This window comes from Undibacterium sp. Ji42W (assembly GCF_049340405.1).
GTDB lineage: Bacteria > Pseudomonadota > Gammaproteobacteria > Burkholderiales > Burkholderiaceae_D > Undibacterium.
On sequence record NZ_JBMPOV010000001.1, the window covers coordinates 457,772 to 688,457 of the forward strand.

Here is a 230,686-nt window from a genome sequence, read left to right on the forward strand (position 1 = left end):
AAGTGCAGATCAGTTTCAGCAAAACAGCACGCATGTCTGCAATGTCCGCTTCAAATATCTCGGGATCGACATTTGGATTGGTGCGCGGGTCATTGAACACTGCATGGTACAAACCTGCTTTATCAGAAAAATAATAACTGATCGCAGAAATATTGACGCCTGCTGCCTTGGCAATCTCACGTATCGAAGTTTTGGCATAACCTTTTTCGGCAAACAAGATCAGGGCCGCGTCCAGCAGACGTGTACGCGCCTCCATGCCATCGACACGCAAAATCTTTCCATCAGGGGTAGAAACCTGGCTATCTGGCTGCGCCCGCTGAGCTTGTTGCGCTTGTTGCACTTGTTGCGATGAGGTTTTTTTCTGGCTGGATATTTTCATGCGATGCATACTAACATATAAATCAAACGTTTGATTTAACTATTCCATTGAAAAGTACCAGGCATTAACAAATTGCAATTCAAAAACTCTACATATGACGAACCAACAAATCCTTGCTATTCATGAGGATGTTGCTTGCTGTCACTGCATAGTCACATTGCCCGTTTAGGCTTCGCCCTAATGCCTCCACAAACTCATTTGGTACCTCAAAATGACCCTGCTTACCTCCCCTGCCATCCGGCTATTACGCAATTTTAAAATTGCCCACAAACTCAGTTTTGTCGCCCTTGCCTTTGCCATTCCCCTGTTTGTGGTACTGGCGCTGCTGTTTCAAAACCTGCGCGAAGACGTATTGCAAACCAAGGCAAAGCAAGTCGCGATTAAAAGCATCACGGCAAAAAATGATTTGCGCCTGCTGATACAAAAGCAGCGCGCATTGCAACATATGCGGCTGCTAGGCAACAAACAACTGTCAGCCAGCATTGCAGAAAACCAGGGCAAGATAGCTGCATTACTAAAGCAAACTGATCAGGCCAGCCCAACCAAAAATCTGTGGGCTACGCTACTGGCAAGAGAGGCGCAACTCAAGTCAGCAGAAAGTTTTATTGAATATACGAAGCTGTTAAATTCACTGGAACTTGAGATGACAGAAATTGCCAATAGTTCGAAGCTGGCACTGGACAGCGATTTAACAACCCATCAACTGGTCAGTATTTATATCAATACCCTCCCACAGATAGAAGAGAAATTGTCCATCATTGCCGGTCGTGGTGCGGCTTACATTGATACTGGCTTGTTTGAGGCTGGTGAAGATGTGATGCTCAATTCCCTGCATATGCTGGCAAAGCTGAATTTATCCGAGCTTGCGCTGAGCATGCAAAACCTGAGTGCGCATGGAAAAGAATATGCATCGACGAATGCCACCATGCAGGCCAGCATCGCTGATGCAAAAAAATTCCTGGAACGCTCACAGGATGAAGTGCTGGCATCCGTCAATCAAAGCAGCGGTGATGCATTCCTGCAAGCTGGCACAGATAATTTGAACAAACTGGCCATGACGAAAACAGCGATCGCCAGCCTTATCGCTACCAATCTCGCCCAGAAAATTGAAAAGGCCAATCAATATGCCTGGCAAATGTCCGCGGGCATTATCTTACTGCTGTTGATCGCCAGCTATCTGCTGGTAGCGATCTATCAGGCCTTAACGATGGACGTCAACACCTTGACAAAAGCAATCGCAGAAACGGCCGCCGGCAACTTACGGAACCGTGTCAGCAGCCGTGGCAAAGATGAACTGGCGCAGTTGATCAATGCTGTCGGCAGTATGAATGTGGAGCTGAGTAATCTGGTCGCCAATATCCGACGCAGCGCACAAACGGTGGATATCATTGCCAGGGAAATTCACGATGAAAACACGGACCTGGCCAGCCGCACAGAAAACCAGGCAACATCCCTACAACAAACCGCCACGGCCATTGATGAACTGACCGCCACCATTACCGAGAATGCGGGTAACCTGGCACAGGCGAACAGCCTTATGCATAGTTCCGCAGAGCGCGTGCAACAAGGGCTGGAAGTCATGGAGAACAGCATACTCTCCATGCAAACTGTCAGTGCAAGCTCCAAAAAAATCACTGAAATCATCAGCGTCATGGATGGCATCGCTTTCCAGACCAATATCCTGGCGCTGAATGCGGCGGTAGAAGCAGCCAGAGCAGGTCAAGAAGGCCGTGGCTTTGCGGTAGTGGCTGCAGAGGTACGCAACCTGGCACAACGCAGCGCGAATGCTGCCAAGGAGATTAAAGTCCTGATCGCCTCGTCCGGCGAGGCAGTGGAAGCTGGCAGCAAAATGATTAACACGGCAGGCCAGACCATGCGCAATATTGCCGACAATGTGGAAGTGGTCACTGAACTCATCAAACAAATCGCCAAGGCCAGCCAGGAACAGAGCACGGGAATTTCTGACGTAAATCAGGCGATAAGCGATATCGATCAGATCACGCAAGATAATACCCGGCTGGTGGAAATGGCGAGTGAATCCACTGCAAAGCTGGAAGAACAGGCCGCCTCGCTGGGCGCTGCCGTCAGCGTATTCAAAACGCAGGAACTGCTTGCCATAGAAATACAGCACCTGCATCTGGCCAGCAACTCTGAAGACCGTCTGGCGCTGACTATACAAGGCGCGAAAGTGTCTGAGAAGAAAAAACTGGCAGCATGAGCCAATGCAAGCTGTTGGGTGACATTTGCTGCATATGAAAAAAGCCACCGGGCAAATGCACAGGTGGCTTTTTGGAATGACAGTTTGTTTTACAGCTTCTTACCGCCGGTTTTTACTGACATTTATTGTACGGCAGACCTTGTCACACCTTCAGCAAACCCAGGATGGATTGCAATTCATCCCTGATCTGATGCAAATTCACTGGTTCTTCAACAGGTTCATTGGATGCTGACTCAGCATGACCACCATTGACGTTGAGTTTGTTTCTCGCGCCATTGATGGTAAAGCCCTGTTCATATAATAATTCACGGATACGGCGTATCAGCAACACTTCATGATGTTGATAGTAGCGACGGTTGCCGCGACGCTTGACTGGCTTCAGTTGCGTAAATTCCTGCTCCCAATAGCGCAGGACATGCGGTTTGACGCCACACAATTCACCAACTTCGCCTATCGTAAAATACCGCTTGGCCGGGATAGGCGGCAGTACAAAAGACTCAATCTTGATTTCAGTCATGGAAAATATCAGGCAGCATGGGCAAGAGGTTGATTACCGACATCGTCAACCATGCCTTTGAGTTTCTGGCTGGCATGGAAAGTAACGACACGACGTGCAGTAATAGGAATTTCTTCACCGGTTTTAGGATTGCGACCAGGGCGTTGCGGCTTGTCACGCAACTGGAAATTGCCAAAGCCGGACAACTTGACGGCCTCGCCTCTTTCCAGTGCATCACGGATTTCATCAAAAAAAGTTTCGACCATATCCTTGGCTTCGCGCTTGTTCAAACCAACATGCTCAAACAAGAGTTCTGCCAATTCTGCCTTGGTCAAGGTAGGCAATTCCTTTTCCGCCTGTGACCGCGCCCGGGCTTCCTGCATTGCGCGATTCAAATCAGCATCCAGCACCGATTGGAACTCGGCGGAAATCACATCATTCATTTCGAAACTCTTCTCAATTAATACTAACAATGACAGACAAGATCAACGCAGTTTGGCAGCAAATTGCTGGCTCGCAGCTTGCACCAGGGCTTGCATTGCAGCCTCCACTTTATCGTCTTGCAGCGTACTTTGAGTATCTTGCAAGCTAAAGCGGAAAGCAAGACTTTTCTCATCTGCTTCCAGACCTTTTCCACGATATTCATCAAACAAAACAAAGCCTTGCACGATTTTACATGCTTCGTTCTGCTGCGCTTCCTGCTTGAAAACATCCAGCAAATTTTGGACTAGAACTGTCTGTTTGACAACTAGCGCCAGATCCCGGGTGACTGCCTGGAACTTGGATATTTCTTGATATGAGGGCACTTGCACTTGTTGCAAGGCTGTCACATCAACTTCAAATACCACCGGTGCCAAAGGCAGATCATACTTTTGCTGCAGGCGTGGGTGCAATTCGCCAATAAAGCCAATGACTTTGCCATCGAACTCTATGCTTGCACTGCGACCAGGATGCAGGGCGACATGTTCATTCTTGACGAAGCGCAAGGAGCCGGGTGCAAACAAGGCCTCCAGATCAGCCTTGATATCAAAGAAATCAACATTGCGGGTATCCTGCCCCCACTGCTCTTCTGCTACCGGGCCATAGGCCAGTGCCGCCAGACGTTTAGGCTGGTGATAACCAGCCACTTCCAGCGGGCCATCCTGCACGCCAGCATCTTGCAAATACACCGCACCGATTTCAAAAATACGGACGCGGTTCAGCTTGCGGTTCAGGTTATAACGGGTATTCGCTACCAGACTACCTATCATGCTGGTACGCATGACACTCATCTGGCTGGCGATAGGATTGAGCAATTTAACTGGCGCATCATTGCCAGCAAAATCTTTTTCCCAGGCTTCTTCAACGAAGCTGTAATTGACGACTTCCTGATAATCCTGGTCAGCCACAAGGCGACGCACGGCAAACAGCGAACGCTGGTTTTCTGGTGCGATCAGCATGGCATTGGCAGCTACCGGCGGTAATGCAGGAATATTCTCAAAGCCATAGACACGCGCCACTTCTTCGATCAGATCTTCTTCGATTTCTATATCGAAGCGATAAGACGGCGGCGTCACCAAAAACTCACCTGGCTGCTGAGTGAATTGCAAACCCAGGCGGGTGAAAATATCGGCAATTCTGGCATCATCCAAAGCAACGCCAATAACTTTCACAGCGCGTGCAGTACGCAGCTTGACTGGCAGACGTTGTGGCAGATTGACGATCTGGTCATCCACCGGGCCCAACTTGACTTGTTCAGCACCACCACAAATCTCAACGATCAGGGCACTGATACGCTCTATATGTTCGACGATGGAAGCAAAATCGACGCCGCGCTCAAAGCGGTGCGCTGCATCGGTAGAGAAATTGAAACGACGGGCACGGCCCTGTATCGCTTGCGGCCACCAGAAGGCGGCTTCCAGATAAATATTTTGCGTATCCAGTGTTACGGATGTCGAGTCCCCCCCCATGATACCGGCCAGGGATTCAATCTCTTTATCATCAGAAATAACGCCAACCCAGTCATCCACTTCTACCGTATTGCCGTTCAAGAGCTTCAGCGATTCGCCAGCCTTGCCCCAGCGCACTTCCAGGCCACCATGGATTTTGTCCAGGTCAAACACATGGGAAGGACGCCCCAGTTCCAGCATGACATAGTTGGAAATATCGACCAGTGCAGAAATAGGACGCTGACCACTGCGTTCCAGTCTTTGCTTCATCCATTCTGGTGTCGCGGCACGGGCATTGACGCCACGGATAACACGGCCGGCAAAACGACCACACAGATCAGGCGCGCTGACTTTGACAGGCAATGTCTCTTGCAAAGTCACCGGCAACACAATTACCTCCGGCAAGTGCATGGCTGTGCCGGTCAAGGCAGATACTTCACGCGCCACACCTAGTACGGACAGGCAATCTGCCTTGTTCGGGGTCAGCTTAATAGTGAATTTCAGGTCATTAAGTTGATAATAATCACGGAAATTTTGACCGACTGGCGCATCAGATGGCAAGTCCATCAAGCCACCATGGTCTTCCGACAATTTCAATTCGCGTGCTGAGCACAGCATGCCATAAGACTCAACGCCGCGCAATTTGCCTATCTTGATTTCAAATGGTTTGCCATCTGCACCAGGCGGCAGGATGGCACCCACCATGGCGCAAGGCACTTTCATGCCTACGCGTACATTCGGTGCGCCGCAGACGATGTTCAAGAGACTGCCAGTACCTACATCGACCTGGCAGACATTGAGTTTGTCGGCGTCAGGATGCTTGGCGATTTCGCGGATTTCGGCGACGACGATATTGTTAAATGGAGGAGCAACTGGCTCCACCTCTTCGACTTCCAATCCCGACATGGTAAGCAGATGGGACAATTCATCCGAAGTCATCTTCGGATCGACCATGGTACGTAGCCAGTTTTCAGAAAATTGCATAATTCAGCCGTCTAATGTTGGATGCAGGGCGCGATGCGCCACTCAAAAATTCAGGGATGCGCTGTGTAATTCGTTTAGTTGAATTGCTTCAGGAAGCGCAAATCACCTTCGTAGAACAGGCGCAAATCGTTGACGCCATAACGCAGCATGGTCAGGCGCTCTAGACCGGAACCAAAAGCGAAGCCTATGTATTTCTCCGGGTCCAGGCCCATGTTACGCACCACGCTCGGATGTACCTGACCAGAACCAGACACCTCCAGCCAGCGGCCTTTCAAAGGGCCGCTACCAAAGGCGATATCGATCTCGGCTGATGGTTCGGTGAATGGGAAATAGGATGGGCGGAAACGCACTTGCAAATCGTCAGTCTCAAAGAAGGCTTTGACGAAATTCAGGTACACGCCTTTGAGGTCAGCAAAGCTGATGTCTTCAGCAATCCACAAGCCCTCGACCTGATGGAACATCGGGGAGTGCGTGGCATCGCTATCGACGCGATAAGTACGACCAGGTGCAATCACCTTGATCGGTGGTTTGTGCATGCGGGCATAACGCACCTGCATGGGGCTGGTATGGGTGCGCAGTAATAATTGTTTGCCCTGGCTATCTTTGCCATCGACATAAAAGGTATCCTGCATGGAGCGTGCAGGATGGTTTTCCGGGCTATTAAGCGCGGTAAAATTGGTCCAGTCTGTTTCGATTTCGGGGCCATCTGCCACGTCAAAACCGATAGAACGGAAGATTTCTTCAACACGCTGCCAGGTACGCATGACAGGGTGGATACCACCAACGCCACGGCCACGGCCAGGCAAGCTGACGTCAATCGCTTCTGCATTCAGGCGTGTCTGCATTTGTGCATTCGCCAAGGCATCGCGTCTTTCAGTCAGTGCTTCTTCTATCTGTACTTTGGCGGCATTGATCACTGCGCCCTGTACTTTTTTTTCCTCTGGTGGCAATTTACCCAGACTTTTCATCTGTTCTGTAATCTGACCACTCTTACCAAGGTAAAGCGCTTTCGCGTTCTCTAATGCCGCAGCATCGCTTGCTGCCAGAAAATCAGCGCGTGCCTGGCTGACGATTTGATCTAAAGGGTTCATGCCTTGTTCCCGCTTACTGTGAAGCTGAAATAATGATCTGAAAACAAAACGGGGCATAGGATTCAACCTCTGCCCCGCTTGATATTTGCAACCGGCTAGCGCCAGTCGCTACGACTCACTGATTGCAATCACGAAGAACTTATTTGCGATCTTACTGCGCCTGCGTGATCGGGGCTCATGTGCTGCTCAAAATGCTCATGTACCAAAGTACATTCCACTTTTTGCGCTGCTCTTCACCCCGCTGACGCACGCTTGCTACAGATCGTAAATGGGTTCCAAGGTAATTAGGCAGCCAGGTTAGCTTTGACTTGATTAACAATCGCAGCGAATGCTGGTTTGTCAGTCACGGCCATGTCAGCCATTACTTTACGGTCGAGTTCAATTGCGGCTTTTTTCAGGCCGTTCATAAACACGCTGTAAGTCAGGCCATGCTGGCGAGCCGCTGCATTGATACGTGTGATCCACAAAGCGCGGAATACACGTTTCTTATTGCGGCGATCACGGTATGCATATTGACCAGCGCGCATAACTGCTTGCTTGGCAATACGGAATACCTTACTACGACGACCACGGTAACCTTTGGCAAGGTTGAGAACTTTCTTATGACGGGCACGAGCTGTAACCCCACGTTTTACTCTAGGCATAATAACTCCTTAAATAATGAGTATGAGGTTAAGCTGTTGGCATCATGCGCATGACGGATACCATGTTGGTGTCATGAACACCTACGGAACCGCGCAATTGACGTTTGTTCTTGGTAGTTTTCTTGGTCAGAATGTGACGTTTGAAAGCTTGACCGCGTTTAACGGTTCCACCTGGACGGACGCGGAAGCGCTTCTTGGCGCTGCTTTTCGTCTTCATTTTTGGCATAGTACTATCTGTCTTTTAAGACAGCTCCACTTTTATATGATGGTAGGTGGCAGCAACAATCGCTACTCTTGGATGCCTACTTCTCACTTATTGTGACCCACCATGGAGGCGGGTCTTTCGCAATGCGCGCGATGCGTGCTTCACAAACCGACTCAAGAAACACACAGAAAATAAGCAAAACTTATTTCCTGTTATTTCTCATTATTTCTTTTTCTTCGGTGCCAGAATCATGATCATCTGACGGCCTTCCATCTTTGGAAACTGTTCAACCTGGCCATACGGTTCCAGATCAAGCTTCAAACGCTCCAACATGCGCATACCGATTTCCTGATGCGCCATTTCACGACCACGGAAACGCAATGTGATCTTGGTCTTGTCGCCATCATCCAGGAACTTGGTCAGATTACGCAATTTGATATTGTAATCACCATCATCTGTACCCGGACGGAATTTGACTTCCTTGACCAGAATGACTTTTTGCTTCAGCTTGGCTTCGTGAGCTTTCTTTTGCTCCTGGTATTTGAACTTGCCGTAATCCATCAAACGGCAAACTGGCGGCTGCGCCGTCGGCGCTATTTCCACCAAATCAACATTGGCTTCTTCCGCCAAGCGGAAGGCTTCACCCAGTTTTACGATGCCCAGAGGCTCGTTCTCAACGCCAGATAAGCGCACTTCTGGCGCTGTAATTTCACCGTTGATGCGATGTGACTTGTCAGTAGCTATTGCAGTTTCCTTCGAAAATAATAATAAAAGGCTATGCAGCCCTGTTTAAAACAGGGTCGCTGCTAATCTGTTAAACCTTGGTTTCAACTTCGTTTTTTAAACGAGTTATAAAGGCGTCCAGAGGCATTACCCCCAGATCCAGATTGCCACGCGTACGCACAGCCACTGTATTGGCATCCCTCTCTTTATCGCCGATCACGAGGATATATGGCAGTTTTTGAATGGAATGCTCGCGTATTTTATAGGTAATTTTCTCATTACGCAAATCAGTATTTACCCTAAACCCTTGTTTCTTCAGGATTTCTGCAACAGATTGTGAATATTCCGCCTGCGATTCCGAGATATTCAGGACAGAAACCTGCACCGGTGCCAGCCACACAGGCAAGGCAGCAGCATGATTTTCTATCAAGATACCGATGAAACGCTCCATCGAGCCGACAATCGCACGGTGCAACATGATAGGCACTTTACGGCTATTGTCATCTGCAACATATTCCGCACCCAGGCGGCCAGGCATGAAGAAATCGACTTGCATGGTACCTACCTGCCATGGGCGGCCCAGGCTGTCTTTCAGGTGATATTCAATTTTAGGACCGTAGAAAGCACCCTCACCCGGCAACTCTTCCCATTCAACGCCGCAAGAACTCAGGGCTGTGCGCAGGGTAGCTTCTGCCTTATCCCAGATTTCATCGCTGCCTATGCGATTTTCAGGGCGCAAAGCAAGCTTGATGAAGATTTTATCAAAGCCAAAGTCTTCATATACTTTCATCGCTTGCGGATGGAAAGCCATTACCTCAGCCTGGATTTGCTCTTCAGTACAGAAGATATGGCCATCGTCCTGTGTAAAGCCACGCACACGCATGATGCCGTGCAAGGCACCAGACGGCTCATTGCGGTGGCATTGACCGAATTCGCCAAAGCGCAAAGGCAGGTCACGGTAGCTCTTCATGCCAGAATTGAAAATCTGCACATGACCAGGGCAATTCATCGGCTTCAAGGCATAGACGCGGTTTTCCGACTCGGTGACAAACATATTGTCTTTGTAGTTATCCCAGTGACCAGTCTTACCCCACAGGCTACTGTCCAGAATTTGCGGCCCTTTGACCTCCTGATAACCGCAATCCTGATAGACCTTGCGCATGTATTGCTCAACTTGCTGCCAGATAGTCCAGCCTTTTGCGTGCCAAAATACCAGGCCAGGCGCTTCGTCCTGGAAGTGGAACAAGTCCAGTGCCTTGCCCAGCTTGCGGTGATCGCGCTTTTCTGCCTCTTCCAGCATGTGCAGATAAGCTTCCTGATCTTCTTTCTTCGCAAAAGCGGTGCCATAGACACGTTGCAGCATCTCGTTTTTGGAGTCGCCACGCCAATAAGCGCCTGCCAGCTTCATGAGCTTGAATACTTTCAGTTTGCCTGTCGATGGCACATGCGGGCCCCGGCACAAATCAGTGAAATTACCTTCCGTGTATAGCGACACATCCTGATCCGCAGGAATAGATTCGATGATCTCAGCCTTATAGGCTTCACCTATGGACTTGAAATAGGCAACAGCCTCATCACGCGGCAAGACCTTGCGGGTGACTGGCTCGTCTTTTTTCGCCAGTTCAGCCATTTTCTTTTCTATCGCCACCAGATCGTCGGGTGTAAATGGGCGCTTGTAAGAAAAGTCATAGTAAAAACCATTTTCAATGACCGGACCAATTGTGACTTGCGCATCCGGATACAATTCCTTGACGGCATAGGCCAGCAAGTGCGCAGTAGAGTGACGTATCACTTCCAGACCATCCGCATCCTTGTCGGTGACGATGGCGAGATCTGCATCAGCATCAATCAGATGCGAGGTATCGACCAGCTTGCCATTCACACGACCAGCCAGAGCAGCTTTTGCCAGGCCAGCACCGATGCTGGCAGCAACTTGCGCCACCGTTACCGGCGCATCGAATTGTCGTTGCGAACCATCAGGAAGTTTTACTGAAACCATGTCACTCTCCAAAGCGGAAAAAATACAAAGATAATTGAGATAAAAGATGAGTCTAAAAAACGCAGACGAAAAAAAAGCACGGCTAGCCGTGCTTTTTCAGTTTGTTTCAAACGAAAAGTATCCTCGACTAGAGTCGCTCCCAAACCAGTTTAGTGGTAGTTCGCGGTGTCATAACCAGGGATGCCTTTCTCGCTCTTAACTATAATGTTTTAATAATTTTAAAATCTTTGGTAGGCACGATTGGACTCGAACCAACGACCCCTACCATGTCAAGGTAGTGCTCTAACCAGCTGAGCTACGCGCCTAAGAAACAAGAGTATAGCAGAGCCTTTAGGAAAATTGCTAGTCCCCCGGGGCAAAATATTTCCCAACCCTGTATAAGCCCTGGTTTTACGCCGCCCATCCAATGTAATTCCATGACAAAGGACTGCCATATATATCCATCTATATATAGGAGCGGCGCATTCGGCTACACTGTTGCCATGTTTATCAAGCAGCCTATTCCCCATGACTGACCATACTCACCATCAGAACAGCGATCATCTGCACGACCACCGGCGCGGCGATGCTGAGCACAGGCATTATTTCGAAAACCGCAGCCAAAAAATCCTTGCCTGGGCCTTGGGCCTGACCCTGAGCTTTGCTGGCGTCGAAGTCGCGTTTGGTTTCCTATCAAATTCCCTGGCGCTGATCTCTGATGCAGGGCACATGGTGACTGATGCCGCCGCCCTGGGTCTCGCCCTGCTGGCGCAAATCATCGCCAAGCGTCCACCCACTGCAAAAAATTCTTTTGGCTTTGGCCGCGCCGAAGCACTTGCTGCCTTTGTCAACGGCCTGGTGATGCTGGGTGTGATCATCTGGATATGCAAAGAAGCGGTACAACGTTTTTCTGCCCCAGAAGCCGTACAAGGCGGCACTGTGATGCTAGTCGCTGGCATAGGCCTGGCAATCAACATCGTCGTTGCATGGGTACTATCACACGATAAGGAGAGCGTGAATACCAAGGCTGCCATGGTCCATGTCATGGGCGACTTATTGGGCTCCGTCGCTGCAATTGTATCTGGCGCTGTGATTTATAAAACCGGCTGGATGCAAATCGATCCGCTACTATCGATTTTTGTTTCCCTGCTGATTTTGAAATCCACATTCTCGGTCTTGAAGGAGTCTTATCACTTCCTGATGGAGGGTGTACCGCATCACATAGACTACGTACAAATCGGTACCGACCTGGAAGATATCAATGGTGTACTGTCAGTACATGACTTGCATGTATGGGAAATGTCACCCGGTTACCCTGCGCTGATCGGCCACCTGGAAATCGAAGACCTCAGCGCCTGGCCACGCATACTTGAAAGCGTCAAGGCCATGTTGCTCAGTAAGCACAAGATTGATCATATAACGTTGCAGGCTGAGGTAAGCGAAGTGGATGAATAATGGGGCCTTACCATGCCGAAAATTATGCCTGCCACCTTAGATTTCCACCTGATACTGGATAGCGCCCAGCCAAGGTCAAATCAAACTGACGCCAATAACTGCTGCTCAATTTATCAGGCGCAACTCCATTACTCATTGACGCGAGTACCGTGGCGATCACTGCAACACTGGAGGCATCGCCACCAACATCGACGCAATCGAGCAAGAGTTTGAACATGCAGCGAATTATTTCTCCATCAGTGTCAGTATTTGCAAGCTCAAATTACTGACATTCAGTTCCTGCGCACTTCCAGAACACCACTGACTTCATGCAACACATGCAGTGCCTTTTGTAGCTGCGTCGTACCGCCTATTTCCACAGTAAACGACATGCGTGCCTGGGATTTTGCACTCTGGGTATTGACGCCTATCACATTGATTTTTTCGCGGGAAAACACTTCAGAAATATCACGCAACAAACCCTGGCGGTCTTGCGCCAACACGAAAATATCAACCGGATAAACCGTGTCCCTGCCGTGATCACCCCAGGTGGTTTGTATCACCCGCTCCGGCGCCTTGTTGCGCATCTCGGCAAAATTCTTGCAAGTCAGGCGATGAATCGACACACCTTTGCCACGCGTGACAAAGCCAACGATATCATCCGGTGGTGCCGGTTTGCAGCAGCGTGCGAGTTGTGTCATCAAGCCTTCAGTGCCGACCACCAGCACACCGGATTTGGCCCCTTGTGTAACGCTGGACGCACGGCTTTTGTTGGTGAAGCTGAGTTCATCCGGCTCAACTTCTGTCACATTCTCACGCAAGACTGTTTCGATTTGCCTGAGACTGAATTCATCTTTACCAACTGACAAGAAAAGATCATTCACATCCGCAAAACCAAGTTTGCGTGCCAGCTCTTCAAGATTGACTGCAGTCTTGCCTTCGCGTTGCAAGGTCTTTTCAACCAGGGCGCGACCATTCGACAGGGTCTCTTCCTGATCAATGGCATTGAACCAGGCGCGGATTTTGGTACGCGTGCGGGTACTGGCAGAGTAATCTGGCGAGAGCCAGTCGCGCGAGGGCCCTGCCTGCGCTGAGCCCACTTTCAGTGTAATAATCTCTACCGTCTGGCCATTTTGCAAAGGCGTATTCAACGGTACCATGACATTATCAACCCGCGCGCCACGGCAGCGATGACCAACATCTGTGTGCAGGTGATAGGCAAAATCCACAGGAGTGGAATTGCAGGGCAATTCTATGACGCGGGCTTGTGGGGTCAGTACATAAATTCTGTCATCGAGGCTGGCGGCCTTGAGTTTTTCTACCCATTCGCGCTGCAATTCTTCTTGTTCGACGACCACGTCAGTGACATCGGTTTTCCAGGCCAGCAATTGCCTGAGCCAGGCAATTTTTTCGTCGTATTCTTGCGCTGAGAAATTTGACCCACCCGACTCTTTATAGCGCCAGTGCGCCGCTACGCCATACTCTGCAAACTGGTGCATTTCACGCGTACGAATCTGCACTTCCAGCGGCCTGCCATCCTCTACCACCACGACCGTATGCAATGATTTATAGCCATTCGGTTTGGGGCGGGAAATATAATCGTCAAACTCTTTGGGTATCGGTGTCCAGGCATTGTGAACCATGCCCAGAACAGTGTAACAATCCTTGATGTCATCGACAATGACACGGAAGGCACGCACGTCATACAACTCATCAAAGTTGACTGACTTGCCCTTCATTTTTTTCCAGATACTATAGATATGCTTGGGGCGCCCCGATACTTCGGCCTTGACGCCAGCTATCTGCAATTCCTTGTTCAGTCTTTCTATCGCATTGACGACAAAGCTTTCGCGTTCCAAACGCTTTTCTTCCAGCATCTTCGCAATACGCTTGTATTGTTGAGGCTCCAGGAAACGGAAAGACAGGTCTTCCAGTTCCCATTTGAGCTGCCAGACGCCTAGGCGGTTTGCCAGCGGCGCATACAAATCCATGGTTTCACTGGCATATTGCTGGGCTGCGCCATCTTCGCGCTTGCATTCAGCAAAATAACGCAAGGTAGTCACTCTGGAAGCAAGGCGTACCAGCACAACGCGCATATCGGTGGCCATGGCCAGCACCATCTTGCGCAGGGTTTCCATCTGGCTGGCGGCTTTTTCAGCAGCGTCTTTGCCACGCCCTACATCATGCTGCGTCAAAGCGGCTTCACGCAACTTCATCAGACGGCGTATGCCAGTGACCAGATCGGCGATTTCCTTGCCAAAGCGGATTTCTATCTGCTCTGCTGCAATCGGGTTCAGTTCTGGCAATTCAAACAGGATGGCAGCGATACGGGTATCAACATCGGTACGTAACATGGCCAGCGTCGCCACCACGCCGTTGATAAACTGCAGGGCATTTTGCTCTGTGATGACGCACTTGTTCGCGTACAAGGGGGTGACATATTCCAGCGCCGCGATGACGCGCTCTGCGTCAGCTTCTGACAAGCCTTCCAGCAAAGCCGCTTCTGTTGCTGTGGTCGAGATTGATACCATATGATTTATATCTGTGCTGCAGTGACAACGACTTCAATGAGCCAGTCAGGATTGGCCAGTTTAGCTTCTACCGTGGCACGCGGTGGTGTATTGCCTTGTGCAACCCAGGCGTCCCATACCTGGTTCATGCCAGCGATGAGACTGATGTCAGACAAAAATATCTGGCACCTAAGTATGTGCGATTTGTCGCTACCTGCTTCGGCCAGCAAACGGTCGATATGGGCCAGTACTTGCGCTGTTTGTCCCGCTATATCCTGGCTGGCATCATCAGGGATTTGCCCCGCCAAATACACAACTTTGTTAAAAATCGCGGTTTCAGACAAACGCGGACCAACGTGGAATCTTTGGATACTCATTTTTTGACTCTATTTTTTAACTTATTCTTGGTTCAATAAAAAATCAACAGCCACAGCTATCTGATCAGGCTGGACAAAAGTCGGTGCATGTCCGACACCGGCAAACTCCACCAACCTGGCGCGTGGCCCACGCTGCGTCATCGCCTGCGCTGATTCAGCAGTCAGTAAATCTGACTCTGCTCCGCGCACCAGCAAGGTCGGGCACTTTATCGCATCATACGCTGCCCACAGCATAGTCTGGGCAATTGCAGCAAGCTCTGGTGTGCTAGCCTTGATAGGCTGCGCCAGACCCAGGTCATAGTGCCGCACCCATTGCCCTTGTTCATTTTGACGCAAAACATCCCGCGCCAGCTTTTCCCACTGAGCCGGGCTATGCGGACCGAATGAAATCGAGATCGCCTTTATATAGGCTTGCGCTTCTTCGAAGCTGTCAAAGCGCACATCCTGGCCTATGTAATCACCTATCCTGGCCAGTGCATCCGGATTAAGCACCGGGCCGACATCATTCAAGATCATTTTTTTGATGGGGTTGTCAGGCAGGCTCGCAAGACTCATGCCTATCAAACCACCCATGGAGGTGCCAAACCAGTGCACGGTTTCTGCATCCAGCCGGGCCAGCAAGTTGACCATATCGCTGACATATTGCGGTATCTGGTAATGCATGGGATTGCGCAATCGGCCCGAATAGCCACGTCCGACCACATCAGGGCACACTACGCGGTATTCGTGACACAAGGCGACGGCCAAAGAATCAAAGTCTTCAGCCACCCGCGTCACGCCGTGGAGACAGATCAAGACCTTGGGATTGAGCGGGTCACCCCACTCTTTATATGACATGGCGTGCAAGCCCGAAGGCGAGATACATTGCACTGATTTGCGTCTGGCCTGCATGGTTTATCCTCGTGAACAGTATTTTTACATTTTTTATGACGACATTTTACCGTTCGTTGGGCTTAAAATCATTGTTAACTGCATAAATGCTTGTTTTTTAGGCAAAATAGTTTAGGCAAAAGCGTCTCAGCGCCTATGAGCAAACTGTACGGATGTCTTAGCAAAAGACCGCCAATAGAGGCAATATCTGCGGGATTGGTTGGAAATAAACATACCAGCATTGCCAGCCATTTCACTATTGAGCTGATACTAAACATTTATGCAACGCGACTAGAATGCGACAGACGTCTTACTTTATGCTTTCGTCCCAATTTTTTCAGATGTATAGTGCCATTACACCATCAAACCGGGAGCTCCCATGCATGTTTTTGTACGTCTGGCTGGCGTGTCAGCCATCCTTTTAACGACTGGCACTTGTCTTGCTGCAGACAGAATGAAACCCGGCCTGTGGGAAATGTCCATGAAGTCAGATGCCATAAAAGCCATGCCCAAGATTCCGCCAGAACAACTGGAGAAGATGAAGCAGATGGGCATCAAAATCCCTGACATGCAAAATGGCGGGATGACGCATAAGGTTTGCCTCACCAAGGAAATGGTGGAGCAGGACAAGCCACCTTCAGGTGGCCGCGACCAACAATGCCAGAGTAAAAACTTCACTCGTTCCGGCAGTAGTTATTCAGGAGAAGTTGTCTGTGACATGCCTGAAATGAAGGGGAATGGCACGATCAAAGGTAGTTACACGCCCGATAGCATGACTTCCATCTATGATTTCAAAGGCGTGTCTCACGGACAGCCCATTTCACAACACATGGAAACAACCGGCAAGTTCATAGGCAGTGACTGCGGCGATGTTAAACCGCCGCCTATGCCACAAAAAAAATAAACCGTGCTGGCACCGCCAGGAAAACAAAAAAGCCGATGTTGACAACATCGGCTTTTGCATCAAAGACTATGCCTCATCAATCCAGCAACTCAAGCAACAGCACTGACATCCAGTGTCGCCTCTGTCTTGGCGATGATTTCTTCCTTGCTGACGCCCGTCGCCAGTTCCACCAGCTTCAAGCCAGCCGGAGTGACGTCTATGACGCCAAGATCAGTGATGATGCGGTTCACCACTGCCACGCCAGTCAAAGGCAAGTTGCAAGTCTTCAGGATTTTATGGGCATCACCCTTGGCTACATGCTCCATCAAGACGACGACACGGCCTACACCTGCCACCAGATCCATGGCACCACCCATACCCTTGACCATCTTGCCAGGGATCATCCAGTTGGCCAGATCGCCATGCTCGCTGACTTGCATCGCACCCAGGATAGCGAGGTTGATCTTGCCGCCGCGTATCATGGCGAAAGAGTCAGCAGAGCTGAATATTGATGAGCCAGGCAAAGTCGTTACTGTTTGCTTGCCGGCGTTGATCATATCGGGATCAACTTCTTCTTCAGTCGGGAAAGGGCCTATGCCCAGCAAACCGTTTTCAGACTGCAACCAGACTTCCATACCTTGCGGCACATGGTTTGCCACCATGGTCGGCAGGCCTATGCCCAGATTGACGTAAAAGCCGTCTTGCAATTCTTGTGCTGCGCGCGCAGCCATTTCATCACGATTCCATGCCATGTCTTGTCTCCTGCTATCTTAATTCGATGGGCGTACGGTACGCTGTTCTATACGTTTTTCTGGATTGGCATTGACGACGATACGCTGCACGAAAATACCTGGTGTGTGAACTTCATCCGGGTCCAGCTCACCAATTTCTACCAGCACCTCAACCTCGACCACGGTGATTTTGCCAGCCATCGCTACATTGGGATTGAAGTTGCGCGCGGTCTTGCGATACACCAGGTTACCAGCCTTGTCGGCTTTCCAGGCTTTGACCAGCGAGACATCAGAGACCAGTGCACGCTCCATCACATATTTTTGGCCATCGAATTCACGGATTTCCTTACCGTCTGCAACAATGGTACCGACGCCAGTTTTGGTAAAAAAAGCCGGGATACCGGCACCGCCAGCGCGCAGTTTTTCTGCCAGCGTACCTTGTGGCGTGAATTCCAGCTCCAGTTCGCCAGCCAGGTATTGGCGCTCGAACTCTTTGTTTTCACCCACGTAGGATGAAATCATTTTCTTGATCTGACGGGTCGTCAGCAACTGGCCCAGGCCAAAGCCATCTACACCAGCGTTATTTGAAATGGCGGTCAATTCCTTGACACCGGAATCGCGCAAGGCAGCGATCAGTGCCTCAGGTATGCCGCACAGACCAAAACCGCCTACGGCGATAGTCTGGCCGTCCTTGATAATGCCAGCCAGAGCACTGGCTGCGTCAGGATAAACTTTGTCCATATTGTCCCCTCTCCAGGTTGTAAATCGATCTTTCTTTTGTCAAATGGCCGCATGCAACATACTTCCAACACACTACCAACAGCCACGCAAATCATTAGTCTTACAGGATATGATGCTGCGTTATACTGCGCAATACCGTAAAAATACGCCCTTACCAGAAACCTGTCAGTGGACCGCAGAAATGAATGCCGCACCGCCCATCGATTTTGAATCCATATTTCAACATGCACCTGTCGGTATGTGCGTGTCGCAAAACCGTATTATCCAGGCTTGCAATGATGATCTGGCTAAAATGTTTGGCTATCAAAAAGATGAATTGCCGGGCCAGTCATTCCTGGTACTTTACCCCAGTCCGGACGAATTTGAGCGTACCGGTGCCAGGATCACGCCCATCATGAATGCCAAGGGCTATTATTCTGATGAGCGCATCATGAAGCGCGCCAACCAGGAGCTGTTTTGGTGTCACGTCTCAGGCCGCGGTCTGAACAAAGACAACCCTCATGCTGCAGGCATCTGGACTTTTGAAGACCTCAGTGCAAAGCGCTCTGTCACAGCCGAATTAACGCCAAGGGAACGCGAAATTGCTGCACTACTGGTAGAGGGCAAGACAAGCAAACTGATTGCCCGCCAGATAGACCTCAGCCCCAGAACAGTGGAAATGCACAGGGCCAAACTCATGCGCAAATTTAATTCAGCCACATCCAGTGAACTGGTGCACAAGTTGCTGGGCATCATGCGCTGAGCGCCTTAATAAACTCAAATACAGAGCTAGCTCAAATACAGGGACGGGCCTGACCCGCCTCTTTCATCCATCTACATGATACATAACTCAAGACAATTCAGATCTTCGCGGTCCTGGATTGACGTTTTGCGGCCTTGATTTCGCTGAGTTTTTGTTTGATGGCGTCAGGCAAGGCCTCGGATTTACCCGTCTCGGCAGATACCCACACAACTTTGGCCCCACCCTCGGCATACAGGGCATAACCATCGCCGACTGAACGCATTTCCTGGATTGTTTCAAAACTGCTGCGGCCTGCCGCACCAATATAGGTACACACCTCCACCTGTCCCGGATATTTCAGGGGCTTCTTGAAGGTGCAATAGGCATTGACGATCACCGGGCCATTACCCGCCTCATCCGGCAGGCAACCCATCATGCTCAGCCACTCAATACGCGCCTGCTCCATATAACGGAAGTACACGGTATTGTTGACATGGCCCATGGCATCCATATCACCCCACCGGATAGGAATGGTGACGGTATAGACCAGTTTCTTTTCCGTGGCCTTGCTCTCTATCATTGCACGCTCATACCGTCATCGGCAGTAACGATGGCACCATTCAAGAAACGGGATTCTTCCGCCGCCAGCAAGAGCAGCAAGCCATCCAGATCTTCTGGTGTACCCACACGTTTTCTTGGTAGCATATCGACCAGTTTCTGACCTGCATCGGTAGAAAAATAGTCTGAATTGATTTCAGTCGAAATATAGCCTGGGCAAATCGCATTCACATTAATACCGTACTTGCCCCACTCTACTGCCATGGCCTTGGTCATGTGCACCACGGCAGCTTTGCTCATGCAGTAAATGCCTATTTGCGGCAATACGCGCAGACCGGCTACCGAAGCGATATTGATAATGCGATGTTGTTTTTTAGGATCCCCCTTGTGGCGGGCTATCATGCGTTTGGCCGCTTCTTGCGCCACGAAAAAGGCACCACGCTGATTGGTATCCATGACGTAAGCATAATCGTCCGGCGTCACATCCACCAGGCGTTGCGTGGTTGATACACCCGAATTATTGATCAGGATATCGATAGGTCCAGCCTCTGTCTCGGCATGGGCAATCGCGGACTTGATGCTGCCGTAATCCGTGACATCCAGAGCAACCACATGGGCGGCGCCACCTTCAGATTCGATTTCGGCACGCAACTCCTTGAGTCTGTCTATACGGCGTGAGGCCAGCACGACCTGTGCACCAGCCTGTGCCAGGATTTTGGCAAATCGCGCGCCAAGACCACTGGAAGCACCTGTTACCAACGCAATCTTGCCTTCGAAATTGACTTCTATGCCCATCTGATTCTCCACTAATAATTTGAATAAGCTTACTAGAACTCATTTCATAAATAGGGCCGGTGCGAACATGACGATGTGGGATGCAGTGCAAGGCGTGGCCTGCAGCTAAGGCTCCTGCCTTGGCAAAGGGCACAACGCTACAATGCGCCCAAGTCGTCAGTTCCCGGAGGGTTTGCCTCATAACGCGTGCTGGACTGCGTTGGACTCGTTGACAATAGGTTAATTTATTGACTGTTTCGTCCGCTTCGCACATCGTATACAGGTGTGCTGCGGCATGCTGCACGAAACCCCTGCGTTACCCTTGCCAGCCTTCGTTATGAGGCAAATGCATCTCATCCTATTTATGAAATGAGTTCTACTCTATCACCCGCTATGATGACATACTGATTATGCTTGTGTTGTATGGATTTGAATTACTTGAGAATTTTTACAGAAATTTTCCTGCCATTTCACATGATCTTGATGCGCACCAAAGTTGGCTCTGCGATAATTCTGAGTATTTTGTACTTCCACAACAATAAAAATTCGAGTACACCCTCGCTTGCAGAATATATACACAGCAGATAACATGCTGACAGCAAATAAGCACGCTCGTTCGAAAATCTTCAGAAAGTGAAAATAGCCATGACACAAAGCATACTTGAGCAGTACGGCCCACGCGACGCGATGGAATATGACGTCGTTGTCGTCGGTGGCGGACCCGCTGGCCTGTCAGCAGCCATCAAGATCAAGCAACTGGCCGCAGAAAAAGGCACGGAAGTCTCAGTCTGTGTACTCGAAAAAGGTGGTGAACCTGGTGCCCATATCCTGTCTGGCGCCGTCATGGACCCAAAGGCCCTGACTGAACTCTTTCCCAACTGGAAGGAAATGGGCGCACCGCTGAACACCGAAGTCACCGAAGACCGCGTCCTGGTCCTGACCGAGACAAAAGCCTACCGCACACCTAACTGGATGCTGCCAGCCTGTTTCGAGAATCATGGCAACTATATTGTCTCGCTGGCCAATGTGACGCGCTGGCTGGGCCAGCAGGCCGAAGCGCTGGGCGTAGAGGTATTCCCAGGCTTTGCTGCAGCAGAAGTCTTGTATAACGAAGATGGTTCCGTCAGAGGTGTTGCGACTGGAAACATGGGTGTAGATCGCCATGGCCAGCCGACGCCTTCTTTCCAGCTCGGTATGGAACTGCATGCGAAATACACCTTGTTTGCCGAAGGCGCGCGCGGCCATCTGGGCAAGCAAGTGATTGCCAAATACGATTTGAGCAAAGGTAAAGACCCGCAATCCTATGGCATAGGCATCAAGGAATTGTGGGAAATCGATCCCAAGCAGCATAAGCCTGGCCTGGTGGTGCACACAACCGGCTGGCCATTGATGGACCAGTACAGCGGTTCTTTCCTGTATCACCTGGAAGACAATCTGGTGGCAGTTGGCTATGTTGTTGGCCTCGCATATGAAAACCCTTACTTGTCCCCTTACGAAGAATTCCAGCGCTTCAAGACCCACCCTTCTATCCGTACTTTCTTTGAAGGCGGCAAGCGTATTTCTTATGGCGCACGGGCGATTACTGCCGGTGGCTTGCAATCGCTGCCCAAATTGGTGTTCCCTGGTGGTGCGTTGATAGGTTGTGATGCTGGCTTCCTGAACATGAGCCGCATCAAGGGTAGCCACGCTGCAATCAAGACCGGCATGCTGGCTGCAACAGCGGCCTTTGAAGCAGTATCAGCCAATCGTCAGCATGATGAACTAAGCAGCTATTCAACTGCGTTTGAACAATCCTGGCTACACGAAGAGTTGTACACTGCCCGCAATGTCAAACCTTTGCTCAAGCGCGGGACTTATGGTTCACCGCTGGTGTGGCTGGACCAGGTGCTATTGCGCGGCAAGGCACCATGGACGCTGCATCACAGTAAGGCTGACCATGAATGCCTGCGCCCTGCTTCTGAATGCAAGCCTATCGTTTATCCCAAACCGGATGGCAAGTTGACCTTTGATCGTCTGTCGTCAGTGTTTATCTCGAATACCAATCATGCCGAAGACCAGCCGATCCATCTGACCTTGAAAAACGCAGACGTACCGGTGTCTATCAACCTGGCCAAATTCGCAGGCCCGGAAGCGCGCTATTGCCCGGCTGGTGTGTACGAGTTCGTAAAAACTGAAGAAGGTGCAGACCGACTGCAAATCAATGCACAAAACTGCGTGCATTGCAAAACCTGCGATATCAAAGATCCGACACAGAATATCGTCTGGGTGACGCCTGAAGGTGGGGGAGGACCCAATTATCCAAACATGTAGTCGAAGGCCTGAGTAAGCTACTGCGCAACGCAATTTTGAGCCTGCGATGCTCGCCGTACGTTCGTACGACTGCACTTCTTAACTCAGACTTGCGTTGCTCGCTACGCTTACTCAGACCTTCTTGACAATGCTGCTTGAAATGAAGTTCTAATGCGAAAAGCCGCTGATCAGCGGCTTTTTCGTTTTTAAAACTTTTTGCAATTCCGACCCGCAATCACCACTTACCCGCCAGGATTTTCTCCAGCCAGAATGTGCCTATGACAGTTTTTACGTCGGTGATCTGGCCGGACTTGATCCAGTCCAGCATCTCTGGCAGCGTGGCGGTGAATACTTCAAGAAATTCTTCTTCATCGAGAGCTGCCTGCCCTGCTGTCAGGCCTTTGGCCAGGTAGATGTCCAGGTGTTCATCGGAATACGCGATGGCATTATGTATGGTGCAGACGAAAGACCAGTCGCTGGCGGTGTAACCGGTTTCTTCGCGCAACTCGCGCTGGGCACAGAGCAAGGGGTCTTCACCTTCATCTATTTTGCCAGCCGGGAATTCAATGAAGACCTCATGCAAGGGATAGCGGAACTGCTTTTCCAGCAAGACGCGGCCATCATCAAACAAGGGGATGATAACCACGGCTCCAGGGTGACGTATGTATTCGCGCGTGGCAGTCTGCCCGTCAGGCAAGGACACGACATCTTTATCGACTTTAAGGAAGCTGCCCTCATACACCAGCTCGCTGCTGATCTTGTTTTCTTGCAGATCAAGTTTACTGGTGATTTTTTCAGCCATGATTCCGCTTCAGATAGCGATACACAAATCCGGGGAACGCCAAAACCAAAAACAGGCAGGCATTGATGGCATAAAATTCCCAATCCTGCGGGAAACGGTTGCCTGCGGCGGACTCAAGAACAAAGGCAATTCCACCAACGCAAAAATACAGCAAGATGAGTTCAAACAAACGGAACCACAGAGGCTTGGGATTTGAAAAACGCTGCGTTGCGACAACAGCAAAGCAGCGCTCATTCAAGAAAGGCAGGTTGGCAGCCAGAACTGCCAATACAATGATCAACCAGGTCGATGCAGAATTACCCACTGCTGGCCGTATCAGTATTTAAGTGTATTGGAGATGGCATTGACGCAGGCTGTCATCAGGGAACCTGGCAAGATACCCAGAATCACGACCATCAGACCATTCACGCTCAAGACCATGCGCATGTCAGCACTGGCGACGATAGGGCTATGGTCCAGCGGATCATCAAAATACATGAGTTTGACGATACGCAGGTAGTAGAAAGTCCCTATCAACGAAAACAATACGGCAACGATAGCGAGCCACAATTTGCCGGTAGATAAAACAGCCTGCAAGACAGACAACTTGGCATAGAAGCCCATCATAGGTGGAATACCAGCCAGCGAGAACATCAGCAACAGCATGATCAGGGCAAACCATGGATTGCGCTTATTCAAGCCTTTCAGGTCGTCCAGATTTTCTGCTTCAAAACCGGAGCGTGCCAGCAGCATGATGACACCAAAGGTACCCAGCGTCGTCAATACATAGGTGATGCTGTAGAACATGGAAGAGCTGTAGGCATCTACTGCCAGGTCAGAATTACCATTTGCCACACCGGACAACATGCCCAGCAGCATGAAGCCCATTTGTGAAATGGTGGAATAAGCCAGCATACGCTTCAAGTTGGTTTGCGCAATCGCCGTCAGATTACCTATCGCCATGGACAAGACCGCCAGCACCACCAGCATCTGCTGCCAATCAACAGCCAGCGGGAACAGCCCCTCTACCAGCAAACGGAAGGTGATTGCAAATGCCGCCAGTTTAGGTGCGCCGCCCAACAGCAAAGTCACCGCAGTTGGCGCGCCCTGATACACGTCAGGTACCCACATATGGAAAGGGACCACACCGAGTTTGAATGCCAGACCAGCAACCAGGAAAACAATGCCGAATACCAGGATAGTTTTATTCGCTGTTGCAGTCGCAGTGACTTTAACGACTTCATTCAATTGCAAAGAGCCAGTTGCACCGTACAACATGGAAATACCGTACAGCATGAAACCGGAAGCCAGTGCACCGAGGATGAAATACTTCATCGCCGCTTCAGTAGAAACTGTGTGGTCACGACGTAGGGCAACCAGAGCATACAACGACAGGGACATCAATTCCAGGCCCAGGTAAATCACAAGGAAGTTATTACCGGAAATCATCACCATCTGACCCAGCAAGGCAAACAGGGCAAGTACATAGTACTCACCGCCAAGATGGGTATTGGTCATGGCGCGGTCGCTGACGTATTGACGAGAATAGATCAGTGTGACACCTACAGCGATATAAGAAAACAGCTTCAGCAGTACGGCCATGGGGTCAGAAACGAACATATTGTTACTGACGTATTCCGACTTCACCGGATCAGCGAATGCCACTGTCAAGACACCACAGATCGTCAATGCCAGTATGCTGAGCGCATAAGTTACATTGCGTTTGCTGTCCGGCAAAAACATATCAGTCAGCAAGATGCCGCAAATCGCCAGCAGCAAAAAGATTTCAGGGTAAAGTGGTATCAGGTTCATATTATTCATTTTTACTAGCATTGATCTGCTGCCACGACGGTCTGATGCAGGCAGTCGTGACTTGCGTATCCAAATTCCCGGTTAAGGTATCAGCTTAGGGACTGCCACATGTCGCAACAGATCAGCTACTGACACCTGCATTGCATCTGTAAATGGTGCTGGATACAAACCCATCACCAATACTGCTATTGCCAAGACACCCAGCATGAAGAATTCACGTTTGTTCAAATCGCTCAGGTGGGCCACATGTTCATTCGTGATATTGCCAAACACGACGCGCTTGACCATCCACAAAGAGTAAGCTGCACCAAAAATCAGCGCCGTTGCTGCCAGCATGCCGATCCAGAAATTAAACTGCACCGCACCCAGGATCACCATGAACTCACCAACGAAACCGGAAGTTGCCGGCAAGCCGCAGTTAGCCATGGAGAACAGCACGAACAAGGCAGCAAATTTAGGCATGGTGTTAACTACGCCACCGTAGTCCGCAATTTCGCGGGAGTGTACACGGTCATACAAGACACCGATACACAGGAACATCGCGCCAGAGATAAACCCGTGAGAAATCATTTGTACTATGGCGCCCTGCACTGACATGTCATTGAACATGAAGAAGCCCAGAGTCACGAAGCCCATATGCGCAATCGAAGAATACGCCACCAGCTTTTTCATATCTTTTTGCACCAGTGCCACCAGACCAATATAAATCACGGCGATCAGTGACAGCGTGATCATGAAACCTGCCATGTAATGGCTGGCGTCAGGAGCGATAGGCAAAGAGAAGCGCAGGAAGCCATAAGCACCCAGTTTCAGCATGATGGCAGCCAATACGACAGAACCACCAGTAGGCGCTTCTACGTGGGCATCCGGCAACCACGTATGTACTGGCCACATTGGCACCTTGACAGCAAATGCCATCAGGAAGGCGCAGAAAATCATGATCTGGGTAGTCAGCGGCAAAGGCAGTTTATGCCATACAAGGATGTCAAATGAATGACCGGCTTTCAGGTACAGATAAATGATGGCCAGCAACGTCAGCAAAGAACCCATCAAAGTGTACAGGAAGAACTTGAACGCCGCATACACGCGGTTCGGGCCACCCCAGACACCGACGATGATATACATAGGGATCAGCGTCGCTTCAAAGAAGACATAGAACAACATGCCGTCAGTCGCGCAAAACACACCTATCATCAAGCCTGACAAAATCAGGAAGGCACCCATGTATTGGGAGACTTGTTTTTCTATGACTTCCCAGGCGGCGATGACCACGATCACGGTGATGAAGGCTGTCAAAGGTATCAGCCACAAAGAGATGCCGTCTATACCCAATGCATAGAACACATTGAAGCGTTCTATCCAGCTGTGTTTTTCAACAAACTGCATGCCATGCGCAGTATTGTCAAAAAGTTTGATCAAAGGCAGCGTGACAATAAAACTGCAAATCGAACCGATCAGCGCAACACCGCGCACCAGCGCAGGATTGTTATCGCGACCAAAGGCCAGTATGAAGATACCGAAGGCTATCGGTAACCAGATCGAAAGGCTAAGTAGAGTAGAAGTTGACTGCATAATAATTATCTTTTTATAGCCGTGGTCACTTATTTAGCAAAGGGAAACAGCACTGTATAAGCCAGGAAACCCATCACGCCGAGTATCATCACAAATGCATAGTGATAGATATAACCACTCTGCAAATGACGTATCAGTTTGGAGACCCAGCCAACCAATTTGGCGCTGCCGTTAACTACCAGGCCATCGATGAGGCCTTTGTCACCAATGTTCCACAAACCGCCACCGAGTACACGTGCGCCACCGGCAAACACGATTTCGTTAAAACGGTCCATGTAGTATTTATTCTCAAGCAAGGTGTACAGCGGGTTAACTGCCTTCTTGATCGCCGCTGGAATTTCCGGTTTGACCATATAGAACACATAAGCTGTCACCACGCCTGCGAGCGCCAGCCAGAATGGTGGCGTCATGAAGGAATGCAAACCCATCGCACCAGCGCCGTGGAATTCGTGGTGCAGTTCCTCCATGGCATGATGTGCTCCATTGACAAAAATCACGTTCTTGAAGAAACCGCCAAACAACATCGGTTCAATTGCAATCGCACCGATAAACAGCGAAGGAATCGCCAGCAGAACCAAAGGCAACCAGACAACTAACGGTGACTCATGCGGTTTTTGACCAGGCGCCAGACCATGGTGGTGATCGTCATGATGATCATCGGCAGCGTGGTGATCATCTTTGTGTGCATCCTTATGTGCATCTTTATGGTCATCGTGATGATCATGTGCATGCGCCTTGCCAAAATTTTCCTTGCCGTGAAAGACCAGGAAATACATACGGAAGGAATAGAATGCTGTCACAAACACACCTGCGAGCACAGCAAACTGGGCAAAACCGGCACCAGGCAAATGGCTGGCCTGCACTGCTTCGATAATACTGTCCTTGGAATAGAAACCAGACAGAAATGGTGTCCCTATCAATGCCAGCGAACCAGCCAGAGATGTCAGCCATGTAATCGGCATGTACTTCCTCAAACCACCCATGTTGCGGATATCCTGATCATGATGCATACCGATAATGACGGAACCGGCACCCAGGAACAAAAGCGCTTTAAAGAAAGCATGCGTCATCAGATGGAATACCGCAACCGAGTAAGCAGAAGCACCCAGTGCCACTGTCATATAACCCAGTTGTGACAGCGTGGAATAAGCTACCACGCGTTTAATGTCGTTCTGGATGATGCCCATGAAACCCATGAACAGTGCAGTAATCGCACCGATCACCAGGATGAAGGACAAGGCAGTGTCAGACAATTCAAACAATGGTGACATGCGTGACACCATGAAGATACCAGCGGTAACCATGGTCGCCGCATGGATCAGTGCAGAAATCGGAGTCGGGCCTTCCATGGAATCTGGCAACCAGACATGCAGGGGGAACTGCGCCGATTTACCCATCGCACCAATGAACAGGCAGATACAGGCAACAGTAATCAGCATCCAGTCTGTATGTGGCAACAACATGGCTGCCAGTTCATTTTTCTTGGCGAATACTTCAACATAGTTCATGGAACCGGTATTGGCGACCAGCAAGCCTATGCCCAGGATAAAACCAAAGTCACCGACACGGTTAACCAAAAAGGCTTTCATGTTGGCGTAGATGGCTGTTGGTTTGGTGTACCAGAAACCAATGAGCAAATAAGATACCAGGCCCACAGCTTCCCAGCCAAAGAACAATTGCAGGAAGTTGTTACTCATCACCAGCATCAGCATGGCGAAGGTGAACAAGGAGATATACGAGAAGAAGCGGTTATAGCCCTCGTCTTCTGCCATATAGCCAATTGTGTAGATATGCACCATCAGCGACACAAAAGTCACGACGCACATCATCATGGCTGTCAGGCTATCTACCATGAAGCCGACTTCCAGCTTCATGTTACCAACCTTCATCCATTGATACAGGGTCTCGTTATATGTTGCGCCATCCAACACGGCAGACAAGGTCATGCAAGAGATGATCAATGCAATCAACACACCGAGTATGGTGACTGTATGCGATACCTTGCGGCCAACGACGTTGCCAAAAAACTTCGTTCCTAGCAGACCTGCAATAGCAGACCCGACCAGGGGCGCCAGTGGTACTGCCAATAATAATTGTGGGTTAAGTTGCCCCGCCATGATGACCCTTTGTTAGCTTTATTACTTTTCTAAATCGCCAGCGTATATACCGGACTGCCGCAGCAGGCGACAATCCGCACCATTAACCTGATTAACCTTTTAATGCATCCAGATCTTCGACATTGATGGTGTCCAGATTACGGAACAAGACCACCAGGATCGCCAGACCTATCGCTGACTCAGCAGCAGCAACGGTAAGGATGAAGAACACAAATACCTGCCCTGCTGCATCACCCAGATAATGGGAGAATGCGATGAAATTGATATTCACTGCCAGCAGCATCAATTCAATCGCCATCAGCAAGACGATGATGTTTTTACGGTTGAGGAAAATACCGACGATGGAAATCGCAAACAGGATTGCGCCCAAAATCAGGTAGTGCGTCAAACTTAAAGTCAAAGCCATTTAAGCCTCCGGATTCACAGTAGCTGCCGCAGCAGTGGCATTATTCTCGGCGCGTTCGGATTCAGCTTTCATGCTGACGATACGGATACGGTCCTTGGCTTTTACTTTGACCGCAGCAGCAGGGTCAAAATACTTGCTGTCTTTACGGCGACGCAAAGTCAAAGCAACCGCAGCAACGATAGCCAGCAACAGAATGGCCGCTGCAACCTCAAAAGCAAACTGGTAATGCGTGAAAATCTCTATACCCAGGTATTTGGTATTGCCTATCTTGTCAACCGCTGCCGGTACGTGATTATCCGGACGCAAAAAGCCGCGCAACAACACTGCCGACATTTCCAGAACGATGATGACACCAACCGCCGCAGCCAATGGAAAATGGCTCCAAAAACCTTCTCTCAATTTGTCGAGATTGATGTCCAGCATCATCACCACAAACAGGAACAGCACCATGACCGCGCCGACATACACCAGCACTAACACGATGGCCAGGAACTCGGCCTTCAACAGCATCCAGATACCTGCTGCATTGAAGAAAGTCAGGACCAGAAACAAGGCGGCATGCACAGGGTTGCGTGCAGAAATCACCTGGATCGCAGCGACTATCATGATCGCTGCGAAAACATAAAATAAAACGGTAGTAAATTCCATATCGAACCAGGTCCAGTTAGCGGTATGTGGCATCAGCGACGCGCGCTGCTGCAATTTGTGGCTCGTAACGATCACCTACAGCCAGCAACATCTCTTTGGTGAAATACAGATCGCCGCGTTTTTCACCGTGATATTCCAGCACATGCGTTTCCACGATGGAATCGACCGGGCAAGATTCTTCACAAAAACCGCAGAAAATGCATTTGGTCAGGTCAATGTCATAGCGGGTAGTACGGCGGCTACCATCAGCACGTTGTTCAGACTCGATCGTGATTGCCATTGCAGGACACACTGCTTCACACAATTTACAGGCGATGCAACGCTCTTCCCCATTCGGGTAGCGGCGCAAGGCATGCAGACCGCGGAAACGTGGCGACTGCGGTGTTTTTTCCTCGGGAAATTGCACCGTAATCTTGCGGGCAAACATATAGCGGCCTGTCAGGGCCAGGCCCTTGATCAGTTCGCGCAGCATCAGGCTGCCAAAAAAATCCTTGATTGCTTCCATTTTTTTAGCCTCTTACTTCCAAATATTCCATGGAGTTTGCATCCATGCTGCGACGATGACCAGGTACACCAGAGTCAGCGGGATAAATACCTTCCAGCCCAGACGCATGATCTGGTCATAGCGATAGCGTGGGAAAGATGCGCGTGCCCAGATAAACATGGAAACCACAACAAAAGTCTTGATACCGAGCCAGATCCAGCCAGGAATGAAATCCAGGAAGCTGAACGGTGCAGACCAGCCGCCGAGGAACATCAAGGATGCCATGGCAGAGATCAAAATCATATTGGCGTATTCAGCCAGGAAGAACATGGCGAAAGACATACCAGAGTACTCAACCATGTGACCGGCAACAATCTCGGATTCACCCTCAACTACGTCAAACGGATGACGATTGGTCTCAGCAATACCGGAAATCACATACACCACGAACATGGGCAACAGCGGCAACCAGTTCCATGAGAACAGGTTGAAACCATAGCTGGCGGCAAAACCTTTAGTCTGGGCGTTGACGATAGCGGTCATGTTCAGGCTGCCGGACACCATCAACACGATAACTAGTACGAAGCCCATGGCGATTTCATACGAGACCATCTGTGCAGAAGCTCGCATGGCCCCAAGGAAAGCATACTTGGAGTTGGATGCCCAACCGGCGATGATGATGCCGTAGACTTCCATCGAAGTGATCGCCATGATCAGCAACAAGCCTGCATTGACGTTCGCCAGCACAGTTTCAGGACCGAAAGGAATCACCGACCAGGCTGCCAGCGCCGGCATGATGGTCATGATCGGTGCCAGTACGAACAAGATTTTGTTTGCTTTTGCCGGAATGATGATTTCTTTGAGCAGCAGCTTCAGCGCGTCAGCAATAGGTTGCAGTAAACCTGCAGGGCCTACGCGGTTTGGGCCAAGACGGATGTGCATCCAGCCTATCATCTTGCGTTCCCACAAGGTCAGGTAGGCGACGCATCCCATGACCGGCAAAGTGATGCAGACGATCTTGAGCAGTGTCCACAAAGGCATCCAAAAGGTGCCCAGGTAGTGCTGACCAAATTCATGAATAGAGAGCAGCAAATTCATTATGCACGCTCCAGTTTAATCGCGCCGAACATCCCGTCCAGATTACTTGTCAGGCTGTGACCTGCAGCAATCCTGACTACGTTCTCAGGCAGAGATTGATCGATTCCGACAGGGATCAGGGTAGAACCTGTTTTGCTCAGCCTGACCATGTCACCTTCGGCGATGCCGAGCTTGCTGGCGTCAGCAGAGCTGATCCATGCTTGCGGTGCACGCGCATCGGCTGTCAGTTGCAGGGATTCTGCACGGCGTACGATAGCGTCTGTGCTGTAAATACCAACGTCAGCAATACGCTCCATGCCAGCAGCAGCATTGGCAGGAACTATCGGAGCCAGTTTAGCCAGATTATTCAATTGCGATGTCAAGTCAGTTTGCGTCAAGACTGTTGCGCGCACTGCTTCTGCTGTCTCGAAATCAAAGTTATCCAGGCCCAGCAAATTACCAAGTACACGCAAGACTTTCCATGCAGGACGGGTATCACCCAGAGGCTTGACCACACCGTGGAAACTTTGTGCACGGCCTTCGCAGTTCACAAAAGTACCAGATGTTTCTGTGTATGGAGAAATTGGCAGCAAGACGTCAGCATATTCAGCACCATGCTTGAACGGCGACATGACGACGACCATTTCAGCATTATCCAAAGCGGCTTTGGCTTGTACCGGATGTGCGCTGTCCAGCAAAGGCTCGGCGTGCAAAACGATGTAAGCTTTTTTGGCTTCAGTGAATACTGGCTTGGCATTATTGGCAGGAATGGCATTTGCCAGGTAACCGCCAACTGTGTTTGCTGCTTCTGTCAGGTAACCAAATTCTGTACCTGCATTTTCAGAGATCCATTGTGCCAGCGCATGCAATTGCGATGCTTCTGGATGGTAAGAGGCAGTGTTACCGAGGAATACGCCCGCATTTCCAGCCAACAGGCTGGCCGCAATTGCTTCCGCTTTGGCAGACGCCTGCACAGCCTCGAAACCAGCTGGTTTGGCAATTTCTTTTTTAGCTGCGATAGCAACGGCAACTTCAGACAGGAAGGCTGTCCACAGCGAAGGTGCTACGATTGCATTGTTTGCCAGCTTGATGAGCAGTTCATCATTCGTCGCATGCAATATGCTGAGTTTGGCACCCATTTTTACTGACTGACGCAAACGGGCTGCCAGCAAAGGATGGTCTTTACGCAGGAAGGAGCCGATAACAAAAACGTTTTTCAACTGACCAAACCTGGCGATGCTGGTACCCAGCCAAGGCTTGACGGAAGAATTCAAAGCAAAGTCAGACTGACGCAAGCGGAAGTCAATATTGTCAGAACCCATACCACGTACAACGCGTTGCAACAGTGTTAGTTCTTCCAGCGTGGAACTAGGTGCAGCAACAGCGGCGATAGCATCAGCACCATGTTCATGCTTGACGTTACGCAAACCGTGCGCGACATATTCGAGTGCTGTCTGCCAGTCAGTTTCCTGCCATTCACCGCCCTGCTTGATCATAGGCCTGGTCAGGCGTTCTGTGCTGTTCAATGCTTCGTAAGAGAAACGGTCTTTATCAGAAATCCAGCATTCATTGATTTCTTCGTTTTCCAGTGGAACTACACGCAAGACCTTGTTGTTCTTGACCTGAACAATCAGGTTGGAACCGAGGCCATCATGGGCGCTCACCGATTTACGGCGCGACAATTCCCAGGTACGGGCAGAATAGCGGAAAGGCTTGGATGTCAGTGCGCCTACCGGGCACAGATCGATCATGTTACCGGATAATTCAGAGTCAACCGTTTTGCCAACGAAGGAAGTAATTTCAGAATGTTCGCCACGGTTGAGCATGCCCAATTCCATGACGCCAGCGATTTCCTGGCCAAAACGAACGCAGCGCGTGCAGTGTATGCAACGGCTCATTTCTTCCATGGAGACCAGAGGACCTACGTCCTTGTGAAATACCACCCGCTTTTCTTCATCGTAGCGGGATGCCGTGCCACCATAACCAACGGCCAGATCCTGCAATTGACATTCGCCGCCCTGATCACAGATAGGACAATCCAGCGGGTGATTGATGAGCAAAAATTCCATCACTGCTTTTTGTGCTTTTACTGCCTTGTCGCTGGAAGAACGGACAATCATGCCCGGCGTGACAGGAGTCGCGCAGGCAGGCAAAGGCTTCGGTGCTTTTTCAACCTCGACCAGACACATGCGGCAATTGGCCGCAATAGATAATTTTTTGTGATAGCAAAAGTGCGGGATGTAGGTGCCAAGCTTATTGGCAGCGTCCATCACCATACTGCCCTCTTGGACTTCGACTTTTTTGCCGTCTATTTCGATTTCAACCATGGTCTACTCTAAGTGTGCTAACCGAAGCTGGCTTACATGTAAGTGGGCACCAAGCAATGCTTATGCTCGATGTGATATTCAAATTCTTCGCGGAAATTCTTGATCATTGCGCGTACTGGCATCGCCGCTGCATCACCGAGGGCGCAAATAGTCTTGCCCTGGATATTGTCAGCGATGGAGTTCAACATATCCAGATCATCTGGACGACCATGACCATGCTCAATTCTGTGTACCATGCGATACAACCAGCCCGTACCTTCACGGCAAGGTGTGCACTGGCCGCAGGATTCTTCAAAATAGAAATAAGACAGGCGCAACAATGATTTCACCATGCAGCGTGTTTCATCCATGACGATAACGGCGCCAGAACCCAGCATGGAACCGGCCTTGGCAATGGAGTCATAGTCCATGTCGGTCGCCATCATCACATCACCAGTCAATACCGGCATGGATGAGCCACCAGGAATAACTGCCTTGATCTTTTTACCGTCACGCATGCCACCAGCCAACTCCAGCAAGGTGGCAAATGGTGTACCCATAGGCACTTCATAATTGCCTGGCTTTGCTACGTCACCAGACATGGAGAAAATCTTGGTGCCGCCATTATTTGGCTTGCCCAGCGCAGCGTATTTCTCACCACCCATGGCAAACACGAAAGGCACAGCAGCGAAAGTCTCGGTGTTATTGATCGTGGTTGGCTTGCCATACAAACCGAAGCTGGCAGGGAAAGGTGGCTTGAAGCGTGGCTGCCCTTTCTTGCCTTCCAGCGATTCCAGCAAGGCTGTTTCTTCGCCGCAGATGTACGCGCCGTAGCCGTGGAATGCATGCAACTGGAAGTTGAATTCAGAACCAGCAATCTTGTCGCCCAGCATATTGGCTGCACGAGCTTCATCCAGCGCTTCTTCGAATCGGTCGTAGTCAGCAAAGATTTCGCCGTGAATGTAATTGTAACCAACCGTAATGCCCATGGCGTAAGCGCCTATGGCCATGCCTTCAATCAGCGCATGCGGGTTATAACGGATGATGTCACGGTCCTTGAATGTACCCGGCTCACCCTCATCTGTGTTACAGACCAGGTATTTTTGACCAGGGAATTGACGCGGCATGAAGCTCCACTTCAAACCGGTAGGAAAACCCGCACCACCGCGGCCACGCAAGGAAGAAGCCTTCAACTCAACAATGACTTGCTCAGGAGGGATTTTTTCATTCAGGATGCGCTTCAAAGATTCATAGCCACCGCGAGCTACGTAATCTTGCAGATGCCAGTTTTTGCCATCCAGGCCAGCCAGTATCAAAGGCTTAATATGGCGATTATGCAGACTCGTCATTATTTAACCTCTTTCAATTCATTGACCAGACCGTCAATTTTGTCATTCGACATAAAGCTGCACATGCGTTTGTTATTGACCAGCATGACAGGCGCATCACCGCAGGCACCCATGCATTCACCCTCAACCAGAGTGAACTGGCCATCGGCCGTAGTTTCCCTGTAATCGATACCGAGTTTTTGCTTCAGGTGATGTGCTGCACGCTCACCACCAGACAAGGCGCAGGGCAGATTGGTACAGACCGAAATCTTGAACTTACCCACTGGTTTGGTGTTGTACATATTGTAGAAAGTCGCGACCTCCTGCACTGCTACTGCCGGCATGCCGATGTAGTCAGCCAGTACCTGCATGACTTCCGGGGATACCCAGCCAGTTTCATCCTGGGCGATAGCCAATGCGGCCATCACAGCGGACTGGCGCTGGTCAGCCGGGAACTTTGCAAGTTCGCGATCAATTTTTTTAAATGCCTGCTCTGATAACACCATAGCTAATGCCTCGATTCGACGCCCTCAGGACGCCGCTTTATCTGTCAATCTCACCAAACACAATATCCTGAGTACCGATGATCGTTACCGCATCAGCAATCATGTGACCTTTTGCCATTTCATCCAAACCCTGCAAATGCGCGAAACCTGGCGCACGGATTTTCAGACGATAAGGCTTGTTAGCACCATCGGACATCAAGTAAATACCAAACTCGCCTTTAGGATGCTCAACTGCGGCATAGGCTTCACCAGCAGGAACATGGAAACCTTCTGTGAACAATTTGAAGTGATGGATGAGTTCTTCCATATTCGACTTCATGTTCACGCGATGAGGTGGCGCAACCTTGTGATTATCAGTAATCACCGGACCCTGGTTATTTCTCAGCCACTCTACGCATTGTTTGATGATGCGGTTGGACTGGCGCATTTCTTCCACACGCACCAGGTAACGGTCATAGCTGTCGCCATTGACGCCTACTGGAATATCAAAATCCAGCAAGTCATACACTTCGTACGGTTGCTTCTTGCGCAAATCCCATTCAATACCAGAACCACGCAACATAGGACCACTAAAACCCATGGCCATGGCGCGCTCAGGAGACACCACACCAATACCAACCAGACGCTGCTTCCAGATACGGTTATCAGTCAACAGTGTTTCGTATTCGTCGACGTATTTCGGGAAGCGGTTAGTGAAGTCTTCAATGAAATCCAGCAGGGAACCCTGGCGATTTTCATTCAACAACTTCATCGCTTTTTCATTCTTCAAGGCCGATACTGTGAATTGCGGCATTTGATCCGGCAAATCACGATACACGCCACCTGGGCGATAGTAAGCCGCATGCAAACGTGCACCTGAGACTGCTTCGTAGCAATCCATCAGATCTTCACGCTCACGGAATGCGTACAGGAACACCGCCATCGCACCGACGTCGAGCGCATGCGCGCCTATCCATAGCAAGTGATTCAACAGGCGCGTGATTTCATCAAACATGACGCGGATATACTGCGCACGCAAAGGCACTTCCAGACCCAGCATTTTTTCTATGGCCATGACATAGGCATGTTCATTGGCCATCATGGATACATAGTCCAGTCTATCCATGTAAGGCACGGATTGCAGGAAAGTTTTTTGCTCAGCCAGTTTTTCAGTCGCGCGATGCAAGAGACCAATGTGCGGATCGGCACGTTGTATCACTTCACCATCCAGCTCCAGCACCAGGCGCAACACACCGTGCGCAGCAGGATGCTGAGGACCAAAGTTCAGGGTGTAATTCTTAATCTCAGCCATTATTTCATCCCGTAATTTTCTTCACGAATTACACGCGGCACATTTTCGCGTGGTTCTATCGTGACAGGCTGGTAAACGACGCGCTTTTGATCTGCGTCATAACGCATTTCAACATAACCGGAAACTGGAAAATCCTTACGGAATGGATGACCGATGAAACCATAGTCAGTCAAAATACGACGCAAATCATTGTGACCATCAAACAGGATACCCAACAGATCGAACGCTTCGCGCTCATACCAGTTGGCCGCATTCCAGATATCTATCAATGAAGGAACGACTGGCATTTCATCATCCGGCGCAAACACGCGCACACGCAAACGCCAGTTATGTTTAATCGACAGCAAATGCGAAACAGCGGCAAAACGCGCGCCCTCCCACAAGCCATCGCCATAAGCAGAGTAATCAACGCCACAAAGGTCGATTAATTCTTCAAAACTGGTTTCTGCATGATCGCGCAAAGTGCGCATGACATCCAGATAAGCAGTTACAGAAACCACGATAGTGATTTCACCCAGCGCATTCTTCAAATCAAGAATGCGCTCACCCAGGACATTTTTTACTGCTGCCTCAAGGTTTTCCAGTTTGGTAGTCATAATTTATTATTGCCCCAGCGATCGCGCGATTAACGAGCAATGGTATTGGTACGTTTGATCTTGTTTTGCAACTGTATGATGCCGTACATCAGTGCCTCAGCGGTTGGCGGGCAACCTGGCACATAAATATCAACTGGCACAATACGGTCGCAACCACGCACTACAGAATATGAATAATGGTAGTAACCACCACCATTGGCACAAGAGCCCATGGAAATAACCCAGCGCGGCTCTGCCATCTGGTCATACACCTTGCGCAGCGCAGGCGCCATTTTATTACACAGCGTACCGGCAACAATCATGACGTCAGACTGACGTGGCGATGGACGAAACACCACCCCAAAACGATCCAGATCATAGCGCGACGCACCAGCATGCATCATCTCCACCGCACAGCAAGCCAGACCAAAGGTCATCGGCCACATGGAGCCGGTGCGCGTCCAGTTGATCAACTTGTCAGCGGACGTCGTCAAAAAGTTTTCGTTGAATACACCTTCAATTGCCATAATCCATCACTCCCAATCCAGAGCGCCTTTTTTCCAGATGTACCAAAATCCAACGCCAAACTCGAGCACGAAGCCGAGCATAATCAGAAAACCTGTCCAGCCCAAGTCACGCATTGCCACACCCCAAGGGAAGAAGAATGCAGTTTCCAGGTCGAACAAAATAAACAGAATCGCCACCAAGTAGTAACGCACATCAAATTTCATGCGCGCGTCTTCGAATGCCTCAAAACCGCATTCGTAAGCAGAATTTTTTTGTGAGTCTGGTTTGTAGGGAGCAAGAACACGCCCCAGAATTTGCGGCACCACACCAACGGCGATACCAACCAGAATAAAGAGAAGAACTGGGAAATAATTTTCGAGGTTCACGTTAGGCTACCTGTAATTGAATGCCAGATTGAAGCAAGTCACCTCTCAAGATGAGACAATAAGAAATGACTGCTTCCTCGACCAGACCAGCAAAGAAAACTGGCCTTATTTTTTTGGTGCCGACGACGAGACTCGAACTCGTACAGCTTTCGCCACTACCCCCTCAAGATAGCGTGTCTACCAATTTCACCACGTCGGCTTAAGCCCAGCATTCTACTATGTATAGCCTCATTGTTCAACGCGCAATTGCAGCAATTCAATGTTTTTTGCTAAGCAAAATCAAATTATTTTGGAATCTGACCCGCTTGACCAGCAGAAGAAGCCGGTGCGGATGTTGCAGTTGCAGCAGAAGCTGCTGCCGGCGCACTTGCAGGCGCAGCATTTGTCGCAGGCTGAACTACAGTCACACCCTCCATGACACCACCAGAAGGCTTGCGGGCACCAGTACTAAATACCGCCAGACCCAGGGTTGCCGCAAAAAATATGGCAGCAGCGATACCTGTTGCCTTGGACAAGAAATTGGAAGAGCCAGTTGCACCAAACAAACTACCAGAAGCACCAGAACCGAAAGAGGCCCCCATATCAGCACCTTTACCGTGCTGCAATAAAACCAGACCAATAATTGTCAATGCAGACAGAATCTGAATAACGATGACCAACGTGTGTAAAGTTTGCATTCAAAACATCCAAGTAAAAATTAAGTACTACAATAAACCAATTAACTGGCCGCGATAATTGCAAGGAAATCTTGTGACTTCAGTGCAGCTCCGCCAATCAAACCACCATCAATATCGGGCATTACCAACAATTCTTTGGCATTTTCCGGCTTCATGCTACCACCATACAAAATCTGTACTTTTTCTGCCGCACCAGCATCACGAACAGCGACTAGCTGACGCAGGAAATGATGCACATCTTGCGCCATTTCAGGCGTTGCTGTTTTACCGGTGCCGATGGCCCATACAGGCTCATAGGCAATCACCACACCATCCAGGCTACTCAGCACGTCAAGCACGGCATTCAACTGCGCCGCGACAACCGCATTCGTCTGACCACTCTCGCGCTGCTCCAGCGTTTCGCCCACACAAACTATGGGCAAGACACCATGCTTCAACAATTGCTGCGCCTTCTGCGCTACCAGCTCATCTGTTTCAGCATGATAAGCACGGCGCTCAGAGTGCCCGACAATTGCATATTTACAAGCACTATCCTGCAACATGGAAGCGGAAATCTCACCCGTGTAAGCACCATGCGCATGCACAGACACATCTTGCGCACCCCAGGCTACTACAGTCCCACTCAACAATTCCGCACATTGCGCAAAGTAAGGCGCAGGAGCACAAACCAGCACATCACACTGCACATTGGCAGGCAAGCCTGCCTTGACTTCAGACAACAATGAATGGTTAGCAGCAAAACTACCATTCATTTTCCAGTTACCGGCTATTAAGGTGCGTCGCATAGTGAGCCAAAATATAAATAACCGTCTATTGTAGCCTTCACCGCAGACAGGGTCAAACCAGCAAGACCAGTTTTTACATCCTGAAGTTACTATAAAGACATAATTACATCAAATTCATGACCTATATGGCAATTTTGAAAGTATCAGCACATTCAGACACAGGTTTGACCCAAAAAAACGGCAAGTAACAGGCTAATCCAGAGTCAGCATGATTTTACCGATATGCAAGCCGCCCTCCATCATGGCATGCGCCTGTGCAGCCTGCTCCAGAGGGAAAACCTGATGTATTACGGGGACTATTTTTTTTGACGCCAGCAGCGGCCAGACGTGCTCTTGTAGCTCTGCTGCAATTTTTGCCTTGAAAGCAACGGAGCGCGGCCGCAGTGTCGAACCCGTCACCGTCAAACGTCTGCGCAAAACTTGCGCCAAGTCAAGCTCAGCCACATTTCCACCCAGCAGAGCAATAATCGCCAACCGGCCATCATCTGCCAAACAATTGATTTCTTTTGGGACATAAGAGCCAGCGACCATATCCAGAATGACATCGGCGCCCTTGCCAGCCGTTAATTCCTTGACGACCTCGACGAAATTTTCAGTCTTGTAATTAATGCCGCGCTCTGCACCCAACGTTTCAGTTGCCCTGCACTTTTCATCCGATCCTGCCGTGGCAAACACCTTATGGCCCAAGGCTTTGGCAATTTGAATTGCTGCCACACCTATACCCGAAGTACCTCCCTGCACCAGCAAGCTTTCACCCGGCGACAAATGCGCCCGCTGAAATACATTACTCCAAACCGTAAAGTAGGTCTCTGGCAAAGACGCTGCCTCTATCATAGTCAAACCAGTTGGCACCTTGAGGCACTGGCCCGCAGGAGCCACGCAATACTCCGCATATCCACCGCCCTGCACCAATGCACAAACCTGGTCACCCAACTCAAAACCACTACCCTGCACAGCACCACCGACTATTTCACCACCTACTTCAAGGCCCGGCAAATCTGAAGCACCCGGCGGTACAGGATAAAAACCAAGGCGCTGCAAGACATCAGGGCGATTCACGCCAGCCGCTCTGACCTTGATCAATAACTCCCCCTTACCCGGCACTGGCACAGGCCTGCTGCACATTTGCAAGACTTCAGGCTTACCATACTGAGTGATTTCAATTGCGCGCATTTCAGTTTTCATCTTTAACCTTTGTGTGAATCCAGCGATACCATCCGCGATTGTAAGCCAATAAAAAAACGCCCGTGCAAGACGGGCGTTTTCAACTCTGACAGACCAGTCGGTCTGAGAATTTATTACTGCTGTTGCTGCTGCTGTGGCTGAGCCTGAGCTTCAGACTCAGAAGCCGCTGCTTTCATTGACAACTTGAAGCGGCCACGATCATCAGTTTCCAACACTTTAACGCGTACTTGCTGACCTTCTTTGAGGTAGTCAGCAACTGCATTCACGCGCTCATTGGCGATCTGGCTGATGTGCAGCAACCCATCCTTACCTGGCATGATTTGCACAATCGCGCCGAAGTCCAGTAATTTCAATACTGTACCTTCGTAGATTTTACCAACTTCAACCTCTGCAGTCAGTTCTTCGATACGGCGTTTGGCTTCCTGACCAGCTGCTGCATCGACAGAAGCGATAGTCACTACGCCTTCATCGCTGATGTCGATTTGCGTGCCTGTTTCTTCTGTCAGTGCACGAATCACTGCACCACCCTTACCGATCACATCACGGATTTTTTCAGGGTTGATCTTGACAGTGATCAGACGTGGCGCGAAGTCAGACAATTCAGATTTGCCGACAGGTACGGCTTCTTGCATTTTACCCAGAATATGGATACGGCCTTCTTTGGCTTGCGCCAAAGCGACTTGCATGATTTCTTTAGTGATACCCTGGATTTTGATATCCATTTGCAGGGCTGTAATGCCTTCTGCAGTACCGGCCACTTTAAAGTCCATGTCGCCGAGGTGATCTTCATCACCCAGGATATCTGTCAGAACAGCAAACTTGTTGCCATCCTTGATCAAGCCCATGGCGATACCGGCAACGTGCGCTTTCATCGGCACACCAGCATCCATCAACGCCAGGCAGCCGCCGCAGACAGAAGCCATGGAAGAAGAACCATTGGATTCTGTAATTTCGGATACCAGGCGCACTGAGTAGCTGAAATCTTCCGGATCAGGCAGAGCAGCTTGCAATGCGCGCTTAGCCAGACGGCCATGACCGATTTCACGACGCTTAGGTGTACCAACGCGACCTGTTTCGCCAGTAGCGAACGGAGGCATATTGTAATGCAGCATGAAGCGGTCAGAGTATTCACCCATCAGCGCATCAATTTTTTGTTCATCGCGAGCAGTACCAAGGGTGGCGATGACCAAAGCCTGCGTTTCACCGCGTGTGAACAAGGCTGTACCATGCGTACGTGGCAACACGCCAGTACGGATGCTGATAGGACGCACAGTGCGCGTATCACGACCATCAATGCGTGGCTCGCCGTCCAGGATTTGGGAGCGAACGATTTTCGCTTCCAGATCAAACAGGATATTGCCAACTTCTGATGAATCAGGAGCAGCCTCGCCTTTAGCAGTCGCTTGTTCAGCCAGTGCCGCGGCGACTGTTGACGTTGCCGCCTTCAATTGCTCAGTACGTGCCTGCTTTTCTTTGGTTTGATAAGCAGCACGCAACAAAGGCTCTGCGACCGCGCTTACAGCAGCAATCAATGGCTCATTTTTTGCAGCAGGTGCCCATTGCACTTCAGGCTTGCCACCGTCACGCACCAGCTCATGGATCGCATTGATAACCGCTTTCATCTGCTCATGACCGAAAACAACTGCGCCGAGCATAATCTCTTCAGACAATTGCTGTGCTTCAGACTCAACCATCAACACGGCTTGTTCAGTACCAGCAACAACCAGGTCCAGCTTGGATTGCTTCAATTGCGTTGCGGTTGGATTCAATACATATTGACCATCAATATAACCAACGCGTGCTGCACCAACCGGACCACTGAATGGGATACCCGCCACGGAAATCGCTGCGGAAGCACCGATCATTGCAGCGATATCAGGATCGATTTCTGGATTGACGGACAATACATGAATGATGACCTGAACTTCGTTCAGATAACCTTCTGGGAACAGAGGGCGAATTGGGCGATCGATCAAACGGGAAGTCAGTGTTTCTTTTTCTGATGGACGACCTTCACGCTTGAAGAAACCGCCAGGAATACGGCCTGCAGCGTAAGTTTTTTCCATGTAATCCACGGTCAGAGGAAAGAAATCCTGACCTGGTTTTGCATCTTTCCTGGCAACGACAGTCGCCAATACAACGGTATCTTCTATGGATACCAGGACTGCACCCGATGCCTGGCGAGCGATTTCGCCAGTTTCCAGTGTTACCTGGTGCTGACCATATTGGAAGGTTTTAGTAATTTTATTAAACACAATGTGTCCTTTCTATTTGCCGACAGATTTTCAGGCGCTGTCGTTCACCTCACCACGAGCAATCCGCCTGGATTGCTTTTTGCCTGTTTTTTAATATTTACATCAAAAACCGGGCTAAAACTGGATAAAACTAAGTGAAACCAAAACTCTAGATGGACAAAAAGCCTGCGACAGTTAAATGACGCAGGCTTTTTGCTACAAATCTTTTGCTAAATTCAGCAAGAATTACTTACGCAAGCCGAGTTTTTCGATCAGTGAGCGATAGCGATTCAAGTCTTTACCTTTCAGGTAAGACAACAGACTCTTACGACGGTTAACCATCATGATCAAACCACGACGTGAGTGGTGATCTTTAGAGTGAGCTTTGAAGTGACCATTCAGATCATTGATACGTGCAGTCAACAGAGCAACTTGCACTTCAGGAGAGCCTGTGTCGTTTTGACCACGGGCATTGTCCGCTACGATAGCGGCTTTTGCATTTTTTTCGATAGACATGATTTTCCTTAACATGCGATAACAATAGTCGCTGCTTTTATAAAAACAGCTACAAAACCATCATTATCGTGACATAACAATCCCACCAGAATGGCAGGACGCGTGACTATAACACCGTTTTTAGCCAGAATCAAATCTGCTTTAAATCTGGGGGTTCAATTTCTCTGTCTTCGATTGCAATTTATTCAATGCCGACAGATAGGCTTTCGCCGAAGCAACGACGATATCAGGATCAGCACCCACTCCATTGACGATGCGGCCAGCCTTGGAGAGACGCATGGTGACCTCGCCCTGCGACTGCGTACCAGTGGTAATCGCATTCACCGAGAACAGCAACAACTCTGCCCCACTCTGCACCTTGGAATCGATGGCATTGACGATAGCATCGACCGGGCCATTACCATTACCCTCGCAAGTGACTTCCTTGCCATCTGAAGTAAATACGACTTTGGCGTAAGGCAATTCACCTGTTTCTGAACGTTGTGACAAAGACACATAATGGAAGGCATCATTATTGTGTGCATGCTCTTCGTCAGACACCAGGGCAAGAATATCTTCATCGAAGATGTCAGACTTCCTGTCGGCCAGCTCTTTGAAGCGGGCAAAGGCTGCATTGACTTCAGTTTCCGACTCCAGTGCGATACCCAATTCTTCCAGACGCTGCTTGAAGGCATTACGGCCAGACAATTTACCCAGTACCAGCTTGTTGGCGCTCCAGCCCACGTCTTCGGCACGCATGATTTCATAGGTATCACGCGCTTTCAAGATACCGTCCTGATGGATGCCGGATGCATGGGCAAAGGCATTTGCACCAACGACGGCTTTATTTGGCTGCACAGCAAAACCGGTGATTTGCGACACCAGCTTGGATGCAGGCACGATCTGGCTGATATCAATCCCCAGTTGCAAATCAAAATAATCTTTACGGGTACGCACCGCCATGACGATTTCTTCGAGTGCAGTATTACCGGCACGTTCGCCCAGGCCATTGATGGTGCACTCAATCTGGCGTGCGCCGCCTATCATGACGCCAGCCAGTGAATTGGCAACAGCCATGCCCAGGTCATTGTGGCAATGTACCGACCAGACTACCTTGTCTGCATTAGGGATGCGTTCACGCAGGGACTTCAACATATTGCCGTACAGCTCAGGCACGGCATAACCGACGGTGTCAGCAAAGTTGATCGTCGTTGCACCTTCTTTAATAACCGCTTCCAGCACGCGACACAAGAAATCCATATCTGAACGGCTACCATCTTCAGGGCTAAATTCAACATCATCCGTAAAATTACGGGCATAGCGCACAGCCTGTATGGCTTGTTCCAGCACCTGGTCTGGCGTCATACGCAATTTCTTTTCCATATGCAAAGGAGAAGTCGCGATGAAAGTATGGATACGCTTACGCTCTGCTGCCTGCAAGGCTTCGGCAGCACGGGCAATATCACGGTCATTGGCGCGCGACAAAGAACAAATCGTCGAGTCCTTGATGATAGAGGCGATCGCCTTGATGGATTCAAAATCACCTGGCGAAGCAGCCGCAAAACCGGCCTCAATTACATCAACTTTCATTCTTTCCAGTTGCTTGGCAATACGGATTTTTTCATCCTTGGTCATGGATGCACCAGGGGATTGTTCGCCATCGCGCAAAGTTGTGTCGAATATGATGAGTTTGTCGGCCATGTTATTGCTCCTGATATGAATTTAAGTCTGAAATGTTGTAGATGAAAAACTGTAAACTGAGAATATTCTTTGACCTGCCCTTGCAAGACGCACATGGGTGGCGAGACTACTCGAATTGTGGGTATAGGGGAATTTAGCGCGTGAACGCTAGTAGAGATGCCAGCAATAGCGATAGCAGGCCAGACAGGCCTGCCATAGTGTTTTTTGCTATTGATGTGAATGTGAAGTTCATGCCAAAGACTATAAGCGCAATGGCAAAAAAGTGCAAGAATTTATAGCAGGAAAATCCAGTTTTTATGAGGCAAAAAAGCAAAAAAGCCGCGATACATTTTCCGTATTGCGGCTTTTCTTGAAAAACGCCGAATTTAATCTGGCATTGCGCGTTTTGATATCGACTTTTTTGATGAAGACTTATTTATCATCATGGTGATGATCATCCACAGTAGTCTGCACGATGCTGACTGGCCTGCCCTTGCGCCAGCGCCACAGCAAGACGACATAACCAGACAAACCATACAGGACAAACAAACCAAACAAAACCTTGGGCGGATCACTGACTACCGCAACATAGGCAAGCACGATGAGGAAAGGCGCAATGAATGGCACTGACTTACGCAGGTTCACGTCCTTGAAACTATAAAAAGGCACATTGGTCACCATCGTCAACCCAGCGAACAAGGTGATACTCCAGGTACTCCAGCTCAAGTCGTGCCGAAGAAAATGCAAGTCCTCCATCAGCAAGACAAAGCCGGCAACCAGCGCCGCAGCAGCAGGACTGGGCAAGCCCTGGAAATACCGCTTATCGACCACACCAATATTGGTATTGAAACGTGCCAGACGCAAAGCTGCACCGGCGCAATAGACAAAAGCCGCCAGCCAGCCAAGCTTGCCCATTCCCTTCAACGACCATTCATAAGCCACCAGTGCCGGTGCAGCACCAAAGGAAATCATGTCTGACAAACTATCGTATTGCGCCCCAAACTCACTCTGAGTATTGGTCATGCGGGCGACGCGCCCATCCAGACTATCCAGTACCATAGCCACGAAAATTGCCAGTGCAGACTGGTCAAAACGTTGATCCATTGCCATGACAATCGCATAAAAACCGCAAAACAAGGCTGCAGTCGTAAATGCATTCGGCAACAGGTAAATACCACGCCTCGGCTTGGCTGGGGTGCGTATATCACTCGCTTCCTGCACACTCGCGGCTGTATTCTTGCGCACACCCTTGGGGAAGAGCTTGAAACTACCTTTGGGTTTTCGTTTTAATATAGGTGCCATTCTTGCTATCGTCAACTGTGAAGTATATTTCTTGCCAGAGCAAGGAAGGAAAAAGTGTGCGAAGTATAACCCCGATTATTAGCAATGAAAACAAACGCAGGGACATGGTTCTACACATTCAAACATCAAATATACATCCTCATTCACATTTAACTACATATTAAATGCACACATATTTAAATGCACACATATCTGGTAAGGAGCCATGAGGCCCTGAAAGTAAAAATCGCCCTTCCGGGCGATTTTTAGTCTTCGAGCTGCGTGCGCCTACGAGCGCACACTGGATGATGCCCGGCAATCTCGGCAATTAGTTTTTGCTTTGATCAACCAGTTTGTTCTTCGCGATCCAAGGCATCATGGCACGCAATTTTGCACCCACTTCTTCGATCTGATGCTCGGAAGTCAAGCGGCGGCGGGAAATCAAAGTTGGTGCACCCGCTTTGTTTTCCAGAATGAAGCTCTTTGCGTATTCACCAGTCTGAATATCTTTCAGACATTGGCGCATGGCGTTTTTGGTATCTTCTGTAACGATGCGTGGGCCAGTCACATATTCGCCGTATTCTGCATTATTGGAGATCGAGTAATTCATGTTGGCGATACCGCCTTCATAGATCAGATCAACGATCAGCTTCAATTCATGCAGACATTCGAAGTAAGCCATTTCTGGTGCGTAACCAGCTTCAACCAGGGTTTCAAAACCAGCTTTGATCAATTCAACCGCACCGCCACACAGAACTGCTTGTTCACCGAACAAATCAGTCTCTGTTTCTTCACGGAAGTTGGTTTCGATGATACCAGCACGGCCGCCGCCGTTAGCCATCGCATAAGACAGGGCGATGTCACGGGCAGAACCGGATTTGTCCTGATACACAGCGATCAGGTGGGGCACGCCACCACCCTGGCTGTAAGTACCGCGTACAGTATGGCCAGGTGCTTTAGGGGCGATCATGATGACGTCAAGATCGGCGCGTGGCACAACTTGGCCGTAATGAACATTGAAGCCGTGGGCAAATGCCAGCACTGCGCCTTGCTTGGCGTGAGGCGCAACGTTTTCGTTGTACACCTGGGCGATGTTTTCATCTGGCAGCAAGATCATGATGACGTCAGCTGCTTTAACTGCGTCGTTGACTTCAGCCACGTTCAAACCGGCATTTTTTGCCTTGTCCCATGACGCACCGCCTTTACGCAGGGCGACAGTCACTTTACAGCCGGAATCATTCAAGTTTTGTGCATGGGCATGACCTTGGGAACCGTAGCCGATGATAGCAACGTTTTTGCCTTTGATCAGGGAGAGATCACAATCTTTATCGTAGAAAACTTTCATTTTGTATCCTAATAATTAAATATTTTTTACAGGGAAATGGCGTATGCCTGAAACTATTTTTTAAACCTTGAGGATGCGTTCACCGCGCCCTATGCCTGAACCACCGGTACGTACCGTTTCCAGAATTGCCGTGCGGTCGATGGAATCGATGAAAGCATCCAGCTTACCTTTATTACCGGTCAATTCTATGGTGTAGGTCTTTTCGGTGACATCGATAATGCGGCCACGGAAAATATCTGCGGTGCGCTTCATTTCTTCGCGCTCCTTGCCGACCGCTCGTACCTTGATCAGCATCAGTTCGCGTTCTATGTGCGCGCCTTCGGTCAAATCGACCACCTTGACTACCTCAATCAGGCGGTTCAAATGTTTGGTGATCTGTTCGATGATGTCATCGGAACCAGAAGTCACGATCGTCATACGCGACAGGGTCGGGTCCTCTGTCGGTGCCACCGTCAGGGTTTCAATGTTATAGCCTCGGGCGGAAAACAGACCAACCACACGGGACAATGCACCAGCTTCATTTTCAAGAAGGATGGAAATAATATGTCTCATTACAGATCCTCCGAACCCAGCAACATTTCAGTCAAGCCCTTGCCTGCCTTGACCATGGGCCAGACATTCTCGGTTTGATCAGTAATGAAATTCATGAATACCAGCCTGTCTTTCATGGCAAAGGCTTCACGCACTGCGCCGTCTACATCTGCAGGGTTTTCTATCTTCATGCCAACGTGACCGTAGGCCTCGACCAGCTTGGTAAAGTCAGGCAAAGAGTCCATGTAAGACTCGGAATAGCGTGAACCATAATCAATTTGCTGCCACTGCCTGACCATCCCAAGGAAGCGGTTGTTCAACAAAACAATTTTCGGCGTCAGGTGGTATTGCTTGCAGGTTGCCAGTTCTTGTATGCACATCTGTATCGAGGCTTCGCCAGTGATACAGGCAACAGTCGCATCCGGGTTGGCCATCTGCACACCCATGGCATACGGCAAACCGACACCCATGGTGCCCAGGCCACCGGAATTGATCCAGCGACGTGGCTTGTCGAAGCGGTAGTATTGCGCAGCCCACATCTGATGCTGGCCTACGTCAGAGGTCACAAAGGCATCGCCCTTGGTCACTTCCCAGACTTTTTCAACCACAGACTGTGGCTTGATGACTTCATTTGAAGTCGGATATTTCAGGCATTCACGACCACGCCATTCATTGACCTGTTTCCACCAGGTAGCCAGCGCCTTGGGATCAGGGCGCGTCTCAACAGCACTCAGTTGTGACAACATTTCCTGCAAGACGTCTTTGACATTACCGACGATAGGAATATCGACCTTGACGCGCTTGGAAATCGACGAAGGGTCAATATCAATATGAATGATCTTGCGTGGATGAGAAGAAAAATGCTTGGGATTGCCGATCACACGGTCATCAAAACGTGCCCCAATGGCGATCAGCACGTCACAGTGCTGCATGGCCATATTGGCTTCGTAAGTACCATGCATGCCTGGCATGCCGACGAATTTTTCATCGCTGGCACGGTAAGCACCGAGACCCATCAGGGTATTGGTACATGGAAAACCGAGCAAATCGACCAGCTTGTTCAGCTCCGGCGCAGCATGCGCGAGGATCACGCCGCCACCGGTATAAATCATGGGACGTTCAGCCTGCAACAGCAGTTGCACAGCCTTGCGAATTTGACCTGCATGCCCTTTATCGACTGGCTTGTAAGAGCGCATTTCGACTTCTTTAGGGTAGCTATAGGTAGTTTTGTGCATGCTGATATCCTTGGGGATATCCACCAGCACAGGGCCGGGACGACCTGTCGTTGCTATATAGAATGCCTTTTTGACGGTCTCGGCCAGGTCCCTGACGTCTTTCACCAAAAAATTATGCTTTACGCAGGGACGGGTAATACCGACGGTGTCACATTCCTGGAAAGCATCCTGGCCGATAACGGCACTGGGCACCTGACCTGAAATGATCACCATGGGGATCGAATCCATATAAGCAGTTGCCAGTCCAGTCACCGCATTGGTAACACCAGGTCCGGAAGTGACCAGAGCCACGCCTACTTTATTGGAGGAACGGGAATAAGCATCGGCAGCATGTACTGCAGCCTGCTCATGACGCACCAGGATGTGTTGAAACTTGTCCTGATTGAAGATTGCATCATAGATATAGAGTACGGCACCACCCGGATATCCGAATACATGCTCAACACCCTCTTCGGCAAGACACTTGACAAGTATCTCTGCGCCTGTAAATTCTGAACTCATAAATTGTGTCCTTTCAAGGTCCATAGGAGATTGATCGGATGTTCTTTCCTGGCGAAATCGACATGTAAAATACCGGAAAGCTGAAGTCCCTTTACGTGCGGTCACATTCCCCTTTACACATCCGTTGGATATGGTACCAGGCAAGGCTTAGAGCACTCGTTCATTCAGTATTAAGGCTTTACAACGACAGACTTCTCACGCTTGTGGCATGGGTCAGAACAAACAGCTTCTTAAAGCGAACCTGTCGGTGTCAACATTGTGGGTTGTTCCAGACAAGTATTTTGTGCCCCGAGATTTTGGAGCGGACTCACAAGGTACTGCGTCGCAGCAATTTGGTCAAGGAAAATTCTATAAGAAAAGAAACTTATTTGACTTTAAAATGTTATCAAATGACAATAAACCACAAAATTCAGGACATAAGCACGTATTTTTGCTAGCATGTGCGCAATTTTGCATAGCCAGCCTTTTTAGTTTAGCGCCATTGATCAACGCCAAATGCGCAATGACCACGAAAAAGCTGCGCCTGCTATAACAACGTAACTCAACGCAAAGCGAACGTAAAGCGCGTAACTGCCAACAATGGCTACAGACAAAGAATTATCCAGCTTTTTGGAAGGTGTGGAACGACGCGCTTTCAAACATGCTGTCTACACGGTAAGAAATGAAGAGTCTGCTCTGGACATTGTCCAAGAGGCAATGATCAAGCTCGCCGAAAAATATGGCGACAAGCCTCCAGCTGAATTACCCATGCTTTTTCAGCGCATACTGCAAAACACCATCCTGGATTTTTTTCGCCGGGAAAAAGTCAGAAACACCTGGGTCAGCCTGTTTTCCAGCATCACGCCGTCGAATAACCAGGACGATGATAATTTTGACTTGCTGGAAAGTTATGCTGAAGAAGGCTCGGAATCATCCGAATCCAGCGCAGACAAGATAGAACGTGAGCAAGTTCTCAACATAATTGACGAAGAAATAAAAAAACTTCCAGCACGTCAACGGGAAGCATTCCTCATGCGTTATTGGGAAGACATGGATGTAGCGGAAACCGCCGCTGCAATGGGTTGCTCAGAAGGCAGCGTCAAAACACACTGCTCCAGAGCAACACACGCATTGGCCGTCACGCTCAAGGCGAAAGGAATACACCTATGAATTACTCAAAAGAAGCTAAAGACCTTGAGTTTGCTTACAAGGTAAGACGGGCGCTGAACGAGTCAGCAGAAAGCCTGCCCGCCCCTACCCTTGACAGACTGGCACTGGCACGCAAGACGGCTTTGGCCCGCAAGAAGCAGGAAGCACCGGCAGCCGTGAAGGTATTCAAGGGCGTGCTGGCTGGCAACGCTGGCTTTTCTTTCCAGGGGCCAGGTTCCTGGATGGGCAAACTGGGCCTGGCCCTGCCTTTGCTGGTCCTGGTTGTTGGCTTGCTGGGCATTTATGAATACGAGCAACAGCAAAACATTAATGAACTGGCAGATATCGATACTGCCGTTCTTGTGGATGAATTACCGCCAGCCGCCTATGTTGATACCGGGTTCAGTGCTTATTTGAACAAAACAGAGGAGTAGTAGTGACGTTTGCGTTAATACCGAATACTGTTTGTCTCATTATTCTGTCTCTTGCAATACCGCTGGCTTTTGCCGGCGGTATTTCTGTTCCTGCGTCCAATCCACAAAGTACAGTGAATACAGCTAAGACCAGCACTGGCCTGCTGGGTGGCAGTACCCTGAGCAAACCGCTATGGACAGAACTCAGCGCTGCACAGAAACAGGCTTTGGCACCATTGAGCCCGGAATGGGACAAGATGTCAGAACTCGGTAAGAAAAAATGGCTGGGGATCGCCGATCGCTACGCAACGATGAAGCCGGACGAACAAGCCAGGTTGCAAGAACGCATGCGTGACTGGGTCAAACTGACCCCTGAGCAGCGTATGGCCGCCCGCGAAAACTACGCAAAATCAACACAACTCAAGCCTGAGCATAAGTCGGCTCAATGGCAACAATATCAACAGCTGAGCGAACAAGAAAAAAAACGCCTCGCAGATGAAAACCAGAAAAAGAAAAGTGTGACGAATCTGCCATCGGAATCTGTCAAGAATCCAAAAATCCTGGCACCTATCAAGGTTGGCCCGACACCATCGACGTCATCAGTACCAGCGGTTAAAGTAATTACACCGCCTGCGGCAGCTATCGCTGCACCTGCCGTTTCAGCCTCCGCAGTTGCAGCTACTCCACCGGCAGCTACTGCTACCGACACCACCGCCACCAGCGTGCCCGCGTCCCAAAACAAGTAATCCCGTGAATTCTGATCTGACTGCACCAGCCATACGTCGCCGCCTGATTTGCATGGTCTATGAGGCCATGCTGCTGTTTGGCATCGTTTTTGTCTCGGGCTTTATCTTTGACGTCATCACTCAGAGCAGGCATGCCCTGACTTTACGTCACGCCCGCCAGTTCTGGCTGTTTCTCGTTATTGGTGCCTATTTTGTGTTTTGCTGGAGTCGTAGCGGCCAAACCCTGGCGATGCAAACCTGGCGTATCAAGGTGGTTGATCTGGATGGTGGCAAATTGCCTGTGGTGAAGGCTATAGTGCGCTACTGCCTGGCCTGGATGTGGTTTTTGCCAGCCATGGCACTGGACAATCAACTAGGTCTCAAAGAATGGCAAATGGCTGGCTTGGTCATTGCTGGCATGTTCGCCTGGGCATGCACTGCCCGTTTCGACAAGCAAGGCCAGTTCCTGCATGACCGTCTGGCCAAGACCAGATTGATTCATATTCCCTCAGAAATTGAGCTGAAAGCACAGTCGGGAACCTGATACCCTTTTGATGTTGCGCTTTCAATGTTATTCTTATGAAATAAATTATCGAGAAGAATGACATGCAACACAAAGCTCCTCGTCGCACCAGGGAACGTATACTTGAGTTATCCCTGCGCCTTTTCAACGAATTCGGTGAACCCAACATCACCACGACCGTGATTGCTGAGGAAATGAACATTTCCCCTGGCAATTTATATTATCATTTTCGCAACAAAGACGATATCGTCAACTCCATCTTTGTGCAATTCGAGGCAGAGATCAATAAGAAGCTGGCTTTTCCCGAAGGGCGCAAAGCCAATATCCAGGATATATGGACCTACCTGCACCTGACGTTTGAACTGGTCTGGCGCTATCGCTTTTTTTACCGCGACTTGAATGACTTACTCTCCAGAAACCGCAAGCTGGAATTGAACTTCAAAGAAATACTCACGCACAAGATCAAGGTAGCAACAGAGTTGTGCAATGGCTTGCGCGCCGATGGCGAGTTTGAAGCCAACGACATAGAGATTGATGCCCTGGCCACCAATATGGTGGTAGTGGCGACTTACTGGCTGTCGTATGAGTATGTGCGCAATCCACGCAAATACACAGAGCTGCAAACCATGTCCGAATCGCTGGCACGCGGCTGCTATCAGGTGATCGTCCTCATCAGCCCTTACTTGCGCGGCGAAACCAAGAATGTCTTTGAAAAACTGTCGCAAGACTATTTGCGCAAGATCAATCCAGCATGAAAAATATTTGCGTCTATTGCGGCTCTTCGCCCGGCATTACTGAAGACTATGCCATTGCAGCACGCCAACTGGCTGCTGAACTGGTCAAGCAAGACCTTGGTCTGGTGTATGGCGGCGGCAATGTCGGCCTCATGGGCGTGATCGCAGATGAAGTCATGCGTCTGGGTGGCAGAGTCACAGGGGTCATTCCTAAAGCACTGATGGACAAGGAAGTTGGCCATACTGGCCTGAGCTCCTTGCATGTTGTTGCCAATATGCATGAACGCAAGGCCATGATGGCAGAATTGTCAGATGCCTTCATCGCCATGCCTGGTGGCGTAGGCACGTTGGAAGAATTATTTGAAGTACTGACCTGGTCGCAACTAGGCTTTCACGAGAAACCTGTTGGTTTATATAATATCAATGATTTTTACCGGAAATTGCATGATTTTCTGTTGCACACGGTAGAACAGGGATTCTTGCGGCCTGTCCACCTGGACTTGTTGTATATAGAAACCGATCCAGCCCAGATATTGCAAAAGTTTGCTGCATATCGTCCCCTGCATGTAAAAAAATGGCTGGAAGTCAAAGACCTTTGATTTCTCTGTATGCTTGAAGCTTTACTCAAGGGCTAAAACCGCATGGCAAGACCAAAAGCAGAGTAAAATGCGGCTTCATCCGACTTTTCGTGTTTATTTCAAATTATGAAATTCTCCAAGCAATTCTCTTTGTACGAATCCGAAGCAACTAACTTCATCAAAGACTTGAAAAAAGCCAACCCTGCAATGGAACAAAACCAGCGCGATGGCCGCGCCCTGCTGTGGGATAAGCAAGCGATAGATCTGGATACGCAAAAACGCAATCTGGAATCGCGCATCAATCAGCAAGCCTACGTGTATCAAAACAAAGGCTAAGGCTAATATAGCCTGCCTTGATACCCTGATCAATCCGGAAAGCTAGTGAGCGCCACAGCAGCGTTAACCCCAACCGATTTACCTTTGGTTGGCGCAATCGACAGCACGCCTGATGTTGTCGATGGTCTGGCATTTGCCAAGCTGTATGGTGAGCCGCTATTCAAGCTACCGAATGACCTTTACATCCCGCCCGATGCTCTCGAAGTATTCCTGGAGGCATTTGAAGGCCCGCTGGATTTGCTGCTGTACCTGATACGCAAGCAAAACTTCAATATCCTCGACATCCCCATGGCGCAAGTCACGCTGCAGTATTTGCAGTATGTTGAACAGATACGCAAACACAATCTGGAACTGGCGGCTGAGTATTTGTTGATGGCAGCCATGCTCATCGAAATCAAATCGCGCATGCTGCTACCCTCCAACAAGAGCGCAGATAGTGAAGAAGCCGATGATCCGCGCGCAGAACTGGTACGCCGCCTGCTCGAATACGAACAGATGAAGCTGGCTGCTTACGATCTCAATGCAGTGCCACAACTGGGCCGTGACTTTTTGCATGCCCAGGTGTTTGTCGAACAAAACACCGTGCTGCACTGGCCACATGTAGATATCGCTGATTTGCAATCAGCCTGGGCAGATGTATTGAAGCGCGCAACCCTGGTCGCCCATCACAAGATCAGCCGTGAAGAACTGTCGGTGCGCGAACACATGACCGGCATTTTGCGCAAGCTGCAGTCATCCAAGTTTGTTGAATTCTCTGACCTGTTTGATGTCAGCCGCGGCGCGCCGGTGCTGGTAGTCAATTTTGTGGCCCTACTTGAACTGGCCAAAGAAACCCTGATAGAAATCACCCAGGCCGAAGCCTTTGCGCCAATTTATGTACGTCTGGCCTATTCGCCGACGTGATTGATGCGTCATCATCCATTCGTGCCACGACACCAACCTATTTATTACTACAGAGCTGCACCATGAAAATCGTTTCCTCCATTGAAGAGTTGCGCGACCAGTTAAGCGGGCAATTGCGTACTGCATTTGTGCCGACCATGGGCAATTTGCATGAGGGGCATTTATCCCTAATGCGCCTGGCAAAAAAACATGGCGACCCTGTCGTTGCATCGATTTTCGTCAACCGTCTGCAGTTTGGCCCGAATGAAGATTTCGACAAATACCCGCGCACTTTCCAGGCTGACGTAGAGAAGCTGGAAAAAGAAGGCGTGTATGTCCTGTTTGCCCCCACTGAAAAAGACTTGTATCCGGAACCGCAAGAATACCGGGTGCGCCCACCGGATGACCTCGGCAATATACTTGAAGGTGAATTCCGACCAGGCTTCTTCACTGGAGTGACCACTGTTGTACTGAAGCTGTTTTCTTGCGTGCAACCACGCGTTGCCGTCTTTGGCAAAAAGGATTACCAGCAGCTCATGATAGTACGCAATATGAGCAAGCAATTTGCCTTGCCGACTGAAATTATCGCTGCCGAAACTTTCAGGGCAGAAGACGGCCTGGCCCTGTCTTCGCGTAATATGTATCTGTCGCCAGAAGAACGTGCCGAGGCACCTGCCTTGTACAAAGTCTTGAACGAAATAGCAGCAGAAGTACGCGGAGGTCATCTGGATCTGTTTGAGCTCGAACGTCAAGCCATGGCAAAACTGGCGACACGCAACTGGAAGCCGGATTACATCTCAATACGCAAACGCGCCGACCTGCAACCGCCGTCTGCCGGCGACATCGCCCAACAATCACCTCTGGTGGTGGTCGCAGCAGCCAAGCTCGGCGGTACGCGCCTGATCGACAATCTGGAAATCTGATGCGCCGCTTGCAATTGCGAACAGGCAGCGCTGCACTTGCAAGCTGCCTTATCATGAGCCTGGCCTTACCTGTTCTTGCCCATGCATCCATCACTGTACTGGATGATGCGCAACGCCCAGTCACGATGGAAAAGCCAGCGCAACGCATCATCAGCCTGGCACCGCATATTACCGAGATATTGTTCGAGGCTGGTGCGGCAAATAACCTCATCGCGGTGACCGATTACAGCGACTATCCAGAGGCGGCGAAAAAACTGCCATCGATAGGCAATATTTTTGCACTGGACCTGGAGCGCCTGCTCTCCCTCAAACCAGATCTGGTTATTGTCTGGGGTACTGGCAATGCCAAAATCCTGGCCAATAAATTGCGCAGCAACCACATCACTGTATTTGAAAGTGAGCCTCACAATTTTGAAATGGTAGCAACTTCAATAGAAAGACTGGCAACCCTGGCAGGGACTGAAAGCGCTGGTAAAGCCAATGCACAAAAGTTCAGGCAGCGTCTCGACAATCTGCGCAAGATTTATCAATTGCCAGCAGGGGCAGCACCGGTCAGCGTGTATTATCAAATGATACGCAGGCCGTTGATGACCATCAATGACACGCATATGGTGTCCGACTCCATACGTCTGTGCGGCGGCAAAAATGTATTTGGCCAGCTCAAGGAGTTGAGTTCAACGATCACCAATGAAGCAGTGCTGACAGCCAACCCTGACGTCATATTCAGTAGCGGTGAAAATATCGACAGTATGGCAGACTGGAAGCAATACCCCATCCTGACAGCAGTAAAGAAAAACAATTTCTATACGGTCAAAGGGGACTGGCTCAATCGCGCCGGGCCGCGCATACTCGATGGTACCGAGGCTCTGTGTAAACATCTGGCAACAGCAAGAAGCAAATAGGCACTGGCAGCAAACAATTTCTTTTCAAGCGATAATGTTTTCCTTGCTTGCTGCCGCAAGCCTTACAGATTGATTGCTACTCATGCGCCAAGGTATTTTGTTTGCAGGCTCCGCGTATTTCCTATGGGGTTTGTTCCCCATTTATTTCAAAAGCCTGCACGATGTGCCTGCACTGGAAATCCTGCTGAACCGCATGTTGTGGTCGCTGGTATTCCTGGTTGGGGTATTGACCTGGCGCAAGCAATGGACCTGGGTCAGTGCAGCAATCAGGCAACCAAAACTGATAGGCGGTTTTGCACTTAGCGCAGTACTTTTATCAGTCAACTGGTTTGTGTATATCTGGGCTGTCAATCATGGCCATATCGTTGATGCCAGCCTCGGTTATTTCATCACGCCCCTCGTCAATATCCTCATAGGCTCAGTTTTGCTGCGTGAGAAACTGCGCCCTGGTCAATGGCTGTCAGTAGCGTTGGCTGCTGTGGGCGTAGCCTGGCTGACAATACAGACAGGCCACCTGCCATGGATAGGCCTGGTGCTGGCAACGACCTTTGGCACCTATGGCTTGTTGCGCAAGACCTCCGCACTGGGCGCACTGGAAGGCTTGTCACTGGAAACCACCCTGCTCTTTCCATTTGCTTTTGGCTGGCTATGCTGGATGACTTTGCAAGGGCAAAACAGCTTCATCGCCAGCAGCGTGGATATCAAGATGCTGTTGCTCATCAGTGGCCCGATTACTGCTATCCCCTTGTTGTTGTTTGCGGCAGGTGCCCGTCGCATACCGATGACAACACTGGGATTATTGCAATATATTTCACCGCTGGTGCAATTATTGATTGGAGTCTGGCTATACCACGAGCCGTTTGATTCCAATAAGCTGGCAGGCTTTATCGCCATCTGGGCAGCGTTGGTCGTGTATTCAGCTGAGGGGCTGTGGCGTAATTTCAGAACTGTCAAAGTCGAAGCTAAACAAACTACATAGGCACATAACAGCTCAAAAAGCCACTCCGGTGGTTTCGTGTTAAACTGCTACCTACGCTAGGGGTCCTGGGGATAATAATTTCCGGGTGAGAGAGTCCCTTCTACCTGATCTGGATAATGCCAGCGAAGGGAAGCGCAAAGTCCCGGCTATTCTTGCTTCTTTGTTTGCTCCCGCGCTGTCACCCACAACGCACCAAGAGCAAACAATGTCTAACAATACTGTCTTACGCCCAAGTTTATTACGCCCCACTGTACTTGCATTTTCCATTGCCCAGGCTTGCCTGTTGCTATCTTCTGCTTATGCACAGAGTACACCTGGCAACGATAAATCGCTGCCAGAAGTAACGATCACTGGCAGCAAAGGTACGGAAACCAAGGTTGAACGCAGCAAGGTCACTGGTTTTATTGATGCAGCGTTGCTGGATACGCCCAACTCAGTGAATGCCTTCAGCACGACACAGATGCAAGACTTGCGCATACGCCAGACCACCGATGCGATGAAGTTTGATGCCAGCGTCAATGATTCCTATAACGCGATTGGATATGCCGAGCAATTCTCTATACGCGGCTTTGCCCTGGATAATTCCAGCAGCTACCGCAAGGATGGTTTTGCCATACCAGGTGATGCGGCCATCCCCCTGGAAAACAAGGAACGCATAGAAATACTCAAAGGTATTGCAGGCTTTCAGGCTGGTTTTGGTACGCCTGGGGGCATCATCAATTATGTGACCAAGCGTCCGACCAGCTATGCTGTTCGCTCCGCCACATTTGAAATCAGCGAGCGCGGTACCGTATATGGCGCTGCAGATATCAGTGACAATTCCAGCGACAAGCAATTTGGCTTTCGCATCAATGCAGCGGGTGAACGCCTGCGCTCTTATGTCAAAGGCGCAGATGGTAATCGTCAGTTCGTTTCTGCCGCATTTGACTGGCACATCACACCACAAGCGCTGTTGCAAATAGATGCTGACTACCAGCACAAATCCCAATTGTCGGTACCCGGTTTTCAATTATTCAATGGCACGGATTTGCCACAAGGTGTCCCTGCTGACCTGATGCTGAATGCGCAGCCATGGGCAAGACCGGTAGATACCCGTAACAGCAATCTGGGGCTGCGTTTTGAATACCAGATCAATGCTGACTGGCGCGCCAGTGTCTCTGCCAACAAGCATGAATTCAAACGTGATGACTACACTGCATTCCCATATGGCTGCGGTGCCGCCAACCTGTACCCAGGTTACTGCGCAAATGGCGACTATGATGTGTATGACTATCAAAGCGTGAATGAATCCAAATCACTGTGGGGCACGCAAGCACAACTGAATGGCAAATTCAATGCGGGCGGCATGCAGCATGAACTGGCTGTGGGCCTCAGCAATTCACAGCGCAAAGATTATTTTGGCGACTATGTCTATGACTATGCGGGCAGCAGCAATTTATTTCGCCCTGTCAGCGTGATGCCATCTACAAATAAAACTGGTCCCGCAATTTTGCGCCGCACTGACAAGGAATGGTCAGCATTTGTACAAGACATTATCAGCCTGCAAGATAATCTGAAACTGCATCTGGGTCTGCGTTATTTGAATATCTCGCGCACGCAGTTTGATAATCCAGGCTATGACCAGAACAAGCTCCTGTCGACGACAGCACTGGTCTTCAAACCAACACAGCAAATTTCTGTTTACGGCAGTTTTGCACAAGGCTTGGAGCATGGTGGCATCGCCCCGTTCGGCACCAGCAATGCCAACCAGATGCTGAACCCCGGCAAATCCACGCAAATTGAATTGGGTGTAAAGGCAGATGTAAAGCGCGACCTGAGTCTGTCTGCTGCTATCTTCCGCATCAAGAAGCCACTGGAATATACCAATATCAGCAATACCTATGTCAGCAATGGTGAAGCACTGCATACTGGTCTGGAGCTCTCTGCCCAAGGCAAGCTGACATCGCAACTGAATCTGGGTGCCAGCCTGACTGCGCTGGATGCCAAACAGCAAAACACTGGCATCAGCAGTCTGGACGACAAGCGTGTCATGAATGTGCCGCGCTTTAAATCTACTGTCTATACCGATTATGCGGTAACTGAAGTCAAGGGTTTGAATCTGAACGCGAGTTGGCAATATGCCAGCAGCAAGGCATTCAGCCCCGACAATAGTGTGACGGTACCGGGTTACCACGTCGTCAATCTGGGAGTGCGCTATGCGACACAAATTGGCAACACAGCCACTACCCTGCGCTTCAATATCGACAATGCACTGGACAAGTTTTACTGGCGTGATGTGACGCAATCACTGGGTGGTTATTTATTCCCTGGTGCACCGCGCACTTATAAACTGTCAGCACAATTTGATTTCTGATGGATTCCAGATAGATTCGCTTCATAAAAAAGACAGGTTTTTAAACCTGTCTTTTTTTATTTCTGCTGCTTGCACATCTTGAATGTCGCCTGGATTATGGCTATGGCAATGCGGTTATTTTACGGCGAGTTGCTCTTGCTATCTGTCACCGCGATTTCACCAATTTGCACTTATGAGTCCGAAGCCGGCGAGAATATCCCACCCCGCGTGTTCGATAATGCCAGCACGTATATTGCCGCGCCATTTGGCGAGAATACCCAAGATGAGTCCATGCAGCACGATTGCTACTACCGAGCTAAGGCCTTCATAAGCATGTCCAATCCCGAACAGGATAGCCTGGAGCAAGATAGCGATACTGACATTTCCCGTCATTAAACCAAGTTGGCGTTGGAGATAACCTCGAAATACTATCTCTTCACAGATGCCGGCACTGATTGATAAACATATCCAGACAGTGACTCCAAATAAGCCGGTCGGCTTGGAAGAAAGAATCGGGTTACTGGATTGCGAAATTTGGTCAGGCAAGAGAGTATGCACAAAGTATGAACATACATAAATCAGTGCGAATGCCAGTACTGCAAAGGCACAATCGCTGATAAATTTATTCGTGGCAAAGCGCTTTAACTCAAAAAATTCCAAAATCGAACGACCATAGCCTTGCATGCCTTTATAAATGAAAAATGCCCAATACCAGAGTATGACGATCATGATCAAATTGGTTTTGATCATTTGAGACGGATCGGGTACATGGGAAACGGCAGGCTTATTTGAAGCGTTCAACACACCGGCCACCAGCAAAATCATGACAATGCCAAACAAAGTCAACGTATGTCTGGGTGAAGCCAATAATTTCTTTGGATTTTCTATTATTTCCGTCCCGCTTATTGAGGTGCTATTGAGCTTGTTCATACTGGGCGTATCCTTATATTTGGTGTGTATCATAGGGGATAAAACATTTGGAAATTTATCGTTGCTATGCAAGCCGGATGTAAAAATGCAGCGCGCTTCTGCATTTTTCCTTGCCACTATCCTCAGGTTTTTACTTCCACAAAGCATAAGATTCATGCTCCCTATGTTTTGAATCTTTCTGTGTGTTGACCTAACAGAGAAACAAAGAATTTCAATGCGGCAGTAGTGCGGTCCAGATCGCCTGTGCTCATATATTCCAGCACCAGGCCGTCGATCACTGCACTGCATAAGCTTGCGATCGTGCGGCGGTCTGCCGATTCAGGTATGCCATGCTCCAGCACTTCCAGCCAGCTAGAACTCGTGTCGGATAAGAATTGTGCATAGACTGCGGGATTTTGCAGCGCCAATACTTGGACCTCGAAAAGCAAGCGCACATAAGGAATGTTTTCTATATCTGTAATCCAGTTCCAGAACGACTCCATACTCGCTTCACCCTGGGTATCCTGCATCATTCTGATCACTGATTGCTGGACACGCGCACGTACCATCTCCATCACAACCGTGATCAGTTTTTCCTTGGATTCAAAGTGATAAATTAATAATCGCGCACTGGTTCCGATTTTTTCTGCCAATGGCCGCAACGATAACTCGGCCAGTCCATGGGCCAAAAAATAGTCAAGCGCGTTATCGCGCAATTCATCTCGTCTGTTCATGAAACGAATGTTACATGAAACAGTCGTTTCATGCATGCAAATTACTGGAAATTGACTTATTTTTGACACATTTTAAAAATGGGCTTTCTGCCAGTCACTTACACTCAATCCACCGAACTTAAGCGGGCTATCTGTTGCGTGGCAGTTGAATAATTGATTTGAGCGACTCCTGCACATGATCCTGAGCTTGGGGCTCAGGATTCGTAGCGATACGAGCAAGGCTGACTAGCGATCGCTTGCAATGACCGTGTTAAGCGCTTCGAGAGTTTAGTGCTGAGTAGATGCGCCGCCACATAACGGCTTTAGAATGGGGGCGACTGGTATCTCGCTCAGGACTTTGCTAAACCGACGAGCGAGGATTGATTGAGCGACTGAAGGCTGGACAGCTAACCGACCGCTTTTTCTTCACTTTTTTTGAAAGAAAAATAATTTAGGAAAGGTAAGGCGCCAAAGAGAGCAAAGATTAATTGAACCACAAGCAATAGAATTTTAATTAATCCATCCGTTGTGGATTGAATTCCAATGGAAGTAACTAAAATCAACATGGACGATGCACTTATATAATCCAGCCACACAGCAGGAGGAGCGACTTGTTTATTTAATTCGTTTACAGGTGAAAGATCAATTAATTTCCTCCCAAACCTGGTACGCAAGAACAAATAAATGACTTGTAAAAAAGGCGCATAAGAAAGAAGTTGCTGCAAATTTTCAACTTCAGTAAATAGCATTACGCTATAAATTGCGCAAAATAACAAATTAGCGGCAATAAAAATCGGCAACAGGGCGCGATATTGATTCCATTCAATCACTCGTATTTCGGATCGCCATTTTTTCCCGATAAGCGGATACAGAATATTGATTCCGGAACCGTTTTTACCTGATAGTAATAACAAAATAAATCCTTTTTCTTCTACGTTAGCCGCGACAGTGAATAAAACACTCGCAAAATGAACGCAAACTACAGGCCATGCTATTCGAAGTCTGACACTGTGTAACGCAATAGGGAAAATTGGGGATAGATTTTGGCTGAAAAAAACAGGTTTTAAAACCTGCTTTTTTTGGGGCGCTTAAACATTTGCCCTGACCAAAAAATCCACGCCTATCTCACGCCAGGCTTCAATTTCTTTTTGCAGCCAGTAAGCTACTGTAGGGTGGACACTGACCCAGTCGCGCTTCATCTCAAGCTCAACACGTCCCTTCATTTTCAGGCGCACATCTTCAAAATCAATTTCAGCTCGTGAATGCATGAGCATCACCGCCAGGCGCAGTGCCAATACTGCCTTGGCAAAATCCTGGTCAGCCAGGCCATCACCAACCTTGCGCAAATTCCCTTTCTGGCTGAGGATGAGCTTGCTCATCACCCTTTGCTCACGCGTGGTAAAGCCCGCCATGTCAGCGTTCTCTATCATGTAAGCGCCATGCTTGTGATAGCCGGTATGTGAAATCGCCATGCCAACCTCGTGCAGGGTCGCACTCCATTGCAATAAGTGCACATAGGTGTCGCTAGCAGGTTTCAACTGCAGATACAGGGACTTCACCATATCCGCCACCCGGTTAGCGCGTGACATATCGGTACGGAATAAATTAGCAAAAGATTCTACTGCAACCTCACGTCGGTCACGCCTGGTGGCGCGCAAATACAAATCCCACATCACACCCATACGCAAACCGGCTTCTATGGGCAGCAAGATGCTGATATTAAATTCCGTCATGAGGCCGATGAGTATGGCCAAGCCACCGACCACCATGGCCACGCGTTCGGGCTTGATGCCACTTAACTCCAGCTGATTTATCTGTCCGCATTGCACACAGTATTGTTTGAGGGCATTCAGGCTTTTCAAGGTCAAGGTGCCGTCACCCAATCCACCTTTGCTGATGGCGTCAGAAATCGCCCGCATGGTGCCTGAAGATCCATAAGCCTTGCGCCAGTGTTGTGGCTGGTAAGGTGGTGCAGCATCTTCAAACATAGAGCGGGCAGACAGGATTGCGGCTTCAAATGCAGCATCCGTCAAACGTCCGTCCGGGAAGAAACTCGCGCTATGCTTGACCGTACCTATGCTGAAGGACTCCACCCTAAGAATTTCATGGCCATGACCAAGTATTACCTCGGTCGAACCACCGCCGATATCAAGAACCAGACGGCGCTCACCCGGCACTGCCACGGCATTCGATACGCCGATATAGATCAGACGCCCTTCTTCTTCGCCGGAAATCACCTCGATCGGACACCCTATCGCTGCCTCGGCCAGTGGCAATAATTGCGCGGCGTTTTTTGCAATGCGTATGGTATTGGTGGCGACGACCCGCACGCTTTCTACCGGATAGGCATTCAGAATTTCACGAAAGCGCGCCAGGCAGTTGATCGCTTTTTGCATGGCCTCTGGCGTCAGGTTGCCATTTTTATCCAGACCTGCTGCAAGGCGTATAGGGTCGCGCGCGCTTTTGATGACTTTGATGACATCGCCTTCATGCCGCGCAATGTGCATGCGAAAACTGTTGGAACCCAGATCAACGGCGGCCAGCATGCTTTTTATCCTTTACTGAGTATGAGTGTCGTATTCAAAAAAACGAGTAGCAAAAACAAATCAATTACACCATTAGGGCTTGCGCAAAATTGTCCCAGCAAGGCTGTCGCCTTAGGAAACCTCTCTTGCCAGAGCAGTTTGTTACATTGGCGGACAACATGTTGCCCGAAACCTCAACTACACCGTAGCGACGAAGACAGTAACTTTAGTACCGAATCTTGCAAAATGCGGGAGCTGCAACGCAGCTGGGGCAGTTTTGCGTAAGTCGTAATAATAAGCATAAATGATATTAATCATTTTTTATGACCTTACAGTGACCTTGATAAACTGCGGTGGTCTGCGTGCCACAAAATGCTTAAGACTGTACAAAAAATCTTCTCTGCATGGCTTCCAGCCCTGTGGTCTTCAGCACTTCGGCCAAACGTTCTGCAGGTCGTTTGGCCGGCAAGCCCTTGTATTCTGCCACGATGAGTTCATTTTTCATCGAATGCTCCCATCCTACCAGTTCTGTGACTCTGACTTGATATCCGTGCGCCTCCAGTTGCAGGCAGCGCAGTACATTGGTGATCTGGCTACCGAATTCGCGCGTGTGTATGGGATGGCGCCACATTTCTGACAAAGGATTATTTTTTACCGCATCGCCCTTGGACTTGCGCAGCTCTGCTGCGACCTCTGCCTGACAACAAGGTACCAGCACCATAAACTGGGCCTTCTTCTTGAGGGCAAACTGTATCGCATCATCTGTCGCCGTATCACAGGCATGCAAAGCTGTGACGATGTCGATTTTTTCTGGCAGCGCTGATGAAGTAATCGAATCCGCAACAGATAAATTCAAAAAAGACATGCCCGGAAAATCCAGTCGCTGTGCCAACTCGGTGGAGCGCTGCACCAGTTCATCGCGGGTCTCTATGCCATAAATCCTGGCCTTGCTTTGCGCCTGCTCAGATTTGAAGAACAAGTCATACAGAATGAATCCCAGATACGACTTGCCCGCGCCATGATCGACCAGACTGATATCTGCATGGTCTTGCTGCAATTTTTGCAATAGCGGCTCTATGAATTGGTAAAGATGATAAACCTGCTTGAGTTTGCGGCGGCTATCCTGGTTCATTTTGCCGTCACGCGTGAGGATATGCAATTCCTTGAGCAACTCCAGCGACTGCCCGGGACGTATCTCGTGCTTTTCTTGCGACTCAGGCACGGCCTGCGTGTTTGCACTGCCAGGTTTCTTTTTCATGGTAATAAGCTCACTCAAAGGATAAGGCATGATAGTCCCGCCAATAATAATATGACAGAAGGGTGGCGCGCAGCCTGCCTTGTCTTGCTATTGCCTATTATGGGGGGGAACACGCCATCAAGCCGTGCTGCAAAAACAAAAAGGACTCAGGTATGACACCTGAGTCCTTTATTTTGGTAGGCCGTGCGGGATTCGAACCTGCGACCAACGGATTAAAAGTCCGCTGCTCTACCAGCTGAGCTAACGACCCAAAACTTGTTGCAAAATGCTAAAAAATTTAAAGACTTAGTAACACGACCTAAGTCTTTTATGTTCGTGGTAGGCCGTGCGGGATTCGAACCTGCGACCAACGGATTAAAAGTCCGCTGCTCTACCAGCTGAGCTAACGACCCCCGAAAGACCGAAATTATATTATGTTCCAGCTACTCTGTCAACGCTGCTACTGGAATAAGAAACGATGGGCATGTCGGGCAGGCCTTATTTGATCGCCCTGTCGTAGAGAACGGGCAGTTTGTCCTGGCGTCGCCGTTAAGCAACGCCACGATGGAACTGGCTTACTTCAATCCCGCCAAACGGTTCTTGGCAGCCTGTGCCGCTTCAGTATCAGGGTATTTGGCCAAAACGCTTTCCAGCACTTTTTTGGCTGCAGGTTTTTCTTTGAGCTCAATATGGCAGGCAGCAATATTCAAGAGAGCATCAGGTGCCTTGGGATGATCTGGATAATTCTTGACTACTTGCTGCATATTCAAGATCGTATTGCGGAAATCGCGTTGAGCATAGTAAGAAAAGCCCAGCCAATATTGCGCAGATCCTGCATAAGCAGATTGTGGGTAGGTTGTCAGGAAGTTGCTGAAAGCGGGCACGGACGCCTTGTAATCACCGGCCTTGAACAAGGCCATTGCAGCATCGAAAGTGCGCTGCTCATTGACATCGACAGTCGCCTCCTGCCCATCGACTGTCACGCGCTTGGGCTCCAGCTTACGGATACGATTATCGAGATCCACATAAAAGTCTTGCTGGCGTTTCTGGGCATTTGCCACGTCGTTCGACAACACCTCTATCTGACCACGTAACTTGGAAATTTCTGCGCGCAACGCTTCATTTTCATTTGCCAGTTCCATGGCAGTGCCTTTATCTGCCTTGGTTTCCAGTTTGGAATCAAGCCTGGCATTGACCGCATCCACTTTTGCCCGCAAATCCAGTATGGCTTTGCGGGCCTCATCATCGTCAAAAATACCGGCAGAGGCCAAAGTAGGCAAAAATGCGCAAGACAGCGCGGCAGCAAGAACGGTGGTGCGTATGGATTTAAGTTTCATGGCAATCTGAAAAAATGAAAACGCGTAGCAGCTTCATGGCAAAGTTGCTGCGCCAAATGCAAAGAAAGCCTCAACAGAGGCTTTCAAACACGAGATTATTTGTACAGAATATCTGCGCGGCGATTTTCTGCCCAGGAAGCTTCATCGCTACCTGTTGCCTTTGGTTTTTCCTTACCCAAAGAAACCGCTTCGATTTGCGCATCGGACACACCCAGCAAAGTCAGGGATTTACGTACGGCTTCTGCACGTTTTTGACCCAATGCCAGATTGTATTCGCGACCACCGCGTTCATCGGTATTACCCTGGATCAGGATACTGCGGTTTTTGTTAGTGCCAAGGAACTTGGCATGTGCATCAACCACTGGTTTGAACTCTTCTTTGACGGCATAGCTGTCATAGTCAAAATACACACTACGCTTGGCCAATGCGCCCTGCGTCAACGGATCAACAGTTGCAGTGACTTGTTTTACTGTATTTGTGTCTGTGTTGGACGCCGTTGTCGTAGTCGTAGATTTATCTTCGACTTTCTTGTCTTCCAGTGGAACTTTGGAAGCGCAAGCTGTCATCAGAACAACGCTGGAAATCAAGATTGCCAGGGTTTTGGATTGGGATGTAGTACGCATTTTCTCTCCTGATTAATCAAATAGTAAATACTGCTTATTTCATGAAAGGACCCCAGGTGGGCTCCCGAATATCTCCGGCCTGGACCGTCAATTTCTGCTTCACCTTGCCATCAATCGACACTACCGCGAGCGCGCCACGACGGCCAGACTCAGTTGCGTACATGATGTAGCGTCCATTTGGTGAAAAACTCGGTGACTCGTCCTTGGTGGTATCAGACAGTCTTAATTCCTGGCCGGTGGCCAAATCCAGTGCATACAACTGGAACTTGCCATCACGACGTGAAATATAAGCCAAAGTCTTACCGTCAGGGGATATTCTTGGGGTGATATTGTATGAACCGGTAAAGGTGACGCGTTTTGGATCACCACCACTTGCACTCATTTTATAAATTTGTGGGCCGCCGCTGCGGTCGCTCAGGAAATAAATAGACTGACCATCGGCAGAAAATTGCGGCTCAGTATCAATCGATGAACTGGAGGTCAATTTTTGCAGATTACCGCCATTGGCATTTACCGTAAAAATCTGAGTCTGCCCATCGCGCGACAAAGCGACTGCCAGTTTGCTGCCATCATGAGACCATGCCGGTGCTGAATTATTACCCTTGAAATTGGCAACTTCTGTTCTTTCACCGGTGATCAGGTTCTGTACCAGTATCACAGGTTTGCGCTTTTCAAAGGACACATAGGCAACCTTGGTGCCATCTGGTGACCATGCTGGAGAAATAATGGGTTCTGGCGAACGCAAAGCGATTTTAGTGCCCTCACCGTCGGCATCGGCAACTTCCAGCCTGTACTCGGAGCCAGCCTTGGTCACATAGGCGACGCGGGTAGAAAATACACCGCGTACACCAGTCAGTTTTTCATAGATATCGTCGGCTATCCTATGCGCGGTCAAGCGTATGTTACCTGGCGGCGCAGTCACGGAGAAGCCCGACAAAGCATTGGTTTTTACGGTATCGAACAATTTGTAACGCACATCAAAGCGACCATCTGCCAGACTTTGTACGCTACCAACCACCAGCGCATCTGCGCCTTTCGATTTCCAGTCGCCAAAATTAACAGTAGCGGTTTCACTGAGAACAACATTGGTATCAATAATTTTGAAGTAACCGCTGCGGTTCAGATCATCCCTGATGATGCTGGTGACTTGCTGAGGAGTAAGAGCTTCGTCGGTAAAACCAGCGATAGCGATGGGGATCTGGTTGGAACCTACGCCAGCAACTTCAACATGAAGCTGGGCATTAGCTGAAGCAACCACAGCAAGGCTAGCTATGGCAGCCAAACTTGCATTAACTGCTATTTTTTTCAAAGTCGACATCATTGCTATTTACTCTTCTTTCATTTTTTGCGTCAATGTAAAATTCGCAGGAACCTGGCCCGATTTATCCTTAGGAAAAGGCGCTGAACGCTCAATTGCTCTCGCCACAGCTTCATCAAAGGCAAGATCGCCAGAAGATTTGATTTTGCGTATTGCACCACGGAGTGATCCATCTGGCAATAGTGAAATTGAATATTCGACTTGCGGATTACCGGAAGCTGTTCCAGTGTAGTTTGTATTTGTCTTAACAATACTTGACAACTTGGCAGCATAACTCGGGTCACCACGGTTATTTCCTGTAGATTTTTCAGCAGTGCCAGTCCCGCCGCTACCAGCGTTTGCAAGCTGTTTCCTACCGCGATCCAGCTCATCTTTAAACAGCTTATCGGTCTTTTCTTTTTCCTTGGCCAGCAATTTCTTTTTCTCTGCAGCTTCCTGAACCAGCTTTTCTTCCTTGCGTTTTTGTTCAGCAAGTTTTTCTTGCTGTTCTTCCTTGCGTTTTTTCTCAGCCAGTTCGTGCTGACGCTCTTCTTCTTTTTTCTTTTCGAGCAATTTACGCTTTTTTTCCTGTGCCAAAGCAATTTCAGGGTCTTTCTGACGCACTTCTTCCTTGACCGGCACAGGCTCTTTAGGTTTTTCTTCTATGATGGGTTCAGGGACGGGGACAGGTTTGGGGGCGGCTTCGCGGAAAGTAGTATCCCAGACCTCTACATCCTGAGCTTCACTGGGTTTATTCTGCCAGCGTACTCCTACCCACAAAAAACTTAACAGAACGACATGCACGACAGCTGCCAGTGCGATGGCTCGCAATTGCCCTGTCTTTTGCTGATGAAAATCCGGATGTGCTTGATTAGAAACCTGATTCATAGTCCGTAAGACTTTATTCGCCCGACTTGGTTCCGGAAATGTTGACCGCGTCAGTGACAAAAAATGCGCATTAATGTTGTAACAGCTGAAATTATAAACCGCAACTGGCTTTTTCCCCAGAATCTCTATCGAAGTAAGGGAGCTTTCTCATATACTTTCTCATATATTAACGCATAACAAAAAACCAATTCGTGTAAAATTTGTAAGCGATGGCATGAATATGCTGAAATTAGCTGTAGAAGATGAATAAATATGTCACAGCTGCATTTTTTTCTCAAGCAACCTAATGATATCAAAACTGCATTGAACACTTACTCATCTCAAAGAGCTAAGGAAAATCATGTCACATTTACCGACTCCAGGCGCAGTCATCTACGCCAGAGACTTAAGCAAACTCAGCTGCTTCTACGAACAAATACTGCCGCCGGCCGCAACGCATGCAAATGAAGAATATACCATTTTTGAATTGCCACATTTTCAATTGGTGATCCATGCCATACCTGCGCATATTGCCAATACCTTTGAGATTTTGAATCCTCCATTGCGCCGTTCGGACAGCGCTGTCAAATTAATGCTGCCCGTAACCAGCATTAGTAAAGCCAGGGATGCGGCGGCCAGCCTCGGCGGAAAAATAGATGCAGTCAATTGGGAATGGGAATTCCAGCATTACCGTATCTGTGACGGACATGACCCAGAAGGCAATGTCATTCAAATCAGGGAATTTATACCCAAATAACTGCCCTGCTTTTAGGATTGCTGCCGTATTTATAAGACTTCAGGTAAGGCCGATGCCTTAAATTTTATTACCTGACGGTATCTGGTTACCTATGTCCTCTTTTTTGCAGCCATCTGCGCAGCCCCTCCCTGCCCTTACGGTAAAACAGGTTAATGACCCCTCATCTTTCAAAATAATCTTTAATAATATTTATTTAAGGCAGCAGATGTCATTGCTTGTTAAGAAATTATTGATCGCCGAAGCTGGATCAAGTTCGCGTTATGGCAATAAATAAAATAGGACTTACGCAAAACCGTCCCTGCTGCGTTGCAGCGCCTAGCCTGACTACAGTCCTGACATCGTCGCTGGTGCCTTGCTGAGACAATTTTACATAAGTTGCATAAAAACAATAAAATTTCTTATTAGACAACACAAAACTTCACTTTATTTTATGCTATTATTGGCTTAAACTTTTTAGACATTATTTCTTGCCCACCAAAACTAGCATCGACTTCTGACCCGCCATCCTGAAGTGAAATGAAAAATACTTTGCTCTTGCCCATTTGTATTGCGACGGTGGTCACGCTGTTTTCAAGCGGTCAGGCCATGGCTCATGATGTTGTTGTCAAATCCAGTGGCTATGACAATGCCGCGGCATTCTGGTGCGATGCCAACCACATGGCAATCACCCTTGGTGGGCCTATGGATGCCCAGCAACAGCGCAGTCTGTATATTGATGTAAGGCACCCTGAGCAAGTGCAGCCGATAGAACTTAAAGACAAGCAAGGAAAAAACTTGCAATTTCGCGTGCAAGCTTGCAAGGATCAAACTTTTCTGCTGTCAGCCCTGAGTAAAAATCAAACCATCAACAAAACGCTCAATCAGGATGCCCTTTATCTGATGCTACGTGGGCAGCCCGCCCAGTTATTGTTGGTCGCCAAAGACAGCCCGACAAAGACCGGCGCCAGTAATGTCAGTCTCGCGGGCAAATATGTCGTCGTCAGCATGCCACGCAATGCCATCGGCAATAGCTACCATCTCGATAAATCATGCGCCGGTTTCATCCACCCTGGTTTTAAGACCTTGTGCTGGGATGTCAAAGACGATGAAGTACTGGCACTGGCACAATATGTAATCACCAGTTACCTGTGGGAGGACAAGGTATCCGTGCGTGTACCTGGCGCAGGTTTGAAGGATGTGCCAAATCCACAAACACCACTACCAGACGAGACGGGCAAACCGACTGTCAAGAAAGCGGTTTTTCTCAGGGATACTGGCAACAAGATCCTTGAAAGATTGGATCATGACCAGCGATTCGCGCTTGCAACAATGACTTTTTATGCTGTCAGCCCTGATGAAAAGTTATTGTATGCGCCCTGCAAACTCAAAGGCAAATCAGACTTTGACGATGACTATGATCAGGTATGCAGCTACCGTCTTGATGGTGCAGCACATGCATGGGAAAGCGTGTTTTCATTTGCCACTTCCACACACTCTGGCAAGGGCATACAACATTTGAGCATCGACCCTGCTAACAATATTTATTTCTCCCTGCCAGGCCCACACGAACAGCATGGTGGAATCTGGAAATTTGAAATGGCCCAGGCGAAGTTTGTACATCTGCCACCAGGTGTGCCAGGACAATTTGATAGCAATCCCAGAATTTCTCCTGATGGAGAAACCCTGGCCTTTGAACGTGACAGTACTTTATTTTTTGCTTACCATAAAGAGGAAAAGAAATGACAGGATTCGTCAGCAAGGAAACGGCGCGTCAAGTGTCTGAGGACATTTATGGCGGCAACAATGGCAAGGTACCCAAAGGCTTTGAAATCGACACCAGCTTTGGCAAGAATGGCACATTTGCCTCTGCCAACGGCACCTTCATGTATGCACTTAAGCCCGACGCCAGCAATACCAGTGTCCCGTCCAACACACGCATACTTGGCATGCGCGGCACCGAACCAAAAGCGACGGATGCCTATGCGGATGCGATGGATGTCGGTAGAGCACAGTTCGCTGCCGCACAGCCTGAAGTAAATCGCTGGCTGGCGCAAAACATCAAGTCGGGCAACAATATTGAAGTCACGGGCCACAGTCTTGGCGGCGCATTGGTGCAATGGACGGTCAATGATGAAAACCTGAAAAAGATCAAGGACGTGCCGCAGGCAGATATACAAAAACACCTGCACTTCACCACTTTTAATGCGCCGGGGATTGCCGGTGTACCAGGTTCACCTTCCAGTGCTCATACCAGTGGTATCGCTGGCGATCATCACGTCATCGCTTTTGAAACCAAGCCTGGTGCAGTGATACCTTCTGGCGACCCGGTACATTTGCTTGGTGGTGCCCATGTCGGTGGCCGTATTGTCGCCCATAGTCCCAACTACAAAGGACAAAGCTTCATAGAAGAACATGCGGCCCATTCCATTTCAAATAAAAATGGCAACTGGGATGCCCCGATTGTCGCCAACTATAAACCTGCCTCACTCGCAACCCGCGAATACCAGGACTATGTACAAACTGCGATGAAAGTGATTGGCCAGGACAGCCAGCCACGCAACGAAACCGAAGCCGGTGTCAAGCTGGGGTTGGCACTTTATCTGGCTGGCGGCAAACTTGGCGCAGATGTCATCAAGAGTGGCGTCACCACCGTCGTTGATGCAGAAATAAATGCGGCACGTACCAGCGCACATCTTATCAGGACAGGTGCAGAAGCTACCATCGATATCAGTACCAAGCTGGCATACGGTAGTGCAGAACTGGTCAGAAAGGGTGTGGAGCAGAATGTAAAAATGGCCCAAACTGGTGCGCACCTGATCGTGGCAGGTGCCAGCACCCTGGTCAATGCCGAGATCAATGCAGGTAAAACCGTACTGAATGCAGCCAAAGATGGTGTTGACGCCAGCCTGGACATGGGACGCAAACTCAGCAAAGAAGGTGCAAGCCTGATGACCAATTCGCTGACCAGCCTGGGCTTATTGTCAGCACCAGATACACCTTCAAGCCGCGTAGTAGAGCGCGCAAAGCCAGCTACGGCGAACCAGCCAGGAAAGCCTTAACAGCACACCTGCATTCTTAATCTCGCATCAGGTCAGCCTTTTTAATCGCCTTAAATACTGACCTGGCGTCCCCACATTCAAATAATCCTTGCCATCAAATACAAAGCTGCGTTTTTGTACTGTGCCGGTATAAGCACGCATGACATCGGCAAATACGTTCATGATGATAGTGCCCCCCAGGTGTGGGTGATTTGTATCCATCTCCACCGTATAGGTACCGAAATAAGAATACGGGCTGGCAGTGGCAAAACTGTCAATCAACAGGGAATGCGGTACTTCCCAGGGCTTTTGCGGTGTCAGCCAGGACGATTGCGGCTGACCGCTGAAAGGGTCTGCTGGTATTGCCAGCGGCGGATTTTGCGAAATCATCAAACTGAAGTGGCCGCTCTTGTCATACACCCAGTAACCTGCTGACGGATTACCCCAGGGGTAGGTTTTGTTGGTCGGGTCGCTGGGGTCGTCACCTATATCCCAGGCTTCGACCATTTCCCAGCTACCGATGAGGGTTTGTGCATTGAGACTCATGTGAATTTCCTTCCACAATTTTGTGTGAACAAGTTATTTGGGAAAACCTTCATTAATCCAGGTCTGGAACATAGCGACCTGTTCCTTGGTAAAGGGTGGGTAAGGTGGTGGTGGCATGCCGCTCTGTGACAACTGACTTAATACCATACTGGCATTGAGCCTGACATCATCATATTTGGTCAGGTCCAGCCGCCACATCATGGATGCGCGGAACTGATTGAACAGTGGCGCAATATCTTTTTCAAATGAAACCTGGCTCATGATGTCAGCTCCATATTATTAACAGGAATTTTCCAGACACAGCCGCTAGCGGCGCGTGCGCGTATATTTTTTGTTGCGGTGAATTCAAAATCGCCAAAATCGACCACATACATGAAGCTGCCATCTGGCGAGAAAGCGACATCGATGGGTCGATGCCAAGGCACAGATGTCAATGCGGGCAAAGCATGTTTGCTCCAGTCGCTGGTATCTACCCGGATAAGATTGCGCCCTACTCTTGGCCCCGGCGGCCCGGTCATGGGACGTTCATCGCCAAATTGCGCAACGATCAGATGACCTGCATGGCACAGCCCGGCAGGTATTTGCGCCATTTTCACAGCACAGGCATTGACATCGAAGGCAAGCAAGGGTGTTTCTGGCGCAGGCAATTCTGCATGATTAGTCAACACAAAGACTTGACCTTCACCTTGCGGATTTCGATAAACAGGCGCGTTGATGGGTAAGCCGCCGAGATAGTCTGGCCAGCCATACCAGGCACCTGGTTTTACTTCAAATAGAAAATCAGGGCAATTCCAGACTGGCCGCACACCGCGTACATCAGTGCCCTGTTCAGTTGCGATCAGCCTGCCATCCGGCAGAAATAACAAGCCAAAGGCATTGCGTATGCCCCAAGCCACCAGTTCCAGGTTTGTACCATCCAGATTACAGCGCATGATGCTGGCCGTACATGGAGTCTGGCCTTGCAAGTGAGTTCCCCCTGTGTGCACTTGTCCAAAGCGGGCAAATGCGCTGGTGTATATCTGCTGACCTTCAGGGTCGGTGACTGTCGCTACATGATCGCTGAGCTCAATGTCATAGCCTGGCATATCTGGCGCATGCCTGGTCTCACGCAACCAAGCCAGGTCGTGTGAATCCGTACCTATGATGCCGCTATTGGTCATGGCACCCTGGCCGAAATACATTTTATTGTCTGGTCCTACTGCCACCATATTGGTATGGTAGTTGCCAAAGCCAGGCAAATCATCCAGCAACACTGTCCAGGTAGTGGTGTGCAAATCAAAACGGCTGATGCGGCCTGGGTAACCGCCTTCAGAGATAATAAGGCTATTGTCATGCCAAACCAGACCATTCACTGGTTGGCGCAAATTATTCAATAACTCCTGGACGCTACCATCTTCATTGACGCTGAGTACCCGCCCGCCTTTGGCAGCCCCATCAAATGGCAAACCCGTCTCAGCAATATATACCTGACCTGCTGGTGAAACAGCGACACTGCTGGGAAAATTAAGATTGCGCACATAGGCATGCATGGCCATGCGCTCGCTCTGGTCTTTTGGCATGATCAAGGTCCGTCAATCGTTATACATCATGCGTACAGCCAGAAAACACATATAGGCACCTGCCAGCAATTCCATGCGTTTAGGTAAAAAATTGCGTATCCAGTTAGCAAAATACAGCCCAAAGCAAGCCATGCCCGCACTGATGGCACCGATGATGATGGCCGAGGTCAACACAGGCGCACTGGAAAAGCTGACACCAGCACCGGCGATGACATTGTCAAGACTCAGTGCCAGAGGCAAACCCAGCAAAAAACCTGGATGGTTGACGAATTGTGGCAAACCTCTGGCTTCACTCCGGTAAGCCAGGCACAAGATAATGACACCGCAAGCCAGCATGGCAAAAGGCGCGATATGAGATGCGAGCGACCCAAGCATGCTGATCAGGCCACGCCCAAGCAGCAGACCCAGAATCGCACCACCCAATTCACAGACGCAAAAAGCCACAGCCAGCATATGCATGCGTTTGCGCTGCATGGGTAACAACCCTAGAGAACTGCTGGCCTGTAAATTGTCGAGCCCTGCGACAATACCAAACAAGATAACTTCAAGCATGTTGATTCTCCTGGTCTTTCAAACCATAGATACGCAATACTCCGCCCTGCTTACCAAATACCAGCGCACCTGCCACCATGTAATTACCTGCCACTGCCGGCCCCAGGCAATAACCATAACCACCATTCATGCCGCCAGTCTGGTCACCCAGATTATCTTGCCAGAGCATCTTGCCGCTATAGACATCAAAGGCATACACGGCAACTTTGGAGGTGGAAAAGAACACCAGGTCATTGACGACCACAGGCGAGCTCAAACCGGACTCACCAGGTGTGCGGTACATAGGTGGTTGCGACTCTATATACAGACGCGGATCACTGTCATCCATGGCCCAGGCATCTTCCAGGGTTTCCCAATCCAGGGCGCGCATGAACGGGGTCGTACGGTAATCGATACCCGCTTCGACATTATGATAATTATTGCCGCCTACACCGATGAACAAACGACCGAGTGCAGTGTGCACCGCTGCCGTACTATAAGTGCCAGAATAGTTTTCCTGGTCTTCCTCATCTGACTCTTGATTTGGCACATAGGGATCCATGCGCTGGTCATTGGGAGAGACATGCGGATCTACCGTGGGTATCTGGGTGCCATCGTTATAGAAAGGCAGTAATTGCCGCCAGTTGAGTAATTCCAGCGTCGCCGCATCGTACCTGAAAAAACCACCGTTCTTGCAACCAGCGGTGACGATGCGGCGACCATTGATGGTCAGCAGTGTCGGCGAACCACCAAAATCAACATCGACGTCGGTAGCGCGATAACTACTTTCTGCCGGTGGCTGGCTAAAACCGCGGAATTGGCCACTTGATGCATCGAGCGACAAGATACCATTGGAAAACCCTTTGCTTGGCAAGGCGCTGTCAGGCACAGGATTGCCGGTTGCGCAGTAAAGACGATCAAGCCGCTCATCATAGGCAATCGAAGACCAGACAGAAGCACCGCGTATAGCAGGATTATTCGGCCCCACGGTATACATGGCTGGCAAAGCACCACTCACGGATTCTGGCGGCAAGACATTGGGTAAATTGGGCACACCTTCTTCGTACTGGCAGGTGCAGTATATCCATTGCACTTGTCCGGTCTGGGCATCCATGGCATAGATGAAGCCAAAGCAGCCAGGGTTTTCACCTTCGCCCATACCAACAAAGACGAGACCATTATTGCCATCTGCCGCGGCGATGACTGGCGATGACCAACCCGCTGCTGGCACGCCCGCCGTGACATCGCCAAGATTGGATGTAGGCTGATTAAAATCAGGATCAGCATGGCGCAAATCGACGACCCAGTTTAAGCTCAAGTCTGCCGCACTCAGGCAATAGAACTTGCCATTGAAAGCACTGAAATAGACTTTATTGTCCCAAATAGCCGGGGTACACCCCATGCCCATGAAGCCGTGTGTATCACCTTCTGCCGGGTCTATCGGCCATTCATAATGCGCTACTGTCATACCGCTGGATAATTCTATCTTCATGAACTTTCCACCATTGGCACCAGGCAGTTCATGATTATTCGCCAGGCCTACATACAGATAACCATCGACGATGGCAGGCACGGATAAGACCGGGCCAGGAATAGCTATATCATGCAATAGTGTGAATTGATCAAGTGTGTCACGACTGATATCACTGCCCTGCACTTCACCCGTGTGCGCAGTATCGCCATGGAACATCCACCAGTTAGTTTGCGTCATTGCTGCTCTCCAGAATATCAGGCGGGAATATAGTCAAATGTGGGGCCGGCAGTCTGGCCAGGAACAACTTCCTGCGTCATCAGCAACTGTGCCTGCTCTCTGAGCGACTGCATGGACAGCAAGGCCAGTGCGAGATTGTCAGGCTGGCCGTTAAAGACATTGTGCAATTTGCGCAGCATGTCTGAGTAAGTGCTGTTGAAAGTCAGGTTCAGGTCGGTAATGCGCGGCTTGCCGACATAGCTATGCCGGTTTGGATTAGTAATGACAGGGTAAATACCGCCAGCATCAAACTCTATACGGTGGCCTTCAAATACCCAGGCAGGTTGACCAGGTTTTGGTGTGGGGTTGGCGATCAGTTTGCGGCCATGGTATATCTCTGCGTATTTGTAGTAATGCGCGAGCTCATGTTCAGGGTCAATGGGGCTGGTATCGCTGCCTTCACCCTGCTCAACGATCATGTCTATTGCCGCCAGCGCGCTTGCCTCATCGTAGACACCTTTGTTTTGCAATTCCTTGAAGCCAGTTACCAATTGCTTTTCTGGCAGACCGGTAAAGATATTGCCCATCTTAGCCAGTTCAGAAATTTCTTTTTTGATGTGCGCGTAAAACTGACCTATGGTGACACCCTCTGAAGGCGGTGTGCCGCCATCCACGGTTTTTTCCGGTTCTTCTATCACCATGAAGACATCAAGCAGCAATTGCTTGGATAAGGCGGCCAGAGGGACAATAAGGCTGTCTTCCACCGCACCCGGCAAGTTTCCTGGGTAGTGCGGAATAAATCGGGGATGATCAATTTTTGGATGTCCGCCTATGGCATTAAGGACATTGCAATCCAACGACATATGCAACATCTCTTGTTTGACGATAGATTTGATGAGGTGGGCAATTTCCAGATTCTGGTCTGTCTTGATTGAATACAAGGCATACAGATAAGGGGGAATGGTTGAATGCTCCAGCTCTATGGCTGTCTGCAGCGAATGCTTGAGCAGCTTGAGCCGGTGATCAAAACTATTGTCACGGTGTTCAATTAACAGGTGCTTGAGGCGAATCATGAATTCTCCCGACGGGTAACAGTCCATTAACGCGATATGCCAACCGGAGTGTGGAAGGCAAATTTAACATTTTTACTAGCCTATTTAACATCATCCATCATGATTATAAAATACGCAAGTATTTAGCTAAAAAACAAATAAAATTTAACAGTCATGTCTCTTTCATGCGGGCACAAGCCGAGAAACGCACTTCTGAACCATATTCAATAAGCCTGCCAAGCAGCCTCTGCCGGAGCTGAACACATCAAAAGTACAGCAATGCAAGACGTTTTGTGCACACAGGCGAGGCCTGCGATTTTCCATTGGCATAGTTTTTTTATATTTGCGAGACTTCGCTCCGTGCTCTCCGCCGGGGAGTAGCAGCGCGGCGCAAATGCTGCCAGGACTGTTTAGCTTTTATTGATTAAGGATCACCATGAAACACATATTTACACTGACAGCCATCGCCTTCTCCAGCTTGATGGCCATGTCATTTTCTGCACAGGCACAAGACAAAACATCACAGGAACCTGAATCTACTGCGGTGGTCGGTGCCGGTGTTTTCTATGCACCTGAATACCTGGGCGCGAAGAAAAACCGCTTTGGCCCTGCTATCTATGGTGAATACCAAAATAAGAACGGCTTCTTTGCGAGCACGATGCGCGGTGTGGGCTTTGGCACAAAAGTAGATGACTTTTCTCTCAGCGCAGCACTGGGCTACCGTGCAGGCCGTGAAGACTCCCGCGATTCAAAATCCTTGTTCAGCTCAGATGATTTGAAAGGCATGGGCAATATCTCTGGTTCTGCCACTGCCAATCTGCAGGCGAGCACTGCATTTGGCCCAGGCATCAAAGCAAGTTTCAACGCCAATATGGCACTCTCTCACAGGGAAAACGGAAATGCCTATACTTTTGGCCTGTCAGCACCGATATTCCAGGTCGCAACAGACAAGATAGAAATAGGCGGCAACCTGACATATGGCGATGCAAAATATAACCAGACTTATTTTGGTGTGACGCCGACTCAAAGCGCCAATTCCGGCTACAAGGCATTCTCGGCAAAAGCGGGCTTTTCACAAGCTACTGCTAATGTGGCTTGGACGCATGTAATAGACAAGAACTGGTCAGTGCGCAGTGCGGTAGGTGTATCTCAGGTAATGGGTGATGCTGGCGATAGCCCTTTATCGAAAAAGAAAACCAATCCCTTAGTGATCACTACGGTTAATTATGCTTTCTGATTTGCATGATGTAATTCATGCTTGAATACAGACCCTGATAATAGAGAGGCATTATCATCAGGGTCTATACAGCATTAATGGGCAGAAGATGAAACTGAGGCCGTCACTGACTTGGCACGCAAGGCAGTCATCACACCAATAATCAATAAAATGATACCCAGAAAAACCATAGGTTCTGGCATGCGCTTGCTCAGGATAAATGCATAGGCCAGCGCTGCCAGGGTTTCAAATACGATGAGTTGCCCAGCCAAATTGGTAGGTAAACGTTGACTGGCATTGTTCCAACACATCGTGCCCAGCCATGATGCAAACAAACCGATGATGACCATCAGCGTGATGAAGTATTGTGGCCTTGGGCCAAACGGCATGGCAAAATCCTGCGCGCTCACACTCATGTATATCCATAAGCCCAGATAACCGAGCAAAGCCAGCGGCAAAGTCGCAATACCTTGCGCAGTGGCCCATACCCTTGGGTTCCGGTCAGGGTGATGACGCAGCCAGTCCGCATTTCTTAATGGATACCAGGTCCAGCAAGCCACGGCAACGAGAGCGAACAAACCACCTATGATATAGGTTTGGATATCTTTGTTTGAAGCTGCCTGCAATGCGGCTATTTCCACACTATTGACACAGGCAACACCAGCGAAAATAATCAATAGCGATGGCAACATGCGCCGCCAGGCTATGCTGCCATCACGCTGGGCATTGCGGTAATTGGCAGTAATGGCGATGACGACGGGCAGCGTCCCTATCAGCATGGTAGGTAAGGGCGCACCAGAGCGTTGTATGGCGCTGGCCAGGCACAGGTAGTACAGGATGTTACCGACGGCGGCCAGCTTCAGTGCTTCTATCCAGTCAGATTTATTCAACAGACGCAATTGCCGCCTGTCCATCCATGCTATTGGTAGAGTAATCAGGCCGAATGCGAGGTAGCGGCCAAATGATTGCAAGGCCGCTGGGTATTCAGGCAAGAGCAAAGGGCCAATGAATACCAGGCCCCACATCAAACCTGCTGCCATCGCATATAAAACGCCGATACCCATAAAGTCTATCCTCAGAAAAGAGTCAGCTTAGAACATCATGGAATATCCGTCTTGTACCAGATTGCGCTTACAAGCAATAAAAACAGTAATTTATGCGCGCATCTGTTGCTGATAACGTGCGGGGGTCACGCCATAGCGTCGAATGAATGCCTTGTTCAAATGCGACTGATCTGTCAAGCCAGTTGAAGCTGCCACCTGTGCCGGCGGTAAGCCCTTGCCCAACAGGCATTTGGCTTCATACAGGCGCAAGGCCATCAGCATCTGCTGAGGTGTCGCATGATATTGCGCCTTGAAGCTGCGCAAAAAATGAAAAGGACTAAGCCCGGCAACCAGTGCCAGTTGCTCAAGGCTGATGCGCTCGGCCATACTGGCACGCATATAATCCAGCACAGCAGCAAAGCGCTGTTTAGCCAGGGGAGCAGGCGCTTGCGGCGCACTGGCGAAGCGTTTGAACTCGAAGAGGATATCAAACAAAAGACTGTCAAAACTCAGCTTGTCTGTGGCTTGCCAGATTTGTTCCAACATGACGCCTAGCTTGCGCGCGCTGATAGCATCATGAGCAACAGCATCCTTGAACCACCAGCCACGTTCACCCGTCACTTCTGCCACCACTTCCGGGTCTATATACATCATGCGATAGCGCCAGCCGGTGTCAGTCTCTGCCCTGCCGGTATGCAATTCATCCGGGTTCATCATCACTACCGAATCTTGCGGAGCCAGATGATCGCTACCCAGATAACGAAAACGCTCTACTCCGCTGGCAATAGAACCCAGGCCAAAAGCTTCATGCGTATGCGGTTCAAAGGCATGGGCAACAATATGAGCCCGGTATAACTCTACACCGGGGCGATGTTGCGCCCTTTTGAATTCAGCACGGTCACTCACATGCTCAAAGCTTTCCGGCACACCAGGCATGGACAAAGCGCCCTCATGGCCCTTAAGGCCCTGTTGGATGCTAGTGTCGGTGCCCGCTACGCTCATGAGATATCTAGTCTGCTTTTACAATACCGTTTCAACACCGCGGTTAGCCAGTTGATCAGCTCTTTCATTACCGGGATGGCCAGTGTGGCCACGCACCCAGCGCCAGTCAATTTCGTGAATGGTACGCGCAGCATCAAGCTGTTGCCACAGGTCGACATTTTTTACCGGCGCCTTGGAAGCTGTTTTCCAGCCCTTGGCCTTCCAGCCTGTAATCCATTCAGTGATACCCTTTAATACATATTGGCTATCAGTGTGCAGGGTGATATGACAGGGACGCTTCAAGGCCCCCAGCGCTTGTATCACTGCCATCAATTCCATGCGGTTATTGGTCGTTTCTTTTTCGCCGCCAAATAATTCTTTTTCTTTATTACCCGCTATCAGCAAAGCGCCCCAGCCGCCGACGCCAGGATTACCCTTGCAGGCACCGTCTGTGTAAATTTCTATATTATCCATTTGATTCTTTTGATTTGTTTGCAACCGGCAAGGCATGTGTAGTGGATACCCGCTTTTGCTTCCAGGCAGGCCCTATCAAATGCATGCCTTTGACTCTTTTCACGGCCTGCAATATATACACTGCGCCCAAATAAGGCCACCAGCGTTGCCCTGCTTTTTCCATGAAACGATAACGTTGCAACCATTTTTCCGATTTAACAGGAGGGGCATAACAACCAAAATCGCTGCTACCCACTTCCATATTCAATAACTTCAGCCAATCCTTCAAGCGCGGTGGGCTGATGAATTCACCTTCCTTGGGCAAAAAATAATTCTTGCTCAAGCGCCCGGTCGCCTGCCTTGCACCCCAAAGGCTGGCACGGTTAAAACCGGTGATAATTACCCGGCCTTCAGGTATCAATACCCTTTCCACTTCCCGCAAAATCTGATGTGGTTCTGCAGCAAATTCCAGCACATGCGGCAAGACGATCAAATCTATGCTGTGCGCATCAAAAGGCAGTTCAGCAAAGTCATGCACGACCACGACAGGCCGCTTTTGCCCGGGTTGATTTTCATCCGGCATACTGGAATTGGTCAACCAGCGATGGGGCATGCGGCTGGCTGCCAGCGCATCAATTTGCGGCAAGCCTATCTGCAAGGCATTGAAACCAAAGATGTCCACCGTCAATTTATCGAGCATGGCCTGCTCCCATTGACGTATATAGCTACCTGCTGGCAGCGCTAACCATGCTCCAAGGTCTATAATGTTTTTTTCCAAAGCATCCATGCCTGATATGAAGAATTCCCTGAGTATATTGACTGTCCCCGCCTTTGACGACAATTATCTATGGATTATCCATGACGGCAAGCATGCTGCCGTGGTTGATCCTGGCGATGCCATGCCAATTTTACAAGCCCTGGCACAGCATCAACTGACATTGTCCGCTATTTTACTCACTCACCACCATGCAGATCATATAGGCGGTGTGCCGCGCCTGCTAGAACATGCGGCAGTGCCCGTGCTTGGCCCCACCAATGACAAGATTGCCGTGGTCACGCAAAAGCTGCAACAAGATGATGTAGTTACCGTGCCCGGCATCGGCCTGGAGCTCAAAGTACTGGATGTCCCCGGCCACACCCTTGGTCATATTGCCTACTTCGCACCTGAGCAGCATTGGCTGTTTTGTGGTGACACCCTGTTTGCCGGCGGTTGTGGCCGCCTGTTTGAAGGCACGCCCGCACAGATGCTACATTCGCTCGATCAACTGGCTGCCCTGCCTGATGATACGGCAGTGTATTGCGCCCACGAATACACCTTGTCCAATCTGCGTTTTGCCAAAGAGGTCGAGCCTGACAACCAGGATTTGCTGGAACGTATCAAGCGCGAACAGGCCAGGCGTGAACAAGGCATACCTACCGTGCCTACCCAGATATGCCTGGAAAAACAAACCAATCCCTTCTTGCGCAGCAGGGAAAAAAGCATCGTCAACCGCCTTTTGGAAAGCGGTAGAATCCCTGGCGCACAAAATGATGTCAGCCATTTCGCTGCCTTGCGTGAATGGAAAAACCGCTTTTAAGAGCGCTTATAAAAACAATTGCAATGCATTCAACAGAAATAAATACAAACTCTACCGCAAAATCTTTGGCCTTGTTCTGCAAGGTGGTCGATAATTTCGGCGATATCGGCATTTGCTGGCGCATGGCAAAGCAGTTGCAACAAGAACATGGTATTGCCGTCACGCTATGGGTAGATGATTTGCGCAGCTTCCAGCGCATCTGCCCACAAGTAGATATTGATGCCGAAGTACAGTATATTGCAGGTGTCACCGTCAGACACTGGCGCGATCAGCAAGGCACATTTGCGATTGCTGACATTGCCGACATCGTCATAGAATTTTTTGCCTGCGATATACCGCCCGGCTACATCCAGGCCATGGCAAAGTGTGAGCCACGCCCAGTTTGGCTCAATCTTGAAGGTTTGACAGCAGAAGAATGGGTGGAAGGCTGCCATACCCTGCCCTCGCCTCATCCGTCTTTGCCATTGACCAAGCATTTCTTCTTTCCTGGCTTCAATAACAAAACCGGCGGCCTCTTGCGTGAAGCCCACCTGGGTCATGAACGAACTGCATTTCAAGCTGATACTCGGGCTGTAGCTACCTTCCTGCAGCAATTGGGATTGACCGAAGCTGAGATCAATAGCACCAAGGTATCGCTGTTTTGCTACCCGCATGCACCCGTAGCTGAGCTGCTTAAGGTATGGGAAAGTGGTGACAAACCCATGACTTGCCTGGTGCCTGAAAGTGTAGCGAGCGAAGCTATGGCAGCATTTCTGGGACAACCCTCCAGGGCAGGTATCATTGGCAGCCATGGTGCACTGGCAGTGCGTGTACTGCCCTTCATCCCGCAAGCAGATTACGACAAATTGCTGTGGGCCTGCGACATCAACTTTGTCCGCGGTGAAGACTCATTCGTGCGGGCGCAATGGGCAAACAAACCCTTCATCTGGCATATCTATCCCCAAGATGAAAATCTGCATCATGTGAAGTTGAATGCATTCTTAAAAACCACCACATCTGCCACTGCAAGTCTGGTTGCCTTGTCAAATGCCTGGAATGATGTCAGCCATCCACCGCTGGACTGGCCAGAAATATGGAGAGTCTTTCAAGCCGACCAGTCAGAAATTGCACGGCTTTCTGGCAATTGGCAAAGAAAAATGCAAGAAAATGGCGATATGACGAGCAATTTATTGAAGTTCGTCAATGCAGTTAGGGTAGCAAGCCAAAAAGATGCAGTATAATGTTGGGTTAATTTTTAACCTGTTTTAAATCTCAATCAAACGTGGGCTTGCGGTGCTTTTTGCCAGTAGGCAACAGATGATTTTTATGCAACCTACTTTTTACGTATACTCGCTATGAAATTTGCAAAAGAAATTCGTGTTGGCAACATCATTATGGTCGATAGCAAACCAATGATTGTATTGCGCTCTGACGTTAATGGTTCCAGCCGTACAGGCTTCACTTACAAGTGGAAAATGAAAAGCCTGTTGACCAACAGCCCACAAGAAAACGTCTTCCGTGGCGACGACAAGTTTGACGTAGTTGTATTGGACAAAAAACCAGTTACTTATTCTTACTTCGCTGACCCACTGTTTGTATTCATGGATCAAGAATACAACCAGTATGAAATCGAAGCAGAAAATATGGGTGATTCTCTGAATTACCTGAAAGATGGCATGGAATGCGAAGCCGTATTCTATGACGGCAAAGCCATCTCTGTAGAATTGCCAACCACTATCGTTCGCCAGATCATTTACTCTGAGCCAGCAGTCAAAGGCAATACCTCAGGTAACGTCCTGAAAGAAGCCAAGATTGAAAATGCAATCGAAGCAAATTGCCATATCGTTCAAGTACCACTGTTCGTCAGCCAGGACGACATGATCGAAATCGATACACGCACTAACGAATACAAAAAAGTCGTTCGTAACTAAGACTACAGACTTTACAAAAAACGCCGCTTAATACAGCGGCGTTTTTTTTCGTCCTGTGACTTGCATGAGGGCAGCCCCATAGTCTCCAACATAGGCTGACATGGGCAAGATGGTCTTTCCATCAAACCATCAGACGCGCAAAAAGCAAGGTCACAATTTAGTCATTTGACAATACATGCCAACATCATTAACATGCAAATTCTTTTTACTATCATTCGCTTAAACTATTCGCAGCTATGGTATAAATAGCAAAGAATAAATTCCCATCCACCAGCGCCTGGAAGACGCTCATTAAAAATATAACCGTGAAAAAAATAAACACCTTGTTTGGAATTTTCTTTGCCTCCGGTTTTGCGGCACTGGCTTACCAGATTTACTTTGCAAAAAAGCTTGCCCTGGTATTTGGCAGCCAGTCCAGCGCCACGTACACCGTGCTGGCTATTTACATGGCTGGTATGGCAATCGGCGCTGCAATAGGTGCAGGCGTGGCAAAACGCACACGCTTCCCGGTGCGCATGTATGCCATGGCAGAGCTGGCGATTGCCCTTTACTGCCTGTGTACGCCTTATATATTTTCATTCGCGCACGATATCTATTTAATGATTGCCGTCGGCTACAGGCCCGATTCTGGCTCTCTCGTCATTTATCAAGTCTTGCTAGGCGCACTGGTGCTGCTCTTCCCTACCATCCTGATGGGCCTGACCTTCCCCCTGCTGGTGCGTGCGGTTGCAGATAGCAAATCCTGCATGGCTTCTATCTCATGGTTTTATTCCGCCAATACGTTTGGTGCGGCGTCTGGCGCCTTATTGTCGGGCTATCTGATCATTCCTGCCCTAGGTATGAATGGCACGCTGTGGCTCTCCTCTGCTATTGATATCATGGTGGCACTGCTGGCATTCTTGCTGGTCAGCGAAACAAAAACGACGGACAGCTTGCCTGTACAGGAGCAAGGCAAAACTGATTTGCTGGCGCAAGGTTCTTACCGTTTTGGTCTGTTTGTCCTGCTCATCGTCGGCGCACTGACGATGATGATGGAAGTCTCGACCATACATTTGCTGGCCGTGGTCATAGGCAATAGTACTTATGCTTTTTCCCTGATGCTGACGTGCTTTCTTGCAGGCCTGGCCCTCGGTGGCAAATATGCTGGCAAGGCAAGCAAGCGCTCCACCAATGAGCAATTAAATGACGCCTTGTTCTTGCTGACCTGTACCATCCTGTGCTCCACTTTTTTGTGGCATCTTTCTTCTTTGTATTTCTATGGTCTGGCAAAAAGCACGGTCCCCTACTCTTTCTGGTTCAGGGAATTCTTGCGCGCCATTCCTGCAGTCATCATTGCATTGCCGCCAGCATTTGCGATTGGTGCTCTCTATCCTGTCAGCATGACGATCGCTTCCAAAGGCCAGCATGACGGCATAGGTTTCCCTTCTGCCATCAATACCCTGGGCAATATCGCCGGCGTGTTATTGGCTGGATTTTTGCTCCTGCCAGCTATCGGCGGCTTCTACACCAGTTTATCGTGTGGTGTAGTGGCTTTCACCTTGTTATTGATAGCGACCTGGAAGTCGCGCGACAAATCTGCACCCGCCCTGCAACAATATGGCAGTGCTATTGCCGCCACAATCTTGCTCATTGCCTGCCCCAAACAACTGGACCTGAACGCAATCGCCACCGGTATCAACACTTATTTCAAGCCTACTTATTATGCGGGCTGGAAAATGATAGATCATGCGGAGAGTGCCGATGGTGGCCTGACTGCGGTCATGGCGCAAACCGAACAAGGCAAGGAGTTTAAAACCCTGACCACGAATGGCAAGTTCCAAGGCAATAATGTCATGGAAACTGGCAGCGAAATGCTGGCGCAGGCAGGCTTTGGGCTGATACCCATGCTGCATTTGAATAACTATGACAATGCCCTGGTCATAGGATATGGCACTGGCGTCACTGCCATGGCCATCCATGAGTCAGGCTTCAAGTCCATGGAAGTGGTCGATCTGAGCCGCGACCTGGTGAATATCGCCAACCGTCATTTTGCCGACGTCAATCATAATCTCGCTACAAAACCTGGCGTGTCATTCCTGTATACCGATGGCAGGAATCATTTGTCACTGACCAACAAAAAATACGATCTGATTGCAATACAACTGTCCTCCATTTGGTTCGCAGGCGCAGCCTCTCTGTACAACCAGGAATTTTATACATTGGCCAAGTCGAGGCTGGCAGACAAAGGTATATTGAAACAATGGTTTCAACTGGCGCATATGTCCAAACAGAACTTGAGAGTCATGATTGCCAGCCTGTCGCATTCCTTCCGCTACGTCTGGATTTATAACGTAGGAAAACAAGGTGCAATGATAGCCAGCAATAGCCCGGATGCTTTCCCCGATGCCGAAAAGGAAAAACATTTGTTAGCGATGGCCAATAATCAAACCATGAAGGCTTATCTCGACCTTTACAAGAACGGCATAGTATCCGTTTCTGGCGCGCAGGTGCTCAATCCTGAACAGGTCAAACAAATGCTGGCATTGAGCAAAACCACTTTGTCAAATGACGACAATCTTTTGCTGGAATACAGTACGCCAAAAGGCAATGCAATGAGAGATGAAGAATTCAGGGACAATATCGATTATCTGAAAAGCTTTGCGCGTACTCCCTATGTTAATTTGCAGCAAGCGGCAACTGAACCGGTATCAACCAGCAGGTAAAGCTGTATGTAAAAAAAAAACACCCCGGCAATAAAAATTCTGCCGGGGTGTTTTTTTATTTGAAGAGACGATTAAAAAGCAGGGACCACTGCGCCCTTGTATTTTTCTTCAATAAACTTTTTGACTTCAGGTGAATTCAGGGCTGCCACCAGCTTTTTGAAGGCGGGGCTATTTTTGTTATCTTCACGCGCCACCAGCAAATTGGCATAAGGTGAATTCGCATCTTCGATAAACAGCGAGTCTTTGACAGGATTGAGTTTTGCTTCTATCGCATAGTTGGTATTGATCAAGGCCAGGTCAACCTGGTTTAATACACGCGGCAAAGTTGCTGCTTCAAGTTCCTTGAATTTCAGTTTCTTAGGATTTTCAATAATATCTTTTTGCGTCGCAGAGATATTTTTTGGGTCCTTCAGTTTCAACAAACCCTGTTTTGCCAGCAGCAGCAAGGCACGGCCAGAGTTTGACGGATCATTCGGTATAGCGACAGTCGCACCATCGGGCAAGTCAGCCAGTTTTTTGTACTTGCTTGAATAGGCAGCGAAAGGTTCTACATGCACCTTGGCAATAGGTACTTCGATATCATTCTTGTGGCTTTTCTTGAACTCATCCAGGTAAGGCTGGTGCAAAAAAAAATTCCCATCCAGATGTTTTTCATTGACCTGCACTGCTGGTTGTATGTAGTCAGTGAACACTTTCACTTTCAAATCCACGCCTTCTTTGGCAAGTTGTGGCTTGATAAATTCCAGTATCTCTGCATGCGGCACGGGGCTGGCAGCGATGTTCAAGGTTTCTACTGCAAATGCAGTTGGTGAAAACACGGCAGCGGCTGTCAGGCTACCTGCCAGTATCAGGGTAAAACGGCGTTTCAGGTTCAAAGACATAATGGCTCCTATAAAAAATATTCAAAAACATTCAAAAATAAACTCAAAAACAAATTCAAAAAAAACCAAAAAATAAACTTACTTGCGTGTAAATTTCAACACCAGCCTGTCACCGGCGAATTGCAGCAACTGCACCAGCACGATCAAAATAAATACCGTCACTACCATGACCTCAGTTTGAAAACGCTGGTAACCATAACGCAACGCCAGGTCACCCAGTCCACCTCCACCGATCACGCCCGACATGGCTGCATACGACACCAAGGCAATCGTCGTTACTGTTGCGGCAGCCAGCAAACCCGGCAATGCTTCTGGCAACAATGCATGCCAGATAATCTGCCAGGTCCTGGCACCCATGGCCTGGCAGGCCTCAATAATTCCCTTATCCACTTCCCGCAACACGTTTTCTACCAGGCGAGCAAAGAATGGCGTTGTTCCGATGACCAGCGGCGGTATTGTTCCCGGTACCCCCAGCGAGGTTCCCATCAACAGCAGCGTGAAAGGGATCAATACGATCAGCAAAATAATGAAAGGAATAGAGCGCAAAATATTTACAACTACCGACAGCACTGCGTACAGCAGGCCCTGCTCCAGCAATTGCTTTTTACCTGTCAAAAACAGCAGTACACCCAAAGGCAAACCCAGCACCACGGTGAACAGCAAAGAGGCACCTGTCATCGTCAAGGTATCCAGTGTGGCCAGTGCGATGTCACTCCAATCAATTTGAGAAAAATCCATCAGTGCACCTCTGCTGCCGCGCTGATTCTTGCCACCCTGACACCAGCATTTTTTAATAAATTCTCCACAGTCGCTGACTGTTCCCGCGTACTGTGCAACTCCACCAGCAACTGTCCGTAAGGCGTCTCCTTGATGCGTCCTATCACTCCTTGCAGAATGGCGATATCCACACCGGCTTGCGCCGCGATACGGGTAATGATGGGTTCATGCGTACTTGCACCTACATAGCTCAAACGCAGCAAATGACGGTCAGCGTCCTGATCGCTGCGCTCCAGCACAGACAGATCCAGTGCCTGATTTTCTGCAACCAGGCTTTGCGTCACCACATGCTGAGGATGCAGAAACACATCGACCACATCACCGAGCTCAACAATCTCTCCCGCATCTATCACTGCCACCTTGTCGCAGATAGTGCGTATCACCTGCATTTCATGGGTGATCAAGACGATGGTCAGGCCCAGTTTTTTATTGATATCCAATAACAGACGCAAGATTGCTTGCGTGGTCTCAGGGTCTAATGCCGAGGTCGCCTCATCGCATAACAATAGATGCGGATAATTTGCCAGCGCCCTGGCAATGCCCACTCTTTGCTTTTGTCCACCAGACAATTGCGATGGATATTTAAGACCCTGATCTTGCAAATCTACCAGCTCAAGTAATTCTTCTACCCTTGCCTGGATTTCCTGCCTTGTATATTTGCCACTCAGCTTGAGCGGAAAGGCAATATTGTCGACGACCGTTTTTGCATGCAGTAAATTGAAATGCTGGAACACCATGCCCACACGCTGGCGCAAGGCGTGCAGTTGTTGCGCGTCAAAACTGGTGATGTCTTGATCATCAATCACCACTTTGCCCGCACTAGGACGCTCCAGTAAATTCAGGGTGCGCAGCAAAGTGCTTTTACCCGCACCGGAACGGCCTATGATGCCAAAAACCTGACCCGTTTCTATGTTGAAATTGATATTATGCAAGGCTCTTACTTCGCGGCCCTGATGGCTATAAATCTTTGCTAACTGCTCTATACGTATCACTGAGTATCTGACCGGCTGTTGTTGCTGTTGGACTCAACTTTATCGAAGGCAACAAGTTTTTTCCAATCATATATATGCATTTGTATATACAACTATTCGTATAAGCAAAGTTGAAAAATGAATACGCACTATCAATTGACCGAGCTTGATTAACATTGACGCATGGCAACAAACTGCAATTTGTGGTTAAATCGCTTGTAATTTTGGTCCAGGCTCGCTATGTTGAAATAATCCTGGTTCTAGTCTTAGGAGTTAATATCATGGTCACGTCCGTTACATCTTCAAGCGCAGCGCAAGTTGCACAACAACAGCAACTTTTGCAGCAGGCTGCTGCTGGTCAGCAGAAACAAAGTGCGGAAACGATAGGGGCAGCAGCAGACCGCGATTCAGGTACGGCTGATGCCATTGCAGATCAAAAAAGAATTACCGAATCGCAAGCAGAACAACAGGCGCAACTGGCCAGCAAGCAGAATGTCAAGCAGCCAGAACCACCGCCGCCCGAGCAACCCAAACCAGTGGTCAATACTAGCGGACAAGTGACTGGCACAACCATCAATACCACTGCCTGAACACAGTACGCATACAAAAAAAAGCCACCCCGGTTTAATCCAGAGTGGCTTTTTATTTACTACGCCAGATCGGCAGTCAGGCTCTGTTCACAAATAAATTGAAATTGGACCTGGCGTAAGATTGTTCAGGAAAAACCTGGGTCAGTTGCTTGTCAGATAAGCCCATATGCCGCTCACAGACCTGCGTCAATACCGAACGAAAATCAGTCGTCACAGGCACATCACGCCCCTCATATAACTGATCATTGCCAAGGCCACGCCAGTCGCCATATACCTTGCCGCCAGCAACTTTACCACCAAGCACCCACATAACATTGCCATGCCCATGGTCGGTGCCGCCATTGCCATTCTGTTTGGCAGTACGGCCAAACTCTGACATCACGACGATCGTCGTGTCATCAAACATGGGGCCCAGGCGTCTGGCCAGATTTGCCAGGCCCAGACCCAGCGGTGACAAACGATTTGCCAACTGACCTTTGCCAGCGCCCTGGTTGGCATGGGTGTCCCAGCCCCCCAATGCCATGAATACCATCTGGATTTTAGGATCATTCTTGAGCAAGGTGGCAACGCGGGTACTGTCGTCAGGAAAACCATTGGGCAAGGGTGCGCCGCCATCGGCAGCCTGCTGTTCTTTTTCCATGGATGCGCCCATCATTTCCTGATGCGCTTCTTTGGCATCACTGAAGGCTTTGGCGTATTTATCGTTGTCCTTATACATCTGTTCAAAAGCTGCACCGACCTTGGGTCTGTCCAATACATTCGCCTTGGTACCCGCCGCACCGCTGGCAATATTGCTGGCGGCAACCGTGCCCGACAAAATACGGGGCATGACCGCACCGACACTGACAGCGCGCGTTGGCGTCGTCGTACCCGGCAAGTTACCAAGCAAACGGTTCATCCAGCCATCTGTCGTCCCCTTACGCCCAGGCGTGCCAGACTCCAGATAATCCTGGGCATCAAAATGTGAACGGGTAACATCCGGTGAGCCGCTGGCATGCACGAAAGCCAGTTTCTTCTGGTGCCAAAGATCCTGCAAGTCTGCCAGTGCGGGATGCAGACCAAAATAACCATCGAGATCTATTGCACCGTCGGCCTGTCCCGGCCTTGCCAGTGCGATAGTCGGTCGCAGGCGCGGATAATTGGCATCACCATAAGGCGCAACCACGTTCAAGCCATCGACTGCGCCCCGCAACATGATGACGATGAGCTTGTTTTTTGTTGTTGCTTCCGATGCTGCGCCATTCGCCCTGGCAGCCCATGCAGCCTGCCCCACCGGGATCAGCAAACCCGCTCCTGCGGCCATGGAATATAAGAAATTTCTGCGTTTCATTTTGCTCTCTTTATCTGCTCGCTTGCTTGTTTCAATGCTGCATAAAATCCGGGCTGCCCAATATCAATGAGGCACGCAAGGCTTCGGGATTGCCATTCACAATTTCTATACTGCGCCCAGACAAGCCTGGCCCCAGTGTCTGCAACAAGGCAGTGGCATTAATAGCAGGCATGACTGCGGGCCGGTCTGATTTTTCCTCAGCCTGTTTTGCCAACTGCTTCTTGCCCATTTTGTCGCCATCCTCTATCTCTTTATCAAATGGCAGCCGGCCGGTTGCGAGTGCGGTGGCAAAGTTGATGCGGCGGCTGATGGCATCAGGGTTCATCCAGGCATCCTGGGTGTTTTTATAACCATCGGGTGTCTGGCTGCCGTATAAAGGCATGCCAAGTTGTGCCAGTACGCCCAGCACAGGCCTGACATTTTGCACATTGACATCACTGGCCCGGATGGCTGACACCACATATTGATATGGGGTTTTATATTTCACGCCCGCATTTTGAAGGTCACGAAATTCGGCACTGGCAAACAGTGTCTGCAATACCGCCCGTATGTCACCGCGGGTATCAAGATAACGTTTGGTCAGCCTCTCGACCAAGGCAGGCGCAGGTTTGTCGGCGACAAAATACTGTGCCAGTTTGAAACTCAGGTGATGGGCGGTAGATGGATGTGTTGCCAGCACATCAAGTGCGAATTCTGCTTCTGCCTGACCACGCACTGGTATGGATTTACCCAACCACAGCTTGCTACCTTTATCGTGCCTGTCAGCATCAAAGTAAAAATTTTGATTACTTCTGACCATAGCACGCGGATCAAAGGTCCAGCCGGTCAGCATGCGTGCCAGTTCGGTCACGTCATTCTGGGTATAGCCACCATCCACACCCAGGGTATGCAACTCCATCACTTCACGCGCATAGTTTTCATTCAGGCCGCTGGACTTGGCCTTTTGTCCGCCGCCCTTGCCCTGCTTGCCATTGGCATGAAAGTCTGCTGACGTAGATAACCAGTTATCCAGATAAAACAACATGGCAGGATGCTTGGCCGTTGCACTCAGCAAATCACGGAAGTTGCCAAAGACATAAGGCCGGATGGCGTCGCGCTCATAGCTGGCGACAAGTGCGCGGTCCAGACCTTTGCCATTGAACACATTGAAATGATTGAACCAGAAATCCACCATCACTTCTTCCAGCTGATGCGAGCTTTCTATTGCACGGTACAGCCTGGATTCTGCGGTTTGCTCAATGATGCGGCCGACCAGTTCACGGCGTTTCTTTTGTGCGGCATCAGATTCATCGCTAGTATCTTTCAAGGCTTTTTGATAGTCAAACAAGACCGAGCCTGCATTCTGGTTCATGACATCGAGTGATTTCAATTTCTTTTGCAAACCATCTGGCAAGGGCAGGAATTGTGGATTCAGTTGCTGTTCGACATAAGCATCCACACCCATTTTTTTGACCCGCTCTAAATCACCAGGCCGAGGACCATAGGCAAGACGGTTCAGTACGTGCAGGGCTTCGGCCTCCGTCGAAGGACCTGCAGCATGAACAGGAAGAGCACAGATATTTACGGTGATCAACAACACCAGCAAACCGGGAATTTTTGTCAGGTTTTTCATCTATTTTTATACCCGTTATTGAAACTATTGAAGTATTTATGTTGAAGTATTTATGCAGAAGAACAATGACTTGCTTATTCGTTCGTCCTATGCAATCAATATAGTTTCATGCGAATGGCTTTCACAAGTAACGATATGTAAATCAGAATAAGCAAAACTGTGGATTGTTACAGGAAAAATCCTGCCAGCCCCTCACAGAGTACTTCCAGGATCAGATTCATGTCGTTCTTGCAGAATATGCTTCCATTTGTAAGCTGGCCTTATCAAAATAATTAGAATGCATTTCCTTTCCTTTCACCTCATTTCAAATATACAAATACATTCCCTGCGCTGATGAAATGGTCAGGCAATGGTAAGCTTGCAATATTGAAGCTTGAAAGTTGCCTATGTTTTCCATATCAAAAAAACTGTTTATCCCAACGCTGTTTGCCATGGCTAATGGCCTTTTGTTGCCCGCGGCCAGCCATGCAGCCAACCTGAAACTTGGCCTGGCAGCCGACGTCAACTCCATGGACCCGCATTATTTCAATAGCGGGCCGAATAATGCGATGGCATCCCATTTGTTTGAGGCACTGGTCAGCGTTGACTCTGATGGGCGTATTGCGCCTGGCCTGGCCTTGTCCTGGAAGGCGATCAACCCCACTACCTGGGAGTTCAAATTGCGCCATGGGGTGAAGTTTCATGATGGCAGCGAAATGACTGCAGAAGATGTCGTGTTTTCTCTCGACAGGCCTGCGCTGATAAAGAACAGCCCCGGCCCTTACACCAGCTTCACCAAACAAATCGTCGGCAAGCAAGTTGTTGATCCCTATACGCTACGCCTGAAGACAGCAACGGCATATGGCCCGCTACCACTAGACATGAGTTCTGTCTTCATCGTTTCAAAAAAAGTGGCATTACAGGCCAGCACAGATGATTTCAACAGCGGCAAGGCAGCAATTGGTACTGGTCCTTATAAATTTGCCAGTTTCAAACGCGGTGATGTAGTTGAACTGACAAAAAACGATGCTTACTGGGGCGAGAAATCTGCTTGGGACAAAGTCACCTTCCGCATCATCACCGCTGGTGCGCCGCGCATGGCTGCGCTGCTGTCTGGTGATGTCGATGCCATAGAAAGCATACCGCCGGCAGATTTGAGCAAGCTCAAAAGCAATGCCAAATTCAAGCTGGAACAAAAGATTTCCTGGCGTACCCTGTTCTGGCAGCTTGATCACCAGACCAGGGTCTCGCCATACATCACTGACAAAGCAGGCAAACCCCTTGCGACCAACCCGCTGAAGGATATACGTGTACGCAAAGCCATCGCCAAGGCCATTAATCGCAAGGCATTGACCGAACGCATACTAGAAGGCCTGGCAGTGCCTGCATCCAACCTGGTCGCGCCTGGCGTGTTTGGCTATAACGATAGCTTGCAGGTTGAAGCTTATGATCCAGAAGGTGCAAAAAAATTGCTGGCTGAGGCTGGCTATCCAAATGGCTTTGCCATCACTCTGCATGGGCCGAATAATCGCTATATCAATGATGAGCAGATCGTCCAGACAGTGGCGCAATTCCTTAGCAAGGTGGGCATACAGGCCAAGGTAGAGACCCAACCACTGGCGGTGTACTTTCCTAAAGCAGCAAAGGGAGATTACAGCATGGCTTTGCTGGGCTGGGGCTCACTTGCCGGCGATTTTGCATTGCGCACGACGCTAGGCACTATCAATACCGAAAATGGTTGGGGTAGCTGGAATTGGGGCAAATACAGTAACCGCGCATTGGATGAGGCTATAGAGTCATCCCTGTCTTCCGTTGAAACCGACAAGCGCGAAGGCTTTGCCAAGAAGGCAATGGCCACTGCCGTGCAAGATTATGCTGTCATCCCCCTGCATCACCAATACGCCAGTTGGGCATTGCGTAAAGGTTTGCACTACAAGGCCAGGACAGATGAATTTACCTTTGCCCATCAGTTCAAGCCAGACTGAGCAATATTCGAAACTATTGAAGCAAATAAAAATCCCGCGACTCTGTAATCGCGGGATTTTTATTTATGCTGATTTATTTATGCTGATTTATTTATGCTGATTCTGATCTGATCAGGACTTATTCAACACACCCTGGCAAACTGCTTTTTGCGGATCACTCGCAGGCAACTTGCCACAGATGCCGTCAAGTTGCGCGCGCGCTTTTTGGTAAGCAACTTGATGCTTGCCTTCCTTATTCCAGTCTGTCAGTTTTTTCCCCATTTTTTCCAGATAAGCGCGGTTGCGTTCATAGAAAGCATTGTCAATTTTTGCCGCTTCACCAAAGACGTTTTGCACAGCTTTTTCTATACGCGCATCATCATTTGGCGCCAGTTCTACCAGGCTGCTGACATAGTTAGAACCCCATTGCAAACGGGTGGCCGGGCCCTTGGCGGCGTTATAAGCTTGCTCATACCAGTTTGCTGCACCTGCCTTGTCACCACGCTTCTTGGCATTCGAGCCCAGGGTGGACATGAAATAGTAAGGCGAATGTGAACGCTTGAGTTCAGCCTTGAGCAAGCTGTCAGAATCATCCAGCAATCCAGCATCGCCCAGTGCATGGGCGGCAGCATTGACGACAGACTGGCGCTCATAGGCATCGGTAGTTGCCTGCTCTATCAGGCCCACGCGTTTTTGCACATCCTTCTGCAAAGCCACTTCTGGCTTGGCATTATCCAGACTGGCCAGAGCGACCTGGGCACCGACTGCGCCCAACCTGTCGGTCTTGGAAATCGTGGCATCATCAGCCAACTTGAGCAACGCCGTGTTCCAGGCACGTACCAACTTGTTGCGTGGCTCTGATTTGGCAACAGTCAGGAACTCGGTGATCTCTCCGGCAGCATTGCTCAGCAAATCCATATTGTCGCGTGCTGCTTTGGGATCATTGATGGCTTTCAGGATTTTATCTGTTGCCTGAGCCTTGTCGATACTTGGCAATGACTGGCCAGGCTTGGCTGTAGCCGCTGCATAAATGCCGCGCAGGTACAAACGCGTGGCATGCAAACCAGCCGGGCTCAGTTCAGACAGCTTGAGCAAAGTCGCCACCAGCTCCTTGCCGGGCACCAGTTTTTGCTCCGGATCATCCCATGAATAATCGGCCAGCAGGCTCCAATCCTCATCCTTGAGATTTTTATTGCCCGCCAATGCCAGCTTCATGGTGTCCTGTACAGACAGCGTGGTATTCAGGGCCTGGGTCAGCACTTGCAAATAGCGTTCAGAATCAACTTCACCAGGCAAACGTGTGATCTCTGCGCCATCAGGTTTAAACAATATCATGGTCGGATAACCACGCACCTTGAATTGCGACGCAAATTTTTGTGCACCCGGGGTATCGCCATCCAGATATACCGGAATGAAATGACGTGATTTATCGATGAATTCCTGGCGATTGAAAATTGTTGCTTTTACCTGATTACAAGGCGGGCACCAGATCGCACCCCAGTATAAAAACAGAGGTTTGTTGCTGGCCTTGGCCTGGGCAAAAGCCGCATCTACATTATTGTCCTTGCGCCAGTCTATGCCACCCTGCGCGGCATTGGCTGCATGAGCAGAGGCGCTGGCCGCCTTGCTATCCGCCGCTTGGGCGGGCAATGTAGTTATGGCAGTCAGTGAAATTGAGGTGCTTGCAGCCAACAGTGCCACCATCAGGGGAGTAGTCATTTTCATCAGTTTTGACCTGGATAAATATATCAAGAGACTCAGTGTAGCAAATTTAATGTCTTTGCAGTATGGCGGACGCAAGCGGTTATCAGACTAATTTTGAGCATGCATATTTGTTTTTCTCCAGCAGGAAATACCTGTCCCGCTGATGCCATGTCGCTGATGCCATGTCACTTATGCCTTATGTGTCTAAGCAAGTAAAAATATCATCGTTCACAAGCCTGGCATTTTTGCGCAAGATGGACAATCTGCAAACCGAGAGCAAAAAATGAGCAAAATTGCACATATAAAACAGTTAATCAAAACCCGCCAACGCCAGCGCCGCACCACTTTCGTAGCCGCATTGCTGATTGCCAGTGTCAGCCTGCTTGCTTTTTACAGCACCGCACAAGCTGCCACCGGCATTCTGAATGCATCCTATGACGTGACCAGGGAATTATTCAAGGACGTCAACCCCGCCTTTGTTGCAGACTGGAAAAAGAAAACTGGCGAAAGCATTAGTGTTAACCAGTCCCACGGTGGTTCCAGCAAACAGGCACGCTCGGTGATTGATGGGCTGGAAGCCTCGGTCGTGACCATGAACCAGGCGAACGATATCGACATACTTGCAGACAAGGGATTGCTGCCACAAGACTGGGCCAAACAATTCCCGAATAATGCAGCACCGTTTTATTCGACCATGGTGTTCCTGACGCGCAAGGGCAACCCCAAGCACATCGCCAACTGGGACGACCTTGGCAAACCTGGCCTGAAAGTCATCATCCCCAATCCAAAAACGTCTGGAAATGGCCGTTACAGCTACCTGGCAGCCTGGGGCTCCGTCATCAAGACTGGCGGCACTGAAGCTCAGGCACGCCAACTGGTAGAAAACCTGTTCAAGAATGTACCGGTGCTTGATGGTGGCGGCCGCGGTGCCACTACCACCTTCACTCAGCGTGAAATTGGTGATGTACTGGTAACCTTTGAAAATGAAGTGCAACTCGTGCGCCAGGAATTTGGTGACAATTTTGACGTTGTCTATCCCAAAATCTCTATCCTGGCAGAATCCCCGGTCGCGGTGGTAGATAAGGTAGCCGACAAACTGGGCACCCGCAAAATCGCCACAGCCTATTTGCAGTTTCTCTATACCGAAGCTGGCCAGGATCTGATCGCCAAACACTACCTGCGCCCACGCTCAGAAATCGCAGCAAAGAAATATGCAGCCTCTTTCAAGCCTGTGAATTTATTTACTGTCGATGATGTATTCGGCGGCTGGAAACAGGCGCAGAAAAAACATTTTGATGATGGTGGTGAGTTTGACCGTATCTATGTAAAAAAATAGGTTTCCATTAAACCCAATAGAGGCGACACGACAGAAGTCAATCCAGGCAAAACATCTATCTATGTTTTGCTCATACGCCCAGCATGGAGAGATGTTTTCTGTCGTGATAAGTTAGAGACAAAAGAATACAGAGCTTCACTTCATCAACTGGGATTTCATCATCCCGATAAAAAATAATGGCTCTATTACCTTCGAACTTTAGCTTGTCGCTGTAAAGCTCTTTAAATGTATCAACCAGCCTCGTCTGGCAATGAAAATACATGGCGTATTGTTCCGGTGCCGAACTCTTCCAATCCATTCTGACGGTGCTGCCAGTCTTCGCGAGATAACTCGGCTCCCCCCATTTCAGGGTCTCTTCCAGTATGTCGGCCACTTTACATTCTGATGCAGTATCCAAAACCAATTGACGCAAGTACATCAGCTTTTGCCGTATAGGCAGTGGATAGTTGTTGAATACTTTTGCGACCTGGGGATTTTGAATTTCATCCCTTTCTTTTCTCCACCTCGCTGATACACCGCGTTGAATGCTTATTGTCGCAATATATTATCGAAATAAGCTGAAGAAAAAAGCATACAGCAAAAACAAAAAAAGCCTTGATTTCTCAAGGCTTTTTTTACTCTCTTAACGAGAACTTACTGGCGTCCCCAAGGGGATTCGAACCCCTGTACTCACCGTGAAAGGGTGATGTCCTAGGCCTCTAGACGATGGGGACATATTCTGTCCGTGTTACTGACCTAAATTGCTAACAGCCTGTTGTCCACAATAACTTTGTAAAGTTGATTGGCGTCCCCAAGGGGATTCGAACCCCTGTACTCACCGTGAAAGGGTGATGTCCTAGGCCTCTAGACGATGGGGACAACAAGTATGTTTATCTGCTCTGCCACATTTTTTGGTGGAGGTAAGCGGGATCGAACCGCTGACCTCTTGCATGCCATGCAAGCGCTCTCCCAGCTGAGCTATACCCCCGACGCTGCAGAACAGAAACGAGATTATAGGGGAAGCTTACACGGATGTAAAGCCCCCTACCGCTTTCTAAGCAGCAATAACGCTCAAACGCTGCAAAACCACTTCACGGCCAAATAACTCGATCACGGCATCGATGGACGGTGTTTGCAATTGACCTGTGAGCAGTAAGCGCAAAGGCATCGCCAGTTGTGGCATCTTCAGCGAGAAGTCGGCCAGGGTTTGTTTCATGGCGGCAGACAGGGCTGCTTTGTTCCATTCCACGGTTTTGCACAGTTCGGCGTATTGACGCAAGGCTGGCAAGATCGCTTCTGTCACATGCTGGGTCACCAATACAGGGTCTGCTGCTGGCTGACGATAGAACAGCATGGCAGCCTGCCCCAGCTCTACTGTGGTATTGGTACGTTCTTTCAATAGTGCGATCACGGCTTCCAACTCGGGTGCATTATCAAACTGCGCACCATCGTCGAGCATTTGCTGTTTGATCAAACCAGCCAGGCGCGTGTTGTCTGCTGCCTTGATGTAGTGGTTATTGATCCATGCCAGTTTTTCAGGATTGAATTGGGCAGCAGAAGCAGACAAATGGCTTAAATCAAACCAGCTGCACATTTGCTCCATGGAGAATATCTCATCGTCACCGTGGCTCCAACCCAGGCGCGCCAGGTAGTTGAGCATGGTTTCTGGCAGATAGCCTTGCAGCGGATAGTCCATCACACTAGCAGCACCATCGCGCTTGGACAGTTTTTGGCCATCAGGGCCCAAGATCATAGGCAAATGACCATAATGCGGCAGAGTCGCGCCGAGCGCAGTCAGGATATTGATCTGACGCGGTGTGTTATTGACATGGTCGTCACCACGGATAACGTGAGTGATTTGCATGTCCCAGTCATCAACTGCGACGCAGAAGTTGTAGGTAGGCGTGCCATCGGGGCGTGCAATGACCAGATCATCGAGCTCACGGTTGCCGATGGTGATTTGTCCTTTGACGACATCCAGCCAGCTGACTTCGCCATCCAGCGGGTTTTTGAAACGAATCACTGGTTTACGGTCAGCCGGAATCGCAGGCAAGGTCTTGCCAGCTTCAGGACGCCAAGTGCCGTCGTAGCGCGGTTTTTCACCTGCGGCGCGTTGACGCTCACGCATGGCTTCAACTTCATCTGGTGAGGAATAGCAGTGATAGGCAGTGCCTTTGGCCAACATGTCGGCCAGCACTTCGCTATAACGCTCCATGCGTTTCATTTGATAGTAAGGGCCTTCGTCATGCTGCAGGCCCAGCCAGTTCATGCCTTCCAAAATCGCTTGCACAGCTTCTGGCGTGGAGCGTTCGAGATCGGTATCTTCTATGCGCAGCACGAAAGTGCCACCAAAATGACGGGCAAATGCCCAACTGAACAAGGCAGTGCGTGCACCACCAACGTGGAGATAGCCGGTAGGGCTGGGAGCGAAACGGGTACGTACAGTCATGAGATCACTAGCCTGCGCCCTGCTGTCGATACAACTGACATACACGAACGCGATAATGGTTAAAACCAGCATTTTACCGTTTTAACATCCCGGACGGATAGTTTCATGATCTCATGCAGCCCGCCAAGCTCCTGCGCCATGGCTGCATGATAGTATGGCGACGCCAACAGACCATTCGATAAACGATCAGAAATGCAAGCCCAGCCTCCCCCGTCCCTGCCATTACCAGTACGCGATGGCATCGCGCCAAGCTATATCTGGATACCAGAAGGCCATTGGGACAATGTCTTGAGTTTTTTGCAAACACATTTCCCGGATGTTGACGCAAGCACCTGGCAAGCACGTCTGGGGAGGCAAGAGGTCGTTGATCAACACGGTAAAGTCCTGCTTGCAGATAGCGCTGTCAAACGCGGCATGTGTATTTACTACTACCGTGAAATAGAAAATGAAACGCCTATCCCCTTTCATGAAGAAATCCTTTTCCAGGATGAACATCTGCTGGTGGTCGATAAACCACACTTCTTGCCGGTCATTCCATCAGGTCGATTTTTGCGGGAAACCTTGCTGGTCAGGCTGAAGAAAAATACTGGCTTGATGGATCTTACCCCCATACACAGGCTCGACAGGGAGACGGCAGGTGTCATGCTGTTTTCACACAACCCAACCACCCGCGGGCAATATCAATCCCTGTTCCAGCGCAAAAGCATGACAAAGACTTATTACGCCGTTGCAAAGCATTTGCCAGAACTGGTTTTCCCGCTACGGCATTGCAGCCGCATGGAAGAAGCCGACAAGTTCTTCGCCATGCGCGAAGTGGCAGGCATGGCAAATTCAGAAACCCTGCTTGATATCAAGGAAAGACGTGGCGAATATAGCCTCTACCAATTGCAGCCTGTGACCGGTAGAAAGCACCAATTGCGGCTGCACATGAGCAGTCTCGGCGCACCCATTTTGAATGATGCATTTTATCCGGTTGCCCTGCCCTGCAAGGCTGATGATTTTTCTGCACCTTTGCAGTTACTGGCAAAATCCATCTGTTTTGATGATCCGATTACTGGACAGCAACGCTATTTTGAAAGCAAAAAATCCTTATGATCGCCTGCCATAGAGCGCTACGCAGGCAAACGGGTTGACAGCAAGTCTCTAAAGCAGTAATATTGCGGTCTTCGGAGTGTAGCGCAGCCCGGTAGCGCACCTGCTTTGGGAGCAGGGGGTCCAAGGTTCGAATCCTTGTACTCCGACCAGATTCTAGGGATCGTCACAGACGGTCCCTTTTATTTCAGTAGATACAGATCTTGTTTTTCAAGCTGGTTCGATTGAAGTAATAAATGTCAGGCTAGACAGACCAGTTTTTCGGAGTGTAGCGCAGCCCGGTAGCGCACCTGCTTTGGGAGCAGGGGGTCCAAGGTTCGAATCCTTGTACTCCGACCAAATTAAAAAGGATCGTTGATTATTCAACGATCCTTTTTTCTTTTCTGCCTTACATTTTTCGGCTTCACCTATTCCTGCTTCACATATAAATGATTTATTTCAAGCGAGCCAGTATCCGCACATCATCTCCTACCTGGCTGATTTCGTGAAATTGCAAAACACTCGCCTGATCCACATGCGTCAGTTCAGGTAAATTAAATAAACCAGCGCCACTACCCAGCAGCTTGGGCGCCAGGTACAGCAATAATTCATTGACGCAACCTTGCACAATCAATGCACCGTTCAGGGTCGCGCCTGCTTCAACATGCAATTCATTGATTTGCCTGCGCCCCAGTTCTTGCATCAGGATAGGCAAATCCACTTGCTGATTAGCACCCGGCAAGCAAATTACTTCTGCCCCCGCCTGTTCCAGTCGCCCCTGTTTTTCAGCATTAGGCACAGCACAGACAATCAAGGCACCTCCTTGCAACACTTTGGCCTGTGGTGAGGTGCGCAGATGTGAATCGACGATAATTTTTTGTGGCTGACGTGGCGTGTCTATGCCGCGGACATTCAGCATGGGGTCATCTGCCAGCACGGTACCTATGCCAGTCAAAATCGCATCTGCACGCGCCCTCCAAAGATGTCCATCCTGCCTCGCTGCTGGCCCGGTGATCCACTGGCTCTGCCCATTTGCCAGCGCCGTGATGCCATCAAGACTGCCGGCAACTTTCATCCTGACCCAGGGCTTGCCTGTTTCCATGCGCTGGAAAAAACCTATGTTCAATTCGCGTGCCTGCAAAGCAAGATCAGGAAAAGTACCACATTCAACTTCAGCACCAGCTTCCCGCAAGATACTTAAACCGCGCCCTGCTACTTGTGGATTGGCATCCTGCATGGCAGCGACCACGCGTGCAATACCAGCATCACGCAAACCATTTGCGCAAGGCGGTGTGCGGCCAAAATGACTACAGGGCTCCAGCGTGACATAGGCAGTGGCGCCACGCACATCATGGCCTTTTGCAATAGCATCGCGCAGGGCTTGCACCTCTGCATGCGCCTGTCCCACTGGCTGCGTCCAACCCTCCCCCAGCATCTGACCATCACGCACGATGACGCAACCCACTTTGGGGTTCGGTGAAGTTTCTATGGTCGCACGTCTGGCCAACTCCAGCGCTTGCTGCATGTAGGCATAGTCAGCCTGCTTGCCGATATTCGCCTGCATCTCAGGTATTTTGTATGGTGATGGTAGGAAATTTGCTGGTCATGTCCTTGGCTTTTTCAGCTACCTTGATAGCAACTTTGCGGGCGATGTCTTTATACAGGCCTGCTATTTGCCCGTCAGGTTCAGCAACCACTGTAGGCGTGCCTGAATCTGCTTGCTGGCGTATCGACATCGTCAAAGGCAGGCCACCTAGGAAATCAACACCAAAGTCTGCACACATTTTCTGGCCGCCACCTTCACCAAAAATATGCTCGGCATGACCGCAGTTGGAGCAGATATGGATGCTCATGTTCTCGACTATGCCCAGGATAGGGATGCCAACTTTTTCAAACATTTTGAGACCCTTGCGCGCGTCCAGCAAAGCGATGTCTTGTGGTGTCGTCACGATGACAGCGCCAGTTACTGGCACTTTTTGCGACAGCGTCAGTTGCACATCGCCCGTACCGGGTGGCATATCGACGATGAGATAATCCAGGTCACGCCAATTGGTTTGTCCCAACAATTGCTGCATGGCCTGGGTCACGAGGGGGCCACGCCAGACCATGGGCTCGTCAGGGTCTATCATGAAACCGATGGAAGAAACTTGCAGGCCATGGTTTTCCAGTGGCTCCATGGTTTTGCCATCCACCGTTTCAGGGCGACCCGAAATACCCATGATCATCGGTTGCGAAGGGCCATAGATGTCTGCGTCCAGAATGCCGACAGCCGCACCCTCAGCAGCCAGGGCCAGAGCCAGATTGGCGGCGGTAGTCGATTTGCCGACCCCTCCCTTGCCTGAGGCTACAGCAATAATATTCTTCACATTAGGCATAAGCTTGATGCCAGGCTGCACAGCGTGGGCAATAATTTTTGAAGTCACATTGACCGCGACCTTGCCCACGCCAGGCAAGGCAGTAATGGCAGCCACAACGGCAGCGCGTATCAGGTCAAACTGGCTTTTGGCCGGGTAACCCAGCTCCACGTCCAGGCTCACGTCTGCGCCCTCTATCTTGATATTTTTTACTGATTTAGTTGCTATCAGGTCTTTATTGGTGTTTGGGTCTGTCACTTTTGCCAATACGGCTTTAACGTCGTCAACTGTAATACTCATGCAATTCTCCATAGATAGCCTGCAAGTCTAGCGCAATTTGCGTGCCGAGGCTGCAATACCCTTATCCACCCTTGATGACAGACATGTTGTAAGTGGTTCTATTGAAGAGACGCGCTCTTCCCTTGCCAGACCAAGTTCAAGCATAATCAACCTGCCTTCAGTAGCACTTATAAGAAATCAGGAGAAATTGATGCAAATCCAAGCCAAACCGCAATTCCTTAGCAAACTCTGCCTGTCATTGTCTGTTTTGGGATTATTCAGTTATTCCCTGGCTGCCCAGGCAGGCTTGCTGGTGGGGCATTTGACCGACAAGAACGGGCAAGCCATGGGCAATGCCGTCATGTTTGCGACGCCGCTGGACACGCCCTCACCTGCCAAAAAGCCTGGTGACACCAGCGTTGTAGCACAAGAGAATTATGCTTTCAGCCCCTTCCTGACTGTCATACGCCGCGGCACGCAGGTGCGTTTTCCCAACAAGGATAATCACGAGCATCACTTGAAATCATTTTCTCCCGCAAAGGCCTTTGAATTGCGCGTGAATAGCAAAAAAGAAGAGCCTGCGCCCATCGTGTTTGATCAAGCAGGAGAAGTCGCGCTGGTTTGCCACTTCCATGACTGGATGCGCGGTTTTATTTATGTGGTTGATACGCCGTATTTTTCCAAGACGGACGCGTCAGGCAGCGTTGCACTCAATAATCTGCCAGCAGGCAAGTACGAAGTCAAAGCCTGGGCACCGAATATGTTTGGCGAGCCACTGGCACAAACTGTACAAGTGGGTAACGATGGCCCCAGCAGTGTCAAGTTCCAGTTCAATTTCGTGCCCAAAGCACCACCTGCACCTCGCAACTTGAGCAAGAGTGCGACGTTTGGTTATGATTGATGTGATGTGATTTACAAAGGGCACGGCGAAGAACCGGCCCCTCGCAAAAAGTTTAATAAGCTTAGCTCGTTTGCATTTGTTGCTGGAAAGTCAGTACAATAAATTCTGCAGGATGCACAAGCGCGACCTTTACCGTGACATTCATCACGCCATCCAGTATATCTTGCGAGGTCATGGTGCTACCCAGCCCTACACTGACGCTATATGCATCAGTTGCCTTGCTACCAACCAGTGCACCTTCCTTCCACTGCTCATTCAAAAAATTGCTGATCACAGAAGTCACGGCCACCCAAGTCAGGTGAGTGTTAGTCTGAAACACAAAGGGTCGCAGTGCAAATTTTATTGATTGCTCCAACATGATCATGGTGCGCCTGACACTGATATAGCGCCAGTCATCGCTATTCCCCGCCAGAGTGCGCGCGCCCCAAATCAGCAGGCCACCATTGGGAAACGTGCGTATCGCATTCACAGCCATGCCATTCAAGGGCATATTTAAATTTTCCTGCTCCTGATCATTGATAGTCACTGCCGGAGAAATGGCATTGATGATTGTTGTATTAGCTGGAGACTGAAAAACACCAAAGGTATGATCGGTACGCGCATACACCCCCGCCATCGCTGCAGCAGGTGGCAACAAATTGACGCTGGCCACAATATTGTTCATGGAAACCTGATACAGCGGTGACACCGCCATCAGACTTTGATGACGCTGTCGCACTGCCACTGCGTCTCCTGCCTGAGTCAACGAGTTGACGATATTGAGATAAGACTGCAACTTGGGCAAAAGTGCGTCTGAAGCAGAGGGTGGAAATAAAGTGGGTGCTTCTGTCGTCAAATCTGCTACCAGCAAAGGCAAGGTAGCGGCCGAAATCCAGTTGTAATCTATCTCACTAAGGTTAACGATATTTGTGTTCAGCCATGGATAGTAAGCGACACCATATTGATTGAACTCTTCACCCAGCCCGACAATCTTGTAGAAGCCACCACTGCCCGTACCACCTGTGATGGGGTCTTGCGCAGTACCATCGGCGGGCAAATAGCCATTGTGCACATCCAGTATGCACATGATGTGCTGTGATTGCTCACAGCTTTGCAAGGCCAATTGCGACACGCTGGTCCAGTCATCCAGACTAAGATGCAGGGCGTCTGGCATGACTAGCAAATCTGCTTCTGCACAGTCTGCCGCAATCGGCAATGCATTCGCATAGGCGTCTTTGCCAAAAGTACCGGCAGCAATTAATTCATCATACGTGCCAAGAGAAAGTACATAGCAAACCCCACCACCATTATTGAAAAACAATTCCAAACCAAAGTACAGGCCAAAAGCTGGCGCTGCCTTATTGGTCTGGTATGGCGGTGTCGTCTGGCTATAGCTGACGTAGTCATACTCAATCTGCGGCATAGCACCAAATATGTTGATGTACTCATGTAAAGATGAAATGCGTACAGGCTTACCTGCACCGCCGGCCTTGGCTGTATATGCCACAAAGACAGGTATGCCAGTTGGCACAGCCGCGACAGCGCTTGAAAAACCATCCACTTCAATAACATAAACGCCTGGCGTTGCAAGTTGCTCTGTCATGCTTGAATACTCCCTGGTAGTTTATGTGACGATTCTGGCTCCAGGCTGGATCTAGAAAGATGAGCCGGGTCCTGCCAAGAATGTCAATTCATCCGCGGTAGATGCGCGCCCGAGTATCGCATTCCTGTGCGGGAAACGGCCAAAGCGGCCAATAATCGCACGGTGCTTTATCGCGAATTTATAAAAACCATCAAAAATCTCGCGCTGTGCTTCTGGCACCTCGCGCCGCAATGCGTCATACAAGGCAACCGACTTGTCCTGATCTGCCAGCGATTCTGAATGTTCGAGCGGCAAATAAAAGAATACTCTTTGTATGGGGCGCAACTGACGGTCTGCCTGCAATTGCAGGCCTGCCTCACAGTAAACCCTGGCTTGCTCATCATAGGCAAAAGACTCAGGCAGGTTCCTGTACATATTCCTGGGGAACTGATCACAAAGAATAATCAATGCCAGCCTGCCCTCGGCAGTATTTTCCCAGCCTGACAATTCATCCTGTATGGCTTGCTCGGTCAGGTTGGCAAAGCCATCCCTGATCGCCGCATCCACGTCATCGCTCTTGGACCACCATAGCTTGGCCTGGGATTGCGAGGTTTTGGCATCGTCGGTATCCAAGCCAAACCAGAAATTCAATACTGCATGCACGTCATCCATCTATGCCCCTCTTAAATTTAAGCCTCATTAGGTCTCATACTGAGTAATTTTATCTTTTGATCAAGGAAATAGATAATTCTTTTATTTCTGTCTTGACTGAAATAAGGGAATTAAGTACACTATGCTCATGGAACTTACACCCGTCAAACAAAAATTTATCCTGCACTGGGGCGAAATGGGCACCTTATGGGGTGTTAACCGTACCGTGAGCCAGATTCATGCCCTGTTGTATATCGTAGGCTGTCCCATGCAGGCAGAAGAAATTGCAGATACCTTAGGTGTAGCAAGATCGAATGTGTCCAATTCGCTCAAAGAACTGCAAAACTGGAAGCTGGTGAAACTGGCGCATGTCATGGGTGACCGCAGGGCACATTATGAAACGTCGCTAGATGTCTGGGAATTGTTCCGCACGGTAGTGCGTGAACGCAAGGAAAGAGAGTTCAATCCCACCATCGCCACTTTGCAACAATGCCTGGATAGCCCGGATCTGGAGCAGGAAGACAAGGCTACTCAGTTACGTATAGCAGAAACCCTGGCGCTGATGAAGACAGTCACCACCTGGACAGATGAAATGCTGCGGTTGGAACCGAATACCCTGATGAAACTGTTGAAGATGGGTGCAGCAGTACAAAAATTTGTGCGGGGGGATGATAAGCAATAGCATTGCAATCCATTGCCATGCGAGAAAAATGCCTCGGCATTTTTTTTGAAGATAAATTTCTGTTTAGACAGAAACATCAGAAATAAAAGTTAAAGCTGAGAAAGATTAAAATGAGCGACTATCCACTGACCCTTTTGTATGACGCATCCTGCCCTGTTTGCAAGCTGGAGATGGACAATTTGCGTGAGCGCGATCAATTGAATAAATTGAATTTCATTGATGCTTCAGCACCTGGTTTTGATGTCGCAAAATATGGCGTGCGTTTGACAGAAGTGATGCGCGTCATTCATGGCATCAAACCCGATGGTACAGTCGTGACTGGGGTGGAAGTCATACACCTCGCCTATCGTGCTGCGGGCCTTGGTTGGCTGACAGCATTCAGTAATTGGCCCATACTCAAACCCATCTGTAACTGGGGCTATGAGCATTTCGCCAAAAACCGTCACTGGGTTTCTGAAGTATTTGCAGATTCCATTTTGCGCATTGCTGCCAGACGTGCTGAAAAACGTAGCCGTGCTTGCAAAGAAGGTCGCTGCGACATCAAATAGAATTTATGCAAAACCGACACAGTTGCATTGCAGCATATTGCCGGGACCATTTTGCGTAAGCTCTTAAAAAGAACAAGATCATGAAAATTCTTATCTGCGGCGCCCAAGGTTTTTTAGGTCGTCATATCAGCCAGATTTTGCAGGACGCGGGGCATGAAGTCTGCCACGGTGTACGCAAACCCAAGTTACCTGAACGCCTTACTGATCCTGCAGAAATAGCGATCAATTATGCCCAGGATACCGAGCCAGCTATCTGGGAAAAACGTCTGCGCCGCCTTGGACAAATTGATGTCATCATCAATGCTGTCGGCATACTCAATGAAACGCCAGAATTAAGTTTCGATGCCATCCACTGTGATGCACCTGCAGCCTTGTTTTATGCGGCCGCCAAATGTGGCGTCAAAGCAGTCATACAAATATCTGCGCTGGGTGGTTCGAACGAGGATGAGCATTCTGGAATCTTGACAGGCTATATGCAAAGCAAGCGCGCTGCTGACAAGGTGCTAATTGATCTCGGCCCTGGCGGCATCAGCTACCTGATCCTGCGCCCTTCTTTGGTGGTTGGCATTGATGGTGGCAGTAGCCAGTTATTCCGCGGCATGGCCAGCTTGCCAGCTCTTGGTTTACCTGGCCGTGGCGAACAGCAGATACAACCCGTGCATGTAGATGACTTATGCGCAGCAATCTCAATCTGGCTTGCTGATGAAAACCGTCATAGCATGGTCTTGAATGCAGTCGGCCCGCAAGCCATGTCTTACCGACGCATGCTGGAAATTTATCGATTAGCCATGGACATGCCCGAGCAATGCATGTTTTCTATCCCCATGCCTGTGATGCGCTTCGCTGCCAGTGCTGCCACACTGTTGCCGCAAAATCTGCTGACGCCAGACAGCTTACGCATGCTGGAGCAAGACAATATTGCTGATGCCACCGACTTTGTTGCGCATCTTGGCAGGCCAGCAAAATCACATAAAGACTGGTTCACTGGGATCCCCGGCAATATGCTCGCCAGCAGCGCGATTGCAGGCTGGAGCCTGCCATTGTTTCGCTATGTACTGGCCTTGGTCTGGTTTGTTACTGCGGCGGTATCTTTTGGCCTTTACCCCATCTCCGGCAGCCTGGCTTTATTGCAGCCTTTGGGACTTAGCGGAGAGACCGCGATGTTCATGCTGATGGCTGCATCGACCCTCGATTTATGCTTGGGTCTGGCAACCTTGCTCTGGCCAAGGCGCATTTTATGGCTGATGCAGATTGCCCTGATTGTTGGCTATAGCGGCATCATTGCGATTTACTCGCCTGAATATTATTTACATCCATTTGGCCCGGTCCTGAAAAACTTGCCCATCCTGGCTTTACTCGCTTATTTATTTGCTCATCAAACAGATACACGAAAAGACACAAAATGAACACCTATCTCTTGCTTAAAACCCTGCACGTCTTGTCTTCTGTCTTACTGGTTGGTACCGGTTTTGGCTCGGCGTTTTATATGTTCTTTACCAACCGCAGCAGGCAATTCAAGGCGCAAGTCGTGGTCGCACGGCTGGTCGTACTGGCCGACTGGTGCTTTACCACACCTGCAGTGATTATCCAGCCACTGACTGGCTTTGCCATGGTACACATGGCAGGCTGGCCCTTGAGCACACCCTGGATCATGTGGTCTTTCGTCTTGTACCTGTTTGCCGGTGCCTGCTGGTTGCCTGTGGTATGGCTACAAATACGCATGAAAGCCATGCTCGAAATTGCAGATGCCAACAACACGACTGTGCTGCCAGAGCAGTACTGGCGTTATGCAAAAATATGGGAATGGCTGGGCTACCCTGCATTCATCGCCATGATAGGTGTGTATTTCCTGATGGTGAACAAGCCGAGCTTTTAAATAGGTCTCTCAACCAGCGCAAATAGCGGGCAGGCTGAACCACAACACATTTCCATCTATAAGGGTGAGGGGTGTTCCAGCTAAATACCTTTGACCTGACGTGCCGCCTGCACCAGTTCGTGTACATCATTCGTCATGACAGCCAGAAACGCTAGCAAGATCAGATAATAAGCAGCATAGGTGAAACGTACCTCACCAGACATATCGTAGTAAGCCTTGTTCTCTTCCGCCTCGGGATCATATTTCCAGGCACGCCACAATTGTGGCCAGGCCAGAAGGCCAATGATGATCAGCATGGGGCTCGGGCGATAATAAAACAAAGCCAGCAGGACCGGCACGCCGACAAACCAGATGCGCGGCGTGAGCACCGCCGTAATGCGGCCACCATCAAAGGGCGACAGCGGTATCATATTGAACAGGTTCAAAAAGAAACCTGAATACGCTACTGCCATCAATAAATCGCTATCGTAATTACGGGCAAGGAAATAACAAAGGATAGAACCAACAGTGCCAGCCAATGGCCCGCCGAGGCCAATGTATGCCTCGGTCTCGGCATCGTGTGGCATGTCTTTCAATTCTATCCAGGCACCAAGAAAAGGAATGAAGGTAGGCAGACCGACATTCAGACCGCGCTGGCGTGCCGCGATGTAATGCCCCATTTCATGCACAAACATGAGCAACACAAACCCCACGGCATACCACCAGCCAAATATCCAGGCATAAACAGCGACAGAAATAATCATGGTACCGCCCGACGCCAGCAATTTGCTAAATTTGACGCCAGAAAAGAGCAGTAACAGCAGCTTCATCATTTTTATTACATCCTATTTATTTTTGCCTGGACTTCATTCTTCAAGCTCTTTAGCTTCAAGCTTTTATAACTTTACGCTTTATTGCGGCCAAACAGCTTGCCTATCAATGCGCCCAAGCCTACCACGGCAACCAGTGCCAGTTTGGCAAACTTGGCAAAGAAAGCAAAGATCAGGGCAAACAGACCCAGCTTTTTGGCAGCGACACCGGCAACCAAAGCTGCCAGGCCATACTCAGCTACTTTGTCGGTACTGATATTGAAATCGCTGTAACGCTTGCCGTCTGTAAATTCCAGATGCCCCAATAAATCTTTGGCGATGGATTTTTGTTGTGGCAATTCGTTCAATGCTGTCACCAGGTTCAGGCTGATATAGCCTTCACGGCCCAGAGCATAAGTATTGTAATTCACGCCCTGCCTGTCGCTGCTGCCCTGCTTATCCTTGGTAATAGCGGACCATACCAGCCTGTGGGTTGCGGCTTCGTAATTAGGTTTTTCTGCCCAACCCACGAGTTGCATTTCAGGGATACCGCGCTGTACGCGTTCTTTATTTCCCTCTTCCGTACCTTCCTTTAAGCTTTTCAGCAAATCGTCGGCATTCCAGTCTTTGGCATCATCATCTTTGATATAACCAGATTTTTGGTAGCGTGCGACAATCATCCAGTGTCCTTCTTCAGGGAAGATGGCACCAAGCAAACTGGGGTCAGAGGAATTGCCCATGGCACGCATGATGCGGCCAGCCTCAGGCATAGGGATAAAAATTTGGCCAGCTGGCACTTTCAATACCGCCTGATCTATCATTTTGATTTCTGCCGGACCTGCCTGCATGACTTTTTTTGCTTCGTCAAAGGCTGCTTTCACTTCGGCATCAGCAGCCGCATTTTGCGCATAAGCAAAATGGCTAAAAACTGCAACAAATACGGCTAATACCCACTTTAAAAACTGCTTGGCGATCATGTTCATTCCCTGTGAATTTATATTTTTGATGAGCAATTTGGCATTCTGGCATTTGCTGATCATTTATTGAGTACCGCGAATTAAGTACTGCAAATTCATGGATATTGTGCATTTACACGCACTTAGTTTCCATAAAGTTAAGCATAATGCCTTGAAAACTGGACTAAATCAAATCCATGCTTCGCTGTTAGAAGTTAAAATAGAGGCCTCAGCTAAAGCTCTCATCACAAATAAGCCGCTTGCTTTATTGATTTGGCAGGCGCAGGCAAAATCATGACCACCCCCACCGTTAATCCAGCTACAAACCCAGAAAAATCTATGGAGATATTGCCTGCGGCAACAGTCGCAGTAGCAGCGCAGCATCTGCGCGATGTTCTGCAACTGGCGTTTGAGCATACTGACCAACATCAAGCTGTAGTCGTATATGACCAGCGCTGCCCTCTGGCGGTGGCACTGACCAGCGCCTATCGCACTTGTCTGCACGATGCACGCTTCATCGATTTTGATGCAGAGACACCAGAACTGATTTTGGCAACATTAAACAATTTGCGAGCATCTGACCTGGCAGTACTGATACAGTCCACCAATTTTCGCCTCGAAGCCTACAGGCTGCGCGTGGAGTTATTCAAGCGTGGCTTGAAAGTCATAGAACATCCCCACCTGGCACGCATGGAAGGCGATGAAAACCTGTATTACATAGAATCGCTGGCCTATGACGCCAATTACTACCGCGGTACTGGCAATGCCCTCAAACAAAAAATCGATAGCGCAAGCCATGGCGTGGTCGATAGCGGCGGTGCCGAATTGCTCTTCAGTGGCCGTCTTGAGCCAGCCAAACTCAATGTCGGCGATTATCGCCAGATGAATAATGTCGGCGGTCAGTTCCCTATCGGCGAAGTGTTTACGGAATCGGTAGCGCTGGAAGACGTACATGGCCAAATCCGTATCTTTGCCTTTGGCGACACCACCTTTACAGTCAACCGCCCTGAGCAACCGATCACCCTGATTGTGGAAAAAGGCCAGGTCGTTGATACCATCAATTCCACGCCTGAATTTGATCAAGTGCTGGCTAATATCCGTGCTGACGACAGCGTGGTCTGGGTGCGCGAACTGGGCTTCGGCATGAACAAGGCCTTTTCCAAGGACAAGACCGTGCGAGATATCGGCACTTACGAGCGCATGTGCGGCGTCCATTTATCTTTGGGTGCCAAGCATGGCAGCTACGCCAAACCGCATATCAAGCGCGGCGAAGGCCGCCATCATGTCGATGTATTTGTCGTCACTGAAACGGTAAAGCTCGATGATGAAGTTGTCTACAAGAACGGTGCCTGGATAGTTTGATTGACATCCATTATCAAAATAACACAAAAACCTCTTTACTATTAACCCGGTTCAGGGCATCGCGGCTGCAATCTGTGCATTCGCTGTTAGAATAATGCTCTTGTCCGTTCATAAAAAGTGCATCAACCATGACCCGTAAGCTGTTTGTTACCACTGCCCTGCCGTACGCCAATGCGCCTTTCCACCTTGGTCACATCATGGAATATATCCAGGCTGACATCTGGGTAAGGCATCAGCGAATGTCGGGTCACGAGGTACATTTCGTCGGCGCGGATGATGCACACGGTGCACCTATCATGATAGCGGCTGAAAAAGCTGGCATCACACCACAGGCTTTTGTGGCGCAGATCGCTGCCGGACGCAAACAATACCTCGACGGCTTTCATATACAGTTTGATAACTGGCATTCAACCGATGGTATAGAAAACCATCAATTGTCTCAGGACATCTATCGCAAACTGAAATCTGCTGGCTTCATCACCAGCAAAACCATAGAACAGTTCTTTGACCCGGTCAAAAACATGTTCCTGCCTGACCGTTACATCAAAGGCGAATGTCCTAAATGCGGTGCCAAGGACCAGTATGGTGATTCCTGCGAGGTTTGCAGCGCCGTCTATGCGCCGACAGAATTGAAGAACCCTTACTCTGTCCTGACCGGTGCGACACCGATCATGAAATCATCTGAGCATTTTTTCTTCAAATTGTCTGATGAAAAATGCGTGGAATTCTTGCGCGGCTGGGCTTTGAAAGACAACCGCCTGCAATCCGAGGTGGCGAACAAATGCAAGGAATGGCTGGAAGGTGAAGGAGGTCTGGGTGACTGGGATATCAGCCGTGATGCGCCTTATTTTGGTATTGAGATTCCTGACCAGCCGGGCAAGTATTTCTATGTCTGGCTGGATGCTCCCGTAGGCTACCTGGCTTCATTGAAAAATTATTTCGGTAAAATCGGTCGTGATTATGACGCTTTCATGGCTGACCCGACGACTGAGCAAATCCATTTCATTGGCAAAGACATTACCTATTTCCATACCCTGTTCTGGCCCGCAATGCTGAAGTTCTCTGGTTATAAAACACCAGATAATGTGTATGCGCATGGTTTTGTCACTGTCTCCGGCGAAAAAATGTCCAAGTCACGCGGCACGGGCATTTCACCACTGCGCTATCTGGAAATCGGCATGAACCCTGAATGGTTGCGTTATTACTTCGCTGCCAAGCTCAATGCCAAGGTCGAAGATCTGGACATGAATCCGGAAGACTTCGTCGCGCGCGTCAATTCTGACCTGATCGGCAAATACATCAACATCGCTAGCCGCGCTGCCGGCTTCATTAGCAAGCGCTTTGATGGCGTGGTAGCGACAGACTGGGCGACAGCGGATGATGTATTCCTCAACAATCTGCGCAATGTGGCACCAGAAATCAACGCCTTGTTCGAAGCCCGTGAATATGGCAAAGCCCTGCGCGCTGCTATGGAGCAGGCTGATCTGGTGAATGCCTATGTTGATTCCAACAAACCTTGGGAATTGGCGAAAAAGCCAGAGAACGATGCCAAGTTACAGGAAGTCTGCAGCCGTTTGCTGGAAGCATTCCGCATCCTGACCATCTTCCTGAAACCGGTCTTGCCACAATTGGCAGCACAGGTAGAAGCACAATTGAATATCGCCCCGTTGCAATGGGCAGATGTTGCGACGCCATTGCCACACCACCACAAGATCAATCCTTACACGCATTTGATGCAAAGGGTGGATTTGAAGATATTTGACGACTTGTTTGATGCACCGGCACTACTAGCCGCACCTACTGCTGAATCTGCGGAAGTCGCTGCTTCTGACATGGAACCATTGGCCGAAGAAATCAAGATCGACGACTTTGCCAAAGTTGATCTGCGCATTGCCAAGATCGTCCACTGCGAACATGTAGATGGTTCAGACAAACTCTTGCGCCTGACGCTGGATGTGGGTGAAGGCCGTACCCGTAATGTGTTCTCTGGCATCAAATCAGCTTACCAGCCAGAACAACTGATAGGCAAATTCACCGTCATGGTGGCCAACCTGGCACCACGCAAGATGAAGTTCGGCATGTCAGAAGGCATGGTATTGGCGGCATCTGCTGCTGATGAAAAAACCAATCCAGGTTTGTACATACTGGAAGCATGGCCTGGTGCGCAAGCCGGTATGCGTGTACGTTAATACCTGACCATTGTATGAATATTGTTGTCCGTGAAGCTGCCATAGAAGATGCGCAACTCATCGCGCATCTGACCCGCACTTGCTGGAATGACAAGGTGGCCGCCACTTCCAGCGGTCATCATGAAAGCAGTGACCGCGTCTGCAATGATTTAATGCAGGGTGGCGGCTTTGTCCTGTTACTGGATGATGAACCGATAGGCTCGGTGCGCTGGTTGCCACTGGATACAGAAAATAATTGCTGGGAAATGCTGCGCATGGGCGTGCTACCGGCTTTTCGGGGGGAAGCCCTGTCCCAGCATTTGCTGGAAGCCGTCATCCATGCCGCGCAAGCATCTGGCATAGAGGAGTTGCGCTTAGGTGTCCGCAATGACCAGCCTCGCTTACTGGACTTGTATGCTGCATTTGAGTTTGAACTCGCACCTGAGCTTGAATATTCCCATGCTAATCCAAATGAACCTGCCCCGCATGTCATGCGTCGATTCTTGAAAAATTAAAGAAATCGGCATACTTGCTCTTATCTAATATATTTTAGGTATACTCCCCTACAATTTTGCAAATCCAGGCAAGTACTGACATTTGATTAATGCAATCAGACTTAGCCTGCATTGACGCAGTCTTCGTATTAAACTTACCCTCATTCCTGTCTATCCTGCTTTGGAAATCCATCCATGAACAGCCCTGTTAGCTCTTCCGCCATCACCTCCCCTATTCCTGACCGTCTGGTGCAATTGCGCGCTGCCATGCTGGCTCAGGGGCTGGATGCGTATATCGTGCCGTCCTCCGATCCGCATTTGTCTGAATATTTGCCTGACTGCTGGCAAGGGCGCAGCTATTTCTCGGGTTTTACCGGCTCGGTAGGTACGCTGATCGTTACTTCTGATTTCGCTGGCCTGTGGGTAGACAGCCGTTACTGGAGCTCGGCAGAAGTAGAATTGGCACCGACTGGCATCAAAATGATGAAAATCGCCTCAGCCGAAGCTACGCTGTACATAGACTGGCTGGCCAGCAATCTGCAGGCTGGGCAAACTGTGGGGGTAGATGGCGCTGTATTGGGGTTGGCAACTGCCAGGGCACTGGAACAGGCTTTGCAAAGCAAGGGCATCACTTTCAATACCAGCCACGATCTTTTGGATAAGGTGTGGAACGAACGCCCCAGCTTGCCGCAGGCGGCCATCTATGAACATGTAGCACCCTATGCCGTAGTTGCCCGCGCCGATAAACTGGCGATGATACGCGAGCAGATGCGTAGTAAAAACGCTGACTGGCATTTTGTTTCCACCGTCGATGACCTTGCCTGGATTTTCAATTTACGCGGCGCTGATGTCAGCTATAACCCGGTATTTGTTGGCCATGCAATGATCAGCCAGACTGATGCAAAGCTGTTTGTATCCGCAGGCAAAGTCCCGGCAGAACTGGCAACTGTATTGGCAAAGGATGGCGTCAGTCTCGCAGATTACAGTGTTGCAACATCTGCATTGGCTAATCTGCCCGCAGGCAGCAGCATCATGATAGACCCGCGCAGGATTACTTATAGTTTCCGTCAAAGTATCCCTGTTGGTGTCAGCGTCATCGAAGCCATCAATCCTTCCGTGTTTGCCAAATCCCGCAAGACTGCGGAAGAAGCGCAATTTGTTCGTGAAGCCATGGAACAGGATGGCGCAGCGCTGTGTGAATTCTTTAGCTGGCTGGAAGGTGCGCTTGGCAAGCAGCGTATCACCGAGCTGACCATTGATGAAGAAATCTGCGCTGCCCGCGCACGTCAGCCTCACTTTGTATCACCCAGCTTTAATACCATTGCTGGCTTCAATGCCAACGGTGCCATGCCACATTACCGCGCCACCAAGGAATCACATTCCGTGATAGAAGGCGATGGCCTGCTGCTCATCGACTCTGGCGGACAATACCTGAATGGCACGACGGACATCACCCGAGTAGTCCCCGTAGGCCAGGTATCAGAAGCGCAAAAGCGTGACTTCACCCTGGTCTTGAAGGGCATGATCAATCTCTCACAAATGCGTTACCCGCGTGGCACCCTGTCGCCCATGCTCGATACCGTGGCCCGCGCTCCTATCTGGGCTGACGGCGTTAACTATGGTCACGGCACTGGTCACGGCGTAGGCTATTTCCTGAATGTGCATGAAGGCCCGCAAAGCATTTCCCCTGCGATAGCGGAAGCCCATATGGCGATGGAACCTGGCATGATTACCTCCAACGAGCCAGGCATTTATCGCCCAGGCAAATGGGGCGTCAGGATAGAAAACCTGCTACTGAACGTGCCAGCCATGCAAACCGAATTTGGCGAGTATCTGGAATTTGAAACCCTCACACTCTGCCCCATAGACACGCGCTGCATCGCGGTTGGCTTATTGCGCGAAGACGAAATCAAATGGCTCAATGATTATCATGCTACGGTCTTGCAACGCCTGTCGCCACGCGTCAGCGGTGCGGCGCTGGAATGGCTGAAGGAAAGAACCAAGCCTTTGCTGCGATCAACCAACTAATCTGACTGGCTGACATTCTTATTTACCCACTGTTACGGCAGTGGGTAATCACCAATTTAATGTGAAGAGACATCTATGGAAGAGAGCAAACTTTTGCAAGGCAGGGATTTTCATCGTATGGATTTGGCTGACTCAAATTTCAATGAAGTAAATTTGCGGGCCAGCAAATTTTTTAGCGTTGATCTGGAAGCCTGCCGCTTTGCAAACTGCTCATTTAAAAACATCACTATAGAAAGCAGCGATGTTACCGGCATGAAAATCAATGATATTCCGGTCTCAGAGTTACTTCGCATCTATCACGAAAACAAAAAATAAGAAAAGCCGCTGATACAATTTTTTTATCTTGAAACCCAGCTTTTATACACTGACCGCCGAACCCGGAAACTGCACGCAAAATTTACTACCTACATCCGGCGTAGATTCAATCAGCAAATTCGCCTTGTGCCTCAGCAGCACATGTTTAACGATCGCCAGGCCCAGGCCTGTTCCCTGGGTCTCGCGCGAACGGCTTTTATCAACTCGGTAAAAACGTTCGGTCAGGCGTGAGATATGCTCAGCGCTGATGCCTATGCCATCATCCTGCACCGCAAATTTAGGACCATTCGCAGTATCTATCCAGCTGATCTTGATATTACCTTTCTCTGGGGTATAGCGGATCGCATTCGTCACCAGATTGGTCAGGGCACTGCGTATCTCATCATTACTGCCACGGATGTCGGGGCCGGTACATTCCAGCGTGATTTTATGCTTGCCAGCAGACAGTGCATGCGCTTCTTGCAATATCTGCTCAAGTAAACCCAGCATGCTGATACGCTCTGGCCGCGGCGGGTAATCAACAGACTCCAACCTGGTCAGGGTCAGCATGTCTTCTACCAGGCGCTGCATGCGCTCACCCTGCTCTGTCATCAGTTTCAGATGCATATTGCGAGTGTGGTTATCCAGATCCTCCTGCATGGAGGCGATTTCCAGGAAACCATTGATGACCGTCAACGGGGTACGCAATTCATGCGAGGCATTGGCGATAAAGTCGCGCCGCATCATGTCTATGCGTTCTGATTCAGTCACATCATGCGTCACCAGAATCTGGCGGCGGTTTTCAAACGGGATGATGTGGGCGATCAACTTGCGGTCGCGGAATGACAGCGTCAATGGTGTCTCGTAGCGCCCCAGGATAATGTAATCCATGAACTCAGGGCTGCGTACCAGATTGGTCACGCGCATGCCCTTGTCCTGCGCATGGCTCAGGCCCAGATGACTTTCTGCTGCCGGGTTACACCATTCCAGAAACAGTACGTCATCCATGATAACCACGCCATCTGGCAACAGGGTCATGGCCTGGCGAAAACGCGCGAGCCATTCTGCCAACTCAGCCTGATTTTTTTCATCATCACGGCGCAGTTTATACAGGCGTGAAAATATATCGGTCCAGGCACCCCAGCCATCAGGCAGGCGTGAACTATTCGGGTTATCCAGCCAGTCAGCCAGGCGCTGCAAATAAAATAGCTGCACACAAAACAGGACAACCATGCCGATCAAGCCTAGCAGCAAACCGGTTGCCGGGCCCCACAGATAGATAGCAGATGCTGCCCCCATAAAAACCAGGAAGAGGCGTACAAATGCAGAAATCCAGAAAATAAGGCGTGGAGACATATGGTGTCCTGATGGTCATCTTTATTGCTTGGAATATAAAGAGCAAATGTAATGATATAGGTTTTGCGGGTATCAGTGAGCAGTGTTTGTCGCCATTTCAAAACAGGAATGGCGCTGCCACACTGCATATGCTTACGCAGTGTGCCATGCAGTAAATAACACTACCGGGACTAGCCGTCTATTTTTCAGACAGCATGTAGCCAACGCTACGCACGGTCTTGATCAGGGATTCTGCATTCTTCAAGACTTTGCGCAGACGCAGTACGTGGACGTCTACCGTCCGCTCTTCGATGACGACATGGTCACCCCAGACTTTGTCAAGCAACTGGCTGCGTGAAAACACGCGTTCAGGATGCGCCATGAAAAATTTCAGCAGCTTGTATTCAGCATGACCGATATCGACCTTGTTGTCTTCTATCTTGACCGTGCAGCTGACAGGGTCAAGTACCACCGTACCTGCGGTCAAAGCGGTCTGGGCATGCTCAGGGCTCTTGCGGCGCAACAAGGCCTTGATCCTGGCGGTCAGTTCACGCGGTGAGAAAGGTTTGGTCACATAATCGTCAGCACCGTGATCAAGGCCAGCGATCTTGTCTTCTTCCATGCTTTTTGCAGTCAGCATGATGACGGGGATTTCATTGAACTGACGGTCTGAGCGTATCTTGGACAACAGACGCAAACCACTCTGATCCGGTAACATCCAGTCCAGCAAAATCAATTGAGGCGTACGGCGCTGCAAATATTCCCAGGCTTCTGCTGTTGTATTGACGGCAAAAGTGTTCCAGCCGGCAGCCCGCAGGGAAAAACTGACCAGTTCTACGATTGCCGGTTCATCTTCTACGATGAGTATTGTTGTGTCTGTAGCCATTATCAATAATTAATTCTGTTGTTCCTGCTTGCTAGCCACATAATCTGAATGACGGATATCCTTGCCCTCAACGATATAAATCGTATGTTCAGCTATATTCTTGGCATGATCCCCGATACGTTCGATCGCCTTGGCGACCCAAAGGGCGTCCAGGGAAGATGATATCGTACTTGGGTCTTCCATCATGAAAGTAATCAGATTACGCATGATGGAGCGAAAATCATTGTCAATCAAGGCATCCTGGGCAATTAGCTGTACAGCCTTGCCGCCGTCAAGACGGGCAAAGGCATCGAGAGACTGATGCAACATGTCAGCCACGCTGCTGGCCAGTACACGCACGGTTTCATAGCCACTGAACATCGGCACGCCACGTTTGCCAGCTGCTGCATCTCTGGAGATACGGGCAATTTTAGTCGATTCATCACCTATGCGTTCAAGATCAGTGATGACCTTGCCGGTTGCCATGACAGTGCGCAAGTCATTCGCAGCTGGCTGGCGCTTGACGATGAGGTGGCTGCACATGTCGTCCAGTGCCACTTCAAGTCGGTTGACTTCGAGGTCAGACTGGATTACGGCTTCTGCCTGTACTGCGTTACCAGTACGGAAGCAAGACATCGCATCGTGAAAATGGCTTTCCACCAAGCCGCCCATCAACAAGACCTTGGAGCGTATCGTCTCAAGATCCATATCATATTGTTTTGAAGAATGTACGCCTGTCACAGGTCTCTCCTGAATTCGCAATTGCAAAATATAAACGCAGCCATCTCGCGCAATATAATCCATCCATGCTACTAGGGATAGATCTGCGCAAACATGTTACGTCTGTTAGCCGAAACGGCCAGTAATATAGTCTTGGGTTTCTTTCTTCACCGGGTTCATGAAGATATGGTCAGTCTCACCAAATTCGACCAGTTCACCCAGGTACATATAGGCAGTGTAGTCGGAGCAACGGGCTGCCTGCTGCATGTTATGGGTAACGATAGCGATGGTGTATTCCTCTTTCAACTCATTAATCAATTCTTCGATCTTGACTGTAGAGATAGGGTCGAGTGCTGATGTTGGCTCATCAAGCAGCAAGACTTCTGGTCTTACGGAGACACCACGGGCAATGCACAGGCGTTGTTGCTGACCACCAGACAAACTCAAGCCGCTTTTATTGAGTTTATCTTTGACCTCAGTCCAGATGGCAGCTTTTTTCAAAGCCCATTCAACGCGTTCATCCATCTCACCCTTGGACAGGTTTTCATACAGACGCACACCGAAAGCGATATTGTCATATACCGACATAGGGAAAGGTGTCGGCTTCTGGAATACCATGCCTACACGGGCGCGCAGCAAGTTGATGTCTTGATCGGCATCGAGGATATTTTTACCGTTATAAATGATGCTGCCTTCTGCACGCTGGCCTGGGTACAGGTCGTACATGCGGTTCAGGGTGCGCAATAAAGTCGATTTACCACAGCCTGATGGACCGATAAAGGCAGTGACTTTTTTGTCGTAGATATTCAAATTGATATCGCGCAGGCTGCGTGTCGCACCATAAAAGAAATTCAGCCCGCCGATTTCGATTGCTTTTTTCTGTTGGTTGTCTTGAGTAGTAGTCATATCGAGGCCAGTATTAATGCTGTGTTTTTTGGTTAAACAAAGTACGCGATAAAATATTCAAACCGAGAACGCTGAACGTGATCAGCAAAGCGCCACCCCAGGCCAGTTCACGCCAGTTGTCGTAGGGGCTCATGGCAAACTGGTAAATCACCATTGGCAAGTTGGCCATAGGCTTGTTCATGTCGGCGCTGAAGAATGAATTGCTCAAAGCAGTGTGTAGCAAAGGTGCTGTCTCACCGGAAATACGGGCAACTGCCAGCAAAATGCCTGTCATGACACCTGCTTTGACGGCACGCAAGCGTATCAGCAAAGCTACTTTCCAGCGTGGTGCGCCGAGTGCAAATGCTGCTTCACGCAAACTGGTTGGCACCAGACCCAGCATATTGTCCGTAGTACGTACAACGACGGGAATAGCGATCAGGGAAATCGCAATACTGCCAGCCCAACCAGAGAAGTGCTTGACGTTGGCGACATAAATCGCATACACAAACAGGCCGATCACGATAGACGGAGCTGACAACATGATGTCGGTCACAAAGCGGGTAACAAAACCAAACCAGCTTTTATCACCATACTCAGCCAGATAAATACCTGCCAGAACACCTATAGGCGTGGAAATGACCGTGGCACTGACAACCATCACGAAGCTGCCAAAGATCGCATTCATCAAACCGCCACCATCGCTACCAGGCGCAGGCGTTGATTCTGTGAACATCGCGATATTAACGGCACTCAATCCTTTGGTGACCAGGGTAAACAATATCCACATCAGGAAGAATATGCCCAGTACCATGGCAAGTGACGACAGACCTATCCCCAGTTTATGCGCCAACAAACGACGTCGATAAACCGGATTACTGGCAGATTGCATTGTTGTTGTGTTTTCCATTATTTCGCTCCTTCTTTTCTGGACAAGCCCAGCAACATCAATTTGGCAGCAGACAGGACAATGAAAGTGATCAGAAACAAAATCAAGGCAAGATAAAATAAAGAAGATGTGTGAAGGACCGTTTCTGCCTCTGCAAACTCATTCGCCAGAATCGAAGCAATACTATTACCAGCAGCAAACAGCGACCATGACAGATGATGCGAATTACCGATCATGAAAGTGATGGCCATGGTTTCGCCAAGTGCGCGACCAAGACCCAGCATGACGCCACCCACTACACCTATTTTTGTATAGGGCAGTACAATCTTGCGCACTACCTCCCACTTGGTGCAACCCAGGCCATAAGCAGATTCTTTCAATACCGGCGGTACGACTTCAAACACGTCGCGCATGACCGATGCAATGAAAGGGATGATCATGATCGCCAGAACCATACCGGCGGAAAGCATGCCTATGCCTATCATAGAGCCAGAAAACAGCACGCCTATCACAGGCATCTTGCCCAGCGTGGCGGCCAATGCTGGCTGTACGTATTGCGAGAACAAGGGGGCAAATACAAACAAACCCCACATGCCATAGATAATACTTGGTACACCGGCCAGCAATTCAATTGCCGTGCCCAATGGACGCTTAAGCCAGTTGGGACAAATCTCGGTCAGGAACAGGGCTATGCCGAAACTGACAGGGAAGGCGATTAACAGAGCGATGAAGGAGGTCACCAGCGTACCAACAATGGCGACCATGCCACCAAATTTGTCATTGACCGGGTCCCATTCTATGGTCCAGATGAATGACAGACCAAATTCCTTGACAGCTGGAATCGCGCTCAGGAACAAAGAAATAATAATACCGACCAGCACCACCATCACAAGGGCAGCGAAAGTAAAGGTCAGTTTATGAAAAAAGAAATCTTGCCAACGCTGTCGGCGCATTACTGCAGCCATTTTCGCAAGGTCGATCTGGCCGGCCTGCGGTAGTGCGTTATTAGCGATTGGGATTGCAGTTGGTGCAGTCATGTTGACGGAGGACATTTGGCTGGTCATGGGTGTCTTTTCCACCGGAAGGTAATCCGGACAGTTCCGGATTACCTTGATCGTTTAGTTCAGGTTCTGAACAGGCTGAAACTTTTTATTACCAGAGTGCTTTACCGGAAGCATCTTTGACTTTTGCTTTCCAGTTGTCTTCGATCAGTTTGACAACTGGTGCTGGCAGGGAAACATATTCCAGTTCAGCAGCCATTGCGCCACCGTTTTTGAATGCCCAGTCAAAGAATTTCAATACTTCTTTGCCTTTTTCAGCATCAGCCTGTGCTTTGTGCAACAGGATGAAAGAAGCACCAGTGATAGGCCAGGTGATTTTGCCAGGCTGGTTAGTCAATACCAGGTACATGCCTGGTGCCTTGCTCCAGTCCGCTCCAGCAGCAGCGGATTTGAAGTTTTCATCATCTGGTTCAGCGAACTGGCCATCAGCATTTTTCAACAAGGTGTAAGTCATCTTGTTTTTCTTCACATAAGCGTATTCAACATAGCCGATGGAATTTCTGATTTGCTTGACGCTGGAAGCGACGCCTTCGTTACCTTTGCCACCTACACCGACTGGCCATTTAACGGCCGTGGAAGAACCTACAGCAGTCTTGAACTCAGGGCTGACTTTAGTCAGATAATCTGTCCACAGGAAAGTAGTACCAGAGCCGTCAGAGCGATGTACGACAGTGATATCTTCTGCAGGCAATTTCAAACCGGCATTAATGGCTGCGATTTCTGGCGCATTCCATTTAGTGATTTTGCCCATGTAGATGGCGGCCAGTACTTCACCCGTCATCTTCATTTTGCCCGGAGCAATACCGTCCAGATTAACCACAGGAACCACGCCGCCGATGATGGCCGGGAATTGCACCAGACCTTCAGTTTCCAGCTCTTCTGCCTTCAAAGGCATGTCAGAGGCACCGAAGTCCACTGTTTTTGCCTTGATTTGTTTGATACCACCACCGGAGCCAATGGATTGATAGTTCAGACCGTTGCCAGTGGCTTTTTTATAAGCTTCTGCCCATTTTGCATAAATTGGATATGGGAAAGTCGCGCCAGCGCCGGTGATGTCGGCAGCATGAGCAGCGCCAAATGTGACAGCGACGCCAATTGCGGCGATGAGAGTTTTGACAACACGTTTGATTTGCATGTTCACCTCAGAGTTAAATAACAGTATTCAGTACTACGAGGCGCACTGTACAAGCCAAATATGACAAGATTATGACGCGAAGCAAAGCTTATGAAATAATTGCACTTGTTATCATTTTTTTGTCATAAACTTGTCATTTAAGACGTCTAGAATGTTTGCGTATATATATGACGGCCTTTATGACATGCAAAAAACTATGCCAAATCAGGAAGTAACATCTTCTGCCAATGAGCCGGAAGAAATCAAAGAAACTTCTCAAGCTGAAAGCAAGGCTACAAGCAAGCCCGGCAAGCAAAATGTGCAGGAATTATCACGTTCGGTGATCTTCCTGGACAGGGAGATGTCACAAATCGCCTTTAATTGGCGCGTCCTGGCGCAAGCCGAAGACCGCAGCATTCCCCTGTTGGAACGTTTGAAGTATTTATGCATCGTTGGCAGTAACCTCGATGAATTCTTTGAAGTCAGGGTAGCCAGCCTGCTGGCGCAAAACACGGTTGATGGTGAACTGGTGCAGCACCCGACCTTTCAGGCTATGCTCAAGCGCGTCAGTGATGAATGTCATCAGTTGGCAAAAAGGCAATACGAGTTACTGAATCAGGAAATCCTGCCGCAGCTATCTCAAAAAGGCATACACTTGCTGCGCCATTCCGAACGCAATGAGGCGCAACGCGCCTGGGTAAAATCTTATTTCGAGCGCGAAGTGCGTCCGTTGCTGACGCCGATAGGCCTGGACCCGGCCCATCCTTTCCCGCAAGTCGTGAACAAGAGTTTGAACTTTATCGTGTCGCTGGCTGGCAAGGATGCGTTTGGACGTGGCACTGCGATTGCCATCGTCAAGGCACCGCGCGTATTACCGCGCATTATCCGCCTGCCAGATGAGCTTTCGAATAACGGCATGGCATTTTGCCTGCTGTCTTCCGTGATTCACTCGCACATAGAAGATTTGTTCAATGGCCGTGAAGTAATCAACTATTCCCAGTTCCGCGTCACCCGTGACAGCGACCTGTGGGTGGATGAAGAGGAAGTCAAGAATCTGCGCCAGGCACTACAGGGTGAATTGCAAACCCGCCAGTTTGGTGCAGCCGTACGTCTGGAAGTAGCAAAGAACTGCCCTGAGGATTTGTCCCGCTTCCTGCTGGAACAATTCAGCCTCGATAGTGACCGTCTGTATCCAGTCGATGGCCCGGTGAACATGGTCAGGCTCGGCGAGCTGGTCGACCACGTCAAGCAGCCTAATTTGCGCTTCCCGCCCTTCTCTCCCAAGGCGATAGGCAAATATGCGCATGCCGATATTTTCACTTTGCTGCGCAAGCAAGACATACTCTTGCATCACCCTTTCCAGCCCTTCCAGACCGTTATTGACTTTATACGCTCAGCATCGCAAGACCCGAGCGTAGTCGCTATCAAGCAGACCATCTACCGCACCGGCATGAATTCGGATTTGATGGAATCCCTGATCACTGCAGCCAGGCTGGGCAAGGAAGTTACGGTCATCGTTGAGCTGATGGCGCGTTTTGATGAAGAAGCCAATATCAACTGGGCCGATAAATTGCAGCGCGCTGGCGCCCAGGTTGTATATGGTGTGGTTGGCCTGAAGACCCATGCCAAACTGGCGCTGGTGATACGCCGCGAAGAAGGCGGCAATTTGCGCCACTATGCCCATCTGGGTACTGGCAATTATCATCCATCGACCACGCGGTTTTATACAGACTTTGGTTTGCTGACTGCCCATCCTGGCATGGCGGCAGAAGTCAACGAAGTCTTTATCCATTTGACAGGGTTGACCAAGCCCAAGAAACTTGATTATCTGTGGCTGGCACCATTTGCGCTGCAACCGCAAATCATCAAGGCCATCCGCAATGAAGCACGCATAGCACGCGAAGGCCGCCCTGCCCGCATCATCGGCAAGATGAATGCGCTGCTGGATGAATCGGTCATCCGCGCCTTGTATGCGGCATCGGCAGATGGTGTCAAGATTGACCTCATCATCCGCGGAGCCTGCGCCCTGCGCCCTGGCGTTCCTGGCCTGTCAGAAAATATCAAAGTACGTTCCATCATAGGCCGCTTCCTGGAACATAGCCGCATTTATTACTTCCGCAATGAACTTGCACATGACGTCTATCTGGCCAGTGCTGACTGGATGAACCGCAACCTGTTCCGCCGTATAGAAGTGGCTTTCCCTGTACTAGAAAAATCATTAAAAAAACGTGTCATTTCAGAAGGCCTTGAGCCCTATTTGAAAGACAATGTGAATGCCTGGACTCTGGATTCAGATGGCCGCTATGAACGCAAGAAAGCCAGGGCAAAACAAGTGCGTTTCTGCGCCCAGCAACATTTAATGCAAACCCTGGGTTCCTTATCTGAGGCGGAAGAATCATAATGGATCTTATCCTCTGGCGTCATGCAGAAGCAGAACCGGCGACAGCTGAACTGACTGATGAATTCAGAAAGTTGACAGGCAAAGGCAACAAGCAGGCAAGCAAAATTGCTTACTGGCTGGACAGTACTTTACCTGAAACCTGCAGGATACTGTCCAGCCCCACCATACGCACCAGGGACACTGCCGAAGCCCTGATCCCTTGCGGCAGAAAATATAAGGTCATGCCAGAACTGGGGCCGGCGGCCACGGTCAGCGATGTATTGACTGCCGCAAACTGGCCCAACAGCCGCGAACCGGTACTCATCATCGGCCACCAGCCCTACCTTGGCCAGGTAGCAGCAGACTTGCTCGGTCACCCCTTGCAGGAATACAGCGTACGCAAAGGCAATGTCTGGTGGATCACGCAAAAGCAGCGCGAAAATGATATCGTGCAAACTTACCTGAAGGCCATCATGTCGCCTGATCTGGTGGTGAAGTAAGCTAATCATAAGCGCTCATCATTTCGCCTTTCTCGTAAATCAGTCACAGGTAAAAATACTGGTCCTCTGCAGCAAATCCTGCTTGCTGTTAGTATATAAGACCGTCTTTACCCATAAAGCACGATGAAACCCTCGCACATCCTTGCCGCCTTGCTCGCAGTCGTTACCTGGGGCATTAATTTCGTTGTCATCAAAATCGGCTTGCAGGGTTTACCGCCCGTGCTGTTCACTGCATCTCGCTTTATTTTCTCTGCCCTGCCCCTGGTATTTTTTGTGTCATTTCCCAAGACATCGTGGAAATGGGTCGTTGCCTACGGCATGTTCCAGTTTGCCTTCCAGTTCACGCTTTTGTTTTGCGGCATCAAGCTGGGTTTCCCTGCTGGCCTGGCATCTTTGGTCATGCAATTGCAAGCATTCATCACCATGGGCCTGGCTGTTGTCATCATGGGTGAAAAACCGCAATTCGTACAGGTGCTGGGTGCCTTGATCGCCTTGTCTGGCATGGCGATGGTTGCCATGCATCTGGAAGCACAGGCAACCATCATTGGATTCTTGCTGGTGGTTGCAGGTGCGGTGTGCTGGAGTATTGCCAATATCGTCACCAAGAAGATAGGAGTGGTTAATCCTCTGGCGATGGTGGTGTGGGGTTCGGCCATTGCCAGCCTGCCTTTGCTATTGGCGTCATATATGATGGAAGGCATGGACGCCTGGCAAGCTGCTTATGCGCAACTGAACTGGACTTCTATCGGTGCTATCGCTTATCAGTCCTACCCAAATACCATTGTCGGCTTTGGTATCTGGTCCTGGCTGATGCGTAAATATCCTGCTGCCACGATAGCGCCGTTCACCCTGTTAGTACCAGTGGTTGGCATGCTGACTGCTTCTATCGTATTGAACGAGACTTTGTTCTGGTGGAAAATTTGCGCAGGTCTGCTGGTACTCGGTGGTTTGGCTTGCAACCAGTTCGGCCTGCGCATCTGGTCGTGGTTTAAACCGGCTGCTGCGACCTGAGCATCATCAACCAACAACGGTTTCCAGTTCAGGCTCTTCAACATAGGTTTCTGCCACTCTATCTGCGACATGCTCAGGGTGGCAGATGTCATGCCAAGTTACCAGCCTGAGCTCACCCTTGGCATCTTCCACCAGGGCTGACAGGCTCTCTACCCAATCACCATCATTGCAATACAGGATACCGCCGATGTCACGGATTTCTGGCTTGTGGATATGACCGCAGATAATTCCATCAAGCCCCTTGCGACGGGCTTCATCTGCCAGTGCATCTTCAAATTGCGTGATGTAGCTGACCGCATTCTTGACCTTTTGCTTCAGGTACTGTGACAGCGACCAGTAAGGCATGCCAGCGCGGGCGCGCCAGTTATTGAAGATCTGGTTGAATTTCAAGATGACGGTATACAGGCTGTCTCCCACATAGGCCAGCCATTTGGCACAGGCGATGACGCCATCAAACCTGTCACCATGCAAAACCAGCATGCGCTTACCTGCAGCCGTGGTGTGTACCAGCTCATCCCTGATCTTGATGCCACCAAAATCGAGATCGATAAACTGGCGTATTGATTCGTCATGGTTGCCAGGGACGAAGATGACGTTCGTCCCTTTTTTGGCTTTTTTCAGGACGGTTTGAACTACATTATTATGGGTTTGGTCCCAGTACCAGCGGCGCTTGAGTTGCCAGCCATCGATGATGTCACCGACCAGGTAAAGCGTGTCTGAATCAGTGGCACGCAAGAATTCCAGCAACTTGGCTGCCTGGCAGCCGCTCGTTCCCAGATGCAAATCTGAAATCCAGATAGTGCGGAAACGCTGGGTTTCTTTCTTACCGGTTTTATACAATTTGCTATTGAGGAACTGATCGGCTGGTTTCATGTTTATTACTCCCCTGTGCCGTAATGGCGTGCGTAACGGTCATCCAGATTCGCCAGTGGCAACATGACGAATAAATCAGCGCTATGAAAATCAGGGTCCCAGGCCGGATCACCGCACACCCAGGCACCAGCACGCAAGTAACCCTTCAACAGTGGCGGGATACGCGCCTCGGCAGAACTGCTGTCTATCTCATCCAGAGGGAAAGGTGTGTGTGGCGTAACGCGATATTCCAGTGGAGAGAAATCTGCCGCAGACAAACCACGGTAAATCGCGGCCGCATTCTGGCCACCGTCGCTCAGGCTGATACTGGCGCAACCTATCAGGTGAGAGCAACGTTCGCGGCGCATATAGGCGGCCAGGCCAGCCCACAGCAACATAATGACGGCGCCACTACGGTAATCAGGATGTATGCAGGCGCGGCCAGCTTCCGCCACGCTATTGCGTATATGCTGCAGGCGGGACAGGTCGAATTCTGTTTCAGAATAATACCGGCCCAGCTGACGGGCAGCATTTGGCCCAAGTATGCGGTAAGTGCCTACCACTTTCAGGGTTTTGGAGTCACGTACGATCAAATGATCGCAATGGTCATCAAATTCATCCTTATCCAGGCCATCGGGATTGGACAAAGCAGATAAACCCATGCTCTCTATAAAAACCTTATAGCGCAGGCGCTGCACTTCTTTGACTTCTTTTGCCGTGGTAGCAAGGCTCAGATTTAGCTTGGAAAAACTGGGATTAGCATCGGCGGGTATCGTGAGTAATCGCATTCATCGTCCTTGTCATGTTGTTCGTTGATCCGACGAACGAAGAATAATCAAGGATTACTTCAGCAAGATGACAGCACGATGTCGGTTTTATGACAAGTCTGAAAAACAACAATCCCCGCATGGCGTGAACCACAGCGGGGACAGTTTTAAAGAAATCAAATTTATCGGCAGTAACAACAATGCCCGGACTGCATGAAGTTCATTCGAGTGTCATGCTGCAATATCATGCCGACCAATGCCGACTTACAGTCCAAAGAAGGGAATTATTTCTCGTTCTTTGGCCTGCCCGCCTTCAGCGGCGCAAGGGCTGCGATCAGTTTTTTCAGTGCCGGTACTTCAGTCTTGCTCAACAAGGCAACACCAATACGCAATAACTGGCTTTTCTTGACTTCAACGCCTGCTTTCAGGCAAGCTTTTTTGACTGCACCCAAAGCCGCGTATTCGCTTTCCGGCATGGTAAAGCTATCGCGTACCAGCTTGGCTTTTTTGTGTTTTTCTACAATCACTTCAACAACGGGTTTGATTTCAACTTCCTTGGCAGCGGCTTTGGAACGTGTTGGGGCTTTGGCAGGAGCTACATTCGCAGATTTGACAGTCGCCTTGGCAGATACTTTTTCTGGTGCCTTCGTTGATGCTTTTACAGGTGCTTTTGTAGAGGTTTTTTCCAGCGCTTTTTCAGCTACTGTCGCTGCTACAGCAGGTTTGTTAACCGGCTTTGCCCTGGCAGCCACAACAGGACTCTTTTTAACTGCCACGACTTTTCTCTCTGCGTCTGCTACTACAGTTACAGTACTTGCTTTTTTCGTTGCTGCGGTTACCATTCCAGCCTCCAAATTAGAAAACATGTAAACAATATAAACAATATATTGTTGATATGCAAGGAAGAAGCATATCCATTAGAAATGACAGCTTCATTACGGAAAACCGCATTGCGGGAGAATTTTCCCGTGTCATGAGATAATCGGCCCGCTTTCGCTTCCAGATCCAGTGCTTTGCTTATCAGCTTTAATGTTTATGATGATTACACGTAATTCTTTATTTCTCCCCCTGGCTTTACTCCTTGCTCCCCTTACTCAGCTTACTGCCCATGCTGAAATTCAGGGTTCAGGCTCGTCTGCGGCAGCGCCGCTCTATCAAAAATGGGCAGATGCTTATAGCAAAAATGGCGGCCCGGCAGTTGTCTATCAAGCCACAGGCTCCTCTGCCGGCATCAAGAAAATCAAGGAAAACAGCGTAGAATTTGGCGCCAGCGATGCTGCGCTTAGTCAGGCTGACCTTAAAAAGGACAAGTTGATACAGTTCCCTTCAGCCATTTCTGGCGTGGTGCCTGTCATCAACCTGCCAGGCATCAAGACTGCTGAATTACGCCTGACTGGTGAGATCCTTGCAGGCATCTTTTCTGGCGACATCAGTCTATGGAACGATGCCGCTATCACGGCACTCAACCCTGGCTTGCGTTTGCCAAACAAGAATATCGAAGTCATCGTGCGCCAGGATGGTTCAGGCACGACTTATAATTTTTCTGACTACCTGGGCAAGGTCAGCAAGAACTGGCAGACCAAGTATGGCCGGAACTTCACCATTCCCTGGAACAGCCGTCTGACGCAGGTCAAGGGCAGCAGCAATATTGCCAGCACACTCAAGAAAACGCCGTATGCCATCAGTTACATCGACTTTAATTACGTAACACAGGAAAAACTTGACTTCGCCCTGCTGCAAAACTGCGATGGCAAATTCATCGCCCCTTCTGCCGAGGCATTTTCTGCGGCCTTGTCAAACAGCAACTGGAAAACTGATGCCAATTTTGAAGAAATGCTGACTGACAAGCCAGGACAGAAAACCTGGCCGATCAGCATGGGTACTTTTATCATCATGCAACAGCGTGCCAGGGATGCGCAGCAAACCACTGCCACCATGAAATTCTTTACCTGGGCCTTCATGCGCGGTGACCGTTATGTCAACAGCGTGGATTTCGTACGCCTGCCCGATAGTTTGCAAGCCAGGATATTCAAGGAAATGACGACTGTCACCGACAAAAACGGCAATATCCTGAACTGGAATCTGACTACTGATCCTGCTTCAAAAAACTAATAATGCAGGAATTACTTCAGTCCTTGCGCAACTTCTCTACCGCCTTCAATTCCTTTGCGCGATCGACTGTCTGATTGGTATTGGCAAACATGCTGTTGGCGGGCAGTTTGATCTCTATATCTGATACTGCTCCGACCTTGATCGTCCCCTGACTGAGGCTGAGTGCAAGGACATGCCCACCAGCCTTGCGGTCATCAGAAAGATAATGCCAGTGATAACCCGGCACATTAAAGCCCTTGGCAAAACCAGGGCTGCGGAAAGCAACCAGCGTGCCCCTGGTGTTGCTAAAGTTAAACAGTGTCTGGGTCTTGGTCACTTCTGCCAAAGGTTTATAAGGTTTATCCTGCGGCGAAATAGCGCGCGTAGTCAACTGTTTGAACTCGCCATCTACCCTGATCGCATAAAAAAGATTTTTATTGACAAGTCGTTCATCGAGCATGTCTTCCAGCTCTTTCATGCTGGTTTCTTTGCTGACTTCATAGCGATTGTCTGCCTTGAAAGTGGTGACTACAGCAAAGGGAGTCAATTGCCCGCCACTGGCTTTAACCACAGTCCCATCTGCCTTGAACTGGAACACGTCGCCATCAAGCACAATCATTTCACCATCGACGCGGTTGAAGGTGCCTATGCCAAAATCGCCTTTCCGTTTCAGTTCATCAACCGTCAGCTCGCCTTCATAGGCACCTGCGAGCAGTGCATCTATCGTGGCATAATGAAATACTGTCGCCTGTTTTGGCACCTGGGCGCAAGCCGACAGGGTAGCGACGACAAACAGGACTGCCAGTTTTTGAATTTTCATGATTCTCTACGCATTTAAGTTGATGAGGGTGATTTAGTAAAAGGAATATTGCCACTGATTGAGTATCAATTGCTTACTCCGGTGCTTCTGGTTTTACTCTGGCCCTGGCGATCAGTAAAGCGGCAATCGTCAGCAGTATGACAAAACAGGTCGTTGCGCACAACGCAAAGCGAAACAAAAATGCCTCTTTCGCTGCACTGACATTCTTCGCACCAGATACGGCAAACGCCATGGGCAGTGCGAGTAATAATGCAGTCAGGGCAGTGCTGGCAATTAAAATATACCGCCACTGATCACTCTCCCTGGGTTCGAGTATGACGATGTGCGGAAGTTTTCTCAGCCATTGCCAGTAACAATAAGCCAATCCCCCTACGCCAATTAACGTACTCAGATGCTGCACCAGATGAAAGATACTGGTATGAAAACCGGCGATCTCTACCGGCTCACGCAAGACATCAAAGTAGGCGACTGCAAAACCACTGGCATGAGTAAATGCATCCCAGACTATATGCGTCATTGCCCCCAGCAGTAAAGACAAGGATATCCAGATCACCTGCGAAATATTCAGCCTCCGGGATGAAGGCAGATGCGCCTGCAATGCCTGCCTTTGCATCTGTGGCAGCAGATAAATAAAATGTGTTTGCATCAGACGCAAGAACATGAATACAGCCCAACCCAAAGGCAGGCAGACCAGCAACAAACCTGGCCACTGGTGCGCCAGTGTGGCCAGGTCAAAAGCAAACACATAGTAGCCAATATCTGGCGCAATACTGCCTATGACCAGAGCCATCAGATTGAAACGCTGCGGTGCCAGGCGGCGCAGGGGCAATATGGCGAGTGGGTGGGCAAAGGTCCAGGGCATGATCAGGTAAAGTAAGTTCAGGTCATCCGGTAGTGCGTTTTACAATCAAGCCGAGTTTTTTTTGCAGGGCAAATCAAAATCAACATGATAATGCTCATCATGCCTGATCCAGGCTTTTCCCTTCATGAATTTCAGGTGTTTTTGCAGATAAGGCCCACGCTTCGTAGCAAATAATTTTTCCTGATAAGGCGGGTCAATAATCACCAGGGCCAGTCCCCTGCCCTTGGTTTTTGCTGCAAGATCAAGCTGGTATAAATGCTCGGCCAGGGCGGCAAAGTCGATGCGGTAGTCACCAAAACTGCCTTGCGCATCAAAATCGATATCGTAGCCATAGTTGTTATTTATATTCCCAGGTAAAGGGCGGGATATACCTTGGGCATCGAGCACGGGCATCATGAAATCGACAGACAGACCATTTTTATGGGTACGATGAGGCCTCATGCGCCCACCTGTTTTCCAGCCCGTTTCACCATAGACAAAGACTTTGTCGCTGGCAGTTTGCTCAAGCTGTTGGTAGGCCAGGGAAATAATTTCTGCTACGGTGGAATGTACATACGTGCGCCCCAGGCTGACGCCCAGGGCACTGTACGCAGAAAAATTATTACCTTTTTCTGGCAAACTGACGCCAGCTTCTAGCCTGCCATTGGCGACCGTTCCATAGCAGGTACTTTCTTTGGCCTGCACTTTTTCTTGTGCTTTTGCCTGCCCTGATGCCATTCCTGCACAAGACCATGCCAGTACCAGGCCTAGGAGATGGCGACGGAGATGTGCGAAGGATTCCACCTTGATGCAGATACTTATTTTGGCTCTGTCGTCTGTGCAGGTGGCGTCGCACTCACTGCAGGGACCGGAACATTCACTACCGGCATTGCATTTCTCCAATTTTCTGGCGTGCACATTTCCCATTTTGTATTGGTCACATAAAACAAGGCCGCCTGCTTGTGCGACAGGACATGGAAAGATGGTTGCTGTATCGCCTTCACTGTACCATCAGCAATAAAATACTCAATAGAAAACCGTGGATAAGCCATGACCAGGCCACCGACTGCAAATGAAACATCTTCAGGCTTGATGATTTCTGCCACTTTGTCTTCGCTGGTGCCAGTGGTAACTTCCATCAGGCGCAACCTGGTTTTTTCAAACAATTCACGCTCAGCCATGGATTCGCGCGCGTTATTCAGCTTGCGCAAAATACCCAAGGGATTGGTACCGATATCCACCAGCGAGCCAATTTGGGACAGGGAGGGATTATTGACTACTTCTACAATACTGCGCCAGGTCGATTTGCCAGAAAACTGCAGATTGATTGCGGACGTTGGGTGGCTGGCGGCCAGCAAACCCTCAATCCAGGCATTGGCGTCTTTAGCCCAATGGTATTTGATCGCGGAGGTATATCCTCGACAGCTATAGAAAGCCAGTGCATCCTGTTTGGAGACCGTGCCCGAGAGCTTGTTATCGATAAACACCAGGCCACCGACATCGCCATCTGTCATGGAGACATAGGCAATATTGCGACCCTGAACATCTTTCATTTCAAAGCGCTCCATGGCTGACTCTGGAGGCACGGTTGAAATGACATAACGAGCATCTGATTTTTGATCGACTGCCAGGCTTTTGATAGGGCCCGCAGTTTTACTCGGTTGATCTGTACCATTGGCAGCAAGCAGAGGAGAGGAGATGCTGAGAGCAAGTGCTGGCAGCAGAGTGACAATTCTGAATCGCATGTGATGAAAAAGATTTATAAAGAAGCAATCTTAACTGAAATTGCCGACCTACAACACTTTTCATCAGCAGGCGCTACGCAGCGGATGGGGGTCATAGGGTTCACCAGGGGCATGCCTGGCTGTAAGGTAGCGATGACAGACAACGCCGAAAAACGTTCTTTTGCTGCCATACACTACTTCGTGGTGGTGTCACTTCCAGTGCAACAAGTGATAGCTACAGGGGTGTCGGATAACACCATGTCTGCCACTACCGGACCAGCAAAATTCCAGCCCTTCACTGACCTCACTACATCAGCGTTCACACTAGTGCTCGTGACACCACCACACGCCGCCAACATAACTGTAAAAACAGGTCGTCAGACTGGCTGCAGATTTCAAGCTATCTGCAAATAATGTCCATTAACAATTAACACAAGTGTAAAAGCGGATGAAGTACAAGAATGTTTAAAAATGTATGTGAATTGTCATCAAATTGTAATTTGCCGCGCTATTCCATTGCAGCGGTGCGGTAGCGATTGACTTCTGCGGGGGTCACCGGCTCCGCTTTATTGCCCCAGGCATTACGGACATAGCTGAGCACCAGGGCGACTTCGCTGTCAGTGAGGATGTGGGCAAAAGGTGGCATCCCATAAGGACGCGGATTATCTTTGGTAACGGGGGGAAAACCACCAGACAAGACCATGCGAACCGGATTCGACAAGGCATGGCTGAGCAAACCGGGGTTAGATTTCAGGGCCGGATAAATATTACTGGCACCTTCGCCCTGGGCACCGTGGCAATCCATGCAATGCGTTTTATAGAGTGCCCCACCCTGCTTCATGACTGTCTCCATGCGCTCTGCACTCAGCTCGGAACCTGCCATGAATTTGTCTAAGATATCCTTCTCTGCCACCAGCACGGTAGGTATTGCCTGCAGATAAGTGGCCATGGATTTGATATCGGCATCTGACAGATGCTGGGTACTACCCGCGACCACTTCCGCCATGGGGCCAGAGACGGCAGTATGCTGATTGACACCTGATTTCAACAAGGCAATCAATTCTTGTGGCGACCAATTCGCTAGATTGACTTCTTTGCTATTGGTCAATGCAGGCGCGTACCAGCTAGTCAACTCGCCGCCAGACAAATCTTTGACACCGGCATTCGCCCCCAGGCTGTTGCGGCTGCTATGACATGCGCTGCAATGACCCAATCCATTGATCAGATAGGCGCCACGGTTCCATTCAGCGGACTGGCTCTTGTCTTCCTGGTAGCTGGCAGGCCGGAAATAGGCTGCACGCCAAAATGCCAGCAATGCCCGTTGATCGTAAGGAAAACGCAGTTCATGTGCCTGGTTCTGTTTTGTTGCCTTGGGCAAGGACATCAGATAGGCATACATGGCGTCAGCATCTGCGCGCGAAACCTGGGTGTAATTGGTATAGGGGAAGGATGGATAGAGCAAGCTGCCATCCCTGGATTTGCCATTGTGCAGGGCTTGCCAGAAATCGTCGGCAGTCCAGTTGCCTATGCCGGTCTTTACATCAGGCGTGATATTCGGTGTCCTGAAGTTGCCAAAATCAGTTTGCAACAGGCGGCCACCGGCAAAAGCCGCTTCGCCACGAGCAGTGTGGCAGCCCATGCAATTACCGGCCTTGACCAGATATTCACCCTTGACCAGTTGATCTGCTACATTTGATTTGCCAGCAGCCGTGTTTGCAGCACTTTTGTCATCGACCAGATAATAGCCAATACCCGCCACCGCAACAATGCAGACCAGCAACAACAGCAGGACGGAGATGAGAATTTTTTTCATGGTTTTTGTGGAAACGATTGAGACAGGCTGCCGCATTTCACCGGCAATTGTCCGTATTCTGTCGATTTCAATACTGGAGCAAGACTATCGCCAGACACAGTCTGTGCCGCCAGCCAGCTCGATACCGCCGCAATATCCTCAGGCTTGAGTTTGCGGGCCACTTGTTGCATGCAGTCCGGCGCATGCGCCTTGCGGCTACCGGTTTGCCATGCGCCCAATTGCGCGATCAGATAATCACGCGGCAAGCCGACCAGGCCGGGCATAAAGGGCGCCAGACCCGTCATGCTCTTTCCATGGCAAGAGACACAGGCAGGTAAATTACGGGCTTTGTCGCCCAGCATCACAAGCTGCCTGCCCTGTTCCAGCAGAACGGGGTTTGCCTCAGTGGCCTGTGGTGCGGCATAAGGCGGATGCTGGCTGGCAAAATAGTCTGCGATTTCTTGGAGGTAGGCGTCAGACATATGGGCAACCATATAGCGCATGGCAGGATAAGCTCGCTTGCCTTCCCGGAAATTCAATAACTGGTTATACAGATAACCCGCTGGCTTGCCAGCGATACGCGGATAAAAGCCATCACTACCTGCCCTGCCCTCAGCACCATGACAGGCGGTGCAGGCTTTCAGCCTCTGCTCGAGAGTATCAGGTACCTTCAAAGTTGACTGGGCAGGGTGGACAGTCTGCGCCGCGGTGATCAGTGGCAAGCCCAGCCATATGCAAAACAGGCTGGCTTTCAGGCGAAAAGTAAAGTGCATGGCGATAAAAACAAATAATGGCACAAAGACGTTAGCTTAACAGTTTGTCCAATTTCTTTAAGACTAAGCGTAAGAACATATGATCTACATCAAACATTGCCACGCTATTCACTTCTTGAAACTTCAAGCAAAAATGCCGTAACAGCGGGCAAAGCCTGTAGATATCAGGCCCTTGGCGGCTTACCTGCTTACCGGCACGGACCAGGGATAATTTTTTCTGCAAAAGAAAGCAAAGTCTTGCTTGTCAAGAATGCCTAAGCCGAGGATAATTCTGCCCTTTCGTCTCTTTTGAGGCCCAGATTCAGCAAGATGACCTGGCCCGCTTTTACCAGCGGGCTTTTTTATCCGCGCCACGCCTGCCGTTGATCCTGTAGATGATGATCGCCAGCAGCTTTTTCGCCCTTGCTATTGCCTAACACCATTGACAAGCATTTGTTGTCGTATTCGAATTTGTTACATGAAAAACAGCTTAACTGACTCAAACACTTCTCCTACAACAAAAACAGGCTCAACGCTGACATTAGGTAAAAAACCGCAACTACAACTGAACCGTCCCGCGCTCAGCGTAGCGCGCACGGCCACGGTGCAAACTGTGCAGGTAGTGGTGCCCGTGTCGAACCCTATGGATTCGATCGAGGAAGCGCCGACACTGGTTACGACACCAGTAACGGTAATCACCAAGCGCCGTTCCAGATTACAGGCTGCGATGGCCGACGGTAGCGACTCGCCTGAAGAAACAGCAAACGCAGCGACAGAAATTGATGCAGAGGCGACTGATAGCGACGACGCCGGCAACACAGACTTAACTACCGCAATAGCTGAGACGAATGTTGAAGCTAATACAGATGCAGCAGAAAATATCCATAAAGCTGAAGTCTCAGTGAACGCCCCAGATACCGAGGCAGCAAAGCCACGCGTAGTCGTGATCCGCAAAAGCGGCCCTAAGCTGGCCAAGAAATTACTGCTGGCTGACCAGCCTGCGGCTGCCGCGCCGGTCATCATCAAGCGCGAAGCGCGCATAGGTTCAGGCAAACTGGCACCGCCTGCACCGGTAGTCACACTCAAGCCAGTAGCGTCGGCTATGCAGGCAGTGGGCAGTACTCCTGCGGCATCTGCTGCAGGTATTTTGTCTTCAGTTCCCAAGGCGCTCGCTACATCAGCGGCATCAGCAATCGCATCAACAGCGCCGGCAGCAGCGGCATCCAGCATCAAGGACATAGATACATCTGCCTATGTCTTGCCGGCGATGCGCGAGCCAGCCAAGCGTGGCCGCAAGTCTTCTGAATTCCATTTTGAAAATGATGAAATCCAGGCCTTGAATGCGGCGGAATCCGCAGAAATGAAGCGTGCAGCACGAGTCAAGGCCAAGAAACCTACACCAGCCAACGCAGCCACTCAGGAAGCGCAACTGGAGCAATACCGCAAGCAACTGACCAAGCTGATCAACCTCGGCAAGGACCGTAGTTACCTGACCCACGCAGAGATCAATGATCACCTGCCTGACGATGTTGCCGATGCCGAAATGATACAGGGCGTTATCAGCACTTTGAACGACATGGGTATTGCCGTCTATGACGCCGCACCTGATGCTGCGATGATGCTGCTGACCGACAACGTCGCCAACAATGTCACTGAAGATGAGGCAGAAGCCGCAGCAGCCGCCGCACTGGCGACTGTTGATTCTGACTTTGGCCGCACTACTGACCCGGTACGCATGTATATGCGTGAAATGGGTGGCGTGGAATTGTTGACGCGCTCAGGCGAAATCGAAATCGCCAAGCGTATTGAAGATGGCTTGAAAGACATGGTGCAGGCGATTTCTGCCTGCCCTGGCACGATACAAGAAATGCTGGCGATTGCCGACAAGATCTCCAAAGATGAAATCCGCGTGGATGACATTATCGACGGCTTGCTGGACCCGGATGCAACTGATGCGCCAGCCATAGAACTCAGCGACAACGACGATCTTGAAGATCTGGATGACGATGACGATGCAGTAGCGGAAAACGCCAGCGGCATCAGCGACGAGCAATTGCAACACATGAAAAACGTGGTCTTGCAAAAATTTGCGGTCGTAGGCATGCGCTTTGCGCAAATGCAGGCAGCCCGCGCTACCGATGGTTATAAATCACCTGTATATCAGCAAGCGCAGGCTGCCATCACACAAGAATTGCAAGGCATGCGTTTCAGCGTCAAGACAGCAGAAAAACTGTGCGACTCTTTGCGCAAGCAAATGAAAAACTTGCGCCAGACTGAAAAACAGATGCTGGAATTAATGGTCAATAAATGCGGCATGCCACGCGCTTATTTTGTTGAACATTTCCGCCAGAATGCGACCAATCCAGAATGGTTGAACAAGGAAATGAGTGGCACATCCAGCTACGCCGCCATCTTGGGCCGCAATATCCATGCTGCCCGTGAATTGCAACAAAAGCTGATTGACCTGGAACATAATGTCAGCCTGCCTTTGTTTGACCTGCGTGAAATCAACAAACAGATGGTGGCTGGTGAAAAACGTTCCAGCGAAGCAAAGGCCGCTATGACCGAGGCCAATTTGCGCCTGGTCATTTCCATCGCCAAGAAATATGTGAATCGTGGCCTGCAATTCCTGGATTTGATCCAGGAAGGCAATATCGGTTTGCTCAAGGCAGTGGATAAATTTGAGTACCGTCGCGGCTACAAATTCTCTACCTATGCGACATGGTGGATCAGGCAAGCAATTGCCCGAGCGATTGCGGACCAGGCTCGCACTATCCGTGTACCAGTCCACATGATAGAAACCATCAACAAGATGAACCGCGTACGTCGCCAGCTCTTGCAAACCACGGGCCTGGAACCGGAACCGGTAGCGATTGCTGAAAAAATGGGCCTGCCAGAGGGCAAGGTCAGGGAAATCCTGAAGATCGCCAAAGAGCCTGTTTCTCTCGACGTGCCTATTGGTGATGATGGTGATTCACAACTCGGTGACTTTATCGAAGACAGCATGACCTTGTCACCGATGGCGGCAGCCATGCAGGCATCCGTGCAAGAGAAACTGAAAGAAGCACTGGATTCTTTAAGCCCGCGTGAAGCAAAAGTTTTACGTATGCGCTTTGGCCTGGAAACCAGCACCGAATTCACGCTGGAAGAAGTAGGTAAACAATTTGAAGTAACGCGTGAACGCATACGCCAGATTGAATCCAAAGCCATGAAAAAACTGCGCCACCCTGCCCGAGCTGATCACCTGAAGAGCCTGATGGAAAGTAACTAATCCTGGCCCGGGTTTCAAATAAAAAGCACTGCCTCCATAAGGTCGCAGTGCTTTTTTGTTGGAGCAGTTCAATCAAGAAAACCATGATGAAGTGCTCGAGCCACGTTATGTCTTAAAGAGAGATGCTTTTAAAAAAGGATTGAATGAACGTTCGCTTAATTTCACAGGAGCGGCTAAAGCCGCTAACACTTTGCCTCGACTATCATTGTTGAGCGTCGCATCAGGAGCCGCTCCTGCATAGAGGTTATTTAAGGAATACTTTAGCTAAGCAGAAAAGACAGGGCAAACTGCACCTGTTCTAGCCTGGACTGGTTACTGCCCTCGACGAGCAAGAAAGGAATTTCCCTGGCATCCAGCACATCCAATACTTCCTGATGTACGCGGTCACGCACATAGGCAGATTCACGCTGCAAGCCATCTGGCTGCCAGGGGAAATCTGGTGCAGTCACCAGGCAAAAATCATATTGATGCGACAGTTCCAGCTCGGCCAGTTCTGCATCCGGCTCACCAAAATAATGGCGGCTATAAATAGCTGTCATGATGGGGCCAGTGTCGCAGAACAGCCATTGCTTAGCCTGCGTCAATAGCTCAGCTTCGCGTTGCACCTGTGTCCTGGCGATGAGGATTTGCTCTTCTGCCCTAGGAACACGCTGATACTGCTCAACGAATTCACGCAAATACTCTGGTACCCACAGGGTCTGGTAATGCGCGGCCAACGCCTCGGCCAGTATAGATTTACCTGAGGACTCGGCCCCCAATATGACGACACGGTTTACTGAGGACATGTTTTACTCCAGGCACGCAGGCCCATGATGGCCATGATAACGAAAATTGCATATAGCAGTGCCGTCAGCATCAGGCCTTTATAGATATACAGGCCAACATACAGCACATCGACGAAAATCCAGACATGCCAGTTTTCCAGTTTTTTACGGCTGAGCAAAACCTGCCCCAGCAAACTGCCAGCTGTCAGGAAGCCATCGGCATAAGGCACGTCAGTATCGGTATAGGTCTTGAGGAACCAGGCCAGCAAGACAAAGGCCAGTACAGTCACCCCTAGAGAATTCCACCTGCTCTGCGCATTCAAACGTGTGACTTGCAAACGCTCATGACTATCATCGCCACGCAGCCAGTTGAACCAGCCCCAGACGGATACCAGAATAAAGACAAACTGCAAACCCATGTCTCCATACAACCTGGTTTCAAAAAACACGGCAGCATACATGCCAGAAGACAGGATGGAAAACAACCAGGCCCAGTGTATCTGCCGTATATTCAGAGCAACCGTAATGATGGACAAGGCAAAAGAAAGCAGTTCCAGCAAGCTGGTGGTGAAGCCGAATATAGAGATGGGATCATTCATCATGCAAAAGAGAATTGGTTTGCCCGCATTATCAACGATAGTGCTACTTGTGTCATAGCATATTAAGGAACTAGCTCCTGGCCGCCACAGGGCAAGTACAATCTCATCATATTTAGATTGTGATAAGCAATGCTTATCCGCTATATTCCTAAAAACTCACCATTCAACAAAAATCAGCTTTATGAAAAAACACTCTGGATTCACGCTATTGGAAATGATGATCGTCATTGGCGTCATTGCCATCCTGGCAGCCATGGCTGTTCCATCCTATATGTTCAAGGTCGTCAGGGAACAGTTGGAAATTGGCATACAGTTTGCAGATATCGCAAAAAAACCGGTCGCTGCCTCATGGCAGACTGAAAAGAAGTTTCCCGCAGATAATGTCGCTGCTGGCTTGCCAGTCGCCGACAAAATCGTCAGTAACCTGATCAGCTCGCTGGAAGTACAAGACGGCGTGGTCAATATCACCTTTGGCAATAATGCCCATGGCGTATTGAAAGGCAAAGTACTGAGCTTACGCCCCGCCGTGGTAGAAGATGCGCCCATCGTGCCAGTGGCATGGGTATGCGCCACAGGCACACCGCCAGAAAAAATGACGGTCAAAGGCATAGACAAGACCACAGTACCGCCAGCCAACCTGCCTTCATACTGCAGACCAAAGCAAGAGAGCAAGAAATAAGCTGCGCTGGCCGCTTGGCTTGAACCCCAAGCCTCTGCAGTAGACAAAGGGCACTTCATTCCTGAAGTGCCCTTCTCGTTTCAGTGCAGATGATGTCAGAACTTGTGTTCAAACATGACGCGGGCAGTCACGGTGGTAGGTGTGACCGACGTTTGAATTATTGAACCCTTATCGCTGTAGGTTCCGATATTGACATTATCCTGATGCAGGAGATTACCCAGAGAGACGCGCAAATTGGTTTTGGGATCAAATTTCCACAGGGCATAAACATCAAGTACACGCTTGGGGACGGAATAAGAACTTTGCACCGTAGAAATATTCACTGGACCACCGGTCTGGAAGCTGGCATTACCACCCAATGTCAATGGTATCTTGTCCAACTTGTAATCCATGCCGAGATTGGCACTGATAGGCGTTTGTGAATCCAGTCGGTTATTCGGGCCAGGTACACTACTGATGCTGGACCAGTTGAAGGAGAGATTCGCTCTGAAATCGATAGCCGGCGCCCCTTCCAGCATCGCACGCAAAGGGAATTTGGCCTCCAGCTCTATGCCCTTAGTCGTTGCCTGACCATCATTGACTGGCATGGTGACGTACACCGCATTCGGGTCAGTCCCCTCTTTGATCAACTGCGTACGCGTAAAATCATTGATCCGGCGGAAAAATACACTGGCACTGAGCATGCCACCACCAGGCAGATAGTGTTCATAGGCCATATCCAGACCCCAGGCCAGCTCCGGCTTGAGATTAGGATTGCCCATGCTGTCCGGGCTATTCGGGTTTTTGTTATCGTTCGAGATAAAGCGGCGCGGTATCAAACGGCTGGTATCTGGTGCCTTGTAAGTACGGGTAAGCCCTAGCCTGATCTGGTCGTTCTTGCTGTCTGGCAGTTTGTACAGCGTTTGCAGTATCGGGCTCCAGACACTGAATCTGTTATGGATACTGTAAGGCGTGTTTGTCGCATCCGTACTACTCGCTTTGAAGGCACCGCTACTACGGGTATCAATACCCTCCCAGCGCAAGCCACCATACACGGACCATTGCTTGGTGACATTCCATTCATCCTGGGCGAAAACTGCCAGACGGGTTACGTCGGCGTTGAAATTTTCGTCAAGAATAATCGGCTTTAAAATATCCGGATTAGTAATATCTGATTGCGTGCGTGTTTCACCACGCTTGCTATACGCGCCATCCCAACCAAATACAAACGAGTGATCCTGAACAAATGGCGCACTGTATTTGCCGCTCATGGTCAGGCCTTTGTCTGTAGCGCCAGAAATGCTCCTGCGATCAAGTATCTGTGCATTATTCTCGCCATAACCCCACAATTCCACGTCAGAATTGCGCTTGTTGTAGTTAAGGCCGAGTTTGACATCCAGCTTGGCACTATCTGCCAGCTTGTGTATCCAGTTCAGGTTAGTACGGAACATGGAGAAATCGGAGTGCACATTTTGTTGATCACTCGCATAAATTGGTTTTAAACTATCTTTCCTATCCTTTAATTCTTCTGGCAATTCGCCAACAATAGCAAATGTCCTCACCTCAGTGAAATGTCCATCAAAACGGTTCGCATTGACAAAACTCTGCGTGGTCAGGGTGTCGCCATTTTCAAAATTCCAATTGATCCTCGGTGAGAACCCCAGGTTATTGAAAGTACCCCAACCGAGAGTGCTGGTGTGCGTTGTTGCATAAGGCCTGCCATTCGCATCCATACGAACCTCATCTGAATACGAAGGCCGCTCGTATTGACCGTGATTCAAATTACCGGAGATCGAATAAGACATGCGACCAGCTTTGTCGGAGACCTGATAATTGATGTTCTCACCAAACTTGCCGCCATCTTCAAACAAACCCAGCTTAAGTTCTTTTTGTGCTGTCTGCACAGACTTTTTCAAGACGATATTGATCGAGCCCGCAATTGACGCCGTGCTGAGGTCGGCTGTCGCTGCGCGTATGACTTCTATGCGCTCTATCAAGTCAGGGGACAGTGAATCCAGCGAAAAACCGGGTGGGCTGGGTTCGCCATTGAGCATGATCTGGGTATAACCTGCGCCGAGGCCACGCATGCGGATATCGCCACCGCGGCCCTGAACACCGCCGACAGTCACGCCTGGCAGGCGCTTGAGCACTTCGCTGACATTGGTATCGCCATAGCGCAAGATCTCTTCCTGAGTAACAACGATCTTGGTGGCAGTGTCCTGACGACGTTCGTCATAGACACGGTTACCCTGTACTTCTACTTTTTGTATCTTGGGTTCAAGGGCTTTGGTATCTGCTTTTTCTGCTGATTCAACTTTAGCAGGAGCGGTGGTTTGCGCATAGGAAGACGGGCTGAAAGCCGCCATGATGGCCAGGGACAAGATAGTTGGGCGTAGGGCTAAACTGTGGGTTTGCATATAGATGTTATTTTGGCAATAGTCGTTAGAGAACAAACCTAAGACCATACCACACGGCGTCAAGTTCCGCGACGCAACAAATGTTTGCTCAAGTGATTGCTCATTGCAGTGTTCAAATAAGCAATATTTCTTATTAATTCTTACAAATTATTTTTTGAAACATCAGCAACAGAGTTTTACACTTAAGATGTCAACGCAAAAACCCTGTCACGCATTGAAGCAGTAGCAGTACTAACAGGAGTACATCATGCGAAGAAACATTATTGGACTGGCTGTCATACTTACAGGCGCACTGGGTTTGTCTGGCTGTGTAGTAGCTCCGGCACAAAACTATGGATATGGATATGGTTATGGGCCACGGGTCTATGTCAGCCCCCCACCCGTTGTGATACAGAGCGGCCCTTACTGGGGTGGCGGTGGCGGCAGACACTGGCGTCGCTGGTAGGACGCAGGTTGTATTAATGCATTAATTAGTTGTTAATTCATTCAAAGACTGGTGCAATTGCCACAGGCGGCTGTTGCGCCAGTAACTGCCCTTTTTCTGGTGCGTCTGCAAAGCGTAAGGTCACGGTTTTATAGGCCTTGTTGCTTTCATCTGGGAATGCACTATTCTCTTGCCATGTCAATGCATGCACTGACATGTCTGCACTCCTGAGCTTGATGCCTGCTTGCGCAGCGTTCTTCAAATAAGAAAATCTCACGCCGACACAGGATTTGCTCGCAGTTTTGGCATCACCCATATTTTTCAGATAAGTCAGTGCCTGCTCGCATGCCTGACGTAATTCGGCAACTTCATAAATACCATCAGCCCTGGCCATAATTGATATCCGGCTTTGAAAACTGACCTGCCCCGAAGCCTGGCTCAACACCAACTCTGCATTTTCATCATAGGCAGACTTCAGCAAGGGAAAACTGGCACGGCCAACTGCATCCAGTGGCAAGTTCAAGCGCATGTTTTTACTGACAAGATGCAATTGCAGATTGTCTGGCAAAGGATTGGCATTCTTTGCACTGACCTGGAAATGACTCTGGATCAGGTTCTTGGGCTTGCCATACTTCTCAAACTGTATCATCAGGCGGTAAGCGCTGCGGTAGCTGATCCATTCAGTTTCGGCCTGGCTTTCTGCTACCTGTGCAGCCGCAGGCTTCGTAACAGGTGTTGCGCTATTGGTTTGCGCAAAAGCCTGCACTGAAGCTAACTGCATCAGGACAAAAATGGAGGCGTACTTATTGATCATGCTTTAGTAAAATTAAAATCGAATTAAAATCGATATGCAAGGCCAGAATACACAGTGACGTAATTCTTCTTGCCTAGCCACAAACTGTCACTGTCGATATCAAACTGATGTACTCCGGTCACATGCGAAGTGATTATCCAGGATGAACTCAACTCCCAATTCCAATTCGCACCCAGATAAAAATTCCTGACATTGGCATTGGTGTGCACGATGTCCTTGCCTGATTTTGAGATTAATATCTGGCTACCAGAACCGACAAAATTGTTTCCGTCGCTGTTGACAAAGACAGGATAGCCATCTGCAAAATTAGGGTCAAACCTTGAGTTGGCGCCATCAAAATAGCGTCTGCTCCAGGCCAGGCCAGAAGAGAAAGCCAGCCCATGATGGGATGCTATCTTGTAATAGGTGCGTGCTTCTACATTCAGGTACGTAGTCTTCTTACCGGCGCCGGTGCCGAATAATAATTTGGACCCCAGGCGCAAATTGCTCACAGGACGGAAGTTAAAAAAACCACCAACCTGAAAACTGCCATCCACATCACCAAACCCGGCCAGCTTGCGCGCAGCTGAGGCACTGCAACCTCGCTGGTAAGACAACAAAGGGCCATACTCATAGCCGCTGGAGCGGCTCAAATGCATGCCGAGATTAGTGTTACGCAAGAACACGCCATTACTCCATTGCATTTGTACATTAGGCATGATGCGCGTAGTTTGCTCACCGCCCACCTCACAACTGGGCTCTGAAACTACTCCCAGGCCGACATACATATCCGAACTACCGTCTGGCAACATGCTGGCTGCCGGGGTCTGGGCACTAGCAAGATTGGCGATGCAAAAAAGAGGGGCAAATAGTATAGATTTCATGCTGATCAATTGTAGTCGTGTGTATACCCGGTTTATCGCCAATATCTTCAATATCATCAAAATAGCGAAGCGGCATTACGGGCATAAGGGCGGAAGAAATCCGCATCATAGACACCTCTTTCCAATTTCGCAACATCAACGCCCATGCTCAAGGTTCTCTCGTATTTCCTGATATGACATCCACATACAGACGTACATAGTTTCTCGCCATCATCTCAGAAGTGAATATGGCATGGTAGCGCTTTTGCGCCAATTGCCCCATCTGCGCTGCCAGGGCCGGCTTGTCCCATAAATCGGTCATGGCGGCCCTTAAGGCCAGCGCATCTTCAGGCGGCACTACCACACCAGTATCACCTGCAATAGTGACATAACTGGTGCCTGTTCCTATCTCGCTCGATATCATGGGCTTGGCATACATTGCCCCTTCCAGCAGCGAAATGCCAAAAGCTTCTGAACGCAAGTGAGAAGGAAACACCACGCCATAGCAGAGACTGAGCAAAGCGACTTTATCTTCTTCTGGCAAAGCGCCCAGAAAATGCACATTGTCTAATTTCAAATCCCTGGCTTGCTGCTTCAGCGCAGCTTCTTCAGGGCCGTTACCAACAATCAGCACAGGCATATCGGTATCGGCTACTGCCTCCAGCAAAATATGCACGCCCTTGAAATAGCGCAACATACCTACGAACAAGAAGAAGCGACCAGCAAAACGCTGCTGCCATTTGGCTATCAATTCTGGCGATGGCTGCGGATAGATATTCTTGTCCAGTCCATCAGCAATCACCTCAGTCTTGTCACGGTAACGGTTCAGCACCAGACTGCTGGACAGGTAATTGGGCGAAGTGGTAACGATCTTGTCCGCATCATTCAAAAACCATTGGCGCAAAGGCTGATACACTTTTTCCAGGAATTTTTGTCTCACAATATCTGAATGATAGGTCACGATAGTTGGCTTTCTGATTCCGCAAAACAGATGCATCAAATCCATAAAAGGCCAGGGGAAGTGATAGTGAATAATGTCCGCACTGTTCGCCAGTTCCCTGAATCGCGAAAGTGCCCGCCAGGAAAACCCGGTGGAAGCAATTTCAAAACTCTGTATTACCCTGTGTACTTTATGCCCTTCCAGCTCCAGTTCCAGATTGCCATGCTTGCGTGTCAGGATCAGCACCTCAGCCTCCACACCCAGGCCGGGTGTTCCCACCGCCAGTTGCCGTATTACTTGCTCTATTCCCCCGAATGTATCGGGGTGATAAGTGCGGTAAAAATGCAGTCCCTTCATGGCGAGCCTTGATCAAGGCAAAACAGAACGCAAACAATAACTCTGCGACGTTGAACAATGATAAAGAGCAGCAAGATTCAAGTCTTCCCCAACTTGTCTGGCAAATGTCATCAATTTGTAAGCCCGGAATTTGATGGATTTACCGTTGCAAGTTGCTGCAAAACAGGCAATGAAATAACGAATCTGGCACCGCCATATTGACCTTCTTGCACTACCATTTCGCCGCCATGTGCAGCGATGGCTTTTTTGGTAATCGCCAGTCCCAGGCCAAAACCGCCGGTGTTGCGGTCACGGCTGCGGTCCAGCCTGAAAAAGGCTTCAAAAACACGCTCCCTTTCCTCTATAGGGATACCGGGGCCATCATCTTCAAGCATGATTGCAATACTGCCATCAGCATTTCTGCTGGCATATAACCAGATACGTGCAGTGGCGTATTTGGCAGCATTACGCAAGAGATTGCTGATTGCCCGTTTCAGCAGGCGCTGATCTCCACAATAAGTCCCCAGATCGACAGAGATATCTGTATTGACTACGTGATCGCCCAGCACATGCTGCAAGCTGGCGACGCAACTGGAAAGACTATCAGCAATATCAAAATCGCTCCTGTTCAGGCTGGCATCCTGGTCCAGTTTGCCCAGGTCCAGCAACTCACTGACTAGCGCATTGAGCTCACTGATATCGGCTTCCATGGCTTGCATCCGTGGTTCAAGATGGGGATTTTTGGCGGCGTTTCTCAAGAGCTCCAGTGCAAATTCCAGCCTGGCGATGGGCGTGCGCAATTCATGCGAGACTGAATGCAAGAGGTTTTTTTGCGCATCCAGCAGGCTCTCTATACGGGCCGCCATCTGGTTCATGCGCTGTGCCAGCGGATGTATGCTGTCGCGTTCTTTGGTGTGCGCCCTGACCTTCAAATGACCCGCACCAAATTCATCGGCCACTTTTTCCAGCGCCTGCAAACCCCGCCAGTGTGAGCTGGACCAGACCGCAATCGGGATCAGCAGGCAGAGTGCCACGATGATGTAGCGCAGTGCCTCGGTCTTGAGAACGGGCGCAACATCAATCGGTAAGTTCTGCGCATGAATGACTTCTTCATCACTGCCGACGTAACGTTCGCCCTTCAGATCAACACGGCGGTAAAAGGATTTACTGGCAACATCGATGACTACCTCACCACGCATCAGTTGCGCCCGCCTGGCCTTGTTCAACTTGGCCAGTACTGGCTGCAGGGGTATCAAATCCATCCGGGCACCAGTGATTTCCCTGATCTTGTTGAGGCGGGTCAGCCATTCATTCTGGCTAGCCTGATCGACGTACTCCGTCAATAATAAAATCTGTCCTGATGCCTGCTGCTGTGCGACTTCTTCCAGGGGATCACCAAAGAAAATGGTGATGGACACATAGATGGCAATCGTAGCGACGCTGATGGACAGCATCACTAAAGCAAAAAAACGCAGGAACAGGCGATTCATCTGCTAGTCCCAGGCAGACGGGCTGAACAGATAGCCCTCTCCCCAGACTGTCTTGATCTTGTCGGCATGCGGGTCATCGAACTTGCGCCGCAGACGGGAAATTTTATTATCGATGCTGCGATCCAGGCCATCAAATTCTATGCCACGCATCTGTATCAGAATATCGTTGCGCGACAAGACCTTGCCTGCAGCCTCGGCCAGCACCAGTAACAATTTATATTCTGCGCTATTGAGTGTGACGGTCTCGTCGCGCCAGAATACCGTGCGGTCACTACGGCAGACACGAAAGGCACCAAAGACCAGATCAGCGTTTTCATCTTCAGGCTCACCCTTGACACGCCTCAGCAAGGCGCGCAAGCGGGCCAGCAATATCCTTGGCTGCACAGGTTTGTTGACATAGTCGTCTGCCCCCTGCTCCAGGCCCGAGACCTCATCAAAGGCATCTTCACGCGCTGTCAGAATCAGGATAGGCACGGTACTGATGGCACGCAACTGACGGCAAACCACCATGCCATCAAGGCCAGGCAACATCAGGTCAAGCACCACAATATCCGGTGATGTTTGTTGAAAATGACTGAGCGCAGTATCACCACGGCTGACGATGTCTATCGTAAATTCGTATTCTCTGAGGTACTCGGCAACCAGTGCTGCCAGCTTGGCGTCATCTTCCACCAGCATTACACGAAACATATTCTTCTCTCCTTTTTGCATTGCCCTCATTTGCCACATTTGCCGCATTGTAGTGTGGGCAGCGCGCGATTCTACGCAAATTGCCCGTGCTTGCGACGTCACTTACAATTTTCAGACAATTTCAAACCAGGCAAGATTTACAAATTAAAGACAATTATCTGACATTTTCAAGAACGACTTTATCGCTGCCCGCCGTTATTCTCTGTCGCCATACCATCCCCAACAGGCAATTCTTTTTGATCTTCATTATGAAAACATTCACGCATTTTTTCGCAGCGACTGTCATCACTACCCTGCTGGCTGCCTGCGGCGGCACTACCAATTATATTCCCAAGCCAGTGCCAGTCCAGATCAATACCGATTTCAGCAGCGAACCACCGGGCTGGGCCTTTGGCACCTCAGACTTCAGCAGCGAGACAAAACCAACCGACGTCGTCACCGAATACCGCACCCTGCCCCTGCCTTTCAGCGGCAAGGGCTTGTATACCTTTGGTACCAACCGCAGTGACGACCTGTTCATCTACATCAAGAAAAAATATTCCGGCTTTGCCCCCAATACAGAATACGCCCTGAGCTTTCAGGCCACCATCGTCAGCAATGTTGCCACTGGCTGCTTTGGCGTAGGCGGCTCGCCAGGTGACAGCGTCTGGTTTTTTGGCGGCGCATCACCGACAGAACCTTTGACAGTACAAAAGGGCGATGAGTTCGTCATGAACATAGACCGTGGCGGCCAGTCTGGCTCAGGAAAATTTGCCCAGGTGCTGGGTACCATAGGCAATGCCAGCACCGATTGCGGCAAAGCGCCGTATATGGAGAAAAAATTGGGCAACATGGCACCGTTGAACGTCAAGACAGAAGCCGATGGCAGCCTGTGGATCTTGTTCGGCCTCGATTCCGGCTTTGAATCGACAAGCCATATCTATTACAAGAGCATCATCGTGAATGCTACGCCAGTCGCAAAATAAGCAGCAAACTTGCCGTTTGCCTGTACGCAGGGCAAACGGCACAGTAAAATCATCTCTCGTGAAAACCTCAGATGAATCAGCCATGTCACCAGCTTCACCATCGTCACCGTCATCCACTTCGGCACTATCCACATTGTCCGGCATCGCCGCCCAGATACAGGCATGCGCCCAACAGGCAAGTATTGCGCAGCACCTCGCAGACCGTGGGCTGGCAGGCGGGCCAGCTTTTTTAAAACCGCAAAAAATCACCGGCCATAAACTGATCATGCGCAATGCCACCGTAGCAGACGCCAGCTATATCGTCGCCTTGCGTACGGATGAACAAAAATCCCGCTTCATCTCCAGCACCTCAGCCGATATCAAACCGCAAGAGCAATGGTTGGAAAAATATGCGCTTGATGACAGGCAAATCTACTTCATGATACAAAACATGCAGGGTGAGAATACAGGTACGGTGCGCCTGTATGATCAGCAGGGAGATTCATTTTGCTGGGGCTCCTGGATCATACAAGCGGGCGCTGCCAGCAGCAGCTCGATAGAATCTGCCCTGATGGTATATCACTATGGACTGGCACTGGGTTTCCAGAGTGCGCATTTCGATGTCAGAAAAGGCAATGAGTCAGTCTGGAAATTCCATGAACGCTTTGGTGCCATCAAGACAGGCGAAAGCAATGAAGATTTTTATTACCGCATTGCGGCCAGCGATATCAGCAACTCCCTGAGCAGGTATGCCAAATTCCTGCCTACGGGAATACAGATAGAGTTCTGAAGCAAAAGTACTACTCTCAACCATCCTGATTGATACGGCTCGTCAGGGTCGCCAACACCTGTTCAGCCTGTTCATTGGCCACTTGGCAGGTACCAGCATTTTCATGACCACCGCCACCAAATTCCAGCATCAATGGGCCTATATTGGTTTTGGAACTACGGTTCAAGATGGACTTGCCAGTGGCAAACACCGTGTTCTGGTTTTTCAAACCCCAGAGCACATGGATGGAAATATTGGTCTCAGGGAATAAAGCATAAATCAGGAAGCGGTTACCGGCGAAGATGGTTTCTTCATTGCGCAAATCCAGTATCACCAGGTTTTTATGTAGGGTCGCGCAACGCAGGATTTGTTCCTTGCATTTCTCTTCATGCTCGAAATACAGATCCACCCTTTCCTTCACATCCGGGTCTTGCATGATCTCGGAAATGCCCTGGGTTTTGCACAGGTCGATCAGCTTCATCATCAGATTGTAGTTCGATATCCTGAAGTCACGAAAACGCCCCAAGCCAGTACGGGCATCCATGAGGAAATTGAGCAAATCCCAGTCTTGCGGATGCAAGACTTCCTGACGATTGAATTGTGCAGAGTCCCCCTTATCGACAGCTGCCATCATGCTGTCCCAGGATGCCGGGAATACCTTAAGGCCGCCATAATAGTCATACACAACCCTGGCTGCGGAAGGTGCCTCAGGGGCAATCACATGATTTTTTCTGACACCACCATCTGCATTCCGCAAGGTTTCTGACAAGTGATGGTCGAACGCCATATGTATGCCTTCGACATAGGGCAGATTGGTGCTGATGTCAGCATCACTGACAACAATCTTGCCGTCCTGCATGTCTTTGGGATGCACGAACAGAATGTCATCAATCAGATCAAGATGTTTGAGCAAGACAGCACAAACCAGGCCATCAAAGTCGCTGCGCGTAATCAAACGAAATTTTTTGCTATCTACAGACATGAATACTCCCCCATAAATGGTTTATAAGTGGTTTATTCCTGATACAACGAGTGGCTTCTCTGGAAGCTATTGCGCATACTGTCAAATGTAATCACTTTCGCTGCACTTGTCCATGAAATGAGTTCTGATTTTGCTGTCCGAAGATCCTTGTCAGTCTGCTGCTCGCATTCTATCTGATACAGCAGGCCGGTTCGGATGCAAAGGCAGAGCTAAATATGGTCGCCAGACAAAACTGACACCGATGGCAGCGCCATTTCAAGAGTGGGTCTGCTTTGCCGTATTTTCATCTCGTCTGCACATACAGGCAGAAATGTCTTCCTATGGCTGGCAAACTAAGCTCGTGTCCAGCCTGAGAATCCATTTTTTGATATCAGCCCGGCATAGTCATTGAGATTGATGGTTGCACCAATTGCCCAAAGTCTGGTGGAACGCTGGAAGTTCCAGTTTCGTCTAATTCGACGGGTTCGTCAGATATGAAATCCATCTCAATATTACTGTTGCGCGCAACCTCCTGATTGCGCAGCACATAATCGCGCAATTGCTGTTCATAGGCAGCGAGGCCCGCAATCAGCGCATGCGTATGCATCGCGAACTCACCCGCGCGCGCATAGGCACCCACCATCGCCACGGTTGTGCCCTGCCCCGAAACCAGGGCCACGCTATAACCTGCATCGCCGACCAATACAATACGCCCACTTGACCAACTGTCCATGCAGATCTGGCTAGTCGAATCAAAGTGAAAATCTTCTGCGCGCATCACATGCTCCACAATCTGCGGCAGCACCCATCCGGCATCCGCGACACGCTCAGCCACCATGTGCTTTTACGTCGCGATATCACGGCAATCATAATCAAGAGGCTCGGCAGAACTGAAACCCACATATGCCCTTATATCGGCATCCTTGTGCAAGACCAAGAAAATTGGGCATCCCAAAGGTGGCGACATACCAGTCACCAAGGCGATGCATGAAATTTTCTTCTGGACCAAATGCGCGCTTGCTTACCCCTGAATGCAATCCATCTGCGCCGATCAGCAAATCAAAGCGACGCGGCGCAGCATTGGCGAAGGTTGCCTCGAGCCCACTCTCATCCTGGGTAATAGAGGTGATCCTGTCATCAAACAGAAATTCGACCTTTTCGTCCACAGCCTCATACAATACTTTGCACAGGTCATCACGCAGGATTTCAATATCAGGGCTGTCAAAGCGACTACCTGTAAGCGTGCGTTCAGTGTTGCGGTAAATTTCCTCGCCCGCCGCATCTACCACGACATCCCGATCAACCGGGTACGGTGCTCTTGCAGGGCATCCAGTCCCCCCATGCGGCGGGCAATTTCCAGTGCAGGTCCGGGTACATCAAGCGCCTGGCCACCAGGACGCAATAAGGAGCACGCTCCACCACAGTCAGCTTAAAGCCGTAACGTGTGAGCCAGTAGGCAGTGCTGAGCGCAGCCACGCTTGCGCCGGAAATGAGAATATGAATTTCTTTGTTGTTATTCGCCATGGGTATTGAGCTTTCTTAAATACGCCGTATTGAAATCTGCTGATCAAGCCCCCGCGATTACACATACAAATCATATTGCTATTGACGGATGACAAAACCAAATATTGTGAAAGACTGCCAAAAGAAAAATCAGCTTATGAGCAAGGATACCAACCCATCCAGCAATCTCATCAAACCCACAGCTCACTGCGTATTGATACAAGCACGCGAAATCCAACTTGATTTATACAGTTAGACTGTATATAATTTTTTTTACCCCTATATCTTGTAACAGGAGAATTTATGACAGGCACAGTATCAGGCGATGTACGCACAATCCTTCGCCCTGAAGGCCTATGCATACTTTTAAGCAGCCTGATTGCTTACTCGGAATTTGGTGCTGGCTGGGGCGTGTTTGCCTTGTTTTTTCTGGTGCCCGATTTATCGCTACTTGCTTATCTGGCTGGCCCCAGAGCAGGCGCATTCGTATACAACACGGCACATTCGTACGCTTTTTCCACCTTAATGCTGGCATCCGGAATTTTCTTTTCTGCGCATCTGGCAATCACCACCGGCATGATATGGATAGCGCATATAGGCTTTGACCGCGCACTGGGTTATGGTCTGAAGTATTCATCCGGTTTCTGCTTTACGCATCTGGGAGTCATTGGGCGAGGCCATGACAACCCTCCGTCAAAGACGAAATGAAGATTGCTGACAGTAGCAGACAGTTTTTCCCGGGCGTATTTCATACAAGGATAAGTAATGCAAAGACGTGCATTTATAGGACACTTCACGACTTTTCTTGCAGTCCCGAATTGCATGCTGCCCGGTAAGTCCGTCGCCGCTGGCAATGCCTCACAGCCCATACATAAAATATAAACATCAACCACTTACCGTCAGATCATATGGATAATCATGCCCGCAAGGAAGTCGTCAGGCGCTTCAACAAAGAAGTGATTGAAGAAGGAAGCCGCGCATCCTTCGAAGCCCTTATGCACACAGGCTTTATCAATCATTCAGCCCCAACTGGCGCGGCAAATGACGCCGAGAGCATGTGGAACACGTTTCAACACATACTCAGGCCTGCATTGAGCGACTTGCATGTGCAGATACATGATCAACTGTGCGAGGGTGAAAAAGTCAGCACGAGAAAAAGCATTACAGGAAAACACACTGGCACCCTGCTGGGTATTGCCCCCACTGGCAAATCTATTTCTATAGACATCATCGACATCGTCCATATCCAGGATGGACGCTATCTTGGGCACTGGGGCATTAACACCCTCCCATCAGTTCTTGCGCAATTGCGGGACAGTTGATCAGCACCAGCCTGCCTAAAAATATGCTTGAAGCAGAATGTTTCCATACCTTCACAAACTTGGCGAAATAAGAAAAATGATCCATCATTGCCCCAAAAGGAGACATGCTTTGAAAAAACAGGAATCAGTTAGCAAGGCCGAAGAAGATGTCCAGGTGCTGGCAGAAAATTTGCGTGACACCATAGGCAAGTTTGTTCGCGCAGTCCGTAGCCAGGCTGGAACGCCGACTACTGCCCAGGGAGAGTCGCTTGCATTTCTTGAGCGCAATGGCCCGGTCAGCATTGCTGCCATGGCCGTAAACCGGGGTGTAAAACATCAGAGCATGCGGCTGGTCATTGCCAAACTCGAAGAAAACAAGCTGATTACTTTGACACCTGACCCCAAAGACGGCAGGAGCCATCTGGTGACCCTGACCAAAGAAGGCCGGACAGAAAACGCCAGAGCGCGGGCAGCGCGCACTGTATGGCTTACCGAAGTGTTGAGTAGCAACATGAGCGCCAGCGAAAGAACACTTCTGCGCGAAGCCCTACCCATCCTGCAAAAAATTAGCCAGTTAAGCTAAGTGACTGGCTTTCCATGCCTGGATTGACTGCATCATGGCCCACACCACATTATCATTGCTTCCTTATATGATTAAAGTCATTTATCGACACGCGCAGTGCCATTTGCAAACAGGGTAACTTTGCAAAAAAGTGCAACGAGCGAAGAATATTTTCGCATTTGCAAAAGTAGAATGCAAACATGCTGCAAAATATCCCATGGGATGAGCTTTTCCAGCAGGCATGTTGACAGTTCTGTTCATAGGCTGAAATCAGCAAAACATCGGTAACTTGTCACCTACAGGCTGATGAACTTTACAGCGCAATTATGCCAGGATATGCACCGGGTAATTTGTTTCAACGTAGCTGCGTATATCTGCTGTCAGCCTTTCTTGGGTTGAATGCTTACATGACGACAATTCTACGTTAAAGAAATGTGTGAATATAAGAGATCTGCGAATCATCTAGCAGCCTCCCTCCGCTGGTGTTAGTCACCCACTCCTATTGATGAAATGGGCTCTGTCCATTGTAGAACCCGCGTCGGACTATTCAATACGCTCCTTGACGATACCGCGATAAATCAGGAAAGTCGCCAGCAAACCTATACCACCAGCCATGGCCAGCCAATAACCTGGTGCTGCTTTATCGCCAGTGGTTTCTATCAACCAGGTTGACACCAAAGGTGTCAAGCCACCAAAAAGCGCTGTGGCCAGGCTATAGGCCAAGGAAAAACCTGCTGTACGGATGCGTAAAGGAATAATTTCAGTCAGGGCAACTACCGTGGCACCGTTATAGCTGCCGTAAAGGAAAGAGAGCCATAATTCCGCGATCAGCATATGCTGATAACTTGGATTGGCGATCAGCCATGACAACAAGGGATAAGCAGTGACCAGCGTCAGGCCTGAGAACAATGCCATCAGTGGCCACCGGCCTATACGGTCTGAGAGTGCCCCCATGACAGGTAACCAGATGAAGTTGGAAACGCCAACAAACAAGGTTACCAGCAGGCTTTCGACTGTCGTCAATTTCAATACACTCTTGCCAAACGTCGGTGTATAAACCGTAATCAGATAGAAAGACACGGTAGTCATGACAATCAACATCATGCCGGTGATCACCAGTGGCCAGTTCAGCGAGATCGTTCTCAGCATTTCCTTGAAAGTGGGATGCGTTTTTTGTGCCAGATAGGCTTCTGTTTCCTGCAATGAGCGCCGGATATAAAACACCACAGGAATAATAGAGCAACCGATGAAAAACGGGATGCGCCATCCCCAGTCTGCGATAAATTCCTTGCTCAGGTTTTCATTTAAAAAATAACCCAGACTGGCAGAAAAAATGATGGCGACTTGCTGGCTTGCTGATTGCCAGCTGACATAAAAACCTTTGTTTCCCGGCGTCGCCATCTCTGACAAATAGACCGAGACCCCGCCCAACTCAACACCGGCAGAAAAGCCCTGCAACAAACGCCCTATCAATACCAGCAACGGGGCCAGCAAACCTATCGTGGCATAACCCGGCACAAATGCGATCAGGGCTGTCCCTGAAGCCATGATCGACAAGGTCAGCACCAGACCTTTACGGCGCCCTATACGATCTATATAGCCCCCCAGAATGATGGCGCCCAGAGGGCGCATGAAGAAACCCGCACCAAAAGTGGCAAAGGTCATCATCAGGGCGGCATATTCACTGCTAGCCGGGAAAAAAGCCTTGGCGATGTAGGTCGCGTAAAAACCGAATAAGAAAAAATCGTACATCTCGATGAAATTCCCGCTAGTGACACGTATCACGGTAAAGAATTTCGATTGCTGCGGGCTGGCAGTTGTACTCACCTGATATCTCCTGAAAGCTGCTGATAAGGACGCAAAAAAAATAGCATAAATAGTAGCGTGACTTAAGCATCCTGGTCGCATTTACTACTTTACGTTACAGTTCTTTTTATTTATTTGCGAGCAAAGCCAGGGGCTCATAGCCAGACAACTCCAGGTTAAAGAAATTGTGTGAATTTAAGGTTCCGCTTCCTTCTTTGTTCACGATGGCGACCCACGTTTAGCAAGCTATCCTGCTTGTCTTGACGAGTAGGTGAAAGGAGCAGTTGACATAGCACCAGCAGATATGATTCGACGCTGGCACATTCGTGACAAGATTCCATTAAGAGAGATCGTCAGACGACCGGACATTTCTCGCCACACTGTCCGACGTTAACAGTGCATCGACAAATATGCATTGCAGCTTTCGAGCGGGCTTAACACAAAAGCCTGCAAAAATCGCAAGTAACGACCCAGCTCAAAACAGGTTCTCCCGGATCTGAAAGAACTGGGATTTGAGGCGGCCTACGACCGGGTGGCAGCCTTCGCCAGGAAGCGGAAGGTAAAGGACAGAATCAATGCAGTGTGCAAACAAACAGGTACCACATTCAATACGATCGTTTTCTTACGAACGGAAGCCAAGTGCGAATGACATACCAACGACATGCTAAATGGCATACCGATAATCGCTCAAAAAGAAAAAGCCCCTGGTTACCCAGGGGCTTTTTCAGTATTGCTGGCGGAGATGGTGAGATTCGAACTCACGATTCAGGTTACCCCAAATGCTTCCTTAGCAGGGAAGTGCCTTCGGCCACTCGGCCACATCTCCACACTCACAGCCGCTAAAAACTCAGCTGTAATTGAGACCGTGATAATAGCTGTTTGTGTGACTTTGGTCAACAGTCAGACCACAAAAATTTTAAGCGCTTTCCAGGCCGAATGCTTTATGCAGGGCACGGACTGCCAGTTCCATGTATTTTTCATCAATCAAAACCGAGATTTTGATTTCAGAAGTGGAGATCATCTGGATATTGATGCTCTCTTCCGACAAGGTGCGGAACATCTGGGAAGCAATACCTACATGGCTGCGCATGCCTACGCCAACAACGGAGACCTTGGAGACCTTGGAGTCACCGACGATGCTGCCAGCCCCAATATGGGCTTTGACGCTGTTTTCCAGCACGTCCATGGCCTTGGTGTATTCACCGCGCGGCACAGTGAAGGTAAAGTCAGTCTTGCCTTCGACGGACTGGTTCTGGATGATCATATCGACTTCGATATTGGCATCGGCAACTGGACCCAGGATTTGATAGGCGATGCCTGGCCTGTCTGGCACACCCAAAACGGTGATTTTTGCTTCATCACGGTTAAACGCGATGCCGGTGATGGTAGCTTGTTCCATGTGTGTATCTTCCTCAAACGAAATCAGGGTGCCAGAATTCGCTTCTTCTTCCAGCGGTATTAATGGGTCAGTCAGTGATGATAAAACGCGGGTGGGCATGCGGTAGTTACCGGCAAATTCGACGGAGCGGATTTGCAGGACTTTAGAACCGAGCGAAGCCATTTCCAGCATTTCTTCAAAGGTAACGGTATTCAGGCGGCGCGCATCAGATACCACACGCGGATCGGTCGTATAGACACCGTCAACGTCAGTGTAAATCAGACATTCTTGCGCCTTCAAAGCAGCAGCAACGGCTACGGCAGAAGTATCAGAACCGCCACGACCCAGAGTTGTAATATTGCCCAGTTCATCCACTCCCTGGAAGCCGGTAATGATGACGATCTTGCCTGCATCCAGGTCTGCCTTGACCTTGGCTTCATCAATCGAGGCTATCCTGGCCTTGGTGTGGGCAGAATCAGTCTTGATGGCAACTTGCCAGCCGGCATAAGAAACCGCCTGTTTGCCTATCGCCTGCAGGGCAATGGCCAGCAAACCGACAGAGACTTGTTCGCCGGTGGAGGCGATCATGTCAAGTTCACGGGGATCAGGCTGGGCAGAAATTTCCTTTGCCAGGCCAATGATACGATTTGTTTCACCAGACATTGCTGATGGCACCACGACTATCTGGTGACCAGCATCATGCCATTTGGCGACGCGCTTGGCGACGTTCTTGATGCGTTCTGTCGAACCCATCGAAGTACCGCCGTATTTGTGGACGATTAAAGCCATAGATATAGGAACTGAGATAGAAGACTAAAGGGTGAAAAATGCGGAAAATCAACCTCTTACTGTACATGTTGCTCTGCAAAATAACAAGGCACTTGTCAGTAGAAAATCAGAAGAAACGCTTGCTTGGCAATTGGCAAAAGCAAATTTTCTACAGAAGCGTGGCTATTAAGGCATTGGATTTGTAAGAAAAAGGGGATTGACTGCTTAGGCACGACCCGGAAATTCGAGACTGATTTTCTGGGCAGATGTGATTGATTGAAATAATCACATGGGATAGTGAAATTTTTCTATTTTGAATCAATGACTTAAATCAATATACTCCCTATCAGTATATTGATTTTATATTATTTTAAATAATATTTGCCAGTACTTAAATCACAAATTACTTATTTGCATATCGTTATAAGAATTCGATTGATCTACAAGCGATAAGCAGGTGGGGATTCCTTACTTTTTAGCGTAATTGGAAAACAGGTGACGCCAGCCTTCATGGCCCAGTTCACGCATGGTGTCCATATTCTTTTCATAGATTTGTTCGGCGTCAGGGAAAGCTTCCACTGCCTTGTCTATGCTTTCTTCGCGCAACAGATGCAGCGTCGGATAAGGCGAGCGGTTGGTGTAGTTTTCTATATCGTCCGGCTCGGTGCCGGCAAACTGGTAGTCGGGGTGAAAACTGGCAACCTGCAAGATGCCGTCAAGCTCCATTTCTTCCAGCATGCCATCAGCGACATCCAGAAAATCATTGAAGTCCAGAAAATCATTCAATGCCAGAGGATGAATCAGCAAGGTGGTTTCTATTTTTTCTGGATTGGCTTCGGCCAATAACTCCAGTTCTCGCTCCAGGTCTTCCAGCAAGGCTTCTGGCGTCTTCGCTTCACTGACGACATAGCGCACCTGCTGCTTGACCTGGACGGCCTTGGCAAATGGACAGAGGTTCAAACCGATGACGGCTTTGTCCAGCCAGGCTGCGGTTGAGGAGATGACGTCGTCGGTATTGATGAGATTGCTGGGCATGATGAACATAAAAGAGCTGAAGGCTTGAGGATACCATGTCAGATTTTCAGATGCATGACATCCGACAATTTTACATGGTATTTACGAGCCTTCAGCACTGGTGCCCGGCCTTTCAATTGCGAACTTTATTTTGCTTCGCCAGCAATCGCCTTATAGCTGACCGCACCCAGCACAGCACCAACGATAGGGGCCACCCAGAACAACCACAATTGCTGCAAAGCCCAGCCGCCAACATAGATGGCCACACCTGTGCTACGGGCAGGGTTGACCGATGTATTGGTGACAGGAATACTGATCAAATGTATCAGCGTTAAACCAAGGCCAATAGCAATTGGGGCAAAACCTTGTGGTGCTCGGCTATCTGTAGCGCCAAGGATGATGACCAGGAACATCATCGTCATGACAACCTCAGTCACCAAAGCAGCCACCATGGAATAACCACCAGGTGAATGCTCGGCAAAACCATTGGACGCAAAACCGCCAGATACATCAAAACCTGCCTTGCCGCTGGCGATCAGGTACAACACCCCACCAGCAACCATGCCACCCAACATCTGGGCGACAATATAAGGCAATAATTTATTGGCTGGGAAACGGCCACCTGCCCACAGACCAATAGAGACAGCCGGGTTAAGGTGGCAACCAGAGATATGGCCTATCGCGTAAGCCATGGTCAGCACCGTTAAACCAAACGCCAGTGACACGCCGTGCAAGCCTATGCCCACGCCGGGAAAAGCCGCTGCCAGCACCGCACTACCGCAGCCACCAAGTACCAGCCAGAACGTTCCCAAAAATTCAGCACCATATTGTTTCATTTTTTTCTCACTTTTCTAAGGTATGGGTTGCCCGGATTCTCTGTACGAAGCAGCAAAAAATTGCTTTAGCACAGTGAGCAACAATATAACAAACTTATATTGCCTTATTGTTAAAATGTGTGATGGATTACTGTTTTTTGTTTGGGTTTACTGATTAATTAAACATGTTTTTCAAATAAGCTGACTGACGTTTATTGATAATAACAAAAAGGCAATAAAAAAGCGAACCGAGGGCTCGCTTTTTTTTAACCGCTTGCTATGCGGCTAACGCATCAAATTTCTTCGTACAAAGGCAAAGTCAGGAATTCAGCAAAGTCTTCAGACGTCGACATGTCTTCAAAAATTTGCGCTGCGCGGTCATAAGTAGCACCTGTACCTGCTACTTCTTTGACCTTGACCAACTCTTCCGGGATCATGGCGCGAACCATGTCAGCAGTGACCTTGCGGCCATCTTCCAGATTACCCTTGGCCGAGCGTATCCATTGCCAGACTTGTGAGCGGCTGATTTCTGCCGTTGCAGCATCTTCCATGAGGTTATGGATAGGTACGCAACCATTGCCAGCCAGCCATGCACCAAGGTAATGGATGCCGACGTTGATGTTGTAACGCAGGCCAGCTTCAGTAATTGGTGTTTCTGGCTGGAAGTTCAGCAAGTCTTTGGCACTGACTTCGATATCTGGGCGCTGTTTGGAAATCTGGTTAGGTGCATCACCCAATACCTTTTTAAATTCGGTCATCCCCAATTCAACCAGTCCGGGATGAGCTACCCAGCCGCCATCGTAACCATCGGTTGCATCGCGGGCTTTGTCAGTACGTACACCACCCATGGCGATGTCATTCTTCTCTGGATCGTTCTTGATAGGGATCAGTGCTGCCATGCCACCAATTGCTGGTGCATTGCGCTTGTGACAGGTTTTCAGCAACAGTAAAGCATAAGAGCGCATGAAAGGTGCTGTCATGGTGACCTTGGCACGATCTGCCAAACAGAAATCTTTGTCGTTCTTGAATTTCTTGATGCAAGAGAAGATGTAATCCCAGCGACCAGCGTTCAGGCCCGAGCTATGTTCGCGCAGCTCATACAAAATCTCATCCATCTCGAAGGCAGCGACGATGGTTTCGATCAATACTGTCGCCTTGATGGTGCCTTGCGCCAGACCGATTTCATTTTGCGCCATGACAAAAATATCGTTCCACAGGCGCGCTTCCAGGTGGGATTCCATCTTAGGGAGATAGAAGTAAGGGCCAGCGCCGCGTGCCAGTTGTTCTTTGGCGTTATGGAACAGGAACAGGGCAAAATCAAAGATGCCGCCAGAGATACGCTTGCCATCGACCAGCACATGTTTTTCATCGAGGTGCCAGCCGCGTGGGCGCACGACCAAGGTGGCGATCTTGTCGTTCAGTTTGTAGGACTTGCCGTTTTGTTCAAGGCTGATGGTGCGGCGCACGGCGTCGCGCATATTGATCTGGCCAGTGATCTGGTTGTCCCAGTTTGGTGTATTGGAATCTTCAAAGTCTGTCATGTAGCTGTCAGCGCCAGAGTTAAAGGCGTTGATGACCATCTTGCGTTCTACTGGGCCAGTGATTTCTACACGGCGGCATTCCAGCGCTTTAGGAATAGGTGCGATCTTCCAGTCACCTTCGCGAATATGCAGGGTTTCTGGCAAGAAGTCCGGTGTCTCGCCAGCATCCAGACGCTTGGCACGTTCTACGCGTGCAGCCAGCAATTCCTGACGGCGTGGCTCGAAAGCGCGGCTCAGTTTGGCAACCAGGGCAAGGGCTTCTGGTGTCAGAATATCGGCAAAGCCTGGCTTGATTTCGCCGCTGATTTGCATGCCTTCAGGTAAAGTCAGTTGTGTCATTGTGGTCTCCAGAAAAATGAATTAAAACGAAATCAGTTGCGGTGTTTTGCTATAAAAGAAATCAGGTCTTGCAGAGTACGCCCTTCGCCATGTGGCGTAACACCCAGTTGTTCCAGCGGTGCGTTTTGCCGGTTGACCCAGAAGGTCGTATAACCAAACCAGGTCGCGCAGCAGGCGTCCCAGCAATTACTGGATACAAACAAAATATTTTTTGCTGGCACACCATATACATCAGGTGCCATTTGATAAGCTTCAGGTGCAGTCTTGAATTTTTTGACGACCTCGACCGACAGCAAATGGCTGAATATGCCCTGCATGCCAGCTGCATCGACAGCTGACTGTAGCATGTGCAGGTTACCGTTCGATAAAATTGACATCTTCATGTCTTGTGCCTGCAGAGCTTGCAGGACAGGCAGGTTTTCAGGAAAAGCTTTCAGTTTCGCATATTGACCCATCAGGCTATTTTGCGCATCGAGCGTCAATTCCAGACCCAGCTTCTGGCAGCAAAATATCAGTGCATCCTGGGTTACCTCCCAGAATGGCTTATACATGCTGCACATGGTACGCAGGCGGGTGTATTCAATCTGCTTGTCACGCCAGAGTTCTGCCAATGCCCGTCCTTTGCCGGGAAACAGCTTGTCTGCCTGTTCGCTGATGGAGTACACATCGAACAGGGTGCCGTAGGCGTCAAAGGCGATGGCGGAAATAGTCATGGTTTTCTTTAAAGCCCAAACAAGGTGCTGGCAGAAGTGAATGTAAAAATTGAATACTAATTATCATGAAAGCAGTATATTCAATATAAAATACTATAATCATCGAATTTCATCACTACATCTTTTCATTTTAGTTGCAAATGAAAGATTAAAAGCCAAGCTGCCATGGACCAATTCAAACAAATTTCTACCTTTGCTGAAGTGGCAACACGCGGCAGCCTGTCGGCAGCAGCCCGTGCTGAAGGCGTAGCTCCCGCCATGATAGGCCGCCGTCTTGATGCATTGGAAGAACGCCTGGGCGTGAAGCTTTTGCAACGTACTACCCGCAAGCTGGCATTGACCAATGAGGGTGAAGCTTTCCTCGAAGATTGCCAGCGTATATTGGCTGATCTGCAAGATGCAGAAGGCGCAGTATCTGAACGGAGTGCCCGTGCCAGCGGCACGCTGACCATTTCAGCTCCGGCAGGTTTTGGCCGCCAGCATGTCGCACCGCTGATGCCTTCGTTTTTGAGTGAACACCGCGATGTGAAACTGACGCTGAGCCTGAATGACCGCGTTGTGGACTTGATCGGGGAAGGTATCGACGTCGCAATACGCATCGCCGCCTTGACAGACTCCAATCTCATCGGCGTCAAGCTGGCAGATAATAAACGTGTGGTAGTCGCCTCGCCCGCCTACATCAAACGCCATGGCACACCGCAAACCCTGGATGAGCTCAGCAAGCATAACTGTCTCGCTTTCAGTGCCGATGGCAGTCAACGCGGCTGGACATTTCGCCAGAACGGCAAGAACGTCACGCTGAAGGTAGAAGGCAACATGGTCTGCAATGATGGCGAGGTCTTGCATGACTGGGCACTGTCAGGCAAGGGCCTGGCCTGGCGGTCCATGTGGGAAGTGGGTGCCGAGATTGAATCCGGCAAGTTGATGACGGTGCTGGATGAATTCAATGCACCGGGCAATGATATCTATGCGATCTTTGCCCAGCGCCGTCACCTGCCCTTGCGCATACGTGCCTTCATCGATTTTTTGCGTCATGCGTACAGCAGGCCAAATTACTGGAAAAAATCCTGAGCAGGATTTTTCTGAATTCCGCATCAACACAGTCATCTGATGCGGAGACATTACCAGACCTTTTTAAAATTCCTCCCAATCATCCTGTGCAGCTGACGGTGCTGGTTTTCCCGTCTTTCTGGCTGCAGTTGCTGCTGCAGGTAGCGATTTGACTGTTGCGCGTTTGGCGAGAGGATTTTCCCTGATCACGGCTTTTGCAGGTGATGCTGTAGCGGCTTTTGTAGCGCCATCATTGGCATCAATCTTGAAAATACTGACGGCATGATTGAGATTATTGGCTTGATCACGCATGCTTGCCGCTGCTGCGGCAGCCTGTTCAACGAGGGCAGCATTTTGTTGTGTCGCCTCATCCATCTTGCTGATCGCCAGGCTCACCTGGTTGATACCGTCTCTTTGCTCGGCACTGGCAGAAGTGATTTCTGCCATGATGTCAGCCACGCTTTTGATCGATACAACAATTTCATCCATGGTCTTGCCTGCATCATCGACCAGGCGAGAGCCTACTTCGACCTTGTCAACAGAGCTGCTGATGAGTTCCTTGATTTCTTTTGCGGCATTGGCTGAGCGCTGTGCAAGGTTACGCACTTCAGTTGCCACCACAGCAAAGCCCCTGCCCTGCTCACCTGCTCGTGCTGCCTCAACTGCGGCATTCAATGCCAGGATATTGGTCTGGAAGGCGATGCCGTCAATGACACCAATGATATCGACAATCTTTTTAGAACTTTCCTTGATAGAGGACATGGTATGCACCACGTCGCCAACTACCTGCCCCCCTTTGCTGGCAACTTCAGATGCATTCGATGCCAGAGTGTTGGCCTGACGCGCATTGTCTGCATTTTGCTGCACGGTTGACGTCAACTCTTCCATGGATGAAGCGGTTTCTTCGAGGCTGGCTGCCTGCTGCTCGGTGCGGCTGGACAAATCCATATTGCCAGTCGCAATTTCTTCTGACGACACCGCGATAGAGCCGCTTGATTGCCGCACCATGGTGACAGTTTGCATCAAGCTTTGGCGCATATTTTCCAGTGCAGAAACCAGTTGCCCCATTTCATCGCGGGATGTTGGCTTCAGTTGCTGAGTAAGGTCACCATTGCCTATGGATTCAAACTGATCAATTGCCAACTTCAGGGGACGGGAAATGGCTGCCAGCAAATAATAAGCCGAGATAAATACCGCAATCAGGCCGCCGATCACACCCAGAATATCAACCCACAGGAAGGTGGTAAAAGCACTTTCACTTTCCTTAAGCGAACTGGCTGCACCAGTAAATTGATATTCACTGAGCTTGGCCATTTTGTCAGAGTAAGCTGTAAACGCAGGAGGTACCAGCTTCATATTGATGTTGTCTGCCTTTTCCTTATTACCTGCCTTGATCGCATTGAACATCGGCATATGAGCAGTTTTGATGTAATTATCACGTAAGGCGCTTACTTCATCAGACAACTTTTTTTCTTCTACGTCTTGCGGCAAAGCCAAGTATTTTTTCCAGTAAACTTCAGACTGGTTAAAAAAATCCTCTGACCGCTTGAGGGTCTCAGCTGTATCCGGAAATTCAGGGTGGGCAATAGCCCTGTCCACTGCCGTACGGGCACGCAACATAAAAACACGGGATTGCCCCATCGCTTCTACCGAGGGCAATTGATTTGAAAAAATTTCCTTGATAACGGCATTGCTGTTCCTGACGCCGTATATGCCCATCAATCCACCAATGACCAGCATGATTGCCATGAAAGCCATTGCACCTATCAGTCTTAACCTGATTGTCAGATTGAACATCTTCACTTCCCCTTTTTAACGTTCCGATTTGGAACCAGAATACAAAAATTCTTGGCAAGAGTATTGATCCGAGACAAAACAATGCTTCTATCGCAAATTAAGTATAAATAAGTTTGCAACTATTGGGGAGAGAAAATTTTGTGCTAATGCAAAAAAAATCCCCGATAAATCGGGGATTTTTCAGAGCAGATCTGGTGCAATACCAGACATCAGCAGACTAACAAATCAGCAATTAGATTGCTTGGATGTTAGAAGCTTGCTTGCCTTTAGGGCCTGTCGTTACTTCGAAAGAAACGCGTTGGTTTTCTTTCAAAGATTTGAAGCCGTTAGATTGGATAGCGGAGAAATGAGCAAACAGATCTTCACCGCCTTCATCTGGAGTGATGAAGCCGAAACCTTTTGAATCATTGAACCATTTAACAATACCTGTTGCCATTACAATTTCCTATTTCAGTTAATGTGGGCATATGCCCGATAGATCGTTTCAACCAAGTAAGAAATGACAGACTGATACTGCACTACCACTTTGAATCTCAACGACTGAACGATTATACGCAGAATTTCAGGGAAAAGTAAAATAAAACACTACACTCTCGATTTATCCTGCGGTTTTAGAGGAAAAACCGGTTTTTAGACACAAACTCTGTCACAAAACTGTCATATACCCCCGTAATTGCCAAAAAATCGCGCTTAGTTAAGCTTGCAGCCAAAATGGGCGCTACGCTTGTCCAGGAAGGCGGACACACCTTCGGCAAAGTCCGATGTCATGGTGACTGAAGCAAAAGCCTCGATTTCATCATTGACCTGCTGCTCCAGTGAGGTCGCATCAGACTGGTAAACCAGGCGCTTCATCCTGGCATAGCTTTCTTGCGGGCCACGCAACAGCCGCATTGCCAGCTTTTCTGTGACGTCTTTCAATTGTTCGGGCGGTACAACCAGGTTGATCAGACCAAAAGCCCGGGCTTCGTCAGCATCAAAGTTTTCTGAAAACAATAACCACTCCAATGCCTTGCGGTTACCAACGAGGCGCGGCAGGAACCAGGTATTGCCCACATCCGGGCTGGCGCCTATCTTGGCATAAGCCATATTAAAGCGGGTACCCTTGGCGGCAACCACCAGGTCAGCAGCATTCATCGTACCCATGCTGCCACCAGCGACCGCGCCATGGACAGAGGCAATAACAATCGCAGGTAATTTATGCAGGCGCAATATTGCCTGGTTCAGCTCGGCACCAATTTCACGTATAGCTTCAGGGGATGCTGGGTCACCGGGCTTGAAGCTGGCGATATCCCCACCCGCGCCAAACACTTTGCCCTCTGCACGGATAATGACGACGCGTATGCTGCGGTCTTCTGCCAGCAACTCTGTTAACTGGTTCAGGGCACGTATCTCTGCTGCACCCATGACATTCATGCAGTCGGGATTATCAAAAATGATGGTGGCCAGTCCATTGGCTTTTTCCAGACGTATGCTCATGCTGTTCCCCCTTGTTGTAGTTTGTATCTACATCCTAGTACAAGCGGGCAGAAAGGCAATCAGGCGCGGCCATGCAACATGAAGGCGGCGGCTCCTGTCGCAATTCTGTCACCCTTCTCGTTACGCAAGTCCATCAAGACATTGGCGACACGCTTGCCCAGCCTGGTGACTTCGGCACCAGCAATAAAATGTTTGCCGCGCCCTGGTTGCAGATAGTCGATGCGCAAGTCTATGGTGCTCATCTTGCCAAACTCCTTGATCTGCGACATGACATCGTCCTGTGGGTTGTGTTGCGCCATTTTTAGCAGGATGGCGAATCCCGCTACGCTATCAAGCACAGACGCGATGACGCCACCATGTAGCATGCCCTGGGCAAAATTGCCAAGCAATTCGTCACGCATGCCTATCGACAGGCGTGGAGCATCCGGGTCAAAACTGTCGAGCTTCATACCCAGCAATTGGCAGAAGGGGATTTTTTCCTCAATCACTATTTTAAGCATGCTCTGAAACTCTGGATTATTAATAATGTTTTGTGTCATTGCCTTTTTCCTACTATCCTGTGAGTAAAATGGTAACAAAGTAATTAATCAAGCATTTGCTTTATTAATTGTATCATCATACACTTGCGCCAAAAATTGACTCACTTGCTACCTCACTTAATGCCTCGGTTCAACACCCCAGGATCCAACCAGACAGGAGAACACATATGACTGAAGCCTATCTTTTTGATGCGCCACGCACACCGCGTGGCAAAGGCAAGAAAGATGGTTCGCTGCATAGCGTCAAGCCCATCTCTTTATTGTCTGGCCTGATGCAGGATATGCAGCAACGCCTGTCGCTGGACACAGCACTGATTGATGATGTCGTGCTGGGTTGCGTTACCCCCATAGGCGACCAGGGGGCAGACATCGCCAAGACGGCGGCCCTGGCAGCCGGCTGGGACTGGCAGGTCGCAGGCATGCAACTGAATCGCTTTTGCGCATCTGGCCTCGAAGCAGTCAACCTGGCTGCACAAAAAGTGCGCTCGGGCTGGGAGGATCTGGTGGTAGCAGGTGGTGTTGAATCAATGTCACGCGTGGTCATGGGATCAGATGGTGGCGCCTGGGCAGCCGACCCGCAAACCAGTATGCAGACTGATTTTTTACCGCAAGGCATAGGCGCAGACCTGATTGCCACACTGGAAGGTTTCAGCCGTGAAGATGTCGATGCCTTTGCCCTGCGCTCGCAAGAAAAAGCCACCGCAGCACGGGCGGCGGGCCGTTTCAAATCCCTGCGCCCTGTGCGCGATATGAATGGCCTGGTGATACTGGCTGACGATGAATTCATCAAACCACAATCCAGCATGGCAGCGCTGGCTTCGCTCAAGGCTTCATTTGAGATGCCGGGCAAGATGGGTTTTGACAGTGTCGCGATACGCAAGTATCCCCACATTGAGCGTATCAACCATGTGCATACTGCTGGCAACTCGTCCGGCATTGTCGATGGTGCAGCGTTGGCACTGGTAGGCAGCGCCGCCATGGGCATACGCCTGGGCCTGAACCCTCGTGCCCGTATTGTAGCGTCTGCGGTGACAGGAACTGATCCCACCATCATGCTGACCGGCCCTGGCCCTGCGGCGCTGAAAGCCTTGAACAAGGCAGGTCTGAGTATAGAAGACATAGACCTGTTTGAAGTCAATGAAGCATTTTCTGCGGTCGTTATGAAGTTCATGAAAGACCTCAAGGTGCCGGAAGAAAAAGTCAATGTGAATGGCGGCTCGATTGCGCTGGGTCACCCACTCGGGGCCACAGGCTGCATGCTGCTTGGCAACCTGATCGACGAGCTGGAAGCGCGCCAGTTAAAGCGCGGCCTTATCACCCTGTGTGTGGGTGGTGGCATGGGTATCGCCACCATCATAGAGCGCGTATAGAAAATTGGGGAAACAGACATCATGATCAATTACAGTAAAGACCAACATCAGATAGTCATCCTCAGCATGGACATGCCGGGCTTGTCGGTGAATACCATGAATGCGGCATTCCGTGCGGCCCTGGCATCTGCGGTCAATAGACTGGAAGAAGAAAAAGAGCAACTCAGCGGCGTCGTCCTGACGTCTGGTAAAGAAAGTTTTTTTGCCGGTGGCGATTTGCGGGAACTTGTCAACATTGAAGATGCAAAAACCTGCCTGGAAATGGTAGAGAAAAACAAGGCTGTGCTGCGCAGGCTGGAAAAACTCGGAAAACCAGTCGTTGCTGCCATCAATGGTAGTGCTCTTGGTGGTGGGCTGGAATTGGCGCTGGCCTGCCATTACCGCGTCGCCCTCGATCACCCCAAAGCCAAAATCGGTTTTCCCGAAGTGTCACTGGGTTTGTTGCCAGGTGCAGGTGGCGTGGTGCGTACGGTGCGCCTGCTGGGCCTGCAGGAAGCCATGCCTTATCTGGTTGAAAGCAGGCAGCTTGCTCCCGCAGCAGCCGTCAAGGCTGGCTTGGTGCACGCGCTTGCCAGCAGCCATGACGACATGCTGCAACAAGCCCGCGCCTGGATACTGGCCCATCCTCAAGCACAACAAGCCTGGGATGATGCAAACTATAAATTGCCGGGCGGCATACCCAACTCTGCGAAATTGCAGTCCATGATCATGGTAGCTCCTGCCATGCTGCGCGAAAGAACCCGTGGTAATTATCCTGCGCCAGAAGCCGTACTGGCAGCCATGGTAGAAGGTGCGCAAGTCGATTTTGATAATGCCCTCAAAATAGAGGGCCGCTATTTCACGCATCTGGCAACAAGCCAGGTGGCCAAGAATATGATCGGCACCCTGTTTTTTCAGATGCAGGAAGTCAGCGCTGGCAAAAGCAGACCACGGGATATCCCGAAATCAAAAATCAGCAAGCTGGGTGTGATCGGTGCTGGCATGATGGGCGCTGGCATCGCATCGGTGAGTGCGGCGCGCGGCATTGTCACTGTGATGAAAGAGCAGTCACTGGAAAAAGCCGTGCAGGGCAAAGCCAATATTGCCAATAGCCTGCACAAAAAAATCGAACAGGGACGACTGTCCGCAGAAAAAGCGGCTGGCCAGTTGACACTGATACTGCCTTCAGCCACTGCCAGCGATTTTGAGGGATGCGACCTTATCATCGAAGCCGTGTTTGAAAACCGTGAACTCAAAGCCAGCGTCAGCAGCGAGGCGGAAAGCATGCTGGCTGTGGATGGCGTCATGGCCAGCAATACCTCTACCCTGCCGATCAGCGGTCTGGCAAAAGCAGTCAAGAATCCAGAACGCTTCATAGGCATACACTTCTTTTCGCCTGTCGATAAAATGCAGCTGGTGGAAATCATCAAGGGCAAACAAACCAGTGAGGCGACACTGGCACGCGCTTATGACTATGTACTGCAGATAGGCAAGACACCCATCGTCGTCAATGACTCGCGCGGCTTTTTCACCAGCCGTGTGTTTGCCAGTTTTGTTAACGAGGGCTTGAGCATGCTGGGAGAGGGCTTGCCAGCAGCACTCATAGAAAATGCTGCGCTCTCAGTTGGCATGCCGGTTGGCCCGCTGGCAGTGCAGGATGAGGTATCACTGAGTCTGTCACGCCATGTCACGGCGCAAACCAGGGCCGACCTGGAAGCCGAAGGCAAGAGCTGGCAAGCATCTGCATCTGCTGCGATCATCAATACCATGCTTGATCAGCATCAACGTGCAGGCAAAGCAGCGGGTGCGGGCTTTTATGAATATCCCTCAGATGGCAGCAAGAAATATCTGTGGCCGGAATTGACTAACTTGTTTGGCAAGGCTGGCCACAGCCTGCCTTACGCCGATTTGCAAGACAGGTTTTTGTACATACAGGCGATAGAAACCCTGCGCTGCCTGGATGAAGGTGTACTGGAATCGACGCGCGATGCCAATATAGGTTCGATTTTTGGTATAGGCTTCCCGGCCTGGACTGGCGGTGCGGTGCAATTTGTCAATCATGTCGGCACGGCACGCTTTGCTGAGCGTGCAGCAGAATTGCAGGCCAGCTATGGAGAGCGTTTTACCTTACCAACAAGTTACCAGGCATTTGCTGCCGACAGCAAGCAATATTGAGAGCGTATATCGCCGTAGCAGCGCGAAGAAGGATTGCTGCTACGGCATATAAAAAACACAAAAACATTCTTCCCTGGCCCTGTAAATCCTGTGATAATCAGCGCTCGACTAATTAAGGGCGGTAAAGCTATGTGGTCAGTTGAAAGATGCTTGAGAAGTACAGAGATAAAGAAAAGCTACACCAGGTTTTTTGTATTCAGCAGTCTTTTACTGGTAGGCAGCCAATTGCCATGTGCTGCCAAACCATTACTACGTTGCTATGTCAGTTATGCTGGCAGTGAACAAATAGTAGAAAGCCAGATCGTGCAAGACCCTTATGATGTGAAGACCACCGATGTAGGTGAGCGCTTTACATTCAAGGCTGTCATGGTTGGCAAGGCACAGCAGATAGACTATATCAAACTTTACACCTATTTCCAAACCCGCCGCAGCGATGTCCCTGTCCATCAGGCGACTTACCGCCCACCCTTTAAAGTCACCACGATGGAAAGTCCGCTGACGCCACAAAATTCTGTGTATGCCGGTGATATGGAACGTGAGTTGCAATACCGTTGCACACTGCAAGAGGTGCAAAAGTGAAAACCTTCAAACAAACTCTGGGCCATTGCTTGGCCGCCTTTGCCCTATCTATGGCAGCTACGGGTACAGCCCTGGCGCAAGACAACAGCGTCAGCATACTGTTTGCTGGTGATGTTGTTTTGGATGGCAAACCGGGCAAGATGATCGCTGAGGGTAAAGACCCATTTTTTGCCTTTGCCACCTTATTCAAGAACGCTGACATACGTGTCATCAATCTGGAATGTGTCGTCGCTACGACTGGCGAAGCGGCCGACAAGAATTTTACCTTCCGCGCTCATCCCCGCACATTAGCCACACTGAAGCAGCATGTGGATGCAGTGTCGATTGCCAATAATCATTCCGGTGATTTTGGTCGCGCAGCCTTCCAGGAAATGCTGGGCTTGCTAGATCAACAGCAAATCAAACGCTTTGGCGGCGGCAATAATTTGCGCGAAGCGCATACACCGCTGATCATAGAAAAGAAAGGCTTGCGCATTGCCCTGCTAGCCTATAACGAGTTCATGCCACGCAGCTTCGAAGCGGAAGCACAAGCTGCTGGGGTCGCGTGGAGTGAAGATGAACAGGTAGTACTGGATATACGTAACGCTCGTCAACAATATCATGCCGACCTGGTGATACCCTTCATGCACTGGGGTTGGGAAAATGACGAACTCGCCGTCAACAGGCAGCGTCAGTTAGCCAGAGTGATGATAGATGCGGGTGCCGATGCAGTCATAGGTGGCCATCCCCATGTGATACAGGATATTGAACACTACAAAGGTAAGCCCATTATTTACAGCCTGGGTAATTTTGTCATGGATGAGCTCGACAATGAACCGCAAACCCGTGGCTGGGTCGTACGCCTGCAACTGGATAAACAAGGGGTCAGGGCCTGGGATACCCGTTTGGCGAAAATAGATAAAGATGGCGTGCCCCACCCCGTGCCTGGAGCCAGCACCGCTTGCTGGAACCGCAATGATGAGCAACTGAGGCAATGCAGTAATGCGACCGATTAATTTTCCTCGCTAAATAGGTTGACCGCCGCGGGAACATCCAGCACCACGTCCGAACAAGCTTGGGCGACGCAGGGCAATATCCAGCCATCCTGTTTTTCTTCCAGACTCAGGCCAGGCCATTCTATCTGATAGCTAATTTCTCCTGACAGCATCTGGCACATGCAAGTGCGGCAGGTACCATTACGGCACGAGTTGGGGATGCGCATGCCTTCCAGCAGGGCGGCTTCCAGCAAGCTGAGTGCATCGACTGTGTCACATGTCCAGCCCTGAGGTTGGAGGGTCAAAGTCCATATCTGATCGGCTACCATTTAACTACCATTTCGCGCTTAGTCATTTTTTCTCGCTATCAAGCTTGCCTTCGTGCCTTAATTTTACTAGATTGAAAGCCTGCCCCCTGTTGATTCAATAGTGGCAGAGGTCTTTTCAGGAGCTAAACATGATGACAGCTAGTGCACATCTAATTTCCCAACAGCAAGATATTTATTCAGAAAGGCGTAATGTCCGCGCACCCGATTTTATTCTGATGCAGCTTGATCCCCGCGATGTCATAGAAGGAGTAATGCTAGAAGAAGGTTTTCAATCCGAAGATGCACCCTCGGCAGGCCATATGCGTGAGCATTGCCCCCATTGCAGCGGTGTACAACTACAACTGATACTTCGCTATAAATTCGTCAGGCGCTCTCACCTGTTTTGCAGCAGTTGCACGCGCTGCTATGATGCCCTGTACCCGGATGGTACTTCTGCGCTGGCATTGAGTGCTATGTCGCTGGTTTAAGATAAATAAGCAAGATTAAAATGAAAACGGCATTTCCTCGCCATCGCTAAAGGAAATGCCGCTTTTAAAAGCGAGTTTGGACCAGGCTTACACCACAGTCTGCAGGCGCATGGCAACGCTCATGTCACCAGTAACCTTGAGTTTGCCCATCATGAAACCGTTCATGGGATTCAATTGACCAGTCAGCAAGGCTGCCAGGTTTTCCAGGGAAATCGTGATCGTACAGCCAGCTTCCTTGTTTTCATTGCTGACTGTATTTGGTGTCACCAATGCATCAACGAATACCACGCCTTCATCACCGCAATCAAATTTCAGGGTAGCGTTCAAACCACTATCGTCACCAACCTTAGCGCGTATCGCTTCTGTGCAAGCTTGCAGATCCATGAATTACTCCAGAAAAAATGTAAACGACTTGCAATGTATCATGGCAGGCTTTCGAGGGACAATACTAGAAGAGTATGGAACTTAATTCCCTATGCTTACTTTAATATGCAAGTCAGCATCCAGTAATAAGTATTCCTGAAAATACGGATGTCACGCACGGCAGGACCAAATTTTTTGCGCAGTGCACTATCGGTAGGAAAGTTCTTGAGTATCTCTACCCTGCTGCCATCTTCCTGCTTGCGCAACTGGAAGGTATTGCCTTCAAGATCAGTGCGGGCAATGACTGTGCTGCTGCCTTCGACATAATTATTGTCGATCAACACCAGTGTCGTGCCTTTACCGGTCACTTTGCTCAGATGACCCAACAGGCTGGTTTGATCATCACGCATGACATGCGACCAGAAAAAACCGGCAAAGCAAGTCGAGTACTGGCCTTCAGTCGCTGCTGGCAGGTCGTGCAAATCAGCCAGACTAAATTGAACTTTGCCTTCAGGATAAGTCTTTGCCTGCGCTACGTCCAGCATGGGCTGGCAATAGTCAGTTGCGACGACGCTCGTTGCCACAGGCGCAAAACGCTCAGTCCAATAAGCTGTGCCGCAGGCCACTTCCAGCACACGCTGATCTTTCAATACATCCAGCACTTTACCCTGGATTTCACGCAAGTCTTGCTGGCGCTCCGGCTTTTGGTAAACCTTTTCCAGGGTCTGGGCACGTTGCGCGTAGTATTCGCGCATTTTGTTTTCACTCATTTTTATCTTTCAACAGAAAATCCACCAGCTCTACAAATCCCTCGCCGTATTCGGCATGACAGATATAGGCCGGGTGGGCCTCAAACCTGTCCAGGTATTTGCGTATGTTTGCTACCCCAACTGAAAGCGGATAATGGGCAAACATGCTGGCATCATTGGCAGAATCACCAATAAATATATAAGTCTTTTTTGCAACTTCATCGTTGACGCCAAATACTTCATGCAGCACCCGTTCGCTCATGCTTTGCTTGCTGAAGGGCGCAACCGAGGCATGGGCATGGATGCTGCTGGTAGTCGCATGAAAACCATGTTCACGTATCAGGGCCACGACTTCACTCAATTGCGTCAGCGATATCGCAGGAATATTTTCAGCAATATCAAATGCCAGATCACCTAGGCGTTGTGCAGCATCCGCAGCGGGCAATACGTCCGGGAAATGTTGGCGCATGGTGTCAGCAAAGTCCAGCAGGCGCTGTCTGTGTTGCTGACGGGTTTGTGCATCGGCATAATACATCGACTGTTGCCTGCCATCCGCATCCAGCCAGAAAGCACTGGCGCCATTCTCAGCAATGACTGCATCAAAATCACAAAGTCTCAATAAAGGCAAAGTCCAGTAAGTGGGCCGCCCTGTCACGGCTATACGACGCAAACCTGCATTTTTTGCGCGTTCAAGCGCAGCCAGCGCAGCTACCGTCAGCTTGCCATGGCTGCTGAAGGTGTCATCAATATCCGTCAGTATACCGCGCACCTGCCTGCGTTGTTCGGCAGGCAAACTACTCAGTGCCTGCATGCTCATAAATCGTAGGTATCCTTGTTACCCTGCATGGCATTGTCTATCATTTTACGGTTAAGGGCAGGATTCAACAATTCTATAAAGGTATAAATATAACTGCGCAAATAGGCCCCTTGCTTGATCGCTACGCGAGAAACATTCATGCCAAACAATTGGCCTACAGGGATGGCACGCAAATTCTTGTCCCGTTCGGCATCAAAGGCCATACCAGCAATGATACCAACACCCATGCCCAGTTCGACGTAGGTCTTGATGACGTCTGCATCAATGGCTTCCAGCAGGATATCGGGCTTCAGGCTGCGTATCTGGAAGGCGTGGTCTATCTTGCTGCGTCCGGCAAAGGCGGCATCATAGGTGATCAAGGAGTAATTGGCAATTTCTTCCAGGCTGATGTTCTTTAATTTCAGCAAGGGATGATCCACCGGTACCACGACCACATGTTCCCATTGATAACATGGTAGGGATATCAAGCCATCAAAGCCGGCAATGGCTTCAGTTGCTATCGCAATATCTGCCTGGTCACGCATGACCATCTCGGCAATTTGCTTGGGATTACCCTGCAATAAAGACAATCTTACCTTGGGGTATTTTTGCATGAAGGCCTGCACCACCTTGGGCAAAGCATAGCGTGCCTGGGTGTGGGTAGTCGCAATGGTAAAGCTGCCACTGTCCTGTGCCGCAAACTCTTTGCCTATGCGTTTCAGTCCGTCAATTTCTTGCATGATGAGTTCAACAGACTTCAACACTGCCCTGCCCGGCTCAGTCAGACCGCGTATACGCTTGCCGTGACGGGTGAAAATATCGACGCCCAACTCCTCTTCTAACTCAATAATTGCCTTGGAAACACCGGGTTGCGATGTAAATAGGGCCTTGGCAGCCTCAGTCAGATTAAAATTCTGTCTTACAGCTTCGCGTACAAAACGCAATTGATGTAGGTTCATGGGTAATTTTTTTGTAAAGGCGAGGATAATCTCGTAGAACCTATCTACGATCTTACTGCGCGAGTGTGATCGGGGCTCATGCGCCGCTCAAAATGCTGATGTACTAGAGTACATTCCGCTTTTTGCGCTGCGTTTTTGTTACCCTGCCCCCGCTGACACTCCCTCGCTAAGGATCGTAAACACGTTCTTATGCAATTAGACCTAGGTTCGCATCGTTTTATATGCATGCGCTAGTATATAGACCCTGAGCCAAGAATTCCATGTTTCCACCAATTACAACATGCACAAATCATTATTAGTCACAGTTTTGAGCCTTTTCGTTTATTTAACGACAGCATCTCTTGCCTTGGCAGAAAGTATTACTGTACCGGGGCCAGAACTTAAAAGGCCGAAAATTTGCCTGGCCCTGTCTGGCGGCGGTGCGCGTGGCTTTGCCCATGTTGGTGTTCTGAAGGTACTGGAAGAATTGCACGTCCCCATAGATTGCATCGCCGGCACCAGCATGGGGGCAGTGGTCGGCGGCTTGTATGCGGCGGGGTTTTCTGCCAGCGAAATTGAAAAGCGACTGGATGCCTTGAAACTCAATGACATTGCTCTCGACAGGGTAGAAAGACGCTATCTTCCGCAAAGCATCAGGGAAGAAGATGAGCAATATCCTCTTGGTGCCACCCTGGGCCTGAGCGCCAATGGCGTGCGTCTGCCCGCAGGCGTGGTACAGGCCAGCCAGTTCCTTGAAATTTTGCAGAACTGGACTGCTCACCTGCAACCCGACATCGATTTTGACCGCCTGCCCATCCCTTTCCGCACCGTCGCGACCGATATGGAAACCGGCAAGATGGTGCTTTTTACCAAAGGCCCTTTACATAAAGCCATACGCGCCAGCATGGCTGCACCTGGCGTGTTTGCGCCGGTAGAAATAGATGGCAAATTATTGTCCGATGGCGGCCTGGTCAGGAATCTACCTGTCGATATCGCCAGACAAATGGGTGCAGATATAGTCATCGCGGTTAACATAGGTACACCGCTGATGCCACGCGACCAGTTGCTCACCCTGTTCAATGTCAGCCAGCAGATGGTGAATATTCTGACTGAGCAAAATGTGGAGGCACAAAAAGCCCTGCTGGGTTCAAACGACATTTTGATAGAACCCGGCCTGGGCAATATTACTTTCATGGATTTCGCCAGATCCAAGGAAGCGGTGAAGATAGGTGAAAAAGCCACGCATGAAATGGATGCCCGCTTGCTGGCCCTGGGCCTGCCGCCAGATATGTACACCGTCAGGCATGAGATACGCCTGAACCCGCAATTGCCGCCTATCAAAATCCAGTTTATCGATATCAGCACTAATGGTGCCGTGCCTGAGAGTGATATACGTCGTCAGTTGAATATCAGCCTGGGTACAGAATACAGGGCGGAAGAAATCAACCGCAAGCTGGCCACATTGAATAACGCCCGCGAGTTTGACAGCGTCAACCATGAACTGGTAGAGCGAGATGGTGAATACGGTATAAGGGTAAATGCCCATGGCCGCAATTGGGGCCCGCATTTCCTGCGTTTTGGCCTCGCTCTATCTAGCGGTTTTGAAGGCGCTGGCGGCTTCAAGCTGCAAGTCGGGCACCGTCGCCCCTGGTTGACCGATGGTGGACTGGAATGGCGCAATGATCTGGAATTTGGTAACAGTATCAAATATCACACCGAATTGCGCCAGCCCCTGTTTGAGCGGGAAGGCATGTATCTCGCACCATTTGCAGAAATCGGCCAGAACACCCGCAACCTGTATAGCGGCAATACCCGTATTGCCGAATACAATTTCCGTAGCGATAAACTGGGGCTGGATCTGGGTTTTCGCATAGGGGAACAAAGCACACTGGGTGAGGCCAAGCTAGGCCTGAATTTCAATCACTACCGTGTGCGCCCAAAGATAGGTGGCTTCCTGCTATTGAATGAAGATGGCAGCACGAAAGTCGAATCCCTGCCAAGTGCAGACTTGCAACAGTTTGGCCTGAAGACGGCAGTCGTCTTCGACCAGCTCAGCGATGCCAGCTTCCCACGCTACGGCTACAAAATAGATGCCAGCGCCTTTCTTGGTACAAGTGATACCCGGAAAAATTTCCAGGAAGTGGCAATCAAGACGACCTGGGCCAATAGCATAGAAAACCACAGCATCAATCTGAAACTGAATGCGGCAGGCCTGTTCCAGAAAGGCACTGATGTACGCGGTATAGGCTATACCCTCGGCGGCTTCCAGCAATTATCCGCGTACCAGCCTGACCAGTTCACAGGCGACTTCATGGTCTATGGCAGCATAACTTATTTGCTGCGGGCGGTGAAGTTTGATCTGGCAGGACAAAGCTTGTTCCTCGGCACTTCGCTGGAAGCAGGCAGTGTCTGGAACAGAGGAGAAGATATGTCATTCAAATCATTGCGCAAAAGCGCTAGCCTGTTTGCCGGTTTTAACAGTTTTATCGGCCCGATTTATCTGGGTTTTGCAGTGGGGCAAAGTGGCGCAAAAAATGTTTTCTTCCAATTGGGCAGGCAATAAGTTTTTTAGCCGCCGTAGGCATACACAAATTTACCGCTCTGTATCTTACCCATGACGCGTGAACGCTGATCCAGGCCTACATGGTCACTGGCATTCATGTTGATAACACCTTGAGGTACGATCAGTTCCCTGGTGTTTTCCAGCGCAGTGCGCAAGGCTTGCCTGAAAGCCTTGCTGCCAGGCTGGCTGGTTTTCAAGGCAACAGGAATCGCATTCGCAAGCAACATATAAGCTCCCCACGCGTCGCCAGCGAATTGCGTTGTCGTGCCTGGGCCATAAGCAGCTTCATACTTGCGCACAAAATCGGTAGATACTTTTTTGACTGCGTGCTTTTCCGGCAATTGCAATGCCACCACTGCTGGCCCGGTAGGGAATAGAGTGCCTTCCACATCCTTACCGCCAAGCTTTAAAAATTCCTGGCTGGCGATACCATGGGTCTGGTAAATCTGCGCCTTATAACCACGTTCTATCAGCGTTTTTTGCGGCAAGACTGCAGGTGTACCAGAACCGGCGATCAATACCGCATCAGGCTTTGCCGACATCATTTTCAAGACCTGCCCCGTGACGCTGGTATCGGTGCGGGCAAAACGTTCATTGGCAACGATCTTGATATGACGCAGTTCTGCCAGCTTGGAAAACTCACGCCACCAGCCTTCGCCATACGCATCAGCAAAACCGATGAAGGCTACCGTCTTCACGCCATGATCAGCCATGTGTTGCGTCAGTATAGTGGTCATGTGGGTATCATTCTGCGGCATCTTGAAAACCCAGGCACGCCTGGCATCCATGGGTTCGACGATGCTTGCAGATGCTGCCAGGGTGATCATGGGGGTTTCGTTTTCTGCCACCGTTTCCAGCATCGCCAGCGCACTCGGTGTGGTGTTCGGCCCGACGATGACATCGACCTTTTCTTCGGCGATCAGTTTGCGCGCATTCTTGACAGCATTACCGGGGTCGCTGGCATCATCAAGCAGGATGTACTCGATTTTTTTTCCTGCAATTTCTTTGGGCCACAGCATGATGGCATTTTTGGATGAGACACCGATGGCCGCTGCTGGGCCCGTGGTAGATAAATTGATACCTACCCTGATCTGTGCCTGCACCATGACACTACTCAAGCTCAAAGCGATGGCAACGGCACCACGCAGGGAATAAGAAAAGATCAGGGGCATGCGGTAACTCCAAAAAGGTAAACAATGAAAACAGGTAGCAAAAGCAGGCGACAAAAAGAGTATTTAAAGATGTGACTCAACTACGCTTTGATCAATCGCACCAAAAATGGATTTACCGTTTTTATCCAGCATTTCTATCTTGATACTGTCCCCAAATTTCATATACGGTGTGACTGGTTCACCTAGGGCTATCATCTCCAGCGCGCGTTTTTCGGCTATGCAGCTATAACCCTTGCTGGCATCCTTGTTCGATACCGTGCCGGAACCAATGATGGTACCCGCCTTGGCATTTCTGGTTTTGCACAGATGCGTGATCAGTTGCGGGAAAGAGAACACCATATCCACACCGGCATTGGGCTGGCCTACCAGCATGCCGTTCATGCTGGAGCGCAAAGCGAGGTTGACCTTGCCGTCTTTCCAGGCTTCACCCAACTCGTCTGGCGTCACCGCGACTGGTGAGAAACTTGATGCTGGCTTGGACTGGAAGAAGCCAAATCCTTTTGCCAGTTCTGCCGGGATCAGATTGCGCAGTGACACATCATTCACCAGCATGAGCAGGAGTACATGGTCGCGTGCATGCTGTACCTTGACGCCCATGGGTACATCGCCAGTCACAATGGCGACTTCACTTTCAAAGTCTATGCCCCATTCTTCCGACGTCATGACGATGTCATCACAGGGGCCGATGAAATCATCGCTGCCGCCCTGATACATCAGGGGATCATGCCAGAAGCTATCTGGCATCTCGGCGCTCCTGGCCTTGCGTACCAGCTCTACGTGATTGACATAGGATGAGCCATCCGCCCATTGAAATGCGCGCGGCAGAGGTGCCATGCAGTTTTTTGCTTCAAACTCAAAACTATAGGCTGCCCTGCCAGAATTCAGGCGGTGATACAGCTCTTCGAGTTGGGGCTGGATAAAATTCCAGTCATCCAGGGCACGTTGCAAGGTCGGGGCGATGCCGTCAGCAATGGCTGCTGTCTTCAAGTCGCGGGAAACAACCAGTAATTGCCCATCCCGGGAACCATCCTTCAGTGTTGCAAGCTTCATAATTCCTCTGTTTTGATCAAGTATTCTACGATTTTACCCGAAGGGTTTGATGAAATTGTCAGGAAACTGACATGCGCAACGACTAATGACCAATTTACTTAGCAGAACAGCGCAATTTTAGGTATGCTAAAACCTGAAACTGCCGTTGCCTGTCTCCCTCAAAACTGATCTGCACAGGAATAAATACCATGAACTTCAGTAATTTAAAAATCAGGGTACGTCTCAGCTTTGGCTTCGGCCTGACCTTGTTGACCATGCTGCTCATGGTTGTCATCAGCGTTGTGAGGCTCAATGAGATCGCGGACCGGAACAGGGAAATACTCGAAGATGATGCGGTCGGCGTCATCAGCGCACTGGAAATATCTGCACTGATACAGGAAAACGGTAGCCGTACACTGGAGTTGTTCATTACACCAGACCAGAAAGCCCGCACGGCGCAGTATGCATCTATTGATGCAAACAAGAAAAAAATCAATGCCCTGCTTGAGATTTCCAAGAAGCTGGCGATACCTCAGAAGGAAAAAGACGCTGTAGAAAAACTCATCGCATCCAATGCCGCATTCGTCGCGGCGTTCAGCAAGACTGGCGACCTCATAGAGCTGGATCAAAAGGATGAAGCCACCGCCATGATGGGGAAATCCACCTTCCCTGCGCTGAAACAATCCCTGATTGACATAGAGAATCTGAGCGCCATACAAAGAAATGATATGGAAACCAATGGTGAGGCGATCAAAAGCATCATCATGTTTTCACGTAACCTCATGATAGTACTCGGCATTATTGCCTTCATCATCAGTGCTGTCATTGCCACCTGGATTTCACGCTCGATTACCATTCCACTGGATGAAGCCGTCCAGGTCGCCACCAAGGTCGCCAATGGCGATCTGACCGGCCGCATAGAAGTACGTTCAAAGGATGAAACCGGCCAGTTGCTGAGTGCACTGGCAGATATGAATAACAGCCTGGTCATGACCATCAGCCAGGTACACAACAGCACGGAGATGATTTCTGCCGCGTCAAGCGAAATTGCCTCTGGTAATGCCGACCTCTCCAGCAGAACTGAGTCGCAGGCAAGCTCGCTGGAAGAAACTGCTTCTTCCATGGAGGAACTGACGTCCACCGTCAAGCAAAATGCCGACAATGCCCGCCAGGCGAATCAACTGGCTATCTCGGCTACAGCGGTTGCCACCAAGGGTGGCAATATCGTTGGCCAGGTTGTCAATACCATGGGCTCCATCAAGGACAGCTCAGGCAAGATAGTCGATATCATCGGCGTCATTGACGGCATTGCCTTTCAGACCAATATCCTGGCGCTGAATGCCGCGGTGGAAGCTGCCCGTGCTGGCGAACAGGGCCGGGGGTTTGCCGTGGTAGCTGCCGAAGTCAGAAACCTGGCGCAACGCAGTGCCAGCGCCGCCAAGGAAATCAAGACTCTGATCGATGACTCTGTAGAAAAAGTTAATCTCGGCAATAAACTAGTCGATGAAGCTGGCCTGACCATGGATGAAATTGTCACTTCCATCAAGCATGTGGCAGACATCATGAGTGAGATCACTGCTGCCAGCCAGGAGCAGAGTGCAGGTATAGAACAAGTCAATCTCGCCATTACCCAGATGGATGAAATGACACAACAAAACTCTGCCCTGGTCGAACAGGCTGCAGCAGCTGCCGAGAGCATGCAAGAGCAGGCTGGGGCACTGGCCCAGGCTGTCAGCGTCTTCAAACTTGATGCGGTCGCGAAAAAAACACCTGCCCCTGCAGCGAGCAAGGCGGTCAATAAAGCACCGCGTGCAGCAACGACCACTTTAAAAATCAGCAAGGCACCGGCAAAGGCCGCAGAGAAACCGGCGATGAAAACATCCCGCATGGAAAAGCCGACCGCTGCAACAAATGATGACTGGGAAGAATTTTAAGTAGTGACAGCCAAAGCGCATACAAAAACAGCTTCGCACAAGGAGCTGTTTTTGTATGCGCAAACTCAGGGAAGCCCGCCAGGAAAACTACACCGTCAAATCCACTTGCTGCAAACTATGTGCCTTACCGTCTTCACTTAACCATATGCCGGAAGAACGTAACTGTCCGTCGGAATGGTTTTGTGCATTCTTCAAATCAAACTCAGTGCTGGCATTGCCGAGATACAAAGCTCCAACATTCGCCTGTTTCAAGGTTTGCAACTGATCATGACCGGCACCATCCTTGGTCCATACTTTCAGTTTCTGGTAAATCGCATCGTTTTCATCTATCCAATGGTTGCCATCGCTGTCATAGGCTGCCAGTTCAGAAAAGCCATTCCCCGTGCCCGGACCAAACAATTCACTGCCATTGTTGATCTTGCCATCATTGTTTTTATCCAGTGCCAGAAAACCAGCGCCCTGAACGAAAGAGATATTCTCTTTCTTGCCATCGGCATCCAGATCAAAAGCAAATTTCTGTGATGTCAATTGGGCGGAATGACCTGAGAAATTAACAACCAGCGGATCCACTTTTTTGGCGTCACCCTGGCGCACACTGCTGCTACTTTCTTCATGATAGCTACGGCTTAATTCAAAGGACAGATCAAAGCTGACTTCCTTATTATCCGCAGTCACTATTTTTCCGGTCGAGTGGAAAGAAGTCTGTTCAGTCTCGGTATAGGATTGACGCGTGTCTATTTCCAAGCCCCAGCCTTTCTGCGCTGGCTGGGGATTTTGAGGTGCGGCTCCTGCGGCGGACGCGGCTGGTGTACTGCCTTCAACGGCAGGAGTAGCATCAGTTGATTGTATATCCGCGCTGCTGAGTGAGTTGATTTTCCTGCCTGTCATCAATTCTATGATGTACTTGATCAGGCGTATGCGCGGATCGTTTTCGGCTTCATCAGTTGCCTGTTGCACCGCATCAGTGGGTGCAGCAGAATTTGCCGCCACGCCTGTCACTTGAGCAGCTTGTGCTGCCCAGGCAGCATCAGAGATTTGCACATTGCTGGAGGCATTCTTCAGGTTTGCCGGGCCATCCTTGTTCCTGCCTTCAAAATCCGGGCGCTGATCACCTATCCAGGCACGCAGTTTTTCCTGCGTCTCCAGTGTCGAGGTAGCCAGATGTTGTGAAGACAGGGTAATGTCCGATGAGACTATTTTCATGATGCGCTCCAGCCTTAAATAGCTAAAAACCAGCTAAAAACAAACGGCAGCTAATAACCACCAAAAAACTGGAATTCATACCGACAGAATATGCGCACTTCTCATGCAGCAGCCACCCTCGCAGCCCGCAAGGGAGCACGACCACGCAAGCCTGTTCGCCCGATATCAATTCCATCTGCACGCATTTCGGAATTGCTGAACCATTAAATGGAATATGCGTGATCTTCAGGTTTAACGGTCAAAGTTTAAAAAGCTTTATGCAAAAAAAATAGATAAGTCGATTTTTAACAGGAAAAAATTCGGTTAATAAGAACTTCGGGGGAACTGCCACTTGCTCATCAGAGTCTTAACAAACTAATGCCCACACAGTGGTATGCTTGCAAACTATTTTATTTTAATATTCTTTGGGAAACTCTTATGCTCAAGTTGCGCTTCATATCCAGCGTTCTTATTTCTGTTGGCGTGATCAGTTGTGCCAACGTCATGGCATTCAATGACGCCGTCACGACAAAAAATAGGCATGCTACGGTTGCGCAATCCGTACAGCAAGAAGGGAATCGCCTGAGCCAGCAACTGAACAAGCTGGCCGACGAATACTATGAAAAACAAACTGCTTTTGACCCCATAGGTGCCACTTATAACGGCGATACCCGTTATGACGACAAACTACCCATGACACTCTCAGCACCTGTCAGGGCAAAACAGATCGCCATGTGGAAGGATGTCGCCAATAAATTGACACATGTCAAGCGCGATCAATTATCAGCAAGCGATACAGTTACCTACGACTGCCTGGATTACGAACTCAAAGCCAGCCTGGAAATAGCCAGGTTTGACGGACACCTGTTACCCATCAATCAGATGGACAGCCTGCCCGTCACTCTCGCACATTTTGCCTCTGGCCAAAGCGCACAACCCTTGAAGACGGTCAAGCAATACGAAGTCTTTTTACACCGTCTGGGGCAATTGCCTGTATGGATAAACCAGGCCACCGCTAACATGCGCGAAGGCATGAAACGCGGCATCGTCCTGCCCAAGGCACTGGTTAATTCTGCCCTGCCCCAATTCGTACAACTGGTGACCGACAAGGCCGAAGATCATGCCTACTTTGCACCGGTCAAAAACTTCCCCGACAGTTTCAGTGCGGCAGACAAACAACGCCTGAGCAAGCAATACAAGCAGGTATTAACAGCAAAAGTCTTACCTGCCTTGCGCCAGTTCAATCAATTCCTGTCGCAAGATTATCTGGCTGCCAGCCGTGGCAGCAGCGGCTTTGGTGCCTTGCCAGGTGGTGATGCCTGGTATCGCGCACTGGTGCGCGACCAGACCACCACCAACCTGGACCCAGACGCTATCCACGCCTTAGGCTTGAAAGAAGTTGCGCGCATACAAAGTGAATTTGTCGCCCTGGGGCCTAAACTGGGTTATAGCGGCGATCCGGTGGGCCTGCCAGCCTGGATAGATACGCAAAATCAGTATCGCCCGTATAAAACAGAGGCCGAGGTGCTGGATGGCTATCGTCAGATAGAAAAAATGGTCAAGGCCAAGCTGCCAGAACTGTTTAACAAAATGCCCAAGGCTGCGCTGGATATCCGTGCCGAACCAGAAATCAGTCGCCAGACCGCGTCTGACCATTACACCCAGCCAGCCTTTGATGGTTCACGCCCCGGTGTATTCTGGGCAGTCATCAATAATCCGGCAGACTACAGCACGACAGGCATGAAAACCCTGTATCTGCATGAAGGCCAGCCAGGACATCATTTCCATTTAGCAACATCGCAGGAGCTGGATATACCCAAGTTCCGTAAATTCGGCGGCAATAATGCCTATACCGAGGGCTGGGCCTTGTATGCTGAAACCCTGGGCAAGGAAATGGGCCTGTTCGAAAATGACCCCAGTGCCTATCTCGGCCACCTGACAGATGAACTCTTGCGTGCCACCCGACTGGTCGTTGATACTGGTTTGCATTCCAAGGGCTGGACGCGTGAACAGGCCATCCAATACCAGCAGGCCACGCTGGGTTACAGCGAAGCTGCCTCACGCCAGGCTACAGAGCGTTATATGGCATGGCCAGGCCAAGCCTTGGGTTATAAGATAGGCTCACTGAAAATCGCCGAACTCAGGCAAAAAGCCAGCACAGCTTTGGGCAAGCGCTTTGACCTGCGCCAGTTCCATGATGTAATACTCAGCGATGGCACCCTGCCGCTGGCTTTATTGGAAGCCAAAGTCAACAGGTGGATAGACAGCCAAAAGACAAATTGAGCAAGTTTGGATTTATTTTCTATCGCTTGATTGACCTGCAACACTATCTGAAGCAGAATGAAATATCAGACTCATTCTGCAAACTCATTTTCAAACTTATTTTCAAGCATAAGCAATAAATCGAATACAGCACCGGGCTTGTTAATCAATAAACAAGCCCGGTGCTGACCGGCCGGGTGTAACTTGCACCTGTCATATGTTTGTTTAACTTGTGCAAAAGACATAGCGATGAATAAAATCGATGCGCTCAACAGCATAGCTGAACAAGCCAAACGGGGAGAGCTGGTTTTCCCGACGAATGTGGCGGCTTCCATTAAACTGCAGCAGACGCTGGATGATCCGGATTGCAGTATTGATACGGCAACCAAACTGGTCTTGAACGAACCCTTCCTGGCGGCCCGCATGGTCGCCATTGCCAATTCTGCCGCCTACAACCGTGGCAGTGATGTCACCAATGTCAAGGCAGCCATCAGCCGGCTCGGCTTCCGCACCCTGCGTGCGGTGGTTGCTTCGCTGGTGGTGCGCCAACTGGCGGGCACCAGCAAGAACAAGCAATTGCAGGCCATGACGAATAAGCTGTGGGAGCATACAGCCCAGGTAGCAGCGCTGTCCCGCGTCATTGCCAGGCGCATCACCAAACTGGACCCGGACACAGCCATGTTTGCCGGCATCGTGCATGAAGTAGGTAATTTTTACCTGCTGTCCCGTGTCGATGAGTTCCCTTCTCTCATAGAGCGGGATGAACCAGCACCAGATTCAAGCCCGGATGACCTGCCCTCTTTCCTCGACACCATTATAGATCGCGAATCATCCGAGTCACAGATAGGTGCCGCCGTGATCAAGAGTCTGATGCTGCCGCAGCAGGTGGTAGAAGCAGTAGAAGCCCTGTGGTTCGGGCTGCGCGCCATGCCGCCAGAAACCCTGGGGGATACGCTTTTACTGGCGAACGAACTGGCAACCACGCATTCACCCATGGATATCCATTCCTATGCCGAGGTGTCTGAACAGTATTCTTCAGAAATTGACTTTGTCGTCGGTGACGGTACGCTCAACAGCATACTGGAAGAGTCAGAAGAAGAAGTCCAAACCCTGGCTGCGGCGCTGCAACTCTGAGTTTTCTTAGTACTGTGTACAGATTCTGCGTACAACAAATCAAGGGAGCATATGCTCCCTTGATTTTTTCAAAACATGCTTTTCAATGCGTAACTTTCAAACGTTCAGGCCTTCAGTGCCGCCTGGATTTGCTGCAAGGAAGACGGGTCTTCTATCGTTGTCAAGTCACCGGCTTCACGTCCTTCACAGATCGCCTGTATGGAACGGCGCAGCAATTTACCGGAACGGGTTTTCGGCAACATGCTGACAAAATGCACGCGTGACGGCCTGGCGACCGCGCCCAATTGCCTGTCAACTACCGCCATCACCTCGCCTTCCAGCGCCCGCTTCTGCTCCGGCGTTTCTGTCAGTTCAGGATTTTTGAGTATGGCAAACGCGACTGCGACCTGCCCCTTTAGCTTGTCTTCAACTCCTACGACAGCGACTTCAGAAATTTGCGGGTGGCTGGAAATGCTTTCTTCTATCTCCCGCGTACCCAGACGATGTCCGGCGACATTGATAACGTCATCGGTGCGGCCGAGGATAAAGTAATAGCCATCCGCATCCCTGATACCCCAGTCAAAGGTTGAATACAATTGCTCATGAGAGAAATTGGACCAGTAGGTATTCACAAAGCGCTGGTCGTCGCCATACACGGTCTGCATACAACCTGGTGGCAACGGCCCCTTGATAGCAACCACGCCTTTTTCATTCGCTGCGCACTCAGCCCCCGTGTTTTCATTGATGATGCGCACGTCATAGCCATACATGGCAATACCCGGACTGCCGAGACGGGTAGCAGTCTGCTCCACGCCACGGGCCACGGTCAGGATGGGCCAACCAGTTTCCGTCTGCCAGTAATTATCGATGATGGATACGCCCAGTTCACTGGCGATCCAACTGGAGGTGGTTTCATCGAGCGGCTCGCCTGCCAGGTACAGGGCTTTGAGTGAGGACAAATCATATTTGCGCATCAGCTCGGACGGATGCTTTTTCAAGACCCGCACGGCTGTCGGAGCCGAGAACATGCGCGTGACCTTGTATTTTTCGACGATGCTCCACCAGATGCCTGCATCCGGGCGTATCGGCGTGCCTTCATACATGATGGTCGCCATGCCGGCAATCAGCGGGCCATAGACAATATAAGAATGCCCCACCACCCAGCCTATGTCTGAAGTCGCAAAATAGGTTTCACCCGGCAAGCCGCAAAAAATATGTTTCATCGATGAAGCCAGTGCCACCGCATAACCACCGACATCACGCTGCACACCTTTGGGTTTGCCAGTCGTGCCTGAAGTGTACAAGACATAGGACATGGCATTCGATTCCAGCCATGTCACAGGCACTTGTGCACCCAGATGCTGCGCTCTTGCCGTCGCATAATCAACATCCCTTCCTGCCACCAGTTGCATGGCATCGAGGCCGCGATCTACCAGCAAGACATGCGCGGGCTTGTGTTGAGCCAGTGCGATGGCTTCGTCCAGCAATGGCTTGTATGGCACAGCCTTGCCACCACGCATACCCGCATCAGCCGACACTACCAGAACTGGTTTGGCATCATCTATGCGCGTGCCCAGGCTTTTTGAGGCAAAGCCGCCAAATACGACAGAATGCACGGCACCTATACGGGCACAGGCGAGCATGGCAAAGGCGGCTTCAGCGATCATGGGCATGTAGATCAATACCATGTCGCCCTGCCTGACACCCAGACTCAGCATGATCGCCGCCATGCGCTGTACTTCTGCATGCAATTCGGCAAAACTATAGGTTTTTTCCGTATTGGTTTCAGTAGAAATGGCGATCAGCGCAGGCTGGTCTGCCTGACTAGCCAGCCACCGATCAACAGCGTTATGGCAGAGATTGGTTTCACCACCGACATACCATTTCGCAAACGGCGGCTTGCTGTCATCAAGTACTTGCTCATAAGGCTTGTGCCAGTCTATCAATTGCGCTTCTTTGGCCCAGAACCCGTGCGGGTCTTGTATGGATTCCTGATAAAACGCTGCGTAAGTCATGCTGTCTCCTGGTTTTTCGCAAAATGTTATTACCTGCCGCGGCTGTGCCATCAGCTTATTTTTATTCTTGAACAACGGCGCTGGCGCGTGACCCTGCCTGCCCCTTGCGGCGCATAAAACTATTACAATTCAACATCTAATTTTTTAAATAGGGCTTGCCCAAAATTGTCCCAATAAGGGTATCCCTTTTAGTACACATCCCTTGCAAGGAATGTTCGTTACGCCGGCAGACAACGTATTGTCTGAAACCCCGACTGCACCGCAGCGACGAAGACAGTACTTTGGTACAAGGTCTTTACCAAATGCGGAAACTGCAACGCATTGGGGCGGTTTTGCCCAGGTCCTAATTTGGCGGGATGCGTACCCAGCCTTCCATGAGCACGCGAGCGCTACGGCTCATGATGGCCTTGGTGACCCTCCATTCGCCGTTGACCTGCGTTGCCTCTGCTCCCACCCGCAAAGTGCCGGATGGGTGGCCAAAACGCACGGCAGTGCGTGCGCCCCCGCCAGCAGCCAGGTTCACCAGTGTGCCTGGTACGGCTGCCGCAGTACCGATGGCCACTGCTGCTGTACCCATCATCGCGTGGTGCAGCTTGCCCATCGACAAAGCGCGTACCAGCAAGTCGATGTCCGCTACCTGGACTTGCTTGCCGCTGGATGAAGTGTAGTCAGCAGCCTTGGCAACAAAAGCTACCTTGGGGGTATGCTGGCGCTGTGCCGCTTCAGAGATATCCTTGATCAGGCCCATGCGCAATGCGCCATGCGCACGTATGGTTTCAAACATGGCCAGCGCTTTGGCATCGCCATTGATGGCATCCTGCAATTCCGTACCGTTATAACCTATCGCTTCTGCATTGATAAAAATGGTGGGAATACCGGCGTTGATCATGGTCGCTTTGAGCCTACCCACACCTGGCACGTCAAGATCATCGACCAGATTACCGGTCGGGAACATGGAACCGCCTGCGCCCTCTTCATCTGCTGCCGGGTCCATGAATTCAAGCTGGATTTCTGCTGCCGGAAAGGTCACGCCATCCAGCTCAAAATCACCCGTCTCTTGCACTGCTCCGTCAGTCACTGGTACGTGGGCAATGATGGTCTTGCTGATATTCGCCTGCCAGACACGGATGGTGGCGATGCCGTTTCGCGGCACACGTTCAGCATCGACCAGCCCGGCACTGATGGCAAAGGCACCGACAGCGGCTGACAGGTTGCCGCAATTGCCGCTCCAGTCTACAAAAGCTTTATCTATAGCCACCTGGCCAAACAGGTAATCAACATCATGATCCGGTTTGCTGCTTTTGGACAGGATGACGGTTTTGCTGGTACTGGAAGTCGCGCCGCCCATGCCATCGATCTGTTTGCCATACGGGTCGGGACTGCCGATCACGCGCAACAACAAGGCATCGCGTGCCGCGCCAGGCTGTTGGGCATCTTCGGGCAAATCCTGCCAGCGGAAAAACACGCCCTTGCTGGTGCCACCGCGCATATACGTCGCCGGGATTTTGATCTGTGGGAAATGGGCCATGTATTTACTCTTTAAAATTTGAATCATATGCAGCACTACGCAATCAAGAGCAGCGCTTACAACAGCATCAGTAAAATTATGCAGCCTTGACAGACTCCAGGAAGTCTTGCGCAAAGCGCTGCAAGACACCACCAGCTTCATAAATCGACACTTCTTCTGCCGTATCGAGGCGGCACATTACAGGCACGGCCACTGATTCACCATTCTTGCGGTTGACGATCAGCGTCAGGGTTGCGCGCGGCATGCGATCCCCGATGACATCAAAGGTTTCTGTGCCGTCGATGTTCAGCGTCAGGCGGTTCACACCCGGCAAGAATTCCAGCGGCAAAACACCCATGCCAACCAGATTGGTGCGATGTATGCGCTCGAAACCTTCAGCAACAATCACCTCCACACCCGCCAGGCGCACGCCCTTGGCTGCCCAGTCTCGCGAAGAACCCTGGCCGTAATCAGCACCGGCAATCACAATCAGGGGCTGCTTGCGTTCCATATAGGTTTCTATGGCTTCCCACATGCGGGTGATCTGGCCTTCTGGCTCTATGCGGGCCAGCGAACCTGCCTTGACCTTGCCATCCACCACGACCATTTCATTCTTCAAGGTCGGGTTGGCAAAGGTGGCACGTTGCGCTGTCAAATGATCGCCACGGTGAGTCGCATAAGAATTGAAATCTTCTTCTGGCAAACCCATCTTGGCGAGGTATTCACCAGCGGCACTGTCGAGCATGATGGCGTTCGATGGTGACAGATGATCAGTCGTGATGTTGTCACCCAATACTGCCAGCGCACGCATGCCCTTCATGTTGCGGGCACCTGCCAGTGCGCCTTCCCAATACGGCGGGCGGCGGATATACGTAGTCTGTGGACGCCAGTCATACAGGGGGCTGACTTTTTCACCATCATCTGCCTGTTTGGCAAACATGGGGATATACACTTTACGAAATTGTTCAGGCTTGACGCTGGCAGCCACTACGGCATCAATTTCTGCATCTGTTGGCCACAGGTCTTTCAGTGTTACCGGTTTGCCTTCTGCATCCAGCCCCAGCACATCTTTTTCAATATCAAAACGTATCGTACCAGCGATGGCATACGCGACGACCAGCGGTGGCGAAGCCAGGAAGGCTTGTTGCGCATATGGGTGAATACGTCCATCAAAATTGCGGTTACCCGACAATACTGCTGTCGCATATAGCTCACGGTCTATGATTTCTTTCTGGATGACTGGGTCGAGCGCACCCGACATGCCATTGCAGGATGTGCAGGCATAGGCCACCACACCAAAGCCCAGTTGCTCGAGTTCTGGCATCAAATTAGCTTCTTCCAGGTACAGGGTCACGGCCTTGGAGCCAGGTGCCAGCGAGCTCTTGACCCAGGGCTTGCGAGTCAGGCCCAGCTTGTTGGCATTGCGTGCCAGCAAACCAGCAGCCACCATATTGCGTGGATTATTGGTATTGGTGCAACTGGTAATCGCAGCAATGATGACCGCGCCGTCCGGCATCAGGCCAGGCTCGTTTTCTACCGTACCACTGATGCCGCGTGCTGCCAGCTCAGACGTTGGCACACGCTTGTGCGGGTTAGACGGGCCAGCGATATTGCGGACAACAGAAGACAGATCAAACTTCAGCACGCGTTCATATTCTGCATTCTTCAGAGTATCTGCCCACAGGCCCGTTTCCTTGGCATAGGTTTCTACCAGCTTGACGAGCTCATCATCACGGCCTGTGAGTTTCAGGTATTTGATGGTTTGCTCATCGATGTAGAACATCGCCGCAGTGGAACCAAATTCAGGTGCCATGTTGGAAATGGTGGCACGGTCACCCAGGGTCAGGTGGGATGCACCTTCGCCATAAAATTCCAGATAAGACGACACGACTTTTTGATTACGCAAGAATTCTGTCAATGCCAATACCGTATCGGTTGCAGTGATACCTTCTTGCGGCTTGCCTGTCAGTTCTACGCCGATGATGTCTGGTAAACGCATCCAGGATGCGCGACCGAGCATGACGCTTTCTGCTTCCAGGCCACCGACACCAATTGCGATTACACCCAATGCATCCACCATGGGTGTATGGCTGTCTGTACCAACCAGAGTATCTGGATAAGCCACGCCATCAGTCACTTGCACCACTGGTGACATGCGCTCCAGATTGATCTGGTGCAGGATGCCATTGCCGGGCGGGATGACATCGACATTCTTGAATGCCTTCTTGGTCCAGTTGATGAAGTCAAACCTGTCTTCATTGCGCCTGTCTTCAATGGCGCGGTTCTTGTTGAAAGCGTCAGGATCAAAACCACCGCACTCAACCGCCAGTGAATGATCAACCACCAGTTGCGTAGGCACGACTGGGTTGACCAGCGCCGGGTCACCACCCTGCAGGGCTATCGCATCGCGCAAACCAGCCAGATCGACCAATGCAGTCTGGCCGAGGATGTCATGGCAAACCACACGCGCCGGGAACCACGGAAAATCCAGGTCGCGTTTGCGTTCTATGAACTGACGCAGCGAATCAGTCAGCGTAGCCGGGTCGCAGCGGCGCACCAGGTTTTCTGCCAGTACGCGTGAGGTGTAGGGCAACTTGTCATAAGCCCCGGCCACGATGGCATCTACTGCTTCACGCGTATCAAAATAATCCAGAGTAGTGCCGGGTAGTGGCTTGCGAAATTGAGTATTCATGGCTTGCTATTTTTTTAATATTAGTATTCGATATTCAAGGCAGTGCAGAACAACTCAGAACAATTTAGAGTTGCAACTTGAAGCCTTCATGTGATGCTGTGAAGCCCATACTTCCATAAAACCTGTGCGCCTGTATGCGTTTTTTGTCACTGGTCAGTTGTATCAGTTGGCAACCACGTTCGCGCGCCAGTTGTATGGCCTTCTCTATAAACCAGTGGCCTATCCCCTGGCCACGCAGGTAGCCATCAACCCGCACGCTTTCTATCATCGCGCGGGTAGCGCCTTTCCTGCTCAGGCCAGGGATGAAAGTCACCTGCTGCATGGCGATGATGCGGCCATCCAGATCGGCCACCATCAAAAACTGATTGTCGTCGGCTGTTATACGCTCAAAGGCTTCGGCGTAACATGCCTCCTCCGAACCAACACCTTCACGATTCTTACCCAGGTCATCATCGGCGATGAGTTCCAGCAGGCGCGGCAAATCCTGCCTCACAGCGCGTCTGGTGCTGAGTCTGCACAGGTCTGCCTGCACTTTCATATTGCAACCTCTGGTTTGCTTAGTATGGGTTAACTTACTTGCGTTTATTCAAAGGAACAAACTTCAGATCTTCAGGACCCACATAATTGGCGCTAGGACGAATGATCTTGTTATCGATACGCTGTTCTATGATGTGTGCCGCCCAGCCTGAGGTACGCGCAATCACGAACAAGGGCGTGAACATGGCTGTTGGCACGCCCATCATGTGATAGGACACGGCAGAGAACCAGTCCAGGTTAGGGAACATTTTCTTGATATCCCACATCACGGTTTCCAGACGTTCGGCGATATCAAACATCTTCATGGTGCCTGCTTCTTTAGACAAGTTGCGCGACACTTCCTTGATGACCTTGTTGCGTGGATCAGAGATGGTATAAACAGGGTGGCCGAAGCCGATCACGACTTCCTTGTTTTCTACACGCTTCTTGATATCGGCTTCTGCTTCATCAGGATTGTCGTAACGCTTCTGGATTTCAAACGCGACCTCATTCGCGCCACCATGCTTAGGACCGCGCAAGGCACCAATCGCGCCGGTGATGGCGGAATACATGTCAGAGCCTGTGCCCGCGATGACGCGGCCAGTAAAGGTGGAGGCATTGAACTCATGCTCTGCATACAGAATCAACGACGTATGCATGGCTTTTTCCCAGGATGCGCTTGGTTTTTCACCATGCAACAGGTGCAGGAAATGACCACCTATGGAATCATCATCGGTTTCAGTTTCTATGCGTTTGCCATTATGACTGTAGTGGTACCAGTACAGCAGCATGGAGCCCAGCGAAGCCATCAGGCGGTCGGCGATATCGCGCGCACCAGGGTGATTGTGATCATCCTTTTCTGGCAATACGCAACCCAGCGTCGATACACCGGTACGCATAACGTCCATAGGGTGGGATGATGCTGGCAAGCATTCCAGCGCTGCCTTGACACTTGCCGGCAAGCCACGCAAAGCATTCAGCTTGGTCTTGTAGGCTTGCAATTCTGCGACGGTAGGCAATTTGCCATGCACGAGCAAATGGGCAATTTCTTCAAACTCGCAGGCGTCGGCCACGTCCAGGATATCGTAGCCACGGTAATGCAGGTCATTACCGGTTTTGCCTACGGTACACAGGGCGGTATTGCCAGCAGTGACGCCAGACAGGGCAACCGATTTCTTGGGTTTGAAAGGAACTGCTTCAGTCATGATTATTTCTCCATTGATACATTAGAAGTGCTATTCCCGTTTGCCAGCTTGATGCAGCACAAGAACGGGAACGCCATATATTTTTATTACTTGGATTTTTGCTGCGCGAACAGCGCATCCAGCTTTTGCTCAAAGTCGTGGTAATTGATGCGCTCATACAATTCCATACGGGTTTGCATGGTATCGACCACATTCTTTTGCGTGCCGTCACGGCGTATCGCACCATAGACGTTTTCTGCTGCCTTGTTCATGGCGCGGAAAGCGGACAATGGGTACAACACCAGACCCACATCCACTGCTGCCAATTCTTCGACCGAGAACAGGGGTGTCGCACCAAACTCAGTGATATTTGCCAGGATAGGTACTTTGACGGCATTGGCGAATTGCTTGTACATCGCCAGTTCAGTGATTGCTTCCGGGAAGATCATGTCGGCGCCAGCCTCTACACATGCCAGGGCACGGTCTATCGCAGCTTCCAGACCTTCAACTGCCAGCGCATCGGTACGTGCCATGATGACGAAGTTGTCGTCAGTTCGGGCATCGACTGCAGCTTTCACGCGGTCTACCATTTCCTGTTTACTGACGATTTCCTTGCCAGGACGATGGCCACACCGCTTGGCACCTACCTGATCTTCAATATGGATGGCAGCAGCGCCAAACTTGATCATGGATTTGACAGTACGTGCCACATTGAAGGCAGACGAACCAAAACCAGTATCCACATCCACCAGCAAAGGCAGGTCGCAGACATCGGTGATACGGCGTACGTCAGTCAATACGTCATCGAGATTGGAAATACCCAGGTCAGGCAAGCCCAGGGAACCAGCAGCAACGCCGCCGCCAGAAAGGTAGATCGCCTTGAAACCGGCACGTTTTGCCAGCAAGGCATGGTTGGCATTGATTGCACCGACGACTTGCAGCGGGGATTCTTCCTGCATCGCCTTACGGAAGGCGGCACCTGCGGAGTATGTACTCATTGTATGCTTTCAGGTTAATGAACAGATTCTAGGATGCATAGTGCAATCGGCGTGCCAGCGTGAATATGACAAAGGCATTTCTTTATCATCTTCATATAAATCAAACACTTATTTGCTTTGAGAGAAAAATAAAGGATGCGCACACCTTCATTTTTGTTTCATAATCATGTTTCACATTGAAATGTGAAACAATTATTCAGGCAAAAATGAAACAATAATGAAACATTCACCAGCAATACGCGACAATCAGGACAAGCCTGTCATCTGGACCGTGTCAATATCACGCCTGTTCGACATGTTCCGTGACATCATGGTTGAATATGATGTCAGCGCCGACATAGAACCCATACATATGGGCTTTGAAGAAGCCGCGCAATATCTTAAAGAACGCCTGCAAATTGAGCGATGCGATGCCGTCATCGCAGCGGGCTCGAATGGGGCGTATCTCAAGAACCGCCTGCCAGTCCCAGTCGTCATCGCCAAGGCAAGCGGCTTTGATGTCATGCAGGCGCTGGCCAGGGCGCGTAAGGTGTCACCCGCCATCGGTCTCATCAATTACCAGGAAACCATGCCTGAGCTGGCAGATTTCAAGACCACTTTTGGCTTCCCGCTGGAACAGCGCACCTATGTCACTGAAGAAGATGCCCGTGCCCAGATCAGTGAACTCAAGGCTGGTGGCATCAAGGTCATCGTCGGCGCTGGGTTGATTACCGACCTGGCGGAAGAAGCAGGCTTGACCGGCATTTTCATGTATTCCGCCACATCGATACGGCAAGCCTTTGATGATGCGCTGGAAATCGCCCGCCTGACACGACTGGAATCTGCCAGGGGACGGCATCACCCAGCCGCTGAATCTCTGCGCGCCAAACACAGCCTCAACGATTTGCGGGGAGACTCTGCCGCAATGCAAGAAACCCGCACATCTATCGCCCTGTTCGCCCGCTCCCCGGCAACGGTGTTGTTACAAGGTGAAACTGGTACTGGCAAGGAGCTGGCGGCCCAGTCCTTGCACAGGGAAAGCAAACGAGCCCGCCAACCCTTCGTCGCGGTGAATTGTGGAGCCATCGCTGAAAGCCTGCTGGAATCTGAATTATTTGGCTATGAAGAAGGCGCCTTTACAGGCTCAAAACGAGGTGGCCACGCCGGCTTGTTTGAAATAGCCCACAGAGGAACTGTCTTTCTCGATGAAATCGGTGAGATGCCTCTGACTTTGCAAACCCGTCTGTTGCGCGTACTGGAAGAGCGTGAGATCAATCGCGTAGGTAGCATGCGCCCCATACCCGTCGATGTACGCATCATCAGCGCCACTCACTGCGACCTGGAAGGCCGGGTAAAAGAAGGAAAGTTTCGTGCTGACCTGTATTTCCGCCTTGCCGTACTGCGCCTGCATTTACCAACGCTGAGAGAGCGTCCCGATGACTTGCTACCCCTGGCTGAATGGTGTCTCAAGCATGCACTGGCTGCGATGGGCGTCAGGCCGCACGCCAATCTGCATGCAGAAATAGCCAGTTGCAGCAAACTGCTGCAGAGCTATGACTGGCCAGGAAATGTAAGAGAATTACGCAATCTTATGGAACGCCTGGCCCTGTTCCTGGTGGCAGAACCCCTGCAAGCCCTTAGCCCTGGTTTTGTGGCAAAAATCTTGCCTGAATTGCCTATGCATGGGCACCCGGCAGGAATAGGAAACACCACAAACACGACAAACACGGCAACTGACACTGGCGATCTGGCTGCGCCAGAGTCTCTGGCGCGGATCATGGAAAAGTTTAATCACAACCGTGAAGCGGCGGCAGACTACCTGGGTATCAGCAGGACGACTTTGTGGCGGCGTTTGAAGCAAAAAGCGTAATCATTTGAAACATTAATTGATCATCTGGAGGGCGAATTTTGTGTCGCTCTAAGGTAGAATGAATTTGCGCTGCCACTCATGACCTTTGGGTGCACTTACCTTGCATAAAAAATATTATGAAAAAACTACTAATTGTTGACGATAGCAAAGTTTCCCGCATGGTGATCCGTGCGCACGTCAAAGCAGTGCATCCGGACTGGGAATTTTTTGAAGTTGGCAGTGGCGAAGAAGCCATCAAGTCAGTTATAGAAAACAAACCAGACTTTTGCACCATGGACATCAATATGCCCGGCATGCTGGGCACTGATGCCGCAGAGCAAATTTTGCAGCAGCATCCTGAAGTGCGCATCGCAATTTTTTCAGCGAATGTGCAGGACACGATGCAAAACAGGGCCACTTCCATAGGTACCATTTTTGTCGCCAAGCCGGTAACTGAAAAATCCATCACTATCGTCCTCAATTATTTCGCGAGCGGCAAATGAATTCTCTGACCGAACTTCATCTCGATGCATTAAGCGAGGTCTTCAATGTCGGTGCTGGCAGGGCTGCTGCCAGCCTCAGCGACATTGTCGGTGACGAAGTTCGCCTGTCGGTTCCTTCGGTTGAAATACGCAAATCGTCTGAGATCGATGTTTCATCCATGGGGCTGCAAAGTGATCGCTTTGGAGCCGTGCACCAGACCTTCAGCGGTTCTTTTGAGGCGGAAGCCATATTGCTGTTCACCGAAGAACACGCCCTGGAAATAGTACGTGACATGATGGGTTCGCAAATCAGCCTGGAGGACCTTGCCGAATTTGAACAGGAAGCCATGTGCGAGCTGGGCAATATCATCCTCAATGCCTGCCTGTCTGCAATGGCAGATATGTTGAACATCCCGCTGAATTGCTCTTTGCCAGATTACTCTGTGGCAAGTACTGAAGAAATTTTCCGCCGAGTCAGCAATGATCTTGAGCAGCCTTATGTGCTGCTACTGCACATAGACCTGGCGATAGAAAGACGACATTCCGAAGGTCATTTAATTTTCCTGCTGAGTTCCACCTCCTTGACAGATTTGGTGATGCAACTTGATCGCTTCCTGGGAGCAGTTTAATGGCACAGTTGATGCCCCCCTCCGCCTACAGAGTAGATGAAATTTTAAATACCATCAGCCTTGGCCTGATTGTGCTTGACGCCAACCAGTCCGTGCTGTTGTGGAACGGCTGGGTAGAAAGATATAGCGGCATCCCGGCCTGCGAGGTCATAGGCAAGCAGATTTCAGAAGCTTTTGAAGAGTTGCCTAGCCGGGCCATCCTGAGTGCGATTACCAATACCCTGAGCTATGGCTTGCCTGTAGTCTTGTCCAATGCCTTGCACCGCTCGCCCCTGCCCCTGTTCCAGCGCAGCGAACAGGATATGGAAAAAAAACGTATCGACCAGTCCATCACCATTACCCCTATAGCAGCAGAGGATGGCGTGCGCCAATGCCTGATCCAGATCAGCGACTCAACCACGTCCATCAAACGTGAAAAAATCCTGCGCACCCACTCTGAAGCATTGAAGCGTGAAGCGACTACCGACAGCCTGACCGGCATCTACAACCGCCGCTTCTTTGATGAACACTACAAGATGGCCGTGGGTCATGCGGTCCGCCACAATGTTCCGCTAACAGTCTTCATGGTCGATATTGATTATTTCAAAGAATACAACGACAACTATGGCCACGTTGCCGGAGACAAGGCCTTGATACAGGTTGCCGCGGCCTTGCGCAAGCAATTGCTCAGGGCAACGGATGTACTGGCGCGTTTCGGAGGTGAAGAATTCATCCTGATGTTGCCCAATATGGCGCCTGACTCTGCCATGTTGTTTGCAGAAAAACTGCGTACTGCAGTCTGGGACTTGAACATACCGCATTTTAAATCCCATATCAGCCAGCAAATCAGTGTCAGCATAGGCTTTAGTAATTACCACAAACATCCTGATGTAGATGCCAATGCCTTGCTCAAATGCGCCGACGCTGCACTCTACGAAGCCAAGAAAGCTGGCCGCAATCAAAGTCATTATTTACCCTTGCAGCAATTCGGTAATCAAACAGCAGCACCCGCTGGTACTTTACATCAATCCATCGGTCATTAATATTTGTCCTTAATCTGTCATTAAATACAGGACTGCTGATGCAGCCCTGCCATAGATTGCCCACTTTTTCAGGAACTATTATGACTAATTTTGTTTCATGCTTTTCCGCGCCCCGTCGCAGCATGATCGCGGCTTTAGGCTTGCTAGCTTTTGCAGGCTTGGCAAAAGCGCAGCAGGTCTTGCGCGTATCCGCCATTCCTGATGAAGCACCAACTGAATTGCAGCGAAAATTCAAACCTCTGGGTGCCTTGCTAGAGAAGAAACTGGGCATGAAAGTGGAATTCGTTCCCGTCACCGACTATGCCGCTTCGGTAGAAGGCCTGATCAACAAAAAACTGGATATGGTCTGGTTTGGCGGCTTTACTTTCGTACAGGCCAAGATCCGCAGCAAAGATCAGGTGATACCGCTGGTGCAGCGTGAAGAAGATGAAAAATTCAAATCGGTCTTCATCACCGCCGATAAAAATATCACCAAGCTCGAGGACCTGAAGGGCAAGACCTTTAGTTTTGGTTCTGAATCATCCACTTCCGGCCATCTGATGCCACGTTCTTATTTACTGGCCGCCAGGATCAACCCTGATACAGACATGAAACGCATCGCCTTTTCTGGCGCACATGATGCGACTGTGGCTGCCGTATCGGGCGGCAAGGTGGATGCCGGTGCGCTGAATTTTTCAGTCTGGGAGAAACTGCTGGCGCAGGGCAAAGTCGATACCAAACAGGTGCATGTGTTTTACACCACGCCAGGTTACTATGACTATAACTGGTCAGTGCGGGCGGACATGCCTGCCGACATGCGCAAGAAGATCACGGATACCTTCCTGAACCTTGATCCTGCCAATCCGCAAGATAAAGAAGTGCTGAGCCTGCAAGGTGCGACACGCTTCATCCCCACCAAGGCGGACAACTACAAGGCCATAGAAGCGGCAGCACATAATGCCGGCCTGCTGAAGTAATGCCGGCAGCAACGTCGGCAGTAATAAGTACAGTACAGCTGCGTTTGCAGCAATTGAGTGTCGCTTTTCCCGGTGCAGTTCACACTGTACCGGTGTCCGGTCAAGCGCAACAGCAATACATACTTGAAAACCTGAACCTGATGGTGGCCCAGGGCGAACAAATTGCCATCATAGGCCCGTCCGGTGCGGGCAAAACCACGCTGTTGCACACCCTGGCTGCGGCGCATCGGCCAGCCAGCGGTCAATTCCAGTTTATGGATCAGGATGTCTGGGCGCTGTCACATACAACACGCCATATCTTGCGCCGTCATTTGTTCCTGGCACCACAAACCCCGCCGCTGCCTGCACGTCAGCGCGTGGTCACTGCGGTTCTGGCCGGCCGTTTGCCACACTGGACGCTGGCGCAGGCGTTACGCAATCTGATCAAGCCCACAGACCCGCTGGCTGCCTGGCAAGCCTTGCAACGATTTGATCTGCAACATAAGCTGTATGCAAGGGTAGATAAACTGTCTGGCGGAGAACGCCAGCGCTGCGGCCTGGCACGACTGTTATTGTCCGATGCCAGCCTGCTGCTGGTGGATGAACCCCTGTCTGCGCTGGACCCTACGCTCGCCCTGCAAACCCTGAACACCTTGCAGCTGGAAGCAAAGCAACGCAATGCAACGCTGATCTGCAGCCTGCATCAAGTAGAACTGGCGCGTCAGCACTTCCCGCGCATCATCGGACTGCGCGCTGGCAAAGTCCTGTTCGACAGTAATAAGGTGAGTGATCAGATGATCGCTGATCTGTACCGGAATACTGGTAGCCCTGAGCGACAGTCTTTGGATATGACTGCGCTGGATCAGCCTGATTTTTCTGACGCTCCACGCTGTTTTTAAGCAGAATGACACAGCAGACAAGCCATCCAGATATACAGCATGATCCCGCATGGCGCATGCGGGTAACTACCACCTTGTGCATGCTGGTGCTGCTCTGGCCCATGCTGCTGATCACTGAATTCAAGCCCTGGCAACTGATCAATGCGCAAAGCCTGGGCGCGACCTGGCGTTTCCTGTCCGGTTTTTTTCCACCTGCGCATTCCACAGAGTTTTTACTCATTGTACTGGAAGCGACCTGGCAAACCATCGCCATTGCTACGGCAGGTCTGACGCTGGCACTGCTGGGTGCAATCCCCATGACCCTGATCGTCAATGAGCATTTATCGATCTCACGTATAGGCAGTGGACGCATGCATGGCATGGCCAGGCTGTTGCGCCAGATCGTGCGCTGGAAGCTGGTATTGTTGCGTAGCGTGCCTGAGCTGGTCTGGGCCTTGCTGTTTGTGCGCCTGGTCGGGCTGGGGCCGACTGCGGGGGTATTTGCCATCGCCCTTACCTATGCTGGCATGCTGGGTAAGGTGTATGCCGAAATACTGGAAGCCAGTGATGCCCACGCCACCGACAGCCTGCTCAGGAATGGCAGTAGCCGTCTGACGGCATTTTTGTATGGGGCCTTGCCAAATGCCGCACCAGAACTGATTTCCTACACCATCTATCGATGGGAATGCGCGATACGCGGCTCTGTCGTCATGGGTTTTGTCGGTGCTGGCGGCCTGGGTCAGCGTATGGATGAATCCATGAAAATGCTGTCTGGTGCGGAAGTATCCACCATGCTCATCGTCTTCGTGCTGTTGGTGGGTCTTGCAGACCTGGCCAGCAAATTATTCCGCAAGGCGCTGGCATGAGTGCACTTGATAAGGAGATGCCAGTTGCACCGGCACTATTCAGTCCGCTGAAGCTGGTATTAAGTGTGAGCATCATCTTGCTGGTCGTCGCCAGCTTTGTCAGCCTGAATATCGAATGGCGCGCCCTGTTCAGCGACGACGCCGCAGGCAAAACCTGGGAGTTTCTGCTAGGCTTCGCGCCGCCAGACATCAACCCTGCCCTGCTCAAAAAAACCGCCTTCGCCTCTTTTGAAACCCTGGCCATGTCGGCACTGGGCACCCTGATTGCCGCCATCCTGGGTCTGTTGCTGGCCCTGCCAGCCAGCGGCCGCTTTGGCACCGTAGCAAAAAGCAGCACGCGAATATTTTTGAATGTGGCTCGTGCTATACCCGAACTGGTGTGGGCATCCATCATGCTGATCGCCGCTGGCCTGGGGCCATTTGCCGGCACCATCGCACTGGCGGCCCATACCACCGGCGTACTTGGCCGCCTGTTTGCTGAAGTATTGGAAAACGCCGCACCACAGGCAGAATCCACATTGCGCCTGAACGGTGCATCTGCTATCAATGTATTCCTGTATGCCACGCTGCCACAAAGCCTGCCGCAAATGCTGTCTTACACCCTGTACCGCTGGGAAAACAATATCCGCGCTGCCGCCATATTGGGAGTAGTCGGTGCTGGTGGCCTGGGACAGATGTTGAAGTATCATCTGTCGCTATTCCAGATGCAAACCGCCGCTACCATCATCATCGCTATGCTGATTTTGGTGGCCTTGGTGGATGCATTGAGCTTCGCGATGCGGCGCTGGCTCATGCATTGAGCAGTGAGGCTACCAGCTCATCAAGCAGGACACGGCCAGCAAACCCAGAGCCAGGACAAAGTACAGCAATTGCAAGGGTATCATCCACTTCGCCCAGGTCGCCCAGGGTATGCGCGCCAGCGCCAGCACGCCAACAGTAATACCGGATGTCGGTATCATCGGCGTCGTGAATTCACCAAACTGAAACGCCAATATCGCAGTCTGTCTTGTCACGCCGACCAGGTCGGCAAGCGGTGCCATGATAGGCATGGTCAATGCCGCCTGCCCACTGCCCGAATGAATGAAAAAGTTGATGACAGACTGGATCACAAACATCTTGTGCGCCGCAAAGATGGGATGTGATGACTGTACAAAAGGCATAAGGAAATTCAACATGGTGTCGATGATACTGGCATCACGCGCCAATATCATGGTGCCGCGTGCCAGAGCAATTACCAATGCGGTAGTCACAAGGTCCTTGGCACCCTGCATGAAGGCTTCGACAAAACTGTCCGCATTCAATTTACCAACCAGCCCCACCAGGATAGCCATGACCAGGAACAGGGCGGCAATCTCTTCTATATACCAGCTGTATTTGACCACACCCACCACCATGGCAATCAGTGTGAACAAAAACATGAATAGCACTGCCTTATGGGTCGATGTCATGCCAGTAAACCTGGTGAATTCATCGATCTTGAGATTTTTGCGTTTTTCTTCATCAAGAACGAAGGTAGGGCTCAGTTGTGGATTTTTCTTGATGCGTGCCGCATACCAGCTCAAAAAAGCTACTGTAACCAGTGTTGCCAGGAACCACGCAACCAGCCGGAAACCTATGCCAGAAAATAGCGGCACGCCAGCAATTCCCTGAGCTATCCCTACATTGAATGGATTCAAAAACGCAGCAGCAAAGCCGACTTGAGAACCGATAAAAGGTATCGACACGCCTATTACTGTGTCATATCCAAGAGCCAGAGCCAACGGGATAAATATCATGACGAAAGGTATGGCTTCCTCTGCCATGCCAAAGGTCGCCCCGCCCAGGGAAAAAAGAGTCACGAACAAAGGAATGATGCCCGCCCTGACCAGACTGGAATGGGTATGTGCCCTGGCCACGGATTTGATCATGGCATCAATCGCCTCGGTCTTTTGCAAGACAGCAAAAGCGCCACCGACGATGAGTACAAAGCCGATGATCAATGCCGCTTCAACAAAGCCCTTGATTGGTGCCATCATCAGGGCAACTGCGCCTTGCGGATTGCTGGTGACATAATGAAAACTGGCAGGATCTATCAGCGTCTTGCCATTCACCGCATGGGTATCGTATTTACCGCCAGGCACCAGCCAGGTAGCCAGCGCGATCAGTGCCAACAAGGAAAACAGCAGGACAAAGGTATTGGGCAATCTGAGTTTTTTCAGCATGGTGCACTCCTGGTCACAAGGACAGTAAATTACCGCTGCGATACGCAACAGGACCGGCGATCTTGGCGATACGCATGCCGTACGTGGCGTAGCGCCTGGAGACACGGGCAAATAAAATGCCGGATACAGTCGCCAATACCGGCGTCACTTGGGCACTGACCGGATCAATAATGTCTGCCACTCTCTCTCCGGCCTCGACCTGATCACCAACCTCTCTGGTAAATACCAGGATGCCAGCGTGCGGCGCACGCAAGGGTTCTACCCCTTCCAGCGGCGTAGGTTGGCACAAGGCTTGAGGCAAAGGCTGAGGTTTTCCACGCAGGTAGCCAGCATGCCTGAGGAAATTGATAATGGCCAAGGCATCTGCCTGCGCCAGTTCATGACTGACTTCGGATTCGCCACGCAACTCCACCGTAATGGACAGGCAGGCATTTGGAACAGGCTTCGCCGTACCGAAGTGTTGCGCCAGTTCCCACCAGTGACGTGAACAGGATTCATCAAAAGGATCATCACCCGACAATACCGACACCAACAACGCCTGCGCCCCCAGATAGGCAGCCAGCGGCATGCAATCATGCGCCAGCGGAGTACCCGTATATAAGTGCATGACAGCCTGGTTATCACAGTGCAGGTCCAGCACGATGTCAGCATCGACTGCCAGGGTTTGCAGGATTTTCTTTTGCTGCTCTGTCGCAGTTTCTGGCTGCCAGGCTTGCAGTACTGCCAGCGCCTGTTCGCGTATCAATTTTACATTTTCTTTTTCATCAGTACCTAGCTTGCCTTCCAGCAAAGGCAAAAGATACGGTGTCAGATGGCGATAGCCGCGGTTGAAATTGACACCAGTCGCCAGATCAAAGCGGCCAAAAGCCGTACCCTGTATGTCCTGTGCCAAACCTATAGGGTTGGCTACTGGCACCAGTACGATTTCAGCCGCAATCGCAGAAATTTTTTCATACTGCTCCAGCATTTCGCGCAAATAGTGATTCACCAGCATGCCGGGTATTTCATCTGCATGTAAAGAAGACTGTATATAGATCTTGCGACCCTGCCCAGGTGTGCCGTAATGAAAACTACGCAATTCACGTACCGTCCCGCTACTGATATCGGGCAAGGCATGGCGTTTTATCTGCATAAAAACTCTTTTCTTCGATGGTAATGATGGGATCAAAATCGAAAGCCGATTTTGAATTTACATGAATGTTGCCAGGATCACTCAAAATTCAAGCAGACACTGTTCCGGCGATGTTTTTTACAAACAGCGTAAAAACAACACTACGCCCGCTCGCTCTCACATGCAATTAATGAACGATTTTTTACATATTCTACATTTATGAAAATAAAACGACAAATAGTATTGAAAATATTTTTAAACAGGGCTACAGTTCATTCATTGAAAAAAGTTTTACTCAATGTTTTACTGAATGCTTTACCGAATACGGCACATGAAAAAATTAAATACCCCTGTTGAATCTGCCTCGCCGGACATGGTCTTTGCCAAATCCACGCTGGGTGAATCCCTGATGCTGGTCTTGCAGGAAGGTTCTGCATCCTATAAACGCATTGCCAATTTCCTCTTGCGTAACCAGGTCAAGGTAACGGCACTGGGCATAGAAGACATGGCAGAACAGTGTGATGTATCAACCGCCACCATCAGCCGTTTTGCGCGTGACATGGGGTTTAATAACTATGCTGGATTGCGCAACCAGATTGCAGAAGTAGTACAGGCAGTTTTCCAGCCGGTAGAAAAACTGCGCAATACCATAGAAGCCAAAAAGAATGCGCCTTCGCCTGCTCATACCAGCATGCAGTTTGCTGCTGCCAATATTGATGCAGCAAACCAGGGCATGTCTGAATCAGACCTGAACGAGGTAGTCAGCCACATCGCCAAGGCTAAAACCGTGTATGTCATGGGCTTTGGCCTCAGCGCTCATCTTGCTGGCATGCTGGCTCTGCATTTGCAACCATTCTGTTCACATGTGGTGGAAGTGGTGGGGTATGGCGGCACTGAAGTCGCGGCTGGTCATCTGGCGAATATTACTGATAAAGATGTACTCATCGTTATCTCTTTCCCACGCTATGCCTTGGATGTCATCAAGCTCACGCAGTTTGTACGCGACCATAGTGCCTGCATCGTCACTATCACCGATTCACCCGCCTCACCTATCGCACAACTGGGTAATTATTTACTGCTGGCACCCAGTACCCACGGTGTCTTGCCCAGCAGTGCCAGTGCCGCGATCGCAGTCATCGAAGCCCTGGTCAGCAGCATGATGGTGTCAAATAAAAAGAACGTGGAGAAGGCCATGCGCCTGACAGAAGCCATCTCAGCCTACTTGCATAGCGCTGACAACAACATCAAATACACACAGCCGGATAGCAATAAACCCAAGAAGTAAATAGACAAAATTAGCAAATCACAGTCACTCCCCGGAGTGCCTGAGGGGGATGCTTTTTTTAAATTTCTGTAAAACCTGAGGAGAAGAAGGCAATGGCAACGAAAAAGCAAACATGTCAGCCCATACCCAAGAAATTGGCTGTCGCAACCTGGTCGGCATTGAGCGTCATGGCGATGTTGGGCATGAGTACGCAAAGCGCATGGGCGCAAGCTGACAATGATCCCAATAAACCGCAACGTGTAGAAATTACTGGTTCGTCAATCAAGCGCATCGATGCGGAAACTGCCTTGCCCGTGCAAATCATCACCCGTGAATCGATAGAAAAATCTGGCGTCACCACGGCGGCAGAATTGTTGAGCAAGGTATCGGCCAGCACTGCTGGACTGACTGATGGGGCCAGCTTCAGTGATAACGGTGGCACACAACGTGGTTTCAATGGCGCCAACCTGCGTGGCATAGGTGTGTCATCTACCCTGATCTTGCTGAATGGCCGCCGCCTGGCCAATTTTGCCTCGCCCGGTACTTCTTCCGGCGTGGATTTGAATTCCATCCCTTCTGCTGCTATCCAGCGCGTCGAAGTCTTGAAGGACGGTGCGTCAGCCATCTATGGTGCTGATGCGATTGGTGGCGTCATCAACTTTATTACCCGTGCTGATTATCAGGGAGCAGAAATATCCGCCTATGTCGGCAATACCCAGCATGGCGGTGCTGACAAAAAAATCATCAGCCTGTCTGGCGGGATAGGCAGCCTGACTCAGGACAGATATAACCTCATGGGCGTTGCGAATTTCCAGAATACCGGCAGCCTGCGCTCTACCCAGCGCTCATGGATAGGATCAGCCTATCAGCCAGACATCAATCTCGATGTGGGTAGTTCCAATACTTTCCCTGCCAATGTACGCCGTACTACGGCCAGCGGTGGTGCTACCGGTTCGCGCCTGAATCCCAGCGCCCCAACTTGCAACCCACCTGCTACGGTATTTGCAGCAGACAGCTTTGTCGGTAGCAAAGCCTGTTTGTATGACTACATGCATGACACCGAGATTTTCCCTGAATCCCAACGCGCATCATTGTTGGGCCGTGCCCAGTTTGCGATAGATGCGGACAACACCTTGTTTGCTGAAGTGCTGCACAGTGACACCAAGACCACGTACCGTATCAGCCCGCTGACGGTCACCAATCTGAATTATCCGGTCACTGGAATTTACTATCCCAATGACCTGATTACGACCAATAAAACGCCTTTGCGCGTCGGCCTGCGCCTGAGTGCTGCTGGCCCGCGTACCAATGAAGTCAATGCAATTGCACAGCGGCTGGTGATTGGTGCCAAAGGCACAATTGCAGGCTGGGATTATGATACCGCCCTGAATCATAGCGTCAGCAAGGTTGAGGACAGATATGTCGATGGCTATGTCAGGACATCGGCTTTTGACAGCGCCTTTTTGACGGGCAAGATCAATCCCTTCGGTCCATCAGGAACTGAAGGAACAAGTCTGTTGAATGCCGCAAAAATCAGCGATGCGGCCCGTCAATCGAGGGCAACTACCGATGCATTTGACATCAAGGCTTCACGCGAATTGTTTGCCATGGCTGGCGGTAATGCCGGTCTCGCAATAGGTGCAGAATACCGTCGTGAAAAACTGGAATTTACCCCATCTGCGCTGCTGGCTGCTGGTGAGATACGCGGTGATGGTGCTGCATCAGCCTATGGTGGCAGCCGCACTGTCAAAGCCCTGTTTGCTGAATTGAATTTACCCATATTCAGCAACCTGGAAGCTCAGGCTGCCGTGCGTCATGACAGCTATAACGACGTGGGCAGCACAACCAATCCAAAATTTGGCCTGCGCTGGACTCCAGCTAAAGAAGTCGTGGTACGTGGCTCTTACAGTGCTGGCTTCCGCGCACCCAGCCTGGCTGACATCAATGAACCTGCACGCACGGGTCAAACCAGCGGCATCTATAATGACCCGCTTGGTTGTATCAAGACCGGCAATATCGACAATACCAAGAACCCGGATTATTGCGGCATACAGCCTGACCTGATCAAGGGTGGCACGGCCAATCTGAAGCCTGAGACATCGAAGCAGTTTTCTGCCGGTATCGTCGTTGAACCCAGCCGCAGCCTGACTGCCTCCCTCGATTACTGGCGCATAGAAAAGTCTGACACCTTGCTAGCCAATGAAGGCGCTTACTTCAGCGACCCAAAATCCAATCCTGGCTATGCGATACGTGGCCCGGCTGACCCCAGCCTGCCAGGCATCCCCGGCCCTATTCTGTCAGTGGATGGCCGTGTGAAAAATATCGGTTCGCTGAAAACTTCAGGTGTCGATGTCAACGTCAACTGGAAACTGCCAGAAAACAGCCTGGGCAAATTCAATGTCAGCCTGAACGGTACTTATGTCATCGACTACAAGACCCGCAACACTGCCGCCAGCCCGGAAGTGAATGGCGTCGGCATCTATACCGACACCCAGGTAGTACAGCGCTGGAGACATACCCTGACGTTCGACTTTGACCGTGGGCCATGGGGCGCGACTCTACAGCAGACTTACTATCAGGGTTATCACGATCAAAACGCCCTGGCCGATGGCAGCACCCGTGATGTACCCGCCTATGTCTTGTGGGATTTGAGTGGCAGCTATAAGTTCAGCAAGGCATTCAGCCTGCGTGCGGGCATCAAGAATTTGCTGGATACCAATCCACCACGTTCCAACCAGATATATAGCTTCATCGCTGGTTACGACCCTAGCTATACCGACCCGCGCGGCCGCTTCATGTACATATCTGCTAACTACTCGTTTAAATAAGCAGTATCAATAATCTGTTCCAAAGCAGCGCCTACGTGGATGTTAGGGACAACACTTGGTGTTGTCCCTTTTTTTAAATTCATAGCCATGGTAGTGAATTGAATCACTTACAATAGCAAAAAATCAGGACGGAATTAATGAAAATTTCTATGAAAAATACTAACCGACTGCTGCGTATTTTACTCAGCTGTCTGGCAATTTTAATCTGGCAATTACCCATGAATGCTCATGCAGAAGACAAGTCATTCCAACAATCGAAAGGTTCACTCGTCATCATAGGCGGCGCCTTGCGGGTCGATAATGCCGTGGTCTGGCAACGCATCGTGCAACAGGCGGGTGGCAAAGGCGCAAAGATTGCCGTCATCCCGGCGGCTGCAGGCAGCCCGGAAACATCAGGAGGATTTGCGGTCGAATCCCTGAACCAGCATGGTGCCCAGGCTTTTTTGATTCCCTTGTCAGTCAGGTATGCGCAATTCAAGCCAGAAGACATCGTCAGCGATCCGGTCTGGCTCGATAAGCTCAAAGATGCCAGCGGTGTGTTTTTCACTGGTGGCGACCAGGGCCGCATTGTGCAGGCGCTGGTCAAGCCGGATGGTAGCAAGACAGCGATGCTGGAAGCAATCTGGGCGCTGTATCATCGCGGTGGTGTGATCGCTGGCAGTAGCGCTGGTGCTGCCATCATGAGTACCACCATGTTTTATGATGCCAAGCCTGTGCTGCCTACGCTCAAGCTCGGCGTCACGGATGGCAAGGAGATTGCGGCTGGCCTGGGTTTCATCGGCCCTGATGTATTCATAGACCAGCACCTGATCATCCGTGGCCGCTTCGCCCGCATGCTGCCTGTCATGTTAAAAAAGAATTACAAACTGGGTCTGGGGGTCGATGAAAATACCGCGATGGTGGTCAGCAATCAAGGTGAGGTTGAGGTCATTGGCTATAAAGGTGCGATTTTGTTTGACCTGAGTCAGGTGACGACCAACGACACACAAAAGAATTTTAATATCAGCAATGCCCGCATCAGCTATCTTGACCGTGGCGACCGTTTTAATTTGCATACCAAAACGCTGACACCGTCGGCAGACAAACTGCAGCACAAGCTCAATCCTGCCCAGGCTTACAATACTGACCAGCGTTTTTATCCCGATATCCTGGCCAATACCGTGGTCACCGATCTCATGTTTCATTTGATCGATGGCAAGCAGGAGCGCGCCATTGGTCTGGCGTTTGGCACCGATGTACAGCCAGAACTGGGTTTTGAATTCAGCTTTAGCAAGGTGGCAGAAAGCCAGGGTTATTACTCCAATGCGTCTGGTGCAGAAAGCTATACCGTCCACAATCTGCGGCTGGACATACGGCCAGTCAGCATGAACCTGCCGCTTTACAAATAGAGCCAGCCAGGCCCCATCACGCAGGAGAGTCTTGACACTATCCTGCGATCTGCCCCTTCCCCAGCGCAACATCCGCGCCTTAATTTGTCGTTTGTTTGCAAATTCTTCCTCTCAGGCATCTGTGCTTCACTTACAATCAAGATAGCGCCCACACCGTGTACCTTGCGGGATGGGCCGCGTGATCGCCAATTAATAAAACTACGCAGACCTGCCTCAAATGCAGGTGGACTAGCCTGAGGTGATACCCTTTTTCTCTCGCGCATCCACCCAGCATCGCGGCACGCTGCATCAAACCAGTGAAACCACATCATGAAACTCAGCACCCGCATCATCTTGCTGTGCGCCATCACCTTGTTCGGCATTTCAGTCATTTCCGCTATTTCACTGTTCTCGCTGCGCCAGACCATGACCAGGGAGCGTACTGAGCAGATTTCCAATATGGTGGAAATGGCCCATGCTGCCATAACAAAAGCCTATGCGCTGGAACAGGCAGGCAAGCTTTCGCGTGAAGATGCGCAAAAGCAGGCGAAGTTGGCAATTTCCAGTTTTCATAAAGATGAAATGTATTTCTTCGTACGCGGCTATAACGATGATTTGTTGCTCGTGCACCCCAAGGCAGACCGCATCGGCGTTCCGCAAAAGGACATGAAGGAATCGGGTGAACGTTATCGCGCCTCACTGGAAAAAAGCAAGATAGGTGTAGTGCAGGCCTTGGGTACCAGGCCAGGCGTACAAGGCCAGGTAGAGAAAATCTATGCCGTCATGCGCTTCGCCCCGTGGGAATGGCTGGTTGGTACAGGCACTTATCTAGATGACATTAACGAAGCCTTCTGGCAGCAGGCAGGCATCATGCTCGGCGTAGGCTGCATCATGATGGCCATGGTCGGCGCCCTGGCCTGGCACATGACACGTTCGATTCTCGGGCAACTCGGTGGCGAGCCAGCTTATGCGGCTGAAGTGGTTGGGCATATTGCCGAAGGTGACCTGACTGCTGATATACAAGTCAAAGACAATGATCAGTCCAGCCTGCTCTTCGCCATCAAGACCATGCGTGACAAGCTGGCATCTGTCGTCAGTGAAGTACGTACCGGATCAGAATCCATCGCCACTGCCTCTGGCGAAATCGCCTCCGGCAATCTGGATCTGTCCAACCGCACCGAGCAACAGGCAGGCGCGCTGGAAGAAACGTCATCCACCATGGAAGAGCTGACTTCCACCGTCAAACAAAATGCCGACAATGCCAGGCAGGCCAATCAACTTGCTATTTCAGCATCTGAAGTGGCGACCCAAGGCGGCAGCGTGGTGGGCAAAGTTGTGGCGACCATGGGTTCTATCAATGAATCATCGAAAAAAATCGTCGATATTATCAGCGTGATTGACGGTATTGCCTTCCAGACCAATATCCTCGCCTTGAATGCCGCCGTCGAAGCCGCGCGTGCTGGTGAACAAGGGCGCGGTTTTGCCGTTGTTGCCAGTGAAGTGCGCAACCTGGCCCAACGCTCAGCCTCGGCTGCCAAAGAAATCAAAACCCTGATAGACAGCTCGGCAGAAAAAGTGGAAGAAGGCGGCAAGCTGGTTGCCATCGCCGGTTCTACCATGGATGACGTAGTTGCCAGCGTCAGGCGCGTGACTGATATCGTCGCCGAGATTGCCTCGGCCAGCCAGGAGCAAAGCTCAGGCATAGAACAGGTCAATCATGCGATTGTGGATATGGATAATATGACGCAGCAAAATGCCGCTTTGGTGGAACAGGCATCTGCTGCTGCGCAAGCCATGAATGAACAGGCTGCGGCGCTGGCGCAGGTGGTGAATATTTTCAAGGTGCAGCAACAAGTGAGCGCTGCACCTCAGGTGAGTCGGGCAAACAGTCGTCCAGCGCAAACCCGCCAGGCCAATCAGCCACGCCGCCTGCACTAAATCGCAATTAGCTAGCTCGTCATTTAAGTCGCAATGTAAATCGCCACTAATCTGGAGAAGAGTTAGAGAAAAATTTTCCCGCTCAATGCGGCAATAATGTTCTGGCGCCGCAAGGCCTGTTCACTTGCCGTATTGTCGCGGCTTGAATTGACAGAAAGATCAATAACGCTAGTCTGTTTGTCTGGTTGATTTTTGGTATCCACCAGCTTACCCAGCTCATAACGGGATATAGTCAGGTTGCGGTCATGGCTTTTTTCCAGGCGCGCACTATTCACCTGATTTTTTTCAAATCCAATATCCAGTTTGCTGCTCTCGTGATCGTCGACCTTCACGTAGCGATAATTCTGCGAACTCTTGCTCTCATCAAGCACCGGTTTTTTGCCTGACTTTAATTCGAGATGAAAGGCTGCACTAAGGCTGGACTCCAGATTCTGGCTGATCTTTCCACTCGTCAGATGCCCTTCCTGTGTAGTCTTCTGGCTGGTCTGGAAGTTGAAATAATCACTTTCCTGCAAGCGCGCCGGATTTGGCGAGGTGCTTACGCCTTTGATCTGCGCATCAAAGTCTGCCAGGCCGGTTAACAATGAACCGGCACTGGTATCCCAAAAGGCTGGTGCCTTTGCTGGCACCAGACCTCGCACACTATCATCATCATCCGATGTATTGATTTTCTGCATGGCAGAAAATGCTTCCTTGTATTGCGATACCAAGCTTTCATCGGCATTGCCACGCTTTGCGGCACTGTCGACTTGCCCCAGAAATTGCTGGATAGCGTTATTTCTTTGTGTCGCGTTTCCCCTGAGCCCTGCGTTATCATGCTTGACATCAATATCAATGACACCACTGTCCGATGTCAGCTTGAGCTGGTGATGTGATGCATTAATCTTGTAATCCAACTGCCGGTCACCTGCCTTGATATTGAACTCCAGCGAACTGACAACAGAGGTATCAAAGCCTGACAATGCACCCAGATTGATCTTGTTATCCGTAAAATAACTTTGCGCTGCCGCTTCCAGGCCGGCTGCCAGTTTATCGAGTGCCTTGCCATCTGTTTCACTCAATTCAGCATCGCTGCTGGCTTCTACACTCAGGCCATTGGCATTGCTTTTGATAGACAACGTAACACTACGTCCTGAAGCCAGCTTCACACTCAGCCCCAGGCTTTGGTCTGGTCGGTCACGCAAATCATTCAAACTGACCTGGCCAGCTTCGGCCACGGCTTTGCCGTCAGCACCGGCATCCAGAGATGTCGTGATGTAGGCCTGTTTGACATCTGCGCCAGTGGAATGCAGGCGGTCTATGAGGCCAGTAGCCAAGCCATTGAAACGCCCTGAGTTGGTTGTCGTGGCGATCGCATTTTGTTGCAGCAAATAACTGAAATGATCGTCGCTTTTGTTTTCCCACCATTGCGAGGGTGCAGCAGTTGCGGATGCAGAAGAGGTGATACCAGCCTGGTTATAAGTCTGACCAATTGCAACATTACTTGATGACCGTAAATTGACTTGATAAGAGCTTGTGGATGCCACTGAATACGAATTGGCATTCGCAGGTAAGGCTGATGGTGCAGAAGATGCAGGTGCGGCCTGGTTGTTTGCATTCTGCACCTGACTGATACCAGGGCTGACTGCCGTATTCAAACTTGTAGATATAGTTGACATGGCTCACTGACATCCTTGAAATAAACCCTTGCTTAATCTTCAATTGATTATCGACAATGTTTATTATTTCTTTAGCAAAAAGGAGATAAAAAACCGGATTATTCATGCTGCTATGCACATAAAAAAAGAGATGCCTGCGCATCTCTTTTTGAAATCTTGCTAAGCAGAACTCTAAAAGTTCAATATCTGATCAGGAAAGGCTCCAAACATATTCCAGCTTGGTCCACGCTTGTTGTGGCTTGCCGTCTTTAGCACCTGGTTTGAATTTGCAGGAAGAGTAAATTTTCTGTGTTGCCTTATCTAGCGCTTTGGAGCCGCTGGATTTCTCTACTTTGGAATCAACTACAGCACCGTCAGGGCCAATCAACACGGACAGTACGACAGTGCCGGTTTCTTCATTCATCAGGGCCGATTTTGGATAAACAGGTTTTTCGCAAGTTTGCTTATCGAGAGAAGGAGCCACTTCACTGGCAAACGCGGAGAAAGAAGAAACGAGGATAGCGGTAGCGAGAAGTAATTTTTTCATGGGAGTAAAAATAGGAACAGAATTCAGGGAAAAGTTTTATATTGCCACATGGAAACAGGTGCGTATTTTACTGCACATTTTTTCCGCAACGCAATATTTTCATGAGGAAATTCATAGCTGGAATGTTAAAGATTGTGCCCGTTTATCATCTGGAATCATTCCCTTTGCGCTATGACAATACTCGTTAAGAATTGTTGCTTCCACGCATAGTGGCTTTGCTTTTATGCCCTATCTCCACTAGTCTTAAATCAGACATCTTGCTGCCAAAGAAGTTGATGATAAAAATAGAATGTTTTAGGGAGACAAGGCATGAAAATCCTCAAATTAATGGTGGCATTGCTACTGGCAGTCCAATGGCAATTTGTCATGGCCGACGACAATCCTGCCGATGCCGTCGCCATGGTTGAAAAGGGGTTGGCCTATATGCAGAAAAATGGCAAGGATGCCCTAGTACAGGAAATCAATAATAAAAATCCCGACTTCATCAATGGTTCGATTTACCTGTATGTACGTAGTCTTGACGGCATCGTCATTGCTCACCCTATCAATCCCAAATTGATAGGCAAGAACATGCTGGACTTGCCTGATGCTGATGGCAAATACTATCGCAAGGAGATTATTGCACTGGCCAGGAGCAAGGGCAAAGGCTGGGTAGATTACCGCTACAATAATCCCGTCAGCAAACAGATAGAAAACAAGACTACCTATATTTTCCGCAGTAATGATGTGATACTTGAAGCAGGAATCTACAAAGGAAAGTAACTTTTTACAGCTATTGCCAGACAACAAGGTATCGATTTTTTCGATGCCTTTTTTTGCTACGCTAAAAATTAGAACTGTAGAAATAATCTCTTCCAACCACTTTGTACGGCATCGTACAGACGTATAAGTTTTCATCAAGTAATTTCTGTCCAGGCATCATGACAAGAGAGGTCAAGAGACGTTCTTGTATGGACAAGGGATTTATAGCAAACCAGCTGGCGACTCCGCCACTGCAGTCTTTGGCTGCCTTCATTTTGTAAAGTTTACAAGGAGCCAGCTCATGGCCAAGAGAATTCTCGTTATTACACCTGTTATTGCCGATGCACTTGCGCTTCAGGATGCTTTACTTAAGGCCCGCGATGGCTATTATGAAACCGTATTTGCAGATAGCCTGTCCAGCGCTGCAGAACATCTGCAAGACAAAACCAAGCCAATTGATATCATACTGCTTGACTGCTTCCTGCCAGACAGCAAGGGCATAGCCAGTTTTCAGCATCTATTTTCAATAGTCCCCAAAATTCCCATACTCACGATCTGTGACACAGACCATGCACTGGCATTAGAAGCCGTAGAATTGGGTGCACAGGGTTTCCTGACCCGAGGTCATTTTTCCAGTTATCTGGTGCCGCAATCACTGCGTAATATCATTCAACGCAAAGCAGTTGAAGATGCTGCCTACCTGGAAAAAGCGCGCGCAGAAATCACGCTCAATTCTATCAGTGATGCGGTCATAGGCACGGACATGGCTGGCAATATCGATTATCTCAATGTTGCCGCTGAACATATCACTTTATGGAAGCGCGAAGAAGCCCAAGGAAAAACTATCAGCACGGTCATGCCACTCATACAAAGTGAAAACAGGCAGGTCAAGGCCAACCCTGTCATGCAGGTGCTGCAACAGGACACAGCTACGACCCTGACTCCCGGCACCATACTACTCAGGCGTGATGGTAGCGAGGTAGCGATTGAAGACTCTACTACCCCCATCCATGATGCGTATGGCAATCTCGCCGGTGCCGTTATGGTATTTCGCGATATCACGGCGACCCAGGCAATGGCAGTAAAAATGTCCCACCTGGCACAACATGATTTTCTCACCAATTTGCCTAACCGCGCCCTGCTGAATGACCGCATCGCACAGGCAATTGGCCTGGCAAAACGGCGCGAGACACACTTGGCTGTGCTTTTCCTTGACCTGGATAATTTCAAGCACATCAATGACTCTTTGGGTCATGCCCTGGGCGACATGCTGTTGAAATCAGTGACCGAACGCCTGTGTGCCTGCGTGCGCAGTTCTGACACGGTCAGCCGCCAGGGTGGCGATGAATTCGTGATACTGGTGACCGATGATAAGTCCGCAGAAAATGCGGCCTTTACTGCCGAGAAATTATTGAAGTCTCTGGCAACGCCACACAGCATCAATGGTCATGAGCTATATGTCACTACCAGCATAGGCATCAGTTCATATCCTGCAGACGGCGCTGATGCAGAGACATTGATAAAGAACGCCGACACCGCGATGTACCAGGCCAAGGAAAAAGGCCGTAACAACTACCAGTTCTTCAAGCCAGAAATGAATGTACGTGCAGTGGAGCGACAAGTCATAGAAGCCAATCTGCGGCTGGCAATGATACGCAATGAATTCTCCTTGCATTATCAACCCAAGATCAATCTGGAAAGCGGCGCTATCACTGGTGCCGAAGCCTTGCTGCGCTGGGACCATCCGCAATGGGGCATGGTGCCACCCATACGTTTTATAGGCATTGCAGAAGACTGTGGAGTCATCATTCCGTTAGGACGCTGGGTCTTGCGTGAAGCCTGCGCCCAAACAAAAAAATGGCAGGATGCAGGATTGACGATTGCAGAAATTGCAGTAAATATTTCAGCCGTTGAATTTCGCCGCCAGGATTTTGTTGAGGCTGTACGAACCATATTGCAAGAAACCGGGCTTTCTCCAGCTTGCCTGCAACTGGAAATCACCGAAAGTGTCCTGATGCGCAATGCAGAAAGCAGCATCGCCATACTCCAGCAATTGAAAGAAATGGGCATACAACTGGCCATCGATGATTTTGGTACTGGCTATTCCAGCCTGAGTTACCTGAATCAATTTCCGATTGATGTCTTGAAAATTGATCAGTCATTTGTGCATGAAATAGGTGCCAGCAAAGCGGGAGGTGATGGCATTATTGTCAGCGCTGTCATCGCAATGGGAAACAGCCTGAAACAAAAAGTCATTGCAGAAGGTATAGAAAAACAGGGACAACTGTCATTTTTAAAAGCCCAACATTGTGAAGAAGGACAAGGCTATATTTTCAGCCGACCACTGGCTGCGGAGCAATTCGCAAAAATGCTGCGTCTCGGGATTACTGCGCATGCCCCTATTCCTGTGTTGATGCCGAATTGATTTATCAAGACTCAAAGAAAAAAAACGGACATGCGAGCATGTCCGTTTTCATTTATAGCAAAGCAATCAATACTTATTCGTAATCGCTGACCGGTATGCAGGAGCAGAACAGATTGCGGTCACCATAGACATTATCGGCACGGCCAACTGGCGCAAAGTATTTATTCTTGCGCAGGGAGGCTACCGGGTAAGCCGCCACTTCACGACTGTAAGCATGCGGCCACTCATTGGCAATCAACACTTCTGCCGTGTGCGGTGCATGCTTCAGCGGGTTGTCCTTGGCGTCGAATTCACCACTGGCTACTTTGGCGATTTCTTCACGGATGCTGATCATGGCATCGATGAAGCGGTCGAGTTCAGCCTGGGATTCGCTTTCTGTCGGCTCTATCATCAAAGTGCCAGGCACAGGGAAGCTCATGGTTGGTGCATGGAAACCAAAGTCGATGAGGCGTTTGGCCACGTCTTCATTGGAAATACCAGTAGCATCTGTCAATGGACGCAGATCCAGGATGCACTCATGCGCGACCAGGCCATCATGACCGCTATACAGTACAGGGTAATGTGGGGCCAGGCGTTTGGCGATGTAGTTCGCTGCCAGGATCGCTGTTTCTGTTGCTGCCTTCAAACCTTCAGAGCCCATCATGGCGATGTACATCCATGAGATAGGCAAGATGCTGGCAGAGCCAAATGGTGCGGCGCTGACGGCAGAGATACCGTCTTCACCACGGACATAGCCAGTGGATTTCTGGTTAGGCAAGAACTTCGCCAGATGCGCACCAACTGCAACCGGGCCTACGCCTGGGCCGCCACCACCGTGAGGGATACAGAAAGTCTTGTGCAGGTTCAGATGGCTGACGTCACCACCAAACTTACCTGGTGCGGCTACGCCGACCAGCGCATTCATGTTCGCACCATCGACGTACACTTGCCCACCGTGGCTATGCACGATGTCGCATAATTGCTGTATGCCTTCTTCAAACACACCATGCGTGGATGGATAGGTCACCATCGCTGCTGCCAGGTTGGCGCTGTGTTTTTCTGCCTTGGCTTGCAAGTCAGCCAGATCAACGTTGCCTTTGTCATCGCAAGCCACCACAACCACATCCATGCCTACCATGCTGGCAGATGCCGGATTGGTGCCGTGTGCAGAAGATGGGATCAGACAGATATTGCGATGTGCTTCACCACGGGATGCATGATAAGCCTGGATGACCAGCAAGCCTGCGTATTCACCTTGTGAACCGGCATTGGGTTGCAGGGATACGGCGTCGTAGCCAGTTGCTGCGCACAGCATGGCTTCCAGCTGATCGATCATTTCGCGGTAACCGATGGTCTGGTCATTGGGCGCAAATGGATGAATGCTGGAAAATTCTGGCCAGGTTACCGGGATCATTTCGCTGGTGGCGTTCAGTTTCATTGTGCATGAACCCAGCGGTATCATGGTGCGGTCCAGCGCCAGGTCTTTGTCTGCCAGGCTGCGCAGGTAACGCAGCATTTCATGTTCTGCGTGATAGCGGTTGAAAGTTGGATGCGTAAGGTAAGTCGTGCCGCGTGTCAGCGCAACTGGATAGGCATCATTGACGCCAGCTTCTATCGCTGCAAAATCTGGCGTTGTTGTGATGCCACTTGCCTTGGCAAAAATCGCCCACAGGGCTTCAACATCAGCACGCGTGACTGTTTCATCCAGAGAGACACCGACTTGTGTTGCACTGATCTGGCGCAGGTTGTAGCCAGCAGCCTGGGCGGCCAGATGGTATGCCGCAGCATTGGCGACATTGACTGTCAGAGTGTCAAAGTAAGTCGTGTTGGCGATAGCCAGACCTTGTTGCTTCAGACCGCCAGCTAACACACCCGTCAGGCGGTGTACGCGCAAGGCGATCTGACGTAAGCCTGCAGGGCCATGATAGACGGCATACATGGAAGCAATCACTGCCAGCAAGACCTGGGCAGTACAGATATTCGATGTGGCTTTTTCGCGGCGGATATGTTGTTCGCGTGTTTGCAAGGCCAGACGGTAAGCCTTGTTGCCTTGCGCATCAATAGTCACACCAACCAGGCGGCCAGGCATGCTGCGCTTGAACGCATCGCGTGTACCCATATAGCCTGCGTGGGGGCCACCAAAGCCCAGAGGTACACCAAATCGCTGGCTGTTACCAACGACCACGTCAGCGCCCCATTCGCCTGGCGAAGCGATCAGTGTCAACGCCAGCAAATCAGCAGCAGCGATGACCATCGCGCCCTTGGCATGCAAGGCAGCCGCATATTCACGGTAATCAACGATGGAACCATCTACGCCCGGGTATTGCAGCAAGACGCCAAAGCAATCATTATCCAGCGCTTCATTGCCCGCGCAGGTGCGTACTTCTATGTCCAGTGGCTTGGCGCGGGTTTCTATGATTTCGCGTGTTTGTGGCAAGACATCGGCAGCGACATAAAACACATTGGATTTGGATTTGCCTACGCGCTGTATGAGCGTCATGGCTTCAGCCGCAGCGGTGCCTTCATCAAGCATCGATGCATTGGCGATGTCCATACCAGTCAGGTCAGTGATGACTTGCTGGAAGTTCAAGATGGCTTCCAGACGGCCCTGGGAAATCTCTGGCTGGTAAGGTGTGTAAGCTGTATACCAGGCAGGGTTTTCAAAAATATTGCGCAGGATCACGCCAGGCGTATGCGTGTTGTAATAACCCTGACCGATCAAAGACTTCAGTACACGGTTTTTTGACGCCAGTGCCTTCAATGTTGCCAGTGCTTCCTGTTCGGACTTGGCTTCTGTGAATTGCGCCAGTGGCAGCACATCGTGACGGCGAATATTGGCCGGGACGATGGCATCAATCAGGGCTGTGCGGTCAGCATAGCCCAGGGTTTTCAGCATGGCGGCTTGTTCTGCTTCAGAAGGGCCGATATGGCGAGCGATGAAAGCGTCATGCGCTTCCAGTTGGGTCAGTGAAGGACGGGTCATGGTATATGGGGTACAGAAGAGTAACGTGGAATATCAGGCGGAGCTATGCAGGCAAACCGCATTCAGGCAAATCCATATTAAAAGAGGCAGCCACAGGACCACCTCTTTCAACTACATAATCAAGCGATGTTCTTGGAATAAGCTTCAGCATTCATCAAGGCATCAACATCAGCAATATTTGCTGGCTTCAGTTTAAACAACCATGCAGCAAACGCATCAGCATTGATAGCTTCTGGTGCATCGGCCAATTCTTCATTGATGGCGACAACTTCACCAGTCACTGGTGCATAGATATCACCAGCCGCCTTGACGGATTCAACCACGGCGCAATCCTTGCCGGCTTCGAGTGCTGTGCCAACTTTAGGCAGATCAACGAAAACGATATCACCCAAAGCATCCTGAGCAAATTCAGTAATGCCGACAGTGATCGTGCCGTCTGCTTCTGTGCGTACCCATTCGTGGGATGTCGTGTATTTCAGGTCTGCTGGTACGTTCATGATGGGCTCCAGTTAAATAAATTGTTTTAAATAATAATGAGTGGCTAATCAAATGAAGCTGTACTGGATTGAACAAATACGCAGCACAGCTTGCAGATCAAATTATACGGCCAGGATTTTGCCGTTACGGACAAAGGGCAGTTTGACAACAGATGCTGCCAATTGCTTGTCACGGATAACAACATGCACAGTATCGCCTACAGACACGCCCATAGGCAAACGCGCCAGTGCAATTGCCTGTTCCATGGTGGGGCTGAAAGTGCCGCTGGTGATTTCGCCCTCACCTTGCGCGCAGACGACTTTTTGATGGGCGCGCAGGATGCCACCTTTTTCACGCAGGATCAGTCCCAGGAACTGGGCGTTCTGGCCTTGTGTTTGCAGCGCTTGCTTGCCAATGAAATCACGTTCGCTGACCAGGTCTATGGTCCATGCCAGACCAGCATCCAGCGGGTTGACTGTTTCATCCATGTCCTGTCCATACAGATTCATGCCAGCTTCCAGACGCAAAGTGTCACGCGCGCCGAGACCAGCAGGTTTGACACCAACGGCTACCAGGGCATTCCAGAAATCAGTCACGCGATCGGCAGAAACAGCAATTTCAAAACCGTCTTCACCTGTATAACCAGTACGCGCCACCATGACTTCACCGAAGGACGTGTCGGCAACAATGACTGCGTTGAATGGTTTGATTTCTGCACTGGCAGCTTTGGTTTCTGGCAAGACTTCCCATGCTTTGGCGCGGGCATTCGGGCCCTGCACCGCCACCAGGGCAAAGGCATTTGCGCCATCACGGCGCTGGGTAATTGTCAGGCCGCTATTGGTTTCTGCATTGCGGGCATTCATCCAGGCAATGTCTTTTTCTGCTGTGCCAGCATTGACAACCAGGCGGAACCAGTTTTCGCTGAAAAAATAAATGATCAGGTCGTCAATGACCGTGCCTTCAGGCTTCAACATGCATGAATACAGGGCCTTGCCAGCTACCTGCAATTTATCGACATTGTTGGCGACCAGGCCACGCAGGAAGCTGCGGACGTTCTCGCCTTGCAGATCAACGACGCACATATGGGATACATCAAACATGCCGCAATCAGTGCGCACTGCATGATGTTCTTCGATTTGGGAACCATAGTTGACAGGCATGTCCCAGCCGCCAAAATCAACCATTTTTGCACCCGCCGCACGATGGGCTGCATTGAGAGGAGTTGCCTTGAGTGATGTCGCTGCTTGCGTCATGAGTGCCTCGTTACCAGATTGAAGGGACGAACAAACGCATGTCAGCGTATAACCGCTGCATGCGCTGAAATCGCATACCCCTCTGTCCTGGTACCTGAGAGATTACGGGAGCCATGTATGTTTGCTGCCCGCGCGCACCTTCGGTGGGTAGTCCGGCGACTTGCTCTGCCGCTACCGCTCTCCAGAGTTGGGGCAACTTTTAACTACCCCGTTGATCGGTCCTTTGTGCCTGAGAGTTTTTTGGGTATTAGCCCCTTCGGCGGTAACTTTCGTCACGCTCTCCCGATCAAGTAGCGCGATTATATAAGGCTTGCAAGGGCTTGGGTAGTTGAGTGTGGAAATATTTACAGAAAAGTAGTTAGTTCATGCTGAAATTACTAAATTAGCAAATAAAGTTTTATTGAGGAAAATTCTTTGTATTTGAATTCCATTATCAAATTGATTATCGGAATGCAGTTTAAATTCAACCGTGCAACTTACCTGATAGCAAATACTATTGGTCAATCAGGCGTCTATTCGGTGCGCACAGCGCACCCTACCAAACACAGTAATTTGTAGGGTGCGCCGCGCGCACCGGTTTTGGGTTTTGGGTATTGCCGTTGCCGTTGCCGTTGCTTTTGATGTTCGC

The 230,686-nt window shown here is 50.0% G+C and carries 213 protein-coding genes, 10 tRNA genes and 3 riboswitches (1 of these 226 only partly in view); of the genes, 80 read left to right on the forward strand and 143 right to left on the reverse strand.

Going from position 1 to position 230,686, the window contains the following annotated elements:
- Nucleotides 1-379, reverse strand: the 5' portion of a protein-coding gene (locus ACO0LG_RS02185) for a TetR/AcrR family transcriptional regulator (RefSeq protein ID WP_423022875.1). The gene continues 386 nt to the left of window position 1, outside the view; the window shows 379 of its 765 coding nt (coding positions 1-379); it begins with the start codon at nt 377-379; the stop codon falls past the left edge of the window.
- Between the two features lie 211 nt (nt 380-590).
- Between ACO0LG_RS02185 and ACO0LG_RS02190 the strand changes: the two genes are divergently transcribed.
- Nucleotides 591-2,597 (forward strand): methyl-accepting chemotaxis protein, encoded by a 2,007-nt coding sequence (locus tag ACO0LG_RS02190; RefSeq protein ID WP_423022877.1) that lies wholly within the window; start codon nt 591-593, stop codon nt 2,595-2,597.
- Between the two features lie 142 nt (nt 2,598-2,739).
- On the opposite strand, the gene ACO0LG_RS02195 is transcribed toward ACO0LG_RS02190, so the two are convergent.
- The 9 genes from ACO0LG_RS02195 to ACO0LG_RS02235 form a co-directional block, all read right to left on the reverse strand.
- Nucleotides 2,740-3,114 carry a MerR family transcriptional regulator gene (locus tag ACO0LG_RS02195; RefSeq protein WP_162041789.1) on the reverse strand — a complete coding sequence of 125 codons (375 nt, stop codon included), beginning with the start codon at nt 3,112-3,114 and terminating at the stop codon, nt 2,740-2,742.
- An 8-nt stretch (nt 3,115-3,122) separates the two neighbouring features.
- A complete protein-coding gene (locus ACO0LG_RS02200; protein ID WP_110253938.1) occupies nt 3,123-3,536 on the reverse strand; it encodes an integration host factor subunit alpha in 414 nt (137 codons plus the stop codon).
- Between the two features lie 42 nt (nt 3,537-3,578).
- Complete coding sequence (gene pheT, locus ACO0LG_RS02205; RefSeq protein ID WP_423022879.1) at nt 3,579-6,005, reverse strand: phenylalanine--tRNA ligase subunit beta; 2,427 nt, start codon at nt 6,003-6,005, stop codon at nt 3,579-3,581.
- Nucleotides 6,006-6,079: 74 nt separating this feature from the next.
- Complete coding sequence (gene pheS, locus ACO0LG_RS02210; RefSeq protein WP_423022881.1) at nt 6,080-7,096, reverse strand: phenylalanine--tRNA ligase subunit alpha; 1,017 nt, start codon at nt 7,094-7,096, stop codon at nt 6,080-6,082.
- Nucleotides 7,097-7,380: 284 nt separating this feature from the next.
- Complete coding sequence (gene rplT, locus ACO0LG_RS02215; protein WP_423022883.1) at nt 7,381-7,740, reverse strand: 50S ribosomal protein L20; 360 nt, start codon at nt 7,738-7,740, stop codon at nt 7,381-7,383.
- 28 nt (nt 7,741-7,768) lie between these two features.
- Entirely contained in the window at nt 7,769-7,966 is a 198-nt protein-coding gene (rpmI, locus tag ACO0LG_RS02220) for a 50S ribosomal protein L35 (protein WP_110253942.1), read from the reverse strand.
- 201 nt (nt 7,967-8,167) lie between these two features.
- Complete coding sequence (infC, locus tag ACO0LG_RS02225) at nt 8,168-8,689, reverse strand: translation initiation factor IF-3 (RefSeq protein WP_423004046.1); 522 nt, start codon at nt 8,687-8,689, stop codon at nt 8,168-8,170.
- 70 nt (nt 8,690-8,759) lie between these two features.
- Entirely contained in the window at nt 8,760-10,667 is a 1,908-nt protein-coding gene (gene thrS / locus ACO0LG_RS02230; protein WP_423022885.1) for a threonine--tRNA ligase, read from the reverse strand.
- Between the two features lie 228 nt (nt 10,668-10,895).
- Nucleotides 10,896-10,972, reverse strand: a tRNA-Val gene (locus tag ACO0LG_RS02235).
- Between the two features lie 202 nt (nt 10,973-11,174).
- Here ACO0LG_RS02235 and ACO0LG_RS02240 point away from each other — a divergent pair.
- The gene (locus ACO0LG_RS02240; RefSeq protein ID WP_423022887.1) at nt 11,175-12,101 is read left to right on the forward strand and encodes a cation diffusion facilitator family transporter; all 927 of its coding nucleotides are present in this window, start codon (nt 11,175-11,177) and stop codon (nt 12,099-12,101) included.
- A 22-nt stretch (nt 12,102-12,123) separates the two neighbouring features.
- On the opposite strand, the gene ACO0LG_RS02245 is transcribed toward ACO0LG_RS02240, so the two are convergent.
- From ACO0LG_RS02245 to ACO0LG_RS02260, 4 genes are read right to left on the reverse strand one after another with little or no spacing between them, the layout of a single operon-like run.
- The gene (locus tag ACO0LG_RS02245) at nt 12,124-12,318 is read right to left on the reverse strand and encodes a hypothetical protein (RefSeq protein ID WP_423022889.1); all 195 of its coding nucleotides are present in this window, start codon (nt 12,316-12,318) and stop codon (nt 12,124-12,126) included.
- A gap of 55 nt (nt 12,319-12,373) precedes the next feature.
- Nucleotides 12,374-14,611: a RelA/SpoT family protein gene (locus ACO0LG_RS02250; RefSeq protein WP_423022891.1), complete on the reverse strand. Its 2,238-nt coding sequence runs from the start codon at nt 14,609-14,611 to the stop codon at nt 12,374-12,376.
- Nucleotides 14,612-14,616: 5 nt separating this feature from the next.
- Nucleotides 14,617-14,967 (reverse strand): RidA family protein, encoded by a 351-nt coding sequence (locus tag ACO0LG_RS02255; protein WP_423022893.1) that lies wholly within the window; start codon nt 14,965-14,967, stop codon nt 14,617-14,619.
- Between the two features lie 21 nt (nt 14,968-14,988).
- A complete protein-coding gene (locus ACO0LG_RS02260; protein ID WP_423022895.1) occupies nt 14,989-15,858 on the reverse strand; it encodes an alpha/beta fold hydrolase in 870 nt (289 codons plus the stop codon).
- A gap of 358 nt (nt 15,859-16,216) precedes the next feature.
- Here ACO0LG_RS02260 and ACO0LG_RS02265 point away from each other — a divergent pair, with 358 nt between their 5' ends.
- Nucleotides 16,217-16,741 (forward strand): DUF3617 domain-containing protein, encoded by a 525-nt coding sequence (locus ACO0LG_RS02265; protein WP_423022897.1) that lies wholly within the window; start codon nt 16,217-16,219, stop codon nt 16,739-16,741.
- 89 nt (nt 16,742-16,830) lie between these two features.
- On the opposite strand, the gene ACO0LG_RS02270 is transcribed toward ACO0LG_RS02265, so the two are convergent.
- Nucleotides 16,831-17,472, reverse strand: a complete 642-nt coding sequence (locus ACO0LG_RS02270; protein WP_423022899.1) for a CoA transferase subunit B — start codon at nt 17,470-17,472, stop codon at nt 16,831-16,833.
- A gap of 18 nt (nt 17,473-17,490) precedes the next feature.
- A complete protein-coding gene (locus ACO0LG_RS02275; RefSeq protein ID WP_422950377.1) occupies nt 17,491-18,192 on the reverse strand; it encodes a CoA transferase subunit A in 702 nt (233 codons plus the stop codon).
- Nucleotides 18,193-18,373: 181 nt separating this feature from the next.
- Between ACO0LG_RS02275 and ACO0LG_RS02280 the strand changes: the two genes are divergently transcribed.
- Nucleotides 18,374-18,934 carry a LuxR C-terminal-related transcriptional regulator gene (locus ACO0LG_RS02280; protein WP_423023282.1) on the forward strand — a complete coding sequence of 187 codons (561 nt, stop codon included), beginning with the start codon at nt 18,374-18,376 and terminating at the stop codon, nt 18,932-18,934.
- Between the two features lie 97 nt (nt 18,935-19,031).
- On the opposite strand, the gene ACO0LG_RS02285 is transcribed toward ACO0LG_RS02280, so the two are convergent.
- A complete protein-coding gene (locus tag ACO0LG_RS02285; RefSeq protein ID WP_423022902.1) occupies nt 19,032-19,493 on the reverse strand; it encodes an acyl-CoA thioesterase in 462 nt (153 codons plus the stop codon).
- Nucleotides 19,490-20,266: an SDR family oxidoreductase gene (locus ACO0LG_RS02290; protein ID WP_162041802.1), complete on the reverse strand. Its 777-nt coding sequence runs from the start codon at nt 20,264-20,266 to the stop codon at nt 19,490-19,492. The genes ACO0LG_RS02285 and ACO0LG_RS02290 overlap by 4 nt, the downstream gene beginning before the upstream one ends.
- A 666-nt stretch (nt 20,267-20,932) precedes the next feature.
- Between ACO0LG_RS02290 and ACO0LG_RS02295 the strand changes: the two genes are divergently transcribed.
- The gene (locus ACO0LG_RS02295) at nt 20,933-22,555 is read left to right on the forward strand and encodes an electron transfer flavoprotein-ubiquinone oxidoreductase (RefSeq protein ID WP_423023284.1); all 1,623 of its coding nucleotides are present in this window, start codon (nt 20,933-20,935) and stop codon (nt 22,553-22,555) included.
- 214 nt (nt 22,556-22,769) lie between these two features.
- On the opposite strand, the gene ACO0LG_RS02300 is transcribed toward ACO0LG_RS02295, so the two are convergent.
- The 27 genes from ACO0LG_RS02300 to ACO0LG_RS02430 form a co-directional block, all read right to left on the reverse strand.
- Nucleotides 22,770-23,336, reverse strand: a complete 567-nt coding sequence (locus ACO0LG_RS02300; protein WP_423022904.1) for an NUDIX domain-containing protein — start codon at nt 23,334-23,336, stop codon at nt 22,770-22,772.
- Nucleotides 23,329-23,640, reverse strand: coding sequence for a DUF2818 family protein (locus ACO0LG_RS02305; protein WP_423022906.1), 312 nt, complete (start codon nt 23,638-23,640; stop codon nt 23,329-23,331). Before ACO0LG_RS02305 ends, ACO0LG_RS02300 begins: the two co-directional genes overlap by 8 nt.
- Before the next feature lie 11 nt (nt 23,641-23,651).
- Nucleotides 23,652-25,136, reverse strand: coding sequence for an NADH-quinone oxidoreductase subunit NuoN (gene nuoN, locus ACO0LG_RS02310; protein WP_423022908.1), 1,485 nt, complete (start codon nt 25,134-25,136; stop codon nt 23,652-23,654).
- Between the two features lie 72 nt (nt 25,137-25,208).
- Complete coding sequence (locus ACO0LG_RS02315; RefSeq protein ID WP_423023286.1) at nt 25,209-26,702, reverse strand: NADH-quinone oxidoreductase subunit M; 1,494 nt, start codon at nt 26,700-26,702, stop codon at nt 25,209-25,211.
- 26 nt (nt 26,703-26,728) lie between these two features.
- The gene (gene nuoL, locus ACO0LG_RS02320; protein WP_423022910.1) at nt 26,729-28,816 is read right to left on the reverse strand and encodes an NADH-quinone oxidoreductase subunit L; all 2,088 of its coding nucleotides are present in this window, start codon (nt 28,814-28,816) and stop codon (nt 26,729-26,731) included.
- Nucleotides 28,817-28,907: 91 nt separating this feature from the next.
- Nucleotides 28,908-29,222, reverse strand: coding sequence for an NADH-quinone oxidoreductase subunit NuoK (gene nuoK, locus ACO0LG_RS02325; RefSeq protein WP_162041807.1), 315 nt, complete (start codon nt 29,220-29,222; stop codon nt 28,908-28,910).
- Nucleotides 29,223-29,870, reverse strand: a complete 648-nt coding sequence (locus ACO0LG_RS02330) for an NADH-quinone oxidoreductase subunit J (protein WP_423022912.1) — start codon at nt 29,868-29,870, stop codon at nt 29,223-29,225.
- A gap of 16 nt (nt 29,871-29,886) precedes the next feature.
- Nucleotides 29,887-30,375 (reverse strand): NADH-quinone oxidoreductase subunit NuoI, encoded by a 489-nt coding sequence (gene nuoI, locus ACO0LG_RS02335; protein WP_423022914.1) that lies wholly within the window; start codon nt 30,373-30,375, stop codon nt 29,887-29,889.
- 12 nt (nt 30,376-30,387) lie between these two features.
- The gene (gene nuoH / locus ACO0LG_RS02340) at nt 30,388-31,452 is read right to left on the reverse strand and encodes an NADH-quinone oxidoreductase subunit NuoH (protein WP_423022916.1); all 1,065 of its coding nucleotides are present in this window, start codon (nt 31,450-31,452) and stop codon (nt 30,388-30,390) included.
- A complete protein-coding gene (nuoG, locus tag ACO0LG_RS02345; protein ID WP_423022918.1) occupies nt 31,452-33,758 on the reverse strand; it encodes an NADH-quinone oxidoreductase subunit NuoG in 2,307 nt (768 codons plus the stop codon). The genes nuoH and nuoG overlap by 1 nt, the downstream gene beginning before the upstream one ends.
- Nucleotides 33,759-33,790: 32 nt before the next feature.
- Nucleotides 33,791-35,086 (reverse strand): NADH-quinone oxidoreductase subunit NuoF, encoded by a 1,296-nt coding sequence (gene nuoF / locus ACO0LG_RS02350; protein ID WP_423022920.1) that lies wholly within the window; start codon nt 35,084-35,086, stop codon nt 33,791-33,793.
- Nucleotides 35,086-35,571, reverse strand: a complete 486-nt coding sequence (gene nuoE / locus ACO0LG_RS02355) for an NADH-quinone oxidoreductase subunit NuoE (protein WP_423022922.1) — start codon at nt 35,569-35,571, stop codon at nt 35,086-35,088. Before nuoE ends, nuoF begins: the two co-directional genes overlap by 1 nt.
- Nucleotides 35,572-35,608: 37 nt before the next feature.
- The gene (locus ACO0LG_RS02360) at nt 35,609-36,862 is read right to left on the reverse strand and encodes an NADH-quinone oxidoreductase subunit D (RefSeq protein ID WP_162059349.1); all 1,254 of its coding nucleotides are present in this window, start codon (nt 36,860-36,862) and stop codon (nt 35,609-35,611) included.
- Nucleotides 36,862-37,458, reverse strand: a complete 597-nt coding sequence (locus ACO0LG_RS02365; RefSeq protein ID WP_423022924.1) for an NADH-quinone oxidoreductase subunit C — start codon at nt 37,456-37,458, stop codon at nt 36,862-36,864. The genes ACO0LG_RS02360 and ACO0LG_RS02365 overlap by 1 nt, the downstream gene beginning before the upstream one ends.
- 29 nt (nt 37,459-37,487) lie before the next feature.
- On the reverse strand, nt 37,488-37,964 hold the full coding sequence (locus ACO0LG_RS02370; protein ID WP_422970442.1) for a NuoB/complex I 20 kDa subunit family protein: 477 nt from the start codon (nt 37,962-37,964) through the stop codon (nt 37,488-37,490).
- Nucleotides 37,965-37,970: 6 nt separating this feature from the next.
- The gene (locus ACO0LG_RS02375; protein ID WP_110253971.1) at nt 37,971-38,330 is read right to left on the reverse strand and encodes an NADH-quinone oxidoreductase subunit A; all 360 of its coding nucleotides are present in this window, start codon (nt 38,328-38,330) and stop codon (nt 37,971-37,973) included.
- 114 nt (nt 38,331-38,444) lie between these two features.
- A tRNA-Leu gene (locus ACO0LG_RS02380) sits at nt 38,445-38,529 on the reverse strand.
- Nucleotides 38,530-38,614: 85 nt separating this feature from the next.
- Nucleotides 38,615-39,007, reverse strand: a complete 393-nt coding sequence (gene secG, locus ACO0LG_RS02385) for a preprotein translocase subunit SecG (RefSeq protein ID WP_423022926.1) — start codon at nt 39,005-39,007, stop codon at nt 38,615-38,617.
- 41 nt (nt 39,008-39,048) lie between these two features.
- Complete coding sequence (gene tpiA / locus ACO0LG_RS02390) at nt 39,049-39,792, reverse strand: triose-phosphate isomerase (protein WP_423022928.1); 744 nt, start codon at nt 39,790-39,792, stop codon at nt 39,049-39,051.
- Between the two features lie 192 nt (nt 39,793-39,984).
- A complete protein-coding gene (locus tag ACO0LG_RS02395) occupies nt 39,985-40,965 on the reverse strand; it encodes an NAD(P)H-quinone oxidoreductase (RefSeq protein WP_423023288.1) in 981 nt (326 codons plus the stop codon).
- Nucleotides 40,966-41,090: 125 nt separating this feature from the next.
- Nucleotides 41,091-43,232, reverse strand: coding sequence for a polyribonucleotide nucleotidyltransferase (gene pnp, locus ACO0LG_RS02400; protein ID WP_423022930.1), 2,142 nt, complete (start codon nt 43,230-43,232; stop codon nt 41,091-41,093).
- Between the two features lie 225 nt (nt 43,233-43,457).
- Nucleotides 43,458-43,727 (reverse strand): 30S ribosomal protein S15, encoded by a 270-nt coding sequence (rpsO, locus tag ACO0LG_RS02405; RefSeq protein WP_110253976.1) that lies wholly within the window; start codon nt 43,725-43,727, stop codon nt 43,458-43,460.
- 141 nt (nt 43,728-43,868) lie between these two features.
- The gene (locus ACO0LG_RS02410) at nt 43,869-45,407 is read right to left on the reverse strand and encodes a 2-isopropylmalate synthase (RefSeq protein WP_423022932.1); all 1,539 of its coding nucleotides are present in this window, start codon (nt 45,405-45,407) and stop codon (nt 43,869-43,871) included.
- A gap of 411 nt (nt 45,408-45,818) precedes the next feature.
- Nucleotides 45,819-46,688, reverse strand: a complete 870-nt coding sequence (pssA, locus tag ACO0LG_RS02415) for a CDP-diacylglycerol--serine O-phosphatidyltransferase (RefSeq protein WP_423022934.1) — start codon at nt 46,686-46,688, stop codon at nt 45,819-45,821.
- A 307-nt stretch (nt 46,689-46,995) separates the two neighbouring features.
- Entirely contained in the window at nt 46,996-48,012 is a 1,017-nt protein-coding gene (gene ilvC, locus ACO0LG_RS02420; protein WP_423022936.1) for a ketol-acid reductoisomerase, read from the reverse strand.
- A gap of 60 nt (nt 48,013-48,072) precedes the next feature.
- The gene (gene ilvN / locus ACO0LG_RS02425; RefSeq protein ID WP_110253980.1) at nt 48,073-48,564 is read right to left on the reverse strand and encodes an acetolactate synthase small subunit; all 492 of its coding nucleotides are present in this window, start codon (nt 48,562-48,564) and stop codon (nt 48,073-48,075) included.
- Entirely contained in the window at nt 48,564-50,279 is a 1,716-nt protein-coding gene (locus ACO0LG_RS02430; protein ID WP_423022938.1) for an acetolactate synthase 3 catalytic subunit, read from the reverse strand. The genes ilvN and ACO0LG_RS02430 overlap by 1 nt, the downstream gene beginning before the upstream one ends.
- A gap of 208 nt (nt 50,280-50,487) precedes the next feature.
- Here ACO0LG_RS02430 and ACO0LG_RS02435 point away from each other — a divergent pair, with 208 nt between their 5' ends.
- The 13 genes from ACO0LG_RS02435 (at nt 50,488) to ACO0LG_RS02495 (ending at nt 60,755) form a co-directional block, all read left to right on the forward strand.
- Nucleotides 50,488-50,811, forward strand: a complete 324-nt coding sequence (locus ACO0LG_RS02435) for a hypothetical protein (RefSeq protein WP_423022940.1) — start codon at nt 50,488-50,490, stop codon at nt 50,809-50,811.
- 47 nt (nt 50,812-50,858) lie between these two features.
- Complete coding sequence (locus ACO0LG_RS02440) at nt 50,859-51,428, forward strand: RNA polymerase sigma factor (RefSeq protein WP_423022942.1); 570 nt, start codon at nt 50,859-50,861, stop codon at nt 51,426-51,428.
- Nucleotides 51,425-51,841, forward strand: a complete 417-nt coding sequence (locus ACO0LG_RS02445) for a DUF3619 family protein (RefSeq protein ID WP_423022944.1) — start codon at nt 51,425-51,427, stop codon at nt 51,839-51,841. The genes ACO0LG_RS02440 and ACO0LG_RS02445 overlap by 4 nt, the downstream gene beginning before the upstream one ends.
- Before the next feature lie 2 nt (nt 51,842-51,843).
- Nucleotides 51,844-52,566, forward strand: a complete 723-nt coding sequence (locus tag ACO0LG_RS02450; protein ID WP_423022946.1) for a DUF3106 domain-containing protein — start codon at nt 51,844-51,846, stop codon at nt 52,564-52,566.
- A gap of 4 nt (nt 52,567-52,570) precedes the next feature.
- Nucleotides 52,571-53,089, forward strand: coding sequence for an RDD family protein (locus tag ACO0LG_RS02455; RefSeq protein ID WP_423022948.1), 519 nt, complete (start codon nt 52,571-52,573; stop codon nt 53,087-53,089).
- A 62-nt stretch (nt 53,090-53,151) separates the two neighbouring features.
- Nucleotides 53,152-53,823 (forward strand): TetR/AcrR family transcriptional regulator, encoded by a 672-nt coding sequence (locus ACO0LG_RS02460; protein ID WP_423002905.1) that lies wholly within the window; start codon nt 53,152-53,154, stop codon nt 53,821-53,823.
- The gene (locus ACO0LG_RS02465; protein WP_423022950.1) at nt 53,820-54,401 is read left to right on the forward strand and encodes a TIGR00730 family Rossman fold protein; all 582 of its coding nucleotides are present in this window, start codon (nt 53,820-53,822) and stop codon (nt 54,399-54,401) included. Before ACO0LG_RS02460 ends, ACO0LG_RS02465 begins: the two co-directional genes overlap by 4 nt.
- Nucleotides 54,402-54,506: 105 nt before the next feature.
- Nucleotides 54,507-54,716 carry a DUF3460 family protein gene (locus tag ACO0LG_RS02470; protein ID WP_423022952.1) on the forward strand — a complete coding sequence of 70 codons (210 nt, stop codon included), beginning with the start codon at nt 54,507-54,509 and terminating at the stop codon, nt 54,714-54,716.
- 45 nt (nt 54,717-54,761) lie between these two features.
- On the forward strand, nt 54,762-55,619 hold the full coding sequence (locus tag ACO0LG_RS02475; protein WP_423022954.1) for a segregation and condensation protein A: 858 nt from the start codon (nt 54,762-54,764) through the stop codon (nt 55,617-55,619).
- A gap of 62 nt (nt 55,620-55,681) precedes the next feature.
- Nucleotides 55,682-56,521 (forward strand): pantoate--beta-alanine ligase, encoded by an 840-nt coding sequence (gene panC, locus ACO0LG_RS02480; RefSeq protein ID WP_423022956.1) that lies wholly within the window; start codon nt 55,682-55,684, stop codon nt 56,519-56,521.
- A gap of 53 nt (nt 56,522-56,574) precedes the next feature.
- On the forward strand, nt 56,575-57,423 hold the full coding sequence (locus tag ACO0LG_RS02485) for a cobalamin-binding protein (protein WP_423022958.1): 849 nt from the start codon (nt 56,575-56,577) through the stop codon (nt 57,421-57,423).
- Nucleotides 57,424-57,505: 82 nt separating this feature from the next.
- A complete protein-coding gene (gene rarD / locus ACO0LG_RS02490; RefSeq protein WP_423022960.1) occupies nt 57,506-58,402 on the forward strand; it encodes an EamA family transporter RarD in 897 nt (298 codons plus the stop codon).
- A gap of 48 nt (nt 58,403-58,450) precedes the next feature.
- A riboswitch (TPP riboswitch) is annotated at nt 58,451-58,550 on the forward strand.
- 57 nt (nt 58,551-58,607) lie between these two features.
- Complete coding sequence (locus ACO0LG_RS02495; RefSeq protein WP_423022962.1) at nt 58,608-60,755, forward strand: TonB-dependent siderophore receptor; 2,148 nt, start codon at nt 58,608-58,610, stop codon at nt 60,753-60,755.
- 156 nt (nt 60,756-60,911) lie between these two features.
- On the opposite strand, the gene ACO0LG_RS02500 is transcribed toward ACO0LG_RS02495, so the two are convergent.
- From ACO0LG_RS02500 to ACO0LG_RS02550, 11 genes are all read right to left on the reverse strand, one after another.
- Nucleotides 60,912-61,664, reverse strand: coding sequence for a CPBP family intramembrane glutamic endopeptidase (locus ACO0LG_RS02500; protein WP_423022964.1), 753 nt, complete (start codon nt 61,662-61,664; stop codon nt 60,912-60,914).
- Nucleotides 61,665-61,825: 161 nt separating this feature from the next.
- Complete coding sequence (locus ACO0LG_RS02505; protein WP_423022966.1) at nt 61,826-62,377, reverse strand: TetR/AcrR family transcriptional regulator; 552 nt, start codon at nt 62,375-62,377, stop codon at nt 61,826-61,828.
- Nucleotides 62,378-62,763: 386 nt separating this feature from the next.
- Complete coding sequence (locus ACO0LG_RS02510; protein WP_423022968.1) at nt 62,764-63,270, reverse strand: hypothetical protein; 507 nt, start codon at nt 63,268-63,270, stop codon at nt 62,764-62,766.
- 174 nt (nt 63,271-63,444) lie between these two features.
- Nucleotides 63,445-64,902, reverse strand: coding sequence for a Ppx/GppA family phosphatase (locus ACO0LG_RS02515; RefSeq protein WP_423022970.1), 1,458 nt, complete (start codon nt 64,900-64,902; stop codon nt 63,445-63,447).
- Between the two features lie 355 nt (nt 64,903-65,257).
- The gene (locus tag ACO0LG_RS02520) at nt 65,258-66,139 is read right to left on the reverse strand and encodes a class I SAM-dependent methyltransferase (protein WP_423023290.1); all 882 of its coding nucleotides are present in this window, start codon (nt 66,137-66,139) and stop codon (nt 65,258-65,260) included.
- A 174-nt stretch (nt 66,140-66,313) separates the two neighbouring features.
- A tRNA-Lys gene (locus tag ACO0LG_RS02525) sits at nt 66,314-66,389 on the reverse strand.
- Between the two features lie 66 nt (nt 66,390-66,455).
- Nucleotides 66,456-66,531, reverse strand: a tRNA-Lys gene (locus tag ACO0LG_RS02530).
- Between the two features lie 162 nt (nt 66,532-66,693).
- Nucleotides 66,694-67,455 (reverse strand): tol-pal system protein YbgF, encoded by a 762-nt coding sequence (gene ybgF / locus ACO0LG_RS02535; protein WP_423022972.1) that lies wholly within the window; start codon nt 67,453-67,455, stop codon nt 66,694-66,696.
- A 95-nt stretch (nt 67,456-67,550) separates the two neighbouring features.
- On the reverse strand, nt 67,551-68,078 hold the full coding sequence (gene pal, locus ACO0LG_RS02540) for a peptidoglycan-associated lipoprotein Pal (RefSeq protein WP_423022974.1): 528 nt from the start codon (nt 68,076-68,078) through the stop codon (nt 67,551-67,553).
- A 34-nt stretch (nt 68,079-68,112) separates the two neighbouring features.
- The gene (gene tolB / locus ACO0LG_RS02545) at nt 68,113-69,396 is read right to left on the reverse strand and encodes a Tol-Pal system beta propeller repeat protein TolB (RefSeq protein ID WP_423023292.1); all 1,284 of its coding nucleotides are present in this window, start codon (nt 69,394-69,396) and stop codon (nt 68,113-68,115) included.
- Nucleotides 69,397-69,405: 9 nt separating this feature from the next.
- A complete protein-coding gene (locus ACO0LG_RS02550; RefSeq protein ID WP_423022976.1) occupies nt 69,406-70,323 on the reverse strand; it encodes an energy transducer TonB in 918 nt (305 codons plus the stop codon).
- A 280-nt stretch (nt 70,324-70,603) separates the two neighbouring features.
- On the opposite strand from ACO0LG_RS02550, the gene ACO0LG_RS02555 reads away from it, so the two are divergent.
- From ACO0LG_RS02555 to ACO0LG_RS02565, 3 genes are all read left to right on the forward strand, one after another.
- Entirely contained in the window at nt 70,604-70,999 is a 396-nt protein-coding gene (locus tag ACO0LG_RS02555; protein ID WP_423022978.1) for a hypothetical protein, read from the forward strand.
- A gap of 516 nt (nt 71,000-71,515) precedes the next feature.
- The gene (locus tag ACO0LG_RS02560) at nt 71,516-72,721 is read left to right on the forward strand and encodes a hypothetical protein (RefSeq protein WP_423022980.1); all 1,206 of its coding nucleotides are present in this window, start codon (nt 71,516-71,518) and stop codon (nt 72,719-72,721) included.
- The gene (locus ACO0LG_RS02565) at nt 72,718-74,037 is read left to right on the forward strand and encodes a hypothetical protein (RefSeq protein ID WP_423022982.1); all 1,320 of its coding nucleotides are present in this window, start codon (nt 72,718-72,720) and stop codon (nt 74,035-74,037) included. The genes ACO0LG_RS02560 and ACO0LG_RS02565 overlap by 4 nt, the downstream gene beginning before the upstream one ends.
- A gap of 27 nt (nt 74,038-74,064) precedes the next feature.
- Here ACO0LG_RS02565 and ACO0LG_RS02570 read toward each other — a convergent pair whose 3' ends face one another.
- From ACO0LG_RS02570 to ACO0LG_RS02595, 6 genes are read right to left on the reverse strand one after another with little or no spacing between them, the layout of a single operon-like run.
- Entirely contained in the window at nt 74,065-74,562 is a 498-nt protein-coding gene (locus ACO0LG_RS02570; protein ID WP_423022984.1) for a lipocalin-like domain-containing protein, read from the reverse strand.
- A gap of 33 nt (nt 74,563-74,595) precedes the next feature.
- Nucleotides 74,596-74,823 (reverse strand): hypothetical protein, encoded by a 228-nt coding sequence (locus ACO0LG_RS02575; protein WP_423022986.1) that lies wholly within the window; start codon nt 74,821-74,823, stop codon nt 74,596-74,598.
- Entirely contained in the window at nt 74,820-76,121 is a 1,302-nt protein-coding gene (locus tag ACO0LG_RS02580) for a PQQ-dependent sugar dehydrogenase (RefSeq protein ID WP_423022988.1), read from the reverse strand. The genes ACO0LG_RS02575 and ACO0LG_RS02580 overlap by 4 nt, the downstream gene beginning before the upstream one ends.
- 12 nt (nt 76,122-76,133) lie before the next feature.
- Nucleotides 76,134-76,673, reverse strand: a complete 540-nt coding sequence (locus tag ACO0LG_RS02585; protein ID WP_423022990.1) for a manganese efflux pump — start codon at nt 76,671-76,673, stop codon at nt 76,134-76,136.
- Nucleotides 76,666-78,363 (reverse strand): PQQ-binding-like beta-propeller repeat protein, encoded by a 1,698-nt coding sequence (locus ACO0LG_RS02590; RefSeq protein ID WP_423022992.1) that lies wholly within the window; start codon nt 78,361-78,363, stop codon nt 76,666-76,668. The genes ACO0LG_RS02585 and ACO0LG_RS02590 overlap by 8 nt, the downstream gene beginning before the upstream one ends.
- A gap of 17 nt (nt 78,364-78,380) precedes the next feature.
- Nucleotides 78,381-79,415: a ferritin-like domain-containing protein gene (locus tag ACO0LG_RS02595; protein ID WP_423022994.1), complete on the reverse strand. Its 1,035-nt coding sequence runs from the start codon at nt 79,413-79,415 to the stop codon at nt 78,381-78,383.
- Between the two features lie 415 nt (nt 79,416-79,830).
- On the opposite strand from ACO0LG_RS02595, the gene ACO0LG_RS02600 reads away from it, so the two are divergent.
- Complete coding sequence (locus tag ACO0LG_RS02600; protein ID WP_423022996.1) at nt 79,831-80,631, forward strand: MipA/OmpV family protein; 801 nt, start codon at nt 79,831-79,833, stop codon at nt 80,629-80,631.
- A gap of 74 nt (nt 80,632-80,705) precedes the next feature.
- Here ACO0LG_RS02600 and ACO0LG_RS02605 read toward each other — a convergent pair whose 3' ends face one another.
- The 4 genes from ACO0LG_RS02605 to ACO0LG_RS02620 all read right to left on the reverse strand — a co-directional run bounded on the left by ACO0LG_RS02605 (nt 80,706) and on the right by ACO0LG_RS02620 (nt 83,874).
- Nucleotides 80,706-81,674 carry a DMT family transporter gene (locus ACO0LG_RS02605; protein ID WP_423022998.1) on the reverse strand — a complete coding sequence of 323 codons (969 nt, stop codon included), beginning with the start codon at nt 81,672-81,674 and terminating at the stop codon, nt 80,706-80,708.
- 90 nt (nt 81,675-81,764) lie between these two features.
- Nucleotides 81,765-82,589, reverse strand: coding sequence for an AraC family ligand binding domain-containing protein (locus ACO0LG_RS02610; RefSeq protein ID WP_423023294.1), 825 nt, complete (start codon nt 82,587-82,589; stop codon nt 81,765-81,767).
- 84 nt (nt 82,590-82,673) lie between these two features.
- The gene (gene rnhA / locus ACO0LG_RS02615) at nt 82,674-83,108 is read right to left on the reverse strand and encodes a ribonuclease HI (RefSeq protein WP_186951857.1); all 435 of its coding nucleotides are present in this window, start codon (nt 83,106-83,108) and stop codon (nt 82,674-82,676) included.
- Nucleotides 83,101-83,874 (reverse strand): class I SAM-dependent methyltransferase, encoded by a 774-nt coding sequence (locus ACO0LG_RS02620; RefSeq protein ID WP_423023000.1) that lies wholly within the window; start codon nt 83,872-83,874, stop codon nt 83,101-83,103. The genes rnhA and ACO0LG_RS02620 overlap by 8 nt, the downstream gene beginning before the upstream one ends.
- On the opposite strand from ACO0LG_RS02620, the gene gloB reads away from it, so the two are divergent.
- The 4 genes from gloB (at nt 83,852) to ACO0LG_RS02640 (ending at nt 89,276) form a co-directional block, all read left to right on the forward strand.
- The gene (gene gloB, locus ACO0LG_RS02625; protein WP_423023002.1) at nt 83,852-84,664 is read left to right on the forward strand and encodes a hydroxyacylglutathione hydrolase; all 813 of its coding nucleotides are present in this window, start codon (nt 83,852-83,854) and stop codon (nt 84,662-84,664) included. The two genes, ACO0LG_RS02620 and gloB, sit on opposite strands and share 23 nt — an antisense overlap.
- A gap of 23 nt (nt 84,665-84,687) precedes the next feature.
- Complete coding sequence (gene earP, locus ACO0LG_RS02630) at nt 84,688-85,884, forward strand: elongation factor P maturation arginine rhamnosyltransferase EarP (protein WP_423023004.1); 1,197 nt, start codon at nt 84,688-84,690, stop codon at nt 85,882-85,884.
- Between the two features lie 114 nt (nt 85,885-85,998).
- Nucleotides 85,999-86,574: an elongation factor P gene (locus tag ACO0LG_RS02635; protein WP_423002970.1), complete on the forward strand. Its 576-nt coding sequence runs from the start codon at nt 85,999-86,001 to the stop codon at nt 86,572-86,574.
- 305 nt (nt 86,575-86,879) lie between these two features.
- A complete protein-coding gene (locus ACO0LG_RS02640; protein WP_423023007.1) occupies nt 86,880-89,276 on the forward strand; it encodes a fused MFS/spermidine synthase in 2,397 nt (798 codons plus the stop codon).
- A 71-nt stretch (nt 89,277-89,347) separates the two neighbouring features.
- Here the strand turns inward: ACO0LG_RS02640 and ACO0LG_RS02645 are convergent, their stop codons facing one another.
- From ACO0LG_RS02645 to ACO0LG_RS02655, 3 genes are all read right to left on the reverse strand, one after another.
- A complete protein-coding gene (locus tag ACO0LG_RS02645; protein ID WP_423023009.1) occupies nt 89,348-90,157 on the reverse strand; it encodes a MetQ/NlpA family ABC transporter substrate-binding protein in 810 nt (269 codons plus the stop codon).
- A 78-nt stretch (nt 90,158-90,235) separates the two neighbouring features.
- Nucleotides 90,236-90,895, reverse strand: coding sequence for a methionine ABC transporter permease (locus ACO0LG_RS02650; protein ID WP_423023011.1), 660 nt, complete (start codon nt 90,893-90,895; stop codon nt 90,236-90,238).
- Nucleotides 90,895-91,926, reverse strand: coding sequence for a methionine ABC transporter ATP-binding protein (locus ACO0LG_RS02655; RefSeq protein ID WP_423023013.1), 1,032 nt, complete (start codon nt 91,924-91,926; stop codon nt 90,895-90,897). The genes ACO0LG_RS02650 and ACO0LG_RS02655 overlap by 1 nt, the downstream gene beginning before the upstream one ends.
- Nucleotides 91,927-92,186: 260 nt before the next feature.
- On the opposite strand from ACO0LG_RS02655, the gene ACO0LG_RS02660 reads away from it, so the two are divergent.
- The gene (locus ACO0LG_RS02660; protein WP_423023015.1) at nt 92,187-92,495 is read left to right on the forward strand and encodes a hypothetical protein; all 309 of its coding nucleotides are present in this window, start codon (nt 92,187-92,189) and stop codon (nt 92,493-92,495) included.
- A 76-nt stretch (nt 92,496-92,571) separates the two neighbouring features.
- Here the strand turns inward: ACO0LG_RS02660 and ACO0LG_RS02665 are convergent, their stop codons facing one another.
- Both ACO0LG_RS02665 and ACO0LG_RS02670 read right to left on the reverse strand, forming a co-directional pair.
- The gene (locus tag ACO0LG_RS02665; protein ID WP_423023017.1) at nt 92,572-93,825 is read right to left on the reverse strand and encodes a DUF1501 domain-containing protein; all 1,254 of its coding nucleotides are present in this window, start codon (nt 93,823-93,825) and stop codon (nt 92,572-92,574) included.
- A gap of 31 nt (nt 93,826-93,856) precedes the next feature.
- On the reverse strand, nt 93,857-95,437 hold the full coding sequence (locus tag ACO0LG_RS02670; RefSeq protein WP_423023019.1) for a DUF1800 domain-containing protein: 1,581 nt from the start codon (nt 95,435-95,437) through the stop codon (nt 93,857-93,859).
- 386 nt (nt 95,438-95,823) lie between these two features.
- Between ACO0LG_RS02670 and ACO0LG_RS02675 the strand changes: the two genes are divergently transcribed.
- A complete protein-coding gene (locus tag ACO0LG_RS02675) occupies nt 95,824-97,401 on the forward strand; it encodes an ABC transporter substrate-binding protein (RefSeq protein ID WP_423023020.1) in 1,578 nt (525 codons plus the stop codon).
- A gap of 111 nt (nt 97,402-97,512) precedes the next feature.
- On the opposite strand, the gene ACO0LG_RS02680 is transcribed toward ACO0LG_RS02675, so the two are convergent.
- Complete coding sequence (locus ACO0LG_RS02680) at nt 97,513-99,105, reverse strand: thioredoxin family protein (RefSeq protein WP_423023022.1); 1,593 nt, start codon at nt 99,103-99,105, stop codon at nt 97,513-97,515.
- Between the two features lie 262 nt (nt 99,106-99,367).
- On the opposite strand from ACO0LG_RS02680, the gene ACO0LG_RS02685 reads away from it, so the two are divergent.
- Nucleotides 99,368-100,420 (forward strand): sulfate ABC transporter substrate-binding protein, encoded by a 1,053-nt coding sequence (locus tag ACO0LG_RS02685; RefSeq protein WP_423023024.1) that lies wholly within the window; start codon nt 99,368-99,370, stop codon nt 100,418-100,420.
- Nucleotides 100,421-100,490: 70 nt separating this feature from the next.
- Here the strand turns inward: ACO0LG_RS02685 and ACO0LG_RS02690 are convergent, their stop codons facing one another.
- The 5 genes from ACO0LG_RS02690 to gltX all read right to left on the reverse strand — a co-directional run bounded on the left by ACO0LG_RS02690 (nt 100,491) and on the right by gltX (nt 102,848).
- Nucleotides 100,491-100,838: a DUF1801 domain-containing protein gene (locus ACO0LG_RS02690; RefSeq protein WP_423023026.1), complete on the reverse strand. Its 348-nt coding sequence runs from the start codon at nt 100,836-100,838 to the stop codon at nt 100,491-100,493.
- A 219-nt stretch (nt 100,839-101,057) separates the two neighbouring features.
- Nucleotides 101,058-101,133, reverse strand: a tRNA-Glu gene (locus ACO0LG_RS02695).
- A 69-nt stretch (nt 101,134-101,202) separates the two neighbouring features.
- A tRNA-Glu gene (locus ACO0LG_RS02700) sits at nt 101,203-101,278 on the reverse strand.
- A 33-nt stretch (nt 101,279-101,311) separates the two neighbouring features.
- Nucleotides 101,312-101,387, reverse strand: a tRNA-Ala gene (locus tag ACO0LG_RS02705).
- Nucleotides 101,388-101,453: 66 nt separating this feature from the next.
- Entirely contained in the window at nt 101,454-102,848 is a 1,395-nt protein-coding gene (gene gltX, locus ACO0LG_RS02710) for a glutamate--tRNA ligase (RefSeq protein WP_423023028.1), read from the reverse strand.
- Nucleotides 102,849-103,040: 192 nt separating this feature from the next.
- On the opposite strand from gltX, the gene ACO0LG_RS02715 reads away from it, so the two are divergent.
- The 3 genes from ACO0LG_RS02715 (at nt 103,041) to ACO0LG_RS02725 (ending at nt 104,279) form a co-directional block, all read left to right on the forward strand.
- Nucleotides 103,041-103,943, forward strand: a complete 903-nt coding sequence (locus ACO0LG_RS02715; protein WP_423023030.1) for a pseudouridine synthase — start codon at nt 103,041-103,043, stop codon at nt 103,941-103,943.
- Nucleotides 103,944-104,015: 72 nt separating this feature from the next.
- Nucleotides 104,016-104,092 (forward strand) — tRNA-Pro (locus ACO0LG_RS02720).
- 110 nt (nt 104,093-104,202) lie between these two features.
- Nucleotides 104,203-104,279, forward strand: a tRNA-Pro gene (locus tag ACO0LG_RS02725).
- A gap of 94 nt (nt 104,280-104,373) precedes the next feature.
- Here the strand turns inward: ACO0LG_RS02725 and ribD are convergent.
- Together ribD and apbC are read right to left on the reverse strand one after the other, a co-directional pair.
- Nucleotides 104,374-105,483: a bifunctional diaminohydroxyphosphoribosylaminopyrimidine deaminase/5-amino-6-(5-phosphoribosylamino)uracil reductase RibD gene (gene ribD / locus ACO0LG_RS02730; RefSeq protein WP_423023032.1), complete on the reverse strand. Its 1,110-nt coding sequence runs from the start codon at nt 105,481-105,483 to the stop codon at nt 104,374-104,376.
- Between the two features lies 1 nt (nt 105,484).
- Nucleotides 105,485-106,573: an iron-sulfur cluster carrier protein ApbC gene (apbC, locus tag ACO0LG_RS02735; protein WP_423023034.1), complete on the reverse strand. Its 1,089-nt coding sequence runs from the start codon at nt 106,571-106,573 to the stop codon at nt 105,485-105,487.
- 190 nt (nt 106,574-106,763) lie between these two features.
- On the opposite strand from apbC, the gene ACO0LG_RS02740 reads away from it, so the two are divergent.
- Nucleotides 106,764-107,453: a carboxypeptidase regulatory-like domain-containing protein gene (locus ACO0LG_RS02740; RefSeq protein ID WP_423023036.1), complete on the forward strand. Its 690-nt coding sequence runs from the start codon at nt 106,764-106,766 to the stop codon at nt 107,451-107,453.
- Nucleotides 107,454-107,514: 61 nt separating this feature from the next.
- Here ACO0LG_RS02740 and ACO0LG_RS02745 read toward each other — a convergent pair whose 3' ends face one another.
- Nucleotides 107,515-109,035 carry a phage tail sheath family protein gene (locus ACO0LG_RS02745; RefSeq protein ID WP_423023038.1) on the reverse strand — a complete coding sequence of 507 codons (1,521 nt, stop codon included), beginning with the start codon at nt 109,033-109,035 and terminating at the stop codon, nt 107,515-107,517.
- A 51-nt stretch (nt 109,036-109,086) separates the two neighbouring features.
- Entirely contained in the window at nt 109,087-109,686 is a 600-nt protein-coding gene (locus ACO0LG_RS02750; protein WP_423023040.1) for a DUF924 family protein, read from the reverse strand.
- A gap of 127 nt (nt 109,687-109,813) precedes the next feature.
- Between ACO0LG_RS02750 and ACO0LG_RS02755 the strand changes: the two genes are divergently transcribed.
- The 4 genes from ACO0LG_RS02755 to ACO0LG_RS02770 all read left to right on the forward strand — a co-directional run bounded on the left by ACO0LG_RS02755 (nt 109,814) and on the right by ACO0LG_RS02770 (nt 112,771).
- Nucleotides 109,814-110,347, forward strand: coding sequence for a GbsR/MarR family transcriptional regulator (locus tag ACO0LG_RS02755; RefSeq protein WP_423023042.1), 534 nt, complete (start codon nt 109,814-109,816; stop codon nt 110,345-110,347).
- A gap of 110 nt (nt 110,348-110,457) precedes the next feature.
- Nucleotides 110,458-110,895: a thiol-disulfide oxidoreductase DCC family protein gene (locus tag ACO0LG_RS02760; protein WP_423023044.1), complete on the forward strand. Its 438-nt coding sequence runs from the start codon at nt 110,458-110,460 to the stop codon at nt 110,893-110,895.
- A gap of 80 nt (nt 110,896-110,975) precedes the next feature.
- On the forward strand, nt 110,976-112,301 hold the full coding sequence (locus ACO0LG_RS02765) for an SDR family oxidoreductase (protein WP_423023046.1): 1,326 nt from the start codon (nt 110,976-110,978) through the stop codon (nt 112,299-112,301).
- Nucleotides 112,298-112,771 carry a DUF2269 family protein gene (locus ACO0LG_RS02770; RefSeq protein ID WP_423023048.1) on the forward strand — a complete coding sequence of 158 codons (474 nt, stop codon included), beginning with the start codon at nt 112,298-112,300 and terminating at the stop codon, nt 112,769-112,771. The genes ACO0LG_RS02765 and ACO0LG_RS02770 overlap by 4 nt, the downstream gene beginning before the upstream one ends.
- Before the next feature lie 80 nt (nt 112,772-112,851).
- Here the strand turns inward: ACO0LG_RS02770 and ACO0LG_RS02775 are convergent, their stop codons facing one another.
- Together ACO0LG_RS02775 and ACO0LG_RS02780 are read right to left on the reverse strand one after the other, a co-directional pair.
- Nucleotides 112,852-113,583: a site-2 protease family protein gene (locus ACO0LG_RS02775; protein ID WP_423023050.1), complete on the reverse strand. Its 732-nt coding sequence runs from the start codon at nt 113,581-113,583 to the stop codon at nt 112,852-112,854.
- Between the two features lie 71 nt (nt 113,584-113,654).
- Nucleotides 113,655-114,536, reverse strand: a complete 882-nt coding sequence (locus ACO0LG_RS02780) for a DUF2167 domain-containing protein (RefSeq protein WP_423023052.1) — start codon at nt 114,534-114,536, stop codon at nt 113,655-113,657.
- 97 nt (nt 114,537-114,633) lie between these two features.
- Here ACO0LG_RS02780 and ACO0LG_RS02785 point away from each other — a divergent pair, with 97 nt between their 5' ends.
- The 6 genes from ACO0LG_RS02785 to ACO0LG_RS02810 all read left to right on the forward strand — a co-directional run bounded on the left by ACO0LG_RS02785 (nt 114,634) and on the right by ACO0LG_RS02810 (nt 120,882).
- Nucleotides 114,634-114,813, forward strand: coding sequence for a hypothetical protein (locus tag ACO0LG_RS02785; RefSeq protein ID WP_423023054.1), 180 nt, complete (start codon nt 114,634-114,636; stop codon nt 114,811-114,813).
- Nucleotides 114,810-115,877 carry a hypothetical protein gene (locus ACO0LG_RS02790; RefSeq protein WP_423023056.1) on the forward strand — a complete coding sequence of 356 codons (1,068 nt, stop codon included), beginning with the start codon at nt 114,810-114,812 and terminating at the stop codon, nt 115,875-115,877. The genes ACO0LG_RS02785 and ACO0LG_RS02790 overlap by 4 nt, the downstream gene beginning before the upstream one ends.
- 128 nt (nt 115,878-116,005) lie before the next feature.
- On the forward strand, nt 116,006-118,066 hold the full coding sequence (metG, locus tag ACO0LG_RS02795) for a methionine--tRNA ligase (RefSeq protein WP_423023058.1): 2,061 nt from the start codon (nt 116,006-116,008) through the stop codon (nt 118,064-118,066).
- A 14-nt stretch (nt 118,067-118,080) separates the two neighbouring features.
- On the forward strand, nt 118,081-118,560 hold the full coding sequence (locus ACO0LG_RS02800; protein WP_423023060.1) for a GNAT family N-acetyltransferase: 480 nt from the start codon (nt 118,081-118,083) through the stop codon (nt 118,558-118,560).
- Between the two features lie 174 nt (nt 118,561-118,734).
- Nucleotides 118,735-120,567 (forward strand): aminopeptidase P family protein, encoded by a 1,833-nt coding sequence (locus tag ACO0LG_RS02805; RefSeq protein WP_423023062.1) that lies wholly within the window; start codon nt 118,735-118,737, stop codon nt 120,565-120,567.
- 75 nt (nt 120,568-120,642) lie between these two features.
- Nucleotides 120,643-120,882 (forward strand): pentapeptide repeat-containing protein, encoded by a 240-nt coding sequence (locus ACO0LG_RS02810; RefSeq protein ID WP_423023064.1) that lies wholly within the window; start codon nt 120,643-120,645, stop codon nt 120,880-120,882.
- Between the two features lie 42 nt (nt 120,883-120,924).
- Here ACO0LG_RS02810 and phoR read toward each other — a convergent pair whose 3' ends face one another.
- The 7 genes from phoR to pstS (ACO0LG_RS02845) form a co-directional block, all read right to left on the reverse strand.
- Nucleotides 120,925-122,217 (reverse strand): phosphate regulon sensor histidine kinase PhoR, encoded by a 1,293-nt coding sequence (gene phoR, locus ACO0LG_RS02815; protein ID WP_423023066.1) that lies wholly within the window; start codon nt 122,215-122,217, stop codon nt 120,925-120,927.
- Between the two features lie 178 nt (nt 122,218-122,395).
- Nucleotides 122,396-123,082, reverse strand: coding sequence for a phosphate regulon transcriptional regulator PhoB (gene phoB / locus ACO0LG_RS02820; RefSeq protein ID WP_423023068.1), 687 nt, complete (start codon nt 123,080-123,082; stop codon nt 122,396-122,398).
- 9 nt (nt 123,083-123,091) lie between these two features.
- Nucleotides 123,092-123,802: a phosphate signaling complex protein PhoU gene (gene phoU / locus ACO0LG_RS02825; protein ID WP_423023070.1), complete on the reverse strand. Its 711-nt coding sequence runs from the start codon at nt 123,800-123,802 to the stop codon at nt 123,092-123,094.
- 105 nt (nt 123,803-123,907) lie between these two features.
- Nucleotides 123,908-124,687: a phosphate ABC transporter ATP-binding protein PstB gene (pstB, locus tag ACO0LG_RS02830; RefSeq protein ID WP_423023072.1), complete on the reverse strand. Its 780-nt coding sequence runs from the start codon at nt 124,685-124,687 to the stop codon at nt 123,908-123,910.
- A 13-nt stretch (nt 124,688-124,700) separates the two neighbouring features.
- Complete coding sequence (gene pstA / locus ACO0LG_RS02835; RefSeq protein ID WP_423023074.1) at nt 124,701-125,576, reverse strand: phosphate ABC transporter permease PstA; 876 nt, start codon at nt 125,574-125,576, stop codon at nt 124,701-124,703.
- Nucleotides 125,576-126,520, reverse strand: coding sequence for a phosphate ABC transporter permease subunit PstC (gene pstC, locus ACO0LG_RS02840; RefSeq protein WP_423023296.1), 945 nt, complete (start codon nt 126,518-126,520; stop codon nt 125,576-125,578). The genes pstA and pstC overlap by 1 nt, the downstream gene beginning before the upstream one ends.
- A 187-nt stretch (nt 126,521-126,707) precedes the next feature.
- Entirely contained in the window at nt 126,708-127,751 is a 1,044-nt protein-coding gene (pstS, locus tag ACO0LG_RS02845) for a phosphate ABC transporter substrate-binding protein PstS (RefSeq protein ID WP_423023076.1), read from the reverse strand.
- A 196-nt stretch (nt 127,752-127,947) separates the two neighbouring features.
- On the opposite strand from pstS (ACO0LG_RS02845), the gene ppk1 reads away from it, so the two are divergent.
- The 3 genes from ppk1 to ACO0LG_RS02860 all read left to right on the forward strand — a co-directional run bounded on the left by ppk1 (nt 127,948) and on the right by ACO0LG_RS02860 (nt 131,621).
- The gene (gene ppk1, locus ACO0LG_RS02850) at nt 127,948-130,131 is read left to right on the forward strand and encodes a polyphosphate kinase 1 (protein ID WP_423023078.1); all 2,184 of its coding nucleotides are present in this window, start codon (nt 127,948-127,950) and stop codon (nt 130,129-130,131) included.
- Nucleotides 130,131-130,610 carry a SixA phosphatase family protein gene (locus ACO0LG_RS02855; RefSeq protein WP_423023080.1) on the forward strand — a complete coding sequence of 160 codons (480 nt, stop codon included), beginning with the start codon at nt 130,131-130,133 and terminating at the stop codon, nt 130,608-130,610. Before ppk1 ends, ACO0LG_RS02855 begins: the two co-directional genes overlap by 1 nt.
- A gap of 123 nt (nt 130,611-130,733) precedes the next feature.
- Complete coding sequence (locus ACO0LG_RS02860; RefSeq protein WP_423023082.1) at nt 130,734-131,621, forward strand: EamA family transporter; 888 nt, start codon at nt 130,734-130,736, stop codon at nt 131,619-131,621.
- Nucleotides 131,622-131,627: 6 nt separating this feature from the next.
- Here ACO0LG_RS02860 and ACO0LG_RS02865 read toward each other — a convergent pair whose 3' ends face one another.
- The 3 genes from ACO0LG_RS02865 to ACO0LG_RS02875 all read right to left on the reverse strand — a co-directional run bounded on the left by ACO0LG_RS02865 (nt 131,628) and on the right by ACO0LG_RS02875 (nt 134,082).
- Nucleotides 131,628-132,494, reverse strand: a complete 867-nt coding sequence (locus ACO0LG_RS02865) for a UDP-2,3-diacylglucosamine diphosphatase (protein WP_423023084.1) — start codon at nt 132,492-132,494, stop codon at nt 131,628-131,630.
- Between the two features lie 5 nt (nt 132,495-132,499).
- Nucleotides 132,500-133,261: a GNAT family N-acetyltransferase gene (locus ACO0LG_RS02870; protein ID WP_423023086.1), complete on the reverse strand. Its 762-nt coding sequence runs from the start codon at nt 133,259-133,261 to the stop codon at nt 132,500-132,502.
- Nucleotides 133,262-133,524: 263 nt separating this feature from the next.
- Nucleotides 133,525-134,082, reverse strand: coding sequence for a hypothetical protein (locus tag ACO0LG_RS02875; protein ID WP_423023088.1), 558 nt, complete (start codon nt 134,080-134,082; stop codon nt 133,525-133,527).
- Nucleotides 134,083-134,275: 193 nt separating this feature from the next.
- On the opposite strand from ACO0LG_RS02875, the gene pstS (ACO0LG_RS02880) reads away from it, so the two are divergent.
- Nucleotides 134,276-135,352, forward strand: coding sequence for a phosphate ABC transporter substrate-binding protein PstS (pstS, locus tag ACO0LG_RS02880; RefSeq protein WP_423023090.1), 1,077 nt, complete (start codon nt 134,276-134,278; stop codon nt 135,350-135,352).
- A 16-nt stretch (nt 135,353-135,368) separates the two neighbouring features.
- Here pstS (ACO0LG_RS02880) and budA read toward each other — a convergent pair whose 3' ends face one another.
- The 4 genes from budA to ACO0LG_RS02900 form a co-directional block, all read right to left on the reverse strand.
- Nucleotides 135,369-136,151, reverse strand: coding sequence for an acetolactate decarboxylase (gene budA, locus ACO0LG_RS02885; RefSeq protein ID WP_423023092.1), 783 nt, complete (start codon nt 136,149-136,151; stop codon nt 135,369-135,371).
- Nucleotides 136,152-136,224: 73 nt separating this feature from the next.
- A complete protein-coding gene (locus ACO0LG_RS02890; RefSeq protein WP_423023093.1) occupies nt 136,225-137,013 on the reverse strand; it encodes a DUF4184 family protein in 789 nt (262 codons plus the stop codon).
- A 45-nt stretch (nt 137,014-137,058) separates the two neighbouring features.
- Entirely contained in the window at nt 137,059-137,796 is a 738-nt protein-coding gene (locus tag ACO0LG_RS02895) for a penicillin-insensitive murein endopeptidase (RefSeq protein ID WP_423023095.1), read from the reverse strand.
- A gap of 14 nt (nt 137,797-137,810) precedes the next feature.
- Nucleotides 137,811-138,737, reverse strand: a complete 927-nt coding sequence (locus ACO0LG_RS02900) for a hypothetical protein (protein ID WP_423023097.1) — start codon at nt 138,735-138,737, stop codon at nt 137,811-137,813.
- A 3-nt stretch (nt 138,738-138,740) separates the two neighbouring features.
- On the opposite strand from ACO0LG_RS02900, the gene ACO0LG_RS02905 reads away from it, so the two are divergent.
- Complete coding sequence (locus tag ACO0LG_RS02905) at nt 138,741-139,130, forward strand: hypothetical protein (protein WP_423023099.1); 390 nt, start codon at nt 138,741-138,743, stop codon at nt 139,128-139,130.
- 94 nt (nt 139,131-139,224) lie between these two features.
- Here ACO0LG_RS02905 and ACO0LG_RS02910 read toward each other — a convergent pair whose 3' ends face one another.
- Both ACO0LG_RS02910 and ACO0LG_RS02915 read right to left on the reverse strand, forming a co-directional pair.
- Nucleotides 139,225-140,529, reverse strand: a complete 1,305-nt coding sequence (locus ACO0LG_RS02910; RefSeq protein ID WP_423023101.1) for a c-type cytochrome — start codon at nt 140,527-140,529, stop codon at nt 139,225-139,227.
- Complete coding sequence (locus ACO0LG_RS02915; protein ID WP_423023103.1) at nt 140,526-141,281, reverse strand: c-type cytochrome; 756 nt, start codon at nt 141,279-141,281, stop codon at nt 140,526-140,528. Before ACO0LG_RS02915 ends, ACO0LG_RS02910 begins: the two co-directional genes overlap by 4 nt.
- Before the next feature lie 457 nt (nt 141,282-141,738).
- Here ACO0LG_RS02915 and rpoD point away from each other — a divergent pair, with 457 nt between their 5' ends.
- Complete coding sequence (gene rpoD / locus ACO0LG_RS02920) at nt 141,739-144,531, forward strand: RNA polymerase sigma factor RpoD (protein ID WP_423023105.1); 2,793 nt, start codon at nt 141,739-141,741, stop codon at nt 144,529-144,531.
- 260 nt (nt 144,532-144,791) lie between these two features.
- Here rpoD and ACO0LG_RS02925 read toward each other — a convergent pair whose 3' ends face one another.
- Both ACO0LG_RS02925 and pnuC read right to left on the reverse strand, forming a co-directional pair.
- The gene (locus ACO0LG_RS02925; RefSeq protein WP_423023107.1) at nt 144,792-145,316 is read right to left on the reverse strand and encodes an AAA family ATPase; all 525 of its coding nucleotides are present in this window, start codon (nt 145,314-145,316) and stop codon (nt 144,792-144,794) included.
- Nucleotides 145,304-145,894 carry a nicotinamide riboside transporter PnuC gene (gene pnuC / locus ACO0LG_RS02930; protein ID WP_423023298.1) on the reverse strand — a complete coding sequence of 197 codons (591 nt, stop codon included), beginning with the start codon at nt 145,892-145,894 and terminating at the stop codon, nt 145,304-145,306. Before pnuC ends, ACO0LG_RS02925 begins: the two co-directional genes overlap by 13 nt.
- A gap of 181 nt (nt 145,895-146,075) precedes the next feature.
- Between pnuC and ACO0LG_RS02935 the strand changes: the two genes are divergently transcribed.
- Nucleotides 146,076-146,573, forward strand: coding sequence for a pilin (locus ACO0LG_RS02935; protein WP_423023109.1), 498 nt, complete (start codon nt 146,076-146,078; stop codon nt 146,571-146,573).
- Nucleotides 146,574-146,668: 95 nt separating this feature from the next.
- Here ACO0LG_RS02935 and ACO0LG_RS02940 read toward each other — a convergent pair whose 3' ends face one another.
- On the reverse strand, nt 146,669-148,969 hold the full coding sequence (locus ACO0LG_RS02940) for a TonB-dependent receptor plug domain-containing protein (protein ID WP_423023111.1): 2,301 nt from the start codon (nt 148,967-148,969) through the stop codon (nt 146,669-146,671).
- A gap of 247 nt (nt 148,970-149,216) precedes the next feature.
- Between ACO0LG_RS02940 and ACO0LG_RS02945 the strand changes: the two genes are divergently transcribed.
- Nucleotides 149,217-149,414 (forward strand): hypothetical protein, encoded by a 198-nt coding sequence (locus ACO0LG_RS02945; RefSeq protein ID WP_423023113.1) that lies wholly within the window; start codon nt 149,217-149,219, stop codon nt 149,412-149,414.
- A gap of 37 nt (nt 149,415-149,451) precedes the next feature.
- Here the strand turns inward: ACO0LG_RS02945 and ACO0LG_RS02950 are convergent, their stop codons facing one another.
- The 5 genes from ACO0LG_RS02950 to ACO0LG_RS02970 form a co-directional block, all read right to left on the reverse strand.
- Entirely contained in the window at nt 149,452-150,207 is a 756-nt protein-coding gene (locus ACO0LG_RS02950; RefSeq protein ID WP_423023115.1) for a hypothetical protein, read from the reverse strand.
- 23 nt (nt 150,208-150,230) lie between these two features.
- Nucleotides 150,231-151,070 carry a MipA/OmpV family protein gene (locus tag ACO0LG_RS02955; RefSeq protein WP_423023117.1) on the reverse strand — a complete coding sequence of 280 codons (840 nt, stop codon included), beginning with the start codon at nt 151,068-151,070 and terminating at the stop codon, nt 150,231-150,233.
- A 148-nt stretch (nt 151,071-151,218) separates the two neighbouring features.
- A complete protein-coding gene (locus ACO0LG_RS02960) occupies nt 151,219-152,346 on the reverse strand; it encodes a glycosyltransferase family 4 protein (RefSeq protein WP_423023119.1) in 1,128 nt (375 codons plus the stop codon).
- A gap of 110 nt (nt 152,347-152,456) precedes the next feature.
- Nucleotides 152,457-153,815 carry an ATP-binding protein gene (locus ACO0LG_RS02965; protein WP_423023121.1) on the reverse strand — a complete coding sequence of 453 codons (1,359 nt, stop codon included), beginning with the start codon at nt 153,813-153,815 and terminating at the stop codon, nt 152,457-152,459.
- 3 nt (nt 153,816-153,818) lie between these two features.
- Nucleotides 153,819-154,505 carry a response regulator gene (locus ACO0LG_RS02970; RefSeq protein WP_423023123.1) on the reverse strand — a complete coding sequence of 229 codons (687 nt, stop codon included), beginning with the start codon at nt 154,503-154,505 and terminating at the stop codon, nt 153,819-153,821.
- Between the two features lie 248 nt (nt 154,506-154,753).
- Between ACO0LG_RS02970 and ACO0LG_RS02975 the strand changes: the two genes are divergently transcribed.
- Both ACO0LG_RS02975 and ACO0LG_RS02980 read left to right on the forward strand, forming a co-directional pair.
- The gene (locus ACO0LG_RS02975; RefSeq protein WP_423023125.1) at nt 154,754-155,470 is read left to right on the forward strand and encodes a hypothetical protein; all 717 of its coding nucleotides are present in this window, start codon (nt 154,754-154,756) and stop codon (nt 155,468-155,470) included.
- An 82-nt stretch (nt 155,471-155,552) separates the two neighbouring features.
- Nucleotides 155,553-156,239, forward strand: coding sequence for a GNAT family N-acetyltransferase (locus ACO0LG_RS02980; RefSeq protein WP_423023127.1), 687 nt, complete (start codon nt 155,553-155,555; stop codon nt 156,237-156,239).
- A gap of 16 nt (nt 156,240-156,255) precedes the next feature.
- Here the strand turns inward: ACO0LG_RS02980 and ACO0LG_RS02985 are convergent, their stop codons facing one another.
- The 4 genes from ACO0LG_RS02985 to ACO0LG_RS03000 form a co-directional block, all read right to left on the reverse strand.
- Nucleotides 156,256-157,200, reverse strand: coding sequence for an exopolyphosphatase (locus ACO0LG_RS02985; protein WP_423023129.1), 945 nt, complete (start codon nt 157,198-157,200; stop codon nt 156,256-156,258).
- Nucleotides 157,201-157,570: 370 nt separating this feature from the next.
- On the reverse strand, nt 157,571-158,017 hold the full coding sequence (locus tag ACO0LG_RS02990; protein ID WP_423023131.1) for a hypothetical protein: 447 nt from the start codon (nt 158,015-158,017) through the stop codon (nt 157,571-157,573).
- A 34-nt stretch (nt 158,018-158,051) separates the two neighbouring features.
- Nucleotides 158,052-158,468: a hypothetical protein gene (locus ACO0LG_RS02995; protein WP_423023133.1), complete on the reverse strand. Its 417-nt coding sequence runs from the start codon at nt 158,466-158,468 to the stop codon at nt 158,052-158,054.
- A gap of 10 nt (nt 158,469-158,478) precedes the next feature.
- A complete protein-coding gene (locus ACO0LG_RS03000; RefSeq protein WP_423023135.1) occupies nt 158,479-158,703 on the reverse strand; it encodes a hypothetical protein in 225 nt (74 codons plus the stop codon).
- A gap of 282 nt (nt 158,704-158,985) precedes the next feature.
- Here ACO0LG_RS03000 and ACO0LG_RS03005 point away from each other — a divergent pair, with 282 nt between their 5' ends.
- The 3 genes from ACO0LG_RS03005 (at nt 158,986) to ACO0LG_RS03015 (ending at nt 160,566) form a co-directional block, all read left to right on the forward strand.
- Nucleotides 158,986-159,390, forward strand: coding sequence for a DUF4260 domain-containing protein (locus tag ACO0LG_RS03005; RefSeq protein ID WP_423023137.1), 405 nt, complete (start codon nt 158,986-158,988; stop codon nt 159,388-159,390).
- Between the two features lie 200 nt (nt 159,391-159,590).
- On the forward strand, nt 159,591-160,004 hold the full coding sequence (locus tag ACO0LG_RS03010; RefSeq protein WP_423023139.1) for an ester cyclase: 414 nt from the start codon (nt 159,591-159,593) through the stop codon (nt 160,002-160,004).
- 109 nt (nt 160,005-160,113) lie between these two features.
- Nucleotides 160,114-160,566 (forward strand): MarR family winged helix-turn-helix transcriptional regulator, encoded by a 453-nt coding sequence (locus ACO0LG_RS03015; protein ID WP_423023141.1) that lies wholly within the window; start codon nt 160,114-160,116, stop codon nt 160,564-160,566.
- A gap of 522 nt (nt 160,567-161,088) precedes the next feature.
- Here the strand turns inward: ACO0LG_RS03015 and ACO0LG_RS03020 are convergent.
- The 7 genes from ACO0LG_RS03020 to ACO0LG_RS03050 all read right to left on the reverse strand — a co-directional run bounded on the left by ACO0LG_RS03020 (nt 161,089) and on the right by ACO0LG_RS03050 (nt 168,919).
- Nucleotides 161,089-162,372: an MFS transporter gene (locus ACO0LG_RS03020; RefSeq protein ID WP_423023142.1), complete on the reverse strand. Its 1,284-nt coding sequence runs from the start codon at nt 162,370-162,372 to the stop codon at nt 161,089-161,091.
- 713 nt (nt 162,373-163,085) lie between these two features.
- A tRNA-Ser gene (locus ACO0LG_RS03025) sits at nt 163,086-163,177 on the reverse strand.
- A 90-nt stretch (nt 163,178-163,267) separates the two neighbouring features.
- On the reverse strand, nt 163,268-164,518 hold the full coding sequence (locus ACO0LG_RS03030) for an aspartate kinase (RefSeq protein WP_423023144.1): 1,251 nt from the start codon (nt 164,516-164,518) through the stop codon (nt 163,268-163,270).
- Between the two features lie 447 nt (nt 164,519-164,965).
- Nucleotides 164,966-165,532: a DUF1415 domain-containing protein gene (locus tag ACO0LG_RS03035; RefSeq protein WP_423023146.1), complete on the reverse strand. Its 567-nt coding sequence runs from the start codon at nt 165,530-165,532 to the stop codon at nt 164,966-164,968.
- A gap of 125 nt (nt 165,533-165,657) precedes the next feature.
- Nucleotides 165,658-166,347 carry an aquaporin Z gene (gene aqpZ / locus ACO0LG_RS03040; protein WP_423023148.1) on the reverse strand — a complete coding sequence of 230 codons (690 nt, stop codon included), beginning with the start codon at nt 166,345-166,347 and terminating at the stop codon, nt 165,658-165,660.
- A 272-nt stretch (nt 166,348-166,619) separates the two neighbouring features.
- Nucleotides 166,620-168,206: a malate synthase A gene (gene aceB / locus ACO0LG_RS03045; RefSeq protein WP_423023150.1), complete on the reverse strand. Its 1,587-nt coding sequence runs from the start codon at nt 168,204-168,206 to the stop codon at nt 166,620-166,622.
- Nucleotides 168,207-168,238: 32 nt separating this feature from the next.
- The gene (locus ACO0LG_RS03050; protein WP_423023152.1) at nt 168,239-168,919 is read right to left on the reverse strand and encodes a haloacid dehalogenase type II; all 681 of its coding nucleotides are present in this window, start codon (nt 168,917-168,919) and stop codon (nt 168,239-168,241) included.
- 165 nt (nt 168,920-169,084) lie between these two features.
- On the opposite strand from ACO0LG_RS03050, the gene ACO0LG_RS03055 reads away from it, so the two are divergent.
- A complete protein-coding gene (locus ACO0LG_RS03055) occupies nt 169,085-169,990 on the forward strand; it encodes a LysR family transcriptional regulator (RefSeq protein ID WP_423023154.1) in 906 nt (301 codons plus the stop codon).
- A gap of 63 nt (nt 169,991-170,053) precedes the next feature.
- Here ACO0LG_RS03055 and ACO0LG_RS03060 read toward each other — a convergent pair whose 3' ends face one another.
- The 4 genes from ACO0LG_RS03060 to ACO0LG_RS03075 all read right to left on the reverse strand — a co-directional run bounded on the left by ACO0LG_RS03060 (nt 170,054) and on the right by ACO0LG_RS03075 (nt 173,781).
- Complete coding sequence (locus ACO0LG_RS03060) at nt 170,054-171,766, reverse strand: methyl-accepting chemotaxis protein (RefSeq protein WP_423023156.1); 1,713 nt, start codon at nt 171,764-171,766, stop codon at nt 170,054-170,056.
- A gap of 232 nt (nt 171,767-171,998) precedes the next feature.
- Entirely contained in the window at nt 171,999-172,202 is a 204-nt protein-coding gene (locus tag ACO0LG_RS03065; RefSeq protein WP_007878889.1) for a cold-shock protein, read from the reverse strand.
- 254 nt (nt 172,203-172,456) lie between these two features.
- A complete protein-coding gene (locus ACO0LG_RS03070) occupies nt 172,457-173,242 on the reverse strand; it encodes an enoyl-CoA hydratase/isomerase family protein (protein ID WP_423023158.1) in 786 nt (261 codons plus the stop codon).
- A 59-nt stretch (nt 173,243-173,301) separates the two neighbouring features.
- Nucleotides 173,302-173,781 (reverse strand): thioesterase family protein, encoded by a 480-nt coding sequence (locus tag ACO0LG_RS03075; RefSeq protein ID WP_423023160.1) that lies wholly within the window; start codon nt 173,779-173,781, stop codon nt 173,302-173,304.
- Between the two features lie 167 nt (nt 173,782-173,948).
- Here ACO0LG_RS03075 and ACO0LG_RS03080 point away from each other — a divergent pair, with 167 nt between their 5' ends.
- The 4 genes from ACO0LG_RS03080 (at nt 173,949) to ACO0LG_RS03095 (ending at nt 178,879) form a co-directional block, all read left to right on the forward strand.
- Nucleotides 173,949-175,151, forward strand: a complete 1,203-nt coding sequence (locus tag ACO0LG_RS03080) for an acetyl-CoA C-acetyltransferase (protein WP_423023162.1) — start codon at nt 173,949-173,951, stop codon at nt 175,149-175,151.
- Nucleotides 175,152-175,172: 21 nt separating this feature from the next.
- Entirely contained in the window at nt 175,173-177,305 is a 2,133-nt protein-coding gene (locus ACO0LG_RS03085; protein WP_423023164.1) for a 3-hydroxyacyl-CoA dehydrogenase NAD-binding domain-containing protein, read from the forward strand.
- A gap of 150 nt (nt 177,306-177,455) precedes the next feature.
- The gene (locus ACO0LG_RS03090) at nt 177,456-177,884 is read left to right on the forward strand and encodes a hypothetical protein (RefSeq protein ID WP_423023166.1); all 429 of its coding nucleotides are present in this window, start codon (nt 177,456-177,458) and stop codon (nt 177,882-177,884) included.
- Nucleotides 177,881-178,879, forward strand: a complete 999-nt coding sequence (locus tag ACO0LG_RS03095; RefSeq protein WP_423023168.1) for a CapA family protein — start codon at nt 177,881-177,883, stop codon at nt 178,877-178,879. The genes ACO0LG_RS03090 and ACO0LG_RS03095 overlap by 4 nt, the downstream gene beginning before the upstream one ends.
- Here ACO0LG_RS03095 and ACO0LG_RS03100 read toward each other — a convergent pair.
- Nucleotides 178,876-179,187, reverse strand: coding sequence for a 2Fe-2S iron-sulfur cluster-binding protein (locus ACO0LG_RS03100; RefSeq protein WP_423023170.1), 312 nt, complete (start codon nt 179,185-179,187; stop codon nt 178,876-178,878). The genes ACO0LG_RS03095 and ACO0LG_RS03100 overlap by 4 nt on opposite strands.
- Before the next feature lie 128 nt (nt 179,188-179,315).
- Between ACO0LG_RS03100 and ACO0LG_RS03105 the strand changes: the two genes are divergently transcribed.
- The gene (locus ACO0LG_RS03105; RefSeq protein WP_423023172.1) at nt 179,316-179,654 is read left to right on the forward strand and encodes a hypothetical protein; all 339 of its coding nucleotides are present in this window, start codon (nt 179,316-179,318) and stop codon (nt 179,652-179,654) included.
- An 87-nt stretch (nt 179,655-179,741) separates the two neighbouring features.
- Here ACO0LG_RS03105 and ACO0LG_RS03110 read toward each other — a convergent pair whose 3' ends face one another.
- The 4 genes from ACO0LG_RS03110 to ACO0LG_RS03125 form a co-directional block, all read right to left on the reverse strand.
- On the reverse strand, nt 179,742-180,038 hold the full coding sequence (locus ACO0LG_RS03110) for an SCP2 sterol-binding domain-containing protein (RefSeq protein WP_423023174.1): 297 nt from the start codon (nt 180,036-180,038) through the stop codon (nt 179,742-179,744).
- 95 nt (nt 180,039-180,133) lie between these two features.
- Nucleotides 180,134-180,787 (reverse strand): class I SAM-dependent methyltransferase, encoded by a 654-nt coding sequence (locus ACO0LG_RS03115; protein ID WP_423023176.1) that lies wholly within the window; start codon nt 180,785-180,787, stop codon nt 180,134-180,136.
- Nucleotides 180,780-181,583: an HAD family hydrolase gene (locus tag ACO0LG_RS03120; RefSeq protein ID WP_423023178.1), complete on the reverse strand. Its 804-nt coding sequence runs from the start codon at nt 181,581-181,583 to the stop codon at nt 180,780-180,782. The genes ACO0LG_RS03115 and ACO0LG_RS03120 overlap by 8 nt, the downstream gene beginning before the upstream one ends.
- On the reverse strand, nt 181,580-182,521 hold the full coding sequence (locus ACO0LG_RS03125) for a CysB family HTH-type transcriptional regulator (protein WP_423023180.1): 942 nt from the start codon (nt 182,519-182,521) through the stop codon (nt 181,580-181,582). Before ACO0LG_RS03125 ends, ACO0LG_RS03120 begins: the two co-directional genes overlap by 4 nt.
- Nucleotides 182,522-182,867: 346 nt before the next feature.
- Between ACO0LG_RS03125 and ACO0LG_RS03130 the strand changes: the two genes are divergently transcribed.
- On the forward strand, nt 182,868-185,063 hold the full coding sequence (locus ACO0LG_RS03130) for a patatin-like phospholipase family protein (protein ID WP_423023182.1): 2,196 nt from the start codon (nt 182,868-182,870) through the stop codon (nt 185,061-185,063).
- 5 nt (nt 185,064-185,068) lie between these two features.
- Here the strand turns inward: ACO0LG_RS03130 and ACO0LG_RS03135 are convergent, their stop codons facing one another.
- Both ACO0LG_RS03135 and ACO0LG_RS03140 read right to left on the reverse strand, forming a co-directional pair.
- The gene (locus tag ACO0LG_RS03135) at nt 185,069-186,235 is read right to left on the reverse strand and encodes an ABC transporter substrate-binding protein (RefSeq protein ID WP_423023184.1); all 1,167 of its coding nucleotides are present in this window, start codon (nt 186,233-186,235) and stop codon (nt 185,069-185,071) included.
- 63 nt (nt 186,236-186,298) lie between these two features.
- A complete protein-coding gene (locus ACO0LG_RS03140; protein ID WP_423023186.1) occupies nt 186,299-187,285 on the reverse strand; it encodes a fumarylacetoacetate hydrolase family protein in 987 nt (328 codons plus the stop codon).
- 188 nt (nt 187,286-187,473) lie between these two features.
- On the opposite strand from ACO0LG_RS03140, the gene ACO0LG_RS03145 reads away from it, so the two are divergent.
- A complete protein-coding gene (locus ACO0LG_RS03145) occupies nt 187,474-189,198 on the forward strand; it encodes a methyl-accepting chemotaxis protein (protein WP_423023188.1) in 1,725 nt (574 codons plus the stop codon).
- An 87-nt stretch (nt 189,199-189,285) separates the two neighbouring features.
- Here ACO0LG_RS03145 and ACO0LG_RS03150 read toward each other — a convergent pair whose 3' ends face one another.
- Complete coding sequence (locus ACO0LG_RS03150; protein WP_423023190.1) at nt 189,286-190,401, reverse strand: hypothetical protein; 1,116 nt, start codon at nt 190,399-190,401, stop codon at nt 189,286-189,288.
- A gap of 417 nt (nt 190,402-190,818) precedes the next feature.
- Between ACO0LG_RS03150 and ACO0LG_RS03155 the strand changes: the two genes are divergently transcribed.
- Both ACO0LG_RS03155 and ACO0LG_RS03160 read left to right on the forward strand, forming a co-directional pair.
- Entirely contained in the window at nt 190,819-192,663 is a 1,845-nt protein-coding gene (locus tag ACO0LG_RS03155) for a DUF885 domain-containing protein (protein ID WP_423023192.1), read from the forward strand.
- 228 nt (nt 192,664-192,891) lie between these two features.
- Entirely contained in the window at nt 192,892-193,776 is an 885-nt protein-coding gene (locus ACO0LG_RS03160; RefSeq protein WP_423023194.1) for an HDOD domain-containing protein, read from the forward strand.
- 104 nt (nt 193,777-193,880) lie between these two features.
- Here the strand turns inward: ACO0LG_RS03160 and ACO0LG_RS03165 are convergent, their stop codons facing one another.
- The 6 genes from ACO0LG_RS03165 to prpB form a co-directional block, all read right to left on the reverse strand.
- Complete coding sequence (locus tag ACO0LG_RS03165; RefSeq protein WP_423023196.1) at nt 193,881-195,821, reverse strand: propionate--CoA ligase; 1,941 nt, start codon at nt 195,819-195,821, stop codon at nt 193,881-193,883.
- A gap of 292 nt (nt 195,822-196,113) precedes the next feature.
- Nucleotides 196,114-197,298, reverse strand: coding sequence for a 2-methylaconitate cis-trans isomerase PrpF (gene prpF / locus ACO0LG_RS03170; protein WP_423023198.1), 1,185 nt, complete (start codon nt 197,296-197,298; stop codon nt 196,114-196,116).
- A 76-nt stretch (nt 197,299-197,374) separates the two neighbouring features.
- Complete coding sequence (acnD, locus tag ACO0LG_RS03175) at nt 197,375-199,969, reverse strand: Fe/S-dependent 2-methylisocitrate dehydratase AcnD (protein ID WP_423023200.1); 2,595 nt, start codon at nt 199,967-199,969, stop codon at nt 197,375-197,377.
- A 64-nt stretch (nt 199,970-200,033) separates the two neighbouring features.
- Nucleotides 200,034-200,507, reverse strand: a complete 474-nt coding sequence (locus ACO0LG_RS03180) for a GNAT family N-acetyltransferase (protein ID WP_423023202.1) — start codon at nt 200,505-200,507, stop codon at nt 200,034-200,036.
- 34 nt (nt 200,508-200,541) lie between these two features.
- The gene (gene prpC, locus ACO0LG_RS03185; protein WP_423023204.1) at nt 200,542-201,690 is read right to left on the reverse strand and encodes a bifunctional 2-methylcitrate synthase/citrate synthase; all 1,149 of its coding nucleotides are present in this window, start codon (nt 201,688-201,690) and stop codon (nt 200,542-200,544) included.
- A gap of 86 nt (nt 201,691-201,776) precedes the next feature.
- Nucleotides 201,777-202,667, reverse strand: coding sequence for a methylisocitrate lyase (gene prpB, locus ACO0LG_RS03190; RefSeq protein WP_423023206.1), 891 nt, complete (start codon nt 202,665-202,667; stop codon nt 201,777-201,779).
- 217 nt (nt 202,668-202,884) lie between these two features.
- Between prpB and prpR the strand changes: the two genes are divergently transcribed.
- The 8 genes from prpR (at nt 202,885) to phnE (ending at nt 210,107) form a co-directional block, all read left to right on the forward strand.
- A complete protein-coding gene (gene prpR, locus ACO0LG_RS03195; RefSeq protein ID WP_423023208.1) occupies nt 202,885-204,516 on the forward strand; it encodes a propionate catabolism operon regulatory protein PrpR in 1,632 nt (543 codons plus the stop codon).
- A gap of 116 nt (nt 204,517-204,632) precedes the next feature.
- Nucleotides 204,633-204,998, forward strand: a complete 366-nt coding sequence (locus ACO0LG_RS03200; protein WP_423023210.1) for a response regulator transcription factor — start codon at nt 204,633-204,635, stop codon at nt 204,996-204,998.
- Nucleotides 204,995-205,606: a chemotaxis protein CheC gene (locus ACO0LG_RS03205; RefSeq protein WP_423023212.1), complete on the forward strand. Its 612-nt coding sequence runs from the start codon at nt 204,995-204,997 to the stop codon at nt 205,604-205,606. The genes ACO0LG_RS03200 and ACO0LG_RS03205 overlap by 4 nt, the downstream gene beginning before the upstream one ends.
- On the forward strand, nt 205,606-206,628 hold the full coding sequence (locus tag ACO0LG_RS03210; protein ID WP_423023214.1) for a diguanylate cyclase: 1,023 nt from the start codon (nt 205,606-205,608) through the stop codon (nt 206,626-206,628). The genes ACO0LG_RS03205 and ACO0LG_RS03210 overlap by 1 nt, the downstream gene beginning before the upstream one ends.
- Nucleotides 206,629-206,708: 80 nt before the next feature.
- Nucleotides 206,709-207,584 (forward strand): putative selenate ABC transporter substrate-binding protein, encoded by an 876-nt coding sequence (locus tag ACO0LG_RS03215; RefSeq protein ID WP_423023216.1) that lies wholly within the window; start codon nt 206,709-206,711, stop codon nt 207,582-207,584.
- On the forward strand, nt 207,584-208,462 hold the full coding sequence (locus ACO0LG_RS03220; RefSeq protein ID WP_423023218.1) for a phosphonate ABC transporter ATP-binding protein: 879 nt from the start codon (nt 207,584-207,586) through the stop codon (nt 208,460-208,462). The genes ACO0LG_RS03215 and ACO0LG_RS03220 overlap by 1 nt, the downstream gene beginning before the upstream one ends.
- A gap of 5 nt (nt 208,463-208,467) precedes the next feature.
- A complete protein-coding gene (locus ACO0LG_RS03225; RefSeq protein WP_423023220.1) occupies nt 208,468-209,307 on the forward strand; it encodes a PhnE/PtxC family ABC transporter permease in 840 nt (279 codons plus the stop codon).
- Complete coding sequence (phnE, locus tag ACO0LG_RS03230; RefSeq protein ID WP_423023222.1) at nt 209,304-210,107, forward strand: phosphonate ABC transporter, permease protein PhnE; 804 nt, start codon at nt 209,304-209,306, stop codon at nt 210,105-210,107. Before ACO0LG_RS03225 ends, phnE begins: the two co-directional genes overlap by 4 nt.
- 9 nt (nt 210,108-210,116) lie before the next feature.
- Here phnE and ACO0LG_RS03235 read toward each other — a convergent pair whose 3' ends face one another.
- Together ACO0LG_RS03235 and ACO0LG_RS03240 are read right to left on the reverse strand one after the other, a co-directional pair.
- A complete protein-coding gene (locus ACO0LG_RS03235) occupies nt 210,117-211,508 on the reverse strand; it encodes a YfcC family protein (RefSeq protein ID WP_423023224.1) in 1,392 nt (463 codons plus the stop codon).
- Nucleotides 211,509-211,521: 13 nt separating this feature from the next.
- A complete protein-coding gene (locus ACO0LG_RS03240; protein WP_423023226.1) occupies nt 211,522-212,640 on the reverse strand; it encodes a succinylglutamate desuccinylase/aspartoacylase family protein in 1,119 nt (372 codons plus the stop codon).
- A gap of 310 nt (nt 212,641-212,950) precedes the next feature.
- Here ACO0LG_RS03240 and ACO0LG_RS03245 point away from each other — a divergent pair, with 310 nt between their 5' ends.
- From ACO0LG_RS03245 to ACO0LG_RS03260, 4 genes are all read left to right on the forward strand, one after another.
- Nucleotides 212,951-213,904, forward strand: coding sequence for a MurR/RpiR family transcriptional regulator (locus tag ACO0LG_RS03245; RefSeq protein WP_423023228.1), 954 nt, complete (start codon nt 212,951-212,953; stop codon nt 213,902-213,904).
- A gap of 92 nt (nt 213,905-213,996) precedes the next feature.
- The gene (locus ACO0LG_RS03250; RefSeq protein WP_423023230.1) at nt 213,997-216,711 is read left to right on the forward strand and encodes a TonB-dependent receptor; all 2,715 of its coding nucleotides are present in this window, start codon (nt 213,997-213,999) and stop codon (nt 216,709-216,711) included.
- Nucleotides 216,712-216,860: 149 nt separating this feature from the next.
- Nucleotides 216,861-218,099 carry a cyanophycinase gene (locus tag ACO0LG_RS03255; RefSeq protein WP_423023232.1) on the forward strand — a complete coding sequence of 413 codons (1,239 nt, stop codon included), beginning with the start codon at nt 216,861-216,863 and terminating at the stop codon, nt 218,097-218,099.
- Between the two features lie 309 nt (nt 218,100-218,408).
- Entirely contained in the window at nt 218,409-220,016 is a 1,608-nt protein-coding gene (locus tag ACO0LG_RS03260) for a methyl-accepting chemotaxis protein (RefSeq protein ID WP_423023234.1), read from the forward strand.
- A gap of 62 nt (nt 220,017-220,078) precedes the next feature.
- On the opposite strand, the gene ACO0LG_RS03265 is transcribed toward ACO0LG_RS03260, so the two are convergent.
- Nucleotides 220,079-221,674 carry a hypothetical protein gene (locus ACO0LG_RS03265; RefSeq protein ID WP_423023236.1) on the reverse strand — a complete coding sequence of 532 codons (1,596 nt, stop codon included), beginning with the start codon at nt 221,672-221,674 and terminating at the stop codon, nt 220,079-220,081.
- Nucleotides 221,675-221,864: 190 nt separating this feature from the next.
- A complete protein-coding gene (locus tag ACO0LG_RS03270) occupies nt 221,865-222,200 on the reverse strand; it encodes an energy transducer TonB (RefSeq protein ID WP_423023238.1) in 336 nt (111 codons plus the stop codon).
- 309 nt (nt 222,201-222,509) lie between these two features.
- Here ACO0LG_RS03270 and ACO0LG_RS03275 point away from each other — a divergent pair, with 309 nt between their 5' ends.
- Nucleotides 222,510-222,962, forward strand: a complete 453-nt coding sequence (locus ACO0LG_RS03275; RefSeq protein ID WP_423023240.1) for a cache domain-containing protein — start codon at nt 222,510-222,512, stop codon at nt 222,960-222,962.
- A 280-nt stretch (nt 222,963-223,242) separates the two neighbouring features.
- Nucleotides 223,243-225,366, forward strand: a complete 2,124-nt coding sequence (locus ACO0LG_RS03280; protein WP_423023242.1) for an EAL domain-containing protein — start codon at nt 223,243-223,245, stop codon at nt 225,364-225,366.
- Between the two features lie 73 nt (nt 225,367-225,439).
- Here the strand turns inward: ACO0LG_RS03280 and gcvP are convergent, their stop codons facing one another.
- From gcvP to gcvT, 3 genes are all read right to left on the reverse strand, one after another.
- Nucleotides 225,440-228,328 carry an aminomethyl-transferring glycine dehydrogenase gene (gene gcvP / locus ACO0LG_RS03285; protein ID WP_423023244.1) on the reverse strand — a complete coding sequence of 963 codons (2,889 nt, stop codon included), beginning with the start codon at nt 228,326-228,328 and terminating at the stop codon, nt 225,440-225,442.
- 119 nt (nt 228,329-228,447) lie between these two features.
- Nucleotides 228,448-228,825, reverse strand: coding sequence for a glycine cleavage system protein GcvH (gene gcvH, locus ACO0LG_RS03290; protein WP_423023246.1), 378 nt, complete (start codon nt 228,823-228,825; stop codon nt 228,448-228,450).
- Between the two features lie 102 nt (nt 228,826-228,927).
- A complete protein-coding gene (gcvT, locus tag ACO0LG_RS03295) occupies nt 228,928-230,058 on the reverse strand; it encodes a glycine cleavage system aminomethyltransferase GcvT (RefSeq protein WP_423023248.1) in 1,131 nt (376 codons plus the stop codon).
- A 72-nt stretch (nt 230,059-230,130) separates the two neighbouring features.
- Nucleotides 230,131-230,253, reverse strand: a riboswitch (glycine riboswitch).
- Between the two features lie 11 nt (nt 230,254-230,264).
- A riboswitch (glycine riboswitch) is annotated at nt 230,265-230,353 on the reverse strand.
- Nucleotides 230,354-230,686 lie beyond the last annotated feature (333 nt).

What these genes read in the sequence shown, in the direction of transcription:
- ACO0LG_RS02190 (WP_423022877.1), top strand. Translation starts at nt 591, where the DNA reads ATGACCCTGCTTACCTCCCCTGCCATCCGGCTATTACGCAATTTTAAA.
- ACO0LG_RS02195 (WP_162041789.1), bottom strand. Translation starts at nt 3,114, where the DNA reads ATGACTGAAATCAAGATTGAGTCTTTTGTACTGCCGCCTATCCCGGCC.
- ACO0LG_RS02200 (WP_110253938.1), bottom strand. Translation starts at nt 3,536, where the DNA reads ATGAATGATGTGATTTCCGCCGAGTTCCAATCGGTGCTGGATGCTGAT.
- pheT (WP_423022879.1), bottom strand. Translation starts at nt 6,005, where the DNA reads ATGCAATTTTCTGAAAACTGGCTACGTACCATGGTCGATCCGAAGATG.
- pheS (WP_423022881.1), bottom strand. Translation starts at nt 7,096, where the DNA reads ATGAACCCTTTAGATCAAATCGTCAGCCAGGCACGCGCTGATTTTCTG.
- rplT (WP_423022883.1), bottom strand. Translation starts at nt 7,740, where the DNA reads ATGCCTAGAGTAAAACGTGGGGTTACAGCTCGTGCCCGTCATAAGAAA.
- rpmI (WP_110253942.1), bottom strand. Translation starts at nt 7,966, where the DNA reads ATGCCAAAAATGAAGACGAAAAGCAGCGCCAAGAAGCGCTTCCGCGTC.
- thrS (WP_423022885.1), bottom strand. Translation starts at nt 10,667, where the DNA reads ATGGTTTCAGTAAAACTTCCTGATGGTTCGCAACGACAATTCGATGCG.
- ACO0LG_RS02240 (WP_423022887.1), top strand. Translation starts at nt 11,175, where the DNA reads ATGACTGACCATACTCACCATCAGAACAGCGATCATCTGCACGACCAC.
- ACO0LG_RS02245 (WP_423022889.1), bottom strand. Translation starts at nt 12,318, where the DNA reads ATGTTCAAACTCTTGCTCGATTGCGTCGATGTTGGTGGCGATGCCTCC.
- ACO0LG_RS02250 (WP_423022891.1), bottom strand. Translation starts at nt 14,611, where the DNA reads ATGGTATCAATCTCGACCACAGCAACAGAAGCGGCTTTGCTGGAAGGC.
- ACO0LG_RS02255 (WP_423022893.1), bottom strand. Translation starts at nt 14,967, where the DNA reads ATGAGTATCCAAAGATTCCACGTTGGTCCGCGTTTGTCTGAAACCGCG.
- ACO0LG_RS02260 (WP_423022895.1), bottom strand. Translation starts at nt 15,858, where the DNA reads ATGCAGGCCAGACGCAAATCAGTGCAATGTATCTCGCCTTCGGGCTTG.
- ACO0LG_RS02265 (WP_423022897.1), top strand. Translation starts at nt 16,217, where the DNA reads ATGCATGTTTTTGTACGTCTGGCTGGCGTGTCAGCCATCCTTTTAACG.
- ACO0LG_RS02270 (WP_423022899.1), bottom strand. Translation starts at nt 17,472, where the DNA reads ATGGCATGGAATCGTGATGAAATGGCTGCGCGCGCAGCACAAGAATTG.
- ACO0LG_RS02275 (WP_422950377.1), bottom strand. Translation starts at nt 18,192, where the DNA reads ATGGACAAAGTTTATCCTGACGCAGCCAGTGCTCTGGCTGGCATTATC.
- ACO0LG_RS02280 (WP_423023282.1), top strand. Translation starts at nt 18,374, where the DNA reads ATGAATGCCGCACCGCCCATCGATTTTGAATCCATATTTCAACATGCA.
- ACO0LG_RS02285 (WP_423022902.1), bottom strand. Translation starts at nt 19,493, where the DNA reads ATGATAGAGAGCAAGGCCACGGAAAAGAAACTGGTCTATACCGTCACC.
- ACO0LG_RS02290 (WP_162041802.1), bottom strand. Translation starts at nt 20,266, where the DNA reads ATGGGCATAGAAGTCAATTTCGAAGGCAAGATTGCGTTGGTAACAGGT.
- ACO0LG_RS02295 (WP_423023284.1), top strand. Translation starts at nt 20,933, where the DNA reads ATGGAATATGACGTCGTTGTCGTCGGTGGCGGACCCGCTGGCCTGTCA.
- ACO0LG_RS02300 (WP_423022904.1), bottom strand. Translation starts at nt 23,336, where the DNA reads ATGGCTGAAAAAATCACCAGTAAACTTGATCTGCAAGAAAACAAGATC.
- nuoN (WP_423022908.1), bottom strand. Translation starts at nt 25,136, where the DNA reads ATGAATAATATGAACCTGATACCACTTTACCCTGAAATCTTTTTGCTG.
- nuoL (WP_423022910.1), bottom strand. Translation starts at nt 28,816, where the DNA reads ATGGCGGGGCAACTTAACCCACAATTATTATTGGCAGTACCACTGGCG.
- nuoK (WP_162041807.1), bottom strand. Translation starts at nt 29,222, where the DNA reads ATGGCTTTGACTTTAAGTTTGACGCACTACCTGATTTTGGGCGCAATC.
- ACO0LG_RS02330 (WP_423022912.1), bottom strand. Translation starts at nt 29,870, where the DNA reads ATGGAATTTACTACCGTTTTATTTTATGTTTTCGCAGCGATCATGATA.
- nuoI (WP_423022914.1), bottom strand. Translation starts at nt 30,375, where the DNA reads ATGGAAGCAATCAAGGATTTTTTTGGCAGCCTGATGCTGCGCGAACTG.
- nuoH (WP_423022916.1), bottom strand. Translation starts at nt 31,452, where the DNA reads ATGAATTTGCTGCTCTCTATTCATGAATTTGGTCAGCACTACCTGGGC.
- nuoG (WP_423022918.1), bottom strand. Translation starts at nt 33,758, where the DNA reads ATGGTTGAAATCGAAATAGACGGCAAAAAAGTCGAAGTCCAAGAGGGC.
- nuoF (WP_423022920.1), bottom strand. Translation starts at nt 35,086, where the DNA reads ATGACGAGTCTGCATAATCGCCATATTAAGCCTTTGATACTGGCTGGC.
- nuoE (WP_423022922.1), bottom strand. Translation starts at nt 35,571, where the DNA reads ATGGTGTTATCAGAGCAGGCATTTAAAAAAATTGATCGCGAACTTGCA.
- ACO0LG_RS02360 (WP_162059349.1), bottom strand. Translation starts at nt 36,862, where the DNA reads ATGGCTGAGATTAAGAATTACACCCTGAACTTTGGTCCTCAGCATCCT.
- ACO0LG_RS02365 (WP_423022924.1), bottom strand. Translation starts at nt 37,458, where the DNA reads ATGACTACCAAACTGGAAAACCTTGAGGCAGCAGTAAAAAATGTCCTG.
- ACO0LG_RS02370 (WP_422970442.1), bottom strand. Translation starts at nt 37,964, where the DNA reads ATGGCAATTGAAGGTGTATTCAACGAAAACTTTTTGACGACGTCCGCT.
- secG (WP_423022926.1), bottom strand. Translation starts at nt 39,007, where the DNA reads ATGCAAACTTTACACACGTTGGTCATCGTTATTCAGATTCTGTCTGCA.
- tpiA (WP_423022928.1), bottom strand. Translation starts at nt 39,792, where the DNA reads ATGCGACGCACCTTAATAGCCGGTAACTGGAAAATGAATGGTAGTTTT.
- ACO0LG_RS02395 (WP_423023288.1), bottom strand. Translation starts at nt 40,965, where the DNA reads ATGCGCGCAATTGAAATCACTCAGTATGGTAAGCCTGAAGTCTTGCAA.
- rpsO (WP_110253976.1), bottom strand. Translation starts at nt 43,727, where the DNA reads ATGTCTATCGAAAAAAATGCAAAAGCCGCTATCGTAGCGGACAATGCC.
- ACO0LG_RS02410 (WP_423022932.1), bottom strand. Translation starts at nt 45,407, where the DNA reads ATGGCCGACAAACTCATCATATTCGACACAACTTTGCGCGATGGCGAA.
- pssA (WP_423022934.1), bottom strand. Translation starts at nt 46,688, where the DNA reads ATGGCACCTATATTAAAACGAAAACCCAAAGGTAGTTTCAAGCTCTTC.
- ilvC (WP_423022936.1), bottom strand. Translation starts at nt 48,012, where the DNA reads ATGAAAGTTTTCTACGATAAAGATTGTGATCTCTCCCTGATCAAAGGC.
- ilvN (WP_110253980.1), bottom strand. Translation starts at nt 48,564, where the DNA reads ATGAGACATATTATTTCCATCCTTCTTGAAAATGAAGCTGGTGCATTG.
- ACO0LG_RS02430 (WP_423022938.1), bottom strand. Translation starts at nt 50,279, where the DNA reads ATGAGTTCAGAATTTACAGGCGCAGAGATACTTGTCAAGTGTCTTGCC.
- ACO0LG_RS02435 (WP_423022940.1), top strand. Translation starts at nt 50,488, where the DNA reads ATGGGTCAGAACAAACAGCTTCTTAAAGCGAACCTGTCGGTGTCAACA.
- ACO0LG_RS02440 (WP_423022942.1), top strand. Translation starts at nt 50,859, where the DNA reads ATGGCTACAGACAAAGAATTATCCAGCTTTTTGGAAGGTGTGGAACGA.
- ACO0LG_RS02445 (WP_423022944.1), top strand. Translation starts at nt 51,425, where the DNA reads ATGAATTACTCAAAAGAAGCTAAAGACCTTGAGTTTGCTTACAAGGTA.
- ACO0LG_RS02460 (WP_423002905.1), top strand. Translation starts at nt 53,152, where the DNA reads ATGCAACACAAAGCTCCTCGTCGCACCAGGGAACGTATACTTGAGTTA.
- ACO0LG_RS02465 (WP_423022950.1), top strand. Translation starts at nt 53,820, where the DNA reads ATGAAAAATATTTGCGTCTATTGCGGCTCTTCGCCCGGCATTACTGAA.
- ACO0LG_RS02470 (WP_423022952.1), top strand. Translation starts at nt 54,507, where the DNA reads ATGAAATTCTCCAAGCAATTCTCTTTGTACGAATCCGAAGCAACTAAC.
- panC (WP_423022956.1), top strand. Translation starts at nt 55,682, where the DNA reads ATGAAAATCGTTTCCTCCATTGAAGAGTTGCGCGACCAGTTAAGCGGG.
- ACO0LG_RS02485 (WP_423022958.1), top strand. Translation starts at nt 56,575, where the DNA reads ATGAGCCTGGCCTTACCTGTTCTTGCCCATGCATCCATCACTGTACTG.
- rarD (WP_423022960.1), top strand. Translation starts at nt 57,506, where the DNA reads ATGCGCCAAGGTATTTTGTTTGCAGGCTCCGCGTATTTCCTATGGGGT.
- ACO0LG_RS02495 (WP_423022962.1), top strand. Translation starts at nt 58,608, where the DNA reads ATGTCTAACAATACTGTCTTACGCCCAAGTTTATTACGCCCCACTGTA.
- ACO0LG_RS02500 (WP_423022964.1), bottom strand. Translation starts at nt 61,664, where the DNA reads ATGAACAAGCTCAATAGCACCTCAATAAGCGGGACGGAAATAATAGAA.
- ACO0LG_RS02505 (WP_423022966.1), bottom strand. Translation starts at nt 62,377, where the DNA reads ATGAACAGACGAGATGAATTGCGCGATAACGCGCTTGACTATTTTTTG.
- ACO0LG_RS02515 (WP_423022970.1), bottom strand. Translation starts at nt 64,902, where the DNA reads ATGCTGGCCGCCGTTGATCTGGGTTCCAACAGTTTTCGCATGCACATT.
- ACO0LG_RS02520 (WP_423023290.1), bottom strand. Translation starts at nt 66,139, where the DNA reads ATGAAAAAGAAACCTGGCAGTGCAAACACGCAGGCCGTGCCTGAGTCG.
- ybgF (WP_423022972.1), bottom strand. Translation starts at nt 67,455, where the DNA reads ATGAAACTTAAATCCATACGCACCACCGTTCTTGCTGCCGCGCTGTCT.
- pal (WP_423022974.1), bottom strand. Translation starts at nt 68,078, where the DNA reads ATGCGTACTACATCCCAATCCAAAACCCTGGCAATCTTGATTTCCAGC.
- tolB (WP_423023292.1), bottom strand. Translation starts at nt 69,396, where the DNA reads ATGTCGACTTTGAAAAAAATAGCAGTTAATGCAAGTTTGGCTGCCATA.
- ACO0LG_RS02555 (WP_423022978.1), top strand. Translation starts at nt 70,604, where the DNA reads ATGTCACATTTACCGACTCCAGGCGCAGTCATCTACGCCAGAGACTTA.
- ACO0LG_RS02560 (WP_423022980.1), top strand. Translation starts at nt 71,516, where the DNA reads ATGAAAAATACTTTGCTCTTGCCCATTTGTATTGCGACGGTGGTCACG.
- ACO0LG_RS02565 (WP_423022982.1), top strand. Translation starts at nt 72,718, where the DNA reads ATGACAGGATTCGTCAGCAAGGAAACGGCGCGTCAAGTGTCTGAGGAC.
- ACO0LG_RS02570 (WP_423022984.1), bottom strand. Translation starts at nt 74,562, where the DNA reads ATGAGTCTCAATGCACAAACCCTCATCGGTAGCTGGGAAATGGTCGAA.
- ACO0LG_RS02575 (WP_423022986.1), bottom strand. Translation starts at nt 74,823, where the DNA reads ATGAGCCAGGTTTCATTTGAAAAAGATATTGCGCCACTGTTCAATCAG.
- ACO0LG_RS02580 (WP_423022988.1), bottom strand. Translation starts at nt 76,121, where the DNA reads ATGCCAAAAGACCAGAGCGAGCGCATGGCCATGCATGCCTATGTGCGC.
- ACO0LG_RS02585 (WP_423022990.1), bottom strand. Translation starts at nt 76,673, where the DNA reads ATGCTTGAAGTTATCTTGTTTGGTATTGTCGCAGGGCTCGACAATTTA.
- ACO0LG_RS02590 (WP_423022992.1), bottom strand. Translation starts at nt 78,363, where the DNA reads ATGACGCAAACTAACTGGTGGATGTTCCATGGCGATACTGCGCACACG.
- ACO0LG_RS02595 (WP_423022994.1), bottom strand. Translation starts at nt 79,415, where the DNA reads ATGATTCGCCTCAAGCACCTGTTAATTGAACACCGTGACAATAGTTTT.
- ACO0LG_RS02600 (WP_423022996.1), top strand. Translation starts at nt 79,831, where the DNA reads ATGAAACACATATTTACACTGACAGCCATCGCCTTCTCCAGCTTGATG.
- ACO0LG_RS02605 (WP_423022998.1), bottom strand. Translation starts at nt 81,674, where the DNA reads ATGGGTATCGGCGTTTTATATGCGATGGCAGCAGGTTTGATGTGGGGC.
- ACO0LG_RS02610 (WP_423023294.1), bottom strand. Translation starts at nt 82,589, where the DNA reads ATGCCTGGTGTGCCGGAAAGCTTTGAGCATGTGAGTGACCGTGCTGAA.
- rnhA (WP_186951857.1), bottom strand. Translation starts at nt 83,108, where the DNA reads ATGGATAATATAGAAATTTACACAGACGGTGCCTGCAAGGGTAATCCT.
- gloB (WP_423023002.1), top strand. Translation starts at nt 83,852, where the DNA reads ATGTTTTTTTCCAAAGCATCCATGCCTGATATGAAGAATTCCCTGAGT.
- ACO0LG_RS02620 (WP_423023000.1), bottom strand. Translation starts at nt 83,874, where the DNA reads ATGGATGCTTTGGAAAAAAACATTATAGACCTTGGAGCATGGTTAGCG.
- earP (WP_423023004.1), top strand. Translation starts at nt 84,688, where the DNA reads ATGCATTCAACAGAAATAAATACAAACTCTACCGCAAAATCTTTGGCC.
- ACO0LG_RS02635 (WP_423002970.1), top strand. Translation starts at nt 85,999, where the DNA reads ATGAAATTTGCAAAAGAAATTCGTGTTGGCAACATCATTATGGTCGAT.
- ACO0LG_RS02645 (WP_423023009.1), bottom strand. Translation starts at nt 90,157, where the DNA reads ATGTCTTTGAACCTGAAACGCCGTTTTACCCTGATACTGGCAGGTAGC.
- ACO0LG_RS02650 (WP_423023011.1), bottom strand. Translation starts at nt 90,895, where the DNA reads ATGGATTTTTCTCAAATTGATTGGAGTGACATCGCACTGGCCACACTG.
- ACO0LG_RS02660 (WP_423023015.1), top strand. Translation starts at nt 92,187, where the DNA reads ATGGTCACGTCCGTTACATCTTCAAGCGCAGCGCAAGTTGCACAACAA.
- ACO0LG_RS02665 (WP_423023017.1), bottom strand. Translation starts at nt 93,825, where the DNA reads ATGAAACGCAGAAATTTCTTATATTCCATGGCCGCAGGAGCGGGTTTG.
- ACO0LG_RS02670 (WP_423023019.1), bottom strand. Translation starts at nt 95,437, where the DNA reads ATGAAAAACCTGACAAAAATTCCCGGTTTGCTGGTGTTGTTGATCACC.
- ACO0LG_RS02675 (WP_423023020.1), top strand. Translation starts at nt 95,824, where the DNA reads ATGTTTTCCATATCAAAAAAACTGTTTATCCCAACGCTGTTTGCCATG.
- ACO0LG_RS02680 (WP_423023022.1), bottom strand. Translation starts at nt 99,105, where the DNA reads ATGAAAATGACTACTCCCCTGATGGTGGCACTGTTGGCTGCAAGCACC.
- ACO0LG_RS02685 (WP_423023024.1), top strand. Translation starts at nt 99,368, where the DNA reads ATGAGCAAAATTGCACATATAAAACAGTTAATCAAAACCCGCCAACGC.
- ACO0LG_RS02690 (WP_423023026.1), bottom strand. Translation starts at nt 100,838, where the DNA reads ATGTACTTGCGTCAATTGGTTTTGGATACTGCATCAGAATGTAAAGTG.
- gltX (WP_423023028.1), bottom strand. Translation starts at nt 102,848, where the DNA reads ATGACTGTACGTACCCGTTTCGCTCCCAGCCCTACCGGCTATCTCCAC.
- ACO0LG_RS02715 (WP_423023030.1), top strand. Translation starts at nt 103,041, where the DNA reads ATGCAAGCCCAGCCTCCCCCGTCCCTGCCATTACCAGTACGCGATGGC.
- ribD (WP_423023032.1), bottom strand. Translation starts at nt 105,483, where the DNA reads ATGCAGGCGAATATCGGCAAGCAGGCTGACTATGCCTACATGCAGCAA.
- apbC (WP_423023034.1), bottom strand. Translation starts at nt 106,573, where the DNA reads ATGAGTATTACAGTTGACGACGTTAAAGCCGTATTGGCAAAAGTGACA.
- ACO0LG_RS02740 (WP_423023036.1), top strand. Translation starts at nt 106,764, where the DNA reads ATGCAAATCCAAGCCAAACCGCAATTCCTTAGCAAACTCTGCCTGTCA.
- ACO0LG_RS02745 (WP_423023038.1), bottom strand. Translation starts at nt 109,035, where the DNA reads ATGACAGAGCAACTTGCAACGCCAGGCGTTTATGTTATTGAAGTGGAT.
- ACO0LG_RS02750 (WP_423023040.1), bottom strand. Translation starts at nt 109,686, where the DNA reads ATGGATGACGTGCATGCAGTATTGAATTTCTGGTTTGGCTTGGATACC.
- ACO0LG_RS02755 (WP_423023042.1), top strand. Translation starts at nt 109,814, where the DNA reads ATGGAACTTACACCCGTCAAACAAAAATTTATCCTGCACTGGGGCGAA.
- ACO0LG_RS02760 (WP_423023044.1), top strand. Translation starts at nt 110,458, where the DNA reads ATGAGCGACTATCCACTGACCCTTTTGTATGACGCATCCTGCCCTGTT.
- ACO0LG_RS02765 (WP_423023046.1), top strand. Translation starts at nt 110,976, where the DNA reads ATGAAAATTCTTATCTGCGGCGCCCAAGGTTTTTTAGGTCGTCATATC.
- ACO0LG_RS02770 (WP_423023048.1), top strand. Translation starts at nt 112,298, where the DNA reads ATGAACACCTATCTCTTGCTTAAAACCCTGCACGTCTTGTCTTCTGTC.
- ACO0LG_RS02775 (WP_423023050.1), bottom strand. Translation starts at nt 113,583, where the DNA reads ATGATGAAGCTGCTGTTACTGCTCTTTTCTGGCGTCAAATTTAGCAAA.
- ACO0LG_RS02780 (WP_423023052.1), bottom strand. Translation starts at nt 114,536, where the DNA reads ATGATCGCCAAGCAGTTTTTAAAGTGGGTATTAGCCGTATTTGTTGCA.
- ACO0LG_RS02785 (WP_423023054.1), top strand. Translation starts at nt 114,634, where the DNA reads ATGGATATTGTGCATTTACACGCACTTAGTTTCCATAAAGTTAAGCAT.
- ACO0LG_RS02790 (WP_423023056.1), top strand. Translation starts at nt 114,810, where the DNA reads ATGACCACCCCCACCGTTAATCCAGCTACAAACCCAGAAAAATCTATG.
- metG (WP_423023058.1), top strand. Translation starts at nt 116,006, where the DNA reads ATGACCCGTAAGCTGTTTGTTACCACTGCCCTGCCGTACGCCAATGCG.
- ACO0LG_RS02800 (WP_423023060.1), top strand. Translation starts at nt 118,081, where the DNA reads ATGAATATTGTTGTCCGTGAAGCTGCCATAGAAGATGCGCAACTCATC.
- ACO0LG_RS02805 (WP_423023062.1), top strand. Translation starts at nt 118,735, where the DNA reads ATGAACAGCCCTGTTAGCTCTTCCGCCATCACCTCCCCTATTCCTGAC.
- ACO0LG_RS02810 (WP_423023064.1), top strand. Translation starts at nt 120,643, where the DNA reads ATGGAAGAGAGCAAACTTTTGCAAGGCAGGGATTTTCATCGTATGGAT.
- phoR (WP_423023066.1), bottom strand. Translation starts at nt 122,217, where the DNA reads ATGTCTCCACGCCTTATTTTCTGGATTTCTGCATTTGTACGCCTCTTC.
- phoB (WP_423023068.1), bottom strand. Translation starts at nt 123,082, where the DNA reads ATGGCTACAGACACAACAATACTCATCGTAGAAGATGAACCGGCAATC.
- pstB (WP_423023072.1), bottom strand. Translation starts at nt 124,687, where the DNA reads ATGACTACTACTCAAGACAACCAACAGAAAAAAGCAATCGAAATCGGC.
- pstA (WP_423023074.1), bottom strand. Translation starts at nt 125,576, where the DNA reads ATGGAAAACACAACAACAATGCAATCTGCCAGTAATCCGGTTTATCGA.
- pstC (WP_423023296.1), bottom strand. Translation starts at nt 126,520, where the DNA reads ATGGCTGCAGTAATGCGCCGACAGCGTTGGCAAGATTTCTTTTTTCAT.
- pstS (WP_423023076.1), bottom strand. Translation starts at nt 127,751, where the DNA reads ATGCAAATCAAACGTGTTGTCAAAACTCTCATCGCCGCAATTGGCGTC.
- ppk1 (WP_423023078.1), top strand. Translation starts at nt 127,948, where the DNA reads ATGCCAAATCAGGAAGTAACATCTTCTGCCAATGAGCCGGAAGAAATC.
- ACO0LG_RS02855 (WP_423023080.1), top strand. Translation starts at nt 130,131, where the DNA reads ATGGATCTTATCCTCTGGCGTCATGCAGAAGCAGAACCGGCGACAGCT.
- ACO0LG_RS02860 (WP_423023082.1), top strand. Translation starts at nt 130,734, where the DNA reads ATGAAACCCTCGCACATCCTTGCCGCCTTGCTCGCAGTCGTTACCTGG.
- ACO0LG_RS02865 (WP_423023084.1), bottom strand. Translation starts at nt 132,494, where the DNA reads ATGAAACCAGCCGATCAGTTCCTCAATAGCAAATTGTATAAAACCGGT.
- ACO0LG_RS02870 (WP_423023086.1), bottom strand. Translation starts at nt 133,261, where the DNA reads ATGCGATTACTCACGATACCCGCCGATGCTAATCCCAGTTTTTCCAAG.
- ACO0LG_RS02875 (WP_423023088.1), bottom strand. Translation starts at nt 134,082, where the DNA reads ATGGTAACCGCAGCAACGAAAAAAGCAAGTACTGTAACTGTAGTAGCA.
- pstS (WP_423023090.1), top strand. Translation starts at nt 134,276, where the DNA reads ATGATGATTACACGTAATTCTTTATTTCTCCCCCTGGCTTTACTCCTT.
- budA (WP_423023092.1), bottom strand. Translation starts at nt 136,151, where the DNA reads ATGAAAATTCAAAAACTGGCAGTCCTGTTTGTCGTCGCTACCCTGTCG.
- ACO0LG_RS02890 (WP_423023093.1), bottom strand. Translation starts at nt 137,013, where the DNA reads ATGCCCTGGACCTTTGCCCACCCACTCGCCATATTGCCCCTGCGCCGC.
- ACO0LG_RS02900 (WP_423023097.1), bottom strand. Translation starts at nt 138,737, where the DNA reads ATGCGATTCAGAATTGTCACTCTGCTGCCAGCACTTGCTCTCAGCATC.
- ACO0LG_RS02905 (WP_423023099.1), top strand. Translation starts at nt 138,741, where the DNA reads ATGAAAAAGATTTATAAAGAAGCAATCTTAACTGAAATTGCCGACCTA.
- ACO0LG_RS02910 (WP_423023101.1), bottom strand. Translation starts at nt 140,529, where the DNA reads ATGAAAAAAATTCTCATCTCCGTCCTGCTGTTGTTGCTGGTCTGCATT.
- ACO0LG_RS02915 (WP_423023103.1), bottom strand. Translation starts at nt 141,281, where the DNA reads ATGCACTTTACTTTTCGCCTGAAAGCCAGCCTGTTTTGCATATGGCTG.
- rpoD (WP_423023105.1), top strand. Translation starts at nt 141,739, where the DNA reads ATGAAAAACAGCTTAACTGACTCAAACACTTCTCCTACAACAAAAACA.
- ACO0LG_RS02925 (WP_423023107.1), bottom strand. Translation starts at nt 145,316, where the DNA reads ATGTCCTCAGTAAACCGTGTCGTCATATTGGGGGCCGAGTCCTCAGGT.
- pnuC (WP_423023298.1), bottom strand. Translation starts at nt 145,894, where the DNA reads ATGAATGATCCCATCTCTATATTCGGCTTCACCACCAGCTTGCTGGAA.
- ACO0LG_RS02935 (WP_423023109.1), top strand. Translation starts at nt 146,076, where the DNA reads ATGAAAAAACACTCTGGATTCACGCTATTGGAAATGATGATCGTCATT.
- ACO0LG_RS02940 (WP_423023111.1), bottom strand. Translation starts at nt 148,969, where the DNA reads ATGCAAACCCACAGTTTAGCCCTACGCCCAACTATCTTGTCCCTGGCC.
- ACO0LG_RS02945 (WP_423023113.1), top strand. Translation starts at nt 149,217, where the DNA reads ATGCGAAGAAACATTATTGGACTGGCTGTCATACTTACAGGCGCACTG.
- ACO0LG_RS02950 (WP_423023115.1), bottom strand. Translation starts at nt 150,207, where the DNA reads ATGATCAATAAGTACGCCTCCATTTTTGTCCTGATGCAGTTAGCTTCA.
- ACO0LG_RS02955 (WP_423023117.1), bottom strand. Translation starts at nt 151,070, where the DNA reads ATGAAATCTATACTATTTGCCCCTCTTTTTTGCATCGCCAATCTTGCT.
- ACO0LG_RS02960 (WP_423023119.1), bottom strand. Translation starts at nt 152,346, where the DNA reads ATGAAGGGACTGCATTTTTACCGCACTTATCACCCCGATACATTCGGG.
- ACO0LG_RS02965 (WP_423023121.1), bottom strand. Translation starts at nt 153,815, where the DNA reads ATGAATCGCCTGTTCCTGCGTTTTTTTGCTTTAGTGATGCTGTCCATC.
- ACO0LG_RS02970 (WP_423023123.1), bottom strand. Translation starts at nt 154,505, where the DNA reads ATGTTTCGTGTAATGCTGGTGGAAGATGACGCCAAGCTGGCAGCACTG.
- ACO0LG_RS02975 (WP_423023125.1), top strand. Translation starts at nt 154,754, where the DNA reads ATGAAAACATTCACGCATTTTTTCGCAGCGACTGTCATCACTACCCTG.
- ACO0LG_RS02980 (WP_423023127.1), top strand. Translation starts at nt 155,553, where the DNA reads ATGTCACCAGCTTCACCATCGTCACCGTCATCCACTTCGGCACTATCC.
- ACO0LG_RS02985 (WP_423023129.1), bottom strand. Translation starts at nt 157,200, where the DNA reads ATGTCTGTAGATAGCAAAAAATTTCGTTTGATTACGCGCAGCGACTTT.
- ACO0LG_RS02990 (WP_423023131.1), bottom strand. Translation starts at nt 158,017, where the DNA reads ATGGTGGCTGAGCGTGTCGCGGATGCCGGATGGGTGCTGCCGCAGATT.
- ACO0LG_RS03000 (WP_423023135.1), bottom strand. Translation starts at nt 158,703, where the DNA reads ATGGCGAATAACAACAAAGAAATTCATATTCTCATTTCCGGCGCAAGC.
- ACO0LG_RS03005 (WP_423023137.1), top strand. Translation starts at nt 158,986, where the DNA reads ATGACAGGCACAGTATCAGGCGATGTACGCACAATCCTTCGCCCTGAA.
- ACO0LG_RS03010 (WP_423023139.1), top strand. Translation starts at nt 159,591, where the DNA reads ATGGATAATCATGCCCGCAAGGAAGTCGTCAGGCGCTTCAACAAAGAA.
- ACO0LG_RS03030 (WP_423023144.1), bottom strand. Translation starts at nt 164,518, where the DNA reads ATGGCTTTAATCGTCCACAAATACGGCGGTACTTCGATGGGTTCGACA.
- ACO0LG_RS03035 (WP_423023146.1), bottom strand. Translation starts at nt 165,532, where the DNA reads ATGCCCAGCAATCTCATCAATACCGACGACGTCATCTCCTCAACCGCA.
- aqpZ (WP_423023148.1), bottom strand. Translation starts at nt 166,347, where the DNA reads ATGAAACAATATGGTGCTGAATTTTTGGGAACGTTCTGGCTGGTACTT.
- aceB (WP_423023150.1), bottom strand. Translation starts at nt 168,206, where the DNA reads ATGACACAACTGACTTTACCTGAAGGCATGCAAATCAGCGGCGAAATC.
- ACO0LG_RS03050 (WP_423023152.1), bottom strand. Translation starts at nt 168,919, where the DNA reads ATGACTATTTCCGCCATCGCCTTTGACGCCTACGGCACCCTGTTCGAT.
- ACO0LG_RS03055 (WP_423023154.1), top strand. Translation starts at nt 169,085, where the DNA reads ATGGACCAATTCAAACAAATTTCTACCTTTGCTGAAGTGGCAACACGC.
- ACO0LG_RS03060 (WP_423023156.1), bottom strand. Translation starts at nt 171,766, where the DNA reads ATGTTCAATCTGACAATCAGGTTAAGACTGATAGGTGCAATGGCTTTC.
- ACO0LG_RS03065 (WP_007878889.1), bottom strand. Translation starts at nt 172,202, where the DNA reads ATGGCAACAGGTATTGTTAAATGGTTCAATGATTCAAAAGGTTTCGGC.
- ACO0LG_RS03070 (WP_423023158.1), bottom strand. Translation starts at nt 173,242, where the DNA reads ATGAGCATACGTCTGGAAAAAGCCAATGGACTGGCCACCATCATTTTT.
- ACO0LG_RS03075 (WP_423023160.1), bottom strand. Translation starts at nt 173,781, where the DNA reads ATGACACAAAACATTATTAATAATCCAGAGTTTCAGAGCATGCTTAAA.
- ACO0LG_RS03080 (WP_423023162.1), top strand. Translation starts at nt 173,949, where the DNA reads ATGACTGAAGCCTATCTTTTTGATGCGCCACGCACACCGCGTGGCAAA.
- ACO0LG_RS03085 (WP_423023164.1), top strand. Translation starts at nt 175,173, where the DNA reads ATGATCAATTACAGTAAAGACCAACATCAGATAGTCATCCTCAGCATG.
- ACO0LG_RS03100 (WP_423023170.1), bottom strand. Translation starts at nt 179,187, where the DNA reads ATGGTAGCCGATCAGATATGGACTTTGACCCTCCAACCTCAGGGCTGG.
- ACO0LG_RS03105 (WP_423023172.1), top strand. Translation starts at nt 179,316, where the DNA reads ATGATGACAGCTAGTGCACATCTAATTTCCCAACAGCAAGATATTTAT.
- ACO0LG_RS03110 (WP_423023174.1), bottom strand. Translation starts at nt 180,038, where the DNA reads ATGGATCTGCAAGCTTGCACAGAAGCGATACGCGCTAAGGTTGGTGAC.
- ACO0LG_RS03115 (WP_423023176.1), bottom strand. Translation starts at nt 180,787, where the DNA reads ATGAGTGAAAACAAAATGCGCGAATACTACGCGCAACGTGCCCAGACC.
- ACO0LG_RS03120 (WP_423023178.1), bottom strand. Translation starts at nt 181,583, where the DNA reads ATGAGCATGCAGGCACTGAGTAGTTTGCCTGCCGAACAACGCAGGCAG.
- ACO0LG_RS03125 (WP_423023180.1), bottom strand. Translation starts at nt 182,521, where the DNA reads ATGAACCTACATCAATTGCGTTTTGTACGCGAAGCTGTAAGACAGAAT.
- ACO0LG_RS03135 (WP_423023184.1), bottom strand. Translation starts at nt 186,235, where the DNA reads ATGCCCCTGATCTTTTCTTATTCCCTGCGTGGTGCCGTTGCCATCGCT.
- ACO0LG_RS03140 (WP_423023186.1), bottom strand. Translation starts at nt 187,285, where the DNA reads ATGAAGCTTGCAACACTGAAGGATGGTTCCCGGGATGGGCAATTACTG.
- ACO0LG_RS03145 (WP_423023188.1), top strand. Translation starts at nt 187,474, where the DNA reads ATGAACTTCAGTAATTTAAAAATCAGGGTACGTCTCAGCTTTGGCTTC.
- ACO0LG_RS03150 (WP_423023190.1), bottom strand. Translation starts at nt 190,401, where the DNA reads ATGAAAATAGTCTCATCGGACATTACCCTGTCTTCACAACATCTGGCT.
- ACO0LG_RS03155 (WP_423023192.1), top strand. Translation starts at nt 190,819, where the DNA reads ATGCTCAAGTTGCGCTTCATATCCAGCGTTCTTATTTCTGTTGGCGTG.
- ACO0LG_RS03160 (WP_423023194.1), top strand. Translation starts at nt 192,892, where the DNA reads ATGAATAAAATCGATGCGCTCAACAGCATAGCTGAACAAGCCAAACGG.
- ACO0LG_RS03165 (WP_423023196.1), bottom strand. Translation starts at nt 195,821, where the DNA reads ATGGCACAGCCGCGGCAGGTAATAACATTTTGCGAAAAACCAGGAGAC.
- prpF (WP_423023198.1), bottom strand. Translation starts at nt 197,298, where the DNA reads ATGGCCCATTTCCCACAGATCAAAATCCCGGCGACGTATATGCGCGGT.
- acnD (WP_423023200.1), bottom strand. Translation starts at nt 199,969, where the DNA reads ATGAATACTCAATTTCGCAAGCCACTACCCGGCACTACTCTGGATTAT.
- ACO0LG_RS03180 (WP_423023202.1), bottom strand. Translation starts at nt 200,507, where the DNA reads ATGAAAGTGCAGGCAGACCTGTGCAGACTCAGCACCAGACGCGCTGTG.
- prpC (WP_423023204.1), bottom strand. Translation starts at nt 201,690, where the DNA reads ATGACTGAAGCAGTTCCTTTCAAACCCAAGAAATCGGTTGCCCTGTCT.
- prpB (WP_423023206.1), bottom strand. Translation starts at nt 202,667, where the DNA reads ATGAGTACATACTCCGCAGGTGCCGCCTTCCGTAAGGCGATGCAGGAA.
- prpR (WP_423023208.1), top strand. Translation starts at nt 202,885, where the DNA reads ATGAAACATTCACCAGCAATACGCGACAATCAGGACAAGCCTGTCATC.
- ACO0LG_RS03200 (WP_423023210.1), top strand. Translation starts at nt 204,633, where the DNA reads ATGAAAAAACTACTAATTGTTGACGATAGCAAAGTTTCCCGCATGGTG.
- ACO0LG_RS03205 (WP_423023212.1), top strand. Translation starts at nt 204,995, where the DNA reads ATGAATTCTCTGACCGAACTTCATCTCGATGCATTAAGCGAGGTCTTC.
- ACO0LG_RS03210 (WP_423023214.1), top strand. Translation starts at nt 205,606, where the DNA reads ATGGCACAGTTGATGCCCCCCTCCGCCTACAGAGTAGATGAAATTTTA.
- ACO0LG_RS03215 (WP_423023216.1), top strand. Translation starts at nt 206,709, where the DNA reads ATGACTAATTTTGTTTCATGCTTTTCCGCGCCCCGTCGCAGCATGATC.
- ACO0LG_RS03220 (WP_423023218.1), top strand. Translation starts at nt 207,584, where the DNA reads ATGCCGGCAGCAACGTCGGCAGTAATAAGTACAGTACAGCTGCGTTTG.
- ACO0LG_RS03225 (WP_423023220.1), top strand. Translation starts at nt 208,468, where the DNA reads ATGACACAGCAGACAAGCCATCCAGATATACAGCATGATCCCGCATGG.
- phnE (WP_423023222.1), top strand. Translation starts at nt 209,304, where the DNA reads ATGAGTGCACTTGATAAGGAGATGCCAGTTGCACCGGCACTATTCAGT.
- ACO0LG_RS03235 (WP_423023224.1), bottom strand. Translation starts at nt 211,508, where the DNA reads ATGCTGAAAAAACTCAGATTGCCCAATACCTTTGTCCTGCTGTTTTCC.
- ACO0LG_RS03240 (WP_423023226.1), bottom strand. Translation starts at nt 212,640, where the DNA reads ATGCAGATAAAACGCCATGCCTTGCCCGATATCAGTAGCGGGACGGTA.
- ACO0LG_RS03245 (WP_423023228.1), top strand. Translation starts at nt 212,951, where the DNA reads ATGAAAAAATTAAATACCCCTGTTGAATCTGCCTCGCCGGACATGGTC.
- ACO0LG_RS03250 (WP_423023230.1), top strand. Translation starts at nt 213,997, where the DNA reads ATGGCAACGAAAAAGCAAACATGTCAGCCCATACCCAAGAAATTGGCT.
- ACO0LG_RS03255 (WP_423023232.1), top strand. Translation starts at nt 216,861, where the DNA reads ATGAAAAATACTAACCGACTGCTGCGTATTTTACTCAGCTGTCTGGCA.
- ACO0LG_RS03260 (WP_423023234.1), top strand. Translation starts at nt 218,409, where the DNA reads ATGAAACTCAGCACCCGCATCATCTTGCTGTGCGCCATCACCTTGTTC.
- ACO0LG_RS03265 (WP_423023236.1), bottom strand. Translation starts at nt 221,674, where the DNA reads ATGTCAACTATATCTACAAGTTTGAATACGGCAGTCAGCCCTGGTATC.
- ACO0LG_RS03270 (WP_423023238.1), bottom strand. Translation starts at nt 222,200, where the DNA reads ATGAAAAAATTACTTCTCGCTACCGCTATCCTCGTTTCTTCTTTCTCC.
- ACO0LG_RS03275 (WP_423023240.1), top strand. Translation starts at nt 222,510, where the DNA reads ATGAAAATCCTCAAATTAATGGTGGCATTGCTACTGGCAGTCCAATGG.
- ACO0LG_RS03280 (WP_423023242.1), top strand. Translation starts at nt 223,243, where the DNA reads ATGGCCAAGAGAATTCTCGTTATTACACCTGTTATTGCCGATGCACTT.
- gcvP (WP_423023244.1), bottom strand. Translation starts at nt 228,328, where the DNA reads ATGACCCGTCCTTCACTGACCCAACTGGAAGCGCATGACGCTTTCATC.
- gcvH (WP_423023246.1), bottom strand. Translation starts at nt 228,825, where the DNA reads ATGAACGTACCAGCAGACCTGAAATACACGACATCCCACGAATGGGTA.
- gcvT (WP_423023248.1), bottom strand. Translation starts at nt 230,058, where the DNA reads ATGACGCAAGCAGCGACATCACTCAAGGCAACTCCTCTCAATGCAGCC.